Genomic DNA, 230686 nt, shown 5'->3' with positions numbered 1-230686 from the left:
CAACCTCCGGCGCAACCGTTCCGGGCTGCTTTTGACCTGGACGCGTCTCACGACGCAATGCTTGGCATTTTCAGGCGCGCGGGTTGGCGGTATCAGTGTAACGTGATCACGCATTCCGGTTATCCAGTCGCTCGCCATCAAAGCCGAAAGCGTCGCAAGATTCCCATGCAGGCGCAGCCGCGTGCCCAAATGCGGCGCTCGTGAATTAAAACCCGGAAAACTCACGCCGATGCAGTTGCTGTTTCTTGCTACCAAGGCCCGGTGCAGCTTGGCGTAAAGCGCACCCATGAGTTGATGGGCTGGAAACTCCGGATCCGGCCGTACATCGATATCTATGTGGTGATCCATGGCTCATTCCTTGTCCGCATCGCCGAATACCCCGCCGCGAATCAGCGTGGCCAACACAAAATGCTGTTGCTCCGCCGCAGGGGTCCGGTCTTTGAGCAGCCAGTTGTCAAAAAGCGAATAGAAGTCCGCTTTGTCGGTGGGCTTGCGGTAAGCCTTGCCCTGCGTGGTGACCGAACCGTAAGGTTCCACCGGAATAGGGCCATTCTCCTCCGCCCCGGCATACCAGTCGTCAATGGAGCGCAGGGCATTGCCTATCTTCTGCGAGTGAATGCCGGCGATACCGCTGACGGTGTATAGCGTTTTACTTTTGGTGGTCTTTGCCTTATCGAGAATGAGTTCTTGCGAAGGAAACACTTCCTGTCCTGCACCCATGCCTACAAAAGCGGTGACTTGCAGCAGAACATGGCGGTTGCCGGCCAAGCCCTCGGCAATAAGCGCGCTCAATTGTGCCAATGCCGCCGCAGCTTCAGATGGCGCATCGAAGTGTCGCAGCGACAACGCCAGGGCGTCAAAAGTCCAAGCCTGCGCGGGCTGGCCATTGACCAGTTGAGCTACCCGCACCGAAATTTGCTCAGCGCCCAGGCGGTTGCGCCAGAGGAAGCGGCCATTGGCCAGGTTGCAGGCGTAGCGCCGGGCCAGCTCGGCAAAGCCGTGCGTATCGACGTAGCCTTTTACCGTGCTTTGCAGTTTGCGCTGGTAGTCAGCGTTGTTGCAGGCCGAGGGCGTGCCCGCACCGCCCAGTACGCGCAGCGTGAAGCCAACCTTGAGGGTATCGGCATCGGCGGGGAGGGCGGCCACGTCCACGGTTTGCAGATTGGGGTTCTCAATCGCGGCATCGAGTTTGGCGGGATCCTGGTCTTTGGTCTTCAGCCGGTTGGAGATGGTGCCCCGCACTGATTTTTCCCGCACGCTCACGGCGGGCCATTCCTGGCTGGCGGTGCGTTGACCCCAAGATCCGGAGAAAAACAAGGCATCGGAAGGGTCCAGTTTGCGCTCGAATGCAAGCACAGACGCGGTTTTGAGAGCGGTAGTTGCCATGCTGAAAACTCCTTGATTTAAGTGGTTGGGGAAACAGGTAAGGGCGACGGGGCCTGGTACGCATTGAAGCAACGGTAGAGACCGCTGTCATGGAAGGGTTCCCAAAGCAGATCGCTGATATCGGTGAGGCGCAGGGGGTTGATCCACTGCCCCATCGAATAGACACTTTCAACAAACTGGAACGGCAAATTGGGGTCGCGCGCGCCAGCCACGGTGCCGGGATCGTGCAGCTCAGAGAGCGCCGCAAATCCTACCGGCATGGGCACGATCCAGCCGGGGCGGCTGTCGGTCACCCATTCAACGGTCTCAATGGTGTCCCCGGTTTTCTCATCCACCGTTTTCTGGCGAACGGCACGGTGGTTCAGGCGCGAGAGGTCAAGCCAGGCATCCAGCAAGGTCGCACCAAGGGTCGTCTTTTGCAGTTCGGCCAGCCGTGTTTGCAGCAGGTCGTCGCGCGATACCAACGCAAAGCCGGGAAGCAAGCGGCGGCTGAGCTTGCGGAATTCTTTGCGGCGTTCCTCAGGGTCGTCAGACACCAATTTTAATGACGGCCGAGGAGGATTGCGAAACTTTCCCGGCAGTGGCGGCACGACGCTGCCGCCCGCGATACGCATGCCTGCAAGCACGTCGCCGATGTGCGCGGCCAGTTGCGCGCGTTCGGCCTCGCTCAGCAGTGCCGCCGCCAGTTCAACCTCGAATACCAGGGTGATGTCGAGATGGGCTCGGCCTTCTTCAACGATGGCGGCGGTGCTGCCGTCTTGCAGCACCGGGTTGCGCGTCAGGTGAAAACTTCGGGTATAGCCGCCTTGGGTCACCTGGGGCTCAAAGCTGTGGCAGACTATACCGACACTGTAGAACGCGATCCCCGCATCAGGTCCCAAGAGCCTTGTCAGGGCGGTCATCAAGCCGGTGAATGCCGTGATGGCCGGAAATCCCCAGGTCATGGGGCTGGAAATGGCGTTGGCATTTTGCACGCGCAGGCGCGGCAGCACCAGCAGCGCTTTGTTCCGTGTTTGCTCAGTTGTCATGACGGCTCTCCCGTTCTTCGGCTTTGATCTCTTCGCACATCCGGTTGCGCCATTCCAGAAATTCTGGATCACCCATGGGCAGCGGGTCACGCAGTTGCGCGTTAAGCCAGTTGGCAAACAGCGCGCTGACGCGCTCGGCATTATCGGTGGGCAGCGGCATACCCTCCGACGTCAGAGCCCATTCGACGCCATCGCGGTCTAGCCAGTATTTTTCCGGGCTGGAGAGACGGCACGCCGGTGTTTGGCTCCAGCCCGACGGGAGGAAGCGCAGCTCGGCGGAAAATTGCAAGAACTCATCGATGATGCCGTTGACTAATTCCATGCGGCGTTTCCGGGTCTTGAGGTTTTGTATCGGATCGGCTTTCAGGAACGCAAGCAGAGCCTTGACCAATTGCCGCACCTCCGCGCGTCGGCTGAAGCGCGGGAACATCGAATTGGAGACCAGCAGTGGCTTCACGTCAATTGAGCGCCAGGCAGGCGGCAGGGAGGCCAACAAAAGGTTATCGCCGCGCCGCTCGCTGTTGAGCTGGCTGATATTCTGTGGTTTGGTTCCGCCAAGTTTTTGAATGACCAGATCAGGATATTGCCGCACCGGGCGCGCGCTGTATTCGCCTTCTTTTTTGGCTTTGCGTGCCGCCATGGCTTCTTCGCTGAAGCGATCGTCCTGCACCGCCTGATAGACGTGATGCGCCAATGAGGTGGCATACAGCGGCGCGAGCAGGTGAAAGTTGGCGTCGTCATGCGGATCTTCGCCTGTCAGCCAATAAAGTTGCTTGGCAAGTGTGTGCGAGACCACCCGGCCGCGTCGTTCGGTCAAGCCGGCAAATGCGGCCATCCATGCTTGCGCTTGTGCTGGGTCGCTACTCAACGCCGCCGCCAGATCGGCATCGCGCGCCAGGGAAAAGGCCAGCAGGCTGCGCCCTCTATGTTCCAGTTTGAGGAATTTGTACACATCGAGCGCGGCGGCGTTGCCGACCACATCGCTTGTAAACCCATCCCCCAGGCAGTGGCTACCTACAACCGTCAGTATTGGCTGAACATGCGGCGGGCTGTATAAGCTGGTGCCTTTCGCGTCGGGATGAATTGGCTTGAGCGAATGTGTCACTGCCTGAATCTGGCTGACACGGCAAGCCGCATTTTCGAGCCAGTTTGCAGGGGTGAACTGCGCATGGAGTTCGCCGCGCTTGGGGTCGTCGTCCTTGAGTTTGTCGAGCTTGTCATCGAGCCGCTTCTTAAGAAACCCGGCAATGAGTACCCGTAATTCGCCGACGCGTTGCGCATCGATATTGTCCATTTTATTCTCCTTTATGATGGGCAATAGTAGCACTGTCTGTTAACCACTGTATTTTCTATTTTCATTCTATTAAAAGGAAATTACAGGCTCTTATTTAATGTAAACTCTCCAAACTGCTGAAAAGCAGCTTAGAAAACTGTGTATTCTATTTTTCAATTCGTTTTTTACTGCCGCATAGGCAGGGCCGATTTACAAGTCGGCCGGTTTTTTATACCCTTGCTTTCGCAAATCCCAGCACCGGATGAAAGCGCCAACCGTTGTCGCTGTGCGGCAAAGCCAAAATGCCAAAGCGCTCAGCACAATTGACCAGCGGCATGTCCATCTCGTCCGCCAGCTCGATCAATGCCTGCAAATAATCGGTCTGGCCCCAGGGCTCGATGCCAGCACCCTGCACATCCATGTCTGAAATTCGATGGTTGTGCGATGTTTCCACCACTGCAAACTCTTTTTCACCACACCGGCCATTCGACTTGTCCATCAGTTGAACCAGCTCGTAGTCATCCCCATCGCCCGTTGGACGCAACAATAAATCCACGCGCTTGATGTCATCCCGGCGGAAACGCTGCTGCTGCGGCAATACGGCGGTGAGCAGCGCATCGGCTGGTGGCATTTGCCACCAGCACGTGGCGTTGAGCTCTGAGGGCAGACCCGTTCTGGCCGACCCGCGCTGACGCAGGCCGGAAGGAGCGGGAACCGTGCTGGCAATTTGGACCAGCATGGTCCGGTGCATCCTGGCGTGCTCCAGGTCGGCCAGCCGCATCTTTGGCTGCAATTCCTCTGGTGGACTTGACATGATCCGGGGCCGGGCGTCGATCACTTCCCGCTCAGCGGTGGACAGCAGTTCGGTCATGGAGTGGGTCGTCAACCGAAACACCGCGGTTTCAAAGCCCGGCTTGCAAAACGCCTCTTTGCCCGGCTCCCGGAAGTGCCGCAAATTGGTATCGAAGACACGCAGGTTCGGCGTTTTGCACTCGCCATCGCGGTGGCGGCGAATACGCCCCGCCAGTTGAATCAGCGACCGCATGGACGAAGGCTCGACCACGGCCCAATCGTAGTCGTGGTCACGCCCGACCTCGGTGACGGGTGATCCGAGCACGATAAAAAGATGATCGGGTTCGTCGTTTGCATCCAGCCGCTGGCGGATATCCAGCAGGCCGAATACCGCCTCAGGTTGGCGGCGATTCAGCGCCTGGTCGAGCTGGCGCTCGATGTGCGAGCGAATCAACAGCGGAAACTGCGAATGGTAGGTGCACAGGTGAATGCGCGCCCCTTCCGGCGCACCCAGCCGGTACAGCGCCAGGGCAACTTCCACCAGTGGCTCGATGTTGGCCATGCGCACCAGCCCGAAGCTGACGCGCTTGCCGCTGCGGGGATCGACACTGTGGTGCCGCGTATGCAAGTTCATTGCAGCAGCTTGCACCAGCTCGGCAAAATGCGCGGCATGATGATCCTGTTTCAGTGCGCCAAGGTCTAGCGGTAACAGATGGCAGCGCCGGCGCACCTCCGCCTTGGACAGCCGATCATGGCGCTTGGCGGCAAAGGATTGGTGGGCCATGGCGAACACCGATGCGTCCGCGCAATCCGCCTGCGATTGGTTGAACTCATCGAACCAGGCGCAGCAGATTTCCGGCGCGGAGCTGGTAGCGCCCGGCCGTCCGCCCCGATTGTGCTGGAAGTGCTGGCGCCCGTTGCGGTAAGCCTCGAACAGCCCCTGCACCAGTGCTGGCGGCAAGGTGGCCGATGACAACAGGACGCGGGCGCTCAGCAGGCCTGCCCAGTGGACCAGGCGGGTAAGCGCGGGGAGATCGTCGATATCGAAATCGTCCGGTTCGTCGAGCACTAGATCGCCGCTCAACAACCGCAGCATCGGGGCGATCTGGCGGCCGCCGCGCTCGCTCTCGGTGGCTGGCGTCAGGTGATCGATGGTGCACACCAGCAGCGGTGCCGCCAGAAGCGAATGCACCTGCGAATCATGCATGACACGGCGCAACAACGGATGCGCATCCTGGTTGCCTTCAAACGTGACATAAGAACCTTCATCGAGGAGATCCTGCCGCGACGCCGAGCCCGTGGCTTCCTCTCGTTGCTCGTAGTGCTCGAACAGTGCACGGCTGGCCGAGCCTCCGACATGAATGGCCAGTTCATCGTCGCCCAGGCCCAGCAAATCCCGGAACGCCCGGCCCGTCTGCAGCGTCAGTGTTCGCAATCCCATGGCGAAAGCGCAGCGCATGCCGTGCTCGGCATCGGCCAAGGCGTACATAATGCGCGCATTGGCCAGCGTCTTGCCGCAGCCAGTGGACGCCATGTTAACGATGAAGGCGCCATGGTGGCTGGAGCGCGCGCGCATCGCCGCCGCTGTTTCCACGGCTTTGTCCTGCCAGCGGAACCGCTCGTCCAGCGATCGTCTGCGCAGTCCTTTGTGGCGGGCGAGACGCGGCAGTTGCTCGTCGAATCGCGGCAGCGCATGGGTTACTTCCGCACTGTGCTGAGCGACGCCAAGCAGGTGCTCATCCAGCGTCTGATTGAAATCGCCGTCATTGGTGTTGGCATACAGCGGGTAGCCCTTTGGCACCTCCACGCGTCCTGGGTCCTTCCCCTTCAGGCTGGAATAATGATGGTCTGCCAGCATCAAGCTCAGCCTGGATATGTGCATCACATATGGATTGCTCAGCCAGTTGCCCTTGCCGGGCTTGGCGCAAAGGGCGAGAAGGCGTTGTGCGAGCCGGGCTGCAAGCTTGCGCCACAGGTCCGTGGCGACGGGCAAGCCATGGGGAAATTGCCAATAGTACGGCAGGGTGCGGCGATTGCCCTCATCTATCCGCTCATTCCAGCCGGCGTCGATACGTTCCAGTATCTTATTCAGCAACCCGAGCTGAAATGTGCCGCGGCTGCCATCGCTGTTGCATGGCAAGGTTGGAAGGCGATGGTGCGTGATCACGAGCCAACCAATGGCCTGAGCCAGGGGTGCGTGCGATAGACGGGCAAACGGGCTTGATACGCCCTCATCCAATCCATCGCGCTGCAACCGGTTTGGATCCAGCCAGGTATCGTCATCCCGCGGGGTGGGGGCCGCGAGCCGCGCCAGCCACCTGGCGTCGTCGTCGGCGCCGACGAATGCTTCGAACAAGCGTAGCGACACCCACTCATGCCGGTACTGGTTGCGCTCCTCGAGTTTTCCTTCCAGTCGCATCTGGAAGGCGCGGCAGGCTTTGCCGAGATCGTGCAGCAGCGCTGCCAGCGCGGTCAACAGGTGAATATCTTCGCCGGTGTGCCAATCGTTTTCGTCCTCACGGCGCAGGATGTTGCGCGTGGTAGTGTTGGTGGGTACTGCCCCCTGGCTGTTGAAACGGCTGGCGTCCCCCACTATCCACAACAGTTCGCTATGGTCGAGCCCACGTATCCAGTGACAGGCAACAGCGGTGTTCTTGCGCGCGGTTTTGCGCAGCAACTGGCGTAGCGTGTCGAGTCCATCCTGGGTAATCGGCGTCTGCCAGGTTCGCTCACCGCGCCTCTCGCCGAACTGGTCGAGGATGCGCCGGGTTTCCGTCAGCGCCCGCTTGTCGCACTGCGAGATGAGCAGGATGTTCATACGCGCACGTGGGGCTGGACTTGGACGAGCCTGCCAATCTTGAGCGCTATCGCCTTGAGGGTGTCGATCATGAAGTCCAGCGACTCGCTGCTCGTCAGGCTTTCTATGCATGCCTGCCGGAACTCCTGCTCGGCATCGCCCCGCATCGTCGAAATGAACGCCTGGGGCAGGATGACCGCATCCTTCACCAGGTCGGCCACGTCGAACACGAGTCCGCCGCGGCGGGTTTTTCCGTGCAGCACCGCCAAACCGTGTGGCAGACCGAGCACCCAGGTGGCCGTGGCCGCCAGGCCATATGCGAGGTAATTGCCGTGATCGAGAAACTGGTTCGCGGTATCGGCGCTGTCGCCTCGTTGGCTACGAACAAAATCTCCGTGCCGCGTTGCCTCCGCCATCAGGCGATAAAGCTGCTTGGTGAGCCGTCCCTCCTCGGTCAACAATTCCGTTTGATTCGAGGCTAACTTGATGCCTTGCGCCGATTGCTTCAACAACTGCTCCAGCATGCGTATATCAACCGGGCTTGGATTATTCTTTAACCGGCTCAATTTGATCCAGCTCTGGCTGATTCGCTCCAAGCGGATTTGCTGGAACTCCCGGGCCGCGGCTAGGCGTAAGCCATCGTCAAACCAGAACTGGACCCAATGCTGCAAATATTCCGTGGGACGGTATTCGCTCTGGGGGGAAAACCAGGCAATCTCGATGTCAATTTCGTTCGCACTGAACAACGGCGTTCCACCACCCCCACAAAATCCGACCAGTACGCCAGCTTTAGCCAGTTCACGCATGGCAGCCTGGGTGATCGACGTGCCCGTTCCCAAAAGAACAGTTGTGGTGTTGGCGATAGGTATGTTCCAGTAAAGGGACCGCTTGCCTTCGTCGGTTACGTACTCGACCCGTCCACCGTTGACGAGTACCCGGCAGTGCTCCAAGTAGTAGATGTTGGCACGCTTGGAGTGCAAGATTGATTTCAGATTTTTTGCAGTTATGTCTGTCACAAGAACATGTTATAGATGTGAGTGTGTCAAGCGCTGGCAATGATCACATTAGGCACACAAAGCCTGCGACTGAATTTTAGCGAACTCAGCAGTATTTGCCACTGTACTGAGGTACACCGGGGAATCAGTGTGGTTATTACAAAAAAAGATGACCTCCCCTTCTTTGCGTCCGGCGCCTCAGGCTGGGCAAGCGAGATTTTTGCAGCCCTTCTTAGGAACAATCAAGCCGATAGATTCGGGTATACTCTCTGGAAACAACGTCTTGGAATTACTGGGAAAAACAAGGAACAGAGATGCGTTACTGGCTGATGAAATCGGAACCTTCCGATGTAAGTATCGACGACCTTGCATCAATGCCTGATCAAACGGTCGCATGGTATGGCATCCGGAACTATCAGGCACGCAACTTCATGCGCGACCAGATGCGAGTCGGGGACCAGGTTTTCTTCTACCACTCAAGTTGTGAACAGCCGGGAATCGTGGGGATTGCCGAGGTTAGCAAGCTCGCCTACCCAGACGCTACCCAATTCGATCCTGGCAGCAAGTATTTCGATCCGAAGGCCACGCCTGAGAATCCGCGCTGGTTTAACGTGGATGTGCGGCTGGTCAAGAAAACCCGCCTGGTTGGCATCAAGGAATTGCGCGGCCACCCCGAGCTGGCGAGCATGCGCACCCTGCAAACAGGCAACCGCTTGTCCATCACGCCGGTGGATCCGGCGGAGTGGAACTTCGTCGTTGGGATTCTGAAGTGATCTGCTGGTCAACTTACCGCAAAGCTTGACGTGGAGTGGTGGCCGGCTTATCTGCTACTCGGCGTGGTCGTGGGGTTCTTTGCTGGTCTGTTGGGTATCGGCGGCGGCTTGATCCTGGTGCCGGTTCTCACTTTTATTTTTTCTGCGCAGGATTTCCCCCCCGATCGCATCCTGCACCTCGCCTTGGGCACCACCATGGCGGCTATCATATTTTCTTCCGCAGCCAGCCTGCGTGCTCATCACGCTCATGGTGCAGTCAACTGGCAGGTGGTGAAATATATTACGCCAGGAATTGTGGTGGGTACTCTAGGAGGCGCCACGCTGGCAAGCAGGCTGCCCAGCCGGTTTCTCAGCATTATTTTTGTTGTGTTCATTTATTATGCAGCGACTCAGATGCTGCTCAGGATCACTCCCAAGCCCAGCCGCAAGCTACCCGGCAAAATAGGCATGTTTGAGGCCGGGAGCGCCATCGGCTTGATTTCCAGCTTCGTGGCCATTGGTGGGGGTTTGCTGACAGTTCCGTTTCTCTCCTTTTGCAACGTCAGATTGCAGCATGCGATCGGCACCGCCGCCGCGGTCGGTTTTCCCATCGCCGTGGCAGGAGCCATTGGCTATATTGCCAATGGAATGGCGCAATCCCAACCACTGCCGAAATATAGTCTGGGTTATGTTTATTTACCGGCGTTAGCATGGGTAGTGCTGGGGAGTATGCTGACAGCACCATTGGGCGCGAGAACTACCCATATCATGCCGACCGCCACACTGAAGAAAATTTTCGTGGTGCTGCTTTATTTGCTGGGAACGAAGATGCTGATCGGGCTGTTTTCGGGCTGATGACTGATAATGTTTTACGGCGCCATGCCTGATTATCGCCGTGCCTGGCATTCAGGCGGCACCTATTTCTTCACTATTAACCTGCTGCAACGGCAGGGTAACGATCTACTAACTCGGCACATAGCTTTGCTGAGAAATGCCGTGCGCTCGGTGCGACAACGTCATCCTTTCCTGATCGATGGCTGGGTGGTGTTGCCAGATCACCTTCATTGCGTTATCGAATTGCCAAAAGATGAAGCTGATTTCGCGGTCCGATGGCGACTAATTAAAAGTGTATTTTCGAAGGGGCTAGCCATGACTGAGCGACGCTCAGAGGTTCGAATAGCGCGTGGTGAACGTGGGATATGGCAGCGCCGCTATTGGGAGCACTTGGTTCGAGATGAGGCAGATTTTCATGCTCATATGGATTATGTTCATATTAATCCGCTCAAGCATGGGTTGGTTAAACAGGTGAGCGAATGGCCGTATTCGACTTTTCACCGATTGGTAGAAAAAGGTGTCTATCCGGCGGATTGGGCAGGAAGCGAGGAAGGTAAGCTTGAATATGAAGATTGATACGGTGCAATGCGCCCCGAAGCGTTGCAAGAGGGGCCTCGCGAAGCGGGGATCGGGCAGCGAAGGGATGCCCCGACCGCATCATGATGTACCGCGGGGCGCCTGCATCCCGCTACGGGGTCGCATCTCCCTCCGGAAGTTACTGCTCCGCCCTCCGCGGTCGCGCTTCGCTTATTGGCGCCCTACCCCCACTTATCGACGCATCACTTCGTTATGGCACCATCCGTTCGGTGCAATGCGCCCCGAAGCGTTGCAAGAGGGGCCTCGCGAAGCGGGGAACGGGCGCGAAGGGGATGCCCCGACCGCATCATGATGTACCGCGGGGCGTCTGCATCCCGCTACGGGGTCGCATCTTCCTTCGAAAGACACTGCTCCGCCCTCCGCGGTCGCGCTTCGCTTGGTGGCGCCTACCGCCCTACCGCTGGTGCATAATCTGACGCTACCTGCCACGCTACCCTACCAGGCGCCGCAGGGCTTCCTGATACTTTGCCGTGGTCTCGGCGAGCACATAGGGTGGCAATTCGGGAGCGGGTGCTTTTTTATTCCAATCCTGGGTTTCCAACCAGTCGCGTACGAACTGCTTGTCGTAACTCGGAGGGTTTTTTCCCGGCGCATACCGGTCGGCTGGCCAAAAGCGGGATGAATCCGGTGTAAGGGCCTCGTCGATGAGATAAAGCCTCCCGGCATTATCCTGCCCGAATTCAAACTTGGTGTCCGCAATGATAATGCCCTTGGTGATGGCGTAATCGGCTGCTTCCGTATACAGGGCGATTGCCTTGTCCCGTACTTGCATGGCCAGATCCTTGCCGAGCAGACGGTCCACTTCCGAGAACGGGATATTCTCGTCGTGCGCGCCCTGCGCAGCTTTGGTTGAAGGTGTGAAAATCGCCCCGCCCGGCAGTTTCGCGGCTTCGCGCAAGCCCCTCGGAAGCGTAATGCCGCAGATCGTGCCAGTGCTCTCGTAGTCTTTCCATCCGGACCCCACGACATAACCACGCACGATGGCTTCTATTGGCAACGGCTTCAACCGCTTTACCACGAATGCGCGGCCAGCCACTTGTTCGCGCTCGCTCTCCGCCACGACCGATTCGGGAGGTATGCCGGTGAGGTGATTGGGAACAATGTGCGCGAGTTTTTCGAACCAGAAACTGGACAGGGACGTCAGCAATTTGCCCTTGCCCGGCACCGGCGTCGGCAGAATGACGTCGAATGCGGAAAGCCGGTCCGTCTGGACGATCAGCAACTTGCCGGCATCTACTTCGTAGATATCGCGCACCTTGCCCCGATGCAGAAGCGGCAAGCTTTGCAGGGTCGTTTCAAACAATGCAGCCTCGTCTCTCATTGTCGTGTTTGTATGTATGGTACTGCGCTAGCGCTCAAGCGACTGCTTGATTTCCAGCGCAAGCTGCAACGCAGCTTCAGCGGTTTCGTCGAGCACAGTATAGTGTCCCATTTTACGTCCCGGACGCGCGGCGACCTTGCCGTACAGATGCAGTTTGACGTTGGGATACCGCAGAACCCGTTTCCAATCCGGCTCTTCTTGACGCCACAGATCGCCTAACAGGTTTACCATCACGGCCGCGCCGCGCATTTCGATACTTCCGAGCGGCATGCCGCAGAGTATGCGTACCTGCTGTTCGAATTGAGAAGTGATACAGGCATCAATCGTGTAATGACCGCTGTTATGAGGACGAGGTGCAACCTCATTGACAACTAGCTTGCCGGCGGCGAGCACAAAAAACTCGACGCATAATACGCCATGGTAACCCAGCTTCCCGGCGATATCCGAGGCAATTTCCTGCGCTTTCCGAATAATGTCAGGTGATACTCTGGCCGGGACGATGCTGACGTCGAGAATACCGCGCCGATGCTGATTCTCTGGTACAGGAAACGTGACGGCCTCGCCATCGAAGCCACGCCCAACAATGACCGATATTTCACTCTCCAATGGCATCAGCTTTTCCAGAACGCAGGGCTCCCGGTTCATGCCGGCGAACGCACTCTCCAGCTCCGCCGCATTGTTCACAGGCACTTGACCCCTGCCGTCATAGCCAAGATGGCTCAGCTTGAGAATCCCCGGAAACAAGTGTGAATATGTTTCTGGATGCGCTTGTAGCGCTGAACCATTTACGCTATGAGAGTTACCCGGATTGTGAATCACTATGTAGGGCGCGACCTCGAACCCGTTGGCCGTCAAGAATTTTTTTTCCTGAATGCGGTTTTGGGCGACCGCGACGCTGCTTGAGGCAGGGCTCACTACGCAGTATTCCGCCAGTGTCCTGAGGGCTTCGGCCGGTACATTTTCGAATTCGGTGGTCACACCGGCGCAGCTGAGCCCAAGCTCACGCAATGCATCCCTATCGAGGTAATCGGCACGCAAATGCCGGTCGGCTATGCTGCTTGACGGGCTGTTGTCCGCCGGGTCCAACACCGTAACGCGGTAACCCATGCTTTGCGCTGCCATTGTGAACATGCGGCCAAGCTGGCCCCCACCAAGGAGCCCCAGCATTGCTCCCGGTGCGATGCTCATAATTCAGGCAGTGTCATTGCCGCAACCTTTGCCCGCTGGGTGTTGCGAAATTCGGCAATACGCCGGGCGAGCCCGGCATTCTCCAACGCCAGCAAGGCGATCGCAAACAGTCCGGCGTTGGATGCGCCCGCTTCGCCTATGGCAAACGTAGCGACGGGGACGCCCTTGGGCATTTGAACAATGGAAAGAAGCGAATCAAGACCTTGAAGCTGCCGGGAGGTAACTGGCACGCCCAGCACCGGCAGGATAGTTTTTGCGGCGATCATTCCGGGGAGATGCGCCGCCCCACCCGCGCCGGCGATAATACATTTGAGTCCGCGCTCGACGGCGGTTTCGGCATATTCAAACATGTGGTCAGGCGTGCGGTGGGCGGAAATCACCTCGGCTTCATAGGGCACATTAAAATCCTTTAATACAACCGCTGCATGCTTCATTATTTCCCAGTCGCTGCTGCTACCCATCACAACGCCAACCACGGGTTTTTCCATTCCCCACCTCTATTCCAATGTTTCGCCGTAATACATGGTTCTGAATACTACTCCGGAAGCCATCGCATATTATGCACTGTATACAATGGTACAGAAATTTCTCCATACCTTGTTTCGCCTGGAGCTGTCCTTCAATGAACCGATATCTCTAAAGACCTCCAGCCTCAGTAGCGAAAGCGCTGCAATCACGGAGAATGATTCTTATGAGGTGCGGCTTCCTCCAGTTCCTCCAGATCTTCCAGATAAGGATAACGCACGTGTCCATAGCGGATGACCAATACGGCCACTGCAATAAGCACGATCGAGGCGGATACGCCGAGCAACCGGAGATTATCCATTTCCTTGATATCCACAATCACGTAGCGCGCCATGGCCACCATTGCGATGTAAAGAGGGAACCGTACGGGGAGTTTGCCAGACTCGAAATAGAGTCCAACCATGGTCAGAATCTCCAGGTAGAGAAACATCAGCAGCAAGTCCGCCAATGTGACTCTGGCCGCGTTGATCATGGACATGGTTTCCTGGTATCCGGCAAATATCGTCGCAATGGCAATAACGATAAGCCCGGCGCCTTCAAAGACATACAGGATACGACGGGAGTAATTTGCGGCAAGGGGATGCAGCACTTTGTTTTTCTTGTCAGAAATGATTAACTAATCCTATTTTAGTTCTTCCGCATGACAGCTTCACTTCTTCCGTATTACAGCTTGATTTCGGTTGAGGTTCGGCAGCAAGTACACTGAAACCTGACAATCCTGTTAAAGAGTTCCTCGGAATTTCCTTGTAAATTTCCAATCCTCAACCTTTCAATTTTAACAGCAGTTCCGCGTCCACCCATCCGTTATCAAATGCATGACCCTCAAGCACAGCGAATGGTTGGGTGGGTTCACCCAGATCAGACAGCACGAGTGCCGCGCCATTAAAGTTTTGCACCCGCGTGTAATCGTTGACCGTCACCACGGTGTCAAGCCCCGCGGCGAGCGATGACCTCAGCCCATTTTCAGAATCTTCCACCGCGATGCATTGTTGTGCCGACAACCCCAGCTGTTCGAGCGCCCAGTGGTAGATATCCGGTTCGGGTTTCTTTCCGGGCACGATATCGCCAGCTCCGATAACATCAAACCAGCCGAGAGAGTCTTCCCCTAATGTGGACTTCAACAAAGCGGTTACATTTTCCTCCGTCGTCGTGGTTGCGATGGCAATTTTTATATTTGCATCGCGCAAGTCCTGAATGACGCGCGCCACACCGGGACGTAACGGAATCCCCCCTTGTTCGAGCAGGCTTACATAATGCTTCGTTTTAACTTTATGCAGGCTGGCAATCCAGCTATCCAGGCCATCCCGGTCCAAGCGGTCCGTTCCGGGTGGAGCATAGTTTTTCATGTAGTAATGGATACGCTCCTTTCCGCCAGTGATCTTCAGCAGCTCCCCATATAAGTCAATATCCCAATTCCAGTCAAGGCCGAGTTCCCCGAACGCGGCATTGAAGGCCACACGATGACCGTCGCGTTCCGTATCAGCCAACGTGCCATCAACGTCGAACAGCACGGCACGAAGCGATTTATTTCCATTACCCATGTACGGCCTCAATGTTAGGATTCTTCAGAGCATCGGCGCAGCTCGCACGCCGCAGCCGGTCTACAACGGCCATCCATTCCGGCGCATCAGGGGGCGCCTCCACCAATAGACAATCAAAGTCCTCATTATCGAACCGGCGCAAGGTCGCGTACAACATTCGACCGTAATTTTCAGCTTCGGATGGCATCGAAAAAAATGCTGTGTTTTTGTTTTTCCGATAATTCATGTGTTTTGGATAGTGGGGCGACCACGTTACGATTACCAAATGCAATCCCTTCGCCTCCAGTTCGAGAGCGCGGCGCGGCAGATCTGCCGAAGGCCAGAGCTCCAGCGGCGTCGCCGGGGCGTAATGGGAAGCAAGGGCGCCCGGCACGCGCGGCGTGCGATCCGACCTTTCAGCCAAGGAAATATTCCCATGCAGCACTTCAGCCAGCGCTGCCAGCGGTATACCACCCGGCCTCAATATCATAGCAGTCCCGTCCTTGCTGCTGCCCCGACCTTCAAAACCTACAATCGTGCTTTCCAGTCCGACCTCGCATGGCCCTCCATCCAGGATCATGTCCACGCTATCGCCCAGCTCATCGCGTACATGATCCGCCGTTGTGGGACTCACATGGCCGAACCGGTTGGCCGATGGAGCAGCAAGCGCTCCTTCCGGGCCGAGCGCGCCCAGCAAGGCGAGCGCGACTGGATGAGCCGGTACCCGCAGGCCAACCGTATCCTGCCCTCCTGTTACGTTTGTTGGGATGCGGCGGTTACGCGGCAATATCAATGTGAGCGGACCCGGCCAGAAATGCTCGGCTAACTGCCAGGCTTGTTCCGGTACGTCTTCGGCCCAGTATTGCAGCTTCGATGAATCCGCGATATGAATAATGAGCGGATGATCGAAGGGGCGTCGCTTGATTTCAAATATGCGCTGAATAGCATACGGGTTGGAGACCTCCGCCCCAAGCCCATAAACCGTTTCCGTCGGAAAGGCCACTACTCCGCCCTTCTTTAGCAGGCCTGCAGCCGCAGCGATCTCGCTATGCCTTGCCGGCGGGATCATGAACGGACCATCCTGGCCGACAACGCGGCGTGATCGGAAATTGTCGACCAGGGCTTGCCTTGGTGCACCTGCGTCTTTTCCACCTGAAAGCCGCGCATGTAAATACGATCGAGACGGAACAGCGGCAATGCCGCGGGGAAGCTGCGCGCGGCCCTACCCTCGGTCAACTCGAAAACTTCCATCAGCTTAAGCTGTTCAACCAGTATGCGGCTCGCCATTTCGCGCCAATCGTTAAAATCTCCGGCAATGACGAGCGGCGCATGTTGCGGCACCAGCCGCTCGATATGCTGTTCAAGCGCTTGCAATTGCTGCGATTGCCCGCGCTTGAACAACCCCAGGTGAACACATATGCAATGCAGCTTTTCCTTCCACCCCGGGATAGCCATTTCGCAATGGAGCATCCCCCGGCTCTCGAAGCGATGCGCTGAAACATCCACATTGTCCCAGCGTGTAATGGGATAACGGCTCAGGATTGCATTGCCGTGATGCCCTTCGTCATAGACCGCATTTTTTCCATAGGCAAAATCGGTCCAGACCGAATCGGCTAAAAACTCGTGCTGAGGACGGCCTGGCCAGTTTTCGAATCGGGCGGCATGTCCTTTATGATGCCCGACCACCTCCTGCAAAAAAATAATGTCAGCATTAAGTGTCCGCAAATTGTCGCGTAACTGATGCACCACCATGCGCCGCTTGAAATGAGAAAAACCCTTGTGGATGTTATAGGTCGCGATATGGAGCGTGTTAAGCATATAGCGAAAAACCACACGCAAGGACCAACGGCCGAGGCAAAAATTCACTTGAGAGAACCACTCTCGCGTCCGCCACCCCCATATCCGCCCGAAAGGTCCGGTTACGCCATTGCTTTGCGCTGAAGCACGTTTTCATCAAATTGAAACCTCCAGCATTCGCTCCAGCGCAAGCTTTGCCAGTTGGGCCTCCGCTTCCGGCACCGTGATCCGGTTCACCACTTTGCCTGCCACCAGGTTTTCCAGCGTCCAGGCCAAATGCTGAGGATCGATGCGGGCCATGGTGGAGCACATGCATATTGTCGACGCCATGAACTGTATTATTTTCCCTTCGGGTTTGAATTCTTCCGCGATCCGGCTGACCAGATTCAGCTCCGTGCCCACCAGCCAGCGAGTCCCCGGCTCGGCCTCGCGGATGGTTTTGATGATGTACTCGGTGGAGCCCACGTAATCCGAATTCTTGCAAACTTCGAAATTGCATTCGGGATGCGAAATCACCTTCCCTTCGGGATACTGGTTGCGAAAGCGCAATATGTGCTGCGGCTGGAACATCTGGTGGACGGAACAGTGTCCTTTCCATAACAGAATTTTTGCTTTCCTGATCTGTTCCGGGGTCAATCCGCCCATGGGCTCATCAAAATCCCATACTGGCATTTCATCCGGGGAAAGCCCAAGCTTGTAGCCGCTCCAGCGTCCCAGATGCTGATCCGGAAAAAATAACGCTTTTTCGCGGCGGGAAAAAGCGCATTGCAAGATTTTTACGGCATTGCTGGAGGTGCAGACGATGCCGCCGTGCTCGCCGCAGAAGGCTTTCAGGTCGGCGGCGGAGTTGATATAGGTTACAGGTGTGACCATTTCATCGGGGTCCAGCACCTCCGCCAACTCGCGCCAGGCCCGTTCCACCTTGGACAGGTTCGCCATATCCGCCATCGAGCAGCCCGCTGCGAGGTCCGGCAGGATAGCGATCTGCTCCGGCTTGGAGAGTATATCCGCGACCTCAGCCATGAAATGTACGCCGCAAAACACCAGATACTCCGCATCTGTCGCAGAGGCAAGACGCGAGAGCTTCAACGAATCGCCGGTAAGGTCGGCATGTTTGTATACGTCCGCCCGCTGGTAATGGTGTGCGAGTATGACTGCGCGCTTTCCCAGCGCGGCTTTGGCCGCGATGATGCGCCGTTCGCAATCCTCATCCTGCAAAGTATCGAAACGTTCAAATGCAATAGCTTCTGCTTGCATGGCTGCTCCATTATTCCGTCAGAAAATTAAACTTAAATCCGGAGTCGACCGCTCATTCTCAGTTTACTGCTGTGATCCACAAAGACTTCCGGTAAAACTTGAGCTTTTACCTTCATGGTGAGTTTGCTAAGTCGGATTGAGCTCAAACATATAGGACAAAAATATGAATTATCAGTTCTCCTGTGTTCCAGGTTCAGGTTGATTCGTTGGAGAGCATTCGCTACTCAAGGCCAGCCGTCGTATTGCTTCCGCGTTACTCGGGGAAAATACTTTTTCCATTGCTTCCCGCCATGGCAGCCAGACAAAGTCGAGATGCTCCCGCGCGGCAAGCTTGACCGGAACCGGCTCAGGCACGAGCAGGCCGAAGACATGCTCGGTGTTGTGCGTTACTTCCGGCGCGTAGCGCCAGCGCCATTCTTCGTAAATCTCGTATTCGTTCTGAATCCCGCAATCGATCAACGGATAACCGCTGGCATCCAGCCCCGTCTCTTCAGCCACTTCACGGACGGCGGTTTGCACCAGTGTTTCGCCCTCATTCTGGCTCCCCGTTACCGACTGCCAATAGCCGGGATGATCGGCCCGTTCCAGCAACAGAACTTGCATATCGGGTGTATGGATGACAACCAGAACCGAAACCGGAATTTTATACATCTTCCCGCCCGAGAAACGTGTCACGGAGAACCTGTTCTGCTCAGAGTTTCCTATTAAACCGGCGCGCATACAATACAAATACCAGACTGGCGGAAGTCATTACCAAGTGTACGCGCGAGGCCATACCCATATTGTTGGTTGGGCTAGATTCGGGGTCGGGCAGGAATGACTAAACTCATTCTTGCCCGACAAACAGGATCAGGCTTTTGCCGTTTGCGCGTGTCGGAGCCTGATGTGCAGCTCCCGCAACTGTTTTTCGCCCACGGCGCTGGGCGCATGGGTCAGCAGACATTGAGCGCGCTGGGTCTTGGGAAACGCAATGACATCCCGAATCGATTCCGTGCCGGCCATCATGGCCACGACGCGATCCAGGCCAAACGCGATGCCGCCGTGAGGCGGCGCGCCGTATTGCAGCGCTTCGAGCAAAAAGCCAAATTTTTCCTGTGCCTCATCGGGTCCAATATTCAAGGCGCGAAACACTTTTGATTGGACTTCCGTGCGATGAATACGCACCGAACCGCCGCCGATTTCGGAGCCATTCAGCACCATGTCATAGGCTTTGGATAACGCTTTTTCAGGATCGGTCTCCAGTAAATCTTCATGGCCATCGGCGGGTGAAGTAAATGGATGATGCAAGGCTTTCCAGCGATTTTCTTCCTCGTCACGCTCGAACATGGGAAAGTCGATAACCCACAGAGGCTTCCAACCCGGCTCCGCAAGCCCGCGATCATGCCCGACTTTAGCGCGCAGGGCACCCAAGGCCTCGTTCACCACCCGCGCCTTGTCCGCGCCGAAGAATATGAGATCGCCATCTTTTGCGCCGGTGCGCTCGAGAATAACTTTCACCGCCGTCTCAGGCAGGAATTTCAGTATCGGAGACTGCAAACCTTCAAGTCCCTTTTCCAGGACGTTGACCTTGATATACGCAAGCCCTTTTGCGCCGTATATCGCAACAAAACTGGTGTAATCGTCAATTTCCTTGCGTGACAGCGTCCCGCCTCCAGACACCCGGAGCGCTGCCACCCGTCCGCCCGGCCAATGTGCGGCCTCACGAAAAACCTTGAATTCCACGTCCTTCATTACATCGGTAAGCTCGGTCAAAACCAGGGGAACGCGCAAATCGGGCTTGTCCGAGCCGTATAGCGACATTGCATCAGCATGCGTCAAACGCGGGAAAGGACAAGGAAGATCAACGTTTACAGCGCTCTTGAATACCTGGCAAATCATCTCTTCCATCATCGCCATGATCTGGGTTTCATTCAGGAACGATGTTTCGATATCGATTTGGGTGAATTCGGGCTGGCGATCGGCACGCAAATCCTCATCGCGAAAGCATTTGGTAATCTGGTAATAACGGTCGAACCCGGCAACCATCAGCAGTTGCTTGAACAACTGCGGTGACTGCGGCAGTGCGAAAAAATGGCCGATATTGACCCGCGACGGCACGAGATAATCGCGCGCGCCCTCGGGCGTGGACTTGGTCAGCGTCGGCGTCTCCACATCGATGAAACCACGCTGATCGAGAAAGGTGCGAACCGCCATGGCCACCCTGTAGCGCAACCGCAAGTTTGCCTGCATTTCCGGACGCCGCAGATCGAGATAGCGGTGCTCCAGCCGCACCGCCTCACTCAAGTTTTCGTCATCCATCAGAAACGGCGGGGTCAACGAACTATTGAGAATTTCGATAGACTGTACCAGCACCTCGACTTCACCACTGACAAGATTGGGATTCACTGTGCCGGGCGGCCGGTGCCTTACCAGCCCGATAACTTCAAGCACAAACTCATTGCGAATACTCTCGGCGATTTCAAAAGCAACCCCATTGTCGGGGTCGCATACTACCTGAACTATACCTTCGCGATCGCGTAAATCGATGAAAATGACGCCACCATGATCGCGGCGACGGTGCACCCAGCCGTAAAGGGTTACCGTCTGGTTCAGATATTTGGCATCGATGAAGCCGCAGTAGTCAGTGCGCATGAAGAGTAGTGAATCCTGAGAAAGGAAGAACTAGAAAAAGACAAAGTCAGGTTTTTTCGCTCGAAGGGGAGCTGGCGGCGCGAGTGGTATTCAACAATACCGCTTCGTGCGGGGCTGGATGTTTTTTGCCGTTAGCGGGCGTGACCACCCCCATGGAAATAATGTATTTCAGCGCGGCATCGACGCTCATGTCGAGTTCGATCACATCACTTTTCGGCATCATCAGGAAAAATCCGGAGGTGGGATTGGGTGTGGTCGGTACATAGACACTCACATACTCTCCCTCGAGATGATTGACCACATCGCCACCCGGATAGCCGGTCATGAACGCAATGGTCCACGATCCCTCGCGCGGATATTGCACCAGCAGCGCCTTGCGAAAAGCCTCGCCCTGACTGGAAAACAAGGTATCGCTGACCTGCTTGACGCCGTAGTAAATCGATTTTACTACCGGGATGCGCCATAACACCCCTTCCCAAAATACGACTAGTCGCTGCCCGATGATATTGGTCGTCAGTATCCCTGTCAGGAACACCACCAGCACAATCAATACGGTACCGATGCCGGGAATATAAAAGCCCACCAGGGTCTCGGGTTGAAATCTCGCTGGTAACAGCAGCAGCGATTGGTCCATGGTACCGATCAGGAATTTCAATGCCCAGGCGGTAATACCCAGAGGCACCCAGATCAGGAGGCCGGTGATGAAATAACGTTTCATATTGAGCGGTACCGGCAGCTAATCGCTGTTAGTCGGGGGTGCAGGCGGGACAGGCTGACTCGGTGGGCGATCCGGCTGCGCAAGCAGACTCACCCGCTGCTTCCGTTTCAGGTTTGGATTTCGGTTTGGAACCATTCTTGAAGTCGGTAGCGTACCAACCGCTGCCCTTCAGCTGAAAACCGGCCGCTGAAATCAATTTGGCATACGCATCGCTGCCGCATGCAGGACAAACTGCAACCGGTGCATCGTTTACCTTTTGCAGATATTCCTTTTCGTAACCACAAGACCCGCAACGGTACTCGTAAATTGGCATAACAAGCCTCCAGCTAAGCAGAAATTGAAAAAGAAATTATACCTTAACGAACCTCTGAATAAGTCTCCGCAGAAAGCGTCGATGCAAAATTGGGATCATCACGCGGCGCGCAACGCAGATCGTAGCTGGGCTCCGATGACAAAGGAATGCGACACGGTGGCGCTCAAGGTGTCGTCGGAGGTTTCCGCGAAGCCGGGACCCGGCAGCGTCTGAAACGATAATCCATAAGCGCGACCATGCTTATGGATTATCAGGACGTCTGCATTCCACGGAATCGCACCTTCGCGTGGAAGGCTCCGCTTGGCCCTGCGCGGTCGACATCGCGTCCTCACCTTTTGTGCATCCTATCCCGCGGAGCGCCGGCGCGGCCGCGCAAACTTATTCAGAGGTTCTCGAAGATTCCATTCAGATTCCATTCGGTTAACCGGAAAATATGGGCGCAGCATAGGATTACAAGAGAATGTGGTTGCGAATTACATGGATTCTGCCGAACTCGTGATTTGAAATATGGGGAGCCTGAAATTTGCCAAAGAAGAAATCAGCTCATCTGGAAATATCGATCGGCCTGTTGAGCTGGTGCGCTACATATAAAAATTATTCAGTGAACACTTATGATGTAATCGTCACGGTTGAGAGAGCGATAAGGATTTTCCTCGCAAAAACGAGTAAATGCCAGATCTCCAGCTACAACTTCCGAACTGGCCTCGATATCGTAAGTTGCGAGAACACCACTGTAGTTGGGCATATCATTTATTGACGGCTCAACCGGTGCGATTAGAACCTTGTAAATCACTGCGACCTCCTTTTTATAATTACGTCATGCTATTTGTTGCCGGCCTTAGTAAGAATAGAACAGAAATAGAAGGCCGGAAAGCCTGGAGATCCCTCCATCATTTCAATCGATCAACAAAACATTGGGCAGGAAGAACGGAAGCAACCCTTCAGCATCAGCATCCTTGACGCGTATTAGTTCGGATTTGATCCGGCAAACAATGGACAACGCTCCATCGCGTACCTCTCCAGAGGTATTGGTCCCCGGAAGTTACTCGAACCGGAATATGAACAAACTGACTTCAAATTTGAATAAACTGACTAACACACTTCAGGTCGGATCAAAATAAATTGCTGTGCAATCTGCGTCAATGCTGAGTTTTGCGCCCATGAACCCGGAAGTTAACCGGACACAACTGATTTTTATCATGAAAAAAATTCTGTTGTTGCTATGCTTACTAACGCTCGCAGCGTGCGGCACCCCGAAGGCGTTGAAAGGATTCGATAGCGAATTTGATGGCGACAAAACGTGGGCTGAACTGCAGGCACAGTTGCCCGCCTACCCCAAAGCGGCGAATCTACTGCCATTTGATCCCGGCCCTGCCAGCAATAACCTTCATTATATTGATGCCCCCTCCATCGTAGTGGGTGGGGATGGCATAGTGCGCTACACTTTGGTAATCAAATCACCCGCCGGAGCGATGAACATACGCTATGAGGGTATGCGGTGTGCGACGGATGGCGAAAGAGAACGTGCAAGACTGAAAATATTAATACTTAAATTTTATGTCACCGAAAAAAGGCTCTACGCCATTGACCGTGACGACAAGACCTGGGTGCGGGCACGGGAATCAAAATGGGAAGAAGTCGAAGATATATCCCAGCATTACGCGCAACGGGCGCTTTCCAGATATTTCTTCTGCCCGGCTAATATTATTGTAAGAAATGAGAAAGAGGCCATTCAAGCGTTGAAGAACGGCAGCCATCCACGCGCGATTCAGTACTAATAATACATGCACCGACACCAGCCATTGCATCTTCCGAGCAGGCGAATACCACGGATGATGGCGAGCTTTCCTGCCTCGTATTTCTGTATCAAGGCCTTTTCCGAAACCGATCTCACCGAGGACCTCAAGAAATTTGACGTGCCGACATTGGTCCTTCATGGGGACGACGACCAGATCGTCCCGATTGCAGATTCTGCGCTGCTTTCCTCGAAGATCATCAAGAACGCGACGCTCAAAGTCTACCAAGGCGCCCCGCACGGCATGTGCACGAGGCTTAAGGACCAGGTCAACGAAGAGCTGCTTGCGTTCATCAAGGGGTGAGGCGATATTCTCGATCCACCACGGAGCCTGGTTTCTGCTCAGCGTTTATTTCACGTCCACCCGCTGCAACGACCGGCCAGTGACTTTCTGATTCGCTAGGTAGACCTGATTCGCAAGGTGGTGGTGGTGGCAGGCTGACGAAAACACGCTTCAAGATTAACATACGGCGCAATGCACTCTCCGCTTATTGCGCCCTACCACTGCTGACGAAAACACGGCTCAAGATTAACATACGGCGCAATGCGCTCTCCGCTTATTGCGCCCCACCACTGCTGATTACCTCCAGAACAGAGCCGTGGCGTACCAGTTGCCAAGCCCAGTAGCTGGTGGTAACACCGGTGCTGCTATTGGCTTATTGATACGATCGAGCAGCTTCTTCGTGCAGCGCAGGCTATAGATGTGTCAACTTAAACGATGAGCTTTTATCAATAAAACTGTAATCCAAAATATATCGAGCGTCGGAATGAAGTATCATTTCTTGACCGCCGTTCTGGATTAGACGTTAAACCGGAAGTGCATCACATCGCCATCCTTGACTACGTATTCCTTCCCCTCCAGCCGCATTTTCCCCGCCTCCTTCGCGCCCTGCTCCCCTTTGCAGGCGATGAAGTCGTCATAACCGATAACTTCGGCGCGGATGAAGCCTTTCTCGAAATCGGTATGAATCACGGCAGCGGCTTGAGGAGCGGTATCGCCTTTTGAAATGGTCCAGGCGCGCACCTCTTTCACGCCCGCGGTAAAGTAGGTTTGCAGTCCGAGCAGTTGGTAGGCGGCACGGATGAGCCGGTTCAGCCCCGGCTCATCCAGGTTCATATCGGCCAGAAAGATCTGCTTGTCCTCGTCCGGCATCTCGGCAATTTCAGATTCGAGCGCGGCGCAGATCGGCACCACCGGGGCGTCCTCGCGCGCGGCATATTCCTGCACACGGGTCAGCAGCGGATTATCGTTAAACCCTTTCTCGTCGACATTGGCAATATAGATCGCCGGTTTGGCGGTCAGCAGGCAAAGCGGCTTCAACAGTTGTCGCTGCTCCTGGTCCAGCCCCAGGCTCCTCACAGGTTTGCCCTGATCGAGGTGCGCGCGCACGGCCTCCAGCAATGCCACAAACTTGATCGCATCCTTATTGCCTGATTTGGCGAGCTTGGTTTCGCGTTGCGACGCTTTTTCCACCGTTGCCAGATCGGCCAGCGCCAGTTCGGTCTGTATGGTTTCGATGTCCGAAACCGGGTCCACATTGCCGGCAACGTGCACGACGTTGTCATTGACGAAGCAGCGCACCATATTGATGATGCCATCGGTTTCGCGAATGGTGGCGAGAAACTTGTTCCCCAACCCTTCGCCTTTGGATGCCCCGGCAACGAGTCCGGCAATGTCCACAAACTCGACGATGGCGGGCTGCACCTTTTGCGGCTTGACGATAGCGGTCAGTTCGGCCAGCCGCTTGTCGGGGACCTCGACGATGCCGATATTGGGCTCGATGGTGCAGAACGGGTAGTTCTCCGCCGCGATCCCCGCCTTTGTCAGGGCATTAAATAAAGTGGATTTGCCCACATTGGGCAACCCGACGATACCGCATTTCAGGCTCATAGTTTATTAATACTGTGTCAAGCGCGAGCCCGAGTTATAGAAAATCGAAAATAGGCCATAACCGCTCTGTTCAGGCTTTGCCTTGCATATTTTTCAGTGCCTAGGCCGTGGTGTGCAGCTTCATCATTGCTGCCTGATAATGGCCTTCCGCGATGAGCGGCCAGACCTCGAGGCTACGCTGAATCGAGTCGTCTATGAGCGCCGCTTCTTCCTTGCGGGGGGGCTGCAATACATAATTTATCACGGCATTTTTATCGCCGGGATGACCGATGCCGATGCGCAGGCGCCAAAAATTCTTGGTGGAGAGATGCGCGGCGATGTCCTTCAACCCATTGTGTCCGCCCAGCCCGCCATCCAGTTTCAGCCGGGAAGTGCCCGGCGGCAAATCCAGCTCGTCGTGCACCACCAGAATGCTTTCAGGCTGGATTTTATAGTAGTGGCACAAGGCCGCCACCGCTTTGCCGCTGGCGTTCATGTAGGTCTGCGGATTGAGGAACCACACCTCTGAATCGCCTTGGCCTATGCGCGCGCACAATCCATGAAACCTGGGCTCGGCCTTTAAGGTGATATGCAGCACATCGGCCAGCCGTGATATCCACCATGTGCCCGCATTGTGGCGCGTAGCCGCATATTGCTTACCCGGATTGCCAAGACCGACGACCAGCTTCATCGAATATCAGAAATAAAAATCTGTTCCAGCTTACAAAATGAAAAGCCCGCCGGAACCGACATGACTCCAGCGGGCGATATGGAAAAGCACGGTGTGTTATTTCTTCTTCCCAGCTTCTTTCTTCCCGGCATCCTTCTTTTCGCCCTCTTTTGCGACACCCTCTTTCTTCTGTACAGTTGTCGGAATCTCCGCCGCGGACACGACGGCAGCCGCTTCCTCGGCAGCCACCGAGCGCGGGATGACGATAGTCGCCACGGGTAAATTCTCGCCTTTCAGAAGCGCGGGAATTTCCACCCCTTCCGGCATTTTAAGGTCGCTCAAATGTAGGGTATGACCAGCGGCCAGATCAGCCAGATCCACCGTAATGAATTCCGGCAGATCCTTAGGCAGACAGGAAACATCCAGCTCGGTAAGCACATGGCTGACGATTCCACCGGAAAGTTTTACCCCCGGCGAAATTTCCGCATTGATGAAGTGCAGGGGCACTTTCATGTGTATTTTCTTGTTTGGATCGACCCGTTGAAAATCGATATGCAGCACCTGCAATTTGAAGGGGTGCATCTGTATGTCGCGCAGCAGTACAGGTTCTTTCTGCCCTTCCACATCCATAGTCAGGATGGACGCATGGAAGGCTTCCAGCTTGAGCTGATGGTATAGGTTGTTATGGTCCAGCTCGATGGCCTGGGCCGGGTTTTCTCCGCCGTAAACGACTCCCGGCACTTTGCCGGAGCCACGCAGGCGGCGGCTCGCACCTTTGCCCTGCAACGTGCGCTTTTGCGCGCTGATTTCAATCTGCATCGTTTTCTCCAAAAATATGGATCATCCGCGACCAGATGATCCGATTAATAAACCTTAAGTACTGCTATGTATGTTACTGATACCAGTGTGTTAGCGAATACTGTCGTAACTTCGGGGAGCGGTGTGCTATTCCATGAACAGCGAACTTACGGAATCCTCGTTACTGATCCTCAGCACAGTCTCTGCAAGCAAACTTGCCACGCTCAACTGATGAATGCGAGCACAGGCTTTGGCATCCTCGCGCAGGGGGATGGTATCGGTAACTACCAGCTTGTCGAGGGCGGAATTCTCGATTCGCTCCACCGCATTGCCGGACAATACCGGATGGGTGCAATAAGCCAGCACGTTCTCCGCCCCATGCTCTTTCAGGGCACGGGCTGCTTCACACAAGGTGTTGGCGGTATCCACCATGTCGTCCATGATGACGCAGGTGCGACCTTCCACTTCCCCGATTATGTTCATCACCTTGGCAACATTGGCTTTGGGCCGCCGCTTGTCGATGATGGCCAGGTCGCATTCCAGGCGTTTGGCCATCTGCCTGGCCCGCACCACCCCGCCCACATCCGGTGAAACCACCACCAGATTCTGGTGATTGTTTTTCCATAAATCGCCTAGCAGGATGGGCATGCTATAGATGTTATCCACGGGGATATCGAAAAACCCCTGAATCTGGTCCGAATGCAGATCCATGGTCAACAACCGGTCTATCCCGACCGTCGTCAGCATATTCGCCACAACTTTGGCGGTGATCGGCACCCGCACCGAGCGCGGCCTTCTGTCCTGGCGAGCGTAACCGAAATAAGGCATCGCCGCTGTAATCCGCCCGGCGGAAGCACGCTTCAGCGCGTCTACGAGCACCAGCAACTCCATCAAAGTGTCGTTGGTCGGCATGCAGGTAGATTGCAGCACGAAGACATCCTTGCCGCGGACATTCTCCAGTATTTCCACCATTATTTCGCCGTCGCTGAAGCGGCCTACGGTTGCGCGGCCCACGCGGATATTGAGGTGGCGGACCACGTCCTGCGCCAGCTTGGGATTGGCGTTGCCGGTAAAGACCATCAAGCTATCGTAGGCCATGAACGAAAGTTATGGGTTGAAGGGTTGAAGATTCGAAAACGGGGAATTGAGGAGATTGTCCTCAACATCTGCTTGTCTGGCTGATCCTAGATAAGACTGAAAACTGGCTGGGGAGGTAGGGATCGAACCTACGAATGCCGGAATCAAAATCCGGTGCCTTACCGCTTGGCGACTCCCCAGAATTACTGTTCCACAAAATCATGCATAGGATGACGATCCAATCCCTGGGTCACAAAACCTTTCATATCGGCCGGGACCTGCGCCAGCGCCGTTCTTGCCGCTGCCTCCGTGGCGAATTCGGAAAATACGCATGCACCGGAGCCGGTCATTGCCGTCATCCTGGCATTGTCGAGCTGTTTGAGCCATTCCAGATGGCGTGCCACCTCCGGATAAGAGCGGCATACCACAGGCTCAAGGTCATTATGTCCGCGCTCGACGGAAAAGGGCGGTATTTTGATGGGAATCGTGTTTCGTGTCAATTCCTTACTGCCAAAAACCTGCGCGGTCGGTACGTGTACGGGCGGCGTCAGCACGAGATACCAGGCCGGCGGCAGCGCGATAGCCGAGAGTTTTTCGCCTACGCCTTGCGCAAAAGCATTTTCACCGAAAATGAACACCGGCACATCCGCACCCAAACTCAGCCCCAGCTTCAACAAGGGGTCTCTTTTCCAGCCTAACCCCCACAAGCGGTTAAGCGCAAGCAATGTTGTGGCGGCATCGGAACTGCCTCCGCCCAGGCCTCCGCCCATAGGAATACGTTTATCGAGGAAGATATCCGCGCCCAGCGAAATCCCGCTTTCCTCTTGCAGCAACTTAGCGGCGCGTACGCATAAATCCTTTTCCTCCGGCACGCCGGGGATGGGCGTGTGCAATTTGATCACTCCGTCGTCCCGCAAAGCGAATTGCAGTTGATCCGAAAAATCCAGTAAACGAAAAACTGTTTGCAAGAGGTGATAGCCATCCTCCCTGCGCCCCACCACGTGAAGGAACAGGTTAAGTTTTGCCGGGGCAGCGCAAACGAGCTTATTCATCCGCGAAAGAGCCTCGAAAGAGGTCTTGTATATACCCCTGTATGTACGGATGCTTTAGTTGCCATCGGAATTCCAGGTGTCTATTATGAGTTTTATCTGCAGATCGCCGCGTTTGAGCAGCAGTAATCTGGGTCGCGCAGCCTGAGTCTGGGCAATATGTACCGCTGACACGGGAAAATAACTCGAATAGTCAATGCTCCATCCGTCCTGCCGGATACCTACGACCCGACCCTCAATATCCAGATCGATTTCAGACGCCGTGATGGGCGAATTTATACCCTGAACCCAATATTGCAAACCCATGAGCGGCAAATGCCATCCCAGCACTTGCTCAGTCAGACCTTCGACATCGGCTGCAGAATAATTCTGCTGGTCGGACGTGATCAGATATGCCCCGCCAGGATTGAGCTGGATCTGTGCCAGGGCCTGCCCCAACGGAGAAAGCAGAAGAATTTCATCCTCGCTTTCAGCATGACGCCATTGCACTCCGCCGGAAAAATTCTCCCTGCCTCCTTTCGCCGCTACCCTGCCGCTTAGCAAGAAGTTTGCGGACTTCGTGTCCACGGTACCGGCCACCGGCTCGGTGAAGATCGTTCTGACTACGTTATTTTTATGGGTGGGAGGAGTTAGCGCGCAACCGGCAAAAAAAGGCGGCGCGCATAAAAACAGGCTCCACCACGGAAGAACAAAGCGCATGAACTGAACCGGTGCTACACCGGCACGATTTATCATTTTGGCATCTCTACAGCTTTACGGCGCGCTCTGCTATCTGCTATTTCATGAATTTCTTCATGGTACTGAGTAATGCCTCATTGCCGGGGTGGTTTTTGAGCGCCGATTGCCAGATTTCCTTTGCCTCTTCCTTTGTTCCCTGCACCCAGAGGACCTCACCCAGATGGGCTGCAATTTCAGGATCAGGGTTCATTCCGAACGCCTGCCTGAGGAAACTGAGCCCTTGGTTGATGTTTCCCATACGGTAATGCACCCAACCCAGGCTATCCATGATATAGGGATCGTTAGGAGAGAGTTGAATCGCTTTCTCAATGAGTTCAAGCGCTTCCCCAAGGCGATTGCTATGTTCCGCAAGCCCGTACCCAAGAGCGTTATACGCGTGGGCATGATCGGGTCGTAATTGGATCAGCTTGCGTAAGTCCTTTTCCATGATATCGGTCTTACCGATTTTTTCTGCTGCGAGGGCGTGATCATAGAGAAGCTCCGGCGAGTCTGGAAGCTTATCCAAACCATTACTGAGTAAACGGAAAGCTTTTTGATAGGCGCCCGATTCCCTCAATAATTGCGCCTCAGCGATAACCAACTGCGCGCGCTGCTGATCGTTTGCAACCGGCACCTGTTGCAAGTGCTGAAGAGCCTCGTTTATTTTTCCCGTTTTGCTCAACAGCAGCGCATACCGGACTTGCGCGGGTATATATTGATTGCCGCTCGTCACGGAGCGATAGGCTTCCATCGCTCTATCAGGATGCTGGGTTTTTTCGTAAATACCTCCGAGATAGAAGCGCACCATACCGGGATCTCTGTAATCGAGTTCCAGCGCTTTTTTGAAATTCAACTCGGCCACGTCGTAATCGCGCAATTCCAGGGAGAGCAAACCGACCGCGACGGCGACATCTGCATTGCCCGGATTTTCCGCCAGCAGTTGCTGGAACTGTTCGCGTGCCTTGACATAACTTTTTTCCGCCAACAATAGCCGTGCATAGGTGATACGTGTATCGTTGGCTTTGGGATAACGCTTGAGATAATCTTCGAAAAATTCAATAGCGCTGGCATTGGAGGTACGCGCCAGTATCCGCCCCTGATATATTGCCGCAATCTCCCATTCAGGCCGGAGTGCAAGGGCCTTCTTCATCTCTGCCTCCGCGATATCGAACTGATTGGCGAACCATGCCGCCTGGGAGACGGCAAAATGGGCTTCCGGCAGATCGGGATAAGGTTGAGCAAGCTGCTTCACCAATTCAAATATGGCGTTCTTGTTCGAGTTGCGTATCAGCACGCCGTTGAGTTGCATGAAAGCCTCTCCGACATTTCCTCCTTCCGAGGCCAGCAATTTCTCCAGATGGGGCCGGGCTTCGTCCAGCCGATCAATATTCACCAGCAGTGCCGCCACTGTCTGGCGGGCGTTTACCGAATCCGGCTCAAGCTCAACCCATATCCGCGCTGCTTCGAGCGCGGGCATGGCTTGGCGTGAATGAAGGGCAATTTCAGTGGCGCGCTGCGCGACGCGCGGATCGCGGGTGGTTCTCGCGAGTTTGAGATAAGTACGGATGGCCAGATCCTGATCGCCGCGCTGCAGAGCCGTTTCTGCCAGCAAAAAGTCGAACAGTATCGGCTCGGTCAAATTCTGACTGGGTAATTTTTGCTGTCCTGCTTGGCTCTTCTCTGCAGGCTTGCCAGCGTTGGCCTTTACATCCGTCTTGGCTGGCATCTGCGTACAGGCGGCGAAAAAGGTCAGCAGCAACAATGCGCCGGGAATTTTTAGGCTCATGTGGGAAGTCCAGGCAAGATTTTGAAAATAAGGCAAAGGCGGGGGCTAAGTCTTTCGGCACAGGCCACATATTAGGTATATTTTGCGCTTATCACAAGTGGACAGCTGAACAAGTGAATGCAAGAGCAGCGAAGTGGATTTGCAAATGCGTTAACAGATGATCCGCGACAAATCGAAGGTTCCGAATGAGTACCGGGCTTTTGGCATCCGGCAAGAATTACGTAAAAGCTTTCATGCAGCCCAAATTGCTTTCCCGTTTTAATGACCGAACAAATTGTTTCCCCGACCTTATCAGTTAAGGGCCTGTGCCGCTATTTCGGCACTCGCGCTGCCGCGCACGACGTCAACCTCGAACTGAGGCGTGGCGAGGTGCTGGGCCTCCTTGGCCCCAATGGCGCCGGCAAAACCACAATCATGCGCATGCTGACCGGCAACCTTGCCCCAAGCGCTGGCGTAATCAAAATCTGTGGGGTCGATCTGCTGGATAAGCCGCGCGAAGCCAAGTCACATATCGGATATCTGCCTGAAATACCCCCTCTCTACCGCCAATTGACAGTGGGCGAATACTTGAGGCTCGCCGCCAGGCTGCATCATGTGGCAAAGGCAAAAATTGAGGCCGCATTGGACGAGGTTGTGCAACGCTGTGGGCTTGGCAACACAAGGGAGCGTTTGATCGGCTTGCTCTCGAAAGGCTATCAGCAGCGGGTCGGGATTGCCCAGGCGCTTATCCATGGTCCCGATGTTATCATCCTCGATGAGCCAACGGTGGGGCTCGACCCTAACCAGATGCGCGATATCCGATCTCTGATTCGCGAACTTGGCGCGAAACACAGCGTCATTTTATCGACCCATATCCTGTCTGAGGTTGAGGCGGTATGCGACCGGGTGCACATCTTGCACGGGGGTCGCACGGTATTCTCAGATTCAGTAAACGAGCTGAAACAGAAGGGAGCGAGCCTGGAAGAGATATTTATGCGGTATACCATGAACATTGAATGTCCCGGTACCTCTTTGACGCCATGATCGCGATTGCGCGAAAGGAACTAAAAATATTGTTTAGCTCGCCGCTTGCCTGGGTAATCCTTGCGCTGATGCAATGCGTGCTGACCTGGATTTTTCTGGCTCATCTCGATATATTTCTGAAAATTCAGCCACAACTGGTAAAAATCGCCAATCCGCCTGGAGCGACCGAATTCATTATCGCGCCGTTATTCGCCATGGCTGCGGTAGTACTGCTGATGATTTCTCCTCTCTTGACCGCGCGGCTTATCGCCGGTGAGCGCCGCAGCCATACCCTGACCTTCCTTGTTTCCGCCCCCATTTCGATGGCGGACATCGTGTTGGGAAAATTTCTCGGCCTGATGTTTTTTTTCTCCGTGATAATTGCTCTGGTCGTCGCGCTGTCGATTTCCCTGCTGGCGGGCGGTTCCATGGATGTAGGCTTGTTACTGGGCAATGTCGCGGGCCTGGTCCTGCTCTGCGCTTGCTTCGCCGCTCTGGGTCTTTATATTTCGACGCTAAGTGCTCAGCCCGCCACCGCGGGCGCCGGCACGCTCGGGATATTGCTGGGGTTATGGGTGATCGACAACGTAGCAGATGATAACAAGGACAGTATCATGCGCAACTTTTCCTTGCTCGCCCATTACGAAGGTTTCAATCGCGGCGTGATCGACACGTTTGACCTCGTATATTTTGCTTTATTTATCGTTATTTTTCTCACGCTATCCGTTCGCCGACTGGATAGGGAGCGGATAAGCGGTTGAAGCTGTGCAAATGGTGAATAATGGCTGCGGCAGATAATAGGCTGCGCACGCGCCGGCTGGCGCAAAATGGCCTGTTTACGGCGTTGTTGATCTCGCTGGCCGGGCTGCTGGGTTATCTGGCGTTGCAAACGCGGGTTGCGTGGGACATCAGCCAAGGCGGACGGAACAGTTTGAGCAAGGCAAGCGTGGAAGTGCTGAAAAAACTTGATGGCCCGCTTAGGGTCACCGTGTACGCCACAGCTCAGGATGCCCAACTGGGGAATGTGCGCAAAATAATCGAGGAGTTCCTATCTCGCTATCAGCGGGCGAAACCCGATTTCGAGGTCATGTTCGTCGACCCCTCGGAACAGCCCAAACTTGCGCAGGAAGCGGATGTCCAGGCTAATGGGGAAATGATCGTCGAGTTCAAGGGTAGGCGCGAGCATCTTAGAACATTCGACGAGCAGGCGCTAACCAATTTGTTGATGCGAATGGCGCGGCCCGGCGAAAGGCGCGTGATGGCTCTGGCGGGGCACGGCGAACGCAAGCTCGATGGCATCGCCAATCGCGATTTGGGTGAGTTTGGCAAAAACCTGGTGACCAAGGGTTTTAAAATCGGCTCTCTCAATCTCGCCACGGCCCCGGGTGTACCGCATGATACCAGTGTGCTCATCATTTCCTCCCCACAAGCTGATCTGACAGAGGGAGAAATGGAAAAGCTGCTCGCGTATATCGCACGCGGCGGCAGCCTGTTGTGGCTAGTGGATCAGGAGCCGTTGCATGGGCTCCAACCGCTGGCCGAAAAATTGGACCTGACGCTTACCCCGGGGGTGGTGGTTGACCCTCAAGCCCAGCAGTTAAAGGCGCCTATTACCTTTGCGCTGGGCGCCAGTTATGGTCATCATCCCGTCACGCAGGACTTCGACTATATTACGGTATTTCCTTTCGCCCGCCAGCTAACGTTCAACGAAAATCAGGAATGGCGCAGCGTGCCGCTCGTGGAAACGGCACAGGGTGGATGGGTTGAATCCGGCAAGCTCGATACGGGAATTGCCTTCGATGAAATGTATGATGTGTTGGGCCCTGTAAGTATCGCAGTGGCGCTGAGCCGAACCGTGCAGGATCGGGAACAGCGCGCGGCCGTCATCGGTAGCGGCTATTTTCTGGCTAACAGTTACCTGGGCTACGGAAAAAATCTGGATTTCGGCATTAATCTCGTCAATTGGCTGGCGGGCGATGAAAATCTTATTTCTATCCCACCTCGCGTCACGCCCGATAGCAGTCTGATCTTGAGTGAAAGATCGCAAATCGTGATCACTGCCGGTTTCCTCATCATTTTGCCGCTGATCTTCTTCGCAAGCGGCTGCGTCATATGGTGGAAGCGAAAAAGCAGATGAATTCTCCAATTAATGGGGGCCCTCATGCCTGAATCGCATGCCTGAACTGCCCGAGGTCGAGGTCATCCGCCGTGGTATCGGGCCGCATGTCGAGGGGCAACGCATTATCGACGCAACGGTAAGAAATCCTGCGCTGCGCTGGCCAGTGCCGCTCGATCTGGGGCAGAAGCTTGGCGGCCTGACTATTGGCAAGGTGACACGACGCGCTAAATACCTCTTGTTTGACTCGAGCGAGGGCACACTCATCTTGCATCTCGGCATGTCGGGCAGCCTGAGGCTATTGTCTCCGGCAGCGTTGGCACCGCCGGAAAAGCATGACCATGTTGATTTGGTCTTTGATAGCGGTATGGTCCTTCGCTTCAGGGATCCGCGCCGTTTTGGCGCCCTGCTTTGGGAAACAGGCGATGTCATGCGCCATCCGCTGTTGGCTCAACTGGGGCCCGAGCCGCTTACCGAAGCTTTCAATGGAGATCTGCTATATCAACAAACACGGGGGCGTAGCGCTGGCATTAAACAAGTTCTGATGAACAGCCGTATCGTTGTGGGCGTTGGCAATATTTATGCAAATGAAGCGCTCTTTCGCGCCGCCATTCATCCTGTGACCGCAGCGGGGCGGATTGGCGCAAGGAGATATGAAACCCTGGCGCAGGCGATAAAGGAAATACTCAATCTCGCGATTGAAGCCGGCGGCAGCAGCCTGCGCGATTTTGTAAACAGCGAGGGTAATCCCGGCTATTTCCAGCAGCAATACTGGGTGTACGGGCGAACCGGGCGGCCCTGCCGAAAATGTGGCATACCCGTCTCCCATATCAGGCAGGGGCAGCGTTCGAGTTTTTATTGCCCGTATTGCCAAAAATAAGCTGAAAATAAGCCAGAAGCAGCAAAGCGGAGATAAAGTTTATGACAGCGGCTTTATCGAAAAATTTGTACCGCCAAATTCCTATCTCGTACCCAGCTTCTAGTGATTCTCAGGAGCCCCGCTCATGGGATGTTTCATCGACGAATCGACCCAGAATCGGTCCAGAATCGATCCGTTTGGTCGCTGCATTCTCCCAGAATACCAGATTCCGATTCCGCGTCGGACGCGCCAGAAACCGATGATATCCTGCCAAGAGTTTTCGTAAGAGCCGCCGAGTGAATGCCAATAAAGGAACGGCGCCACACTCCCCGCTTCAGAAACGGCGAACAACGGGAACAGCGGAGCTTCTCTTCGAAGTACTTCTTCTCTGCTACATGGTGTTCTTCTTAGGTCCAGCGCAAGCCGGCGTTACCGAACCGGACCCGCGAGCACAGGACGCATTCGATTTCATGAATGTACTGGCGAAAAAGGGGCTACACGACCTGAAGAACGAACGCTGGAATGCCTACGGACAGTTCACTTATATTTCCAGTTGGAAAAGCGGATTTCCCGCTTTATATACCAACCTCAACGGTAGTACTAATTCATTATTGCCGGGAAGTGAAAGAAGCTTCACCGGAACCGCGACCCTGTACCTCGGGCTCAAGACATGGAATGGCGGCGAGGTCTATTTCGTGCCGGAAATGATATCCATGCGGCCTCTATCGGATTTGAAAGGGCTGGGTGGAGCCATACAAAACTTCGAGCTGCAAAAAGGTGGCTCCGAGACCCCCATCTATTATCGATCTCGATTATTTTTCAAACAGACTTGGGGGTTTGGAGGAGAACGCATACAACTCGATTCTGATCCGATGCAGCTCGGCACGACCGTGGATAGCAGGCGCCTCGTTGTCAGGGTGGGCAATTTCAGCGTAATCGATTTCTTCGATAGGAATTCATACTCCGGCGATCTCCGCAGGCAATTTTTGAACATGGCCTTCATGACGTATGCAGCCTTTGATTTCGCCGCCGATGCGAGAGGATATACCTGGGGTGCGGTAGGCGAATACTTTCACGATAACTGGACGATGCGCTTCGGCCATGTCGCCACTTCCATCGATCCAAATCAACTCCCTCTCGACACGAGGATATTCAAGTATTACGGACAACAGATTGAATTTGAGCGCAGGCATCTTTTGTACGGACATCCAGGTGCTATAAGAGTACTGGCTTATAGGAACCATGAAAACATGGGGAAATTCAGCGATGCCATTGCCGCCTTCCAATCGGACCACAATAAAAATGCCACAACCTGTACCGGCTTCAATTATGGATCAGGAAACGCATCAGCCCCGGATTTATGCTGGGCCCGCAAACCCAATGACAAGATGGGCATAGGTATCAACCTTGAACAGCAGGTGCTGGACGGTATCGGTATATTCTTGCGCGGGATGTATAGCGACGGCAAAACTGAGGTGTTTTCCTATACCTCGACTGATAGATCGATCTCATTGGGGGCTTTGGTCAATGGCTCCCGGTGGGGCCGAAAAAGAGATTTGCTTGGAGTTGGATTTGCTGCAGGCTGGATTTCGAGCCAACATGCCAAATACCTGAATATGGGGGGCGTCGACGGCTTTATCGGCGACGGCCGGATCAAGAGGGGAGCAGAACACGTGGTGGATATCTTCTATAGCGTCAATGTGTTGAGTTCGCTGTGGGTGACCGCCGACTATCAGCATATTGCCAACCCGGGCTTTAATGCTGATCGCGGCCCGGTAAATATTTACGGGATGAGGATCCATGCCGAGTTTTAGATGCGTTTCATGATCCGGTTCAAATAAAATCCTGAGGTTGGTATATCATCCGGTTTTCCATCGCGTAGCTGTAGCTACAAGATCACCATGAATATTTGCTTCATCGGCGGCGGCAACATGGCTGGGGCGTTGCTAGGCGGCCTATTGCAGCAGGGTTATTCGCCTGCGCAAATAGGTGTGGTGGAAATTAGCGCCGGACAACGCGACAAAATAAAGCATGAATTCAACTTGACCGCGACCGGAGAGCTCGCCGAAGGCGTGAGCCGTGCCAGCGTGGTAGTGCTCGCGGTAAAGCCTCAGCAGCTCTCAACGGTGGCGCGCGAGCTTGCGCCACTGCTCTCTGATCATCTTGTCATCTCCATTGCCGCCGGCATTCGCGCCAAGGATATATCTCGCTGGATGGGTGGCTACGGAAGGGTAGTTCGCGCCATGCCCAATACTCCCGCTTTCGTTCGCGCGGCTGTGACAGGCCTATATGCTTTACCTGGGGTGGATGGGGAAGGTAGGCTCCATGCGGAGTCCATACTCTGCGCGGTAGGCTCCGTGCTATGGTGCGAACGGGAGGAGCTGCTGGACGCGGTGACCGCGGTTGCAGGCAGCGGTCCGGCTTATGTGTTTTATTTCATCGAGGCGGTTCAAAAGGCCGGGCGTGAATTAGGGTTGAACGCGGCCCAGACACGACAGTTGAGCATTGAGACAGTTATAGGTGCAGCAAAACTTGCTATCCAGAGCAGCGAAGACGCCGCCGTGCTGCGCGCGCGGGTAACGTCCCCAGGGGGTACCACGGAACGCGCAATAGCATCCCTCGAAAGGGATGGAGTCGCGGATGCAATCATCAGGGCGGTTAATGAAGCCTACCAGCGATCACGCGAGTTGGGCGACCAGCTTGGCACAGGATAACGTCAGGATAACGTTTCAGCAGTCACCGATCCCCAGGAACCGTTATGCTCAACCAGATGCTGATATTTCTGCTCGACACCTTTCTCGGACTGTTTTCCTTGGCGCTGCTGCTGCGTTTTTATATGCAGCTGCTACGCGCGCCCTACCGCAACCCGCTGTCGCAATTTCTGATCAAGGTCACGGATTTTATGGTACGGCCCGCGCGGCGGATAATCCCCAGCTTCCGGGGCATGGATCTTCCCACTTTGCTGCTGGCATGGCTTGCACAACTGATGCTGCTGGCAGGTGTACACATGCTTCAGGGTTATGACTTCAGCTCGACCATCGGCATCGCGCTCGGCGGACTAGGTCTGCTCGCTCTGGTAGAAATCATCAAGATGACGCTTTACATTGTACTGGTAGCCGTAATCATGCAGGCCGTACTTTCGTGGTTCAATCCACACAGCCCGCTGGCCCCGACACTCGACAGCTTTACCGGTCCATTCCTGGGGATCATCCGCAAGCGGCTCCCACCCATCGGCAATGTTGATTTATCGCCCCTGTTTGTGCTGATAGGAATCCAGTTGCTATTGTTCTTGGTAACAGGCGTGGAGAAGGAAATTTCCCGCCTGTTTTAACATTCCCCGTAATGTCCCATACATGGTGCCGACGCGAAGAGGATGACAGTGGCCATCGTCTTATCCTCACCCTACACATTCAGTCCTGCGCAAAGCACACCGAGGCTGCGGGATTGCATGGGGATGCGCTGAAAATCAGGTTGGCTGCCTTGCCGGTGGAGGGCGCCGCCAACTCTGCGCTGCTGGAGTTTCTTGCAAACGTGTTTGGTGTGCCACAGCGCCAGGTGACGCTCAAGCACGGGCTTAACTCGCGGCGCAAAATCGTTGAGATCAGAGCGGCAACCCGGGGGCCCGATGCGCTGTTAAAATCCAGATCCGGCAATTAACGACTTGGGATAAGCGCACAGACACCGTGTTTATGAAAATCATGAAAACGGATTTTGTACACCTTCCCGGCGACAGCCGCTTCACGCCCCATTCGTCACGTCCCAATAGATAAGCTACCAATAGATGAATTATTCTGAGATGAACTATTTTGCGATGGTAATACTCGGTACGCCTACGCGCGGCAAATCAGTGATGGTCATTTGAAACAAGAGGTACAGCATCTGAAAGGAGTCCCGGTTCCATCGGGCGAGCGGACCTCCTGTATTGACAACGAAATACTTGCCATGTGAGTGAATAAAAAGTTCGCCTTGGGACGGAGCCGAGTCTGAAACGATCAACTCCATTGTGGAGATCGGATTTTCGTTTTTCGAAATCGCTGGGGTCCGAGGATCCGGCCCGACATGGTACTCCGGCTCATCACCGAACGAGTGGCCGAGGAAATAGAGGATGGAGTGGAAGCTTCTAAGCCGGAAAACTCCTTTCATCGGCCATTCCCCTCCCGGATGATTGGCGCGTATGTCGAACGCCAGATCATGAGTGATCCAGTCCCCTGCCCGCTCGTTCAGTTGCGCGCGTTCGTTCGCGGGCAACGTGCTTGGATCATAGTTGGTGATGAGGATCGGCCCCACCAATTGCTTGCGAAGTGTGTAAGTATTGTCCTGCTGGTTATAGAGTATGAAGAATTCTTTCTGTAGAGCCTGAAAGCCTTCTGCTGAAACCGAGCCGGCGGGAACGGTCCAGGTGCGTTCCAGAGTCAACGGTTCAGCATAAAGCTGGTTCTGATCCTGGATGGCAGAGAGATGTAAAACAATGCGGCGAAACGTCTCATAGCCGATCGAATCCGGGGGCGTATTGCGATAAATAATCTCCTGCGTTGGACCCTGGACGCGTACTTCCTGGGCCATCAGTCTCAGCAAGAGGTCGATATCGTAGCGCTGGCGGAGCAGAAGAGTGAGCTTGCTTTGCTGAAACGGCGTGAGCAGCCGTTTGGTGAATTCCTCCCCTTCAATTGGCACAATGCTGATAGTGGGATTCTCCGCGACGCTGCCGCCGAATACCGGCATAAGCAGGCCGCCAGCGTTTCCGGTCAAGGCGGGCGTGCCGCCCGCACTGAAGCGGAAATCGAAGGTGGCCGCAATGTTGGAAACGCCCGTGAAATGTATGGGCTGGCGATGGTGCGCGCGCGCGATATTCATCAGGAGCTGCTTCGATGCAGCATCGACAATGGCCTCGTCATAGCTGCCAACGGCCCGGTTAAGCGCGATGGGCGATACACAGCCGGAGAGCGTGAATGCCGATATTATCCATGGCAGGGCATAAAATAAACGAAGCACGCGAGTATTTGGACGGGTTTTCATGTGGACGGAAGAACAGAGCAAGCGGAGTTATTTTTCAATGTAGGTAATCTCTACAATTCCTTTGCTGAGCTTTCGAAGGTTCCTGAGCCATATATTATCTCGTCATCCATTGTTGGTTGGGCCGGATTCCCGGTCAAGCCAGAAATACAAATTCATCGTATTTTCTAACCGGGATGAATAGGAACCTAAGGCCGCTTTCCAAGTCTATCTCTGGCTAGACACTATATGTAATCATTTACAGCGGTCAAGGGCAAATAATCGCTGACGAAGGGGCAATAAAAACTGCAAGCTGCTGCGCTCTAGTACTCATATCACCGCGCTCCTTCCTGGAATGCCGACTATGAGAACCCGGCAACGGAAGGCCTGTGTAATATAACTGTCTACTATGTATTGGGCGGCTGGGCTTTTTTTGCTATATTGGCGGGCGCGATACATGGTGGTGAATAAGGTGCTAAGCGGGAGCTCGGCATCTGTCACAAGAGAGAGAATCAGGAGAAAAATCAAAGGGGGGAAATCGGAAGGCGGCGAATCAGAGGAGAACCGTATGAAAAGGATTTTTTTCGTATCTGCTTTAACCTTAAGCCTGATCTCGACTGCTGTCTTTGCCGATGAGGATGCCGAATCTATCGGCGCTCCGGGAGACCCAGGCCAAATATCACGCACTATCGAGATAACGATGGTGGATAATCGCTATAAGCCCTCTGAAATAAAGGTTAAACAGGGCGAGACGATAAAGTTTATGCTTAAGAATGCCGGCAAGAAAAAGCATGAAATGCTGATCGCTACTCCGGAAGAAATTGATAAACATGGCAAAATGATGAAAAAATTTCCCGATACGGAACATCCGGACGAACCCAACAAGGTCAGCGTCGAGCCGGGCAAGACCGGAGAATTGACGTGGCATTTCACCAAAGCCGGAATGGTTGACTTCGCCTGCCCGCTGCCAGGCCACTTCAAAGGCATGAATTTCCCCGGTATGAAAGGAACAATCGAAGTAGAGGCCAAATGAAAACACCTATTCGCACGTTATTAGCTGGATCCATTCTCTTCAGCGCGTTGTCCGGTGCGGCGACCGCCTATGCCACGACAACCGTCGAAGTCTACAAAAGCTCGACCTGTAAATGCTGCGCCAAATGGGTCGACCATATGCGCGCAAACGGCTTTACCGTAAACACCCACGATGTGGGTAACAAGGAAGCGCGTGAGCGCGCGGGTATATCCACCAACCTTGGCTCATGCCATACCGCTCTGGTGGATGGCTATGCCATTGAGGGTCACGTGCCAGCGGAAGACATCAAGCGGTTCCTCAAGGAGCGCCCCCGGGCTATAGGCCTGACCGCACCGGGCATGCCGCATGGCTCTCCCGGCATGGAGGGCGCACGCAGCGATCCTTATGACGTGCTTTTAATCAACAAGCAAGGCGATACGACAGTATATAGCCGCCATCTCCCCTCCGACCCGAAAGCATCCGTAATGAAGCTGAAGTGAAGAGCATGAAATTCCGTATCGAACCTATATGCATATGAAAAACAAACTGACTTCAACCGTGCCGACTTCAACCATATTTACTTATCTACATGTGCCGCTCTCCGAAAAAGGCGAGTGGCTGTGAGCATCCGTTATTTCTTTCTGATAAGCCTCGTGTTGGGATTTATCTCCGGTTGCGGCAAATCCAAACCGCCCGCCGCAACACTGACGCCACCTGCTGCCGCGCCCGCACCACCCGCTGTCAAGGAATCCACTCCTGCGGCTGAACCGGCCAAGCCGGCTGCGGAGCCGGCCCCGGCTGCGGCCGCTCCGGTGGAACCGCCAAAGAACCTGGCGGCGCGCAAGTTGAGCCCTGAAAAGATCAAGCGTGGCGAGGCCGTTTATAGGAAGAATTGTGCGAGCTGCCATGGGCCAAACGGTGAGGCTACCCCCGGTTGGCGCAATCCGGGAGCCGACGGCAAATACCCCCCCCCACCGCTGGATGGCAGTGCCCATGCATGGCATCATTCAACCGAAACGCTTGAAGAAATGATCCGGAAAGGCAGCCCGGGCGGGGTCGGAGGTATGCCGGCCTGGGATGGCAAACTAACGAATCAGGAAATCGATGATGTGATCGTCTGGATCAAATCGCTGTGGCCAGACGATGTTTATGAGGTCTGGTATAACGAAATTGAGCATAAACCGGAACCAAAACAGAAATGAATGGCTACGGCCTGGCAAAGGACTACTGAGGGGCTACTGAGGGGCTACTAACGTTTACTTGAATTTAGATCGCGTTGCCAGAAGTATGGGTTATAAGACGTAGGAGGTGATTATAGAGAGTCAGATAGAGCTGGATCATCTCCTACCGTCTCTCTTCATCAAACCTCTTTCTTTACTGCACGGGCGGGAAGTTTTTCGCGAATACGTGCGGATTTACCGGAACGATCGCGCAAGTAATAAAGCTTGGCGCGGCGTACATCGCCCCGACGTTTGATTTCTATACTGGCAATCAGCGGCGAATAAGTTTGAAAAGTTCGTTCCACGCCTTCCCCACTGGAAACTTTACGCACGGTGAAAGCCGAGTTGAGACCACGGTTGCGCTTGGCAATGACGATGCCTTCGTATGCCTGGATACGTTTGCGGTCGCCTTCCACCACTTTGACATTAACGACTACGGTATCTCCCGGAGCGAAGTCGGGAATTGTTTTGCCAAGGCGGCTGATTTCTTCGCTTTCGAGTTGTTCGATCAGGTTCATTGTGACTCCTTGCTGTATTTTCTCAGGTTTCGGTTGCTCTTGATTGAATTCGGATCAGCTTCATAGCCATGCTTGAATTCTTCCAGCAACATCTCTTCTTCGCTTGTCAGGCCGCTCTCAATTTTCAACGCCAGCAGATCAGGGCGCCTCAACCATGTCCTGCCCAAGGACTGCTGCAAACGCCAGCGTTTGATTCTGGCGTGATTACCCGACGTTAAAATCTCCGGCACCACGCTTCCTTCGTATATTTCCGGCCGGGTGTAATGCGGACAATCCAGCAATCCTTCTACAAAGGAATCCTGATTGGCTGATTCCGCGTCGCCCAGAGCGCCCGGCATTTGTCGCACCAGACAATCTATCAGCACCATCGCTGCCAGTTCGCCGCCTGAAAGCACATAATCGCCGATGGAAATTTCATCGTCCACCTGCCGCGCGATCAAGCGCTCATCCACGCCTTCATAACGCCCGGCAAGTAACACCAACGCCGGTTCCTTGCGCAGTTCCATTACCAGGCCATGATTCAGAAGCCGCCCTTGCGGTGAAAGATAAATCACCCTTGTCCTGGCCGCACCGCTGGCTGCCTGCCTGGTCCTGGCCGCCGTAATGGCTTTTTCCAGTGGTTGCGCCAGCATCACCATGCCCGGCCCTCCGCCGTACGGACGATCGTCTATTGTCCGGTAATTGTCCGTGGTAAAGTCGCGCGGATTCCAGGTATGCAGCTGGTAAATTGCGTTTTCATTCGCCCGGCCTGTTATCCCGTACTTCGTGATCGCGTCGAACATTTCCGGGAATAGCGTAACGACGTCGATCTCACAAGTCATGACTAATAGTCCAGACCCCAATCCGCCGTAATTCGGGATGTGCTCAAGTCAACCTTGACAATAACCTGACTGATGAAAGGGATTAGTCTTTCCCCTCCGCTTTCCTCCAGGCTTCGCACTTGAAGCACATCATTGGCGCCTGTCTCAAGCAGCCCGGTCACTTTTCCCAGCGATTCACCCTGCAGGTTAACGACTTCAAGGCCGATCAGATCCGACCAGTAGTAGCCATCTTCGCCGCTCTTTGACAAAACGGGCAACTGACTACGAGGAATCGCAACCTGAAGACCTTTCAACTGCGCCGCCGCGGTACGGTCGGAGTAATGCTCGAGTAAAGCGGTCAATATGCTTCCGTGAATGGCGCATTCGTTCACTTTGACTTCGCGCCATTTCCCATCGCCCCGGCCCAGCCACCATGCCGGATAATCCGCCAGTCCGTCTACATATTCGGTATAGGGAAAAACCTTGATCCAGCCCGATATACCGTAGGGGCCTGCAACATGCCCCATCACCACCATTGGTTCAGTTACTTTGCCTAGCTCAGCTTCTTCAGCTTCCCGCGGCTCTTTGTTTCGCACCAAACTGCCTGACCAGCCTCGTCACAGTTTCTGATAACTGCGCGCCTCGTGATTGCCAAAATGTAATACGATCCAATTGTATGCGCAGTCCTTCTTCGCCTTCAGCCGCCCGGGGATTATAAAAGCCGATGCGTTCTATGAATTTGCCATCGCGGGCGTTGCGCGAATCCGCTACTACCATATTGAAAAACGGGCGTTTCTTGGCACCGCCTCGCGCCAGTCGAATAATGACCATGTATGTGCCTATGGAGAGGTCCGAAACCGAAAAGGGTGTGATTTTACGGCAAATTTTACCTGATTAGCAAGTATAAAATAGCTGTGCGTATAAGGAAGCGTCTGACTGATAACCTGGTTGCAGCCCAGTTGGCGTCCTTGACGTCCCCCCCGGTTGGCTTCCAGGGCAACCTGGCCGGCGACTTCGCTGATCATATATCCCCTATATATTCCATGAGCGAATTGTATTCACAAACCGACAATTCCTTACTCCACTCTACTGTCCAGCCCGCTCTCGGCGATTTCGGCGGCCCGTAACAAGGCCCTGGCCTTGTTACGGGTTTCGATCCATTCATTGTGCGGTATGGAATCGGCAACGATGCCAGCGCCGGCCTGCACGTGCAGCCTATTTTCTTTGACGATACCGGTACGGATAGCGATTGCCAGATCCATGTCGCCGTTGAATCCAAGATATCCGACGGCGCCGGCATAGATACCGCGCTTGGATACTTCCAGTTCATCAATGATTTCCATTGCCCTTACCTTGGGAGCGCCACTGACGGTGCCTGCAGGAAAAGTGGCGCGCAGTACGTCCATTGCTTTCAGGCCGGGTTTGAGCTTGCCGTCCACGTTGGATACGATGTGCATCACGTGGGAATAATGTTCGATCTGCATATTCTCCGTAACCGCCACTGTACCGGTCTGCGCCACGCGGCCCACATCATTGCGCCCCAGATCCATCAACATGAGGTGCTCGGCGCGTTCTTTTGGATCGGCCAGCAGGTCGGCCGCCAGTGACGCGTCTTCCGATACGGTTTTTCCGCGGGGCCGAGTGCCCGCAATAGGGCGCACGGTCACCGTCTCGCCTTCCAGGCGCACCAGAATCTCCGGCGAGGCACCCACGACGTGGAAATCGCCAAAGTGGTAATAAAACATGTATGGCGAAGGGTTAAGGCTGCGCAGCGCGCGGTATAGAGCTAATGGAGAAGCGCCATAAGGCTTGCTGGTCCGTTGCGAAAGCACGACCTGCATGATATCCCCATCGAAGATATAGCGCTTGGCGCGCTCCACCGCCGCGATGAAATCGCTTTCGTGGAATTCGGTGATAGCCTCACCCGGCTTGCACGGCCCTTCAACGGGGATTTCCACGGGCTTGCGCAGGCTCGCCAGCAGTTCTTTCAGGCGCTTTTTTGCAGCAAGGTATGCATCGTCCATGCCTGGGTCGGCATAAACAACAAGATAGAGCTTGCCGGACAGGTTATCCACCACCGCCAGTTCTTCGGATAGCAGCAATAGTATGTCGGGCGTAGCCAGCGTATCAGGACCGGCTTGACCAGCAAGCCTGCTTTCGATGTACCGAACCACGTCGTAACCAAAATAACCCACGAGGCCGCCGCAGAAGCGCGGCAAGCCGGGATATGGCGAAGCCTTGAAACGCGATAAATAGGATTCTATGAAAGCGAGCGGATCGCCTGCCTCGATGTCTTGCCGGTCTATGCCTTTGACAAGGTTAATGTGCTTACCCCGTACCTCAATACGAGTCACGGCGGGCAAGCCGATAAACGAGTAGCGCCCGAAGCGCTCACCGCCCTGCACGGATTCAAGCAGATAAGAAAAAGCCCTGTTGGCAAGCTTGAGATAAACGGACAGCGGGGTGTCGAGATCTGCAAATGTCTCCAGCACCATGGGGATACGGTTGTATCCCTGCGCCGCAAGAGCCTTGAATTCGGCTTCGGTCATGATTCAACTCCAAAAAACGGAAATAGAAAAAATACGGCAGCGTCGTGTCACGCACACCATCGATCGGGCCCCCAGCGCCAAGTGCGCAGGGCTTCGATCATGTATCTCTTCATTTCCGGATTTCCTGAAGCTATGACTGTTGTCATGAGGATTTCTGGATCAGCTTTGTTGCCTGATAGAGGGAGGAAACGATAGCGTCGCAGTCGAGTTCACGCACATCCCGACCTTCATTGTAACCATAGGGTACGCAGAAAATACGGCAACCGGCCGCACGTGCCGCCTGGGCATCGTTGAGAGAATCGCCAATCAGCAGCATTTCATGCGGTGCGATGCCGAAGTGTCCACAGGCATGAAGCAAGGGCATCGGGTCGGGTTTCTTTTTGGGCAGGCTATCGCCTGAAAGAACGATGTCGAAGTAACCCAGCAGACCGGTGTGGCGAAGCAAAGGCAGAGTAAAGGCCTCCGCCTTATTGGTCACGCAGGCTAGGCGAAAACCGTTTTCCCGCAAAGCAACCAGCCCCTCCAATACGCCCGGATAAGGTTGGGTGTTGATGCACAGCGTTTTCGCATAGTCCCGTTCGTATATCGGCATTGCTCTTCGGAATAATTCCGCCTCGGGCTCCCCGTCAAGAGCACCACTGAGTGTGCGCTTGACCAGTTTCTGTATGCCCTTGCCGATATAAGACTGTATGGTTTCGAGCGGCAGCTCGGCTTTGCCCAGTTCCCGCAGCATCATGTTGGCCGCCTCGGCAAGATCTCTGGCCGTATCGAGGAGCGTGCCGTCCAGGTCGATCATAACGGCCTTAACCGATAGAGGAAAGTCTATTTCAACCACAGCCGCATCGGGGTGAGAAACGCTCTTGTTCACACTGGTTCCAATTCTTAAGAAGACTTGATTAAACCTTGGCCAGTTCCGCCCGCAAGGCCGCCACGATACTGTCATAACGATGGGGATCGCTATCTCTGCCCGCGCCGTAAATAGCTGAACCCGCAACAAAGGTGTCGGCTCCCGCCCGAGCAATTTCGGCGATGTTATCGACTTTCACCCCACCGTCAATTTCCAGCAAGATATCCTTGCCTATTTCGTCAATGCGTTTGCGCACCGCTTTGAGTTTTGGCAACGCTTCAGGGATGAATTTTTGCCCGCCGAACCCGGGGTTGACCGACATGATCAGCACCAGGTCCAGCTTATCCAGCACATGATCGAGATAATTAAGGGGCGTAGCCGGATTGAATACCAGACCAGCCTTGCACCCCTGCTCCTTGATGAGCCCGATAGTACGATCGATATGCCGGGTTGCTTCCGGGTGGAAGGAGATGATGTTGGCCCCGGCCTTGGCGAAGTCGGGAACAATGCGGTCCACAGGTTCCACCATCAGGTGTACATCGATAATCGCGTCGGTCAGGGGGCGAATGGCCTCGCAGACAAGCGGTCCGATGGTTAGATTCGGCACGTAGTGATTATCCATCACATCAAAATGGATAAAATCCGCCCCAGAATCGATCACAGCAGTGATTTCCTCGCCCAGCTTGGCAAAGTTTGCGGAAAGAATGCTCGGCGCGATGCGATATTTGACCATGAAAGACTTCCTTATTTTTCGAAATTATCAAAAACCTCTATTTTAACCGCAAATGGACGCGTCGCGTTAAGAACCTCCGGGTTTTGCTGCGGCGTCGTAAATGACGGTGCCGAACTCACGATGACAGAGAAGCATGGGCACATGCTCCAGAGTCCGGGTTCATGTCAGTATCTGTTGGGGTTGATGATGCGCCCGCCTTCCCCGTATGGTGCGGAGCCTCTTGCGTAGCGGCGAATACGCCCTGATGTTGACCGCAATGATGCGATCGAGGTCTTCGTGAGAAACATCAGCCACGGGCTTGATAATGGCCACTGGGGCGCTGTTCACAAGGATGTCAAGGCGGCCGAAGACCGCTCGGTCTCGGTTACGGCCGCGTTTACAGCAGGCGGGTCGCCCGAATCAGCACGCACCGCCAGCGCTTCCCCACCTGCAGCCTCGACGGCACGGACGACTTCATCGGCGTTGCCCGGCGATGCGCCATAGATGAACGCTAACGCAGCACATCGGCCGCGGGTCACTTCGGGATGGCTGGCACCTATACTGCGCGAACCGCCGGTAAACAGGGCCCATTTCGTCCACAAGCAGTTTGGATCGTGTTTGGTCAGGCGTTATTGCCTTCAGCATCGTTTCTTGCAGGGGTCAGCATGGCGGGGGCCAGCCCGAGTTGCTGCAGGAGGGAAAAGAGATTCGCGACTCCCCAGTGGTCGGTGATTTTACCGTTGCGAACGCGCATGACGTCTACCGTCTCAAAGTGAATTTTCCGCCCGGTCGGTGCCAATCCCCAGAACACGCCCTTGTGCGTGCCGTGGTATGTTTTCTACGTTGTGACACGGTCACCGTCGGAAATTTGCCAATGGATCTCCGCGCCAAAATCAGGAAATGCGGCGCGCAGCGTGCGATATAAATTTCGGGCGCCGTCGCGATCCGGGGTAAAGCCGCCCGGCTGGGGCGTATGATCGATGAAATCCGGGGCGAAAAGCTCGTCGAACAGCTCGAAGTTCCCGCCGCCCTGAACCTCCTCCGTGTTGCGACGAACCACGGCAATACCGTCTTGCGATGACATGGCGATTTCTCCTTGCTTAGCCCTTTAATTCGGTCCTATTGTTTGCTCATCGCATGTGCTGCCGCGCGGACCGCTGGCAATGTCGTGCGTCGTGCTGAATTTCCATTCAAACCTAGCAGAAGCTCCAAAAAAATACAAGCCTCCTCAGAAACAAGGTCTTTGACTGGCTGGATTTTTTAATCCGTTCATTGCAAAGGGTGGCTTCGCGTTCGTCGCTCTCAGAGAACAATGCCAATGATTGTTCTTATTTCACAGCATGCGTTAACCTCGACAGCGGCCCATAACAAAAGCACGTCTACAACCTTGCCAGGTTGTGCCGGCCTGCGTGGATTCCATTTTTGTAGACGCCGCGCTTGCCGTGATTCAAAAAATAGTGTGCAATGCGATTATGGCTGAAACAAAAAAATATGAAATCGCTGTAAAGGTCCAAACTATCTATCTGCCTGAGCAATCGGATGAGGCGCTGGATCGTTATGTGTTCGCCTACACGATCGTAATTGTTAACATTGGCACAGTTCCGGCACAGCTTATCAGCCGCCACTGGATAATTGCGGATGGAAGCGGCGGCATACAGGAAGTCCGAGGACTAGGGGTGGTCGGTGAGCAGCCGCTGCTAAAACCTGGCGACAGCTTCGAGTATACAAGTGGCACTGCCATTTCCACGCCTGTTGGATCGATGAAAGGAAGCTACCAGATGGTGGCTGAAGATGGTTTGCGCTTTGATGCGCCCATTCCCGAATTTATCCTGAGTGTGCCGAGGGTATTGCACTAGCCACCGCTTCTACTATTTGTAAGGCAGTCAGGCATTCTTTAAGAATCTGGTGCACAAGGCGCTCATTCACTTTTGGTAGAGATGGAGTCCGAACCAAGCCCTCGAAATGACCAATTCATACATTCTTCCCGATAAACAGGTGCCCCAATAGGACATACCCCCGACAGGACGTAACCCCTTGGTACCTGAACAGTTTCCACCTGCAGCTCAGTGGAGCTGGATTTCGGCAGGGCTTCGCCAGTCGCGTAAAGAAACCCACCCGTGGGGCCTGTTCGGAAGTTCCTCAACCGTATTTTTTCCGCCCATACCTGCGGCGACGGTGGGCGCGTTCCGCTTCAGCTTCACTGAGTGGCGCCGGGCGCTTTTCCGCATAGGGATTGCTCCCCGTCCTGAACTCAACCCTTAAGGGAGTTCCCTCGAGCTGGAAGCTTTCCCGGAACATATTTTCGAGATAGCGCTGATACGTTTGCGGTACTCGATCGAGGCCGTTCCCATGAATTATGATCAACGGCGGGTTGGAGCCACCCTGATGCGCATAGCGCAGCTTGGGGCGCGATACCCCGGCACGTGGCGGCTGCTGCTTCTCTACCGCTGCCAGCAACGCCCGGGTGAGCTTCGGGGTCGGCAGGCGCGCCATCGCAGCAGCATAAGCGGCATTGATAGATGGCAATATTCCCTTCATACCAGTGCCATACAGCGCCGAAATGTAATGGACCTTCGCGAAATTCAGCAGGAAGGATAGCTTTCGGGCGATAGCGCTTTTGATGGTGTCCCGCTGGTAATCCTCTAACCCGTCCCATTTGTTGACTGCCAGAACCAATGCCCGCCCGGCCTCCAGAATGAAACCGGCAATGTGCGCATCCTGGTCAGAAATTTCGTTTTTGGCGTCCAGCACCAGTACGACCACGTTAGCATCCTCTATTGCCTGGAGGGTTTTTATCACCGAGAACTTCTCGGCGGTTTCAATCACTTTCCCTTGGCGGCGCAGGCCTGCAGTGTCAATGAGCGTGTAATGGCGACCATTACGATCGAAGTCAATATAAATACTGTCACGGGTGGTGCCAGGCTGATCAAACGCAATGACGCGTTCCTCTCCCAGCAGCGTATTTACCAATGTTGATTTGCCAACGTTGGGGCGGCCCACGATAGCAATTTTCGGATGATTCTCTATTTCCTCGTTTTCATGCGGCAAGGTAAAATTCGCTAGCGCCAATTCCACCAGGTCATTGACATTGTCGCCATGCGCGGCGGAAATCGCACAGGGGTCACCCAGGCCCAGTTCGTGAAATTCGGCAGTCACGGCAGAGGATGTCATTCCCTCCGTCTTGTTTACCACCAGAATAATTTTTCGCCCTGTTTTACGCAACTGACCGGCGATGATTTTATCGTGGGGCGTTAATCCTGTTCTACCATCGACAATGAAGAGCACCATGTCTGCCTCATCGATGGCCTGTCGTGTCTGCTCGGCCATTTTATGCAGAATGCCCTCGGTAACCATTGGCTCGAAGCCCCCGGTATCGACCACCAGGTAAGGCTTGTCGCCCAATCTGCCTTGTCCGTAATGCCGGTCTCGCGTCAAACCCGGTATATCCGCGACAATGGCGTCCCGGCTGCGGGTCAGCCGGTTAAAAAGTGTGGATTTGCCAACATTGGGGCGGCCGACCAGTACAAGAGCGGGTTTCATGATTTAGGGAACCTCGGAACAGAGTCCTCCGCAGAGGGCGTTGCTGGTAAGATCAGGAACACCATAAGGCGCCCGATGCAGGTCGTAGCCAGGTCTACGATGCGAAAGAGTGCGACGCAGCGGCGCCCGAACCGTTGGCCGACGGGCCGCTAAGCGGAGATCGGGCAACGGCGGGGTTGCACCGACCGCATTGCCGAGGCCGTGCATCCCCAGCGGGATCATCCCATTCCACATTCTCGCTGTGAATGGATCTTTTCCAGGTCTCGGCTATATGCTGAATGGGTACAATCCGCTTTTCATGGCTTGCAGAATGGAACCAACGAGCAGAGATACTGGAGCTGTGGGGATTGCGCTGCGGCCGGTAGCACACCGGGCGGCGGCAATACTCCCGTTGTTTCTGTGCTGAGCGCGTAAAGTCCGCCTTTCCGGGTTTGTACCACAAAACCATCGGGCAGAGGGACCGGACGGGTGATGATTGCGCTGCCGTCGGTGGCTGATCGGCCAACGATAACGCCATCGCTGTTTCTGATGAGATTCACGTACCCTTGAGAATCGGCCACGACGATACGATTATCTCGAACAAGCGGCGGAGACAGTTTAACCCCGCTGAGCATTTCCTGTCTCCAGACGCTGGTACCGTCATTTTTGTCGTAAGCCACGATCGCGCCACGCTCTTCGCTGACATAAACATAGTGATTATCCATCGCCAGACCGGCATTGCTGGATACGTCCCGCGCCCAAATCTGGTTGCCGGTCGCAATATCAAAGCAGGCGACGCGTCCCTGATACGCTACAGCGCATATCTGGTGCTCATCCATGACCGGCAAACTGGTAACATCGGTGATTCGCTCCAATTCCGTGGCGCCGCGCGGTCGCGAAACGACAGCCTCCCAGGTTACGCTGCCATTGCTCAAATTGATGGCTATCAGCTTTCCCCCGGCAAATCCGGCAAATACCATTCCGCGCGAGATCAGGACTCCGCCGAAATTCCGCACCGTCAGTGACGGCGTAGCGCCCTGATATACCCATTTGCGCTTACCGGTCGCAGCATCCAGGCTAAAAATTCTTCCATCCCCGGCGCGAACCACTACCATGCCACCTTCGGCCCGCGGCGGACTGAGCACCTCGCTGGACACCTGTGCCGTCCATAGGGCCTTCCCAGTCTTCTCATCAAATGCTAGAACTTCACCCTTGAATGTCGCCACGAGCAGCATCCCGTCCCCAGCGCCTATGCCTCCCGAAAGCACCCGCTGGGTATCGACACTGGCAGTTTCGCGGCCAGACGCCGCATCGAACCGCACAACGCGACCGTTCACCCCGGTACCATATACCGCCCCATTGTCGAATACCGGCGAGAATGCCCCCGCCTGACTTTCATCGATGAGGTTCTGCCACAATGGGCGTGCGCCCGGGATTATGCTCAGTTGGGCGGCTTGTTCCGGACTCATCTCGACAGTTTGCCAACCGAAGACGTCAGCAACTCCCCCCAGATCGATATCCGCCAGCGTTCTTGCCACATCCCGCACCATTTCAACTGTACCCGCACACGCGGAAAGCATGAATGATGAAGCAAGCAGCAGAAGATGGCGACGGATAGGACGTATAATCTTCAGGAACACTCTGGCCGGCGTCTTCGGGAGCAATGTAGTTGTCAACTGAGCTGGGAAAGCAGCCGCCTATCCGGCAGTTTGGAGGGCATCGAGCTTCATTTGAACGATATTGTGATAGGTGCCTTTTACGCCCATTTTGTCGAGTGCAGTCTGGTAGGCAGCGCGGGCTTCGGCAATCTTGCCCGTCGCGCTGAGGATGTCGCCTTTGAGATCAGCATAGAGGCTGTCGAAAGATTCGCCATGCCGGGTTTCCAGCAGGCTCAGCGCTTCAGGGTATTTTTTCTCATCCAGCAAAACGCCTGCCAGCCGCAACCGTACAAGATCTTTCAACTCATCTTCCTTGCTGTTATCTAGAATCCATTGCAGGCGGCTTTTGGCATTTTGCAGGTCACCATTATCGAAATTCGCGCGGGCCGAGATGAGCGCTGCACGCGCCGCGTATCCGCTGGAGGGAAAACCCTCCATAAGCAGCCGAGCCGCATCGCCGATCTTCTTGGGATCTCCGCTTCCCTGGACCTGAAGCACTGAATCATACAGTTCCGCAGCCTGTTCGGTCTTCTGCTTCTGATAGTAATTCCAAGCCTGGACGCCCGCTATACCTGCGGCAAAAGCCGCCACCAACACGGTCACCAGGGTGCCATAGGTATTCCACCAGGATTTCAGCGTATCTATTTTTTCCTGCTCTTCCAGATCGTATACGGCCATTTCAGTTCCTAAAAATTCAGTTATGCTCTCTTGAGCAAATCCGCGGCTTCCGCCAACCCGACCCTTACCTGCGCGGCCGCTTCACGCAACGGCTTGATGCTGATCTCACCGGCTTGGGCTTCATCATCACCGATAATGACGGCAAAGCGTGCTCCACTGGCATCGGCTTTTTTCATTTGAGCCTTGAAGCCACCGTTACCGCAATGCAGAATCGTTTTCAACCCTCCGTCCCGTAAATGCCTGGCTGTCTTCCACGCGAACCCATCCGCAAGCTCACCCTGATGGATAACATAAGCATCGGGCACTGGATGCGCAATCTCGCCGCCGCATTCCACCATCAGTGCCAGCACACGCTCCACCCCCATGGCAAAGCCGCATGCGGGCGAGGGTTTACCGCCTATTTGTTCCACCAATCCGTCATAACGGCCGCCCGCACATACCGTGCCTTGGGCACCGAGCTTGCCCGTCACCCATTCGAATACCGTGCGATTATAATAATCCAATCCTCTCACGAGTCTCGGATTGATATCAAAGTCTATTTCCTGATCACGAAGAATCCGCTGCAATTCCTCGAAATGCGCCAGTGAATCCTCATCCAGGTCATCCAGCAACCGTGGAGCGCCCTCGATGATTTCCCTCATTTCGGGGTTTTTGCTGTCGAGTATTCGTAATGGATTACTGTGCAGCCTTCTACCGGCATCGTCATCCAGTTTTCCCAGGTGCTGCTCCAGGTATGCAATCAAGCGCGTCCGGTGCAAGGAGCGTGATGCAGCACTGCCAAGCGTGCCTATTTCCAGACGTACATCGAAAATACCCAACTTTTTCCATAATTCGGCGCACATGACAATGAGCTCGGCATCGATGTCCGGGCCGGCAAATCCCAGCGCTTCGACGCCGACCTGACTGAACTGCCGGTATCGGCCTTTTTGCGGACGCTCGTGGCGAAACATCGGACCGGAATAGTACAGCCTTTGTGGTCCCGCATAGAGCAGATTGTGTTCCAATACTGCGCGCACACACGACGCGGTTCCTTCCGGACGTAGTGTCAAACTGTCGCCATTGAGACTATCCAGAAAGGAATACATCTCTTTCTCGACAATATCGGTCACCGCACCGATCGAGCGCACGAATAAATCGGTCTGCTCGACAATCGGCATGCGTATGTTGCGGTAACCATAGGCGGCCATCCAGTCACGCACAGTCTGCTCGAAAAACTCCCAAAGGTGTATCTGATCAGGCAGGATGTCGTTCATCCCGCGAATGGCCTGTATGGTGCGGGTGGTCATTGCACTGATTTCTTCGGGTATTTCATCTGCACATATTCATCTACAATCTGGCGAAACTCCCCTGCGATGTTATCGCCTTTCAAGGTTACGGATTTTTGCCCATCCACGAATACAGGCGCCACCGGCCTCTCTCCCGATCCGGGCAGACTGATGCCGATGTTGGCATGCTTGCTTTCGCCTGGACCATTGACCACACATCCCATCACCGCCAAAGTCATGTTTTCCACGCCATCGTATTGTTCACGCCATACCAGCATCTGATCGCGAACGTAGCCCTGAATACTTTCCGCAAGCTCCTGGAAATATGTGCTGGTGGTGCGCCCGCAGCCCGGGCATGCCGCCACCAGCGGTACAAAGGCGCGCAACCCCGTGGTTTGCAGGATCTCCTGCGCCACGATCACCTCGCGTGCACGATCCCCGCCAGGTTCAGGAGTCAGTGATATACGGATGGTATCCCCTATGCCTTGAAGAAGCAGCACAGATAATGCGGCGGTAGAAGCAACGATTCCCTTGGATCCCATGCCTGCTTCGGTCAGTCCGAGATGCAGTGCATAATCACACTGCGCCGCGAGGTCACGATAAACAGAGATCAGGTCTCTTACGCCGCTCATCTTGCAGGACAATATGATCTTATCGCGCCCCAATCCGATCTCTTCCGCCCTGGCTGCGCTTTGCAGCGCAGAGGTAATCAGTGCCTCGCGCATCACAACCGATGCATCCTTGGGATCGCTGGAACGTGCATTCTCGTCCATCATGCGCACCAGAAGCTCGGGGTCAAGACTGCCCCAGTTGACCCCGATACGCACCGGTTTGTCATATTTGCAGGCGGTATCAATCAGAATGGAAAATTGCTCGTCGCGTTTTTTGCCATGCCCCACGTTGCCCGGATTGATGCGGTATTTAGCCAGGGCTTTCGCACAATCGGGGTACTCGGTGACCAATTTGTGACCGTTGAAATGAAAATCGCCGATCAGCGGCACATCACAGCCCATGTCGTCGAGGCGCGAGCGGATTGCTGGCACCGCCTGGGCGGCTGCGGCGGTATTGACGGTAATTCGCACCAGCTCCGATCCCGCGCGCGCCAGTTGCGCCACCTGCACCGCGGTGGCAACTTCATTTTCCGTATCCGTATTGGTCATGGATTGCACCACCACGGGCGCGCTGCCGCCAATAGTGATCTTGCCTACCCGCACGCCGACACTGTTCCTGCGTGACGGAAAACCATTCTGTGACATAGTCATAATAAGTATGAGAGTTGTATAAAGGTGGAAATACTATTCGGAGTATTACTCGAGCGATAAACGCGCCGTTCCGCCATACGCATTGGTGTACGGCGCAAGGTCAACCGGCTTGTTATTGTAGACCAGCTTCACTTCGGCCGCGTTGCCGACCGTTAGAGAGAATGGCGGCTTGCCGTGCACCACTTGCTGGGTACCACGAGGGTTTATCCGCGAGAGAAGCAGTTTGCCCCTGCTATCCTTGATTTCAACCCACGCATCGCCTTCAAATGACAAACGCATGACATTCTCCCCGTTATCCGCCAATTCCCGTACAATGGCTGCATTTTCCGGTTCAGAACTCGCTAATTTCGGCGGAAGGGCAATTGCTGGTTTAGGAGCGGTTGCAGATGGGGAGATTTGCTGCGCCGAAGGCGGGGTAGCAGGTTTTTTTTCAATTACCGGAGCTTCGGCCCACTTAGCAGGCGGCACGTCCGCTTTGGCCGCTGGCGGAACGTCAGCCTCGACTACGCGGTTCGTAGCGGTTGCGGGCGACGATTGAAACTGTGGCGCCGCTATGTCAGATGGCTCAGTCCGGGTTCCGGTTTCAGCTCTCACATCCGTTTGCCGCTTTTCCATATTGACTTCATTGCCCCGGTAAATTTCATAAATCAGCAGTAACAGCGCCATAAAGATCACCGCACCGATGATCAGGTTGCGCTTCCCCCGATTTCGACCGGAAGGAAATGGAATTCCTTCATTCTGATACGAGATGGTTTGCGTTTGAGGCGGCGGAAGCGACTCCTGTATTCGTTGTAACAAGGGCTTTGCGTCCATCTGCAACAGCTTGGCATAATTGCGGATGAATCCGCGCAAAAATGTGGCGCTTGAAAGCTTGCTGTAATCATCCTCCTCCAGCGCGGTAACCTGTCGCACGGATAGCCGTAATTGCCGTGCAACATCCTCGATACTCAAGCCGCGCTCCAAGCGCGCAGCACGCAATAATTGGCCCGGACCCTCTTCCGCCGGGGCCGCTCCTGCTCCCGCTGAATGAATGGCCCCGTTGTGATCAGAAGAATCCATGACTTGAACCCCTCATTGCATGGCACAGGTACTGCTTGACAAAGTTCCGGAAATCGATCTCAAAAGGTAAGATGCGTAAAACAGCAATAATGCTGAAGCGAGGTTCATATGATCCGCCTCATCGTGCAGCATTCATCAATGCGCGGCTTGTCCGCCGGGTCTTATCAAGCACTTTTCCGGCAAGCTGACCGCAAGCTGCGTCAATATCATCACCACGAGTTTTGCGCACCGTTGTCACCAGCCCGGCCCGCATGAGGACATCCCTGAAGCGGCACACTGCGTCGGGTGACGAACGTTTATAGCCGGAATCGGGAAAAGCATTGAACGGAATCAGATTGAACTTGCAGGGTACGTCTGCCGCCAGCTTCACCAATTCGTGCGCATGCGCCATACTGTCATTGACGCCATCCAGCATGACATATTCAAAGGTGATGAAATCCCGCGGCGCAGCTTGAAGATAACGGTTGCAGGCCGCCAGAAGCTCCTTGATCGGATATTTCCGGTTAATGGGAACCAGCTGATCGCGCAAAGCATCATTGGGAGCATGCAAAGATACCGCCAGCGCCACCGGGCAGCGCTCGCGCAGACGATCCATTGCCGGTACCAGGCCGGAAGTACTCACCGTTACACGCCGCCGCGAAAGCCCATAGGCATTGTCATCCAGCATCAGATCGAGCGCCGTCACGACATTTTCAAAATTGGCCAGTGGCTCGCCCATGCCCATCATGACTACGTTGGTGACCGCACGGTCTCGGGCAGGCTCTCCCTCGAACTCTTCCGCCAGCGTTTTATTAGCCCACCACAGCTGGCCAATAATTTCCGCGACCGTCAGGTTTCGGTTGAATCCCTGCCGGCCGGTGGAACAGAAAGTACATGCCAGCGCACAACCGACCTGACTGGAAACACATAGTGTGCCGCGGCTGGTTTCAGGTATGAAGACAGTCTCTATGCCGTTACCAGCCCCTACCGACAGTAGCCATTTCCGTGTGCCATCCGCGGCAGTATGAGCTCCGATAAGCCGGGGTGGCTCAATCACGGCGGTCACCGAAAGCTTGTCGCGCAGTCCTTTGGCCAAATCACTCATCCCGGCAAAATCCGCCTCGCCCAACCGGTGTATCCAGCGCAGCAACTGTCGGGCACGGAACGGCTTTTCGCCGATTTCCGCACAGAAACCGACGAGTGCTTTCGCATCGAAATCGAGGAGATTGACGCTCATGGTGTTGAGCCGATTATCCGCTTTACCGGGAATAAATGTTAAGCGACGGGAAAAAATAGGCAATCTCGACCGCCGCCGTTTCTATAGCGTCGGACCCATGTACCGCGTTGGCATCGATGCTGTCGGCAAAATCAGCCCGAATCGTTCCTTTCTCGGCCTTTTTGGGATCAGTCGCACCCATCAGATCGCGGTTCTTTTTAATTGCGTCTTCACCCTCGAGTACCTGCACCACCACCGGTCCGGAAATCATGAACTTCACCAGATCATTAAAAAATGGCCGGCTGCGATGCACAGCATAAAAACCTTCCGCATCCGCCTGCGAAAGATGCAGCATGCGTGCCGCAATTATTTTCAAGCCGTTATCCTCAAAACGGGAATAAATCTTACCAATTATGTTTTTTGCCACCGCGTCGGGTTTTATGATGGACAACGTTCTCTCGACAGGCATTCAATACTCCAAAAAGAAACAAAAAATTAAGAAATTAGGAGCATTTTAACAAAAAACCCATTCTCAAGTCGGGAAAAAAAGAAAGCCCGGCGACTGACCGGGCTTCTCTGTGATATGCGGCGGGCTGATTAGTTCCTTCAACGCTGCCCTGCCATGCTCGCGGTTTAGGTTGTGTTATAGAGCGAATTGCCAAGGTACCTCGCGACGGCTTCGCAAGCCGTTTCAGATTCGCTAATCGATCTTCACCGCTTGCGCCCGGGTGGGCCAGGCGCCGCGGCCAATCATTTTTGCGTCCTCGAAGACGACGTAGCTCTGGCGCCCGTAATGTGGCAGAGGCCGCGTCAGGGCCGCAAGCGAGGCGGCATCCCGCGCAGATACCACCGCAAGCGTCACACCATCGGAGCGGCTCAACGTCCAGGCCTCGGCCGAACCCTTGCCTGCAACGATCTCAGGCCGCTCTGGCAATTTATTTTTTGCCAGCCATGCGTCAACCTGATCCCGCAATCCGATCACTACTGACGGTGCAGCCGGCAGCTTGTCTGACGCAACCAATTTCGGCGCACGGTTCTGAAGCTTCGTGGCAAGTGTCTCCGCGGCATTGCGCGCCTCGCCGCTTTCCGGAAGCAGAACGGTTACTGTGGTCCGGTCTACCATGATCTGGCGCAGAATCGGTGGCGCCTCGTCAGATTTCAAACGGCGGAATAATCGCAGATCGGGGTCAAGGATCACTTCAAGGGGTTTATTATGGACGTCGAATGTAAATACCTGGCGTGCGCTTTCCAGGTCAAGCGTGCGAAATTCCTCGCCTCCCTCTGTGCGGATAGCCACCGGCACGCGCAAACGGTATGCGGGCGTTCCTTGCTCAAGCGCGACGGTAATAACATGGCCTGAGTCTGATCTTGCACGTTTCGCTTCCGCGAGCACCAGGGCAGGTGCGCCGGGGCGTGAGAGCCACTGATCGAAGAAGCTGCGAAGATCCCGGCCCGACACTGTTTCGAACGCGCGCTGCAAATCCGCCCAGGACGCAATGCGGAAACGCTGCTCCCGCCAGAATGCATGGAGCGCCCGGTCGAAGGTATCGCGCCCGAGCAGGTCGCGCAGCATCAGGAACACCATGGCCGCTTTATTGTAGCCGACAATTTGCGTCGCCCCATGCGTGCGCGAGGTAAAGGTGGTCAGGGGAGCATCCTGTCCGGGGGCCAGCGCGGCAAAGTCGCGCAGCCATCCGCGTCGCATTTCCCTGGCAGCTTCGGGGCTTTCGCGCTCCTTGTAGGCATAGTCGGCCATGAACGTGGTAAGCCCCTCAGACCAGTTGCCACGCGCATAATCGGGATACACCCCATTTCCCCACCAGTTGTGGAGCACCTCATGACCCAGAGACGTGGCGCGGATGAACGGCAGCCGCAATACCTCGATCCCGAGATAAGTGAGCGTCGGCATGCCGAAACCCGTTGGGGTCGGGCTCGACACCACGCTGAATTCCGTAAAGGGATACTCGCCGACCCATGACTCGTAGAGCTCGATATAGCCTTTCACCGCATCAAGGTAAGCCGGTGCCAGATCCGCTATCTGCCGGTGGAAATAAGTGCGCAACTGGATCGGTTTACCTCCAGTCCCGCGCATCCCGCGTGATTCGACAGTATAGGGCCCCGCCATCAGATCGATACCGCCGGTCGGGGACGGAAACTCAAAACGTGCCCGGTATCGCTCGCCCGATTCGGATTCCTCGATAAGCCGGCCTGCAACAATACCCCGCTGCCCGGCTGGAAGCTCGATGGCTACACGGTAGCTCGCAAGCTTGCCCGCGATATACGGATACCAGCCGCTGGAATCCGGCAGGAACGTACCGGCTTCACTGCTTGCCGGTTCATTTCTGCCCAGCGTCTGCTGGTGATCAAGGGAAGCGTCCAGCGGTGCCAACTCTCCGCGCCAATGCATTTCGATACGGCGCGGTATCTGCTGTTCACCGTGGATTCGCCACCCGCGCATATTTCCGCTGGTTGCAGCCGGACCCAACGACGAACCATCGATCCGTGCATGCATCACTTCGAACCGACGGCCCAGCATCAGCGTCAGCTCATCCGGCGTGTTGGCTGTAATGACGGTGCGCCCTTCAATTTTCCGCCCCACAGGATCAATCTGCACGGTGATGTCATATTGGACCTCGGCGTGTACATCACTGGCGTCTGGCGTCCCGCCAGACGCCGCGGATACACTTGTCGCGATGAGATTCGCAAGAATGAAAAACAACATGGCGCCCATTTCCCTGAAGACCCTCGGAAAAAAGGCGTGTAACCCCGTTGTCTGCTTCATCATGGAAATCATTTCGGCACCGCCGGGAACTTGGCGATAATCTCGATGGTCTCGCCGCCGCGTTTCAGCTTGAGCGGCAGCCAGGTACCGGGCGCCTGGCGTTTGACGATGTTCACGATATCATCCAGCCGCTTGATCGGCACACCTGCTGCTTCGGTGATCAGGTCACTGTCGCGGATGCCCGCAGCGTCGGCAATACTGCCTTTCTCCACTTGTAACACGCGAGCGCCGCCATCCTGAGCCATTTCGAAGCGGATACCCAGACGCTGCCGTGGCGGTTCAGGCGAGGTAGCCAGCGCCGGTGCAATACCAAATACCGAGTCGGCTATCCCCGGAATGAGCGTTCCACATGAATTGCCACTATTCCAGGGCAATAATGTGCCGACGTCGGTTATACGCAGGTCCTTCAATTGATGGGGAACTCCATAACCATGTTTGATATGCCCCGACCCCATGATTCCCACCACAAGAGGCTTACTTGGCCGATCCGGCCGATCCAGCGCCGATTGTATGGCCTGAGCCATTGCCCGGTCCCAAAGTTGCTGACTTTCTACGAACCGGCGGAAATCCGGATCATCCTTGGCCGCATCGCCTTTTTTTCTACCGTCGCGTTCGTGTTCGGCGTAAATCGGCAACAAGTAATCAAGATAAGCTGTGCTCGGTGCAGCGGGGGCTGTTACGCCTTCCCGTTCATTCTCCGGAATGCCGCCGAGGCCCTTCGCGGAAACCGCCCGCCGTAAACGCGTATCGATGTTGAGCGCTACCATGGGAATCCGGTTCATGCGTGCAAAATGGAATAAAGGCAGGTAGAGATTTGCATCCGTGCTCCAGACAGCGTTCCAGTCCGATGCGGCCAGAAACTGAGACTCGGAAAGTTCGCCTGCTACCCACTGATCGAGTGCTTTCTGCACACGGCGAGGAAACATCTCGAAACCGAGGACCATGTTCGGGTGCATTGCATGCAGCGCGGCCAGAATTTGCAATTGCCAGCGGTGGTGATCGGGGTTGTCATGCATTTCCCCCAGCAGCACCACGGAGCGCCTTGCGGCCCGAGCGATGACATCGGTGTCGGTTATGCGCCCCCCGCCGGGTATGACCCAGTTACCGACTGGAACACAGTCCATTGCTGTCTTTTCCTTGCCATCGGCTTTTACCTGCGCCGAGGCAATATTCAGGGAAGCATCCAAGACAAGGACAAGGATCAAAAGCAGGTTTGCAGGGACAAAGAAACTCCGAAAAACTCTCAAGCGTAATCTCCTCCATTTTGTATTCATACCTCAGGTGTTCATACCTCAGCCCACCCATTTGCGCGCATTCCTGAACATCCGCATCCAGGGCGCGTCGTCATGCCAGCCTGGGTGCCACGAATGCTGGACCGCACGAAACCCCCGCTCGGGGTGAGGCATAAGTATGCTGAAGCGGCCATCCGGGGAGGTCACGCCGGCAATGCCTTGCGGTGAACCGCTGGGATTGAGTGGGTATGTTTCGGTGGGCTTGCCCCTGTTATCTACAAAGCGCAGCGCAACCAGCGAAGAAATGGCCGCAACCTGTGACTCATCAGCAAACCGAGCATAACCCTCCCCATGCGCAACGGCAACAGGCATTCGGCTTCCGGCCATGCCGTCAAAAAATAGTGATGGGCTTTGCGGAACCTCTACCATGACAAAACGTGCCTCGAACTGCTCCGATTTATTTCGCGTGAAACGGGGCCAGTGTTCAGCCCCTGGAATGATTTCATGCAAATTACTCATCATCTGGCAACCATTGCAGACACCCAGCGCGAAGGTATCCGCCCGCTGGAAAAAAACCTCAAACTCGTCGCGCGCCCGACGGTTAAACAGAATTGATTTGGCCCAGCCTCTGCCCGCCCCGAGCACGTCACCGTAGGAAAAGCCGCCGCAAGCGGCGAAACCCTTGTAATCTCCCAGAGAAACCCGTCCGGCGATTATATCGCTCATGTGCACATCCGCTGCCGTGAATCCCGCCCGATCGAATGCCGCAGCCATTTCCACATGACCGTTCACGCCCTGTTCGCGCAAAATGGCGATACGCGGCCTGGCACCTTTACTGATGTAAGGCGCGCAGACATCGGCATCCATGTCGAAACTCAGCCGGGCGTGCAGGCCGGGATCTCCGGTATCGAGCAGACGTTCGTATTCCTGTTGTGCACATTCTGGGTTGTCGCGCAGCTTTTGCATCCAATAGGTGGTTTCGGACCAGGCGCGATGCAAGTCAACCCGCTTCTCGGCGAATATTGCCTTATTGTTGCGTAAAAACCGGATTTCATCCTTGTCATTAAGACCACCGACGACAAAGCTCAGGTCGCGCAAGCCTTCGTCGGACAAGATTTTCAGTACGTCATGATGATCATCTGTCCTTACCTGGATGACCGCCCCCAATTCCTCATTGAACAGGACGGCGAGAAGACGTTTCAAAAATCTCCCGCCGAGCGCTTCCGGCCGCAACTCGCTGCCATCGGTATCGCTGGCCAACGCATCAAAACACAACTGATCGAGGTTGGCCGTTATGCCAACGCGGCCTGCAAAAGCCATTTCGCATAATGTCGTAAACACGCCTCCATCGGAGCGGTCGTGATAAGCGAGAACCTTGTTTTCACGATTCAACCGCTGGATTGCAGCGAAAAAGCCTTTGAGTTTTTCCGGACCTTCCAGCCCTGTCAAATCCGGCGCTTCGTTACCCACCTGCTTGTAAACCTGGGCCAGCGCCGATCCGCCCAGCCGATTTCTGCCCATCCCCAAATCGATCAGTATAAGCTCGGTTTCGCCGCAATCCGTGTGCAACTGAGGTGTAAGGGTTTTGCGCGCATCCACTACCCTTGCAAAGGCAGAAACAATCAGCGACAACGGCGCGATCACCTCTTTTTTCTCTTTCTCGCCGTTTTGGCCGTGCTCCACCTCCCAGACGGTTTTCATCGACATCGAGTCTTTTCCCACTGGAATGCTGATTCCCAGCCGCGGGCATAATTCCATTCCAACCGCATGCACCGCATCAAACAGGGCAGCGTCTTCGCCCGGATGGCCCGCTGCGGCCATCCAATTGGCGGAAAGCTTTATTTCTCCAATATCCTCAATCAGTGCAGCGGCGATATTGGTAACGGCCTCGGCCACCGCCATGCGCGCCGAAGCGGCGGCGTCAATCAGCGCCACCGGGGTGCGTTCACCCACGGCAAACGCTTCGCCCAAATAAGTCCGATAACCCATCAGCGTGACGGCCACATCGGCAACGGGAACCTGCCATGGCCCCACCATCTGGTCGCGCGCTGTCATCCCGCCAATGCTGCGATCACCGATGCTGATGAGAAATGTCTTGTCTGCCACCGCCGGTAACCGCAGCACGCGGTAAGCCGCCTCGCGCAGACTCAGTTCCGTTATCTCGAACGGCCTCAGTGCCTTGGCCTTATCGATGTGCGTGGCCTCGCGGATCATTTTTGGCGGCTTGCCCAAAAGTATCGAAAGATCCATATCGACCGGCCGGTTCTCGAATACCGGGTCAACCACGGTTAGCTGTTCTTGAGCCGTAGCGTGCCCAACCACGGCGAAAGGGCAGCGTTCGCGCTCGCAAATTGCGCGGAACAATTCCAGCGAATCAGATCTGATCGCAAGAACGTAGCGCTCCTGCGCCTCGTTGCTCCAGATCTGCATGGGCGACATGCCCGGCTCTTCGGATGGAATATCGCGCAAATTAATGCAGCCCCCGCGTTCCGAGCCATGCAGCAATTCAGGTAGCGCATTGGATAACCCACCGGCGCCGACGTCGTGAATCGAAAGAATCGGGTTGGGCTCGCCGCGCCTCTCCATTTGCCAGCAGAAGTCGATAACTTCCTGCGCGCGCCGTTCCATTTCGGCATTGCCGCGCTGTACCGAATCAAAATCCAGATTCGCCGCGTTTATGCCAGTGTCCATGCTGGACGCGGCACCGCCGCCGAGACCGATCAGCATGCCCGGCCCACCCAGGTGAATCAGCAGCGCACCGGCCGAAAACATCTCCTTGAGCGCATGCTGCTCCGCAATGTGTCCGATGCCACCCGCCAACATGATGGGTTTGTGGTACCCGCGCATCTCACCCGCGACAAACTCCTCGAAAGTACGAAAATAACCCGCAAGGTTGGGCCGCCCGAACTCGTTGCTGAATGCGGCACCCCCTATGGGGCCTTCCAGCATGATTTGCAGCGGTGATGCGATGCGTTCCGGTTTGCCATAGGAACGGCCTGTGCCGGAATTCGGATGTGCTTCCCATGGCTGAGCAAATTCAGGAATGTTCAAATTGGAAACCGAGAATCCGCTGAGTCCGGCCCTCGGTTTCGCGCCCCGCCCGGTGGCGCCCTCGTCACGAATTTCCCCTCCTACCCCGGTGGCGGCGCCCGGATAAGGTGAAATCGCGGTGGGATGATTGTGGGTTTCCACTTTCATCAGGATGTGCGTTTGCTCCTCCGCATAACCATATGCGTTGCCCTCGCCGGGATAGAATCTGGAGATGCGCGCTCCCTCGATAACGGCGGAATTATCGGCATACGCAACCACGGTGCCATGCGGATGCTGCTGGTGGGTATTGCGTATCATCGAAAACAGCGATGTCGCGCGCGGCTCGCCATCAATAATCCAGCCGGCATTGAAAATCTTGTGGCGACAATGCTCAGAATTAGCCTGGGCAAACATCATCAATTCCACGTCCGTGGGGTTGCGCCCGATACGGACAAAATAAGCCGCGAAATAGTGGATTTCGTCAGGCGACAATGCAAGCCCCATTTCGCTGTTGGCTTTTTGCAGCGCATCGCTCCCGCCAGCCAGCACATCTATGGTATTGAACGGCACAGGCGCGAAATGCCTAAACAACCGTTCCGCATCGTCGAACGATCCAAAGACCGCTTCGGTCATACGGTCGTGTATCAGTGCAAGGAGCGCACCTCGGGCATCAGGAAGTAATTCTGCGGGAATCCCATCTGTCGTCCGAACATGAAATGCCACGCCTCGCTCCAGTCGCTCCACTGCTCCCAGCCCGCAATGATGCGCGATATCCGTAGCTTTGGTTGACCACGGAGATATGGTGCCGGGTCGAGGCAGAACCAACAGCAATTCGCCGTCGGTCGAGTACCCTGTTGTTGGGTTCGCCGCCCTGCCTGGGGTATCTTCTCTGCGGTTACACTCAAGCAGGTCTTCAAGAATAGCAATTTCGTCTTGCCGCAGATTTCCCGCTACTGCGCAAAAATACCAATATTCAGCGTAAATATGGGAAACTTGTGGGACGGCAGTTGCAAGGGCGTCCGCCAGTTTTTCCAGGCGGAACGGGGAAAGAGCGTTGCCGCCGCGGAACCGGAGAAGCATCGGCAAAATATTCGATAAGATTGAAACCTCAATTTTACACGAGAAGGCAAGCTCTCCCTAATCAATGAACGGCATGAGCAAATCCATCCCCAGTCACTCCAGCGCCATTTACACCACCGCCGAGATCCGTGAAATCGAGCAGCTCGCGGCCAGTTTGCCCAGCCCGCCCGCTCTCATGGAAAAAGCTGGCCTGGCTGCGGCTGAAATCGCGCGCGACAAGCTGCTCACACATGACAGAGTCAGCGTGCTGGTGCTGGCGGGGCCAGGCAACAATGGCGGCGATGCGTTCGTGGCGGCACGTCATTTGCGCGCGTGGTGGTTCAAGGTCACGCTGGTATTTACTGGCGAGCGCGCAGGGCTTTCCGCCGATGCGCAGCGAGCGCTGGATGCCTGGCTCCAAGCGGGCGGTGAGATCCATTCTGAACTACCGAAAAATAAAGCGTGGGATGCGGTGATAGACGGGCTGTTCGGTATCGGCCTGGACCGTCGTGATGGGCGCGACCTGACGGGCAACTATCTGGCGCTTGTTAACGCAATTAATCGCATGAATCTGCCCGTACTCGCGATCGACATTCCCAGCGGCCTGGGTAGCGACACCGGCAATGTGCACGGCGCGGCGATTCGAGCGGCGATGACCGTTACCTTCATCGGCCTCAAACCCGGGCTTCTTACCGGGCACGGCCCCGACTATTGCGGGATCATTTTTTTGCGGACCCTGGATCTGGATGTGGCCGCCCTGAAAACTGCCCGGGCCTGGATGATGGATCGGGCTGGCGCACAAAAATTGCTGCCCCCGTGCCGGCCTGCCAACAGCCACAAAGGCATGTTCGGCAGCGTTGGCATAGTCGGCGGAGCTGCCGGAATGATCGGCGCGGCGATTCTCGCCGGGAGCGCGGCACTGAAGCTCGGCGCAGGACGCATTTATCTCGGCTCGATTGTCGGCGATGCGCTCCAGGTGGATACGGCGCAGCCTGAATTGATGCTCCGCCCGATCGAGGAGCTTTTTAAGCTCGCAAACTTAAACTGCCTGGTCGTCGGCCCTGGACTGGGAACTGAGCCCAACGCGCGTCTTTGGCTTGGTTGCGCGCTGGAATCAAAGCTCCCGCTGGTACTGGATGCTGATGCCTTGAATATCATTGCCAGCCATTCCAGAGTCTCCAGCATACTGGCGGACCGCGCAGCCCCTTCCATTCTCACACCCCATCCGGCCGAAGCCGCACGGCTGCTAGGCGCCGATACCTCAACGGTTCAAAATGACCGCATGGGTGCCGCAGCGGAACTGGCGGCAAAATTCAACTGCTGCGTGGTGTTAAAGGGCGCGGGCAGCATTTGCGCTATGCCCGATGGCAGGCGCTACATCAACACCAGCGGCAATTCAGGCTTAAGCAGTGCGGGAACCGGAGATATATTGTCTGGCATCACCGGCGCCTTGCTGGCACAGGATATAGATCCGCAAGACGCGCTATTGCTGGCGGTTTACCTCCACGGCGCCGCGGCCGATGCACTGCTCGATCAGCTTGGCGGCCCGGTGGGAATGACCGCGTCGGAAATTATTGATGCGGCTCGAAGCCTGCTGAATAACTGGATATACCATATCTCCGAATCTGCCGACTCAGCCGCCGACCCCGCTATGTGATGAGGCTCCACAGGCTGTATAAGATGCTTTCCGCTGGCACCTTCGGGAAAATTTCACTAAACGCCTTCTTATGCGGCATACCGCACAGATGTACGCGTCGTGCACGCGTTATAAAAACTGGTTAGATAATATTACTCCGGATAAATACTCCAGATCAGATACAAAAGATATAAACCAGGCTCAGGCTCGGCAGATCATCAACAAATGAAATGCAGCAGTTACTGAAATATGCCGGGCGAGCCACCAGGCTGTCTGGGCCAGCGCAAGCGATCCTGTTAATAATCGCGACCTTATCAATCACCTAGGAGAAAACCGATGACCGTGCTCGTCACCCATTTCGCCCCCGACTTTACCAAGCCTGCCGTTCTACCCGATGGCAGCATTAGCGAGGCTTATAACTTCCGTACTGCGATTTCAGGCAAATATGCTGTACTGTTTTTTTATCCACTGGATTTCACCTTCGTCTGCCCGTCTGAAATTCTCGCCCATTCCCACCGAGTGGAAGACTTCCATAAACGTAACGTAGAGGTGGTGGGCGTGTCGGTAGATTCCCAGTTTACCCACTACGCCTGGCGGAACACGCCTATAGACAAAGGCGGCATCGGCCCCGTAGGCATCACGCTCGTGTCCGACGTGGGGGGGGAAATCATGAATGCATATGGCATCGCCCATCCTGATCATGTTGCCCTTAGGGCTTCCTTTCTTATAGACAAAAGTGGCATCGTGCGCCACGAAGTAGTCAATGACCTGCCGCTCGGGCGCGATGTGGACGAGATGTTGCGCATGGTGGATGCGCTGCAATTCCACGAAAGTCACGGAGAGGTCTGTCCGGCCGGCTGGAAACCGGGACAAGCGGGCATGAAGCCGAGCCCGGAAGGTGTAGCCGAATACCTGGGAGAACATGCCGCCGCGCTCTGAATACCGCGTAGCGCGCTGCGATCACCGGAGTAATAACCATACGGCTGGCGCCAGCACTGCCCCTCATGAAGCTGGCGTTCCTCCATAACCCTCAACCTTAAAGGAGAAATGATGGATTTAGATAAACACAAGGCCATCTCGTTGTTAAACAAGATCATGGAATTGGAACTTGCCGGCGTCGTGCGTTACACGCACTATTCTTTGATGGTTTACGGCTACAGCCGGATTCCGGTCGTGGAATGGCTCAAGACGCAGGCCGAAGAAGGCTTACTGCACGCCCATAAGGCCGGTGAGATGGTCACATTGCTGGGGGGGTATCCCTCGCTTTCAATTGGGCCCCTGCTGGAAACGCATCTGCACGACCTTGGCGATATTCTCAGGGAATCTCTGGCGAATGAAAGTGAGGCACTCGCCGCCTATTATCAGCTGCTCGAACTGACACAAGGCAAATCGGTACTATTGGAAGATTATGCGCGCAGCCTCATCGTTCAGGAAGAAATGCACGCCGACGACGTCAACAAGATGCTACGCCGAACGGGCAAAACAGGTGTGTACGAACCTCCGAAGCAACATTAAGACGGCGAGCCGGCCAGCGGTTCCTTAGCTCAACTGGACTACTCAGCGACGGTCGAGAGGACTATCCGGGAAGGGAGACGGCCAAGAGGGACGGCCACTCAATCGATATCCCCACGGCGGCCAAAGATTACCCTCAACCACAGGAATTATCAATATCATTCCTGCCTGAATATTCAAATGTGATCGGCTCCAGTAAGGGTCGTTCACACTCACCCCGCACTAGTGCGGCGGTTTCTCCCAGAGCAATTTCTTGCAAGCGGCAGCGCATATTCAATACGCCATTGCCGGATTCAAAAACTCCGCAGGTATGCAACGTACTACCGGAAAATTCTTGACCTTCCGCGGCTTCCGAAGTTGGCTGAGGCCCCACGTTGTTCATCACCGCTACGGGAACATGCGGGTAGCGCCGTCTGGCCTTTTGAATCCACTGCACGAGATTTATCTGTTGAGTGCAATCATGCACGGCCCCGTCGACAAGGACCATGTCGTAGGCTTCCAGGTCGGGTTCCGGGAAACTTTCGAGGGATTTGCGTTCCAGCCTGTGTTTTGATTTCTCAAGCAGCAGCTGCACGATTCTACGGGTATCCTGCCTTTCTCCGACCAGCAAAATATTCATGCCGCCTTCCTTTGCGCGTTTTCGGGAAGTGTGCCGAACAGGGAAAATTCCGTAATCGCGTCAATTTCAATATAGCAGGCCACGGTTAAAACGCGGCCGATCTTTATGGGCGCACCGATCCTGGAAACATTGACGCCGAGCCTGCGTATCAATCGCTCCACCGCAACCGTTGTTACGGTTACGTAACGCTTGATGCCGTTGTGCTGTGCGAAGAGAAACAGTGTCTGCATCATTTTCACGGGGATTTCGCTGAAACCGAATCCCGCGCTTTCATATTTGGGAACTGTCACGGCGAACCGGCTCAACTCCCACACATCGGTCTGCTGGGGCGCTGGCTGTCCGTGCAAGAGTTGCGGAAAAGTATCCTTCAGCATATTCGGCCCGGTAGTCGGAAGCAACCGCCAGCAGCCCAATACCTCATCCTCATCCCCGGTCGCCAGAACGTATACCGGATCAGCATGATCGAATTCGTCATGCTCCATCCCATTATCCGTAGTGACTTCCCAACCCAGCCGATCGTGGAAAACTTCGTGCCTTAGCCGGTACATTCCCATCGCTGCCCGCTGATCCAGAGAACCGTTCCCGTGTTGCGCTAGCATGATTTGTCCCATTGTTCTGCACCCGTCGTTTGTTGATGACGACGTTATGAAACAACGGAACCAAAACTCAGAATAGCTGTAAAATCTTACAGGACGAAGCGGTGGTTATCCGCCGAAAGCCTTATCTCTTGCGGGTTTCAGGGATTAGCACGAGTACGTGCCTGAGGCGGTTTTTTAAGGGAATTTAAGTAAAAAAAGATGTAAATGAGATGATTGAGTAAGATCATCCGAGCATGTTTCGACTTGCGCTGCAAGCGCTCAAGCGATTCGCTGTAGCGATCAAGCTATAAAAACAGGGAGGATGTGGCCGAGATATCCGCTGAATGGCCGGGAAATCTTTCAGGCTTGTGAAATTTGCTTATGAGGCAGGCATAACCGGCTATCTATCCAATTGGACAAACCCATCCAATTGCGAACCGCATAGGAGCCAAACGGCAGCCGATCCCGCCGATGGGCAACAAAAGAGCATATTCAATAGCCCACCTCAGGAGTGATCAAGGCGGGAGTCAAGGAGGAATTTAAGGCGATAAGGGGAATTTAAGAGCGATGAGGGGAATTGAAGGGCATTTAAGGGAATGGGACAATGACGCAACCCAGCTCTGCCCCCGAGCCGGCAACTGAATTCCGCCTCGGCGCATTGGTCAAAGCCCGGATTTAATTAAAATAAAAACGGATGGAACCAAAAGCGCTGCGGGAGTCGCCCGGCAGCGCGCCGGCAAAAGTGGGATTGGTATAGTAAGTTTTATCCGTCAGGTTTTTGACATTAACCGCAACTTCCAGCTTCTTGATTCGGTATGAAATGGCTGCGTCATACACCACGTATGACGGCACTCTCAGCAGATTCAGCGTATCGGCAAAACTGTCGCCTTTGTAAGTGACGCCAAAACCGAATGTCAAGCCCTGCGCCAGCCCGGTTTGTATCTGGTAAGTAGTCCACAAATTGCCCATATTTGTAGCTACGCCGACCGGGCGGTTGCCGAAAATACTCCTGTTTATGCCGAGGACATTATTGATGGCATTTGCCCGTGATATTGTCTCGGGATCCATCCATACGCCGTTTCCTAAGATGCTCAGGCCGGCAATGGGGCGATAAGCGAGATTCACTTCCACCCCACGGGAACGATCATTTCCATCCTGAGTTTGATTATTGTTCAAACCCGGATTCAAGGTAATGAAATAATTGTTGCGGCTGGTTTGAAACAGCGCCACGTTGAAATCAGCCTTGCCATCCAGTAATGTTGTTTTTGCCCCAACCTCTATCTGATTCGATGTCTCCGGTGCGGCCGCCACCGCCGTGGGTTCTGTAGACAAATTAACGAATGCGCCCGTGCTATAGCCGGCATAAAAAGCAAGAAATTTTGTAGGTTGGTAAACCCCACCTGTCGAGTAAGTGGTCAAGGACCTGCTACGCACAATCTCACGAAATCCGACGCCGGACTGGAAACCTTTATCGCTCCACTGGACGAGATCATTCCGAATTCCCAGGCGGAGTTTGAACTGTTCGCTCAAATCCAGCTGATCCTGGGCGTAAAACGAGGTCTGGTCGCTGCTGATTCTGCGATCGAATATGGGCCTGCGTGTGATTCCATCCAGTGACGTTTCCAGATTGTTCGGGTTAAAAAGACTGACCGCATTAGGCAGCGTGTAATCCGCCCGCACGGTCGTGATATCCGTATTTTTATACTCAAAACCTCCCAGGAATGTGTGTTTGACCGGACCGGTGTTCGTTTTCCAGATGAACTCGTTTTGAAAAGTCGCGAACGCCTGATGGTCAGTTTGATGACGCGCATCGCGCCCGGTAATGATGCCCGCCGCATTAGCCTGGTTGCCGCCTCCATTCCGTACCAGATCGAGCGATCGCCCATCATAGGTAAATGCGGTACGCATATTCAGGTCGGCCGAGATCGCCCAGTTATGAACGGCGGTGACACGGTTAATCGTATTGCTTGTGTTATTGAAGGGACTGTAATAACGGTTTTCACGGGGCACGACCAGTTGAGAATTAAAATTGAAAAGCGTTCCATAGTTATCTGGCTTGATTTTTATTTCACGATGGTCGAAATCGATCAGCAGGGTTTTATCGTCGGCAAGGCGCCACATCAGGCTTGGGGAGATCTCGAAAATGTCGCGCTTGAGTCCGCGGAAACCATCTGCATGCTCCAGATCCGTAATGAAGCGCCCTGCAAAGCTCTGTCCGATCGGACCTGTGGCGTCAAGATATCCTATGCGGGTACCGAAACTGCCGAGCATGGTTCCTGCGGATGCTGCAAAAGCGCTCCTGGGTTGTCTGGTAATCATGTTGATGCTGCCGCCGGGGCCGGCGACCCCGAATAATGCGGAGCCGGGACCTTTCAGCACTTCTATGCGTTCGACATCGTACATGGTGCGGTAATAGCCATTTTGCGGCGATGTCCCGTCGGGCATGTCATCGCGAAAAAAGCTCAACGGCAGGCCGCGCGAGGTAAAGTTATTCGCGAACCCGTAGCCGCCGCCCATAAGCGGTTGAACGCTGCTGACGTTACGCATCGCATCGTTCATGTTGATGACGCCCTGCTCGCGCAGGAGAGTCGCCGGAACAACTGCGACGCTGGCGGGAATGTCGCGTAAAGGCGTGTCAGTCTTGCTGCCGGTGCGCGCCACGTCCTCCAGCGTTCCTGGTCGCACACGCCCCGTGGTGACCTTCACTTCGGGTAAGGCGTTTTTTGTTTCAAGGCTGTCCTTATCATCGGCTGATGCATGAACAGGCATAAAACACCCCGCAGCGAGCAGGGCCATGGAGGCGAATTTCGGTTTGTGCTTGGCAAAATGTTTCACTGGCAGCGTCTCTATTGTTTTAATTATTGGCTGGCTACAAGCGATGTGAGCTAAGGAGCGGCGATGGCTTGTTGGCTGGCTAAATATGATTTTCCGTATTGGAGCGGGAGCGAGGCTGAAAGTAACCGTTACATGTTTTTCCGCCTCGGATTTGGATTCCGCGTTCCGGTCCTAGCCCAACCTGACTCAGATGAGATCATGATAGCGATAGCGTGGTGAGCATCAGAACGAGAGCCGTGGTGAGCGTTGTGCCGATCAAACCTGCGGCCATGAGCCGTGGTCCGTGCAACCTGCTCCACAGCAGCGTGCCGGTGATGGCCAGAACCAGCAGGCCGCCAGCGAGCGTGTCGGTGAGCAATATCCAAACGTTGGACATCCCGCTTCCCTTGTGGAAATTGGCGAGCGTTGCCCAGGCATTGGCTTCTTTTTGTTCAATATGGGTCTCTGCATCACCCTTCCAGTACTCAGCATTGATGCTGAGATTGGGCGTTGTGAGCGTGATACGCCAGTTTTCCGGCTGTTCCACTTTGCCCCCTCCCCAGGGCACCGGGCCGCCCGGCTTTTTCTGAACGCGGGATTTCGCATTGGGCAGCTTGAATTCCGTACGCAACCATGTCTCCAGCGTCTCCGGCGACTGGAGGCTGGATGCGGGCGGAGTGAGCGTCTGCCGGGACTCGTGCTGTTTGGCCAATGGGATTTTCATCTCGGTGCGATGATTGAGCAAAATTCCGGACGCACCAAACACTAGACCCAGTGCCGCGCCCCATAACCCGATCCAGGCGTGCGTTCGACGCAGCCAGACAAGAAAACGGCCGCGCTTCATGCTTTGCGACAAAAACAGGTAGCCGCGCGGTTCTGCAGCGGCTTGCCGGGCGACGTGGGGCGAAGGCGGCTGGGAAGCGGCGTGAGGTTCGGACGCGCTCGCCCCGGATTGCAAAGTGCTCATGATTAAATAAAGGCTTATTTGTAGAGGCTGAGCGTGGTCCTGTGGACCTCGACGGCGTATGCCTTACCCTCAAATTCGCCAGGCTTACTCAGTTCGTGCGTCGCCTCGATGATATAAAGGCCGGGTTCGGGCAGTGAAAAGGCAGTTTCACCCTTCTCGTCGGTGCGTAAATGTTTTTCCCAGCCGTTCGGCGCGATAACGATAATCTCAGCCTTGGCTACAGGCTTACCCATGAAGCTCAAGCGCAGCAGGTTGCCGTTATTATCGATATCGAGCGGCAAGCTGCCGCCTTTACCCAGGCGCGCATACAGAAAACGCCTTTGCGCAGGGGCGGGAGTTTCTCCCTGCGGTTCGCGCACGGGTTGCTTGAGCGCCTGCACGATTACCGTACCGCCGCCGGTTATCGCAAAATGATTATTCTCGCGGTAAGCGTCAACAGGTTTCCCCCGGCCCGCAGCATCGACCACGGCCACCGCAGGATCGATAATACTGTCGAGTCTGCCGGGCGACGGCTCGCGCAGGTTTTCGGCGTATTCACCAAAATAGAGCTTCGTAGCGGTAGCGTTGCCGAAGTTACCCTCCAACCAGAGCGCATGAGCCGCAACATTAAAACTGAGGCAACTGCTCATAATGGCGGCAGCGGTAAAGGCGACGTGTGTGAGCTTCATCAAGCGTTTCTCCGGGTTTGTTTCGATTGTCGATTTGGTTCTTCTGAATAGCCTGGTCGTTCTATGGGATGACGCGCCAGCGCGCAGACATGCCCGCCATCATGTGGTCATCCACATGGCAGTGAAACAGCCAGTCGCCGGCTGACCGAGGAACCATGTCAACGGAGGTCATGCTCGCCGGTAGCACTTCAACCACATCGGTCCGGCGTCCACGCTCAAGCACGGTTTGCCCGTGCCAATGCACGGTGTGATTGTCCGTCTCGTTACCCAGCGCGACGACATGCCATCGAACCTGCTTTCCCAAGCTGGTCTCGTAGCCTTCCAGGTTGCCGAAAATGCGGCCATTGATAGTGTGCTTCATCCCGCTTTCCTTCCCGTCTTCTTCATTAAAAATCATGAACAGAGAAGTGAATTCATGGTCCACGTCGCGCGGCGCCGGGTTGGAGGCGGAGCGAGCCATGCCCTTTCGCGTGATAATAATCGTACCGACCAAGCCGAGATTGGCTTCTTCGTCTTCCATTACATGCGAATGGTAGAGCCAGACGATGGAAGAAGGGTCTGCCGGACCGGGGCCTGCGGCTTCATCGGCACCCCAGGTGTATGTATATGATTTACCCGGTGTTACGGCTGCGCCCTCCCCGGGTCCGTCCGCACCCTCATTGTGTTTATCGTAAAATACTCCGTGCGGGTGCATCGAAAGCGGTCGGTCTGTTTTGTTCAGGAAATGAACCTTGATCGTGTCGCCCACTACAGCCCGAATCTGGGGTCCTAAAATTCCCATCCATGCCGGCTGGGACGTTGTTTTGACATAGCTCCCATCCGTATAACCGATATAACGGTACTTGGGGTAAGTCAGTGTTTCTCCCCATACTCCAAGCCCGGCATCCGGCTTGATCAGGTTTTTTCCCAGTGGCGCATAATTCCAGGAAGTTTTTTCCGCCGCTATCCAGTATTCCCGCACCGCCGCCTGTGCAGCCTGTATCGGCAATGCCATCCAGCAGGCGAAAATTATCAGGGCGGCGGTTCGGCCGGCGTAACGAAAATCCATGTCTTCTCCAGGCTGGCCGCGTGATCGCAGCCATAAATTATTAGCGAATTTAAAAACTTTCAGTCCCAAGGGACTCCATCGTTTCCCTCAATCGGGAGGATTCGGGCAGCGCAAGATTCATACTTATTTATGGATTGGTGGTTTGCGTCGCTGAATTTTGGCTGACGAGATGCGTGTAACACCGCTGGAAACGGATGCGCTGAGGGATGCACCGAGCTTGGCGCTCCGAAAGGGATGAGCCGAGGCAAAAGGCGATTGAACGTGCCGCCTCAAGCTGTTTCACAAACATAATCTGTAGCAGATCGGAAAAAAGGGCTGGCTTGCCTGCATGGGCTGGCTGGCTAAAGACCGCTGGGTAGGAGAAACCCAGCGGCCACGGATAATATTTACATCTGACTCTGTAACCAGTTCTGTATACCGACTTTCTGCATGACATCCAGCTGCGTTTCCAGCCAGTCAATATGTTTCTCGGTATCCTCCAGAATTTCCTTGAAAAGCTCTCTCGAAACATAATCCTTGGCTGCTTCGCTCGCGCCAATGGCGGCAAGTAAAGTCTCACGGGAAGTCATTTCAAGCCTGAGGTCGCACGCAACGCATTCTTCCGCCTTTTCACCAATCAGGAGCTTGCCGAGTTCCTGCAGATTGGGCAATCCTTCCAGAAAAAGGATGCGCCTGATCAAGGCATCGGCATGCTTCATTTCCTCTATGGATTCTTCATATTCGCGCTTGTTCAGGCTGTTGAATCCCCAGTTTTCATACATGCGCGCATGGAGAAAATACTGATTGATGGCTGTCAACTCATGTTGCAATTGGCGGTTCAGCCACTGGATGATGTCTGCGCTGCTTTTCATATTGTGCCTCCTCAGGCGAGATCTCGTGTAAGCGAGTGGGTTTATGCGGGACGATGTTGCGTCGGGGTTCTTTGCATCAGCGCTTGTTCCAGAACCTCCTTTGCATGGCAGGCACATATTCCACACTGCTCGCTCACGCCCAGGCAGGTCTTTAAATCCCGCATCCGGTCGGCGCCTCGGTGGACGGCTTCACGAATGGCGGTATCGGTTACACCTTTGCAGACACAAATATACATGATGAGCGCCTTAAGTCTATTATTTAGTCAAAATCAACTTACCGTTGCGGGTACGCCGCAATCTATATTGCTCGCCCTGATGCTGAATAAATACTTCGTCACCATGCGAAAACAAGGAATCGCTGTAGAGGCGCCTGTTCCGATCCAGCATGACGAACTTCTCCTTCTCGGCATTGGCTTCCGGAATTGTGAGTAACTTATCCATTTGGGCCGTCCCGCAATTATTAATGAGAATGATTCGTAATTATATTCAACTTTAGGGGAAATGCAAGAGCTGTGACAAAAAACTCTTTGAAGAGTTAACGACAAGAAGCCAGCAACCGGAACAGTGCCGGAACAATGCCTTCGTCCGTGCCTCAAAGCGGTTCAACCGGCCTGAGGGGAACACGGTGAATCACTTTGTCTGATATCATCACCCGCCGCTCACTCTCAAGCGCTGCGGATGCGCGATAACCGCATCAGGCTGGTTGGCATTTAGATTGGGCAACGCTTATATCCGAGGCCTTACATAAACAATTCTTTGACGCAGCAATGAATTAGGGATTTTCCGACGGGTTAGGCAAATCAAAACGCAAGCATTAGAATCCCGTGGTAGCGGGTCGAGCAAGGCCGAGGGCAATTAAGTCCCCGCCCTGCGGGACACGGAAAAAATTGCCTATTTACTGTGTTAAACTCGTGACGCAGGCATTCTCACATTCTCAATCGGCGCGTCATTATTATTTCCGTCCTATCCGCAACCCAATCTATGAGAGGACCTCTTAGATATTCTCAAAATGTTCTCAACCGCAATACAGGATCTGAGCGCCAGCCTTAATGCGTGGCGGCTCTGGTCCCTTCTGGGTTGGCTGGAGATTCGGCAGCGCTATGCGCGGTCCAGGCTGGGGCCGTTTTGGCTTACGATTAGCATGGGTGTAATAATCGGTTCGATTGGTGTGGTGTACGGCACCCTTTTCAATCAAAATATTGCCGACTATTTGCCAATGATGGGAATCGGGCTGGTCTTTTGGGTCCTGCTCACCAGTATCATTAATGAAAGTTGCGTGGCCTACATCAACTCGGCAGGCTACATTCGGCAAACCTCGACGCCGAAGCTGCTGTTCATGCTACAGGTTGGTTGGCGTAATTTCATGATTTTCGTTCATAATTTCGTTATAGTGATATTATTGCTGATCATCTTCGGCACACCAAACTGGTCTATATTTCCAATATTTTTTCCAGGACTGGTACTCTTTATCCTCAATGCCCTATGGATCGGGCAAGTACTTGGCATTATTTCCGCGAGATTCCGCGACCTGCCACAAATTACTGCGGCTGTGCTCCAGATGGCCTTCTACGTGACTCCCATCTTATTCCCCCCCAGCATGCTTAATGAACATCGCTGGATTGTTGAATATAATCCCTTCGCTTACCTGCTTGAACTGGTTCGCGGACCGCTCACCGGACATGCTCCCAGCGTTTTAACATGGGGCGTGACGGGCGCCATGGCGATACTCGGCTGGCTTCTGGCATTGGCACTAACCGAACGCTACCTTAAGCGCATCCCCTACTGGGTGTAGCGGGATGAGTGTAATTACCTTACAAAATGTGAGTGTAGATTTGCCTGTGTTTGAAATGGCCGAACGTTCCTTGAAAAAAAAAATTGCGGGGCTGGGACGAAGCAACCGCATTGCCAGGGATAATGAGGGTGTTGTGGTGGTACGAGCATTGGATGATCTGAGTTTTTCCCTGCAAGAAGGCGATCGCGTGGGCCTGATAGGGCAAAATGGCGCGGGCAAGAGCACTCTGCTGCGGGTGATAGCCGGCATTTACCCACCCACATCGGGACAGATATATACACGCGGCCGGATCGTTCCCTTGCTTGATATCAGCTTGGGCATGGATGAGCTTTCCACAGGCCGGCAGAATATTCGCCTGCGCGGCCTGCTGCTTGGCATGAGCAATGCCGAAATTCAACGCAAAATGGAGGACATCGCGGCGTTTACCGAGCTTGGGGACCATCTGGATCTGCCCCTTCGAACCTATTCCAGCGGCATGCGGCTGCGGCTGGCGTTTGCGGTTTCCACATCGGTAGATGCCGATATTCTGTTGCTTGACGAAGTAATCGGCGTTGGCGACGCATCCTTTCTAAAAAAAGCTGAGGAACGCATGTTGAATTTGCAGAGTCGCGCCAAGATTGTCGTGCTTGCCTCACACAGCGAAGAGGTGATTCGGCAGATGTGCAATAAAGCGCTCTGGATGAATCGCGGACGAATTCAGGCGTTCGGAGCAGTTGATTTTGTAACGGCTCAGTACAGCGCGGAGCGATACGTATCAACCACACCGCCGCCCTGATTCCTTACCATGAAGAAATATGCTGCCAACCCTGGCAGGATACAACTGCATACCATCTCCCGACCCGATTCGCCATTATGCTCGCCCCGCTCGCCCAGCTTTCTACGTGGATAAGTATATAAATTACCCCCTGCGATACTCGACCGAAACTCCAAACGTCGATCATTGCGGCAATCTTGGACTATTGGCAGTATTCAATGGATAAGAAAGCTCTGTTAGTCGGAAGCAGTTTCAGTGCTGCGCCACTTTTCTTCGTTCTCAAGAAGCGCGGAATTCATGTCTCAGTATGTGGAAACCAGGAATCAGACCCTTGCCATCAATACGCAGATGCTTCGTTCTATATAGATTACTCAAATCGGGATGAATTACTGCATCTGGTCGAAACGGAAAACTTCGATTACATAGTGCCGTCATGCAATGATTATGCGTATATGTCCTGTGCCTGGGTTGCGCAGCGACTCGGATTCCCAGGCTATGACCGATATGATGTGGCCACCATTCTTCATACCAAAAATGAATTTCGTATGCTGACTGAGCAGCACTCACTTCCTGCTCCGAAATCCCGCCGACAAGAGGCAGGGCAGGCAATTGAGGCCGGGCTGTTGCATTTTCCGCTCTTGGTGAAACCAGTTGACAGCTTTAGCGGTCGCGGCGTTGTGAAAGTGCTGTCCGGATCGGATCTGACCTCGGCAGTCCAGGCCGCGCTTCAATCTTCTCGATCGAACGAGGTTGTGTTGGAAGAATTTGTCGAGGGGAGCTTACATAGTCATTCCGCGTTTATTTGCAAGAATGAAGTAGTTTTAGACTTTTTTGTCGACGAATACTGCACAGTCTACCCGTACCAGGTGAACTGCTCGAACCACCCGTCTTTTCTGCCAGAAACCACCCGGATCAATGTTCGTGAATCGATCACCCGATTGGTACGAATACTCGGGATGGCGGACGGGTTGCTACATACTCAGTTTATCGCGAATGGCGATAAATTCTGGATCATTGAATGCATGAGGCGATGCCCCGGTGATCTATACAGCAGTCTTGTCGAATTATCCACAGGGGTTGGATATGTTGATCTCTATGTTCGCCCATTCCTAGGCGAAACAATTCCCGCAGATGTACAGCTCGGAGAATCCAGGTATTTCGGCCGTCATACGATCTCAACAAGTCAATCGCTTGTCAACTATACATTCTCATACAATATTCCCGACGCCAGCGTCCGGGTCGTCCCACTCAAAAGCAGCGGCGAGCGGCTTGGCATTGCACCATTCGATAAGCTTGCGATTCTCTTTGCTGAGTATTCGAGCCGATCAACGATGCTCGAAGCCACACCACAACTGACAGACTTCATAACCATCCGATCATTAGAGGAAACCTACCTTGAGCCAGTGCCACCCTTATCAACTTGACTCCTCTACCTCTCACTCCAGGAAATTGAGGGTAGCATTCCTCGGCGGGGCTTATGAATCGGCTGTGGGCAGGGTCCACCGGATTGCCGTCGAGATGGATCAAAAGTTTGAGTTAGTGGCCGGTTGCTTTAGCCGCAACCTTGAAACCAACCGGAAGTCTGCTTTGCGATACGGGGTTGTTCCTGCGCGTACCTACAGCGATTTGGACGAATTGTTGGGGTGTGAGTCCAGCCAAATTGACGGAATCCTGATCCCGACTCCCACGAATCAACACAAGCTGCAGGTTATGCGTTGTCTCGCAGCAGGAATCCCCGTCATATGTGAAAAAGCCTTGGTAACGTCCAGCGAAGAAGCCGCCGATATCAAGGCACTCCTATCGCAACGCGGTGGGTTTCTTGCCGTTACCTACAACTACACCGGTTATCCGATGATCCGGGAACTCAAGCACATGATCGAGCAAGGTCGATTTGGAAAAATACAGCAGATTCATATTGAAATGCCGCAGGAGGGTTTTTCTCGAATTAGTGATAACGGTGTTCCCATCGCCCCTCAGGATTGGAGGCTGCATGACGGACAAATACCCACCATATCTCTCGATCTCGGCGTCCATCTCCATATGATGGTCCGCTTTCTCACCAATGAACACCCCACGGAAATAGTCGCAATAAGCGATACATATGGTAATTTTCCCCAGATTATCGATAATGTGTCCTGTATTGCACGATACACCAACAATCTGAACTGTAGTATTTGGTACAGCAAAACAGCACTGGGGCACCGTAATGGGCTTAAGCTAAGACTGTTCGGCGAGAGCGGTTCTGCAGAATGGCTACAAGAAAACCCCGAATATCTGCAATTCGCCGATAACCACGGGAGAAGGATAATTATGGACAGGGCCAGCAGCGAAGTTCAGGTATCCAATCAAACGAGATATACGCGCTTTAAAGCCGGGCACCCGTCCGGCTTCATCGAAGCCTTTGCGAACTACTACTATGATGCCGCCGATACTCTAGGCATGTATCTCGATAAAAATGAGCCTTGTCCCAGTCCATATGTTTTTGGTATTGATGAAACCCTGGAAGGCATTCACATGCTGGAAGCAATTGTCGATTCGTCCATTAACAAATGCTGGGTAAATGTCAAATGAGCCCGTTAATACTGCCATCTCAGAACGAACACAGCAACACAGCACGAGCCAAGCAGTTCTGCGAAGAATTCTGCGGCGCAAGCAGTCGACAAAAATTCGTGTTGGGGCGTAATATTTACGCAAAAAGCGTCGTAGATCAGGTTGGAATATCCGGTTTTATCGATGACTATACAGATGATGATGCGTTTCTAGGCCTTCCTGTCGTCAAGACAGAGGATGTTCCTAAAAATGCCTTGGTATTGATCTCCTCGGGCGGTAAGCCCTTATCCGCCAAGCGTCGCCTTGATGGTCTTGGGCTTCAGTCCCTCGATTATTTTGCTTTCTTCAAATTCTCAGGGCTCCCGCTGACTTCGGTGGTTTTCAATGAGGGATTCGCGGAGGAGTTCCAGGACAACGAAGCAGAGTACGAGTGGATCTATAGCTTATTGCATGATGAAACATCTCGCTCAATTTTTAAGAAGCTTGTCAGTTTTCGACTCAAGTACGAGCTCGACTTATTAAGCGGATTCACCTCCAGAGAGAGCAGTCAATACTTTGAAGACTTCCTGCAACTTCGTCCACAAGGGGAAACTTTCATCGATGTGGGCGGGTTCAATGGCTTCAACAGTCTTGAATTCATCAGGTTATGTCCGGGGTATGACGAAATCCATATCTTCGAACCCGAGCCGGACAATTATCGGGCCAGTTTAGAAAGCGTGGGTTCGTATGCTAATGTCCATTGTCATCAAATGGGCCTGTCCAACAGCGAAGGCGTCCTGAAATTGGCTGCGCAAGGGTCCGGCTCGAAGATATCTGACTGCGGCTCCACTATTATTACAGTCGGTAGATTGGATGATGTTCTTTCGGATCGGAACACTCCGACCTTTATCAAAATGGACATCGAAGGTTCTGAAATCGCGGCGATCGAGGGCTCAAATAACATCATTAAAACTCATCATCCCCGGCTCGCCCTTTGTATCTATCATAATGTAGGCGATTTTTGGAAGATTCCCAAAGTGGTTCTCTCTATGCGTGATGATTACACCATTTATGTACGCCACTACACGGAATCAATCTATGAAACGGTTATGTTCTTTATTCCTAAATAAAAAATGATGTAATAAGGTAATTCCTGGGGTTGCTCCCGCGCAATACATAGCAGACCAACAATAGCAGACCAACAAGGATTGCCGGAGGCAGTATGCCGCTAAGAGATTCGAAAATTATCGAATTGCCAAGGATCAATGACCACAGGGGAAATTTGACTTTCATCGAATCCGGACGCCATATTCCGTTCGAGATCAAGCGTACATATTATCTTTACGATGTGCCAGGAGGGGCATCCCGTGCCGCACATGGACACAAAGCACTACATCAGCTCATGATTGCGATGTCCGGTAGTTTCGACGTCACCCTGGATGATGGTTTCGAAAAACGGCTCTTTCATCTCAACCGTTCATATTACGGGCTCTACATTCCTCCGATGACATGGCGCGACCTCGACAATTTCTCGTCAGGGGCAGTGTGCATGGTGCTTGCCTCCGATTTTTATGATGAAAACGACTATTTCCGTGATTATCACCGGTTTCTAAAAACTGCACGGGAGCTCCACAAGTGAAGGTTCCCTTCCTCGACCTAAAAACTCCTCATCAAGAGCTGGAAGCCGATCTTGAGGCTGCGTTCAAGCGTGTTCTGAATTCGGGCTGGTATATCCTTGGCAAGGAGGTGGAAACTTTCGAGGCAGAGTTCGCCGAATATTGCAGTGTTGCCCATTGTGTTGGAATTGGAAATGGCCTGGATGCCATTCACCTATTGCTCCTGGCGTATGGCATCGGGCAAGGCGATGAAGTAATCGTTCCGGCGAACACTTTTATCGCCACCTGGCTAGCGGTTACCTACTGTGGCGCAACGCCCGTCCCGGTCGAACCCGATTCCGCCACATATAACATTGATCCGTTGGCGATAGAATCCGCCATTACAGCGCGAACCGCAGCCATTATCCCGGTGCATCTTTACGGTCAACCGGCTGACATGGATGCCATCAACCTTATTGCGCAGAAGCATGGATTGGTAGTCATCGAGGACGCTGCGCAGGCGCAAGGTGCACGTTACCGTGGTCATTCTGCCTGTAGTCTGGGGAACGCGGCGACAACCAGCTTCTATCCGGCAAAAAACCTGGGAGCTCTTGGTGATGGCGGCGCCGTCCTTACAAATGATAATGCTGTTGCCGATAAGGTTCGCCAGCTAAGAAATTACGGCTCCAAGGTCAAGTACCAGCATGACTTGCTTGGATACAATTCGAGGCTGGATGAGCTGCAAGCGGCTTTTTTAACGATCAAGCTTCGCCGGCTGAACGCGTGGAACGAACGTCGAGCGGAGATCGCCGATTACTATGCTGACAAACTGGCGGGCTGCGGAATCAAATTACCTTACGTTCCCCTGTGGGCCAATCCAGTCTGGCATCTGTATGTTGTACAGGCCGAGAAACGTGATGAATTACAAAATTTTCTCCACCAGCGTGATATTGAAACAATGATTCACTACCCGGTCCCTCCTCATATGCAGGAATGCTACACTTCGAGTACCTACCAAGGCCTCCCCGTGACTGAGCGATTGTCACGGCAAATCTTAAGCCTTCCCATATACCATTCTATGACGTTATCCCAGGCGGACGTTGTAATCGACGCAGTAAGGAGCTATTTCCAGTCTTAGTAGAAAAACGGCCGGTGACAACAGATACACAATATCCCCTCTTCCGCAGAATTTATCGATTCTATTTGTCTCGATATGCCGTTTTTCGCTCACTTAAGCAGTTTGCGTTACCGTTATACTGGCGAAGCAGGTCGATCTTACGGCCTATATCGATCTTACGGCCTATATCCAAGCTGCGAGAGTTTTACAGAAATCATCTGTCGCGATACGCTCATTTTCGTTCGCTGAGGAGAATTATTGGTGGCGTTTATGAAGGGTATGGACGCTTTTGCCTTGTTATAACCAGGCCATTTAGGGAGCGTATCTTCAGCCTAGTCTCAATGAGTGATTTTCTGGCTAGACGATGCGATTACCCGGCGTTCACGCTCGACCCGGGAATGCATGTTCAAATTTTAGGGCCCAGGTTTATAGGATATTGCCCAGCTAATAATATGGAGGTCGTGTCTCTTGAAATGCCGAAAATTGAGGTGGTTGCAATAGCCAAAGCTACAGTTGTGGGCGGCACAAACTTCATTCTGAGTCAGAAAATTGCGATTTATCCCGACCTTTTTGTCCCGTCTCGGGACGCAAGCCCCGCAGAGTTATACGGAAGTGCTTCTATTGATCCGGATATCTGTCAAGTAAAGTTCTACATCTCGCGAAAATCCAAAAAGGTGGATCGCGCCATTTCGCTGCTAGGCCAGTGCACGGGTAACTATGCCCACTGGCTAACAGAAACTCTACCAAAGCTGGTAATAGTCGATGCTTGTCCGGAATATGATGACTTGCCTCTACTGGTCGACGAGTGGATTCATCCGAACTTCTATAATTCTATTAAATTATTGGGTAAACACCCACGGCAAATCATTGCTATCGGGCGATTCCAACCATGCGAACTTTCTTGCGTCATTGACGTGTCGCCTCCTGCTTACATCCCGGCTGAATACCGAGCCTACCTTGCAACTAAGGAAGTGGTAAAAATAAGTCATGATGTGTTTCCCTTCTCTCGCAGAGCACTTGATATGTTGAGGGATGCTGCCTGGAAGGCAGTGTCGTTAAATGCCAAGCCAAGCGTGAAAAGACGGCTATATTTACGCCGTGCACCGGAAAGCTGCGGGAATCCCCGCATGATTGCAAATATCGACGAAGTCGAGGGTCTGATTATGAAATCCGGTTTCGAAGTAATTGATCCGGGGAAAATGAGCTTTTCTGAACAGATATCGGTTTTCATGAACGCTGAGATCGTTATTTCAGCTGTGGGCGCAGCATTAGCCAACATGATCTTCATGCCACCAGGCTCTAGAATTATTGCCATGGCGCCTTATTACAAAAATGCTAATTACTATTATTTTTCCAACATGGCGGGTGTGCTTGATCATGAGCTGCTTTATGTCCTCGGACCTCAGAAAGACATGGGCGACCATCCCTTACACAGGGATTACTATGTTGACACGGATGCACTATTTGATGCGTTGAGTAATTTGCGCCCCCCCCTTCCATTATAGCGGCAGCCTCGTGCTATCGGTTCTTCTTAGAATCTACCGGGCTTATCTCGCCAAGTATTTGCTTTTCCGTTGGGTCAAAGCTTTAGCTCTCACCACATATCGTGGCATTTATCGGTTCTGGAGCGTTCTGTCGATGACAGACAATACCTCCAGCTACATGCTTATCCCGTGGAGCGCTTTTCGTGATACACAATTATTAAGCCGAATGTCATTTAGCCCCGCTCAGTTCATTGATATTCCGGGACCCAGATTTGTTAATAAGAGGCGCTCGGATAAGCTGGATGAAGTTGATACGCTCAAACTCGAAATGCCCAAGCTTGAGGTAACTGAAGTTCGTGATGGGATTGTTGTGGGAGGAACGGATTTCACTCTTTCAGGCGAAACAGCAATTTTTCCTGATGCATTCGTTCCCTCACGAGATACCTGTCCTGCTGAGGTTTTCGGCGTTGCCTCGATTGATCGCCATAAGGCTTTGATGAGGCTATACCTGACTCATCAGCCGAAAAAGGTTAATTTTGCAGCAGCCCTGCTGGGTCAAAGCGCTACAAATTACGCGCACTGGCTAACCGAAATTCTCCCCAAATTACTTGTTCTGGATGCCTTTGCCGAATTTGACAACGCGCCACTGCTGCTTGATCATGGATTGCATCCAAATATCCTTGAATCTGTCAGTATCCTAAATACCAAGCACCGAAACGTTATTATGGTAGGACGTTGGGAACCTGTTAGGGTAGACAGACTGCTCTATATTTCCCAGCCGGGCTATGAACCGTATATCCCACACGGATTATCCGCCAAGGGGTTGACGGGGATTGTAAATACCTTTTCGAGTCCCGCCTTGAATATTTTAAGAGATACAGCCTCACGAGTGACAGGTAAGAGTGGGCAAGCAGGAGCAAAAAAGCTCTATATACGCCGGAGCAAAAGCAGTGGCAACTTAAGAGGAATCATAAATTCCGATGTGATCGAGGGTCTAGTGCGGGTAAAAGGCTTTCAGGTTGTTGAGCCCTCCTCCTTAACGTTTTTCGAGCAGGTTGTCGCGTGCAAGCAAGCGGAAATTATTGTTGCTCCAATAGGGGCGGCGCTCGCGAACATGATTTTTTCACCGGCAGGATGCAAAGTTATAGCTCTCGCGCCTTACTATGAAGAGGCAAGCTACTATTACTACTCCAATCTGGCTGGAGTGCTCGGGCATGAGTTCTACTATATCCTTGGGCGTCAAATCAATAAGAATGGACACCCCATGCATAGAGAGTATTCCATAGACCCGTCCGAGTTGGAGATGGCGATTACTTCTCTATTAAGTAATCGATCTCCACTTTACAAACCGAATGTAGATCGCGAACTCCGAAAGTGATCAGTATTCAAACAAGATAATCTACCAGCTGGAGAACAGGGTATTCTCCAACCGAATACCTGCCGGCTCTCCGTTCCAGCTTTACTTCACAAACTATCCCCGACAGTCGCGAAAGCGTATTACAAAGGTCTTTTCCAAACTAACTATAGCGTAAGCGTGGGCGCACCGGTTCTACTCCGATTTTACGGACCTCTAAATGGACTGATAATGAGTCAGGAGGTGTGTCATGGCAACATAAAGAATAGTGTAGCGGCCCGAGAGCTTGATTCTTGTGTTCAGTTAACAAGATACTTATGCATGTGCCGAAAAAATTTATTGACGTTCATTATCCGGCTTCGCATCTTTTGCAAAACGGGTCATGTGAAGGCAGTTGATTGTGACTTCTAGCTCCAATGAAAAGCTAAAAATCGCCATTATCAGTCAGCCGGAATACTTCCGTTTCTGTTATGAAGATGAATTAAATATCTTCGGGGATGTGAGAGAGTATCCTCTTCACAGTGGGATGTCTGCCGCAGACTATTCCAACCTGATAAATTTTAATGCAGACATAAATATTTTTTTTCGTCCTGAGCTAATCTCTATAGATGTGTTAAATCGGCTACGGGGTATTAAAGTCGCATTATCTAGTGAGCCGTTTCCGCGTTATATTGATGGTAAGCTCAACTATACGAAGGATTCTATTTTTCGCTACCTGTCCTTCAGAGCCATAAGGTATCTGCCTTATGATTATGTTTTCCACTATGATGAATCGTCATTAAACTTCATTCAGAGTGACGGTCTATTTTTGTCCGGCGCTTTCGTTTTTCCGGTTGCCACAAAAACATATATACCGACACCGGCCGTACCAAACTGGGATTTTTTCTTTATCGGCCGAAGCACCTCGCATCGCGAGGACTACTTTGGATCGTTGAAACACCACTTCCATTTTTTGCACATCTGTCATGGAATTGCAGGGAAGGCTCTCGTCGATTACATCAATCGAAGCAAAATATGCCTGAATATCCATGCAGAAGCAGAAATTTCGTGGGAGCCACGCATGCAGATGTTGCTTTCGTGTGGCGCTTTCGTTATCAGCGAAAAAATAACTCCTAACAAGTTCTTGCGGCCGGGAGTCGATTACATCGAAGTCGGTTCCCCTCGAGAAGCGTATACAGCTTCAGAATATTTTTTAAAACATGAAGAAGAGCGACTGAGGATTGCTCAGTCAGCCAGAGACACTATTGTTGAGCTACTTAACGCTGAGCACAGTTTCAGGATGCTTATTACCGGAATATTGAACAAGTCTTCCCCTCGCTTCGACGCAAAAAAGCCGCGCATGAGTATTCATCTAATAGATAAGGCGGTGCAAATATTCAGGGTTGCCCGAAAGCGTATGACCCTCATTTAAAACGCAAAGATGAGATAAGCTCTCACCAGCCGATGACCACCTGTGTCCGTGAAAGCCCAACTAAAGTCTTAGCTTCAACTTGGATTAGCTCGTCAGGAACAGCATGAACAAGCGCTACTTTAACCATCCCTGAGTTCCAGTCTCGTAACTTTTCGCCTTCCTGCCCAAATTTTTATTCAACTCATACTCGGATTTAATGATGCTTAAACCGAAGAAATGAAGATTGCTTACTTAATCCCTTCCTGTGGCGTTTCTGGTGGAGTTGCGGTTATCTGCCAACATGCGAATCGCCTACTGCTAAAAGGTCATGAAGTCGTTATTCTCACGGAAACAATAGATGGCGGGCTTGGCTGGTTTCCGAACCAGAAAGTGCCCGTTCTCAGTTTGAAACAATATCCATCAGAACTGGACATTCTTGTCGCAACGGGTTGGTCAACGGCTTTTCTGGTGGCCAAACTGCCAGCGAAACACAAATTCTATTTTGTACAATCTGATGAAACCAGATTTCATCCGACAGATAGCGAGTGGCAACATATATGTCGTTTATCATACTTGATGAACTTCAACTATTTGACTGAGGCGCGCTGGATCAAGTCGTGGTTGCAAAAAAATTTCGGGCATGAAGCCCAACTAATCCCCAATGGGCTAGACCCAGATTTGTTCCACCCTGCAGAACCTTTGCAACCGAAGGGCCCTAAACCGAGAATATTGCTGGAAGGCGCGATTGAACTCGCCTACAAGGGGATGGCTGAATCATTTGAAGCCGTCGCAGACCTGGATGTTGAGGTATGGTGCGTGAGCTCGTTCGGCCGGCCAAAGCCTGGCTTGAAATGTGATCGTTTCTTCGAACAAGTACCCATGGCGCAAATGCCTCGCATTTATTCGAGCTGCGACATACTCTTAAAATTAAGCCGTGTTGAGGGTTTTTTTGGTCCACCAATGGAAATGATGGCTTGCGGAGGCGCGGTTATAGTAGGAAAAGTGACTGGATATGATGAATATATCGTTGATGGAGTAAATGCTCTGGTCGTCGAACCAAGTGATATTTCTGCTGCCCGGATGGCGGTCCAAAAACTTATCTTCGATCCTGAATTAAGAAATAGGTTAATAAAAAATGGAAGAGAAACAGCAGCCGCTTGGTCTTGGGATCAACCCATTGATGATCTGGAAACGTACTATCGACAAGTTCTTGAGGGCAGCCGGGGCGTGGTGACTACTGATGAGCGTATCGCAACCAATAAAAGCATAGCTTTCTTTTTCTTTCGACTGTTAGGTATCGAAATGCAAGATTCGCTTGCACCCTCAGGCGGCTTTCATTCGCAGACGGGTATGCATAATTATGCCCACAGGTTATCTCTCAGATTAGAAAGGCTCATTTGGTTTAGGCTAATCGCAAATATTCTTGGCAGAGTTTATTACCAGTACAAGAAAGCCGCTGCCCGTATTAATACTGTTAAATTCCGCTCCAACAGTGAATAGGCACGGATGTCTAGCGGCGATCTCGCCGTCATTGGCTGCGGAATATCGGACTTGCCGACTAATGAACTTTTCCCGCTTCAACGTCGTTGACGTGGGCAGGCCTCGACCTCAAAAATATCACGGCTAATACACGCTGATACGTATTCCCAATTTGCCGAGCTAACAGTGATTTTCGGCCTTCCATCACAATATATTCACCTAGCTCGGAAATGAGTCACTTCAAGATTAGATTACTCAGCGTCGTAAAAAACAGCGGAAAAAGTGCGGACCATATTCTCTCGTATACATAAAACCCTGAAATATTTTAAGCAACATCCTGAAGTCTTGCGTGGATACCTATTGCATGCGCGAAATCTGGGGTTGTTAAATTCTTTGCGGCGCGCCGTTGAAATTGTCAAGCGGGGTGGCCCGCGCCAGTCGCCCGCACCTGCATCAACCCGTAAACTACTGTTGCGGCCGACATTGGGGCAGTCCACAGTCATTCTTGCTACCCTGCATTGTTTGTATGTTGCCCGAGCTATCTCGACCGCTTTGTCCCGGATTGGAATCGAGTCGAAAATTATTCATGAGCGACCCACCCAGGGCTACGATGACGCGCTCCATTTTGTTATTTGTCCTCACATGTTTGTGCAATTGCCCGACTTTTACATTGCCTTCCAAATGGAGCAATCCGTCAGTTCACGGTGGTTCACTGACGAGTATCTGCGCGTCTTACAAAACTCAGCCGCTATACTGGACTATTCGACGGTCAATATTGATTTTCTCAAGATAAAAGGGCTGAGTCTGCGCCAGATCTATTATGTCCCGATCGATTACATCGCGAATTATGAATCGGAGCGGGACTGTGCCATAGAAGATTACGACGTGGTTTTTTATGGCGACGCGAAAAACGAACGCCGGCAGAGATTTCTCAGTGAACTGAAAAGACACTTCCATATAAAAATAATCAATAACCTCTTTGGCGCACCGCTCTATGCCGAGTTGGCGCGCGCCCGCGTGGTGGTCAACATTCACTATTACGCCGGAGCCTTGTTGGAAACCACCCGAATTTGGGAATGCCTGTCGTTACATAAGCTGATCATATCGGAACGTTCAAGCGACTTGGATCAACATAGCGACGTTTCGCAATTGTTGGACTTTGTGGAAATTGATGACGTAGCGGGCATGGTGGAACGTGTGCGCTACTGGCTGCAAAACGACGGCTTGCGTCGGCGACGTATTTCTGAAAATCATCTTTTACTTCAACAGCGTTCCAATCGATTCGATTATTTTTTCTATAGATTTCTATTGGCAACAGATAACATTACGTTCCAGAACTTTTGGCGCTACGCGGGGCATAAAGCACGATTATCCAGTGACTTGGTCTGTCTTACTCTGCCGGAATACGGTGAACGTACAGCCGAATTCAACAAATATAATCAATTTGGCTTTTCCTGCTTTCCGGGTTTGCGGCACAGTCAAAGTTGGCTGGGCTGCGCGATGAGCTATAAGTTGATGATCATGTTGGCACGCCAGCAAGGTCTGCCGCAATTAACCGTCTGTGAAGACGATGTCGAGTTCCCGTCGGATTTTGGCGTCCGGTGGGAACACATACGAAATCGCTTGGATGACCCCAATTTGAATTGGCACATCTTCTCCGGACTAATGTCCGACCTCAGAAGAGACGTTCGCATCCTCGAAACGCATACTTATCAAGGAAATCAGTTTGCCTTAATTGATAAGGTGATCAGTACGGTTTTCAACGTTTATCACCAACGTGTATTCGATATTATTGCGAATTGGGATCAGGACAACCATGACGTGACAACCAATACTATTGATCGTTATCTTGAAAAGATTGACTTCATCAGGGTGCTGGTTGTCGAGCCTTTTCTCGTCGGGCACAAGGAAGCCCAGCAGTCGACCATCTGGGGCGTTGAAAATAGCCACTATCGCGATCTGATCCTTGCTAGTAATCAGCGATTGAAACAAAAAATCCTTGCACATAAGGCAGATATAAAATAGGTAGATATAAAATGCCTGTGAGCGTGATTCACCCGCGACCAACCATTGTTATGTTTGTACTACTCCGCTTCTGTCTGTCGCACAGGTATGCCCACTGATATGCCGATATCTGGTTTAGATTGTCCAATTCAGGTAGCGGTTATTCAGACGTTAGAATTCCTGCACGGAAATCGCTGAGCCAAATGCCTGCTGACGCGAAATCATCCACAGATCACCAGCCCATCTCAGTCGTAATCGTGAATTACAACGCCGGCCCATTGCTGGCGGAGTGTATCCATTCGACACTTCCCCAGGTAAATGAAATACTGGTGGTGGACAACGCATCTTCTGATTTCAGTCTTGAACTTTGCGCCCAGCGTTTCTCCGGAGAACACAAACTCAAAATCATCCACAATACTGCGAATCTCGGTTTTGCCGCAGCCTGTAATATAGGTGCTGCGCAGGCTGTGCAACCTTTTGTTTTGTTTTTGAATCCTGATTGCATTCTCGGTGAAGATTCGTTGCAGCGCATGATTCAAGTGCTGGAAAAGAACGCTAAGGCGGGCATGGTGGGCGGATTGCTGATCAACCAGGACGGCACCGAACAAGCCGGAGGCCGCCGCGCGGTGCCTACTCCCTGGCGTTCATTCGTTCGAGCGTTTGGGCTGTACCGTTTCAGCAATTACTGGCCGCGCCTGTTTTTCGATTTTCATCTGCACAAGCAACCCCTGCCGGACGGCCCGCTTGAGGTGGAGGCCATCTCCGGCGCACTCATGCTGGTGCGGCGCGAGGCGATGAAAAATGTAGGTCTGTGGGATGAAGATTATTTTCTTCATTGCGAAGATCTGGATTGGTGCATGCGCTTCCGCCAAAAAGGCTGGAAGATTTTATTTGTACCCGACGCCCCGGTTGTGCATCACAAGGGAGCCTGCAGCCGGTCTCGACCCATCTTTGTGGAGTGGCACAAGCATAAGGGAATGATGCGGTTCTACCACAAGTTCTTCCGGCGCCAATACCCTGGCGTTGTGATGTGGCTGGTCGCTGTGGGAATATGGTTGCGGTTTATAGCAGTCGCGTTCTATTACACTGCACGCCGCGCCGGGCGCGCGATCGGGGTTGGACGAGGACAGGCACCAGAGCAGGCGACCGGATAAACGGGTCAACCGCCGAGACATCAATCCAGCACACTCCCTGACTAAACCCGGCATAAAAGTAAATGTCGAGCCTCGCCTCCTCCCATCAAATTATCGTCACGGGCGCGACCAGTATAGTTGGGCGCTTTTTGTTGCCGCGTCTGCTGGAAGCCGGTTACGAGGTTCATGCTGCCAGCCGCAAGCGTAATGAAACTCCGGGCACAACGGGTAAGCTGCTTTGGCATCAGGTCGATATCAGTTGTCCGGAGCAATTGCCCAAGCTTAACGCGACGGTGCTTGTTCATCTTGCACCGCTTTGGTTGTTGCCACCGTTGCTGCCTATCCTGGATTCGCTTGGAGTAAAACGTCTGATTGGCTTCGGCTCAACCAGTCTGTTCAGCAAGGCTGATTCTGCCGATGCGGGCGAACGGCAGTTGGCGGCACGCTTTGCCTTAGTGGAAGAGGCTATTGGCAGTGCCTGCGGCGCTTCGGAAATAGACTGGACGGTGCTTCGTCCAACGCTGGTTTATGACTGTGGCCGGGATAAAAATATTACGCAGATTGCCCGGTTCATCCATCGTTATGGTTTTTTTCCCCTGCTCGGCAATGCCAGGGGACTCCGTCAACCGGTTCATGCGGATGATCTGGCACAAGCATGCGTGATGGCACTAAGCCAGCCAATCACGTTCAACAAATCTTATAATTTGAGTGGCGGCGAGACTTTGACTTATCGGCAAATGGTCGAGAAGATTTTCGGCTCGCTGGGCAAACCGGCGCGCTTAGTCACCATTCCCGCATGGATGTTTCGTCGGGGCATAGAAGTTTTGACGCTGCTTCCCGGCAAGCGGAGCGTGAATCCTGAAATGGCAACGCGGATGAATGTCGATTTGTGTTTCTCCCACGCTGCTGCGGCCAGGGATTTTGGGTTCGCACCGAGACCGTTCCTGCCGGTTTTCACCCAGTGGGATGATCTGCAAAAATGAGCCATGATGATCCATCCGGTCCAGCCGCGGAGAGTTCCAACCAGGTACCTGTTGCCGAAAACGAGATCGAGATAAGGGCAATTCGGGCTCAGGGTGCCGGCGGTCAAAATGTCAATAAGGTTTCAAGCGCGATTCATCTGCGTTTTGATATCGGGGCTTCCTCGCTGCCCGATGTCTATAAGCAGCGCTTATTGAAGCTGCACGATCACCGGATCACCAGGGAAGGTATTATCGTTATCAAAGCGCAGCAGTATCGCACTCAGGAAAAAAACCGTGCGGAAGCGCTGAGACGATTATACGAACTCGTTAATAGCGTAGCGAAGCTACCCCCGGAACGGAAACCAACCAAGCCGACCCGTGACGCGCAGAGAAAGCGTCTCGATAGCAAGACGCAGAGGGGCCAGCTTAAAATCATGAGGAAAAAATTGCCGGCAGGGATGGAACCCAACCAATAAAGGCTTCAGGATAAGCCTTAAGCAGGAAGTTCGGCCTGATTCACCGTGTTTGCCACCAGACTTCCAGATTGTGGAATTTCATTTTCCGGAACAGGCACGTTTTTCGCGCGCTGGAAGATGACCGAAAAGGTTGTTCCCCTGTTTTGTTCGCTTGAAACCTTGATGTTCAGTTTGTTATTCTCTGCAACTGTTTTGACGATTGACAAGCCTATTCCACTCGACGTTCTGTTGTGCAGCGCGGCTCGAGGCGTATAAAAATATTCGTCAAAAATATGCGGCAGGTCCTTGTCTCCAATTCCAATCCCATGGTCAACAACGGTTACTACTGCGGATGAGCTCTGCTTGTCGAAAGCGGTCGAAATCTCCACCAATGCGCCATCGTATGAATAAGCGATCGCATTCGAAATGATGTTCTCTAAAAGTATCTCAAACTGGCTCGGAATTCCTTCAACGACAAAATCCCGGGTTGACGCCTTGATCGTGATGTGCCGCGAACTGGCGATGGGTTTTAATTTATCGATACACTTTCGAATGACCGATTCCACATTGACCTGCTCCAGATTACCGGGATCCCGGGCCGCGGCTTTCAGCCGTTCAAGCTTGAGCACATCCAGGATCAGCCCCGCCATACCCGAGGCGCGGCTATCGATTTTTAAAAGCACATCCCTGATTTCAGGCGGTACTTCTCCACAATAATTTCCTTTTATCAAATTGATCTTGCTGCGGATGGCATCGAGCGGTGCCTTGAGCTGATGTGTCATCAACACGGCGTACCGGTCTTTCTCCACTTGCGCCCGGCTGATCTGCTCGTAGGCATCCAGAAGGTGGCGCTCATTGGCGCGCACGACAATCGAAAGACGCGAGACGACATACCAGACGACGAAAAATAATAAATCAAGAGTGAACATCCATAAGAGAATATCGATTTTAAGCGGGTGAAGGGTGGGTCCGTCAGGCGATATGGATATCGATTGAGGAGCCATAAAAAGCAATGGGTTCTCGATAAGCAGCACAATCCCATACATTAAACAAACAAACCCTGTAACGATGAGGCTTTCTATCGTCGAGAAAAAGATACAGGACAAGGCGATGTGCAGCACGTAAAAAAACGGAGCAGGCGTCGCGATGCTGCCAACGAAATGCACGACAACCGACAGGCACAGAAGATCGACAATAATTTGAGCCCAGATATTTATTGAAGGCGAGTTATACCGGGTTTGCGGTCGAAAATCCAAGGCATAGATATAGATGATATTTGCGATGCACAACAGCGCCGTTACGGCAACCGGCCACCCTTGCTGATGAGTGATGCCAATGTTTGTAAGCGTATCGGAAGCAACAAGCGCGAAGATTTGAAACAGGAGGAGAGCGCCGATTACTGCCCAGCGAAAAATAATAAACCACCGGGCATTGCCGATTAACACCTGGTCGCTGAGCTTGGAGCCCGTCAACCCCGGGAACGCGAAGCGGTTCTTCGATGCGTCCCAGGAAAATTCGGCAATAGCCATGGTCAGATTACGCGAGAAGCCGTTGCCATCTGTACCTTAGGCTTCGGATCTATCCAGACGGCTTCGGATAATGGATAAGAGGCTGACGGGCTCGACGGGTTTTTCCACAATCAGAATCCACTCATCCGATAGGCCGGTGAAATAAGGGCGGATCTCTTCACCCAGAGAAGTCATGAAGATCATATGGAGCCCAGGAAATTGCCCCCGAAGGCCCATATACGCTTCCAACCCTGCATCCATGGTCTCCACCATTACATCGAGAATTGCCAGATCGGGCGGACTTGATGAGTTCCGCAGCGAAACAATAAAATCATTCATTGTCTGATAGCTGTCGACCGCATACCCATTGGCATCCAGTATTCGCTTGACGGTATCCCGAATATCGGGATCGTCATCGATATGTGCGATCCGCTGCGTCGTGCCACCCTCCTTTTCAAGCATCGAATTCGGCATCTGACCCGGCATTTGGGCGGATTCCACGCGCTGAACGGGTGTATGCATTTTTGTTCCTCCGATTTTGTCTAATTATAAAATTACTCTGCTGATAAATTTCCCTGCTGACATAAGGGAAATATAGCACATAAATACCCTGTTGTTAGCAGGGTAATATAGCGTGTGTGAAGGAATTGTCAGGGAGGTATTTAGAATTTGTGAAAAAGAGCACTACGGGTGGAGGAGAGGCTGGTTCCGGTTTGATACAAGCACTTGAGCCGGCGTGCTGGACTAAAACCGGACCAGGCTGGAAACATCGCAACTCAACCGCAAACCAGCTCAAAAGCGAACGCTACGTTCGGGGTTCGTCTACAGCTTGCCCAAGAGGATGCTTCCTGAGGCTATATCAAAATCTGTTTAAGCCATTTACCGATATCGGCCAGTTCCTCCCTGCAAACGGTATGCGCCATCCGATACTCATGCCATTCCACCGCATAGCCTGATTCGGCAAGCTGTTGCTTCGATGCCGCTGCAACGATCATCGGTATGACCATGTCACTATTGCCATGGGCCATGAAAATTGATGTGGTGAGGTTGGCGCGGTTCGCATCGGAGGCAAGCGTTCGCGGCGCTGGCAAGTAAGCGGACAACACCAGGATGCCCGCCAGTTTTTCGGGATAGCGAAGACCCGCCTGGAGCGCCAGGGCGCCACCCTGAGAAAAACCTGCGAGCACAATACGCTCGGGCTGTATGCCACGCTGTTTTTCACGTGCTATCAGCGCTTCAATCGCCTGCTGTGATTCGTTCAGGCTTGCCATATTCTCCTGAAGGCCCAAATTCAGATCTACCATGTCGTAGTCGTACCATGCACGCATTACCATGCCGCGATTGATGCTTACTGACCGCATGGGCGCATGGGGAAACAAAAAACGGATGTGCATGGCCGAAGGCAATTCAAGCTCGTTCACGATGGGAACGAAATCGCCGCCGTCGGCCCCTAGACCATGCAACCACAGGACGGTATGGGTTGGGTGTGGGCCCGTTTCGACTTCAATAGCAGGCAGCAGAGCGGGAGAGACAGTGGTCATCTGTAGTAATGAGAGGCGATAAGGCAAAGCAATCAATAATTCCCGGAGTTTTTTACAGCTTGACTGGCAACCTCGGCTTGCAACCGCCTGCCGGTCAAATTGCGGCAATCCCTGGGGAGAAACCGAGTTCAAGGTTTCCTTGACTTAGCCGGAACGTGGGATTAGATTTCGCACTTCCGATTTTTACAGTTTAGCCCATCCAGTAGGAGAAGATTATGAAACGCAGGGATTTCATAAAACTAGCCGGAGTCAGCACGGCGTTATTTCCCATTGCGCCTTCGGTATTTTGCGAGCAGATCATTCCGCGGCGGCCGCATAGTTATCGCCTGACTTATAAGGTCGATCTGCCCGCCGAAGGGAAAAAAGCACGTCTGTGGCTACCGTTACCTGACACCGCTGACACTCCCCATCAATTTTCTCAGGGCAGCGTATGGAAAGGCAACGCTGACATTGCGAGATTCGAGACGGTTCCCGGCACGGCTTCGCCCATGTTTTATGCGGAATGGCGCGGCACCGGTCCGCGTAATGTCACGGTGAGCAGTGTTGTCAAGACCATGGATCGCTCGGTCGATCTGAATCACTATACCGAGCGGGCTGCAGGCGCCGTGCCCGCGGAGGTGAAACGGTATCTGCAGCCGACGAAACATGTGCCGCTGGATGGTATCGTGCGCAAGACTGCATTGTCGATCGTGAACGATGCCAAAGCCCAGTCGCCCTTGCAAAAGGCGCACGCCATATATAATTGGGTGGTGGACAATTCCCATCGCGACCCGGCAACCCGGGGTTGCGGCCGTGGCGATATCAAGTCCATGCTCGAAAGCGGCAACCTGGGCGGCAAGTGTGCCGATCTCAACGCTCTGTTTGTTGGGCTGGCAAGGGCTGCGGGCGTTCCTGCCAGGGACAATTATGGTATTCGTATCGACGAGTCCGCCACGCATAAGACGCTCGGCCAATCCGGCGATGTCACGACTGCGCAGCACTGCCGCCCCGAATTTTACCTTGCCGGACTGGGCTGGGTGCCTGTGGATCCGGCGGATGTGCGTCAACTGGCGCTGGATGAAGATTTACCCATCGGGCATGCGCGAGTGGTTGCGCTTCGCGAAAAGCTGTTCGGCTCATGGGAAATGAACTGGGTGGCATTTAACCATGCCAGGGACGTTACGTTGGCAAAAGACAGTATTTTGGGCGAACTTCCCTTCTTTATGTATCCCGAGGCGGAAGTGGCCGGCCATAAGCGCGACAGCCTGGAGCCGCAAGAGTTTGCTTACAAGATTATCTCATCGGAATTGGTCGGCACGGGTGTCAAGTTTACCGTCCCTTCATAATCCCGTGTTGCCGCGGGATGGCACAACCTGGAGAAGGCGTGTCCCTGAGGAGAGAAACAGGCAATCGGCGAAGGGAGGAGTATTAATTTGACATGATCGGCTTGGCTGGACCGAATTTTAAGGTCCGCCCGGAATGATATGCCCGGATAAAACAGAAAAGCCCGGAAGAGGCGGGAAATTTACGGGTGATTTCCGCCCATCCCGGCCTTGTCTTCATTCCATGCCTTCATTCCAACTCTACCCGCGCCCCCTCAGTCTACTCATCCTTTCCCCTGTCGTTTTCCGCAAGTACGCCGGTTCCAACGGTTTCGGGAATGATTCTCTGCAATTCGTGAAATAATGCACGGAAACTCCTGGGCGGCTTGTTCGCAAGCTTCTCCCTTTGGGCGTTGCGCATAAGTGTCCTGAGCCTCTGCAGATCAATGGCAGGATACGTTTGTCCGAGCTCAGTGAGGGCTTGTTCATCCGCCAATAGCCGGTCGCGCCAGCGTTCGAGCAGATGCAGCCATGCGGCATGCTGCAGGGTGACCCGGTTCAACATGTCCAGTTTTTCACGGATCGGTGCCGCGTCGATGTCGCGCATCAACTTGCCGATAAGTTGCATTTGGCGGCGGCGTGCTCCGTGCGCCCGGATACGCCTGGCTTCGAGTATGGCGTCCGCCAGCGTTTCGGGAAGATTGAATTCCGACAAGCGTTTAAGATCGAGCTGAACCAGTTGCTCCCCCATATCCTGCAGCGCGTGCATTTCATGTTTTCGACGGGTCTTGCTGGGCGGAAACTGCTCCAAATCGTGTTCCGGTCTTTTTTGCATGATGATTTTTATAAGGCTTCTGTAACACGCAGAGCGTTACGATAAATATGAGACTCATCCATTGGCTGCTGAAGTTGGCTAAAGTGGGCTATATAACGTCTTAGTGTGGTCTTAGTGTGCCCTGGGTGCCTGTGTGCCTGGGTGCCTGAGCGACTTAACGGTGGCTTAATGCGGCGTCAAGAATCTGCTATCATAACGCCATTTGCAGGCATACCTTCAAAAGGTCCCGCGATTACACACATCGCCTCTCGCCCCCATTGGCCTCATGCGGCCTCTCTCCATTCGGGAGCAGGCCCAACGCAACTTCCTTAAAGCAACCACTCATGAGCGATATTGTTACTCCTTCACAACGTTTTTCCTATCCTTTCACCGTGCTCCAGCAAATCGCGCAGGACGTATTGGATCACGCCAGAAAGGGTGGCGCCAGTGCCTGCGAGGCCGGTGTAACGGATGGCTTCGGCCAGAATGTTACGGTACGTCGCGGAGAAGTGGAAACCATTGAATACAATCGCGATAAGGGGCTCTCCGTTACCGTTTATATTGGCCAGAAACGCGGCCATGCAAGTACTTCGGATTTTTCTCCCCAGGCTGTAAGTGAAACGGTGGCGGCGGCGCTTTCCATCGCTGGGCACACCGCGGAGGATAATTGCGCCGGTCTTGCTGATGCGGATTTGCTGGCGCGAGAGTTTCCCCAGCTTGATTTGTACTTTCCCTGGGACTTGCCAGTGGAGCGGGCGATAGATCTCGCCAAGACGTGCGAAGCGGCTGCGTTTTCGGTTGACAAACGGATTACCAACTCCGAAGGAGCAAGCGTCCTGCTGAACGAATCACAGTTCGTGTACGCGAACAGCCTGGGTTTCATGGGCGGGTATCCCGCGTCGCGCCACAGTATCAGTTGTGCTGTGATTGCAAGCCAGGACGATACAATGCAACGCGACTACTGGTACAGCACTGCCCGGGATGCCGCAGACCTGGAGCAGGCTGGCAGCGTCGGCATTATAACAGGCAAACGCAGCGTCAGCCGCCTCGGAGCGCGTAAAGTCGATACCTGCGAAGTACCCGTTCTGTTTGAAGCGCCGATTGCCGCCAGCCTGATAGGGCATTTCGTCAGCGCGGTGAGCGGGGGCAACCTCTACCGGAAGTCATCATTTTTGCTGGACAGCGTGGGGCGGCAGGTCTTTGCGCCGGACATACAGATCCGGGAACTGCCTCATCTGAAAAAAGGCCTGGCAAGCAGTCCGTTCGACGACGAGGGGGTCGCCACGCGTGAGCGCAAAATTGTCGAGAACGGAGTGGTACAAGGCTATTTTCTCAGCAGTTACTCCGGCCGCAAGCTTGGGTTACGAACCACAGGTAACGCTGGGGGTAACCACAATCTGGTTCTTGATAATGGAAATGGGCTGGAATTCTCCGCGTTGCTCAAGAAGATGGGTAGAGGATTGCTGGTAACCGAGCTACTCGGTCAGGGCGTAAATACTGTCACGGGCGATTATTCGAGGGGTGCGGCGGGATTCTGGGTGGAAGACGGCGAAATTCGCCATGCGGTCGAGGAAATCACCATAGCCGCCAACCTGAAGGATATGCTGCTCGGCATTTCCGCGGTGGGAAATGATGTGATTGTACGCGGCTCCAAGCAATGCGGTTCGATACTCGTAGACCGGATGATTGTCGCCGGCGGTTAAGAAGTTGCTCGTTTAAGTGGCCGATTTCCCTGCTGTGCTGTCACGCTCGGTTGCTCGCTCCGGAGCCAATCCGTTATTAGCTCGGTTCCAGTGAAAAGCAGGTTCAAGTCCCCAGCCTGGTCGCCAAGTGATCAACAAGTGGTCGAAAGTGATCGACAAAATCGATAAGTCAGTTTAATTGGGTTGCCAGCCTGGCACTTATATCGGGGCTGATTCGGGCCCTCAATTTTCAGCTAGCGGCCATCGATAATGAATTTACAGTTGCTGCTTCCCTCGCTCTTCTGGCCCGACCCCACGTTAACCGAAATTTATCGCGATTTATCGTTGCCTTCCCTGGAGAATCTGCTGGCAAAATCATCTGCTGAGGATGAGGCTCCGGAATTTGAGGGATTTGAGGCTTGGCTTTGCAAAGTTTTTAATGTAACAAAGCAGCAGGATTGGCCGGTGGCGCCTGTGACCCTGGCGATCGACGGTACCGAAGAGGTAAAAGCAGGTGACGATTACTGGATTCGCGCCGATCCGGTGCATTTGCGAATCGAAGGCGATCAACTTGTTCTGGGTGACAGTCGCATTTTTAAAATTTCAGCCCAGGAAGCGGACCAGTTTACCGTGTTACTAAACCGCCACTTCGCTACCAGCGGGCTGGAAATAAAATTTTTTCCGCAACAGCCCGATCGCTGGTATGTGTGCGCAACGAAAATACCCCCAGCAAAAACTCATCTATTAAGCCAGGTTGCCAATAAAAGCATTAACGAACTGCTGCCATTCAGCGCGAATAGCGAGGTCTGGCGCGGCCTCTTCAATGAGAGCCAGATGCTGCTACACGACCATCCGCTTAACCAGCTACGGGAAGCGCGAGGTGAACCGGCTATTAACAGTGTTTGGTTCTGGGGCGGCGGGTTCATGCCAAAACCGTTAGTCAGCCCCTATACACATGTGTGGAGTAATGATGTGTTAGCCTGTTCCCTGGCGCGGGCCTGTGGAACAGATCATGCACAACTTCCACCGGACGCAAAGGCATGGCATCAAGTCAGATCTGGCAATCATCTTGTCGTGCTTGATGTATTGCGGGGACAAGCCCAGTACGCGGATGCCTATGGCTGGCGCGAGAGTTTAAAAAAACTGGAACTGAGCTGGTTTGAGCCTTTATTAACGGTGTTCAAGCATGGCCGCATCGACAAATTGATCCTTACGGTTGTAAGCGAAACGAGAACCACAAATTTCACCGCCCGAACTGGCGATTTACGGAAATTCTGGCGCAGAACGAAACCGGTTTCAGCTTATGCCGGCTGAGTAGGCGTCTGTAAGGGAAAGAGCTGTGCTTTGTTTTTTCAGTAAAGGGATAATCCAGATATATACAGATAATGATATACATAACACTTTTTTGTACAGCCACTAGAATTGCTGTCGGTACTCAAATAACATTACAAACGCCGTCCACGCCCGGCGATGGCATGGCTGCCGTGAATCGCCGTATTATTCAGCTACGATCTTTAAACAATACCGAAAACCACCTGGTTGCCATAAGTAATGTCTGCACTATCGAGCTCTACCGGACCGGCATAACGAGTAGGGTAATAATTTTGCAATAATAGTTATTTATCATGAAAGGATAAATATGAGTGATTTAAGCCTATTCGAATCGCTGCTGAATTGCCGCACTGTGGAAGAACTCCACGGCAATGCCGCAGCCATTGCCCACCAGATGGGATTCGAGCATTTTCTCTACGGAGTACAGGTCAATACTTCGCTAACCCGACCCTATCGATTCATTCTCAGTTGTTACCCGGAGGAATGGCGCAAGCATTACGATGCGGAGGGTTACGCCAATATCGATCCAACAGTTTCTCATTGCGCCAGAACATCAATCCCCATCATTTGGAAGAATGAGATCTTCAAGGGGCGTAAGGAGGCACGAGTCAGAAGCGAAGCGAAAGATTGTGGCCTGGTGAGCGGAGCCAGCTTTTCGATTCATGGCAGCCGCGGGGAAGCCGCGATGTTGAGCCTCTCCACTTCTCGGGAATCGCGCGAAGCGCAGGATGATATTGTTGCGATGATGGGCAGAGCCCAGTTATTAACCTGTTACCTGCATGAGGCGGTGCAGCGTATTGTCCTGAGTAAAGGGCCTATCCCCTTGAAAAAAATCCATCTGACCGAACGCGAAAAAGAATGCTTGCTTTGGGCCGCCGAAGGAAAAACGGGTTGGGAAATAGCAAATATCATCAGGATTTCGGAACGCACGGTGACGTTTCATCTTCAGAACGCGGGCCAGAAATTAGGCGTGGTAAATCGGCAGCAGGCGATATCCCGCGCGCTGTCCCTGGGTCTTATCGAACCTCAAGCTATTGTGTAGCGCTCGCGCGAGCGACCACGGCCCCGGTTACCCCATTTACAGCTTCCCCAGCTCCACCATTATCGGGGCATGATCGGAAGGTCGCTCGAGTTTGCGCGGCGTTTTATCTATAACGCATGCCGTACATATTTTGGCAAGTTCTCTGCTTAACAGGATGTGATCGATTCTCAAACCCATATTGCGGCGGAATCCCATCATACGGTAATCCCACCAAGTGTAGGACTTCTCCGGTTGTTCAAACAGGCGAAAGCTGTCCAGCAGACCCAGACCGAGCACTTCCTGGAACGCCTCACGCTCGGGCAGACTGAACAGAACCTGACCCTCCCATAATTTCGGATCGTGCACATCGCGCTCGTCCGGCGCAATGTTGAAATCACCCAGCAACACCAGTTTCTCGTGCCTGGCAAGCATATCCCGTATCCAATCTTTAAGGGCGGCCAGCCATCTCAATTTGTATTGATATTTTTCCGATCCGACCTTTTCCCCATTGGGAACATAGATACAAATTATCCGTATGTCATCATAGATCGCCGAGAGAACGCGTTTTTGCGGGTCGTCCAACGCGGGTATGCCTGTGACGAGTTCGATCCCTGGCTGTTTGCTGAGTACCGCGACGCCATTGTAGGTTCGCTGGCCAGTATAAATCGTCTGATACCCGCTCGCTGCAATTTCGGCTATCGGAAAATTTTCGTCCTGCAGCTTGGTCTCCTGCAGACACAACACATCGGGCTGATTCGCCGCCAGCCAATCGAGTACATGCGGGAGGCGAACTTTGAGGGAATTGACATTCCAGGTTGCGAGCTTCATGCCGCATTTTACCAAATCCCGAGTCTCTTGAATAAGCTAACTCAAGTTTATAGGTACTCAGGTTTATGACCCAGGTTTATGGACCCAGCTCTTCAAAGAGGAGCTACCTGAGCCGATTTATGTTGTGCTATGATGGTTAACGCATACTGTCGCAGATCGATGCTACTTCCATTGCTCCCGCAAGATTCGGAGGATTTGCCTATGTCTGACCTGGTACTTCACACGCTCCTCAAAACAAGGGCATAGTGACCATGGACGCTTCAAATGACCCGGAATTTGGCATAGCCGACTGGCAACGGCTGCTGCGCTCAATTGGAGAGGATCCTTCACGTCAAGGACTGGCAGAAACGCCGGGCCGTGTCTCGCGCGCCTGGGCTCATTGGACGCGCGGCTATAAGCAGGACCCAGCCACCATCCTGAAAACGTTTGCCGATGGCGGTGAGAGTTACGATGAGCTGATCGTGGTCAGGCAAATACCGGTCTACTCACACTGCGAGCATCATTTGGCTCCTTTTTTTGGCCACGCGACGGTCGGTTATCTTCCCAGCGGGCACATTGTCGGACTGTCCAAATTGACGCGCCTGGTCAACTGCTTCGCGGCACGGTTACAGGTACAGGAACGTTTGACCGCACAAATTGCCCAGTCGCTGCTTGAGCATCTCCAACCCAAGGCTGTGGGGGTGATTATCCGCTGCCGACACATGTGCATGGAGTCGCGAGGGATCGCAGTCGCGGGTGAGGAAACGGTCACATCCGCGATGCTAGGCAACCTAAAGACGAATCCCGCCCAGCGTGCCGAGTTTCTGGCATTGGCGGAACGCCCGGACTAAGCGCGAGCAACCTGTAGCCCTACGGTATATAAAACCTTCTGGATCGCGATCTCGAGTATATGGCAGGCAAGCTGATTTAAGCGTGTGTGCCGTCCGGTATCCGTCCTGTTCCAGGATCCGTTATCTTTGGCCAGCCATTAGCATTTCGGCCGCATGCTTGCGCGTCGTTTCGGTAATTTTTGCGCCTCCGAGCATACGCGCAATTTCTTCAATACGATCCTTCTTGTCAAGCACGGTAATGCGACTCGATACTTTTCCACCATTGGCTGGATCAGCCGACTTAGTGATTTGCCATTGATGGTTTCCCGCCGAGGCGACCTGCGCAAGGTGCGTGATGCACAAAACCTGGCGTTCGGCGCCCAGCTTTTTAAGCAAATCACCCACGATTTCCGCAACCCGCCCGCCAATACCTGCGTCAACTTCATCAAAGATGAGCGTGGGCGCCGCTCCCAGCTTGCTGGTTATGACGTGTATTGCCAAACCGATGCGCGACAATTCGCCGCCCGATGCAACTTTGGCCAAAGGGCGCAGCGGCAGCCCCTGATGGGCGGAAACCTGGAATTCGATATGCTCCATGCCGTTCACGTTTCCGTGCTCAAGCGGAACTAGCGCGACAGAAAATTCCCCCCCTGCCATAGCCAGCGTTTGCATCGCGGCGGTGACCTGCTGCGCAAGTGCTTTGGCCGCCTTGGCTCTCTCGAGGCTTAATTGCTGTGCAAACGTGAGATATTCATCCAGGGATGCCGTCTCTTCCTTTACCAGCGCATCCCCGTCTTCCTTGTGACCGAGTTCAGCCAATCTTTGCGTAATTCCTCGGTAGAGATCCGGCAACTCAGCCGGAATGACCCGGTATTTTCTGGCGGCCGCGTGGATTGCTGCCAACCGTTCCTCCACGTCGTGCAAATGTTGCGGATCCAGATCGAGGCGCTGCTGATAATGTGTCAGCTCATACACCGCCTCCTGCAACTGGATCTGGGCAGATTCCATCAGATCGAGCAAGGGTTTAAGGCCAGTGTCGCAATCGAGCAAATGATTCAGGCGCGAGATTACCGAGTTGACCTGTACGAGGGCGGCTGTTTCTCCTTCAGATAGCGTCTCCAACCCCATCTGCGCGGCTTCAAGCAGACTTGCGGCATGGGAAAGCCGGCTATGATCAGCCTGCAGTGCTTCCCATTCTCCAAGTGAGAAATTCAATGCGGAGAGCTCGCTTGCTTGCCATTCCAGGTGTTCACGCTCTTGCATCATGGCCCCTGAACTTTGCTCCCAGGCGAGGCGCCGCTGCCGCGTATTCTGCCAGCGACGATAGGCTTCCGCGACGCGCTGCACCAACTCCCGGTTGCCGGAAAAACCATCAAGCAGGTCACGTTGCATATCGATGCGCAACAGTGACTGATGCGCATGCTGGCCCTGAATATCCACCAGTTTCTCTCCAACAGTGCGCAGTTGCTGCAATGTAGCCGAGCAGCCATTGATAAAGCTGCGTGATCGCCCGCGATTATCCACCAGGCGGCGCATCAGGCAAACGCCCGCGTCAGCGCCATCGCTTTCGAGTCCATTCTCGCACAGCCAGGTCGCCAGCTCCGGTAATCCTGTGATATCGAACTCTGCGCTGATTTCAGCCCGCTCGCAGCCATTGCGAACAACATCCGCATCGCCGCGCTCGCCCAGAACAAGTGACAGCGCATCGATCAAGATGGATTTGCCTGCGCCGGTTTCCCCGGTAAGCACCGTAAAACCGGAAGTGAACTCCAGCTCCATATGATCAACAATGACGAAATCCCGAATGCTCAAAAACTTTAACATAAGGAACCTCTGAATAAATCCCCAGTGTGCGCGTTGCGGGCACCATTGGGATAGTCATAAGGCGGACGACCAAGGCCGCAGTGAGGTCTACGATGCCAAGGAGTGCAGCACAGTGGCGCCCAAAGCGTTGCTCGAGGATCCCCGCGAAGCGGGAAGCGGAATCGCGTAGCGTCGGGTGCCGCGACCGCGTTTGTGGGCGCCTGCATCCCGCTGCGGGGTCGCACCTTCCTTTGGAAGGCACTGCTCCGCCCTGCGCGGTCGCGCCCAAAGCGTCTCCCGGGGAGCTGCGGGAAGCGGAATCGCGCAGCGTCGGGTGCCGCGACCGCGTTTGTGGGCGCCTGCATCCCGCTGCGGGGTCGCACCTTCCTTTGGAAGGCACTGCTCCGCCCTGCGCGGTCGCGCCCAAAGCGTCCCCCGGGGATCTGCGGGAAGCGGGGTCGCGCAGCGTCGGGTGCCGCGACCGCGTTTATGGGCGCCTGCATCCCGCTGCGGGGTCGCACCTTCCTTTGGAAGGCACTGCTCCGCCCTGCGCGGTCGCGCCCCATTTTGCTGCAACCCGAGCGAGACGGAGCTTTGCGGGCAGTCTGCTTTACCAGTCTCGTCGTGAAGGGGGGGGTCGGCCATTCGCGTCCTCCCCCCTCGCGCATCGCATCCCGCAGAGCCGCCATCATGTTCACATAGGATTTGCTCAGAGGTTCCGCACTCATGCCGCGTTTCTAGGTAAACCACTCCAGCCGAGCTTCTCGCGCAACATACGGTAATAGCTGTGGTTGGAAGGATGCAGCAATGTTACCGTATGCGGTGAGCGCCGCACGATAACCCTGTCGTGTTCCTGCAAATCGAAGTGTGAATGGCTGTCGGAATGGACAAGCGCGACAACGGTGCGATGCATCAGGATTTCCACCACTGCATCCGGGCCGACTACAATGGGGCGATTACTCAGCGTATGCGGGCTGACCGGCACGAGGGCAATCAAATCCAGGCTTGGGTGCAGGATCGGGCCTCCAGATGATAAAGCATAAGCCGTGGAGCCGGTAGGTGTGGCTACTATCAAGCCATCGGAGCGCAGCGAGTAGACATATTCCCCATTGATGCGTACCTCGAATTCGATCATGTTACCGCCAATTCCCCGGCTCACCGCCACATCGTTTAATGCCAATGCACTAAACACGGCGGAGCCATCGCGCGAAACTTCGACACACAGCAGCATGCGTCGCTCAGCAATGTACCGCCCATCGAGCATTGAGCCCAGTGTTTCCACCATCGTATCGATGGAAAGGTCCGTGAGAAACCCGAGCCGGCCCTGGTTGATGCCGACCAGCGGCACACCGAATGGCGCGAGTTTGCGTGCAATATTGAGCATGGTGCCGTCCCCGCCCAGCACTATGGCAAGATGAGCGTGCAGGCCAATTTCTTCCATGGTCATGGCAGGATATTCATTCTCTGCCAGATTGGAAGCGGTAAGGCTATCCAGCACCACCTCCACATTGCGGCTACGCAAAAACTGCGCCAAACTCAGCAATGGTGCGAGAATATCCGGATTCTTGTACTTTCCGATCAGGGCTATTGTTTTAAATCGGGTACTCATCCGCGTGATCGATATGAAATCTGTTGAGGCTTAGGCAAGCGAGGCGCCTGGTTTTAAAAAAATTCATTCAAGATTAAACCATATCGCTCAATAGGTGACAAAGTATTCCAGATTACTCCCTATGTGGGGCCGGGAATTGCTTCAAGATTTCCCGGTGTGGCTCACCCATTTTAACTGTTTGCCCAAATCCGGAAAACTGGACCGGGGGTTGAACCTAAAATCCAGCAGTCAACCGCTCGTTTTTTCAGTTTAGGGGGCTGTTCCACCAATACTTTTACAGTACTTGACCTTCACCTTTTTGATGAGTTCGCTACGGGGCGGATTTAGGTTAAATCCTGTTGTACAATACTCAAATGCTTAACCAACGCGCCAAAATCCTGCTTAAGACGCTGGTCGAACGGTATATCACCGAAGGTCAACCGGTGGGTTCACGCTCGCTCTCGAAATTCTCGGGCCTGGATCTCAGCCCTGCCACCATTCGAAATGTAATGGCTGACCTTGAGGAGATGGGTTTTGTCACCAGCCCACATACCTCTGCCGGAAGGATTCCGACTCATCGGGGCTATCGTTTTTTTATCGATACGCTTCTAGTGGTCCAGCCTCTGGATATCATAGAAATCCATCAGCTTCAGGACCAGTTGCATCCTAATAATCCTTCCCGATTAATTAACTCCGCCTCGCAGTTGTTGGCGGAATTGACCCGCTTTGCCGGCGTTGTCGTGGCACCCAAGCGCAGCAGCGCCGTATTCCGCTATATCGAATTCATGGCGTTGTCAGCAAAGCGGATTTTGCTAATTATCGTAACGCCGGAGGGCGACGTTCAGAACCGCGTGCTTTTCACCGATAAACCCTACAGCCAGGGGGAGTTGATTGAGGCGGCAAATTTCATCAATCAAAATTATGCAGGTTGCGCGATCGACGAAATTCGTACCCGTCTTCAGAGTGAATTGAAGCAATTGCGCCGTGATGTGACGGCCCTCATGGCCGCAGCCATCGAGGCAGGTGACGAGGCAATCCGGGAAAACAGCGGAACGGTGGTGGTGGCCGGTGAACGCAAGCTGCTGGATGTGCATGATTTGTCCAGCAATATGGCCTGCCTGAAAAAATTATTTGACCTGTTCGAGCGTAAGACGGCATTGTTGCAGTTGCTGGAATTCAGCCGCAAGGCGGAAGGTGTACAGATATTCATCGGTGATGAATCGGGTGTAGTAACGCTGGATGAATTCAGCGTCGTAACCGCGCCTTATGAGGTAGACGGCAAAATTGTCGGTACCGTGGCTGTGATCGGGCCCACACGCATGGCCTATGAACGCGTTATTCCAGTTGTGGATATTACCGCCAGGCTGCTCTCCAGTGCGCTATCGCAACACTAGGTCTTCAGCCACTATACGAAACCTGTCGGGGTATTCCTTGTCTTCCCAGTAATAGTTTTGGCAGACCCGCCCTTCAACACGCTACCTTGATCTCTCCCGAACCCGCTTATCAGCATGGCATACCGAGTCAGACCGGCGTATTACTGATCAATCTCGGCACACCCGATGCTCCGACCGCGCAGGCGCTGCGGCCTTATCTCAAGCAGTTCCTTAGCAATCCGCGCGTGGTGGAACTCCCACGCTGGGCATGGTGGCCGATTCTGAACGGTATCATACTTAACACCCGGCCGAAAAAATCCGCTGAAAAATATGCCCAGATCTGGATGCCGGAAGGATCACCACTGAAGGTACATACTGGTCGCCAGACCCAGCTATTGCGTGATGCCCTGACAGAGCGTATCGAGCCCGCGCCAATGGTGGAATACGCAATGAGTATAGGCAGCCCTTCCATTGGCGATGTGCTGAAGCGTATGCGCCAACATCGCTGCGAGCGCATGCTGGTGTTGCCGCTCTACCCCCAATATGCGTCCAGCAGCACTGCATCGGCCTTCGATGAAGTATTTGCACAATTGCGAACAATGCGCAACGCGCCCGCCTTGCGGACTGTGAAGCATTACCACGATCATTCCGGGTATATAGCCGCGCTGGCGCAAAATGTACGCGATTACTGGATGGAAGCCGGTACCCCCGACAAACTGGTGATGAGTTTCCACGGCGTACCCCGATACACTCTGGAGAAGGGCGACCCCTACCACTGTGAATGCCAGAAAACCGGGCGGCTGCTGGCTGAAGCGCTTGAGCTGGATGAAAACAAGTATCAGATCTGTTTTCAATCCCGCTTTGGCCGTGCGGAATGGTTAAACCCATATACCGCTGTTACGCTGGAACAGCTCGGCAGACAAGGTACCCGGCGGGTGGATGTCATCTGTCCCGGTTTCGTTTCGGATTGCCTGGAGACTCTGGAAGAAATTGCCATGGAAGGCAAAACCACTTTCATGCAGGCGGGCGGACAGGAGTTTCATTACATTCCCTGCCTCAACGAGCGCGCCGACTGGATACAGGCGCTGGCCGATATCACGCTCGCAAATTTACACGGATGGTTGGATGCACAACATCCGGAAGAACAAACGGAACAAGCGGCTCAATCGCGGCAGCGCGCACTGAAGATGGGAGCCGGCAATTGATATTCTAAAACCAGTTATCGGCGCTCGGGATTTCCACGGCTTCCAGCCCAGTTGCGTATGAATTGAATAAACCCCGGCAGCGCAGAAACGATGATGATGCCAAAAATGAAAAAGGTTAAATTGTTTTTAACGACTGGAACATTGCCGAAAAAAAATCCGCCGAGTACAAAGAAACTGATCCAGAAAATGCTGCCGAACGCGCTGTACGCCACGAATCGGGGATAGATCATGCGCCCGATGCCGGCGACGAAAGGCGCAAAGGTGCGGACTATGGGAAGAAAACGCGCAAAAATGACGGTCTTGCCGCCATGCTTGGCATAGAATTCATGCGTCTTTTGCAGATGCGCCCGATTTAATAAAGGGGAGTCCGCACGAGTGAATATTCTGGGACCGAAATAGCGTCCGATCCAATAATTGGTGTTATCCCCCAAAAATGCCGCAAGCATGAGCAGTGCGGCTAGCAATTGAACCTCCATTGCTCCGGTGGCGGCAATCGCCCCCGCCACAAACAGTAATGAATCGCCCGGCAGGAACGGCGCCACCACTAATCCGGTTTCACAGAAGATAATCAGGAACAGGACGACATAAACCAGGTCGCCATAGTTCTGAACCAGCCAGATAAGATGTTTGTCCAGATGCAGGATGATGTCGGCAAAAGTGGCGAGAAGTTCCAAAATGAACCTTGTGCGTATGGAGAGAGAAGCATAAAGGGTGAAACATAAGTCCCCTGCTGAAATGGGGCCCAGATTAAGGCAGTGCTTCTGCACCCTCTTTTTTTTCCGGTTTGACGAGATCGTCGCGCGAAACACCGAGCAGCATCACGAGGGGGCTCGCCACCAGCACGGAAGAGTAGATTCCGAAGAGAATACCGATTGTAAGCGCGAGCGCGAAGTAATGCAGGGCCTCCCCCCCAAAGAACAGCATGGAGGTTACGACCATTTGCGTGCAGCCATGGGTGATGATGGTGCGGGACATGGTGCGTGTAATGGCATTGTCTATCACTTGCGCCACGGTGGCCTTGCGCATTTTACGGAAGTTTTCCCGTATGCGATCGAACACCACAACCGATTCATTCACCGAATAACCGAGAATTGCGAGGATAGCCGCGAGAACGGTGAGGGAAAATTCCCATTGAAAAAAAGCAAAAAATCCAAGAATGATCACAACGTCATGCAAGTTCGCGATGACCCCGGCAACGCCGAATTTCCATTCGAAGCGCAATGCCAGATATCCGATAATACCAAGGGAAACGATCAATAGCGCCAGGGCGCCGCTCTCGACCAATTCCTGGCCGACCTGGGGACCCACAAACTCTACCCGGCGTATTTCCGCGCCCTTATCATCCTCCTGCAGTGCCTTTATTACAGTTTCGGACAACCGGGCGCTGGACATCGCCGGCCTTGCTGGCAGGCGTATCAGCACATCGCGGGAGGTGCCGAAGTTCTGTACGCTGACATCGGACATGCCAAGCTTGATAAGCGTGTTCCGTATCCTGTTGATATCAGCAGGCTGTGGATAGCCGACCTCCATTACCGTGCCGCCCGTAAAATCCACCCCCAGATTCAAGCCCTTGGTATAGAGAAAAAACAACGCCGCGATGAACGTGAGCAGTGAAATGGTCGTGGTGTACTTTCCCCAGCTCATGAAGGGAATGTCGCGTTTGATTCTGAAAAATTCCATGCTTACCCTTATCTTCTCCGAGAAGGTATTAAACGCGCTCGTTCTTCTTTAACGTTTCGTGCTCACCGGCTTCCAAACCTGACCAATGGCGACTCGCTCCAGCTTGCGGCGGCTGCCATATATTAAATTGACCAGGCCGCGCGACACCATAACCGCGCTGAACATGGAGGTGAGGATACCCAGGCACAACACCACGGCAAAACCTTTAATCGGACCCGAACCGAATGCGAATAACGCAATGCCGGCAATCAGAGTTGTAATGTTGGAATCAAGTATGGTGCCGAACGCCCGCTCGTATCCCGCGTTGATTGCCGCTTGCGGAGGCATGCCCTGCCTCAGCTCGTCCCGGATACGCTCATTGATCAGCACGTTCGCATCGATCGCCATGCCTATGGTAAGGGCAATAGCGGCCATGCCGGGAAGCGTCAGAGTCGCCTGTAGAATCGAAAGAAGGCCTACGAGCAATAGCAGGTTAACACCCAGGGCCACGACTGAGATAAACCCGAACATCGAATAATATGCAGTCATAAAAACGGCAATTGCGGCAAAGCCGAATAATGTGGAATTGAATCCGCGTGCGATATTATCGGCCCCAAGGCTCGGGCCCACCGTGCGCTCTTCTATGATATCCATAGGCGCCGCCAGTGCCCCGGCGCGTAGTAAAAGCGCGACATCCCGCGCTTCTTCGGTGGTCATGCGTCCGCTGATCTGCACGCGACCACCGCCGATTTCTTCGCGGATCACGGGTGCGGTAATCACTTCCGCCTGGTTCTTCTCGATGAGCAGAATGGCCATGCGCTTGCCGACATTATCGTGAGTGAGCTGACGAAATATGCGGGCGCCGTTATTATCGAGGTTGAGATGCACGGCCGGCTGATTGTTATTGTCGAATCCTGCTTGTGCGTCGTTGATGCGGTCGCCGGTCAGCACGACCTGTTTTTTTACCAGTATTGGCCCGCCGCCGCGCTCGGTGTACAGCTCGGAGCCAAAGGGGATTTTCCCGCGCATGGCCTCTTGCACGTCGCGCTCCTCGTCCACCATGCGAACCTCCAGCGTGGCGGTGCGCCCCAAAATATCCTTTGCTTTGGCGGTATCCTGCACGCCCGGCAGTTGCACAACCACGCGGTCGGCGCCGGCCTGCTGAATAATGGGCTCGGCGACGCCCAGTTCGTTGACGCGATTGCGCAGGGTTGTAATATTCTGCTGTACGGCAGAATCCTGTATGCGCTTCTGAGCTTCCGGCCTGAGGGTGGCAATCAGATGAAAATCGGCCCCCACATTGTCTTCCCGCAGGCTTAAATCGGTATAGGTCTTGTTGATTTCGGCTTCTGCCTTGGCGCGCGAGTCAGAATTTCGAAATTTGATCGTAATCTGCGACCCCTGCCTATCAAGCCCGGCATAAGGAATTCCCTTCTCCCGCAGGCTGCCGCGTATATCCGCCCCGAACCGGTCAAGCGCTTTGGAAAGCGCACCTTTCATATCCACCTGCAGCATGAAATGGACGCCGCCGCGCAGATCGAGTCCCAGATACATTGGTAACGCGCCTATGCTGGTCAGCCATTGAGGAGAATTAGGAAGAAGATTCAGCGCAACCATATAACCACTGCCCAGCATGGACTGAAGCATATCCCTGGCTTTGATCTGTGTATCGGTGTCCGGAAAACGGATCTTGATGCCAGCGGCGTCGAGAAACATTCCATTATAGGCAATGCCGGCTTTCTTCAACGCATCCTCGACGCGCTGCAGCAAAACGGTATCGGCCTTGGCTGTGGTTCTCAGCGGCGAAATCTGTACCGCCGGGGATTCTCCATAAAAATTCGGCAGCGTGTAGAGTAGTCCGAGCAGTATTGAAACCGCGATGATCAGGTATTTCCAGGAGGGGTAGCGGTTCATGTCTTGGGATGGGAACGAAAGGAAAGAAGGGTGGAGGACGCTGCGCCCTTCGAGCTTGCTTAGAGGATGGTTATTCCTTTTCGATACTGTTCAACGTTCCCTTGGGCAGCAGCGTCTGAACGGCCGACTTCAGCATTACTACCTGCACGTTTTCGGCTATCTGCAGGATGATGTAATTGCCGCTGACCTTGACCACGCGCCCCAGCTCGCCACCTGTTGTCGTCACCTCGTCACCCTTTTGCAGTGCCTCTATCATTAATTTCTGTTCCTTGGCGCGCTTTGCCTGCGGTCGGATCAGCAGGAGGTAGAACACGGCGAATATACCGATCAGCGGCAGCAGGCTCATGAAATCCGCGCCCGGCTGGGCAGAAGCGGCAGCCTGGGCAAACGCTTCACTAATCAACATGGCATTTTCTCCGGTGAGAGTTTCAAAAAGGAAAGCGATTTTAGCATGATGCGGCACATGCTTGAAATTCTTGCGCATATGCCTGAGCGTACGCGTCGAATCGCCCGGTTTCTATGGCGGAACGGATCTCGCCCATCAACTGCTGGTAATAATACAGGTTATGCAATGTATTGAGGCGCGCACCGAGGATTTCGCCAGTCCGTTGCAAATGATGCAGATAGGCACGGGTAAAGTGACGGCATGTATAACAGGGGCATTGCTCGTCCGGGGATGCTGTATCCAGGCGGTACTGACTGTTGCGCAACTTGATGATCCCATGCCGGGTGAACAGCCAGCCGTTGCGTGCATTGCGCGTCGGCAGTACGCAATCGAACATATCCACCCCTTGAGCGACCGCGTTGACGATGTCCGCCGGGGTACCGACGCCCATGAGATAGCGCGGCTTGTCGCCCGGTAGTTGTGGCGCAACATGCTTGAGAATGCGCTGCATGTCATCCTTGGGCTCGCCCACGGATAGGCCGCCGATGGCGTATCCGTCAAAACCGATATTCAACAGCCCGCCGAGCGACCGGTCTCTGAGATTTTCATACATTCCCCCCTGAACGATGCCAAACAGCGCATTAGGATTATTCTCATCATGGTGGGCACGCTTGGACCGTTCCGCCCAACGCATGCTCAATTCCATGGATTTTTCGGCCGCCGGCTCATCCGCCGGGTAAGGCGTGCACTCGTCGAATATCATCGCAATATCGGAATTGAGTACGCGTTGAATACGCATCGATTCCTCCGGCGTAAGAAAACACGCATCGCCATTCACCGGAGATCTGAACTTGACCCCTTCTTCGCTGATTTTTCTTAAAATTCCCAGGCTGAACACTTGGAAGCCGCCGGAATCCGTCAGGATGGGTCCCTCCCATGCCATGAAACGATGCAAGCCGCCGTGCGCCTCGATAACCTCGAGGCCGGGCCGCAGCCACAAATGAAACGTGTTGCCCAGAACAATATGAGCGTCGACTTCCCGCAAATCGGCGGGTGACATCGTTTTTACAGCGCCATAAGTACCGACCGGCATGAAGGCTGGAGTCTCAACTGTGCCATGCGCCAGTGTCAGGGTACCGCGCCGGGCAACGCCGTCAGTACGGTGCAGCTTAAATTCCATATTCGATGAAGTCCGTCGGATATAGCAGTTTTAGAAAATGAGCAACGCATTATCCCCGCCTGACTGGTTCACTCTCAAGGTCATTCAGACTCAAGCTGCCGTCCCGGCTTGAATTACATTCCATAAAATAAACCAGGCACGCTTTGTACGCACCAATATGGCTTCCGCCGGGTATGACTTGCCCATCATCCGCTAGCTGCCAAATAACGAAGCTCAGCCCGGTTGAGCACAGCCCGCGCCCCTCTCGATCAGCATGGCGTCGCCATAGCTGAAAAAGCGGTAGCGGCCTTTTATCGCGTGTTGATAAGCGCGGCGGATGTTTTCCGTTCCGCCAAATGCGGATACAAGCATTAATAATGTCGAGCGCGGCAAATGAAAATTGGTCAGCAAGCGTTCCACGACTCGGAACCGGTAGCCCGGCGTGATGAAGATATCGGTTTCGCCATGGCCGGGTTTCAGTTCCCCGTCAGCCGCAGCCGCCTCCAGCGCGCGCAGCGAAGTCGTACCGACCGCCAGAACCCTTCCCCCAATCGCTTTTGCGCATTTTATTGCCTCGACCGTTTCAGCCGGTACATCAAAAATTTCCCTGTGCATGCTGTGGTCAGCAATGTTCTCTACCCGGACCGGTTGAAATGTTCCCAAGCCCACATGCAGCGTTACATTTGCAATCACCACGCCCATTTCCCTCAATGTCATTAACATGTTTTCATCGAAATGGAGACCAGCGGTGGGGGCTGCCACCGCACCTGCCTGTTTCGCATAAATGGTCTGGTAGCGCGCTTCGTCTGTTTTTGTGGCTGAGCGTAAAATATAGCGGGGCAGAGGCAGCGTTCCGTAACGTTCCAGCAAATCAATTAACGTGCTTTCATGCTCGAACCGCAGCGTATAAAGGTCATGGTCCCGGTCCACTACCGTTACTTCGATAGCATCGCAGAGGAATAGCCTGGAGCCCGGCTTTGGTGCGTGGCTGGCGCGGATAACCGCCTGTGCGCACTGCGCATCCAGTATACGCTCTACCATTACCTCCACTCTGCCGCCAGTTTCCCTTACGCCGTACAGGCGTGCCTTCATCACGCGAGTGTCATTAAATACCACCACGTCGCCAGCGCGCAAATAGCTGGGCAGATCGGCAAACCACCCATCCCGCAGCACGCCGCTCGAACCCTCCAGATGCAGCATGCGGCTGCTGGCACGCTGTTCGGCAGGAAACTGCGCGATGAGCTCAGGGGGAATGTCGAAATCGAAATCCTGGATTTTCACCGCGGGTATTATACCTGTAGCCCGGGCGCACACGATGCGAGGTGATGTGGCTGCGCGGGTTGCCGCGGCGTAACTTTTCGGTAATAATCGCCCTGCTGAGAGAAACGGGCAAAAGCTTTGCCGGGATGGCGGAATTGGTAGACGCACGGGACTCAAAATCCCGCGATCGCGAGATCATGGGGGTTCGATTCCCCCTCCCGGCACCAAGTAGTCCACAGAAGTCCAAAAAAATTCAAATCTCCTTTGTAAATACAGGCACAATCAGGATTAACAGCGTCCAATGGCGTGCGCTTGCTTCCGCTGGCTTCCGGGTAAAACACGGGTAAAAATACGGGAATGTTATTTACTTGGAAAGTTCTTACCCGCCATGGCCGCCGAACTCTTACTGCAATTGAAGTCGGCAACGCCAAACCAGGGGACAAGCCGCGCAAGTTGCGTGATGGAAACGGCCTGATCCTGCTGGGCACCCCAACGGCTCCAGATGCTTCCAGCTACGTTACACCCTACACGGCAAGGAAAAGATGCTTCAGCTCGGCATTTACCCGGTCATGCGACTTGCCGAAGCCAGGACAGCAGCGAAGGGCTGCGCGTCAGTTGATGGCTGATGGCGTAGACCCAGTGCAGAACAGGCGCGTACAGAACGCTAGAAAAACCGCTTCTGCTGCCAATACTTTCAGATGCGTGGCCGAAGAGTGGCTTACCATTAAGCAGCGCATCCTGGCACCCTCCACCCAAAAAAAGATAAAAGAATATTTAATGCTAACGTATATCCGAGACTTGGCCTCGTGACAGAATCTTCATCATCAAGTTTGTAAGTGCCAATGTTAGCTGATTCTGTAGCTGAAATAGCTCATCAGCGCCGCAGAATCGCCAACCAGCGTGCCATGTTGAGAAGTGTCATCAAGGAAGCCGCAACATACGTCCACGCCGCAGCACTGAGCAAGCGGCGGGCATGCGGCATATCTCCGTCCATCAGGTAGCACCCCCGCTCCAAGCATGGCAAGGCGCGGGCAAAACTGGCATTCAACTCCATCGGCAAGGTCAGTGCGTGCACTAGCGCCGCGCTCCCCAGCGTCAGCATCCCTCCCATGGCAAACAGCAATCCGGCCGCAGGAGATCGTGATAGCCCCATGATCACCGGAGCCAGCATCAGGATGCCGGCACCCAGCTTCTCCGCAGGCGCGGCCCACTGCACCAGCCGGGTGCGCAAGGCAAGAGGCGCATAACCGGCCTGATCCTGCAATGCATGGCCCACTTCGTGGGCGGCTACCGTTATCGCTGTCAATGAGCGGCTATGGAACTTATCCCGCAGCAGGCGGACCGTTTTTGTCAATGGATCATAATGGTCGCCCAGCTCGGTTACCTCTACGCCTACGTGCTGCAGGCTGGCCTGATCCAACAGATTGCGCGCGAGCTGCCCGCCAGTGAATGAATAGCGGTTTGCGGGTTCGCTGTATTTATCCATGGTGTGTTTGACCCACCATGAAGGTCCCATAATCAGCAGAGCCACCAAGCAGATCAATATCAGGTAGAGCATGAGAGAAAGTTGGCAACAATGTTAAACGGGACGGCCACGCAATGCGATAACAACTTGCCGTTGTGCCATTTGACCGCGTATTCCAGCGTTCGATCGTGGGCGTGCGCGATATTGCCACCTATCGCATTGTGAAACAGACCATCCACAGACCTTCGCAAGGGCGACGTTATAAGGAGGAGCCCATTTGTCGCCCAGCCATTTGACCTGACCGCTTATTATTCTTCCATAGAACAGCGGCAAATATCGGAGCATTCGACCTTGACCACAAAGACCGAAAAGATGCGGGCTGGCTAAGGCGCGGCGGCTATGTTATGGGTTCGCAAGCGTGTTTACGCGGAAGTGCTGGTTCGCTCGCTTTACTCAGATCTGAGTGAAGACATGTCGATGGAGAACCGAAACTTCACATCCGACTGCACCAGTCTTTCGTAAGCTTCGTTGACCTTCTGGATAGGGATCACTTCGACATCGGCAGTAATGTTGTGCGTGCCGCAAAAGTCCAGCATTTCCTGGGTCTCCGGGATACCACCGATGTTCGAGCCTGAGAGACTGCGGCGGCCTGCGATGAGGCCGAAGGCGATGACACTGAGCGGCTTCGGTGGGACACCAACGATAGTGAGGTTGCCGTCGATGCCGAGCAGGTTGATATAGGCGTTGATGTCGTGCTCTGCTGAGACCGCGTCGAGAATAAAGTCGAAGCTGCCTGCGTGCTTCTTCATCTCGTCCGTATTGCGTGAAATAACGACTTCGTCGGCCCCGAGCCGGAGGGCGTCGTCCTTCTTGCTGGGCGATGTGGTGAAGGCGACGACGTGGGCGCCAAGGGCATGTGCAATCTTCACGGCCATGTGACCTAGTCCGCCAAGGCCGACGACGCCAACTTTTTTGCCCTTTGTGACGCCCCAGTGGCGCATCGGCGAGTATGTCGTGATCCCAGCGCATAGGAGCGGCGCTGCCCCGGCAAGACCGAGGTTGGACGGGACGCGCAGCACGAAATGCTCATCGACGACGATGCTGTCGGAGTAGCCCCCGTATGTCACTCCTCCGAGATACTTGTCCGGAGAGTTAAAGGTGAGCGTCTGGTTTGGGCAGAAATTCTCAAGGCCCGCTTTGCATCGGGGACAGGTGCGATCAGAGTCGACCAGACATCCGACCGCGACGAGGTCGCCGGTCTTGTATCTGGTGACGGCGGAGCCGGTTGTGGTGACACGGCCCACGATCTCATGGCCGGGAACAATCGGGTAGACAGTGGGCATGAACTCGCTCCACTCGTTACGGACGGAATGAAGATCGGAGTGGCAGATCCCGCAGAATAGGATTTGGATCTGCACGTCGTGTTCGGCCGGGTCGCGGCGCGCAATTGTGGTGCTGGCAAGTGGCGAGGTCGCACTGGCAGCGGCGTAGGCGTTAGAGTTAAACATAAACTGTGCTTTCCAGAGATGAGTTACGCGTAATATGGTTGCCATGCAGCCGAGTCCGAAAGCCAATACTTCCAGACTCTTGTTTCCCGTTGCGTTTCTCCATTTCCTTCTTCTAACCAAATGTCGGGCGGAGATTTATAGCCGCTTTTTCAATATAGACAGTTTTAAGAGGACTGCTTGTCAAATTCAGGTAATCGGCTAAAAGAAGATGATCACCCTGAGACCCGTATTTAGCTGTGCAATTGCTTTCTGACAAGCATGGAATGAAATTTTTAGCGATCCTTCCACTAAAAGGGGGAAACCCATGATTCAAAGCAAAGAAAACATCTTGAGTCGTATTGGTGGGGAGTATGTTGCTGCTGACCAGTCAAAGAATAGAATATATTCGGGCGAGCGCGCTGCACCAAAATCCGGAGCGCCAGCTCGACGGTGTTGCGCTAGATAAGTATTTACTGGCAAGGCATCAGCTAAGGATCCAAACAGGCCGCAACTCCAGGCCACACTCAATCATGTCCGTGCAGGGGATACTCTCATCGTCCATTCCATGGACAGGCTGGCGCGTAACCTCGAACACATGCTCAGGCTTGTCCTCATGGATATTCCTGATACCGGCCTTCTACTTGAATTTTGCGGTACGTGTTTTATTACTGCATATTTGGCTTAATTTGCTGCGCGTATCGCTATATTGGCCGAAAGCGGGGGATGAGACTGAGAAACCAGCACTTCAGAGCTCTGACTGGACTGCGGTTGCGTTAGCCATTGGGGCAGCACCTGCTTATTTCTTTTTTCGAAACAGTCGCTCATCAGTACGTCATGCATCTGCTTTCTCTTCAAGACGGCCTGCCCCCAACACGGCCCCTCTTCCGCGAGGCTCTCTAGCCCGCAGTAGTTCGCTCACGGACGACGCCGCGTTCGAATTCGCCAAGTGCAGCAAAGATGTGGACGACCAGTTTTCCGCTTGGTGAGCTCGTATCGATGGAGTCTTGCATTGGAAAGTAACTGCGTGCGAGACCGTACGGAACAACTTAAGGTTCGGCGTAACATTGCGTCACAGCCATTTGGGCGGATAGAAAAGGGGGCGTATGATAACGCAAATCTCCAAGTTGAGAAATTCCACGCGCTTGATTTTGCTTGCTGGTCTGATTTACGGAGTACCTAGCCTTGTTTTTGCGCAGCTTGGCGGCCCGGGCCAAGTGGGCGGCCTGGGCCAGCAAGGGGCGCCTGCGGGTGAATATCCTGGACAACGAGACCCAGTAGCCGGTCGGCCCCCGGTTCCTGATTCTGGCCTAGACATGGCCGGCCAAAGAGGCTCACAAAATGGAAGCTCCAGAACGCAAGGCTCTAGCTCAACGGGGAAGGACGCACCGACGGGTTCAAGCGCTAGTCAACCCATGCAGTCTCAGGTTCAGCCTTCGCCCGTGCTCCCGCAGGGACCGAAGTAGACCTTAAGGAACGCCCAATAAAGCCGCCGAAGCGGGAAAAGTAACCGCGGAAGCGGGATGGAGAAGTTATAACCCTAGCAAATATTAATTATTGCGTCTGAGATGAGACTGTATCTGATCTTCAATTCCTTCGAGCAAGAAACGGATCCGTTTACCGAATTTATTGTTTTCATCGGTCGGTAAAGAAGTTACATATCTCATAGATGTTCTTGAATACTGGCCCTTCTACTTGAGTTTTGCCTTACATGGTCCCGCGCGGCTCTCAAGCCGGCATTGGTTCGCTCACGGATGACGCCGCTTTCGAATTCGGCCAAGTGCGGCAAAGATGTAGAAGACCAGTTTTCCGCTCGGCGAACTGGATCGATGGGGTCCTGCAAGGATTTTAGCCCTATCCCCTGGTTCTGAAATGTTTCAATTGTTTCGATAAGCTGTTTCATGGAGCGGGCAAGCCGATCAAATTCCCTGAGGAACAACCGAGCGGACACTAGTAATCAGTTTCCCAAGAATCATTGTTTTGAGCGGAGCTACCTGGCTGCTGCCGGCAAGGTTGGCGACCAGGCTTGTCGTAACGTCGCGCATGGTCACGGCGACCTGTTGCGCGCGCGTACGATCGACGTCGATATCAAAGACCGGTTGCCTGCGCGATTGCTGGATACGCACGTCGGCGATGCCGGCGATCGCCCGTATTTTCGGCAGCAGCAAGTTGGCGTAATCAAAATTCGCCTTGAGATCGTTGCCGCGAATCCGCAGCTCGATCGGCACTGGCGAACCGAAATTCAAGAAAAATCTTAGTGCGCGAGCGCACAGAAAACACGACCAAGAAAACTGAAACTAGTGAAACCTGGCTGAGGTGGAAAAAACACTATAACAATAGTTCTGCCCTTCCGTTGATTAAAGGAGCATCAAAATCAAGAAGATGAAAACTTTATTGGTAGGACTCAGTTCAATTGTACTGTTCATCATGGCCCCCTCGGCCTTTTCTCAGCAGTCAGGTTTCGTTAAGGTAGATCTAGGAGGGAGTGTAGCGAAGGATATTGCGAAGAATATCAAAGCTGATGTCAGCCAGATTCCCGTGAGTGTGCAGGTCCCTGTCAAGGTCGCCGCTACCGTATGTCACATCGCCGCGGATCTTCTAACGGCCGAAGCTGAAAGCGGAACCGGAAGCTGCACTGCTGTCAGCACTTCTCACGCTCTGGATCGAATCGTGCTGGACCAAATAAAGAGTAGGGCCCGGAAGTAAGCGCTTTCATCGCATGCCTGAGGCAAGGCCAGGGTATCTCCCCGCGTTGCCTGATCCCTTCACCCTGGGCCGGTGAGGAACATTAATTCTTTCCGTAGGGTTAAACCACCTGCAAGGCGTCAGGGACTTCCGAGCCTTACGACATGCCGATATCGTGAGCCGTGTTTGAATGCCAGCAGTTCATTTCTTCAAATAGGTTCCGGTTCCGCTAGATGAGCTATAGGTCGTCGAATCTTTGCCGACGGCTCCGGCTCATCGGCTGCCAAGACAAATGGCCGAGGGTCAAAGCTGCGAAGAGAAGAGATGGGAAAATGGCTGCAATACGTTGAACACCCGTATAACTGTCTCCCCGTATAAACTGGAGCGTGACGGTAATCCATCTCAATAAGCGCAGGATGGGACAAATTACCGCACCATTTCCATTACAATTGCCGGGGCTGATCAGCTCTATTTTGTGGTGGATTTCCCGCGTGTTAAAATTTGAGGTACGCCAGCTTTAGTTACAGGAGACGCCCTTGTCGCTCAATCTGGATCCGGAAACGATCAAGATCAAGTGCCCCCACTGTTCGAATCAATTCGAGGAAACGGTTTCGCGGCTAAAGTATGAACCGAAGCTTTCCTGCCCACGCTGCAAACGGTATGTCGGCGTAAATCTTCTGGAACTGCATACCATGCTCGAATCCGTAAGGAGGCAGAGTGACAACCTCCTCAAAAGACTGATCAACCGCTCCAGCGGAAAACGGTCGGCCTAAGTATTAGCAAAGGTCTTCTTAGCAGCGATGTGAGAGAGACGGTAAAAATTGGCGCCGGGGGAACCCACCAAGCCCGGGGGTGGAAACGTACTGACTACCCGCCCAAGGTAAGTTCTGCATACGGTGGAAAGGAACCCAAACAGATGTGTGGCGGAATTGCCGGATTTCCTTGTCCTGACGGCAAGAAATGCGTGGATGACCCTTCGGATAATTGCGATCCCGCCAGGGGTGGCGCAGATTGGTATCTACCTGAAATAAAAAGTGAATCTGAAGGTTAGTTCCGTTGCCCTCGGAAAGGGATCAAATCCCGGAGGGGATCTTTAGGATAGAATGATCCCCTCCGGCAGCATCGACCATTCCAGTAAGTCATCCGGCGCAAACAGGACAGTTATCGGGTTCCCGGGTGCACGGATATCCGATTCAAGGCGAAGAAGTAAAGCATCCAGCTCGTTATCACTTGTGGGATCCCCACTTAAACCGAACATGTCTATTAAATTTGATTTCATCATCTACTCGTTTCATATGATGTGTGGTTAAAAGATCGGACAAACAGCAGAACCGATTTGCTACAGTTCCGGAGTGTGCCGAAGTCAGAAGCTGAAAAGTTAGACAACACAGGAGTTAATATATTTCGGGTCGTTACATTATTATTACACGAACGCGGAATGGCTTCCGTGCGCTTTCCCACAGAAATAGGACTAGTCGGTGAGCATCATGGGTGGGATCCCGCGGCCGGGCTTGAGAGACTGGGGCTAGCGAGACTGTTGATGATAAGCAGAAACCTAGCCTGACTCGGCCGATCCGAGTAGCGCAAGCTTGGCATGGATACAAGACGGATGAAGTAACACATACCGAGCCATTGCTGAAGCGCGGCTCCAGGGTCAAAAGAAAAAAGATTAGCTGCCTAGCTAATCTTTGAACGATGGTAGCGAATCCCAGATTCGAACTGGGGACCAACGGATTATGATTCCGCTGCTCTAACCACTGAGCTAATTCGCCACATATGTACGGAGAGATGGAATTGTGCCTTTATGGGTCGACGCTGTCAAGATTAACAAAGTTTTCCGCGTAACAAATGACTGATCTTACAAAGAGAAAAGCTTTACTCTAGTTATTCTTCATAAATTTCCATTGGAAATTTGCTGCGTTTTTATCCATTTCAAAAGCGGCAAGGTGCTGCTCCGATCTGAAGGATGATAAAAGCACCCGTGCCTGTATAATCCTGTATTCGGCATGTAATCGCTGGGGATTAGCGGGCAACCATCGCCGTTATGAAGAGATCATGATTATCGCCTTTGATGCTTTTGCTGACCACGCTACACCCCCGGTTGCACATCGCCCGGCCGGGCCCGTCATTGTCGGTCCTCCTGGCAGGGGACGGCCCTGCGTCCCCGCCGCGCCTAGCCGGACAGCCCGATCGGCGCATCCTCGTGCGCGTGCAACTGCTGGATTTAGGATAATGCTTTTATGAAATTCGATGTCATCATTGTCGGCGGAGGACTGGTTGGGGCAAGCCTGGCGCTTGCCCTCAAGGACAGCGGTTTAAAAATAGCGTTGGTGGAGTCGCGCCCGCCAGTCGCGCGTCCCGGGGATGATAGCTGGGACAGCAGGATTTACGCCATCAGCCCAGGCAGCGCAGGATTCCTTCAAAGCCTGGGCGTATGGCAGACGCTCGACCAGGCCCGGATTACGCCGGTCTATAATATGGCCGTGTTTGGCGATGACAGTGCTGCGCGCATCGATTTCAGCGCGTATGATATCGGCTGCTCGGAGCTGAATTTCATCGTGGAGAACGGCCAGCTTCAAGCCGCCGCCTGGAATAGGCTAAACCACGAAAAAAAGCATGTCAAAATATTCTGTCCCGCTCAATGCGCTTCGATAACGCGGACCGAGTCTGATGCCAACTTATATCTGGACGACGGTCGCATACTTCAAGCAGCGCTGATCGTTGGAGCGGATGGTCTGAATTCCTGGGTGCGGGAGCATGCGGGAATCGAGGTCGTGCGACATTCATATCAGCAAACAGGCGTTGTGGCTAATTTCAAGGCGGAGCGGCAGCACCGCAACGTCGCTCATCAGTGGTTCCGCCGCGATGGGGTACTGGCGTTACTGCCGTTGCCGGATGCCATGGTCTCCATGGTATGGTCGGCAAATGAAGAACGGGCTTCCGCGTTGCTTGGTTTACCTGAAACAGAGCTGTGCCGCGAGGTTGCGGAGGCTTCCTGCCGCGCCTTGGGGGAAATGCAGCTTGTCACACGCCCGGCCGCTTTTCCCCTAAATTTCGTGCATGTAAAAAAGCTGGTGCAGCCGCATCTGGCGCTTATCGGTGATGCGGCCCATGGCATTCACCCTCTTGCCGGGCAAGGCGTGAATTTGGGTTTACGCGATGCCCAAGAGCTGGCTGCAATAGTTCTGGGGCGTGGGTTGCAGCCGAATTGCGGCGATTACCTGCTACTGCGCCGCTACGAGCGGGCACGCAAGGAAGATATTCTGGCCATGGAGCTGGTTACCGATAGTCTGCAAAAGTTATTTAACAATACTCATCCGACACTTGTTCGCTTGCGCAATGTAGGGCTGGAACTCACCAATCGCCTGCCCCTTCTGAAAGACCGGTTGATGCGTCACGCGTTGGGTTAGATAAGAGCTTGTTTTGCAACAGTAGCGAGACTGAAAGATTACTTCAACCGGAGCGGCCAAGACCATGCGTTTAAAATTCGTTTTTTCCTCTTTATTATTGTGCTTTGTTTGCGGGGCGGCTTTGGCTGACGAGGCCTCCTTAAAAAAAGCGCTTGAGGCAACATTTTCCGGCGAAAAAATCGAGAGCCTGAAAAAGACTCCTTATCTTGGGCTATATGAAGTCGTGGTAGGCGGTGAATTATTTTATACGGACGATAAAGGAACTTATTTGTTTTTTGGCCACGTCGTTGACCCGCAAACCCGGCAAAGCCTGACCAGCGAGCGTTTGCAGCAGATCAAGGATGCCAGACGGATAAATCACGCATCTCTGCCATTGGAGTCCGCAATCAAAGCGGTCAGAGGTAACGGCAAGCGCAAGCTGGTGGTGTTTTCAGACCCGAATTGCCCTTATTGCAAACGCCTGGAGAAGGAACTGGTAAATATCAGCGATGTAACCATCTATACCCTGCTCTATCCGGTGCTCAATGGTTCCATGCCGACGGCGACCGCCATATGGTGCTCTCCCGACCGGCTCAAAGCCTGGGATGACTTTATGCTCAGGGGCATCGCGCCAGCAGGGAAGAGCTGTGAAACGCCGATCGAGACTCTCCTTCAGGCAGGCCGGAAAAATGGCATAAACGGTACGCCCACGCTGATTTTTGCGGACGGCTCGGTGGTGCCCGGAATGATCTCCGCCGAAATCATTGAAAAGAAGCTGAGCACTGCAACCCCAATGGCGAAATGACGAGTCAAAGGTGGGATGGAGGGGGCGACGCCGACCATTGACTTTATCAAAAACGGTTAACTATCGGGCGGCCCAGAGCGATCGCGGTGAATTTAACTTTTCAGCAGCATGCTTTCCGCGTAACTGGAGCCTGCGGTACATAACCGGCAGGCATTAATACCCACATCTTGCCTGTCTGCTTCATCTTTCCTGCCTGATCCGCAGCCTCCGGGCCAAAGCCCCAGAAAAAATCGGCACGTACGTTGCCCTTGATGGCGCCTCCCGTGTCCTGCGCAACCATCAGCCGATAAAGCTGTTTATCAGTATTGGGCCAAGTCGTGGACAAGAACACCGGTGCGCCCTGGGGAACGGCGCGTGGATCGATCGCGAGGCTTCTACCGGCGGTCAGAGGTACGCCGAGGGAACCTAATGGTCCCGGCACGTCGGTCGGCAGTTCACGAAAAAACACATAGCTCGAATTCTGCTGTAGCAGTTCGCTTAACTTGGCCGGATTTTTCCGCGCCCACTCTCTGATACCTTGCATCGAGGCTTTTTCCAGCGCCAGCTCACCGCGCTCCACCAGCACTCTTCCCACCGATTTGTAAGGATGGCCATTTTGCTCGGAATACCCGACCCTTACGATTTCGCCATTCTCGAGCTGTACCCGGCCTGAACCCTGGATTTGCAGGAAGAACAGGTCGATCTCATCATCTACCCATAACAGTTCCTTGCCCTGGAGCGGTGCCGGGTTGCCTGCCAGCTCGGCACGGCTGTAATAGGGTATCACCTTGCGCCCTTGCAAGCGCCCACGCAGCCGCATGTTTTTAAGCTCGGGGTAAACCTCGCTCAGGTCAATCACCAGAAGCTCGTCGGGGATTGTATAGATGGGATACCGATAACGCCGGGAAGGCGTGCGGCTACCCTTCAACAGTGGTTCATAATAGCCGGTAATCAGGCCCTCGCCGCTACCGTCCGGGTTCAACACCTGGTGAGGAATAAAACGGCTCTCGAAGAATTGGCGCAACGCGGCACCGCCCCGCCCGCGCATGGAGTCGGCGTGGGTACAAGTTTCCTGCCATAGCGGCTGCTTTTTCAGTACAGCGCAGCTTCGGAGAAATGCGTCCCACGCAGGCTGAATATCATCCTCAACCCAGCCCGTTAACGTATCCCACGCGGCTGGCTTAAGCACGACAATAGACGCCGGTTCCGCCGGAGCTGGGGACACCGCCACCTTTTCAGGCGCGACACGAGTGCCAGGAGGAATCGTAGTACAGGCGTTAAGCCACAGTAACGCGGCAGCCGCCGCAAAACTTAATTGGTTTTTCATCGCAATTTGGTTAAAGTTGCATCTGGCAACTATATAGCAAGCTCGAAAACATGTGGGTAATAGCGCTGGAAGCAGCTGTCGCTCTGACATTACTGATCCTCATTGTCTGGTGGACGAAGCCTCGAAAAAAAAATGACGAAGAGCACGAAGATGAGGAAAAAAAAGAATAAGGAAGTCTGCCCGTATTCATGCTTAACCGCAAGGACATCATTTTGAAGACATTTCTAAAATAACAATCGCGTTCAGCGGAGCGCTCATAGCAAGACCCAACGCTCGGACTGCACAACCTTGTAACGAACTTCGCATTATCGCCATTTAAATAACAGTGCCATTCAGCACATAATTTGGCAGAATACACATCTTGGAAAAATGGTTTTGTTACAAGAGGAACACAAGGGGACAATAATGAAGTATAAAAGTTTTCAGGAATTTTGCGCTTTCGTAGAGGAGCGCAATCCTGGCCAGTCCGAATATATGCAAGCTGTTGCTGAAGTGATCGAAAGCCTTTGGCCTTTTATCACGGAACATCGCCAATATGCCGAGCATGGCATTCTGGATCGCCTTATTGAACCCGAACGCGTCATCATTTTCCGGGTGGCCTGGGTGGACGATCGCGGGGAGGTGAATGTTAACCGGGGTTACCGGATCCAGCACAGCTCGTCCATTGGACCTTATAAAGGGGGCACACGTTTTCATCCTTCGGTAAATCTTTCCATTCTCAAGTTTCTTGCCTTCGAGCAAACGTTTAAAAATGCTCTGACTACGCTACCCATGGGAGGTGGCAAAGGAGGCTCCGACTTCGATCCCAAGGGTCGGACAGCGGGCGAGGTGATGCGTTTTTGTCAGGCATATATGACTGAATTATTTCGTCATATCGGTTCGGATACTGATGTGCCAGCGGGGGACATCGGGGTCGGCGGGCGGGAAGTTGGCTTTATGGCAGGTATGATGAAAAAGCTGTCCAACCGCGCGGATTGCGTATTTACCGGCAAGGGTCTGAGTTTTGGGGGATCTCTGATTCGTCCGGAAGCGACAGGCTACGGCACCGTGTACTTCGCAGAAGAAATGCTCAAGCAGTCGGGCCGTTCGCTCGACGGTCTTCGCGTCTCGGTCTCGGGCTCGGGAAACGTTGCGCAATATGCTGTGGAAAAAGCGATGGCCTTAGGCGCGAGAGTCATAACCGTATCGGACTCCAGCGGCACAGTGGTGGATGAAAATGGATTCACCAGCGAAAAATTGGCTGAGTTGATGGATGTCAAAAATCGCCAGCGTGCTCGGATCAGCGAGTATGCTGACCGGGTGAGGGCTGTTTTTATTCCCGGTGCGCGTCCATGGCACATACCGGTTGATGTCGCATTACCCTGTGCGACGCAGAATGAGCTCAATGAAGAGGACGCGGCAAACCTGATCAAGAACGGTGTGATATGCGTTGCAGAGGGCGCCAATATGCCTTCCACAGCGGAGGCCGTGAAACGTTTCGAGCACAGCGGAGTCCTTTTCGCTCCAGGTAAAGCCAGCAATGCCGGCGGAGTGGCTACCTCCGGCCTCGAAATGAGCCAGAACGCCATGCGCCTTTCCTGGCCTCGGGAAGAAGTGGATGCCAGGTTGCTTGAGATCATGCAGGCTATTCACAACTCCTGCCTGAAATATGGCAGGCGCAAGGATGGGTCGATCAGTTACGTCGATGGGGCAAATGTGGCCGGCTTCGTAAAAGTGGCGGACGCGATGATCGGTCAGGGAGTGATCTAATCGGTTGGTATGTATCAGGGACCACGATCTCTACCGACACACACCGCTCCTATACACTTCCTTAAAAACACTTGGCTACACGCACGGCAAGGTGAACCATAACATTGATGAGTGGGTGCGCGGAATTCACCATACGAACACTATCGAGGGTTTCTGGTCGCACCTAAAACGCGGCATCAAAAGCACCCACGCCTCAGTGTCGCAGAAGCATTTGCAGAAGTATGTCGACGAGTTCGCTTTCCGCTACAACAACCGCCAAGCCCCCGCTGATATGTTTGGGCGGATGCTGGCTCAGATCAGCCAGCCTACTTCTTCTTAACGCCCAGCACAGCGTCATCTAGCAGCTGGTCAAAATCTCTCTTGTGACCCTTATTTGGTGCCTCTTCATGTGGAGGCACTTTCTTCTTTGGCTGCGACTGCGTTTTACTCGATTTATTCTTGCTGTTTCCCACCTTGCGCCCCTGGCTTCAAAACTTTTTTGCGTAACTTAATATAATCCTCCAGGAAGTCATAAGACTCCCACGACGGCGATCCAATCCACTGGAGAATAATCTCACCATCCGGTCCGATTATACGTTCCATCGCCTGTGGCGTACGTTGTGGCTGGCTAACATTAGCCTCGAGGCTTGATATAGGAATTGTCATTGTACCTTGCCAAGGTATCTATACAATACCCAACATTTCTTACTTGCTGTCAAGGGATACATACCAATCGGTTAGATCGGCATTACGGACCGAATGGGTTAACCGGATTAACGAACCCAAACCGTTTTGATATTAACGAACTCCCGAATGCCGTGGTAGGATAGTTCTCTGCCAAAACCGGACGCCTTGGTGCCGCCAAAGGGCAAACGCGGATCGGATCTCACCATGCCGTTAATAAAGCAGCAACCGGCCTGAATTTGCCGCGCAAGTTTCTCCCCATTTTCGGTATCACCGGTCCAGATGCTCGAGCCCAGGCCGAAACGTGTATCGTTGGCAATATGAAGGGCTTCTTCTTCATTCGCAGCGCGTATGATGGCCGCGACAGGCCCGAACAGTTCTTCATGATAAGCCCGGGTTTTCGCCGTGACTCGATCGAGCACCGATGGCGGATAAAATGCACCCTCTCCTGGTCTCGGTTCGCACCCCAGGATCGGTTGCGCGCCTTGTGCAATCGAGTCGGTTACCTGCTGATGCAGATTTTCCCGTAAATTCAGCCGCGCCATCGGTCCAAGCTGGGTTGCTTCGCTCTTTGGATCACCCATTTTCAAGTCCATCGCCTTCTTTGTAAACAGGGATACAAATTCATCGGCTATTTCCGCCACGGGAATAAAACGTTTGGCAGCGATGCACGACTGCCCGCAGTTCTGGAACCGGGACCTCACCGCAAAGCTGGCTGCGAGTTCCATATCTGCATCCTTCAGTATGACGAATGCGTCCGAACCGCCCAATTCCAGTACACATTTCTTCAAATGCTGCCCAGCATGGGAGGCGATATCGCGCCCGGTCGCCTCTGAACCGGTGAGCGTAACGGCATGAACATGGTGGCTTGCGATCGCTTCAGCCACATCAGCGGCTTCGATCATAAGCGTGGCGAAGAGATGTGGAGGAAACTCCGCATCATGAAACAGTCGCTCCAGCGCAAGTGCGCACTGAGGCACGTTCGAAGCATGTTTCAGCACACACCCGTTTCCCGCCATGAGCGTCGGCGCGCTGAAACGGATTACCTGAAAGAACGGAAAATTCCATGGCATTACACCCAACACTATACCTATTGGGTCGTAGCATACGTAGCTCTTGCTGGCGTCCGTCTGTACCAGCTCGGTTTGCATGAAATGTTCGGCATGCACGGCATAATAATCACAGGTCAGAGCGCATTTTTCCACCTCGGCCCGCCCCTCGCGCAGCGGCTTTCCCATCTCGGCAGCCATCAGGCTCGCATATTCGTTAGCCCGCTCGTGTAACAGCAGTGCGGCACGGTGCATGCGCTCCGCGCGTTCGGCGAACGTTTTTCGCCTCCAGGTTTGTTGCGCATTGTCAGCCTCCTCCAAAGCCGCCGCAAGACGATGACTGTCCCAGCTGGTGTAGGTTTTCAGCATTTTATTGGTCGCGGGGTTTAGACTGATGTACGGCATGGTGTGCTATTCTTTACTGACGAGACTCAAGGTTACGGACAGGCGAAAGCGTTGCCTTGCTTTTTTAAGTACAAGTTTAATGTATAGCAGGTTATGAAGAGATTTTTTGCAGGGTTGTTTTTCGCGATGTTTGCCGGAGCTCTGATGGCAGGTGCCGAGGATGATTTTATGGCCATGCGGCAAGCATTCCAGGTGGGAGACTCTGCCAGGGTAACGGCATATGCCCAACGTCTGCAAGGTCATCTACTGGAACCTTATGCGGCCTATTATCAGTTGCGCCCCAAGCTTGAGAACCCAGTGGCGAGCGCGGATGCAGTAAAACAGTTTCTGTTGCGCTATCAGGACACGCCTCTCGCCGACCGGCTGCAGGGTGAATGGCTGAAAACATTAGGTAAGACCCAGCAATGGGACCTTTTTGCCGAAGCGTATCCCGGTATGGTTAACCGGGATACCGAACTCAATTGTTATTCGCTGGAACAACGCCTGTCTGCAAGCGATGCCAGTGCGTTTAATGATGCGCGTCCGCTGTGGTTCAGTGCGCGGGATCTGCCCGAAAGCTGTACGGCGGTATTCGATGCGCTCGTGGCCGCTGGAGTGCTGACGGTGGACGAGGTATGGACGCGGCTGCGCCTGGCATTGGAAGCGGGCAATGTAGGCGTCGCGAAACGCATCAATCAATACTTGCCGGAAAGTCAGGCGCTCAACGAACGCAAGCTGACCGCCGCCACAGAGAATCCTTTGCGTTATCTCGAAAAGCATCGAAATGAGATCAGGACGCGCGCCGAGCGGGAAATCGCCCTTTTTGCGATGCTGCGGTTGACCCGCAGCGGCCCTGATCAAGCGTATGCCTATTGGCCCAGAATACGCGAGCGATTTAGCGAAGCGGAGCATTCCTATTTCATGGTGCAGCTCGCGGATCAGGCGGCGCGCAGACTGAATCCGCGCGCGCTGGGGTGGTTTACGGAAGCGGCCGGCAGCGTCAAACCTGCTCGGCTATCCGATGCGCAGCTTGGCTGGAAAACCCGTGCCGCATTGCGCGCCGGCGACTGGGAGCTTGTGCTGGATACTATTGAAGCGATGTCTGTTCCGGAACAACAGACGGGAGTATGGCGCTACTGGAAAGCCAGAGCGCTCAAAGAGGGGGGTAAAACGGTGGAAGCCAATGCCATCCTCGCACCATTGAGTACCGAGCATAATTTTTATGGCCAACTTGCGGAAGAGGAACTGGGCGTAACGATTGGCGCTCCAACCGAATCCCATAAAGCGACCGCAGAAGAAATCGCCGTAACCGAACGATTGCCCGGAATTCAGCGCGCGCTTGCCTTATATCGCCTCAACCTTCGTACGGAGAGCACACGAGAATGGGCTTGGGTAATACGCGATTTCGATGACCGGCGCCTGTTAGCGGCCGCTGAAGTTGCGCGCCGTAACGGGCTTTACGACCGCGCCATCCATACCGCGGACAAGACCGTTCAATATCATGATTTCGGTTTACGTTTCCTCGCCCCGCATCGGGATGCGCTGCATGAGCTCTTGAAGCAACAGGAGCTGGATGAAGCATGGGTATATGGCCTCATCCGCCAGGAAAGCCGCTTCGTAAGCGACGCAAAATCCAGCGCCGGAGCGATGGGCCTGATGCAATTGATGCCAGGTACCGCAAAATGGGTAGCCAAGAGACTGGGAATGCGGAAATCCCCCCACACTCTCGCCGAGGTGAATACCAACCTGACGCTGGGGACTTATTATCTCAAGCACGTTCTGACCTTATTCGATAACCAGCCTCTGCTGGCTTCCGCGGCTTATAACGCCGGTCCCAGCCGGGCGCGGCAATGGCGCGACGAAAAGCCGCTGGAAGGCGCAATCTATGCGGAAACGATCCCTTTCAGCGAAACCCGGGACTATGTCAAAAAGGTCTTGAGCAACTCCATGTATTACGCCAGCACCTTTGGTCACCGTATCACAGCGCTGAAGCAGCGGCTGGGCGTCGTGGCATCCAAATCGAATGGCGATAGACTCCCGGAGGAGGAAAAATGAGTCATGGCAATTCGTAATGTATGCATTTTTGGCGGAAGCGGATTTGTTGGCGGGCACCTTGCGAACCTTCTGACGGCTCAGGACATCAACCTTTGTATTCCCACACGGCAGCGCGAGCGCGCTAAAGAGCTTCTGGTTCTCCCGACAGCGGATGTCATGCAAGCCAACGTATATGATGATGCGGAGCTTGACAGAGTCCTGTCGGGCGTGGATGCGGTCATTAATCTGGTGGGCACAATCAAAGGGGACTTTAACGCCGCACACGTGGAATTGCCGCGCAAAATTGTAGCAGCGTGCCAACGCAACGGGATCGCGCGTCTGTTGCATATGAGCGCCTTGAATGCCGGCCCTGGCCAGCCCAGTGCCTATTTGCGATCCAAGGGAGAGGGTGAACGCATCGTAATGTCATCCGGATTGGATGCAACCGTTTTCAAGCCATCCGTTATTTTCGGGCCAGGAGATTCGTCGCTAAGCCTGTTCGCCAGGCTGGGAAGGTTGCCGGTACTGCCGCTGGCTTCACCCGAAGCGAAATTTCAGCCGGTATTTGTCGAAGATGTGGTGCAAGCATTCGCCGGCAGCCTGGATGCTCCCCACACTATTGGCCACAGCTATAATTTATGCGGTCCCAAGTGTTATAGCCTGCGCCAGCTGTTTGAGTATGCTGCGCACGTCGCTGGGCACAAGCCGGTGATCATCGGTCTCAATGAACCGCTCTCCTATCTGCAGGCGTTGGTGCTTGAATTCCTGCCAGGCAAACTCATGACGCGTGATAATTACTATTCGATGAAAGTGGACAATATATGCGATTGTGACGGCCCCGGCAATTTGACGAAAGTCTGGGGCATCCAGTCCATCGCGATAGAAGAAGTGGCGCCTTATTACCTGGCTCATCGTATGCCGCGTGTACGATACGATGACTTCCGCCAACGGGCAGGGCGGTAAAGGTGCTCAGGGTTCAAGAGAGGTAAGAATATCCGCAGAGCACATCTATAATTCGAAGCTCTAAGTGAGCTCAATTGTCCACCGAGCCGTGAAGTGGGGTAAGCAGGCAATTCGCAACGCGATGCCCGCGAAGAAATTTGGGGTGCCGATTTTGATGCGTAAGCAATAAAAATTTCTTGAGTAACGCGGGATCACCCGTAGTATTGCTGTGAGATGCGGATTTAGCGAGGTTTACTATAGTGAAAACGTATCTTGTTGGTGGCTCCGTACGGGACGAGATTCTGGGGCTGCCTGTTACCGATCATGATTATGTGGTTGTGGGAGCTTCCCCGGACGAGATGGTGCGCCTTGGTTATCGTCCTGTGGGAAAGGATTTTCCTGTTTTCCTTCACCCTCAGAGTCAAGAACAATATGCGTTGGCCCGTACCGAGCGCAAGGTTTCGCGCGGATACAAGGGTTTCGAAATCTATACCTCCCCTGAAGTCACGCTGAGGGAAGATCTGGCACGGCGCGACCTTACGATCAATGCCCTCGCCAAAGATCAGGACGGCAATATTATCGACCCGTTTGGTGGCATAGCCGACCTTGAAGCAGGCGTGCTGCGTCATATAAGTCCGGCATTTACTGAAGACCCGGTGCGGGTGCTGCGAACGGCTCGCTTCGCCGCGCGCTTCGGCTTCCATGTTGCACCGGAAACCCTCGCATTGATGAATGAGATGGTGCACAACGGTGAGGTCGACGCGCTGGTGCCGGAACGGGTCTGGCAGGAGTTTGCCCGGGGGTTAATGGAAAAAAAGCCCTCACGCATGTTTTATGCGCTCCGTGAGTGCAATGCGCTCATCCGTATCTTCCCCGAGGTGGATTCGCTCTTCGGCGTACCCCAGCCGATCCAGCATCATCCTGAGATCGATACCGGCGTGCATGTGATGATGGTAATCGATCATGCTGCGTCGAAAAATTACTCCCTGCCAGTGCGGTTTGCTTCACTTACCCACGATCTCGGCAAAGGCACAACTCCTCCTGAAGAATGGCCGCGCCACATCGGTCACGAAGCCCGCGGTATGAGACTGGTGCAGGATTTGTGCGAGCGCATCAGATCTCCCAATGAGGTGCGTGATTTGGCGTTGCTCGTCGCGCGCTACCATGGTGAGGTGCATCGTGCACTGGAACTGCGTCCCGCCACCATTGCCAGCATGCTGCAAGCCGTGGATGCGTATCGCAAGCCCGAACGCTTCGAAGAATTCCTGCAAGCGTGCTCGTGCGATTTTCATGGGCGGCCGGGCTACGCCGAAAGACCTTATCCGCAGGCCGAACGGTTGCGCGGAGCGCTCGCCGCGGCCCGAACCGTGGATGCAGGCGCCATTGCCGCTGAGCTGGCTAAAATCATTTCCGATCCCAGCCGGCTTCCGGCTGAGATCAATGCCAAGGTGAGCGAACTGCGTATTGCTGAAATCAGGAACCGGCTGTCATCGCTGCCTCAGTAGGGCGGGTGGTTCTCGAAGTGGCCACCTGAATATCCGCATATCGATTCATGCACACCCTTGACTGCACGGAAACTGGTTTCTACGCCCCAGAAACAGCCTGCTCCCAAAATCGCTTTTTCATAGTCATATCAGGTCGGGTCCAGTATGAGGAAAATAAACATCTGACCGCGTAATTTGCGTAAGGACGTGGGCGCCACAAAGCGGAATCGGGCAGCGGAGGAATGCCTCGACCGCGTTTATGACTCATTTAGGACACCTGCTATTTCTTGGTGCCCTCCTTGCGCGCTTTTTCAATCAATTCATCCATTATCTTGATTGTATCCTGGGGTGTGCCGCCCATTCGTCCGCTAGTCATATATTTACCATCCACCACCACAGCAGGAACACCGGTCAGGCCATAACTTTTCGACATATTCGTTGATCGGGGCACATCCTGGTTCTGAACGGAGAAAGAGTTGTAGGCGTCGATGAATTTCTGCCGGTCTATCCCCTGCTTTGCCACCCAATCGAACAATACGTCCTCTTTGTTCAGGTCAATCTTGTCAAGATGGATGGCGTCATAAACTTTGTCATGCAGCCTATCCCTCGCACCCAGCACCTCCAGCGCGTAAAAAATCTTTGCCCCCGGAATCCAGTTCGGGCGAAAGATGGCGGGAACATAGCGAAAGCTTACATCTTTTGGCATACGCTTCAGCCAGGCTTTGATGTGAGGATGTAACTGAAAGCAGTGCGGACAACCGTACCAGAAGAATTCGATCACCTCGATGTTGTTATCGCTATGCGTAGGCTGAGGATGGGAGAGAACGGTATAGTCGCGTCCTTCAACAAGCTCGGCACGAGCGGCGGAAACGGTCATGAAACTTATGCCGGCAAATATCAGAACCACCGCAAGTAAACGCATTGGATTCATTTTTTCTCCTTTTTCTGAACGGATGGATTGTTTGTTCTCACTGCCGCAGAAAAAGATGCGGCTCCTACTGTACCCCTTCATGAACTTTTATAAGACTGCTCTGTACGCCATTTTGTTGCAGGGAGCCGCGCACTTGCTTAATGTCGTCAATGTTCGTAAAGGGTCCCACGCGCACTCTGTGCCACACTCCTTTCTCCGGCAAAGTAATAGCTTGGACTGTCGCCTCCACCCCGAGCATCGCCAGTTTCGCTTTCAGGTTATCCGCGTCGCTGGCATTCTGGAAAGATCCCGCCTGAAGAAAATATTTATCCTTGGAGGCCGGTTGCTGGATTGCCTGTTTAAGCTGCTGCTCTGTGACGGGCTCTTCAGCGTTCGGTAATATATTGTAGAACTCGAAGCGGGGCTTTCCATCCGTGGATTTAGCCTTGTCTTCGGCGCCTGTCGCCTGGGCTCCTTTTTGAGTCTGATTGCCGCCGTTCTTCGACGCCACGCTATCCGGCTTATCCGAAGAAATGAATGGACTGGGCCCCTTGTTAATATACATCCATGTGCCGATTGCGCTAAGAAGGCCCAGCGCATAGCCGATAAAAATTCCCACAAGGAGCGCATTTTTGCTTTTGGCAGATGCCGAAGAATTGGGATGGGTTTTATAATCTCGACTCATGGAAGATCTTGTGAAATAGGCATTTACATTTTTTCCGGAGCACTCACACCCAGCAGTTTCAACCCATTGCTCAACACCTGGCGTATTGCGGCAATCAGCCCCAGCCGCGCCAAGCGCAGGGGAACTTCAGGTACAAGAAACCGGGTAGCATTATAGTAACTGTGAAACTCACCCGCCAGTTCCCTGAGATAGAAGGCGATCAGATGAGGGGACAGTTCCTTCGCCGCCGATTCCACCAGTTCGGGATAATCGATCAGCTTCTGCAATAGGGACAACTCAGCGGGATTAGTGAGCGGAGACATATCCGTAGTGGCAAGCACCGCAGTATTTTCCCCCCATTGTTCCAGCACGCTGCAAACCCTTGCATGCGCATACTGCACATAATAGACCGGGTTGTCATTACTTTGCGATTTAGCCAGATCCAGATCAAAATCCAGATGTTGATCGCTTTTGCGCAGCACGTAAAAGAACCGTGCCGCATCGTTGCCCACCTCCTGCCGCAACTCACGTAGTGTGACAAATTCTCCTGAACGAGTGGACATGGGGGCCTTTTTGCCTTCACGGTAAAGGACGGCAAATTGCACCAGAGCGATTTCAAGCTTTGCAGGATCAAGCGACAACGCCTGCATCGCGCCCTTCACTCGCGGGATATAGCCGTGGTGGTCCGCTCCCCACACATCGATGACATGGCTGAAACCGCGCTCGAACTTGTTGAGGTGGTAGGCAATATCAGATGCAAAGTAAGTGAATTGTCCGTTTTCCCGTTGTATCACACGGTCTTTCTTGTCACCAAAATCGGTCGATTTAAACCATTTGGCGCCGTCCTGCTGATAAACGTAATTGCCTTGTTCGAGCAGTTGAACCACATGTGCCACACTGCCGCTGTCGAATAATGATTGCTCGGAAAACCAGACATCGAAAACAGCGCCAAATTCCGCCAAGTCATTGCGGCAGTCGCCCAATTGCTCAGCAAGGACAAAATTATGGATGTATGCATAATCCTGCCCCAGCAATTTTTTCGCGTTAGCAATGAGTCCGTCAAGCTGCGTCTCGGTATTGGAGTCTGCCTCCGCGGCAAGCCCTTCAAACAGCAACTCGGGCCGATGCACATAACGGCCCGCGTGGGCCTTGTGTATCAGGCGCGCCATATCCCGTACATATTCGCCTTGGTAGGCATTGCCGGGAAAAGGGCAAGTGACCCCATTCAACTCCAGATAGCGCAGCCACGTGGAAAGTGCCAGAATATCCATTTGGCGGCCTGCGTCGTTGACATAATATTCCCGTGTAACGGAATAGCCCGCCGCTTCCAGCACATTGGCGAGGCTCGCGCCAAATGCCGCGCCACGGCCATGGCCCACGTGCAATGGACCGGTGGGGTTGGCCGAAACAAATTCCACCTGAACCTTTTTGCCCTCCCCTATACTGCCATGGCCATAATCTTCGCCACTTTCCAGCACGTAGCCGGGAAATTGCTGCTTCGCAGAGATCTTGAGAAATAGATTGATAAATCCCGCGCCCGCGATCTCGGCTTTTTCCAGATAAGGTGAAGCGATGAGACCACCGATCAGCATTTTGGCAATATCGCGAGGATTCTGACGCAGCGGCTTGGCCAATTGCATTGCCAGGTTACATGAGTAGTCGCCGTGACTCGCTTGCTTGGGCCGCGCAAACTCGATAGCCACGTTAAAACCCGGTGAACCCGGTGACAATATTTCACTCAGGGTCTGACCGAGAAGTTCAGTAAAGTGCGATCTAAAGTTGAATTGAACTGCTGGAACCATGGCTGCATTAGGAGGGTGGACGCAGCCGTTATTATAACGCTGGGATGCGGAGATGAGCTGGGCTTGTCGGGTTTGACTCAGCCCTGAACCCATAAATGACCGGTAAACCGCTTGATATTAATCTTTACAGCCGGGTTGAGAGCCAAGTCGGCAATTGAGCTGTTATTGAATTGGTGCCGAATGGGCGCCGAGTTAGCAACTGTGACAACTGCGTGGGCGGCACAGTTGCCAACGTGTTATCAGCTCAGCTAAAAACGGAAAGCTTGCGCAGATACTCCCCCTCAGGACTCCTGAAAGCAGTTCGCGCACTTGGTGCGTTCTTCCTGTAGCAGTAAACAGCAAAAAACCAGGGGCACAGTTTACTTCCATTACCCATAGGCGCTTGGGATCAGCATAATCGGATAGTCCAAGGTTGTGCGTTTATAGGCTGGCCTCGCGCTTGAGCACCTCTTCAATCCTGAGGCCGACTCCCGGTTTGCCGCCAAATACTGTTCCAACTTTCTTTTTACTGAGATGTTCCAAATTGCTGGTGTAGGCCTGAGCCGGCAACGAAAAGAATTTAACTTCTTTCACCAGCGCGTCGGCATTTTTCATATAAAACTCGACAAATTCCCTGACCTCGGGCTTCTCCGCCGACTTGATGTTCACGTAGATAAAGATGGGGCGGGATAGGGGTTGATAGGTTCCGTCTTCCACCGTTTTCGTGGATGGAAGGACGGGACCCTTGCCAGCGTCAATGGCGACCGCTTTGAGCTTTTTCTGATTTTCAATATAGTAGGCAAAGCCGAAGAACCCGAGTCCGTTCTTATCGCTGGCAACGCCCTGTACCAACACGTTGTCATCCTCCGACGCGGTAAAGTCTCCACGGCTTGATTTGGCCTTGCCGACAATGGCCTCGGTGAAATAATCGAACGTACCGGAATCCGCGCCGGGGCCATAGAGCTTAATCGGTTCATCGGGCCATGCGGGATTCACTTGGTTCCAGCGGGTGATTTTTCCCTGTGCGGCGGGCTCCCACATTTTTTTCAGCTCCGCGACAGTAATGACGTTGCTCCAGTTGTTTTTCGGATTGACCACCACTGTCAGCGCATCAAATGCAACAGGCATTTCAACATACTGGATGCCGGCTGCCTTGCAGTCAGCCATTTCCTTTTCCAGAATAGGCCGTGAAGCATCCACGATATCAATCTCACCACGGCAGAATTTTTTGAATCCCCCCCCAGTACCTGAAATTCCGACTGTCACCTTGACCGCGCCCTTCATGGCTTTCTGAAAATCCTCGGCCACGGCTTCGGTGATAGGAAAAACGGTGCTGGAACCATCGATTTTTACGATTTTGTCAGGGGCAGCAATGCTGGCGGTAGTCATCAACAGCCCTATCGCGGCTGATATTCCAAGCATTATGCTATTCGGCAATTTCGACATTTCATTCCCCAATTTATTGATCAGATTGCAGTATTGTCATGCTAGGCTATTCGTATTACCGTTTTGTGACATGTAATATTTAGGGCGATAAAAGAAAGGCAGACTTTCTTGCCGAGGCCGGCGTTTAATTATGGGCGCTCTTCCGCTATGTTCAGGCTTGCCGCAGCATTTCGGACGACATCCGCTATTTTTTCCGCCCAGTGTTTCACCTTCTGCGTGGATTCCCCCTCCACCATTACGCGTACCAGGGGTTCAGTGCCCGATGCGCGCAACAGCACGCGGCCACTGCCGTTCAGGTCGCGTTCGGCTTCGGCCTGTATGGTTTTGATGGCACTGCTGATGCGGGAATCGAAGCCTTTCGGAACTTTGACGTTGATGAGTTGCTGCGGGTAAAGCGTAACATCCCGAGCAAGCTCGGCCAGCGTCCTGGCGGAATCGCGTAGGGCATACAGTACCTGCAGGGCAGAGATGATGCCATCTCCTGTAGTATGCTTATCGGTACAGATAATATGGCCAGAGCCCTCCCCGCCCAGTTGCCAGCTATTTTTTTGCAACAGTTCCAGTACGTAACGATCGCCGACGCTCGCGCGGGCAAACGGAACGTCCAGCCTCTTCAGGCCATTCTCAACCGCGAGATTGGTCATTAATGTACCCACCACCCCGCCTTTGAGCAGATCGTTCCGCTTGCGATGCGCAGCAATGATATAGATCAGCCGGTCGCCATCGTATAGCACGCCGTTATTATCAGCCATGACCACGCGATCACCATCGCCATCCAGCGCAATGCCGATATCAGCGTTATGTTGCCGTACGGCGGTCTCAAGCGCGGCGCTATGGGTCGCGCCACATTCGTGGTTGATATTCAGGCCATCGGGTTGCGCTCCAATAGTAACAACATCCGCGCCCAGCTCATGAAGCACGTGCCCCGCTATTTGATATGCCGCCCCATGCGCACAGTCAACCACGATGCGTAACCCGCGCAGATCGAGATGATTGGGAAAGGTGCTCTTGCAAAATTCAATATAGCGCCCTCGTGCATCGCTGACTCGCCGCGCTTTGCCGAGTTGCGCCGATGGCATCGATTTGATGGGCGCATTTAATCCGGCCTCTATCTCATGCTCAACTGCATCGGGAAGTTTTGTACCTGCCGCGGAAAAAAATTTGATACCGTTATCTTCAAATGGATTATGGGAAGCAGAAATGACAATGCCCGCCTGCAGCCTCAAGGCGCGGGTAAGGTACGCCACCGCAGGGGTAGGGGTCGGTCCGGATAGCAGTACGTCCACCCCAGCCGCAGATAATCCCGCCTGTAAGGCCGATTCCAGCATATATCCGGAAATTCGGGTATCTTTACCGATCAGTACCGCCGGACGCTCACCCTTGGATAGATGCCAGTCCGAGGAAGCCAAGACTTTACCGGCCGAATAGCCGAGGTGCATGACGAACTCCGGTGTGATCGGCATTTCCCCCACGCGGCCGCGAATCCCGTCAGTGCCAAAGTATTTTCTATTCATTTTAACGTCCGTAAATGGTTAGAAACAGTGGTTCCGCTTGATTTACAAGTATTTAGCTCCTGCGTAAATTTAGCTCCTGCGCAATGGTACATACCCAGTACAAATCAGGTACAAATGCCATGCCAGCGGATGCCAATCCGATGGCGTGCAAGCACGCCATCCTTTGCCTTGGGCTGGCTTCCCGGTCAAGCCCGGAGCGACGAAGTCCGCAATTTATCCTGGACGGATAAAATGAACCGGCAGCCACAATCGCAACAAGACCTGCAATTGACAGATAGTCAGATTGGCGCCGAGGTGGCAAATTTAAGGAGATCAGGAATTCTTAGCTCTGCACGGCATTATAAACTGCTAGCGCATCCCTGGTTGCTTTTACGTCGTGTACGCGAAGGATTCCAGCGCCTTTGGCTGCCGCCAGTATTGCGGCGGCAACGCTGGCATGAATCCGATCATCCACGTCGCTACCCGTAATTTTCCCTAGCATGGATTTGCGCGATAGCCCGACCATTAACCCGACATTCAGTTCTAAAAACTGGTCGAGATGACGCAGCAGTTGAATATTATGTTCCAGTGTCTTTCCGAAACCAAAACCAGGATCGACCATCAACTGTTCGCGCGAAATTCCGACAGCAAGCGCTGCATCCACACGCTGCCGCAAAAATTCCCTAACTTCCGACACTACATCATTGTAATGCGGCTGGGCCTGCATGCTGCGGGGCTCGCCCTGCATATGCATAAGGCACGCTGCCACACCACCCGCCGCAACCGCCTCAAGCGCGCCCTTCGCCCTTAGTGCATTGACATCGTTGATCATAGCGGCACCAGCGCCTATCGCAGCACGCATCACCTGCGGCTTGGAGGTATCAATGGAGACGAATACGTTTCTATCCGCCAGTGCCTCCACTACGGGCATGATGCGACGCAATTCCTCTTCCACCGTTACCGGATGACTGCCGGGGCGGGTCGATTCACCACCGACATCCACCAGATCAGCTCCCTGTTCGATGAGGCAAGTGGCGTGACGGAGCGCGTCCTCCGGTGAAACACATAGTCCACCGTCGGAAAAGGAATCTGGTGTTACATTGACGATCCCCATGATGAGAACGCGGCCAGGGGGAAAACTGTTAAGCCGCTGCATCAGAGACATGGAAGGGAACAGACGAGGCTGGATCAGGCAGGGGATGAATAATGAATAAAGTGGGGCGAGCCCCACCTTATTCAGGTTTACTTAATTTCGAAAGCTTGCGAGCGCTCCCCTTACACTTCCTGAGCCGGTGTGGCCGTGGCCGCCGGCGCTCCGGGAGGCGTGTTGTCCTTCGGAGGCGGGGGGCTTACCTTGTTAGGCTTGGGCGGCCGTGGGGCACGGCCTTCCATAATATCGCCGATTTGGTCAGAGTCTATGGTTTCCCACTCCAGCAAGGCTCTAGCCATGACTTCGATTTTGTCACGGTTTTCCTCGATCAGCTTACGCGCCAAGCCGTACTGTGCATCGATAATACGACGAATTTCTATATCCACCGTTTGCATGGTGGCTTCGCTTACGTTCTTGTGCGTCGTGACAGAGCGGCCGAGGAAAACCTCTCCCTCATTCTCTCCATAAACCATCGGACCGAGGGTGTCAGACATACCCCATTGCGTAACCATGCGTCTGGCCATCTCCGTCGCACGCTCGAAATCGTTCGAGGCGCCGGTCGTCATCTGGCCCATGAAAACTTCCTCGGCAATACGACCGCCAAACAGAACCGCTATACTCTGCAGAATTTCTTCGCGATCCATGCTGAACCGGTCTTCCGTGGGTAATTGCATCGTTACGCCCAGCGCGCGTCCACGCGGAATGATGGAGACTTTATGTACAGGGTCGGTTTTGGGCAACAGTTGCGCAACCACCGCATGTCCCGATTCATGATAAGCAGTGTTGCGCCGTTCGCGCTCGGGCATCACGACGGAACGACGCTCCGCACCCATGAAAATCTTATCCTTGGCGCGCTCGAAGTCATCCATATCCACAAGCCGTTTGTTGCTGCGTGCCGCAAACAGCGCTGCCTCGTTCACCAGATTAGCAAGATCGGCGCCTGACATCCCGGGCGTACCTCGCGCGATAATTTCAGCATGCACGTCGGGCGCGATCGGTACCTTGCGCATATGAACGTGGAGTATTTGCTCCCGGCCACGGATATCGGGTAGCGGGACCGTTACCTGCCGATCGAAACGGCCGGGCCGCAGCAGTGCCGGGTCAAGTACGTCAGGCCGGTTGGTGGCCGCGATGACGATCACCCCAGCAGTTCCTTCAAAACCATCCATCTCCACGAGCAACTGATTCAACGTCTGTTCGCGCTCATCGTTGCCGCCACCGAGACCTGCACCGCGCTGGCGGCCAACCGCATCGATTTCGTCAATGAAAATAATGCAGGGCGCATGTTTCTTGGCTTGCTCAAACATATCGCGCACGCGCGCCGCTCCCACACCCACGAACATTTCCACGAAATCCGAACCGGAAATACTGAAAAACGGAACCTTGGCTTCACCGGCAATGGCGCGAGCCAAAAGAGTTTTACCGGTGCCGGGATTGCCAACCATCAATACGCCACGTGGGATACGCCCCCCCAGCTTCTGAAATTTACTCGGATCGCGCAGGAATTCGACCAACTCGGAAACCTCTTCTTTGGCTTCCTCGCAACCCGCCACATCAGCAAAAGTCACCTGATTGGTAGATTCATCAAGCATCCGCGCCTTGCTCTTGCCGAACGAGAACGCGCCACCACCCCGGCCACCCCCCTGCATTTGGCGCATAAAGAAAATCCATACACCGATCAGCAGCAGCATCGGGAACCAGGAAACGAAAATATTCATTAGCAACGAAGGTTCTTCTTCAGGTTTGGCATCTATGATGACGCCTGCCTTAAGCAGATCGCTCACCATCCACGGGTCTGAAGGCGTGTAAGTGGTGAAACGCCGACCGTCCGACTTGGTGCCCTTGATCGTCCGTCCTTCGATGGTTACTTTGGCGATCCTGCCCTGCTTCACCTCTTCGATGAACTGCGAATATTCCATTGGGGCTTGAGCCGATTGCCGTGTGCTGAACTGGTTGAAAACCGTCATGAGCACTAAAGCAATCACCAGCCAGATGGCCATGTTTTTGATGAGATTGTTCAAGATAGCTCCTTGGCTTGCGCCATCAAAATTCTTGAGTGTTTCATTCTAAACCCATTTCTGGATTTATAATAGCAATAGCGCGCATACCCGTGCTTTTCTAAGTGCTTCAAGTATGACAAAACATGAGTCACTGCCGTTTCCCCATCCCCAGCAAATATATTTCGCTGCTGCGGCCTCGAGATGCCTCAGGTTTACGTGTTATCACCCGACTGAATGAAGCACGCATCGTTCGTAAAAATCCCTCGAAACCGGTACCTTGAAAGACTTTGACGAGAAAATTTCCGCCAGAGTTCAATTGGTCGGCAGAGAATTCAAGTGCAAGCTCGGCCAGATGCATGCCCCGCGCCTGATCAACGACACTTATGCCGCTTATATTAGGTGCCATGTCAGAAATTACAAGGTCAAGCGTACTTTTTCCCAGATTCTTTTTCAGTTCTGCCAAAACCAGCGTGTCCCGGAAATCGCCCTGAATGAACGTAACCCCTGGCAGGGCCGCCATTTCCAGCAGATCCAGCGCGATCACTCTGCCCCTTCCGCCCAGCTTTTCCGCCGCCACCTGTGACCACCCGCCGGGCGCGGCGCCAAGGTCCACGACAGTCATGCCAGGCGCAAACAGGTCGTCACGCTCGGCAATTTCCATGAGCTTGTAGGCCGCACGTGAACGGTAACCTTCCTTTTTCGCCTGCTTGACAAAAAAGTCATTCACATGCTCTTTCATCCAGGCTTTGCTGGTCTTGGCGCGCTTCATTGCGTAAAATAATATTTTGAGAAAAATCTTATGCTAGCACTTACATCGATTGTTAGACGAAATCTCAGAGTACTTGCCCATAGCATCAGGCCGGTTGTCTGGATAGGTACGGCAGGCTTGTCCGAAAGCGTTATGAATGAACTGGATCAGGCACTCAAAAGCCATGAGCTGATCAAAATCCGGGTAGCCGATTGTAATTGGGAAGCAAGAGACGCGATGCTGGCGGAGATATGTCAAAAGCTTGGAGCGAGTCCGGTGCGACATATTGGGAGGATATTGGTGGTTTACCGTCCGAAAGAAGATGAAATAAGCGGAGAAACGACGGATAAGGCAAAAAAAGACAAGGCAAAAAGGACGAGGTAAAAAGGACAGGTAAAAATGCTCGTGCCCGGCCTTGCTCCACCGCATCTGAAAAAAATCACGCCGGAGTAATTGAAAGCAATAATTCAGGCCATACGCCAGGCCGTACCCGCATCATGTTGGGAACCCCATTAGCGCTTAGCAGCCACTGAGGAGCACCCGCTGAGCCGGCGGCCACTTTGGAAATCAGGCTTACAACCTCTGCGATGCGGTGTTCAGCGATTTATTCGTTGATTAATCTGCTCAGGCTAAACGTATTTCACGTCCAGAATTTCATACTCCCTCACGCCTCCCGGCGCCAGGACTTCCGCGACGTCTCCGGGGTACTTGCCTATCAGGGCTCGCGAAATTGGCGAACTGATGGAAATTTTTCCCTCCTTGATATCCGCTTCATCATCACCCACGATTTGGTAGGTTACGATCGTCGCGCTACTCATATCTTCCAGATCGATGGTGGCGCCAAACACGCACGCGCCATCGGCGTCCAGCAATGCCGGATCGATGATCTGAGCATTGGAAAGCTTGCTCTCCAATTCGGCAATACGTCCCTCTATAAAACCCTGCCTGTCCTTGGCGGCTTCGTATTCGGCATTTTCCGAAAGATCGCCGTGAGCACGGGCTTCTGCGATCGCTGCGATTACCCCCGGCCGCTGCACGGTTTTCAGTTCATGCAATTCGGCGCGGAGTTTTTCCGCGCCGACTACTGTCAATGGAATTGTGCCCATGATTCTTTTACTGCCATCTATTTATAGTTGATCTTGTCAGTCGGTTATTCCTGAAGTAACGACTCGACATGTGCCTCGGCCGTTATCGATCCATGGAGTTCCTGCAGGCTGTACGCATGCAATTCCCGCATGCTCGCCATCCCGATACAGGCAGCGCGAGCGCCCGCAAGCGTAGTGTAATACGTTACGCGTGCCTGCAACACAGCATGCCGAATGGAATATGAATCGTGCACCGCACTCCTCTTATCTTCCACGGTGTTGATGATCAAATCCATCTCGCCATTCTTGATCATATCCACGATATGAGGACGCCCTTCGGCCACCTTGTTCACCGGAGTCACCGTCAAACCTGCCGCGCTCAACACGGCCGCGGTTCCTCGAGTAGCATAAAGCGTGAACCCCAGTTGCGCAAGATTGCATGCGATCTCCACCACCCGCGGCTTATCCGATTGGCGCACGCTTATAAAAACCTTTCCTCCCTGGGGAAGCTTCACGCCGGCGCCCAGCTGTGATTTGACGAATGCCTCCGCAAAAGTTTGCCCCACTCCCATCACTTCGCCCGTGGATTTCATTTCAGGCCCAAGTATAGTATCCACCCCGGGAAATTTAATAAACGGGAAGACAGCCTCTTTGACTGAATAATAGGAAGGGATCACTTCTTCGACTACCCCCTGGCGGGCGAGCGACATTCCCGTCATGCAGCGCGCCGAAATTTTCGCCAGCTGCAATCCCGTGGCCTTGGACACGAAAGGCACGGTGCGTGAAGCCCTGGGATTGACTTCCAGCACGTAGACGGTGTCGCCCTGAATGGCAAACTGCACATTCATCAATCCCACCACATTGAGTGCTCGCGCCATTGCCGAGGTCTGCCGGCGCAACTCATCCTGAAGCGGCGCGGAGAGACTGAAGGGCGGCAATGAACAGGCCGAATCACCCGAGTGCACACCGGCCTGCTCGATATGTTCCATAATACCGCCGATGAAGACGCGTTCGCCATCGCAAATCGCATCCACATCCACTTCGACCGCATCGTTGACAAAACGGTCCAACAGCACGGGAGCATCGTAGGAAACCTTGACCGCCTCGTGCATATATCGTTCGAGTTGCGCCTGCTCATGTATGATTTCCATGGCACGCCCTCCCAGAACGTAGCTGGGGCGCACGACGAGTGGATAACCAATTTCCCTCGCGGCGGCGAGCGCCGCTTCAGCGTTGCGAGCGGTGCGATTTGGCGGCTGCTTCAGTCCGAGCTGGTGTAGCTTTTTTTGAAAACGTTCGCGATCTTCTGCGCAATCAATCATATCGGGACTGGTGCCAATAATGGGCACCCCGTTTGCCTCGAGATCGCGCGCGAGTTTCAGTGGAGTCTGTCCGCCGTATTGGACAATTACACCGGCCGGCCTCTCTACGGCGACGATCTCAAGCACATCCTCGAGTGTCAACGGTTCAAAATAAAGCCGGTCGGAAGTATCATAATCAGTCGAGACCGTTTCGGGATTGCAATTGACCATGATGGTTTCGAAGCCATCCTCGCGTAATGCCAGCGCTGCATGAACACAGCAGTAATCAAATTCGATGCCTTGCCCGATGCGGTTAGGCCCGCCACCCAGCACCATGATCTTCTTTTTTCCGCTGGGTAGCGCCTCGCACTCTTCCTCGTACGTGGAATACATGTAAGCGGTATGGGTGGCAAATTCTGCTGCGCACGTGTCTACCCGCTTGTATACCGGACGCAATCCAAGTTCGTGACGCCGGGCGCGGACCGCCGCCTGGGTCGTATTCATCAGTTTCGCCAGGCGCTGATCGGAAAAACCGCTGCGTTTCAGTTTACGGAACTCTTGTGTATCAAGCGTATTCAAACTCTTTCCACTGATGGATTGCTCCAGTTTAACCAAATCTTCGATCTGCGCAAGGAACCAGGGATCGATATGGGTGTGTTCCTGAATTTCATTAAATGCCATGCCCCGGCGGAACGCGTCAGCAACATACCAGATGCGCTCCGGTCCAGGATCACCCAGTTCCGCGGCAATCGTTTCGAGATCCGCGGTTTTTTCATCCAGGCCATCTGCCCCTATTTCCAAACCCCGCAGGGCTTTTTGCAGGGATTCTTGAAATGTACGTCCGATCGCCATCACCTCGCCGACCGACTTCATCTGTGTGGTAAGACGATCGTTGGCCTGGGGAAATTTCTCAAATGCAAAACGGGGTACTTTGGTGACGACATAATCTATTGCCGGCTCGAATGAAGCGGGCATGGCCCCGCCAGTAATGTCATTCCTGAGCTCATCCAGGGTATAACCCACCGCGAGCTTGGCCGCCACCTTGGCAATGGGAAACCCGGTCGCTTTTGATGCCAGGGCGGAGGAACGGGATACGCGGGGATTCATTTCAATGACCAGCATGCGTCCATCCCGGGGATTAATGGCAAACTGAACGTTGGATCCGCCCGTTTCAACGCCAATTTCACGCAATACGGCGACCGATGCGCCGCGCATGATCTGATATTCCTTGTCGGTCAACGTTTGTGCCGGCGCGACGGTAATTGAATCGCCGGTATGTACACCCATAGGATCCAGGTTTTCAATCGCGCAGACGATAATGCAATTATCCTTCCTGTCGCGTATGACCTCCATCTCGAATTCTTTCCATCCGATGACCGATTCCTCAATCAGTAATTCCTTGGTGGGCGACGCCTCCAGTCCACGCTCGCAAATATTGAGAAATTCCTCGCGATTGTATGCAATTCCGCCGCCACTCCCGCCCAGAGTAAACGATGGCCGGATAATAGCGGGATAGCCCACCATGGCCTGTACCTGGAGCGCTTCTTCCACGCTATGAGCAATGGCGGAGCGCGCCGAACTCAATCCGATACGGCTCATTGCCTGCTTGAATTTTTCCCGATCTTCGGCCTTGTCGATGGCCTCTCGGGAAGCACCGATCAACTCCACATCGTATTTACTCAGTACGCCATTCTTTGCCAGATCAAGGGCGCAATTCAAAGCCGTCTGCCCGCCCATCGTGGGCAACAGCGCTTCGGGCCGCTCAACCGCAATGATTTTTGCCACCATGGGCCAGATAATCGGCTCGATATACGTTACATCGGCCATTTCCGGATCGGTCATAATGGTCGCGGGATTGGAATTCACCAGTACGACGCGATACCCTTCCTCACGCAGCGCCTTGCACGCCTGCGCGCCCGAATAATCGAACTCGCACGCCTGGCCTATGACGATAGGCCCTGCGCCAAGGATGAGGATAGTTTTTATATCGTGACGTTTAGGCATGAATGCAGTCGAATTCAGAATATAAAGCGGGAAACCTACTCCACCTATATCTCAGTTCTTTGTCCCTCGTTTCTCCATCGACATAACGAATTTGTCGAATAGATAATCCAGATCGTGGGGACCCGGACTTGCCTCGGGGTGTCCCTGAAAACAGAATGCGCGCTGGCCGGAAAGTTCGAATCCTTGCAAACTACCGTCAAATAATGACAGATGCGTAACCCTCGCATTTTTTGGCAAGGAATCGATATCCACGGCAAAGCCGTGGTTCTGACTGGTAATCAGCACCCTTCCGCTATCCACATCCTGCACCGGGTGATTTGCCCCGTGATGACCGAATTTCATCTTGATGGTTCTGCCGCCGATTGCCAGCCCCAGCAATTGATGCCCCATGCAAACACCGAAGATAGGTACCTCTTGTTCGAGCAATCGTCGAGTGGTGGTGATGGCATAGTCACAAGGCTCGGGGTCGCCGGGTCCATTGGAAAGAAACACCCCATCGGGGTTCAATGCCAGAATCTCGTCAGCGCTCGTCTGTGCAGGAAAGACTGTGACCCGGCAGTTGCGCTGCGCCAATTTGCGAAGTATGTTGCGTTTGATCCCAAAATCCAGTGCAACGACATGAAACAAAGGATCTCTCTGAGCTTGATCGTTCTGCACCAGGGACCATTCACCTTCGTTCCATTCATAAGGCTGGGTACAGCTCACCACTTTAGCCAGATCCATTCCGACCAGTCCCGGGAATTCTCTGGCCCGTCTCAGCGCCCCGGTTTCATCGATAAAACCTGCCATGATGCAGCCGGCCTGGGCCCCCTTTTCTCTCAAAATACGCGTGAGCTTGCGAGTGTCTATATCTGCGATCGCTACAACACCCTCTCTATCAAGGTATTCCGTTAATGTCCGGGTCTGCCTCCAACTGCTGGAAAGCACAGGTAGATCACGGATCACCAACCCGGCGGCATAAACCCGGTCAAGATTGCCGGATTCGACATCCTCCATGTTAGTGCCGGTATTGCCGATATGCGGATAAGTGAAAGTGATGATCTGCCGGCAATAGGATGGATCGGTGATGATTTCCTGGTAACCGGTCATTGAAGTATTGAACACTACCTCGCCCGTACTGATGCCTTCCATGCCGATGGATGAGCCACGAAAAATTGTGCCGTCAGCGAGCGCGAGCACGGCATGCGGGCGTTGTGACACGGGGAAGACTCCTAAGGATACCGACAAGATATGGAAAACGGGACAAGTTACCCTGTCCCGTTTTCATGAATAGGGAATTATACGTCTAAACCGGGGATGCTTCAATGAACCCCAAACTCCGGCAGTACGGTGGAAGCTCAATTCTGCCGCCGGAATTATTCTCGAAGTCCCAGCACATCCTGCATATCGAACATTCCGCTGTGTTTGTCCGCAAGAAACCGGGCGGCGCGCAATGCGCCCTCAGCGAAGGTGGCACGGCTACTCGCCTTATGGGAAATTTCGATGCGCTCGCCCGTCCCTGCGAATATCACAGTGTGTTCGCCAACAATATCACCCCCACGAACCGTGGAAAAGCCTATGGTAGCGTCTGCGCGCTCGCCCGTATGACCCTCACGTCCATACACCGCGACCTCGGATAGATCTCTGCCGAGCGCCCCGGCTACAACTTCGCCCATGCGTAGCGCCGTGCCGGAAGGCGCATCGACCTTATGGCGATGATGGGCTTCGATGATTTCGATATCATAACCCTTGCTCAGGACCGTGGCAGCCAATTCCAGCAGCTTGAAAGTGACGTTTACTCCAACGCTCATATTGGGCGCCGATATGATCGGAATGTCCCTGGACGCCGCCTTCAGCTCGTCCTTCTGTTCCGCCGAAAAGCCCGTGGTGCCGATTACCATTTTCACACCCTCGGCGCGACAGATGGCAAGATGCGCCAGCGTCCCTTCCGGACGGGTAAAATCAATCAGTACGTCGCTTTGCGAAAGCGCGGAAACGACATCTTCGGTAATATGAATCCCGCATGGGGCGCCAATCAGTTCACCAGCGTCCTTTTGGAGGTAAGGGCTTCCGGCACGCTCCAAAGCGGCGGTTAATCGCATGTCCGGCGCCCGGGCAACAGCTTCCAGCAGAGCGCGACCCATACGCCCCGAGCTTCCCGCGATTGCGATATTCAGTACAGTCATTGATATTGTTCCAGCTTTGCAAGATAACTGAGATAACTGCTCGCCTGCTATGAGTAACTGCTATTCTTTTGGTTGATCCGCCTCTTCGTCGCCCAGGTCCGTTGCTGGCGACGGGACTTCCCTGGGACTCGACCTTTTCGGCCGAGATGGGCCTGAAGTATTGCCTGAAGTATTGCTGGAAGCCGAAATAGTGCTCGGGGCCGCGGCCGAGGCAGTACCGGCAACCGGAGCAGGACTTCCCTCCGGAGGAGGACTTCCCTCTTTGGGAAGGGGAACCATGGAAGCGGATTCGGCAGGCTCGGGCGGCATTGCTCCTGCCGGTCTCGATGGGTCGATATGCTGCATCGTAGGAGGCCGATTAAAGGCAACCGGCGAAAAACTCCCGCCGATCCGCACCAGTTTGTCATTCTCAAAAAAAACCGTCAGCTTCCGCTGCTCGACCAGCCTCCCTTCCTGCTCAAGGCGATACACATAATCCCAGCGGTTATCGTGGAACGCATCGCTGATCATGGGCGAACCCAGCGCAAAGCGTACCTGAGAACGAGTCATGCCCGGCTTTAGCTTGTCCACCATCTCCTGGGTAATGATATTACCCTGCTGGACTTCGATTTTATATGGCAAAGATGGAACAGAAGAACATCCGGAGAGCAGCAGCAAAGCAACCAGCGTAAGTATTCGCGCGCGCATCCCGGAACGTATGTTTCCAAAGCAAACCCAACGTTATATGATACAGCAAATCACTTACCGGATGGATATCGCTATGGGCACGCCAAACAATCTCAAAACTACGGGCTTGAAGGCCACTCTGCCGCGGCTCAGAATACTCAGCCTTTTCGAAAGCAGCTCCGTGCGGCATCTATCGGCGGAAGATGTTTACCGAACCTTGATTGGGGAAGGTGAGGACATCGGACTTGCCACCGTCTACCGGGTATTGACGCAGTTCGAACAGGCGGGACTGCTGGAGCGTCATCATTTTGAAGGCGGCAAGGCGGTGTTTGAGCTTGCAAGCGACGCTCACCATGACCACCTGGTGTGCCTGCAATGCGGCCGCGTGGAAGAATTCTATGATGCGGAAATCGAGAAGCGTCAAAACAAAATCGCTAAGGATCGCGGTTTTGCCATCCATGAACATTCACTGTCGCTCTACGTGGATTGCATAAAACCGGCCTGCCCCTACCGAAAAACGGAGGACAGGAGCGCCAAGGAAAAGAGCTAATACCCGGAGATTTCTTTTTGGGGAATGAGCGATGGTTCAGGCTGCCGATCCACCAGGCGGGTTGATCTCATCTATTATATTGAGTGCAGAACTCTCCAATTCCGCCGCCGCTGAAAGGAGTTCCGCTGAGCTCGATATTCGGACTGCATAAAGGGCCCTGTAAGAGGCCTGTAGGGGACCCGAGCAGAACAATCGATGAAGCTACGGAAGCGTTCGATAGCTCGGTTCGATAGCTCACTATGAGGATACCTGCAAACCCCTCTCGAGCGTACCGGTGTTCCCGTCCGCCACCTACCGCCAAGGAAATGAACCGTTTTTGCAGCGATCGATTTATAATGGTCGATTACAGTAGCAATCGGTGAATTTGCGGAATTCCAGCTTGACCAATTATTGTCCAGCTATTACTGTTCAGTGTTCCCTTCAGCATTTTGCCGACGCTCAATATCAGGATTGAAGAAAGCATGACTATGGAATTAACAGGCGCGGAAATCACAGTACGCTGCTTGCAGAAAGAAGGGGTGGACTATATTTTTGGTTATCCCGGCGGTGCGGTGCTGTTCCTTTATGACGAACTGTTCAAACAGGATAAGGTCAGGCATGTTCTGGTACGGCACGAGCAAGCAGCGCTACATGCGGCTGATGGTTACGCCCGTTCAAGTAACAAAGTGGGTGTAGCGCTGGTGACCTCGGGGCCCGGTGTGACCAACGCGGTAACCGGAATCGCCACTGCTTATATGGATTCGATTCCGCTGGTGGTGATCAGTGGACAGGTGCCTACGCACGCCATTGGCCTGGATGCGTTTCAGGAGGTGGATACGGTGGGTATCACCCGCCCCTGTGTTAAGCATAACTTCCTGGTGAAAAACGTGGCTGAACTGGCCAATACTATCAAGAAAGCGTTTTATATTGCCTCGACGGGACGCCCCGGCCCGGTTCTGGTGGATATTCCCAAGGACGTAAGCCAGCAGAAAGCGCCTTTTGCATATCCCGAAAGTGTCACGATGCGCTCCTATAACCCCATCTCGAAGGGACACGCCGGGCAAATCAAAAAGGCGGTGCAACTGATACTGGAAGCCAAGCGTCCGATGATTTATACAGGCGGTGGTGTCATCCTGAGTGATGCCGCGGCGCAGCTGACAGAACTGGTACGGACGCTGGGTTTTCCCTGTACCAATACCTTGATGGGGCTGGGTGGCTATCCCGCAACCGACAGGCAATTTGTCGGAATGCTGGGAATGCACGGAACGTACGAAGCCAATATGGCAATGCAGCACTGCGACGTGCTTGTGGCTGTCGGCGCCCGTTTCGATGATCGTGTTATTGGCAATCCCAAGCATTTTTATAATGAAGACCGCAAGATTATTCACATAGACATCGACCCCTCGTCTATTTCGAAGCGCGTGAAAGTGGACGTACCCATAGTTGGCAGTGTTTCCGATGTATTAGGCGAACTTCTTAAACAGCTTAAAGCCCGGAAGGAAAAACCTGATCAGGCCGTTCTGGACGCATGGTGGACGCAAATTGATCTGTGGCGTGCGCGCGATTGCCTCAAATACGATCGGACCAGCTCAATCATTAAACCGCAAGGGGTGATCGAGAAGCTCTACGAGGTAACTGAAGGTAATGCTTTCGTTACGTCGGACGTCGGCCAGCACCAAATGTGGGCGGCGCAGTTCTACAAGTTTGATGCGCCGCGGCGATGGATCAATTCGGGCGGCTTGGGCACCATGGGGTTCGGGCTCCCTGCGGCGATGGGTGTTCAGTTCGCTAACCGCGAGAATACGGTAGCCTGTGTAACGGGTGAAGCCAGCATCCAGATGTGCATCCAGGAACTGTCCACCTGCAAGCAATATCACCTGCCAATCAAGATTATCAATTTGAACAATCGCTACATGGGAATGGTCCGGCAATGGCAGGAATTCTTCCATGGCAATCGGTATGCTGAGTCCTATATGGATGCGCTGCCTGATTTCGTTAAGCTCGCGGAAAGCTATGGTCATGTTGGCATGAGAATAGAACAGCCCGGAGATGTAGAAGGCGCCCTGAGAGAAGCCTTTAAACTCAAAGACCGGCTGGTATTCATGGACTTTATTACGGATCAGACCGAGAACGTTTTCCCCATGGTTCCCGGCGGGAAAGGTCTTTCAGAAATGATTCTGGTATAAAAAATGCGCCACATCATTTCGCTGCTGATGGAAAACGAAGCGGGAGCATTATCCCGCGTAGCCGGCCTGTTCTCGTCGCGCGGCTATAACATCGAGTCACTGACCGTAGCTGCCACCGAGGACCCCACCCTGTCCCGTATGACGCTGGTTACCGCGGGCTCTGACGATGTGATTGAGCAGATCACCAAGCAACTGAATAAATTGATAGAAGTGGTCAAAGTGGTTGATCTCAGCGAAGGCAATCATATTGAGCGCGAACTGATGCTGATGAAAGTCCGCGCCATCGGCAAGGACCGCGAAGAGATCAAGCGTTTAGCTGATATTTTTCGCGGGCGCATTATCGATGTCACCGATAAATCCTACACCATTGAACTTACCGGTACCGGATCCAAGCTCGATGCATTTATTGAGGCCATGGAACACAGCGCGATTCTGGAGACCGTGCGTACCGGCGCCTCCGGTATTGGTCGCGGCGAACGGATACTAAAGGTATAACGGCTGTCCGTCCGGTAAGCAGCGGCGTTATGGGCCAGCCAGCACAGCTATTTTCTACATTGAGCAAAAAGGAAACTATGAACGTTTTTTATGATAAGGATGCCGATTTGTCCCTCATCAAGGACAAAAAGGTCGCCATCGTGGGTTATGGCTCTCAGGGCCATGCCCACGCCAACAACCTGAGGGACTCGGGCGTATCGGTCACTGTCGGCCTGCGCAAAGAGGGCGCTTCCTGGAGTAAGGCGGAAAAGGCCGGCCTTTCTGTCAAGGAAGTGGCGGAAGCTGTAAAAGGAGCGGATGTCGTAATGGTACTGCTACCCGACGAGCAGATTGCGGCCGTTTATGCAGCCGAAATTGAGCCTAACCTCAAACAGGGCGCCACACTTGCGTTTGCCCATGGGTTTAATATTCACTATGGCCAAGTCGCGCCGAGAGAGGATCTTGACGTCATCATGATCGCGCCCAAGGGACCCGGCCATTTGGTTCGGTCAACCTACGTACAGGGCGGCGGCGTGCCTTCGCTCATAGCCGTGCATCAGAATAAGTCCGGCAGGGCGCGTGATCTTGCGCTGTCGTATGCCGCCGCCAATGGCGGTACTCGCGGTGGAGTCATTGAGACGAATTTTCGCGAGGAAACCGAAACTGATCTGTTTGGGGAGCAGGTAGTACTGTGCGGCGGCCTGACTGCTTTGATCCAGGCCGGTTTTGAAACTCTGGTAGAGGCTGGGTACGCGCCGGAAATGGCCTACTTTGAATGTTTGCACGAAGTGAAATTGATCGTGGACCTGATCTATGAGGGCGGCATCGCCAACATGCGCTATTCAATTTCCAATAACGCCGAGTATGGCGATATTTCACGGGGGCCCCGCATTGTTACCGATGCCACCCGTGCGGAAATGCGCAAGATTCTGCATGAGATTCAGATAGGCGAGTACGCCCGCGAGTTTATTCTTGAAAATCGCGCTGGGGCGCCCATGCTCAAAGCCAGCCGCCGGCTTGCCGCCGCTCATCAGATCGAAACTGTCGGGGCAAAACTGCGCGAAATGATGCCCTGGATCAGAAAGAATAAGCTCGTTGATCAAGCTAAAAATTAGGGCGCGGCATGGTCGGCGCATGAGTTGCGAAGCATTTTGATCCTCAATGGGGTCCTTTCCAAGGAAGCACCCTCTGCTGTTTACCGGTAACCGGAACCTAAGTCCCACAGTTGGACTGGGTAGAGTGCGGTTTTAGGGAGCGAGGCAAAGGCGCAAACGACCCGGAACGGCGCGGTCGGGCATCCCCTTTTCTGCACAATTCCTCTTCGCGGAAACCTCTCGCATCGCTTTGCCCGCGTCTAATTCGAGGGGAGGGGTTGCGCAATCAGCCAATGTCATAAAAACGTGCAATCCGCCCTTAGCGAACTCACCATAAAATGTGAAGATCAGGTATCGCAAAAAATCCATGCGGATTGTGGTGAGAAACTGAAAAATGAGCGGTCAACTGCTGGATTTAGGTTTAACATGCATCGGTCTCCTTATGGATCGCAAGAATGATGCATGATCCCCATCCCCGCCTCGTGCTCAAGTCCAAGCTGCGCCGGCGCGGCATTTATCTGCTTCCCAACCTGTTCACCACAGCCGCCCTGTTCGCCGGATTTTACGCCATTGTGCAGGCAATGAATGGACGCTTTGAACATTCCGCGGTTTCTATTTTTATTGCGATGGTATTGGATGGACTCGATGGAAGAGTGGCGAGGCTGACTCATACCCAGAGCGAATTTGGCGCAGAGTACGATAGTCTGTCCGACATGGTTTCATTTGGTGCCGCCCCCGCTCTGGTCATCTATGAGTGGGCTTTGAAGGGCATGGGTAAATTAGGCTGGATTGCCGCGTTTATTTATTGTGTTTGCGCCGCGCTACGACTGGCGCGGTTCAATACGAACATAGAGAAGGTGGATAAGCGTTTTTTTCAGGGACTGCCCAGTCCAGCAGCGGCTGCGTTGGTTGCGGGACTCATTTGGATCATGCATGACTTCGAGATAAACGGGCATGATATCCGATGGCTCGCCTGGTGCGTCACGCTATTCGCCGGGCTGACGATGGTCAGCAATTTGCCCTATTACAGCGGCAAGGAAATCAATCTGCGCAAGAGCGTGCCTTTCATTACGGTTTTGCTGCTGGCATTGTTCTTTTTTGTGTTAATTCCAAGCCATCCGCCTGTCGTTCTGTTCTGCCTTTTTTTCGTCTATGCCTTTTCCGGCTATTTCCTGTGGTTGTGGCGGTTCGTCAAAAGGAAAAGGGCAGGCCATGTGCACCTATCCTCTCAACCCCAGCAACCTCCCAACCTTCATAACAGTCCTTGACACCCTTGAATCAGGATCCAGGAATCTCAAGGCATTCTTATTCCAGGATTATTAGAATGGGATCTCCGCTTTTCAAGCGATATATCGAAAAATTGGCTGTTAACAAATAGAATTGTCCGCTTTTGCCGGGTGTGGGAAGCCTGGTGTTTCGCGATTTTTTCCGATGATCGTCGCGGCGGACTTACGGCACGGTCTTGATTTCCGGTATTAGTAATTGCCCGCCGCTGTCATACTCGGCCAGCTTGCGCGGCCCGTGCAGGACTGCAAGATGGCCACTGATGCGGCGCAGCACTGAAACCTTGGCCTTGACATAGTGGCAGCGGTAGCGGTCTACCGGAATTTGTAATTTCATTCCGGTAAAGTTCACACAATTGTCGTTTCCGACTGTTCGCTCGAAGCGCTCGCACAGGATGTCATCAAGATCACCACCGATCCGGGACACGAAGGCATTGCCATCGAACCTTGTCAGTTGCATGAACTCGGCGTTGAAAATTGCCTGCCTCCAACCCCACCCATCCCCGACCCTTTCCCGTGAGGGCAACGGCTTTCCCCACTCCCCGTCGCCCCCAGGGGCTAGACGAGGAGAGTACGAGCGAGAGGATGTATTTTTAGCAGCCGATCTTTCCTTAAATCCTGTGCCAGACGAACCCACGACCTGCCCCGTATCGTTGATATCTCGGGCTACGCTGTAATACCGCCTAAAGTACCAAGGTCTCTCATACCCATCTCTTGGGACCGGTGATAAAGCATGTTTCCAGTGGGGAAAGACCGCCCTGCTTCTTCTCCAGAGCAGAAACCTGCGCTTCGGTCAGCACTTCTCCCCTCTCATACGGAGCTCTACAGCCGCCAACGCTTCTTGAATGATTCAGGTCGAGTCTCACAATTTAACCACTTTTATATGATATTACCGTCACAAGTGCTGTGGTAATGTGATTTCACCCTGGCCACGCTCTCGGGTGTGAGAATTACTTGTTTATGTTGGAAGGGAAAACTTGGAAGCTCATGGCCCTGCAACTCACCATCCATACGATTGACGTCGCGCAGAGAGAAAGTGCGCTCGTCGTTGCAGCAGACGTGGCAGCCGGGCGACACCGGACGATATTGATCGATGGCGGACTATTCGGGTATGCGGAGACAGTCCGCAACTTTATTGATCCCATCCTCAGAGGTTACGGTTACCCCCTCGATCGCGTTCTCGTCAGCCACTACGACAAGGACCACTCAGGGGGAGTCACAGGAGTCCTGCATGCGGACAACATGCGAGTCGTAAGCGAGGCCATCTCGAACGCGGTCGCAGATGCGGCGCAATGGGCCACAGCAGGCACTCGCCCCCAGCAAATCGCCTGCGGAGCTGTCGCGGCATCGGCAACGATCCTTGGGGCTTATGGCCCGAAGGCTGACCAAATCCTGACAATGTGTCAAGTTGTTTTTCCCCGAGCTGCCGGGAAGACAGACGACGAGGCCGCCGAGATTGGATTTACCTATGCCCTGGAGCATACCAACACGCTTCAGAGCTTTCCCATCCTCTTTCCCACCCCTCATGTCGGCGAAACTGAGAGAGGCAAAAATATCGCAAAAATATCCTCGATCGCTGCGGCGATTGCCATCGCGTCGGGAAACAATCCGGCTACTGCAGCCTTCGGCGCCACCTTCCTCCTGATTGCCAAAACACTTCCTAATCAGCCCCGGATGGATACCGGGGGCCGATACTGTAACGTCCATCTTATCGATATCGGGCAACCAATTTGGCCATCACAATCTGCCGAGATATACGCCGACGGGGCGACCGGGCAATGCATAACGAAAGCGAATCGGATGACAGTGGCTGGCGTAAACCGGACCCGGACGAGGCCGGCCCCAGGGGACGAGATTCTTTCGAATAGCGGGGCCGGTCCGACTCCCGCTCCCCCCCATTCTGCGGGGATATTCTGCAGGGCGATCAACTCCTGGGTTTGGCAAGGGATCGGCAATAACCCTGTTCAGACCGTGTGGAGGCGCAAGGCTGGAGGCCGAACATCCAAGCTTAAGTTGTAATAATTACCAATGGCAATTCCTTTCTTTATGCGGCTTGGACAAGGAATTGTTTACAAAAGAATCGGCTCCTCCTTACGTGCAACAGTGTAGGTAAATGGATTTTTTACCGAAGGTAGAAGAGGAAACATAGTATGAACCAAATAGTGCTTATTGCGTTACGCAGGCCTTACACCTTCGTGGTTCTTTCAATCCTGATCGTTATATTTGGAATCAGGGCGATACGGCACTCGCCAACAGACGTCTTTCCCACTATCAAGATTCCCGTGATCTCCGTAGTCTGGGCTTACGCCGGCATGTTGCCGCTGGATGTGTCCGGTCGTATCACTTTTTACTTCGAACGCTTCTTGACCTCGACGGTGGAAGGTATCGCGGATATCGTCAGCCAGGCGTACTATGGCATCAGCATCACGAATATTTTTCTTCAGCCCCACACCAACCTCCCTGGCGCAGAAGCAGAAGTTACAGCCATAGCCCAGACGATCGTCAAGCAGTTGCCCCCGGATATTTCCCCACCCATGATCATGCGCCTGGAAGCCTCTCAGGTAGCGGTAGCCAGCCTGCAGGTTACCTCGGACCAGATGACGCCGGCAGACCTCTATAATCTTTCTTATAACCAACTCAGGCCCCTGATTGTCGTGATCCCGGGAGCGATTGTTCCGCATCCTTACGGTGGAAAGCCCAAACAGCTTCTGGTATCCCTCGATCAGAACAAGATGCTGGCTCGCAATATATCGCCAACCGATGTCCATGCGGCTTTCGATCGACAGAATATGGTGCTGCCCGCGGGCGACATGAAGATCAAGCAGACCGACTGGATGGTCCAAACAAACGCGATGCCGCCGGAAATTCCGGAATTCAACGATATCCCGATAAAGCGGGAAGGAAATTCGTTCGTTTTTTTGCGTGACGTCGCCGATGTTCAGCTCGCGGGGCCACCGCAAACAAACTCCGTTATGGTGGACGGTAAACAGGCCGTCATTATTGTCGTCATGAAAAGCGGCGAGGCGTCGACCCTGGACGTGGTCGACGGCATCAGGGCAACCCTTCCGCGCATCAAGGAGATCGTGCCGCCCCATGTGGACGTTAAAATCATCACCGATGCGTCGGTCTTCGTGCGGGAATCCATCGACGAGGTGATGCATGAAATGCTGATCGCCGGCCTGCTTGTCGGTTTCATCGTCATGCTCATGCTCGGCTCGTGGCGGCCCATGATAGTCGTTACGACTTCCATTCCGTTGTGTATTTTAACCTCCCTCATCTGCCTGCACGCATTGGGCGAATCAATGAACGTCATGACCCTGGGGGGATTGGCGCTCGCGGTAGGGATTCTTGTCGACGACGCGACAGTGATGATCGAGAACATCGATACTCACCTGGAAATGGGCAAGGAACTCGATGAGGCAATCATCGATGCGGCAAACCAGATCGTTATTCCAACGCTGCTCGCGACATTATGCATATGCATTGTCTGGCTGCCGCTGTTCACGCTTTCCGGCGTATCGGGCTATCTGTTCAAGCCAATGGCGCTGGCGGTGATATTTGCCATGCTGGCGTCCTTCATCCTGTCGCGTACGCTCGTGCCGACCATGGCGAAATATCTTATCAAGCATCCTCATGCGGAAGAACACGAAAAGGAAGGCGGCCACGGCGAGGAAAAACCCCATGGGGAGGAACAGCCAGCGGGGCAGGCTCCCGGTTTCAAGGAGAAGTTAAAACATCATATAGGGGTTTTCTCCCGTTTTCAGCAGGGATTCGAAGCTCGCTTTCTTCGATTCTGCGGCTGGTATGGCACCCTGCTCGAACGAACAATTGAAGATCGCCGCCGGTTCGCGACGATCATGCTGGCTTTCGCGCTCGTCTCTCTAATTCTGTTCTACTTCAACGGCCGCGATTTTTTCCCCGAGGTCAGGTCCGGGACCATACAAATGCATATGCGGGGACCTCTTGGCACACGGATGGAATCCATAAACCGCATCGCCACTCTCGTTTCGAATGATATCCACCGAATGCTTCCCGGGCAGGTTGAAGGCATCGTCAGCAATTGCGGCTTACCCGTCGGGCCGCATAATCTGGCATTTATTCCGACGCCCACGATCGGAACGCAGGACTGCGACCTGACGATCACCCTGTTCAACGATAAATCAGCGGTGTGGGATATCCGGAAAATTCTCCATGACGGTCTGAAGGAGCGCTATCCGGGGAGCGAATTCACATTCCAGCCAGCCGATCTGATAGCGAAAATTCTGAATTTCGGTGCCCCTTCTCCGATTACTGTTCAGGTTAACGGGATGGATATATACGGAAACTACGAATACGCGCGCAAATTGCAAGCCAAGCTTCGTAAAATCCCCGGTTCCTCCGATGTGGTGATCCAGCAAACCATGCGCACGCCCACCATGTTTATTGAAGGCCAAAGGACATATGGACTCGGCGTTAACAGGAGCGAAGCGGATATCGCCCTGAATATGCTGATAACGACTAACGGAACCCAGCAGATCGACCAGAAATACTGGCTGGATCTGAAGACCGGCATGTCATACCAGATCAACATCTATCAGCCTCAACCTCAAGTCTCAAGCATCAATGAGTTGAACAGGATTCCTGTCAAGCCGATAGGAGATGCCGGCCTGGATCAGGATTATCAGCTCCTGGGCAATCTGACGAAGAAATCGCCGGTAGGCACGCCCGGCCTAGTCACCCACAGGGGCATCATGCCGTTGATTGAAGTGTATGTGTCTGCCGAAGGGCGGGGGCTTGGCGGCGTGCTGGAGGACGTCAAGAAAATCGTCGACGAGATGGACGAAGAAGTTCCCCGCGGCTCCGCAGTCCAAATCGCCGGCCAGGCCGCGAATATGGTCACCACCTATGGCGAACTGCTTGTCGGCCTCGTAGCGGCTGTGGTGCTGATCTATCTCATGCTTGTCATCAATTTTCAATCATGGCTGATACCCTTCATCATCATTACAGCCCTGCCCGGCGCTTTGGCAGGCATTGCCTGGGCCCTGTTTCTGACCCAGACGAATATTTCCGTTCCGGCCCTGACAGGCGCCATCATGGCCATGGGAACGGCCACGGCAAATTCCATACTTGTCGTGTCCTATGCGCTGGAGCGAATCGAACAGCATGGGGACCCGCTGCGAGCCGCCCTTGAGGCCGGCAAAGCCCGGATCCGTCCTGTTCTCATGACCGCAGCGGCCATGATCATGGGCATGCTTCCGATGGCCATGGGAGGATCCACCAACGCGCCGCTAGGCCGTGCAGTTATTGGCGGCTTGACGTTTGCAACGATATATACCCTGTTTTTTGTCCCCTGTGTGTATGCCATCATGTATTACGCACGACGCACTCCTGAAGACAAGGAAAGCGTTCCTGACGACAAGGAAATCGCTCCTCAACTTGGAAATTCCTGATATGGAAAACTTACGCAAAAAAAATACGGTAATTATTGCGATCGTTCTTCTTGGTTTTCTCATCTATCTGGGTTACCGGGTCGTTGAATCCAGGAAGGATACGGCTTCTTTAACAAAACAGGCGATGGAAAATGACGTTCCCACGGTGGCTATAGTCCATGCCGAACCATTGCCTGCCCAGGAAACCATCCAGCTTCCAGGTACCATCGAGGCATGGTTTCAGGCGCCGATCTATGCCCAGGTATCCGGCTACGTCAAGATGTGGCATAAGGATTGGGGGGCGAGAGTCCAAAGAGGAGATGTCCTTGCCGAAATCAACGCGCCGGCGCTCGATGCCCAATACCGGCAAGCCAAGGCGGATCTGGCGTCGGAAGTGGCCCTTTATGATCTCGCCGAACTTACTGCCGACCGGTATATAGCCTTGCGCAAAAACCAGGCGGTATCCGAGCAAGCGATTTCGGTAAAGGTGGCCGAGGCAAAAGCCCAGGAGGCAAAGGTCAATGCCGCCATGCAGAATGTTCGTAACTTCGAGGCATTGATCGGGTTTAAAACGATTATTGCACCGTATGACGGTGTAGTCATTAACCGCGCCATCAATGTGGGAGACTTCATCAATAAGGAAGGCACGATCAGTACGCCGCAAGGTGAAGTCCGCAATCTTTATACTGTCGCGGACATCAGCCGGCTGCGTTTGTTTGTAAGCGTGCCTGAGCGGTTCGGCGCCCTTATGCATGACGGCCTGAAAGCTCACCTGACGGTGCCGCAATTTCCCAATCGGCAATTCACTGCCGAGTTTCTGACCACTGCTCGTGGCTTCGATGTGAGCACTCGTACGGTGGTCACCCAGTTCGTGATTGAAAATGAAGAGAAGGATCTGTGGCCGGGCTCCTATGCATCCGTCAACCTGAGCGTGGATGTTGAGAATAAGCACCTCTCCATTCCATCCAGCTCACTGGTATTTGACGAGATGGGGACGCGAGTGGCCGTTGTAGATGACAACAACATCGTTCACTTCAAGCCGATCAAAATAAGCAGAATCCTCGACGCTACTGTCGAATTAACCGAGGGTGTCTCAACAGAGGACCGGATTATAAACAATCCCAGCGCTGCCATACTTGAAGGTGACAAAGTAGTCATTGTAGAGCCTGCGCCGGGGTATGACCTGATCAATAAGCCAAAAGAGCAGGTTTCGGGTGCATCGAAGCCAGCCTCACATGCAGAAACGCAAGATCCGAAGTTAAAACAACAAGCGTTAAAGGCATCACATGCACCCTAACACTCACTTGACCATGATTGACCTGCGGTGTAAAAAAGGAATCGATATTTCAAACCTCTGTCGTCTCGGCGCAAGATTTGGGAGTTTCTTATTTGTTGCAGCCAGCCTCACGGCTTGCGCCAACCTTCCCTTTCCTGCATTCAATCTGTCACCCACCTATCAAAAACCTCAATTTGTTGTTCCGGATTCGTGGGAGGGATCGGGTCCTTTCGTTAAGGCCAATCCCTCAGATGATGCACTGCGCCCCGACTGGTGGACACTATATAACGATCCAATTCTAACCGGTCTTGTAGAACAGGGGATGGCCGCCAATCCGGACTTGCACGCGGCAGCTGAACGGTTCGTTCAGGCGCGCAATTCAATGATGAAGGCACGGTCTCGATATTTCCCCCAACTCGGCTTTGACTTCGGCGCCAGTAATAACAGACAATCCGATCACAGCCTCTTTCGTGGTCTTGGAGAACCTAACACCGATGTTCAAGTTGCTGGCCAGGGAATTGCGTCCTGGGAACCGGATTTCTGGTCGAAATACCGAAATGCGGCGCAAGCCGCAATCTATCGTGCTGAAGAACGTGCGGCCGATTATGGACTCGCACGCCTTATTCTTCAGGCAGAAATTGCATCAAATTATTTCATGCTGCGTGGACTGGATGCGCAAATTGCAATTTACACCCAATCGATTGATCTTTATAAGTACTCATTAGAGGTTGTAGTGACTCAGTTTGAAGGCAAGATCGCCTCTAATCTCGATGTAGCACGGGCCAAGTCGCTGCTGTTCACAACCGAGTCAACATTGGCCCTGATGCGAGGTGACCGCAAGGTGGCGGAGCAGGCCATTGCAATTCTCCTTAATCTCGCTCCAGCCAGCTTTAAGCTCGACCCAATTGATAACCTCCTTACCGTGAATTTCAGCCTTCCAAAGACAATTCCCTCTACGTTGCTTGAACGTCGGCCCGATATTGCGGGAATGGAGCGCCGGATGGCGCAGGCCAACCGGGAGATTGGAATTGCACGTGCCGCTTTTTTCCCAGATATTGCCTTCCGGGTCGGAGGAGGAATGGAGGATTCCGGACTCAATCTGCTCAGCCTGGCTAACAGTTTCTGGGCCTATGGTTCCTCTTTTTCCATTCCGCTTTTCCAGGGCGGATATCGTCGGGCTCAATTGCAACAATCATGGTCGGTCTATCGCGAGACAGAAAACTTATATCGTTCGACCGTGTTGAAGGCCTTTCGTGAAGTTGAAAATAACCTGACCCAGACTTATTGGATGACTGTTGCTGCCGAACGTCAGGACGCTGCCGTCGAAGCCGCACGTACAACACAAAACCTTACCATGGACCTCTATAAGGGCGGTTTGGCCTCCAGCCTTGAACTCATTTATTCCCAGATCGGCACGCTGACGACAAGCATCAATTCCGTACAGATCAAGACTAATCGGCTGATATCATCGGTGGGGCTTATTCGTGCGCTTGGAGGAGGCTGGGATCGTGGGCAATTACCCGCTGACGATCAAATTCAACCCTTTGGTACACTCCAATATACTGATCTTGATAAGCCACCACCAGCCGGAGGAATTGACGTCAATGCGGATCCCATCGATAGAAACGACAAAAACAATAATTTGACAAAGCCTCTTGTTCCAATTGACGCCAATGTGGATCAGAGCGATAGGAACAACAAAAACAGTAATTTGACAAAGCCTCTGGTTCCATATGGTGGATCATAGCGATGGAAACAACAAAAACAATAATTTGACAAAGGCCCTGGTTCTATAATTGCATCTTGCAAGAGCTCCGTTGCAAAAAATTGTGATGGTCAAAGACAGCTCTTTGATATGCCGGTTAACGGAATAGATGTTGAACTTGTTTTTAATGCTTCCGGGCGGCAACCGAATCGAGCTTGCTGGCTAACATCGTGATGGCCTGGAACACAGCGCAGATGCAGACAATCCTGGATCGCTGGGTCAGTCGCAGGTGGGTCGTTCCGCCCAAGTTGATCGGCAAGATCGCAGCCACGCGGCTTGAGGGAATCACTTTGCGCGGGGTGTTTCGTTTCCCAATTGAGCGCTATGCCGAGCAGATTCCGCCGTCACAAAACGTCGCGAAAACTACCCCGTTAGCTGAAATCGACCACGCATTCACGCCCTAAAACTCGAATTACAGAATGAATAGTAATACCGGTAAGATCAATATCTTACTGAGTCACGCCCGCGTCGTTGCCGGCTTTGCGTACCGTCACTTATTGTACTGAAAACGAGGGACCCCCTTGACAACGACTACAGTACTGAGAAGGAAAGATTGGATAAGGTTGTAGATGAGGGTGAATAAGCAAGGTGATTTTTTGCTCTAGCGGGGTCAGTTCACGCCGTGGCGGCCAAAGCCGCCGCCTTCCCGTTTCAGGATGACCCAAGATGATCTATCCGGACAGCCAATCCCGGTTTTTAAACACACTCTTCACTCTTTTAGAGAAGTAGAAATAAGGAATCCAAATGATTGGCCAGATCATGGTCATTATATTAGTAGAAAAACCTGGAGAACTCCCCTCAAAGTATTTATCGTTAATCGCAATAGCAATAAGCGAAGATACTATATTTGCGAAGAGTATGTATCTCAGAATGGGAACATAGGCATAGTTTCTAGACCTTCTGAGCTTTTCCGCCACCACAATTTCGGCACAGTACAACAACAGACCAGGAACAGTGGTCAAAAGAAAAAATGGATACAGGTCGGGTGTGTTTATCCATGCTTCAGATAGATAGCTATCACGGCGGCCGACTATCACCAGTATTACTATAATTGCCCCTATATAGAGTCGAATATAGTAATAGAGCAGCCAACCGCCAATTTCTTTTTTCCTGCGGCTCGCACAAACGAACCAGATGATCAAGATGATCAGCGTGAGCAGGAAGCGAATCCAGCCAGTTTGAAACGAGGTGGCCGGTGTATCGGTTGATGCGAAGACGGGCAGCGATAATGCAAGCAAGCCCAAAGCCGTAATACCAACCATGCTGTAAATTCTTTTTAACGATGTATAGTTTATGGGGCAGAGCCGTTTAGCAATGTTGGCGTTTCTATTAGGTTGATTCTCCGCAATCCATTTCCATTGCAGCTGCAGGCCAGGAATCGTCCGAATCCTCGTTCAGGTGGAAGCAATTGTATCTCGGGAACCTCATTGCACCAATGGAGGGAAGAATATAAAAGATCCCGATGAACTTTTTTTCGGGATTGTGAACCGGGATGATCATGCATTCCGGCTAACAAAAACTTTATGACAGGAGAAAAACATGTCTGAACTGGTTGTAGTGGGTTTTAAAGATGCCGAAGAAGCCGATCGTGTTTTATTCAAACTTGCCAAATTGAAAAAGGAACACCTGATAGATCTTGAGGACGCCGTTGTCGTCATCCGCGACGAGGCTGGCAGGGTCCACCTCAAGCAGAGCATTAATCCTGCGATTGAGGGAGCGACGACCAGTTTCGCTTTCCTTTCCGGCAGCTTATGGGGAGCCTTGGTCGGACTGCTGTTCCTGCATCCGTTTGCCGGCTTTGTATTAGGCGGCGCAATGGGCGTCGGGGCAGAGGCGCTGACCGGCTCTCTCGCCGACTACGGCATCAACGACGATTTCATCAAGTCGTTGGGCGAAACGATCCCAATCAACTCGTCCGCGCTTTTCATTCTCGTGCGCAAGGCGCAACCGGAAAGAGTCCTGGCGGAGCTCTCCGGCGTTAAAGGCAAGGTCCTGCGAACGTCCCTGTCTCCCGAGCAGGAGAAAAAGCTTCAGGAAGCTCTGGCAGATTCAACACCCCATCACGGCATAGCCGAGACGTAGAAACGTAGAAATGTAGGTGCAATAAGCGAAGCGCATTGCACCCTATGGCGGTTCCGGATGCATGCCTGATTTATCGCTACGCTTCAAATAGGTCGAATTAGCGCAGCGTAATCCGACGGGTCCGCCAACCGATGCAGCCGACACCAGCACGGATTGCGGAAGTTAACTTTACGGCACTCGCCGGGAAATGCTGTGTCATTGAGCGTGTCGGATTACGCTTCGCTAATTCACCTATGAGCTATTGTCAAATGTTGTGTATGATTCGGTTCAGGCGGCGATTTCCTTGCTTTTTTCCGGCACACCGTTTTTGAACTGAACCACGGCTAGCAATTCCGCGAAACGTTGTGCTCCTTTCAATCTGCGCCACTCGCGTTCAGCACTTTTGGCAAGCGTGAAGACCATCGCCAGCATGCTGCCGCGTGACACACACAGCCGCGTGTTTTTGCAGTGCGCAGCCGTACAATGGCGAAGGTCGAGTCGATCGGGCTGGTGGTCCGGATATGCAGCCAGTGTTCGGCTGGAAAATCTTAGAAGGCAGTCAGCGCCTCCCGATCCCTGACAAGGCAGTTCACCGCCTTGAGTACTTCGCCTCGTGGTTGACGATGAAACGGTCAAATGCACGCTGCCCCTCTTCCCGGTTGGCGGCCATCCAGATTCCTGCAGCGCCGCTTTTGCTTTGAGCTGTTGGCTTTCGGGCAGCTTGTTCAACACATTGGCCGTCTTATACAAACCCGGACAGTTTATTTGTCCTCTACATATATCGAAAATTGGCTGGTAAAATTCTACTGACGAGATTAACATTAACGTTAACGTTATTGAGATTGTCAAACCGTAGTGGAGGTAGCCATGGCTCGTACGATTCCACAAGCATCTCGTGATTATGACAATACCAGTATTGTCGAGCGTCCAGACGGTTTTTACTGGCACGAAAAGGGGAGCGATAAGGTTTTTGGCCCTTTTGCCACGTTGCTCGAAGCCATCCAGGATATGGAATATAACGCTGAATCAGATTATGAACCCGGGGAAACCTTGGAGCAGGCTGAAGAAGAAATTGGCATTTCGGACTGGATTGATCGGGAGACCGGTCAGCCGGGTGAAGAATCGTTTCGTCTTGAAAACTGATCAGTAGTCCTGATCGTGCACCGTTAACTGTTATTCGGCCCTTTTCCAAAGGACTTGGGGGATTCAGTACTTTTGCTGATGCATTGCTCGGTTACGAAGCCACAGCCTTTGACCGGGGACGGAACCGCACCCCGGCTTCGCGGAATTGACGAGGTTTGGCCAGCATTGCGATCCACCTCCCTGGAAACCCAAAAAATATCCCGGCTATTTGAGGCGACCAAACGAACAGCTCAACTTGTAATACAGCTGCACATATTCAGAAGCCACATTAACCTGGCTCGTAAGGCCTTTACAGCAACCCCCTACAGCTCCGGCTTGTTAGAATCCGGGCCGCCGCTTGATGTAATCCATCATACCTGCTATTTCCAAACTCGCCGAAGAACTCGATGAACTACCGCGACGAACGCGACACTATGGGCGTGGTGCAAGTGCCTGCCAATGCGCTATGGGGTGCACAGACGCAGCGTTCTTTACAAAATTTTAAAATCTCGGGCGAACGCATGCCAACCGCGCTGATTCACGCGCTTGCGCTGGTCAAGCGTGCAGCGGCAAGCGTTAATCGCGACTTGGGCCTGCTCGATGCCCGCACCGCCGCTGTCATCATCGAAGCAGCCGATGAGGTCATTGCGGGATGCCATGACAACGAATTTCCTCTGGTTATTTGGCAAACGGGTTCGGGAACGCAGACCAATATGAATATGAATGAAGTGCTGGCGAATCGCGCTTCGGAACTGCTCGGCGGCGGACGGGGGATCGCCTGCAAAATTCACCCGAACGACGACGTAAATAAGGGTCAATCTTCCAACGACGTATTCCCATCAGCGATGCACGTCGCCGCGGTGCGCGCAATCAGCCATCACTTGAGACCCGCGATGCTCGTGTTGCAACGTACGCTCGCCGACAAGGCTGAGGAATTTGCCGACATTGTCAAAATCGGCCGCACCCACCTGCAGGATGCGACACCTCTCACACTGGGGCAGGAGTTCTCAGGTTATGTTTCACAATTGAATCATGGCCTTGAGCATGTGGATGCCTCGCTTGCGCATCTGTGCGAACTGGCGCTGGGTGGCACGGCTGTTGGCACCGGTCTGAATACCCACCCGGAATTCGCCGTGCGCGTGGCGGCGGAATTGGCAAGATTGACGGACCTGCCGTTTATCACGGCGCTCAACAAATTTGAAGCGCTTGCCACGAATGATGCACTGGTTCATGCTCATGGGGCATTGAAGACCTTGGCCGCGTCCTTGATAAAAATTGCCAATGACATTCGCTGGCTCGCTTCCGGTCCTCGCTGCGGAATCGGTGAACTTAAAATCCCGGAAAATGAGCCGGGTAGCTCGATCATGCCAGGAAAAGTCAATCCGACCCAATCTGAAGCGCTCATCATGCTGTGCTGCCAGGTGATGGGAAATGACGTAGCGATCAATATGGGCGGTGCCATGGGTAACTTCGAACTCAATGTCATGAGGCCGCTTGTCATTCACAATTTCCTGCAAAGCGTGCGCCTGCTTGCGGATGGAATGATGAGTTTCAATGACCATTGTGCTGTAGGGATTACGGCGAACATTAAACGCATTGATGCGCTGATGAAGAATTCATTGATGCTGGTCACAGCGCTTACCCCCCATATCGGGTACGATAAGGCAGCGGCCATTGCCAAGGCAGCGCATCATGAATGTACGACTCTAAAGGAAGCAGCAATCGTATCGGGGCATGTCACCGCCGAACAATTCGATGCCTGGGTGAGGCCGGAGAATATGACAGGTGCCCAAACAAAAGGACAAAAGGACAAAAGGAGCGGACTTGACCGCTGATGGATGAGCTTAACAACTCCCTTATCGTCGCCTAGGGTTGGTCTGGTGTTAACTGGCGGTGGCGCGCGCGCCGCTTATCAGGTGGGGGTGTTGCAAGCCATCTCCGCCATGTTGCCAAAAAGGACTCGAAATCCTTTCCCCGTGATTTGCGGCACCTCCGCCGGGGCATTTAATGCGGCCAGCCTCGCACTTTCGGCTCGGAATTTTCATGAAGGCGTACGGCGGCTATCGTCAGTATGGGAAAATGCTCATGTCAACCAGGCTTACCGCTCCGACCCCATCGGGGTATATGGCAACGCGGCACGATGGCTGACTTCGCTGCTGTTCGGTAGTCCGAACAAGCGCAGCGCGGCTTCACTTCTTGACAGTTCTCCACTTGCTCAAACACTAGAACGAAGTTTGCCGCTCCACGGCATCCAGAAAAGTATCAAGGCAGGTGCGTTATATGCGCTCGGTATCACCGCCTGGGGCTACACTTCCGGCCAATCGGTTACATTCTACCAAGGTGTCGACAGCATCGTTCCGTGGAAACGGGAACGCCGTATTGGCATACCGTCGCGTATCGGTATCGAGCACCTGATGGCATCCTCCGCTATCCCGCTTCTCTTTCCAGCAATAAGACTCAACCGTGAATATTTCGGCGATGGTTCCATGCGTCAGCTTGCACCCCTCAGTCCTGCGCTACATCTGGGCGCTGAACGCGTGCTGGTAATAGGCGTACGTAAAACGATCGATACGCTGCCTGAACGTGTTAAAGTGGACAGCTATCCCACGCTGGCACAGATAGGTGGCCATGTCATGGGCAGCATTTTTCTCGATAGTCTCTACGTGGATCTGGAACGCCTCCATCGCATCAATAATACTATCCGGATGATCCCCGATGAGACTATGAAAAATAGCACCATGTCTTTACGCCAGGTGGAGTCGATGGTTATTTCTCCGAGCGTGGAAATCAATAAAATTGCTGAACAGCACGCCCACACCCTGCCCCGTGCGATAAGTCTGTTCTATCGCAGCATCGGAGCGATGAGACGGGATGGGTCGGCACTTCTCAGCTATGTTCTATTTGAGGAATCCTTCTGCCGCGCGTTAATCGAACTGGGCTACCAGGATACGTTGCCGCGCAGGTCCGAAATTCTCCAGTTCATCGGAGCCAAGCCAAAGAACTGAGCGGCACTGTTATAATTTCGCTAGCGCCCACGTTCCGGTTCAATTCCGGTCTTTCCCGGAATTGAACTCCACGGAATTACCCGCCATTTTCAGAAAATAGCATATGGATATTGCCAGCCCGGAATTCTGGATCGCGGTGCTCCAAATCATCGCCATCGATATCGTGCTGGGCGGCGATAATGCCGTTGTTATTGCGCTCGCGTGCCGGCGACTGCCGGAGAGACAGCGAAATCTCGGCATTTTTTGGGGTGTATTCGGGGCCATTGGCCTGAGAGTGGTACTGATCTTTTTTGCCCTCACCCTATTGACCATCCCATTCCTGAAAATTATCGCTGGCCTGCTGCTGTTGTGGATCGGTATCAAGTTGCTGCAACCTGAACCGGAAAATAACGAACACCCGATCAATGCCAGCACAACGCTGTTCGGAACGATAAAGACCATTGTCATTGCCGATGCCATGATGAGCCTGGATAATGTCGTTGCAATTGCCGGGGCGGCCAGGGACAGCATAGGCTTGGTTGTGTTCGGTTTATTGGTGAGCGTGCCGATTATTGTCTGGGGCAGTAAATTGGTAATGAAGCTCATGGATCGTTTTCCCATTATCGTTGTCATCGGCGCAGGTCTGCTCGGCTGGATAGCGGGCGGTATGTGCGCCACCGATGTTCAGAGCAGGGAATGGGTAAACGCCAATGCGCCTTTTTTGCATTGGCTTGCGCCATTCTGTGGTGCGTTGCTGGTCGTGATAATGGGCAGATGGCAGGCTGCGCGGGCACAGGCGAAAACAGCGCCAGTTATTGATCTGGCGGACGATACGAACAAGCCACTATAGCTCGCCAATAACGCGAGAAAGGACACGATGCTTAAATTCTTGTTGGCTGTGGATGGCTCTCACGCCTCCAATAAAGCGGTTGGCAGGTTTATCCAGCTATTGGACTGGTATAAGGAGACGCCGGAAATTCACTTGTTGAACGTGCAATTTCCGCAGCGTGGGAATGTGCCGCTTTTCATTGATAAGAAAAGTATCGATCACTATCACCGTGAGGAAGGCATGAGGGATCTGCACGCCGCACGGAAGCTACTTGGCCAAGCGAACATTACATGCCATATTCATATTACGGTGGGAGATCCGGCAGAAATGATTTTGCGTTATGCACAAGAAACCAGCTGCGACCAGATTATCATTGGTCCGCGCGGACTGGGCCTGGTCAAGGGTTTATTTCTGGGTTCAGTGGCCAGTAAGGTGATGCAGTTTTCGACACTGCCGGTCCTGCTTGTTAAGTAAAGGAGCCTCTGAACAAGTCCTCGCCGGGCGCGTTGCTGGTAAAATTGCGGATGATCGCAAGACGGCATGGCGCAGTTAGACGCAGGTCGAGCTTGGTCTACGATGCCAGGGAGAGTGCCACGCAGTGGCGGGGCAGCGCCGGATGTCGCGACGCGCGGGACATATTCGGAGGGGGGCTTATTCAGAGGTTCCTAGAGTTTGGTTGTTTGCCTTGTTTACCAAAGGAGTTTTGTGGGGATGGAGCAGTATCAAAAAGGTTTAACCCTGATCGAGTCGATGATGATATTCGCGTTTATCGGGATTTTGGTGACAATTGCCATCCCGCCCGCATATCAGTTGTACGAGGACTCCATCGCAAGGGAGCAAGTGACTGAAGCGGTCAACCTTTTGGACAATGTGAAGCGGCCCGTCTCCGGATTTTACGCCGAAAACAAGAGATGGCCCACGAAGGCAGAGTTTGACAATCTTGTGGGTACGCAGACGGGAAAGTACGTCGCCAGTCTGGCTCCAAAAACTCTAGCGAATGGATTTCAATTAACTGCGACGTTTAAAAACGGTGCAACCCCGGGACTTTTAAAAGATGGCGCTGGCAGGACGTTAGTGGTGGCTACGACTGATGGAGTGACGTGGGTCTGCAACGACAATATGGATGCTGCAACGGGCGTTCCCGGCTTGATCGCAGGTACCGTATTACCTCAACATCGTCCTACTGTATGCAAATAAAGCATGACTTTGTGCGCACAAAGGTGTTGTGGCGGGCAGATGTTCGCCTAGACAATTGACCACTACCCGCCAGAGCTTATAATTCCCGGGTTTATAATCCTTTTGGGATTACTTTTGCCCGCCTTCCTTGCAGAATACAGGGCGCGACACTCTGGCTTAGCATATTAAACCACGGAAAAAATATATGAACGAGTATACCGACCAGATAGCCGAGTATTTCAATAAGGTGCCGATGTGGCCTCTAGTTTTGCTCGCTGTGGGAATCGTTATCGTTGGAATATATGAGCTGATCCGTCGCAAGCGCCATGCTGAGGCTGTGAATGAATACCGCTCAGCTATTCTTTCCACGCTTTCCGGGCTGTATCCCAAACCGACCAATTGGCCAAGAAATATAGACACATACCTTTGCGCAAGATTACCCGTGATGCAGGAAATCATTGAAAACTTTAAACCCGATGTGGCGCAGGAAGATATAAAAGCGTACAACAAGGACTGGGATAATTATTGCCATTTCTGCCGTGCCGAGGTGACTGACGAGAAATGTATCGTTGCGGATGGTAACTCCGGTCAGGAACCGAATCCCAAAGACAAATTTCATACCCTGGTCTCCAACCTCTTGCGTTATGCAGAGTAAGCTGAATGAGCCTGTGTTCGGCCAGGAAACGGGGACGAAAACCGGATTAAAACTAATTTTCAGGCACAGCCGTCGTCAAATTTCCCTTGATTTCTGTCAAAAGGGTAGAAATCGTTAAAACCAGGAGACCTCGGGTAAACCATCGGAGGCGATCTGCGTTAGAGTGGTATGAGTAAGTCAGACTGGTCAAGAGTGAGTGATCAGTCAGCGCACCACTATCGCCCCGAATCGGAGGAGAAATGAACAAGCTGACCTCTGTCTTAGCTGCAATAGCCTTAGCCGCCACCTCCAGCACCAGCACCAGCGCTGCCGTAGAAGAGACCACTGATAAGCGTACTGCTCACCGGGCGGCTGCATCGAAACGAAATGCGGACAAAACAAGGATCCCTGCCAGGGAAGCAAAGTCCCACGCTGGACAGGATGAGCCCCATGCCCTAAAAGCCAGAGTGCTTTTGGAGGAAGATCAGAAGAAATAAACTGCTCTCCTTATCGCCAGCAAGGAGCGCGGCGCAGCTCTGTCCCTTTGGCTGCTTCTTCCTGAATTCCCCTTAAAATCCCCTTTTATTTAGGAAGCTCCAGTAAAATCATCCGCGTTAAAAGCCTTGGGGAGCTGGGCGGGATAACATTTTGTACGTTCCAGCCAATGAGAGTCCAAATACGATGTGCGTTATGACTGTGATCCAGTCACGTACGACAGAGAACCAGGGGAAAATGAACGTCATCCCGTACATATTCACACCATATATACCCAGCCCGTAGATTAAACCCGCCGTCAGTGAAAGCCTTATGCCCAGCCGGGAGATCAGGCAGGCGAGAATCAGGCTGTAAGCGATGGAGAGCATGACATGGATAAATGTCGCGATTGCCATCACCCTCCAATCAAAGGTGGGCGGCGGAGGTAAAACTTCCGGTCCCATAAGCATTGCCGCGGTCAGGCGGGCGTCTCTATATAGAATCCACGGCAAGGCATCATCCAGAAATGCCCACCACAGGGCGACCTGCGCTCCGGTGGCGACCACCCCTGCAACTATCCCGGCACCGATCGCCGCGCCCCAGTTCACGGACGCCGTATTTACTGGACGAGAGAACATAGAGCGCTCAACCATTCACACTGTTCCATGTCGAAAACACACTACCGGAAACCGATTCGTTCTACAATGATAGCAAAGCCCTGCAGGGCTGATTGCAGCCGCTCACTGAAGCACATGACTGCATTGATAAGAAGCATTGATAGAACCCGGCAACGGCCGGACGGGGGACAAGCAAGATCAGGTGCACCGCAAAATCCCTCGCATTGGTTGTGCGGATGAAGAAAAGCTTCTTGTTGCACACGGTGATCAAAAAATAAGCAGGAAGGCATCGGCTACCTAATAAAAGATTAATTCTTCAAGTTGGGTTCCAGGCAACTTATTCATCGCATCGTGCATCCAGCCCCTCCATGCAAAGCATAGATTTGACCGATCATTTCCTTATTGCCATGCCAGCCATGGCGGATCCTTTCTTTTCGAAGACCCTGACCTATATCTGCGAGCATAGTGAGCAAGGTGCATTAGGTCTGGTAGTAAACCGGCCTATAGATCTCACCCTCAAGGAATTATTTGATCAACTCGGTATTTCTTTTGATGATCAGACTCTGGGGAGTTGCCCTGTTATGTTTGGGGGACCGATACAACTGGATCGCGGCTTCGTGCTGCATCACCCTGTGGGAGAATGGCAGTCGACCATGGCAGTGAATCAGGGCATGGGCCTGACGACATCACTTGATATTTTGCAGGCCATAGCAAATGGAGAAAGTCCCAAACAGTTATTGGTTGCGCTGGGTTACTCGGGATGGGCGCCTGGTCAGATAGAGCATGAGCTATTCCAAAATGCCTGGCTCACAGTCCCGGCATCATCCAAAATCATCTTCGAGCTGCCGTCTGAGGAAAGGCTGACCGCGGCAATGCATTTGCTCGGGATTGATTTTTCCTGCCTGTCGGATGAAGTGGGACATGCGTAGGAACTGCCGGGTAATCCCATGATTTAGTCTTTATGGCTCATTTGGAACTAGGACGTTCATTTTCGACCATGCAAAACCGGGGCCCCCAATTATTAGCGGCTGGCTCACTCCCTGCTAATAATGCAGCGGGCAAGACCGATGGGGCGGTATTGGCGTTTGATTTTGGCCAGAAGCGCATCGGTGTGGCCGTGGGCAACCTGGGTCTGGGTTTGGCGCACCCCCTAGCAACGATTAGCAGTATGAATACGGTAGAGCAGTTCGAAACCATCTTCCAGTTGATCCGTGAATGGCAACCGGTCCTGCTGGTGGTAGGTCTGCCTCTGCATGCTGATGGCATTGAGCACGAGCTGACCCGGCAGAGCAGGCGTTTCGCAAGGCGCCTGGAAGGACGATTTGGCATCCACACCGTGCTGGTGGATGAACGCCATACCTCCATCGATGCCAGCCTGGCATTGCGGGAAGCAGGTGTAAAAGGGAGAAAGCAGAAACCCATGCTGGATCAGGTTGCGGCACAACTGATTTTACAGTCTTACTTTGACGGAAATGATGCTACTGCCTGATGCAGAACAATTGCTCGCGAATTTAACCGAAAGAATGCGGTCGGGCGTTGCCACGGATACAGCAATAGTGGGTATTCACACCGGAGGGGCCTGGCTGGCCGAGCGCCTGCACCACGATTTAAAGCTTCCGCTCCCCCTGGGCACGCTGGATATCTCATTCTATCGGGACGATTTCGACAAGATCGGCCTGCACGCCCAGGTAAGGCCCTCGGATATTTCATTTGAGGTGGAAGGCAGCCACATCATTTTAGTGGATGACGTGCTCTATACCGGGCGCACTATTCGTGCCGCCCTCAATGAATTGTTCGACTATGGGCGGCCGTCAAGTATCCGGCTTGCCGCATTGATCGATCGCGGCGGCAGGGAGCTTCCGATCGCGCCTCAATATGTTGGGGCAACACTGGCTCTGCCATCCGATAAAATGCTGGCACTGGAAAAAAGCTCTACCGGCAAGTTGAGCTTGCGCCTTTACGACAAAAATCCTATGGGACATGAACAATAACCCGCAGCTGAACAAGAGCGGAAAACTGCAACACCTTCTCACTACTGAGGGGCTCCCTGCTCCTATCTTGCTGAACATACTCGATACAGCCGAGTCTTTTGTCGGCGTTACCGAGCGCGATGTCAAAAAAGTGCCCATTTTGCGGGGTAAATCCGTATTCAATTTATTTTTTGAGCCTAGCACCCGCACCCGCACGACCTTCGAGATCGCCGCGAAGCGGCTATCAGCGGATGTGGTCAATCTCAACATTGCAGCTTCTTCACAATCCAAAGGTGAGACTCTGCTGGACACGGTGAATAACCTCTCCGCCATGCATGCCGACATGTTCGTCGTGCGTCACTCGCAAAGCGGGGCCGCGCACCTGATCGCGCGTCATGTGCAGCCCGAGATTCACGTCATTAATGCCGGGGATGGCCGGCATGCTCATCCCACCCAGGGACTGCTCGACGTGTTCACTATCCGCCATTACAAAAAGGATTTCCGCAACCTGCGCGTGGCCATAGTTGGCGATATCCTGCATTCCCGCGTAGCGCGCTCGCAGATTCATGCGTTAACCACGCTCGGTGTGCCGGAAGTGCGAGTGATTGCGCCTAAAACTTTATTGCCGTCAAAGGTTGAACGCCTGGGTGTCCGGGTTTTTCACGACATGGCGGCAGGGCTAAAGGATGTGGATGTACTCCTCATGCTGCGACTGCAAAATGAGCGCATGATAAGCGCCCGACTCCCCAGTAAAGAAGAATATTTCAAGTATTACGGTCTCACTCCAGAAAAACTGGCGCTGGCAAAGCCGGACGCCATTGTCTTACATCCGGGCCCCATGAATCGGGGCGTCGAAATCGATTCAGCCGTGGCAGATGGCAAGCAGTCGGTAATCCTGCCACAAGTGACATTCGGTATCGCGGTGCGGATGGCGGTCATGTCTATCTTGGCGGGACATTGAATTGGACATCGCGATCGAACGTGGCCGTGTCATAGATCCGAACAGTGGAGTTGACGCTGTGACGGACATATTCATCAGTGCCGGAAGAATTGCCGCTTTGGGGACTATGCCACCGGGATTTCACGCCCACCGTAGAATAAATGCCGAAGATCTGGTGGTGTGCCCCGGTCTGGTCGATCTCTCGGCACGCTTGCGCGAGCCGGGCCTGGAATATAAAGCCACGCTCGAATCTGAAATGGCAGCGGCTGTATCGGGAGGCGTTACCAGTCTGGCCTGCTCACCCGATACGGATCCGGTATTGGACGAGCCGGGCCTGGTGGAGATGCTAAAGTATCGCGCAAAAAGCCTGAATCAGGCTCATGTCTATCCTATCGGTGCGCTCACTCGAGGTTTGAAAGGTGAATGGCTGACAGAAATGGCTGAGCTGCGCGATGCGGGCTGCGTGGCGTTTGGCCAGGCCGACGTGCCGCTTCCCAACACCCGCGTGCTGATGCAGGCGATGCAATATGCTGCCACCTTCGGCTTCGTGATATGGCTGCGCCCGCAGGACGCCAACCTCGCCGACGGCGGTGTGGCGCATGACGGAGAAGTGGCGACACGATTGGGCCTGCCTGCAATTCCCGTATGTGCGGAAACACTCGCCCTGTCGAATATTATTTTAATGGCGAGGGAAACCGGAGCGAAAGTGCATGTGTGCCGTATCTCCAGCGCGGAGGGTATAGCAATGGTTCAGGCGGCAAAGCGGCAAGGCCTGCCCGTTACCTGTGATGTCGCGGCAAATCATATGCATCTCTCGGAAATGGATATCGGTTTTTTTGATACCAATTGTCATCTCATTCCGCCACTGCGGGGATTGAGTGATCGGGATGCCTTACGCCGCGGCCTGCTGGACGGCACGATAGATGCAATATGTTCCGACCATGCGCCAGTGGACGAAGATGCCAAGCTGCTGCCCTTCGGTGAAGCTGCAGCTGGCGCCACCGGCCTTGAACTACTGCTGCCTCTTACTTTGAAGTGGCAAGAGGAAATGAAGGTTCCGCTGGCCGCCGCGCTAGCCAAAATCACCGTGGAGCCTGCGCGGATACTTGGTGTAAATGCCGGCCATCTATCCTCCGGTGCTACCGCCGATCTTTGCGTTTTTGACCCCGATCAATACTGGAGGGTGGAGACGACGGTGCTCAAAAGCCAGGGCAAGAATACGCCTTTTTTAGGTATGGAACTGCAGGGCAGAGTAAAATACACCTTGGTCAACGGCAATGTGGTGCACGAAGCGTAGCGCCGGGATAGGAGTCTGCGGTTCATTCTCCAACCCGGTTGAATTAAGTATCAACTGAGCGCTGACGTATCCGAAATAGCCGCGCAGGGCCCAGCATCTGTTTAACCGATAATTCCAGGATAACGAAATGAATCCTTTGCTTGATTTTTCAGAACTGCCGCGTTTTGCCGACATTCGAACCGAACACATTACTCCGGCGGTAAACCAGCTGCTGGCCGATAGCCGCGCTGTCCTCGGTGGGATACGGGAAGAAACTGCGGCGCCCACCTGGCAGAATTTCGTGCAGCCCATGGAGGATGCCAACGAGCGACTCGCGCGTGCCTGGGGACAGGTGTCGCACTTGAACGCTGTGGTAAACACTGCGGAATTGCGTGAAGCGTACAACGCCAATTTGCCGCTGGTCACGCAGTACTATGCTGAGTTGAGCCAAGACCAGATTCTGTTCGAGAAATTCAAGCAACTTCGTAATAGCGATGAATTTCAGGATCTGAGCAACGCACGGAAAAAAATCGTCGAGAATGCGTTGCGGGATTTCCACCTGGGGGGAGCTGACCTTCCGGCGTCGAAGAAAGAGCGACTTCTCCGTATCCAGGAGGAACTGTCCGCGCTTTCTTCCGGATTTAACGATAACCTGCTGGATGCGACAAACAATTTTGCGTTACATATCGAAAATGCGGATGAGTTGACCGGCATTCCCGATGATGCGCTGCAGACGGCAAGAGGTATTGCGGAAAAAAACGGTTTACCAGGCTGGACATTCACCCTGCATGCGCCCTCCTATATACCGGTCATGCAACATGCAGACAACCGCACACTGCGGGAAAAACTTTATCGCGCCTATTCGACTCGTGCCAGCGAAATCGAAGTACCCGGTGTGCTCGCGAAAAGTATCGGGGATTTGGATAATACTCCATTGATACGCAAGATACTCGAGCTGCGCAAGGAAGAGGCGCAGATGCTGGGATTTGGGTGCTATGCCGAGGTATCGCTGGCGACAAAGATGGCCTCAACCCCGCAACAGGTACTGGATTTTCTTGAGGAACTCGCTCTCAAGGCTAGGCCTTATGCGGAGCGCGATCTGACGGAGCTACGCGAGTTCGCCATTGCCAAGTTAGGACTGGAAAAGCTGGAAGCATGGGATGTGGCGTATGCGAGTGAAAAGTTGCGTGTTGACCGGTACGCGTTTTCTGATCAGGAAGTGAAGCAGTATTTTCCTGAAACCAGCGTACTGCCGGGCATGTTCAAGCTTGTAGAACACCTCTATGGCATTATCATCAAGCGCGTAGAGCAGGGTATTCAGCTTTGGCATCCCGATGTGAAATTTTTCACCATAAGCGATGGCGAAGCAAAATTGATCGGTCACTTTTACCTGGATCTCTACGCACGGCCCGGCAAGCGAGGCGGCGGATGGATGGACGACGCTGTCAGCCGCCGCATGAGATCTACGGAAACCGCGGAGCGCATACAGGCACCGGTAGCATATCTTAACTGTAATTTCTCCGCGCCTGTTCATATCGACGGTAAGGTGCGCCCTGCTCTGTTTACGCACGATGAGGTCATTACTCTTTTTCATGAATTTGGTCACGGGCTGCACCACCTGCTCACCCAAGTCGAAGACCTGGGTGTATCGGGTATCCATGGCGTTGAATGGGACGCGGTGGAGCTGCCCAGTCAGTTCATGGAGAACTTCTGCTGGGAATGGGAAGTGCTGAGCAATATGGCAAAGCGTGTTGACTCGTTACCGCAAAGTGGCAGTTTGCGGGAAACGCGCTCTGCTCCGCCTCCCGCCCCGGATGGCTCTGCCAATGCCGTGTCGACCGAGCATGTTGATAATAGTGCGCCTATCCCACGCTCGCTATTTGACAAGATGCTGGCGGCGAAGAATTTCCAGAGCGGCATGCAGACGCTCCGCCAGATCGAATTTGCGCTATTCGATATGCATCTGCATACCGATTTCGATCCGAATGGGGAAAAAACGGTGCAGCAATTATTGGACGAGATCCGCGAGCAGGTTGCGGTGATTATTCCACCTAAATTCAATCGCTTTCCCAATAGTTTTTCGCATATTTTCGGGGGGGGCTATGCGGCGGGTTATTACAGTTACAAATGGGCGGAAGTGCTGTCCGCCGATGCCTACAGCCTATTTGAGGAAACTTCTCCCGGCAAGGTTGTGAATGCTGAAACTGGCGCCCTTTTCTGGAACGAAATTCTGGCGGTCGGGGGAAGCCGTCCCGCACTGGAATCATTTATTGCATTCCGCGGGCGAGAGCCGGAAATAGACGCGCTGTTGCGCCATCACGGTATGGCTGCGTGAAGCGCTGCCGGAGAATGAGCCATTGATTTTGTGCGATAGGCTCTGCTAGGTAAATTCAGCTACAAAAAAATTAATCGCAAGCTGAAGCAATCGGCATAAACCGAGCGGGATTTGCCGATACTCAATTGTTGTTGCATCAGCTTCCTTCGAACGCTAGTATAGTGCCCCAAGCACGGCGTTTCAGTGTTGGTCTGGCGTCCGGCTCATCCTAATTTCCCAAACTTCTGAATGAGACCCGAATTGAATACAATAGCGCATCTGCAAAGGCTTTATACTGATGTGCGGCTGGGGCATGTTTAGCTTGACAATAGGAGAAAAATCAGATGAAACGTATCATATGGGTCATTACCGCGCTATCGGCTACCGTGCTGGTAGGTTGCACCAACGTACCGAAACCCGAAGTCCAAAAATATAGCGACGGCGAATTATCAGTACCCTCAAACTATAAGAGCTGGCCGAAGTTTTTGTCCGATATACAGCGAGCCGATACCAAGCAGGTCCGTGATATTTATATCAATCCCATCGGAAATACTACCAAAATGGGCGATGCCTTTCCCAACGGAACCATTTCGGTCATGGAAATTTACAAGGCGCGTGAGGCCGCTGACGGTACTCCCCTGAAGGGGCCCGACGGTAAATTCGTCAAAGGTGAATTGTTAAAAATAGGCGTAATGGGCAAGGGCGCTGGCTGGGGTGAAAGCGCGCCACCGGAGCTAAGAAACGGAGACTGGGTGTATTCCATGTACCTGGCTGATGCGAAAACCAAAGCGCCGGACGATACCGCAACGTGCCGAGCATGCCATTTGCCGCTGAAGGACAAGGATTACATTTTCCGTTATGATGAGTATTTCCAGAAGCGCGCCAGCTATTGATGTGCCGACCGCACTCCCGCATCGCAGCACCGGGGGTGCAGTTCAGCACCCAATCTAGGGAGCAGAAGCTCCTGAGAGGTTCAAGGATCTGATCGGATTGGGAGCGGATTGGGATCTGATCAGATCGCGCCCTGCCCGAGAAAGAATCGTTAGCTCAGCTTGCCGTGGCACTGTTTGTATTTTTTTCCTGATCCACATGGACATGGATCGTTCCGGCCTATCTTCTGGCCCTGCCGTACAAACGGTTGGTGCTTCTCCGAACGATCCTGGGCCTCGCCGACCTCCTGTTCCTCTTCCCCCAGGACTTCCTCATAAGCCGCATGACGGTACTGCACATTCACGGGTTGATGCTGTGTTTCCGCCACAGCTTCGACCTGCTGCTCGCTTTTTATCTGCACCGTCATAAGTGTTCGGGTGACCTCGGCCTTGATTTCCTCCAGCATTGCAGTAAATAGCTCAAACGCTTCCCGCTTGTATTCCTGCTTGGGGTTTTTTTGCGCATAGCCCCGCAAATGGATGCCTTGGCGCAGATGATCCAGTGCTGACAGATGTTCGCGCCAATGGGTATCGAGACTCTGCAACATTACCGCGCGCTCGTACTGATGCATGATACCGGTGCCGACCTGGTCCACTTTCAGCCGATAATGTTCTTGCGCCGCCTCCGCAATGCGCGCGTGGAGGTTTTCTTCATGCAAGTCAGATTCCTTCTCCAGCCATTCCTTTAATGGCAATGCCAGCTGATATTCGGCAGTCAACGCCTTTTCCAGTCCAGGCACGTCCCACTCTTCCTCTACACTCTGCGAGGGCACATGCAGGACGATGAGATTGCGGAGCATGTCCTCGCGCATCGCGGTAACCGTTTCTGAAATATCCTGTGACTCGAGAAGTTCGTTGCGTTGCTGATAAATGACTCTTCTCTGGTCATTCGCGACATCATCGTATTCGAGTAATTGCTTGCGCATATCGAAATTGCGGGCTTCCACCTTGCGCTGGGCATTTTCAATGGCGCGGGTGACCCACGGATGCTCGATAGCCTCGCCCTCGGGCATCTTAAGCCGCTGCATGATGTTCGCTACCCGGTCGGATGCAAATATTCGCAGCAACGGATCTTCCAAGGAAAGATAAAAACGGCTGGAGCCTGCATCGCCCTGGCGGCCCGCGCGTCCACGCAACTGGTTATCCACCCGGCGGGATTCATGCCGTTCTGTTCCGATAATATGCAATCCGCCTTGCTTGAGGACCTCATCGTGAAGAATCTGCCATTGCTCCTGCACTTCCGTAATTCGTGCAGTTCGCTCCGGCTCGCCTGTATTCTCGTCCGATCGAATCCGCTCAAGCTCAGGTTCCGGGTTGCCTCCCAACACGATGTCGGTACCACGACCGGCCATATTCGTTGCAATTGTGATCATTTTAGGACGGCCAGCCTGGGCGACAATCTCTGCTTCTCGCGCATGCTGCTTGGCATTCAGTAACTGATGCGGTAATTTCTCTTTTGTCAATAACCCAGATAGCAATTCGTTGTTTTCAATGGAGGTCGTTCCGACCAGGACAGGCTGCCCCCTCTGGTGACAATCTTTGATATCTTCAATGATGGCGCCGTACTTCTCGTCCATGGTACGGAAAACCTGATCCATCCTGTCGATACGAACCATCGGACGATGGGTAGGAATGATGACGGTTTCCAGCCCGTAAATTTGCTGAAACTCGTAAGCCTCGGTATCAGCCGTACCGGTCATACCGGCCAGTTTCTGATACATGCGGAAATAATTCTGAAAAGTGATCGAAGCGAGTGTCTGATTTTCCTTCTGGATCGGGACGCCTTCCTTTGCTTCTACCGCTTGATGAAGGCCTTCCGACCAGCGTCGGCCCGCCATGAGCCGCCCGGTAAATTCGTCGACAATGACTACCTCGCCATTCTGTATCACGTAATGCTGGTCGCGATGAAATAATGCATGGGCACGCATACCCGCGTAAAGATGATGGACGAGGCTGATATTGGCGGGATCGTAGAGGCTGGTCCCCGTTGCAAGCAACCCGCTCTGGGCAAGCAATTTTTCCGCATGCTCGAAACCAGCTTCGCTCAATAAGACCTGCTGGGCTTTCTCATCAACACTATAATCACCCGGGCCGTTTTCTGTTTCTTGACGGCTAAGCTTCGGAATCAACGCGTTGATACGCAGATAAACTTCAGTATTGCCTTCCGCCTGGCCTGAAATAATGAGCGGGGTACGGGCCTCGTCAATTAAAATGGAATCCACTTCGTCAACGATGGCAAAGTTGAGCACGCGCTGCACACGCTCGGCAGGATGGCTCACCATGTTGTCACGCAGGTAATCGAAGCCGTATTCGTTATTGGTTCCGTAGGTTATATCCGCAGCGTAGGCGGTTTGTTTATCGCCATGCTCCATCTGCGAAAGGATGACACCCACACTGATACCGAGGAATTGATAAATCCGCCCCATCCATTCGGCATCCCGTTTAGCCAGGTAATCGTTCACCGTAACCAGATGAACGCCCTTACCGGACAAGGCATTGAGATAAGCGGGCAGGGTTGCCATCAGAGTCTTACCTTCGCCCGTGCGCATCTCGGCAATTTTCCCCTCATGCAGCGCCATGCCACCGATCAGTTGCACATCAAAGTGACGCATTCCAAGCACCCTCTTGCTTGCTTCGCGCACGACAGCGAATGCCTCCGGCAACAATGCGTCGACAACTGTTCCGTCGGCAATACGTCGCTTGAATTCTTCAGTTTTAGCGCGGAGTTCAGCGTCAGTCAGCGCTGCGATGGTGGTTTCCAGCTTATTGATTGTCCCTACAGCCTGGAAATATTGCTTGATTAGCCGATCGTTACGGCTTCCGAAGACTTTTTTGAGCAGATTGTTCAGCATGAAATCTCAAAAATCTATTATTTGAACCGAGTGTCCAAAAAATAAGGGGTGAGGTTTATGGCCTCACCCCCGCGCAGAGTATTAATCCGACTTAACCGGGCATCTTCAAGAATCGTGATGGATTTTGCGGTAAGCCCCTGTGCCTGACTTCAAAATGCAGATGAGGACCGGTAGAACGGCCAGTGCTACCTACTTCGGCAATCTTCTGTCCCCGCACTACTACCTGGCCCGGCTTGACCAGGCGCTTGGAAGCATGTGCATAGCGGCTGACGAGATCATTGCCGTGGTCGACATCGATCATATTACCATATTCGGGATGGTAATCGGAATACACTACCACTCCCCCTGCCGCTGCGACAATGGGGGTACCTGTCGCCGCCGTGAAATCGACCCCTTCATGAAACGCACTTCTGCCGGAAAATGGGTCTATGCGCACGCCAAAACCGGATGAATACCATTTTGCATCCACCGGCATCACGGACGGGAGCATTTTCTTCTTGAGCCTGTCCTGCATCAACAAAGAATCAAGCGCTCCGAGCTTATCGCTGCGATCCTCTAAAACACGCGAAAGTTCTTCAATTTTATTGTTGAACTCCAGGAAGGACATGTCCTGGGACGGCAGAGCCGCCATCATCCCGCCCTGACCCGGAGTCTGATTGAACAGAAATTCCTGGGGTTTGATCCCGGATAACTCTGCAAGACGCGCTCCGACCGAATCGAGCCGCAGCAGTTGCGCCTGCATCTGACCCATCTTTACTGCCATAGCATTAAGGCTGTCGCGCAGGTACGACTGGGTTTTTTGATGTTCTTCCTGCTGCACGCTTAAAACCAGTGACCGCAGCGATGGGCTGTCAATCTTGTCCGCATAGCGCAGAGAAAGATAGTTCAATCCCATCGCCAACAATATTACGACCAGAAAGAATAACCCCGCCACAAGCACCAGATGGGTACTCGTTAAGGTCAAGGTTTTGGCTTTTGCCAAATTATTGGAAATTAGAATAACATTCATCTTATTCCCTGATCCTCATTCAGCCATGACCGTCCACAAGATCAATTTTTACCTAGGCGTTCTTAGCCAGACGGCCGACCATCAACGGTTATTCAGCTACATGAGCGCGTTAACCTTAATGCAGCAGGTATTTATGGAAATTGCCCCGCCCCAATTGGCTCAACATTGCGCTTTAGGTGGATTTTCCCAACGAAAGCTGACCATATGCGCGCCTAACGGGGCCATTGCGGCAAAACTCAGACAAACGATGCCTTCGTTATTATTAAAATTTCAGGCGAAGGGCTATGAGGTTACTGCAATTCGCGTTGCTGTGCAAGCAAATTCCGCCTATGTAAAGGGCTCCCCGGCCGCCCGGCCACAAATAGACCAGGGGGGCGTGGAAAGCCTGCATCGGCTGGCGGCGGACTTGCCTCAATCTCCCTTGAAAGAGGCCGTGGAATCACTGCTTAAAAAAGCCTGCTCGGATCGGCGAGCCGGTTAACGGAGCCTCCGCATAAAGCGCGTTGGAACCGGGCTCTCTGCTGGCTAACGGTTCAGATTCCTAATCCGCTTGTTTTCTGAGAAATGCCGGAATATCCAGCATATCCACCCCGGATTGTTTCATGGCCTCCACGGTTGCGTCGCGCCTCCTGTTCGTGCGGATAGCGGCAGGCGCATCCAGTTCCTTCCAGTTGACAGCGTCCGCGAACGAGGCGTTATCCGTTCCCGTGCGCGTGTGAATGATGCTTAATGGTTTGGGCTGGGCGCGGTTGACAACTCCGCCAAGTCCCGTCGCCACCATGGTAACCCGCAGATCATCCTGCATATCCTCATCGATTACAGTGCCGACGATTACTGTGGCGTCTTCGGCAGTAAAGTCCTTGATAACACCCATAACTTCATGAATTTCCTTCATTTTCATTCCCGAACTGGCGGTAATGTTGACCAGTACCCCTCGAGCGCCGGAAAGATTCACATCTTCCAGCAGGGGACTCGCTACAGCCTGCTCCGCGGCCAGGCGTGCGCGATCTATACCTGAAGCAAGCGCGGAGCCCATCATGGCCATGCCCATCTCAGACATCACTGTCTTAACATCAGCAAAATCAACATTGACGAGACCGGGGCAGTTGATGACTTCTGCAATTCCCGCTACGGCGCCATACAGTACGTTATTTGCAGCCCTGAACGCATCCAGCATGCTGACGTCTTCGCCTAGAACTGACATCAGCTTGTCATTGGGAATCACGATCAATGAATCGACATACTGCGACAATGCTTCCATTCCCGCCTGCGCCGCTTTGATACGACGCCCTTCGAAGGAAAAGGGTTTGGTCACCACCGCTACGGTGAGAATGCCCATTTCCCGGGCCACCTGCGCGATCACCGGTGCCGCGCCGGTGCCGGTACCCCCACCCATCCCCGCGGTGATGAACAGCATGTCCGCCCCTTCGATCAGTTCGGCGATCCGGTCACGATCTTCCAGCGCTGCATTGCGCCCGATTTCAGGATCGGCTCCAGCACCCAGCCCCTTGGTCATGGCCGACCCCAACTGAAGCAGGGTTCGCGCCTGATTACGCTTCAATGCCTGCGCATCGGTGTTAGCGCAGATGAATTCGACGCCTTGCACCCCATTCTGGATCATGTGATCCACTGCGTTGCCACCGCATCCGCCGATGCCGATGACTTTGATTACCGCTTCCTGTGTTTGTGTATCCATGATTTCGAACATAGCGCTTCTCCTTTAAGTAAAACAAATATGTCATTGGCAGTTTTCTGCTTTGATCCGATGAACCATGGTTGACCATGGTTGACCATGATTGACCATGGTTGACTATGGTTGGCCGTTTTGCCTGGCCAGACATTCACTTCCTTCCGGAACACTAAAAATTGACCTGAAACCAGCTCCTCATCCTTTCCAGAATGCGCTTGAATGAATTACCCTGGAGCCTGGTATGCTGGTGCCTTTGAAGCTGCTCCATTCCCGCAAGGATCAGTCCGATACCTGTGGAGCATCGTGGCGTAAGCACCACCTCTTCCAGACCTCCCCGATAATGGGGTAAGCCAAGCCGTACGGGCATGTGAAATATCTCTTCGCCAAGTTCCACCATGCCTTGAAGCGAGCTGCTGCCGCCCGTGATGACAATCCCGGATGACAGCAGCTCTTCGAGACCACTACGGCGCAATTCAGCCTGCACCAGAGAATAGAGCTCCTCCGCACGCGGCTCGATGACTTCCGCCAGCGTTTGCCTGGAGAGCTGCCGCGTTCCCCGGTCACCCACGCCTGCTACCTCAACCATGTCATGCGGATCCGCCATCGTGCGCAGGGCGCAGCCATAGCGGCATTTGATATCCTCGGCGTCTTTGGTCGGAGTGCGAAGCGCCATCGCGATGTCATTTGTAATCTGGTCTCCTGCAATCGGAATCACCGCGGTATGGCGAATGGCGCCGTGAGTAAATACCGCGATATCGGTGGTCCCACCCCCGATGTCCACCAGGCAGACACCCAGATCCTTCTCATCTTCAGACAGCACGGCCATTGCCGAAGCGAGCGGTTGCAACACCAGATCACGCACTTCCAGACCGCAGCGACGCACACACTTCATAATGTTCTGCGCCGCGGATACAGCACCCGTGACGATGTGCACTTTCACCTCCAGGCGGATGCCGCTCATGCCGATGGGCTCACGCACATCCTCCTGTCCATCTATGATGAATTCCTGATTGAGCACATGTAGAACCTGTTGATCATTGAGAATATTCACGGCCTTTGCGGTTTCCATGACGCGATCCACGTCCAGCCGCGATACCTCCTTATCCTTGATCGCCACCATTCCGTGCGAATTGAAGCTTTTGATATGGCTACCGGCAATCCCGGTATAAACCTCGCGGATCTTACAGTCGGCCATCAGCTCCGCCTCTTCAAGCGCGCGCTGGATCGCGCTTACGGTAGTCTCGATATTGACGACCACGCCTTTCTTCAAGCCGCGCGAGGGATGGCTTCCCATACCAATCACTTCGAATCCGCCCTCGGGCTTCACCTCCGCAACAATGGCAATAATTTTCGATGTCCCGATGTCGAGGCCGACGATCAGATTTTTCGTTTCGTTACTTCTGTTCATCTGCCCGGCAATCTAAAAATCTCATATCTTTTCTTCCAATTCCTATTGCTCTTGCCCATATCTCTTCTGCTCACGCTTATCGGGCGGCGAAACCATTGGAATAGCGCAGGTCCACATAACTCAATCGCGGATTGAGCTGCACCATGCCGTGAGCATGTGCCAGCACGTAGCGCCCCAGCCGGGCTCCCATTTGTTCGCGTCCCAGCTCGAGCACGGTTCCATTTCCCAGACGAATTTGCCATGCCCGGCGAGGAGAAAGTTTCATATAATCAACGTACTGCTCCAGTGGCCGCAGCAATTTCGAAAACACGTGGTACTGTCCTACCATATCGCTTGAGCTTTCCTCCGGCCCGTCAAATAGAGGCAATTGCTCATCGGAGGCAGCATTAAAAATTTCCCCATGGGTGTCGACCAGTGCGGCGGTGCCCCAGCGTGCCAGCGCCACATGCTCCTCAAGCGTCACGTCAAGACCCTGCGGCCAGACCCGGCGTACATTGGCAGTACGTACCCATGGCAATTTTCTGAATGCATTGCGCACCGCTGCCAAATCAACCGTAAAGAAATTTCCCCTGACCTGACTGCGGACCGCATCCTCAATCTGTTCTCGCGTGACATGCTTTGCCCCAGCTAGGTCGCTGTTGCGGGTACCGGTACTGCTAACGCTCACTACCTTCAAGGGAAAAACCGGCAGATTGATGGCCCATTTGCTGATGAAATATCCAGCGATCAGCGCAGCCAGAGCAAATAATGAGTTTGCCAGGAAGCCCAGCATTTGGTGGTTATCCCACATGAGCAAGGTCCAGTATTCTGAGCACCAATTCTTCGAATGAAATTCCCGCGGCCCTGGCTGCCATCGGCACGAGGCTGTGGCTGGTCATGCCGGGGGAAGTATTAGTCTCGAGGAGATACGGCTCTCCTGATTCATCCAGCATTACGTCCACTCGTCCCCATCCCTCACAACCCAAGATGCGATGTGCTTGCAGCGCCTGTATCTGGATCGCATGCTCCTCCGCAGCCGATAGACCGCTCGGGCAAAAATATTGCGTCCTGTCTGAAAGATATTTGGCCTCGTAATCGTACAAGCCGCCCTTTACCTGAATTCTCACCAGGGGTAAGGCCGTGTCGCCGAGAATAGCCGCGGTAAGTTCCATCCCTTCGATAAACTGCTCCGCCAATACGAGCGTGTCGTGTCTCGCTGCCAACAGCCATGCTGCCGGCAAGTCCTTCACAGAGGTTATCTTGCTCAAGCCTATGGTTGACCCCTCTCGCGAAGGCTTGATAATCAGTGGCAGGCCGAGCTCTTCTGCAACCGCCTCAAAGTCGCTTTGCTCAGTAAGCAGCACATGCCGCGGTGTATTGATCCCTGCCGCCTGCCATAGCAACTTGGTGCGCCATTTATCCATAGCCAGAGCACTCGCCAATACGCCACTACCGGTATAAGGCAAACCCATGAGTTCGAGCGCACCCTGAACTGTTCCGTCTTCGCCAAAGCGTCCATGCAGAGCGATGTGGGCGCGGTTGAACCCTTCCCGCAGAAGTACCTCCATGGGTTGTTCAGAAGGATCGAAGGAGTGGGCATTGACGCCCCGACGACGAAGCGCATCAAGCACGGCTGTACCGCTTTGAAGCGAAATCTCCCGCTCGGCCGAGCGCCCGCCCATTAGAACAGCCACTTTTCCAAAATGACGGTCCTGATTCACGATTGAGTTTCCCTGACAGAGGTATTCATGGCGTAGTGAAATTCAGCGTGGTCAAAGAGCCACCCCTATAATTCTGACCTCCTGCTCCAGCTCGATTCCGGTGTTCTGTTTCACCTCGTGTTTTATCACCCGCATCACCGCTTCGATATCCGCCGCGGTCGCGGCGCCGGTATTTACGATAAAGTTCGCGTGTTTTGGTGAAACCATCGCCGCGCCAATGCGAAATCCCTTCAACCCGCAAGACTCGATCAGGCGGGCTGCCCGATTCCCCGGGGGATTACGAAACACTGAACCGGCGTTGGGCAGGTTCAAGGGCTGGCTGGCAATACGTCGAACCAGAAACTCCTTGATCTTTTGGCGCGATGCATCGTGCGTGCCGCCCAACAATCTGAACCACCCACCCACAAACCATTCTTCATCCGGAAAATCGCCAGATTTCGATTCCCCAACGCGCATCTCCGGCTTTAATGCCACGTGCCGGTAGCCAATTGCATAATCTGCCGGCGGGCGTTCCCGCAATTGACCTGTACGGCTGATTGTTTGCACCTTTTCAACAATTTCCCAGGTTTCGGTACCGTAGCACCCTGCATTCATGGCCAATGCGCCGCCGATCGTGCCGGGAATACCTGCCAGAAATTCCGCATCGGCGAGACCGTGCGATGCGGCGAAGCGAGCCACCTTTGCACAAGCCAGACCGGCCTGTGCGTAAACCATTCCATTTTCATTTTCCCCCTCCAGCCGCAGCTCGTTTAGCCGCGCATGCAGTACAACTACTGTGCCCCGCACTCCGCCATCACGTACCAGCAGGTTACTGCCGAGTCCTATCACATACACCGGTTCGTCCGGTGCCAGGCTCGACAAAAATCGGCCAAAGTCAGTCAGATCGGCTGGTATATAAATACGCTCTGCCGCCCCCCCTGCGCGCCATGAGGTATATTTTTTCATTGACTCATTCACGCGCATTTCGCCGCGAAGCAATGTAATACCGTGCGCTGATTTAATTTCTGACATATCCATCATTCATCCCGCGACCGTTCCAGTCCGTTGAAGAAGCGGCCTGCTCTATACTTCCTACTTCCTTTACTTCCTATGCTTCCTTTACTTCTTTGGCTTCTTCCGCCTTTTTTATTTTTCCTGCTCCTTTTTCGATTGCGGGTTGCTCAAGATTCCCGTTTACAAGATGAGGTGCCACGTTTCCCACCGACCCTGCCCCCATTACGAGTACGATATCTTTGTCATGGGCGACGCTTTGAATAGCGGCCGGTAATTCCTCCACAGTCTCGACAAAAATCGGCTCCACCTTGCCTTGCACCCTTAGCGCACGCGCAAGTGACTTACTGTCGGCGGCTACAATCGGCGCTTCGCCAGCGGAATATACTTCTGTCAATAACAACACATCGGGGCTGGATAACACCTTCACGAAATCCTCGAATAAATCGCGGGTACGACTATAGCGGTGCGGCTGGAACACTAGTACCAGCCGACGTCCCGGAAACGCTCCACGAGCGGCGGCAATCGTCGCCGCCATTTCGGCGGGATGGTGACCGTAATCATCGATCAGCGTAAAACTTCCTTCCCTGCCATTTCCATTACCAAGCAACGTAACTTCCCCGTAACGCTGGAAACGCCGGTCCACCCCCCTGAAGCCGGCTAATGCCTTGATAATGGCGGTGTCCGGCAATCCGACTTCGTTGCACACCGCAATTGCCGCGAGCGCGTTTTGCACGTTATGCAATCCCGGCAGATTGAGGGTTATTTTGAGCTTCCGCGTTTTGCCGTTGACGCCGATCAGCGCGGTAAAATGCATCTGGCCCTCATCATGTCGGATATCCGCGGCGCGGACCTGCGCGGTATCGGACAAACCGTATGTTGTGATAGGCTTCGTAACGGCAGGCATGATTTCGCGCACGCTGGCATCATCCACGCACAATACCGCCATGCCGTAGAAAGGCAGATGCTGTACAAAATCCACGAACGCCTGTTTGAGCTTGGCGAAATCGTGGCTGTAGGTTTCCATGTGATCGGCATCTATATTGGTCACGACCGCCAGCACGGGCTGCAAATGGAGAAACGAGGCGTCGGACTCGTCGGCCTCTACCACGATAAACTCCCCGCGGCCGAGCTTGGCGTGAGATCCCGCCGCTTCCAATCTGCCACCGATAACAAATGTCGGATCCATTCCAGCTTCCGCAAGAACGCTGGCGATCAGGCTTGTGGTGGTCGTTTTGCCATGGGTTCCCGCAATAGCAATTCCCTGGCGCAACCTCAACAGTTCCGCGAGCATGATGGCGCGGGGGACGACCGGAACATTGCGCTCCCGCGCCGCCACAACCTCGGGATTATCCGGCTTGATTGCGGTAGAGGTTACGACCGCGTCAGCCGAGGCAACATGACTGCTCTCATGACCGAGATGTACCGTGGCGCCCAGTTTTCTCAAGCGCCGAGTAATCACGCTGTCGGATAAATCCGACCCGCTCACCTTGTATCCCAGATTAAGCAGCACCTCGGCGATTCCGCTCATGCCCGAGCCGCCGATGCCGATAAAATGTACGCGTTTGACCTTATGTTTCATACCAACCTATGCCTTGACCATTTCCATGCATGCTTCCGCCACGATTCTGGTTGCATCCGGCTTCGCCAGTTGCCGGGCCTTCCGCGCCATATCTGAAAGTTGCGGCCGGGTAAATCGCATCAATAATTCCGCCAGCCTTTCCGGTGTCAGTTCGCTTTGTGGCAACAGCACCGCGGCATCCTTGTCACTCAGGAATTTCGCGTTTTCCGTCTGGTGATCGTCCACGGCGTACGGAAAAGGCACCAGAATGCTCGCCACGCCCGCGGCGGCCAGCTCAGCGACAGTAAGAGCGCCTGCACGGCAAACCACCAGATCGCACTCCGCATAGCGCGCTCCCATGTTCTCGATGAAAGTCAGCAGTTCGCCTTCCACCCTCGCCTCGGCATAATTCTTTTTAAGATCTTCCAAATGCCTGGTTCCCGCCTGATGCGTAATCAACGGCCGTTGCGGTTCAGGAATCATTTTCAATGCCAGCGGCACAATAGTATTCAACGCCTGGGCGCCCAGACTTCCGCCAATTACTAACAGCCTCAATTTTCCGCTGCGTTCGGCGTATCTGTTTTCCGGCGCGTCCAACAGGCTGATTTCGCTCCGCACCGGATTGCCGGAGAATACCGCTGGCTTATTGGTCATGACGGCACCGGGAAAACCCAGCAAAACTTTATCCGCCAATTTCGCCAATATCCTGTTCACGAGGCCGGGAATCGAATTCTGTTCGTGTATAAGCAATGGTTTTTTCAGCAATGAGGCCATCAGGCCTCCCGGAAATGCAGGATAGCCACCCATGCCGAGCACGACATCGGGGTGCACCCTGCGCATCACTCTGGCGCTCTGCCATAACGCCAGCGAGAGCCGAAGCGGCAATGTCAGCCATGTTCCCGCGCCTTTCCGCCGAAAACCCGAGAAGCGTATGATCTCGATGTCGTGCCCCTGCCGCGGTGCCAGTATTGTTTCCATTCCACCTTCAGTTCCCAGCCAAACGACATGCCAGCCCGCCTTTTTCATGTACTCCGCCACGGCAAGTCCAGGAAAAACATGGCCACCCGTTCCGCCGGCCATGATGAGAATGGTATGAATCAACTTATCCATTCCCTTATGCCTATACCGCGGCGCAGTATTGCTTCTCGGCTATATGCTTTTCGGCTATACCACATAACCTTTCATTAACTGCCGATTTTCCCAGTCCACGCGCAGCAGCAGGGCCAGTGCAAGACAGCTGACGACAATACTGCTGCCACCGAAACTCATCAGCGGAAGCGTCAGTCCTTTTGTGGGCAGCACCCCCATGTTCACACCCATGTTAATAAATGCCTGCACACCCAGCCATACACCGATTCCTTGCGCAAGCAGCGCGGGAAAGAAACGCTCGCGTAGAGCCGCCTGTCGGCCTATGACAAAAGCACGGATGATCAGACAGGCAAACAGTGCCACAACCGTTGCCACCCCTGCGAAACCGAGTTCTTCGGCGATCACCGCAAGCAGAAAGTCGGTGTGCGCCTCCGGTAAATAGAAAAGCTTCTCTACGCTGCCGCCCAGACCGACGCCCAGCCATTCACCGCGCCCAAACGCAATCAGGGCGTGGCTCAATTGATATCCTTTTCCGTAAGGGTCATCCCATGGATCCAGGAATCCAAAAAAACGCTGCATGCGATAAGGTTCAACCCAGATGAGCGTTAACAGGCCCATTACCACAAAGCCGATCAGCCCCGTGAATAGCTTCAGATTTATGCCCCCCAAAAAGAGTATTGCCATCATGATCGCGGTAATCACAACAAATGAGCCGAAGTCCGGTTCGAGCAACAGCAGCAACCCAACCATCAGCATGACGATCAGCATGGGCAGGAATCCTTTACGAAAGTTTCCGAGGTAAGCCGCCTTGCGCACGGTATAGTTCGCAACGTAAATCACCATGAACAGCTTCATGAACTCGGACGGCTGGAAGTTCACAACCAGCAGCGAGATCCAGCGCCGGCTACCGTTGACTTCGCGGCCAATGCCGGGGACCAATACCAAGACCAGCAACAGCACGCCCAGTAGAAAAAGGTGGAATGCATATTTCTGCCACAACCGCATCGGTATCTGGAATGCGATCAACCCAGCCACCAGACCCGCCGCCAGATATGCGCCATGCCGAACAAGAAAATAGGCCGGGTAACCGTTTGTGCTTCTTCCCGCCTCTGCAATGGAAATGGAAGCCGAATAAACCATCACCAGCCCCAGGCTCAGCAAAAATATCGCGGACCAGATCAACGACTGATCAAAATGGGGCAGATTTCGGGGATTCCCGGTATCGTGCTGATAGATCATCAGTTGGATGGGGTGTGAACGTTAGCGGGAATTTCTGTTTCAACATGCTTTACCGCCGCTATGAATGCCTGGGCGCGGTGGGCATAGTTCTTGAACATATCGAAACTTGCGCATGCCGGCGACATCAATACGGCATCTCCTTTCCAGGCGAGCGTAAAGCTCTTTCGTACAGCCTCTTCCATTGTTGCGGCGCGATACAGCGGCACTTTGTGGTGCTGTATCGCAGCCGCGATCTTTTCGGCATCACGCCCGATCAGCACCACGGCCCGCGCATGCTCAGCAACCGGCTCCGCCAAAGGTGAGAAATCCTGACCCTTTCCATCGCCGCCTGCTATCAACACCACACGTTGCGCCATGCCATTCAATGCAGCGACCGTCGCGCCCACGTTGGTACCTTTGGAATCGTCATAGAAAACCACATCGCCAAATGCCGCGACCTTCTCCATTCGATGTGGCAAGCCTCTGAATTCACGTAAGGCGTCCAGCAATGGTTCAAAAGGCAATCCTATTGCCCGGCATAGTGCCAATGCGGCGAGCGCATTGGCTGTGTTGTGCAGACCGGCAACACGAAGCTCGCTTGTTTTCATCAAGCGCATTTTCCCTTGCACCAGCCAGGTGTTTTCACCTTTGCGCAGCAAGCCGAAATCGCTACTGCCAACGGGCGCATCCAAGCCAAAAGTTATCTGCTTTCTTCCGGGCTGTGCCATTTCACGCACCAGGAAATCCTCACGATTGAGAACCTGTACGCCATTGAAAGCATTATTGCCATCGCCAGTATCGGTTAAAAATATCCTTGCCTTGGCTGCGGCATAGTCCGGCATCCCGGCATAGCGGTCAAAATGATCTTCGCTCAGATTCAGTACCACCGCCGCATCCGCGCAGAGGCTGCGCGTGGTCTCCAACTGAAAACTGGAAACCTCCAATATCCATGCCTGGGGCAGTTTCTCTGAATCCTGTCGCTGCATCAGCGCATCCAGAATTGCAGGACTGATGTTCCCGGCGACCTCGGTGTCCCACCCGGCTTTTTTTACCATTGCCCCTACCATGGCCGTTACCGTAGTTTTGCCATTGGAACCGGTAACAGCCACGATCTTTGGCCTTTGCGCGCCGAATTCCAATCCCTCGCCTTGTTCGTATTTTTCCTTGAGGGCCAAAGCGAAAAGTTCCACATCACCCACGACAGGTATACCCTGGTTCGCCGCCTGCAGCACCAGACGCTCCGCCAGAGCTATGCCCGGGCTGATTGCGATCAGGTCTATGCCTGCGAAAGCCTCCAGGGCAAACCCGCCGGCGAATATTCCCCGTCCGGGAAGAATACCTTGCAGCGCATCCAGGCAGGGGGGGACGTTACGGCTGTCAGCCGCACGCACGTTTGCACCCTTGCGCAACAGCCATTTGGCCATGGAGAGACCTGTCTCGCCCATTCCCAGTATCAATACATTTTTACCGCGCAGATTCATGACTCGAGTGTCTTATCTCAACTTCAATGTGGACAAACCGAACAGCACCAGCATCATTGTGATGATCCAGAACCGTACTACCACCTGGTTCTCCTTCCAGCCCTTCAATTCGAAGTGATGATGCAACGGCGCCATGCGAAAAACACGCTTTCCGACCAGCTTGAATGACGCCACCTGTAGCATTACGGACAATGTTTCCACCACGAATACGCCACCCATGATGAGCAGCACGATCTCCTGGCGGACAATCACTGTCACGATGCCGAGCGCAGCGCCAAGTGCAAGCGCGCCGACGTCGCCCATGAATACTTCTGCCGGATAAGCGTTAAACCAGAGAAAAGCAAGCCCTGCACCCGCCAGCGCGCCACAGAAGACGGCGAGCTCGGCCGCGTGGGGGATATGAGGGATACCCAAATATTTCGAAAATACGGCGTGGCCTGCAACATAGGCAAAAATGGCTAAAGCACTGCTGATCATTACCGTCGGCAGGATGGCTAGACCATCCAGGCCATCGGTCAGATTCACCGCATTGCTGGTGCCGACTATGACGAAATAGCTCAGCGCGACAAATCCCCCCAAGCCAAGCGGTATAGCCACTTGCTTGAAGAATGGAACGATCATGGTCGTCTGCGCGGGCAGCTCGGCCGTCAAGCCCAGGTATAGCGCAACTGAAATCGCGATGACGGATTGCCAGAAGAGCTTGGCTCTTGCGGACAACCCCTTCGGATTGCGATAAACCACCTTGCGGTAATCATCGACCCATCCGATGATGCCGAAACCCAGCGTGGTCGCGAGCGCCACCCATACGTAGCGATTGCTCAGGTCCGCCCACAATAGCGTGGTAATAGCGATGGATACCAGTATGAGCGCGCCGCCCATCGTAGGGGTTCCCGCTTTGACCAGATGGGTCTGTGGTCCATCATCGCGCACCGATTGTCCTATTTTGTATGCGGTGAGCTTGCGTATCATGGTGGGACCGACAATGAATGAAATCACGAGCGCGGTGAGCGCCGCCAGCACGGCGCGCAAGGTGATGTAATTGAATACGTTGAATACCCGTATATCCTTTGCAAGCCATTGCGCAAGCTCTAGCAGCACGACAACCGCCGGGATGAGGCTCGTTTTTTCATAAGGTCATGATTCGATACTCTTGACCACCCGCTCCATCTTCATGAAACGCGATCCTTTTATCAGCAACGTGACGTCGGGAGCCAGCAACTCTTGCACTTCGGGCAGCAATTCCTCCATTCTCTCGAAATGCCGGGCGCCCGCACCAAAACTTGATGCGGCATAAGCACTCAATTCGCCCAGCGTAAATAATTTATCAATGGCGGCGAGACGGCTTTCCACACCGATGCGCTCATGAAAAACTCTGGCGCCATCGCCCAGCTCACCCATGTCGCCAAGTATCAGGATTTTTTTGCCGCGGGCTCTTGCCAGCACGGACAATGCTGCTCTTACCGACTCAGGATTGGCGTTATAACTGTCGTCTATCACCGTTGCACCGTGCAAACCCTGTTTTTTCTGCATACGTCCCTTGACGCCGCTAAACGCGCTCAATCCCGACACGATCGCTTTTACCCCGACTCCCAAGGCGACTGACGCCGCTGCTGCAGCCAGGGCATTGCGTACGTTATGCTCGCCTGGGACCTGGAGCACCACGTCCTGGGCCTCGTCCGGTAATATCAATGTCATCCTGGTGCTGAAAAAATCGAGCTGATAGCGAGCGCTCACGTCTGGAAACCCTTCAATACCAAACTCCACTATTTTTCTGTTGCCGGCCAGCTTGCGCCATAGCGGAGCATGGAAATCGTCGGCATTGAGGACGGCTGTCCCGCATGCGTCAAGCCCTTCAAAAATCTCGCCCTTGGCACGAGCCACCGCTTCTACCGAAACCAGGCCCTCGACGTGCGCCGCCCCTGCATTGGTAATCAGCGCGACATCCGGCTTCGCCAGCCTTGTTAAATAAGAGATTTCGCCGGCATGATTCATGCCCATCTCTATGACCGCATAGCAATGCCGTTCGCGCAATCGCAATAGCATGAGTGGCATGCCGATATCGTTGTTGAGATTGCCTTCCGTCGCGAGTACCTTATCCGGGCCGCCGGCCTGCGCCGTCGTGCCGGCCGCGTGCCGCAAAATACAGGCGATCATCTCTTTCACCGTGGTCTTGCCATTACTGCCCGTCACCGCAACCATCGGAATATTGAACTGGCCGCGCCAATATGCAGCCAGTTGCCCCAATCCCAGGCGGGTATTCTCGACTTCTATCAGAGGAAGCCGTGGCTCGGATACCCGGGCCTGGAATTCATGACATACCATCGCCGCGACAGCGCCCTTTTCTTTCACCTCGGCAATAAAATCATGCCCGTCGAATGTATCTCCAATCAACGCAATGAATAGATCGTCGTGCCCCACCGTGCGGCTATCCGTGCTGACGCCGGTAAAGTACACGTCGTCGCCGGACCATTTACCATGCACGGCACGAGCCGCGTCCTGCACGCTCATCATAGTTATGCCGGTATCCTCGCCATGAGTGCCCGCCGGGCCACGTCCCGATCACTGAATGGGCGCTTCTGCCCATCTATTTCCTGGTAGGCTTCATGCCCCTTCCCTGCAATTACAATCGCATCACCTTTACGCGCATCCTGAATTGCCCGGCAAATTGCCGCCGCACGATCTTCCTCGATAACATGGTTGACACCGGCGCCTGCCGCGATCTCACTGATAATGACGTTCGGGTCTTCCTTCCTGGGATTGTCGCTGGTGATGATGACTTCGTCAGCCAGTCTGGTCGCTACGGCGCCCATGATCGGCCGCTTGCCCTGATCGCGTTCTCCCCCGCAACCAAACACGCAGATGAGCCTTGAATTCCGGTCTCCCGCTTCTCCCGCCTGAGAACCACCATGAAGAATTTCGCGCGCCGTAGCCAGTACTTTTTCCAGAGCGTCCGGCGTGTGCGCGTAATCGATCACGATGAGAGGCAGGTCGCCTGCTCCTAGTTGCTCCATTCTCCCCGGCACAGGCGTTAGCTCATGCAGAACTTGTACAGCATCCGCCAACCTGACGCCGCTGGCCACCAAAGTAGCCAGCACCCCCAGCAAATTCGATGCGTTGAATCTGCCTATTACCTTGGATTCAACTTTGAAATGTTCAGATTCAAATTCGGCATCAAATGAAACACCTTGGGAACTTGACTTGAGATTCCGCCCGCGCATCACCTTGAATTTTTCATAACCGAGCATTCGGTCACGCAATTCTGCAAATCCGTATCCAATTATGCTTGCATCCGCGCCTTCGATTTGCTTCAACAAGCCAGCCCCAAACGCGTCATCAAGATTCAGAACCGCATGCTTGAGCCCCGGCCAACGGAACAGCCGTGCCTTGGCAGCGGCATATGTCTCCATGCTGCCATGATAATCGAGATGATCGCGCGACAGGTTCGTGAGCAGCGCGACCGAGAACGTTGTGCCATTAATGCGCTCTTGCACGATCCCGTGTGAAGAGACTTCCATCGCCGCGCCGCACGCCCCGAGCCGAAACAACTCCGCCAGTTTCCGCTGTAATAGCACTGCATCAGGCGTCGTGCTGGCGGTTGATGCGAGCTCACCAGGAAAGCCAATACCGAGGGTGCCGATAATCGCGGTTTTTCTGCCCAGTGCAGTCATGGCTTGCGCTATCCAGTGACTACAGGAAGTTTTTCCGTTCGTTCCGGTAATACCGATGAGCCATAGCTTCTGCGATGGATGACCATACACATGATCGGCAATGACGCCCGCTTTGGCGCGCAGTCTGGCTATCGGCAAGTTTGGCACACGCCATGCGGAGTCCCATGGGAAACCACGAGGGTCCCATAATATCCCGTTGGCTCCGGCTGCGATGGCCTGAGGGATGAAGTTGCGGCCGTCGGACTTTTCCCCGCCGTAAGCCAGAAAAGTATCCCCGGTCGTCACCATGCGGCTGTCGGCAACAATGTTTGTAATCCTGACCCCCAGATTGTCGAGCACACGAAAGTCAAACGCCGGATAAGCCGGCAATTTTGAATTCCCAATGTCAGATCTTGCACTCATACATCGCCCTTCAAAGGGAGAGCTGCTGTAATCGACATCACGCTGGTGGACGGGGCATCGTGCGGCACGTTACGTATGCGTAGGGCGCCAGCCATCACTCGGTTGAATACCGGTGCCGCAACCGCACCGCCAAAGTATTTTCCCGCGGATGGCTCATCCAGCATCACCGCGATGACGAAGCGTGGGCTGGAAGCCGGCGCGTAACCAACAAATGTGGAAAGGTAACGGTTTTTCGCATAACCGTTACCTTCCGGCTTGTGAGCGGTGCCCGTCTTGCCTGCTACCCGGTAACCGTCGATGCGCGCTTGTGGCGCGGTTCCCCCCGGTTGCGCCACCATTTCCAGCATCTCACTCACGGCGTGGGCGGTATCCCGCGACAATACGCGCTTGCCCTCCATCGGCGTGTCAAGCCTCAACAGTGACACCGGCTTCAACTCGCCCGCGGAGGAGAATAAGGTATAGGCGCGCGCCAACTGCAGCAGACTCACCGAAATGCCGTGTCCATATGACATTGTTGCCTGTTCGATAGGGCGCCAGGTACGGTAGGGGCGGAGCTTGCCGCTGACTTCTCCCGGAAAACCAGTACCGGTTGGCGCGCCAAACCCCGCGTCACTCAGCATTTCCCATAATGCTTGGGGTGGCAGTGATAGCGCAATCTTCGCGGAGCCGATATTGCTCGATTTCTGGATCACTTGCGCCACCGTAAGCGCATCTTCCTTATGCGCATCGCGTATCGTTGCTTTCCCTATGGAAAATGTGCCGGGCGCCGTCTGGAATACGGTGTCGGGTTTTATTCCGCCCGCTTCCAGCGCGGCTGCTATCGTAAATGGTTTCAGTGTTGATCCCGGCTCGAATACATCGGTCAGCGCTCTGTTACGGAATCGGCTGCCCTTCATTCCCACGCGATTGTTGGGGTTGTACGCGGGCAAATTGACGAGCGCCATGACCTCGCCTGTCTGTGCGTCGAGCACCACGATTCCACCGGCCTTGGCTTTGTTGGCCTCCACTGCCTGCTTCAACTCACGATAGGCGAGATACTGAATCTTGCTGTCTATTGACAAGGCGACGTTTCGCCCGGACCTCGGTGGCCGGATGTTTTCCACATCCTCGACAATACGCCCCTTGCGGTCCTTTATTACACGCCGACTCCCTGGTTGACCGGCAAGATCATCCTGCCAGGCGAGTTCGATCCCTTCCTGGCCATTGTCATCCACATCCGTAAAGCCAAGCATATGAGCCGTCAGCTCGCCTGCGGGATAGTACCGCCGATACTCCCGTTTAAGAAATATGCCCGGAATGTTGAGTTCGACCACCTTGGCCGCCACATCGGGCGGCAAATGCCTCTTGAGATATACAAAATCACGCCCGGGTCCACGCTGTGATCCATCAAGGCGCTTACGAACTTCTTCGATATCAGTTCCGATCAGGCTCGCCAATTTTTTTAATTGCTCGGGTGTTGCATTCACGTCTTGCGGACTTGACCACACCGACTCGACCGGTGTACTGATAGCGAGCGGCTCACCGTGGCGATCCGTAATCATTCCACGGTGAGCGCTCATTTCAATTACCCGGCTGTGACGCGACTCGCCCTTCTGTTGCAGGAATCCGTTATGCATTCCCTGCAAATAGGCGGCACGCCCCGCTAACCCGGCTAGCCCCAGCAGCAATAACGCTACCAATAGCCTGGAACGTCCAGCAGGCAGCGCGATATAAGGTAACCGGCTGGACGTCATGGTTTTTGCACTTCCACCGAAACGGCCGCGCTGGAATTTGCCAATGGGATGGTCTGAATGCGCGATGCATCCGGTACCCGCATATGGAACTGGTTTACAGCGATTTTTTCTATCCGTGTAGGCATTGCCCAAGTACTCTGTTCAAGTTGCAGTTGGCCCCATTCAACTGCCAGCTGTCTCGCCAGCCCCTGCTCTTTTTCCAGCTCCACAAAAAGCCGACGTGCCTTGTGCTGCGAAGATACAATACTCAGCGCGCAGGCGATGAGAAGTAAGGTCAACAGAATATTTATCCTGATCACATCAGTGTTCCCATTAGCCGGATACGCTGCATGGCCATTCGCTATGCGCTATATCGTCTATGTTCTGTTAATCCGTTCCGCCACCCGCATGACCGCACTCCTGGCCCGCGGGTTGCTTTCAACCTCGTTCGCACCAGGACGGATTGCCTTACCCACCAGGCGCAATGTTTGGCGGCTCAAAAGCCGCACCTCGTTTGCCCGCAAAGGCAGCTTCCTGGGCATGCCGTCAGAACTCGCCAATTGACGCATAAAGCGTTTCACTATTCGATCCTCCAATGAGTGAAAGCTGATAACGACAAGCCGTCCGCCCGGGTTCAGCATCTGCACGCATTGCGGCAGGGCTAGCGATAAATTTTCAAGCTCCTGATTGAGATAAATCCGTATGGCCTGAAAAGTTCGCGTCGCTGGGTTCTGCTTGTTTTCCCGCCCGCGCGCATGCACAATCGTTGCCACGAGCGTAGCGAGCTGATGCGTGGTGACCATGGGTTGCCGCGCTCTAGCCGCAACAATCGCCCTTGCAATCTGTTTAGCAAACCGCTCCTCGCCATAGTTTCGCAACACCTCTTCCAAATGAGCTTCTGAAGCGGAAGCCAGCCATTCAGCCGCCGTTTGGCCCTGGCTCATGTCCATGCGCATGTCGAGCAAACCATCAAGGCGGAAGCTGAAGCCACGCGATGCGTCTTCCAGTTGTGGCGACGATACCCCCAAATCCAGCAATATCCCGTCTACCCGATCTACATGGAATTGCCCCAGAACCTCCTGTATTTTCGAAAAACTGTTGTGCGATACGCTAAACCTCCGGTCGTCGATCGCTTGCGCCACAGCCAAAGCAGCCGGATCCCTATCCAATGCGATCAGTCTGCCTGTTTTTTCGAGTCGCTCCAATATCAGCCTGCTGTGTCCCCCACGGCCAAATGTGCCATCTACATATGTACCGCCCGGCTTGACGGCCAGCGCATCCACCGCTTCCTGGAGTAAAACCGTGGTGTGCGCGTCCGAGCCCACCACATCACAATGAAAAACCGTCGAGTTCGAGTGGAATTCCATCTTTGAACGCCAGCGCATTTTCCATTTGAAGATTCCACTTTTCGTCATCCCACAACTCGAATTTTGCACCCTGCCCCACCAGCACCACCTCCTTGCTCAAACCGGCAAACTGGCGCAAAGGCGGGGGTACCAGAATGCGGCCAGCGCCATCCATTTCCACATCACAGGCATTGCCAATGAGAAGGCGTTGCAGACTCCGGGTTTGTGGATTGAAGCTGGAGAGGCTGTTGAGCTTTTGCTCGATCGGCTCCCATATAGGCTGGGGATATACCAATAAACACTTGGAAGGATCGGCGGTAATGACCAAATGACCGGCGCAAAGGGATATCAAGCCGTCTCGGTATTTTGCGGGCACCGCGAGTCTACCTTTATTGTCCAGACTTATAGGCGTACCACCGCGAAACATCGTATCCCCTTTGTTGCCGTAGACGAAGATGCCTAACTCTTCCACTTTTACCCACTTTTTACCACTGTAGTTAAAAAAAATGGCAAAGTCAAGGAAACAAGAAGGGTTTTTCGGTTATAAGACAAAGGCTTAAATTAATGCGCTGTAAAAAACTAAGCCTTTAAATAACAAAGGAAAAAACGAAATAGGCAGGACAAATATATAAAAGATGAAGTGCTTTATCTCTCTGATTTAACTAAACATATTAAAATGGGCTTACTGAATGCACAAAAACCGTTGCCCCGTTAATCGGGTTCAGCTTAACTTACTGTAATTCATGGAAGGCCTTGGATGCGACCGTACAAGGTGAACCTCTAGCATGATACGGGACGGATTAAGGCGCGACCGCGCACGGCGGAACAGTTGCCTTCGGCAGGAAGGTGCGACCCCGTAGCGGGATGCAGGCGCCCCCAACAGGGCGGTCGGGCATTCCCTCCACTGCCCGATCCCCGCTTTGCGGGGCCCCTCGTCCCACGTTCCGGGGCGCGACCGCAGGGCGGAGCAGTTGCCTTCCGCAGGAAGGTGCGACCCCGTAGCGGGATGCAGGCGCCCCCAACAGGGCGGTCGGGCATTCCCTCCACTGCCCGATCCCCGCTTTGCGGGGCCCCTCGTGCCACGTTCCGGGGCGCGACCGCGCAGGGCGGAGCAGTTGCCTTCGGCAGGAAGATGCGACCCCGTAGCGGGATGCAGGCGCCCCCAACAGGGCGGTCGGGCATTCCCTCCACTGCCCGATCCCCGCTTTGCGGGGCCCCTCGTCCCACGTTCCGGGGCGCGACCGAAAGGGCAAAAAGATGCGATTGGAAGTGAGTGTAATACGGTCGAGGCGCCCCTCCACTGCCCGATCCCCGCTTTGCGGGGCCCCTCGTCCCACGTTCCGGGGCGCGACCGAAAGGGCAAAAAGATGCGATTGGAAGTGAGTGTAATACGGTCGAGGCGCCCCTCCACTGCCCGATCCCCGCTTTGCGGAGCCCCTCGTGCCACGTTCCGGGGCGCGACCGAAAGGACAAAAAGATGCGATTGGAAGTGAGTGTAATACGGTCGAGGCGCCCCTCCACTGCCCGATCCCCGCTTTGCGGGGCCCCTCGTGCCACGTTCCGGGGCGCCTACTTCCGCGACGCGGATCTGATGCCGGGAATGTTTTGTATCAGCCCGAGGACGCGCTGCAACTGGGCCAGGTCAGCAATTTTGAGGGTAAATTGCAGGGATGCGGTAACGTCCCGGCTTCTGGTCCGGGTAGCGGTAACGTCAATTTTTTCGCGGGCTAACGTGTTGGAAATGTCACGTAGCAATCCTTGCCTGTCCAGCGCCTCGATCTCGATATCGACTGAATACCGTCCTTCCTTCGACAAGCCCCAGTCTGCCGCAATGAGCCGTTCGGCGCCTTCTTCATCGAGCCGCGCCAGACTGGCGCACCCTTGGCGGTGAACCGTGACGCCGCGTCCCCGTGTGATAAAACCAATGATGGGATCGGGCGGCGCCGGTTTGCAGCATTTTGCCAGTCCTGTGAGCAGCTTGTCGACGCCGACAATCAGTATGCCGCCTTCGTCCCCGGGTGGCGCAACGGACTTCCGTTCCGCCGGCAAAGCCGCAGCTTGAGCCGATGGTTCGGTCTCGCCGCGTAAAAACGCTTCCAACTGCCGGTTATTAATATCGCCTCGTCCGACAGCGGAGAGAAAGGCATCCAGCGTGGTAAAACCGAATTTGCCGGCCAGCTTCTCTAATCCAAGGGCCGTCATGCCGTGACGCTGCAGTTCCTTGGACACCAACGCTCGGCCTTGCGCCAACAACTGCTCACGCTCCTGGCGAGCGAACCACTGCCTAACCTTGGAGCGAGCATGCCGACTCTTCAGATATCCCAAAGCAGGATTGAGCCAATCCCGGCTTGGCCCGCCCTGCCGGGTCGAAATGATTTCAACCCGTTGCGCGTTGCTTAGCGTGTAGTCAAGCGGAACCATGACATCGTCGACCTTTGCGCCTCGGCAATGATGGCCCAGATCGGTGTGCACGTGATAGGCGAAATCCACCGGTGTGGATCCCTTGGGCAAAGCAATCACAGTGCCCTGTGGAGTCAGCACATACACAGACTCCTCAAACAATGCAGTTTTGAAATGTTCCGCCAGTTCTCCCGCGTCATCAATATCGCTTTTCCATTCCAGGATCTGCCTCAACCATGCGATCTTTTCTTCATACCGCGCATCACGCTTCGCGCCCTCCTTATAGCGCCAGTGTGCCGCAAAGCCCATCTCTGAGTGCTGGTGCATCTCGTGTGTGCGAATTTGCACTTCAACCACTTTCCCTTCCGGACCGGTGACAGTGGTGTGTAATGAACGGTAGTCATTGCCTTTCGGCTTGGCGATGTAGTCATCGAATTCTTTTGGAATGGGCATCCATAAATTGTGTACCACGCCCAAAGCGGCGTAGCAGTCCTTCACCTCGTCCACAAGAATCCTCACCGCCCGGGTATCGTGGATCTCTTTAAATTCTTTGTCCTTGCGCGTCATTTTTTTATGGATACTGTAAATGTGCTTTGGGCGTCCGGTTACTTCAGCCTTGATCCCCGTCCGCTGCAATTCACACTGCAATATATCCACCAGCGAGGCAACATAGTGTTCCCTGCTGAGGCGTGTCTCTTCGAGCAATTCAGCGATTTTTTTGTAGCGCTGAGGTTCAATGATTCGAAAGGAAAAATCCTCCAGCTCCCACTTTATTCGCCATAGCCCCAGGCGATTGGCCAGCGGTGCGAATATGTCCAGCGTTTCATGCGCAATCTCCGCTCGCTCCGCAATGCCATTCCCGGCAATGTACCGCATCGTTTGCACACGTTCCGCCAGCGCGATAACAACGACACGAATATCCTCCGCCATCCCCAGCAGCATTTTTCGTAACGCCTCGACCTGTGCGCGATCTCCGACGGCGCCGCCACCTCTTGCGCTCATTGTCTGGATACGACCCATGCGGGCAACGCCTTCGACCAGATGAGCTACAGTGGGATTGAACGACCCCCGAAGCGCTTCCTTGTATTCATCCATATAATCCGGCACCACACAAAGGACGCCCGCCAATAAGGTATCGATATCTACCCGCAAAGACGCAAGTATCGACACCACGCCGTGCACATGCTGAGCAATCGGCTCGCCAGTGGGCAAGTGTTCGCCTGCATACAGGGGAAGACAGAAGTCGAGCGCTTGCGCGAATACCTCAACTTCGCCCGGGGAAAATATGGGGGTCAGTATTTCAAGCCAGGAAGGCCCACCCTGTTTACTCTGGGCGGCGGGCGAGATCGGCGAAGAAACGACTGCGGGCGCTTCTGAATATGGGTATGAACGCTCGTTCATTCTCCTTGTTGCACCTCATCCTGTAGAGTCAACCATACCAGTAAAAACAGGAAACTGCGTGTTCACCGCAAAAAGCAAGGATCCGGAAGTCTTCTTTAAGTCGCTCGCTGTCCGACGGTCGGCACTAAGCTAGTGATATGAATTATTAGTCAATTCCAGTACGTCATGCCAGTAGCGGCGGCGCAGCGCGCGTGAGGTTTCGACGGCAACATTATCGTCCGCAAAACGCAGCAGTATCGCGCCATCGGCATCGCTGCGCAGCAGCCTGCTTCCGAGTGCCTGATAGCGTTCCACTACAGCATCCTTTGGATGCCCGAAGCGGTTGCGGTAGCCTACAGTGAATATTACCAGCCTGGGATTTACCCGATGGATGAACTCGTCGGTCGAAGATGTTTTACTGCCGTGATGAGGCGCTACCAGAACCGTTGAGGAAAGCGTATGGCCGGCCTGTGCAAGCAGCTGATACTCGGATTGTTTTTCTATATCGGACGGCAGCAGCACACTGCCATGGACCGTACTGATTTTCAGCACGCAGCTCAGCGCATTGGTTTTAAGCCTGGAGTTGCTATAGCTCTGCTCCGACGGATGGAGCATGTCAAACTGTACCCCATCCCACTGCCAGGTTTCGCCGGCCTGGCATCTCTGCTTTTTGGAGGCAGCCAGCTGGATCGGATGATCATTACTCAAGGATGAAACCAGCCATTTCACCGGCACCGCCTGTAGCACTGACAAAGCACCGCCGCTGTGGTCGGTATCGGCATGCGTTACCACCATTGCATCCAGGTGTTTTACCCCCTCCCCGCGCAGAAAAGGAACAATAATTCGATTGCCGCTATCGGATTCGGATCCGGAACCCGGTCCGGCATCGTAGAGAAGCGTATGATTTTCCGTACGCGCAACAACAGCCAGTCCCTGTCCCACATCCAGCACTGAAAGCCACAAATCCCCCGGTCCCGGCTTCGGTGGAAGCGACAGAAACATCGGAAGTAACGCCACCATCCCCAGCCAGCGAGCGGGGAAGCCTCTCACAAACCCCAGGCTTCCCGGTAGCAACATCCATATAATACCGCCGAGGCCGGCCGCAACTGCCCACATCGGCGGTGCATGTTGATTCCAGACTGCGTGCGGTAAATCGCTCATCCATTGCATGAGGTCCATGCAACCGCTCAATATGGCGTGAGCGGGCAACAACATGAAATCGAGTAAGGGCAAGGTTGCGAGCAGCGTCAAGGGAACGACTACCAGACTCACCAGCGGTACCGCTATCGCGTTTGCGATGGGCGAAACCAGCGATACTTGCTGGAACATTGCGAGAAGGGCCGGTATCAGACCAAGCGTGATCGCCCACTGGATCCGCGCCCATTCGGTTATCCAGTGCATCCTGCCGATGCGCCCGACAGAAACCAGCATGATGGTCGCGATCGCGCCGAATGATAACCAGAAGCCGGGCGAAAGTACGGCCCATGGATCAAAAAGCGTGACTGCCAGCAACGCCCAGGTCAAAATCATCGTGGCGGAAGTGAAACGCCTCCACCATAAAGCGGTGGCGACAACCGCAAGCATATAAACGGTGCGTTGTGCCGGAACCGCGAAGCCCGCCAGCAGCGCATAACCGAGCGCCGCCAGGAGCCCTGCAACGGCCGCCGCCTTGCGGGCGGGTAACCACAGCGTCAAGCGGCCATTTCTGCGCCAGGCCCAATACACCAGTGCGAACATCAGGCCTGAAACCATGGTCACGTGGAGGCCGGATATACTCATGAGATGATTTATGCCCGTTCGGGTGAATATCTGCCACTGCTCGGCCGGAATAGCACGCTGATCGCCCACCGCCAGAGCGGCCAGAACACCGGCATACGCATGGTCGGGCAGTGCCTGAGTGAAACGCTCGCGAATTTTCTGACGCAACCGCTCAATCTGGTAAGAGGGCCGATTAACCCTGTCATTCAGACGCACATTCTCATCGGATTCACGCACATAGCCGGTAGCCCGGATATTGTGCTCAAGCGCCCATTCCTCGAAATCAAAACCGTGGGGATTGATACTCCCATGTGGACGCTTGAGCCGTACGGTCAAGCGCCAGCGCTCGCCTGCGTTAACATGGGGGAGATTAACCTGAAGTGGTTCGGTCTTCGTATCCGTCCCGCGATCGCCATACCAGGCGAGTGAAATCCGCTTTGGAACGATAGCGCCGTCGGTAAATGCTTGCTCAACATCGAAAACAAAACGCAGACTGCGCTCGTTAACCTGGGGTAGTTCAGCTACCACCCCGACCAACTGGATATCGCGGCCTTCCCATTCCTGCGGGAGCGCATCTGACAAGCGCCACTGGGCAAAAGCAGCCGCCCAGAAGAACCCCGCGCTCAAGAAAATAGCGGCAAACAGAACTTTGCCAGCGGTTGTAAAAACGGGCTCGTGGGAACGGCAGAGCAGAAATGCCGACGCCGCACCGGGCAATAGCGCCCATGCCCATGAAATTGCGGGCAGCGATGCCTGCTGCTGCAGCAGTACCACCCCGAGCACAAACGCAAGAATGTGGATTTGCATCAGCTATTTTTGCGATTGAGACGCATGCAATTCATGCTTTAAGAGAAGCGACTAAAACGAAACCCGACTGGCCGCGTTGAGCCCCGCCTCGTGATAAATCCTGACCTGACCTGGAGTATTGCGGCGAAAATATGGAATTAATGAGAAGGCTGGAATTCGGCAATATTGGCGATAAATGGTGATTAGATTTGCACGTCCCTTCCATATTTCCGTACACTCATTCAGATGCGAAAATTCTTCAGGAAGTACCTCCCTTCTCATGAGAAGATCCGGCAGAGCCGGTTTGTCGGGCTATTCGGAGAACGGTTGAAACATCATAACCTGTGGCATTTGCACCGCCGGTCGGTAGCAGGAGGCGTGGCGGCCGGCTTGTTCGCCGGCCTGATTCCCGGCAGTAATCCCATACAATTCTTTTTTGCTGCACTGTTCGCCGTCATGTTCAAGGTCAATCTTCCGGTGGCGGTTGTGACAACGCTTTATTCTAATCCTTTCACTGTCGTGCCTATCTATATTGCCGCATATGCCATTGGCGAGTTCGCCATCGGTAACGGCGCCGGCAAGGATCTACCCCAAAACGAGCTTGATCTGACGGATAAAAACATCGGCGAGTGGATCCCCGCATTGATGGACTGGATGGTCTCCCTGGGCAAACCTCTACTGGTGGGCCTGCTCCTGCTGGCACTGTTGCTTTCTCTCACCGGTTATATTGCTGTACGCGCGGGGTGGCGATTCTACGCGATTTATGCGTGGCGCAAACGAGCGCAACGGCGGCACTGAGTCCTGTTTGCATAAGATAAAACCACGGCTGCAACATCAGCGAACCTCTGAATAAATTAAATCCCGCGCGGGCGCGACGGAGGATTTGTTCAGGGTTCCTCAGGCTATCCAGGAGAATACTTTTCCATGTACCCTAGACGCAGGCTTGTCTACCTGTAAGATTTTGCAGTTGGCGAGCAATCTCTTTCCATTATTTAATAGGCTGGGGAAGGTCAATGGGCTGAGGTCATATTTTAAATGCATGGTTCATTATGAATAACAAATTAATTCAACAAATCAGGTCAAAGGTTCGTATATGATTCCCCCATATTGGGAACAGGCTACCCATGAATTGGCTGCGTCCGATGAAGTAATGCAGAAGCTGATCCTTCGTTTCGAGGGTGTGCTGTTGCATTCGCGGGGTGACGCGTTCGGCACCTTAGCCCGATCAATTTTGGGTCAGCAGATCTCCGTAAAGGCGGCTGAAAGCATATGGCAAAAGCTGTCCAACGCGATTGGCGATATTACCCCTCACGCCATTCTTGACGCCGAGCATGGGACATTGCGTGACTGCGGCCTGTCACTCCGGAAAATGGGTTATATCCAGGAGCTATCAAGGCACTTTGTTGACGGGACATTAAATGCCGCCGCATGGAATGAGATGGATGATGAAGCACTCATCGATAAACTGACCCGAATCAAGGGGATCGGACGCTGGACCGCGGAGATGTTCCTGATCTTTCATATGTTGCGTCCCGACGTGCTGCCCATGGACGATCTCGGGTTGCAGCGCGCCTTGAGCATGCACTATAACGCGAACCAGCCTGTAAGCCGGTTAAAGATGCGGGCCATCGCAAAGCCATGGCAACCGTGGCGTTCGGTAGCTACATGGTATTTATGGCGGAGCCTCGAACCCGTACCGGTCGAATATTAAGACGGAAATTCTGGCCGGACTTTATTCGACAAGAATGCCATCTTCGAGCCGCATTACCCGGCCGGCCTTGCCGGCAAGCTCCGGGTCGTGGGTAACAATAACGAGACTTGCGCCCGCACTGCGATTCAGGTCGAGCATCAATTGGAATACTCCTCCCGCCGTGTGCCGATCCAGATTGCCGGTAGGCTCGTCCGCAAGGACGCACGCCGGCTGAGTAACCAGCGCACGCGCGACCGCCGCGCGCTGACGCTCCCCGCCCGACAGCTCCCCTGGTGTATGAGATAGTCGATGGCCGAGGCCTACCTGTTTCAATATGGTTGCCGCATGCTCATATGCTTCGCCGTTTTTCATGCGCCGGATAAGCAACGGCATGGCAACATTTTCCAGGGCGCTGAATTCCGGCAGCAGGTGATGAAATTGATAGATGAAGCCGAGCGACGTGTTACGCAGTCTGCATCGTTCTTCTTCATCAATCGCGGCAATATCGTATTCCATTATGCGAATATCGCCGCCGGTGGGCGCATCCAGTCCACCCAACAGGTGCAGCAAGGTGCTTTTACCTGAACCTGATGCGCCTACCACAGCAAGCGTTTCGCCTGCTGCAATAGTCAAGTCGATTCCCATGAGTACAGGCACCTCGAGCTTACCCTGATAATAGCTCTTACGTAGGCCGCGGCAGGAAATAATAGGTTCACTCATACCGGAGCGCCTCTGCCGGGTTGACTTTGGACGCTCGATAGCTCGGATAAAGCGTGGCTAGCAATGTCAGTACAAAAGACACCGCCGCCACGGTTACCACGTCGGCAAGGTGAAGATCCGAGGGAATCTCGCTGATGTAATAGACTTCCCGTGACAGGAATTGCACGCTGAACACGCGTTCGATCGCCGCTATAACTGCTTCAATATTATATGCAAGCAATACCCCGCCCATCACCCCTAGCGCAGTGCCGACAATGCCGATAAGCGTTCCCTGAACGATAAAAACCTTCATGATGCTGCGCGGGCTGGCACCAAGTGTACGAAGGATCGCGATATCGGATTGCTTGTCGGTCACTGCCATTACAAGAGTAGAAACGATATTGAATGCGGCTACCGCAATGATTAGGGCGAGAATGAGCGACAGCATGCGTTTTTCGATCTGTATCGCCCGAAAATAATTTGCGTGCTGGCGGGTCCAATCGCTGATATGAACATCGGCGGAAATCATGGACACGAGTTCCTGCGCGACTTTAGGTGCTAGGAACAGGTCGCGCAATTTCAACCGTACGCCCGATACCTCATCATTTTCCATACGATAGAGCTTTTTGGCATCTGCCAAATGGATGAGAACCAAGCCTGAGTCGTATTCGAAATGTCCTGCTTCAAAGATTCCGGTAATGGTGAACTGTTTGAGCCGGGGCAATATACCTGCTGGGGTTACCTGACCTTGGGGAGAGATCAACACAATCTTGTCACCCGTAAATACCCCCAGGGCTCGTGCCAATTCTCGACCGATGACAATGCCGAACTGACCCGGCACAAGATCATCAAGCTTTCCATCTATCATCATCCGCCCCAGATCCGCCACGCGATCTTCCATATCAGGCAAGATGCCTCTTACAATAACCCCACTGACGACGTTATTGAACGAAACCATGCCTTGGGCACTGACATAAGGCGCTGCAGCCTCGACTTCGGGATGCTTGCGTGCCTCGTCGGCAATCCGATGCCAGTCAGGTAACCGGCCGTCAAATCCGCTTATCTGAATATGCGATGCCACGCCCAGGATTCTGGAACGAACTTCTTTCTGAAAGCCGTTCATAACCGACATAACCGTGATAAGCGCTGTCATGCCAAGCGTAATACCCAGTAAGGATATGAGTGAAATAAAAGAGATGAAGTGATTGCGGCGCTTGGCGCGCGTGTAGCGCAGCCCAATGAAGAGTTCGTAAGAGGACACTTATCAGCATACCGGTTATGTAAGAGACAACCTCGAAGTTTGCCACATTCCGCCCACGCATAATAGATAACTGCATAGTGCGGGGATGTGTATTGGCTGCATTTGGTGCCCAAGCTTGGCTTGGCGATTACCTCCACCTTCTGTTCAACTGGGTCAACCGGGATTCAGCGGCTTTTTAGCCCGCATCAAAAATTTCCTCGTAACCCCACTACAAAGGCTCTTCCCGGCAATGGGGCGAAATCTTTCAGGAATGAGGTATGCACACGCATTTCTTTGTTGAGCAGGTTTTTGCCTTGCAGGAAAATTCTGATGCCGTTCGATCCGTTTTCTTAATAAGGTAAGTTGCCTCCACGTTCACCAACGTGTAGGTACGGTATGCGGCGAATTCAATTTCTACAAGGGATGCTTTTTGAAAAGCAGACCGCGCCGGACTCGGGGAAACTTATCTGTATATGAACGGATCCTTCGTCGTTACCTGAAGGATACCGGAAAGAGGTAAAGTTTGAATATCGGGGTAAACATACCCGTTGCTGAACCGTGAATAAAGTAGTGGCGAAGCGTGAATGGAATAAAACCGCGTTTCTTCAATCATGACCGGTGCGCACGCCGACGCCAATCCAGCCATGCATCCATTCTCGTACGGTAGTAGTGAAGGCTGTCATGCTGATGCTGTTCCACTGTGTATTTTTTACCGCGCTCGATGATCAGGATGCAGTCATCGTATCCGCTCAGGTTTAGCCGATCGTAATGTTCCTGCATGGCACGGGTCATGGGGTAGTTGTTAGTGAAAAGGGGAATTAATATAACTCGATACGGTAGTTGCCCGAGCTCATCCGTCACTTGAGCTATCAGCTCACGTTTGCCGTGAACAATCGGATCACTCGTGTAAATTATTGAAATTCCGTTGTCCGTCAGTCTGTCTGGCAACTCACGCAGGAGGCGAATGGTAAATTCGATACCGGTATCGCCGCCGCCAATTGGCAACTGTGCCCCGACAGGATGAGGAACATAAGGAGTGTTTGCCGTGATGCAATCGAAGCGTCCTGAAACGTTGGAGAAGAGATCGCTATGTACCGTCTGGATGGTTTTTAACTTGTTTAGGCGGGCGTTTGCCTGCACCATCGCGAGCGCCCTGGGATTGATATCGGCACAAAAAGCCTCTTCGGAATGTCGGGAAAGGGATAGGCCTTGCACGCCGCTACCCGTGCAAAGATCGAGTAATCGCGAAAAGCGGCGACCCCTGCAGTATTTCGCTGCGATGTCGACCATCAAATCGGAATCCCATCCAATATAAATAAAATCGGACTGATCCCTCGATGGGTCACAAATAAAATACATGTTTCCGGCAGGATAACAGCGAACCATCGATCTGACTTCACCATTCGAGAAAGACAAAATCCCGGCATTCTCAAGAACCGTTAAATTATCGTTACTTATAATGGCACTGATCTGATCTGTCGAAACCCTCCGATGGAAGAAAAACAGATCGAACAATATTGCCGGTGAGCGTCCCTTTTCCCACGTCAGCAGAGTCTTATAAAGACCCTGCCAGGGCGATTCTTTCCAGCAGTTAACACCTCCTGTAACAAATTTTGCGAGCCGAATAGGTTCAGAATACCAACGATTACCGCCTGCCTGGGGCAACCTGGTTGCGCATTCATACTGGGAATCATGCAAAATAGACGAGAGAACGGCAGCGGCCTCCCGTGTGAGGCCCGCAGGTTGGAAACGAGCCGCCGTGTGGCTTATTACTTCGCTTTCATGTGTGAACGATGTATCGATCGGTTCCGTCCGTGCTGAGTGTCAGCCTATTGGCTTATTGTAAATAATGAGGGTTAGCAGCCAAAGACGCGTTTGCGGACTGAATCTATCATACTACGAATCTGCCGCACAAGTTGAGGGGCATCTTTTTATGGAGAAAAACAAACTGCTCCGACTTATAGACTGATACCCAATGAGCTTTCGATTTTGACCTGTTTACATTATATCCTTACCCTCGAAAGGTACGGTATAAAGCGTATGTAACCAGGCGCATATCGAAATGCATTTTCACGAAACAGCCTGGGGCCGAGGCACCCGAACCGCTTACGCAGGCATAGGCGCAAGCTTGCAACCGTAAACTCTATTTGCAGTCTGCTTGCATTCAGCAACGAATGCGGAGTTGGTTAGTTAGGTAACATCTATATGGGAAAGCTAAGGCTGGCTTTTATTCGATTTATCATGACGCTGGCTGGCACCCTGTCTGGCGCTTTACCGGCGCTCGCCAATACCATCCATACGGGTAATCCCCATAATTATCTTGCCAAGATAAAGATGCTGGGGCCAGGCAGCCACCTTCGGCTTAAACCCGGGGAGTACAAAGGTGGCCTGCCTATTCAATATCTCCAGGGTACCGCGCAAGCGCCGATTACGATTTCTGGGCCTGATAGCGGACCACGCCCGGTTTTCGTGGCACGGCCGAGACATAATACGATCAGTATCGTCAATTCGAGCTATATAACACTTCGCAATCTTGATCTCGACGGTCGCGATCTTCCAGTGGATGGCGTGAAATGCGAGGGGCATGCTGATTGGGCGCATCACATCAACCTTGACGGACTCCGCGTTTTCCGTCACGGCAATAACCAACAGACGGTAGGGATTTCGACCAAATGCCCTGCATGGGGCTGGGTAATTCGCCGCAACGTGATCGCAGGAGCAGGAACCGGCCTGTACCTTGGGGATTCGGACGGGCGCGCACCGTTTGTTGGAGGGCTGATCGAACACAATTTGATCGTCGACACGCAAGGATACAATCTGCAGATCAAGCATCAACAGACACGTCCGATGGTGCCGGATATGCCCCGCACGCCTGATGCGACGACCATTCGTCATAATGTTTTCAGTAAAGCGGGGGGCGGTTCTACCAAAGAGATGGCGAGGCCCAACGTATTGGTGGGACATTGGCCGTTATCAGGACCAGGGTCGGATGACCTGTACCTGGTTTACGGCAATTTTTTTTACCAGAATCCGGATGAATCGTTGTTCCAGGGCGAGGGCAATATCGCTTTGTATAATAACTTATTGATTAATAACTTCGGCGACGCCGTACGAATTCAACCGCATAATGATACGACACGCGAGGTCAGCGTATTCTACAACACGGTGATTGCGGCTGGTGCCGGTATCCGGCTTAAGCGCAGAGAGGGGGATCCACCTTATCCACAGTTGATCGCCGGTAATGCGATTTTTTCTCCGGTTCCTTTAGCTGGACATACCGGCGAGAATAACCTTATTGGGGGATATGAAGCTGCACGTGAATATCTCGCGAAGCCATTCTCTCCACTAGGGGAGATGGATCTGACTCCGCTGCCGGGCAAGGTGAAGTCGCTATTAATAGACATTATCCGGCTGAGGATCTACCCGGAATCGGAAAATGATTTTGATGGCAGTTTGCACGGAGCGTGCCGAATTGGCGCCTATGCACTCAATAAGTCCAGCCCGCGCTGGATGCCAGCGCTGCAAATCAAGCCAGCGCCTGCAATGCAATAACGTCCTGTCGCCCTGTCTGAAGGGGTGTCGCAAAGTAGAAAATTATGTGATTAAGTCAGTGTCTGCCATGATGATGGAATTTCCGCCCGCTACGCTCGTAAATTATAAGAAAATGCAATGCGTATTCTGTTAGTCATCGCACTACTGATCGCTTACGGATCGTTATATCCAGGCGACTTTTCTTCATCCGGCAAAGGTGCTGTAACAAACTTCCTGACCGATTGGCGCTGGTTTACTTCTTTAGGAGATGTACTAGGTAATATCGCCCTGTTTATTCCACTTGGATTGGCAAGTATATTTTTTGCTTCAGCCAGACCGAATGCCTCCGCTCGCATCGTTTGGCCGCTTTTTCTGGCGTTCGTTTACTCTTTCGCTCTTCAGTTAGCTCAAGTGTGGCTACCTTCCCGCTCCGCAGCGCTGGCGGATGTGGCATGGAACATGGCGGGGATGACGTTCGGTATGGCCGTGGCGCATCTGATAGAAAAGCGTCGCGTGGACACCAGGCGTCCATTTGATTCTATGTTAATTATTCCTCAATTGATATTGATATTGTGGCTGATTAACGAATTATTTCCACTTGTACCTTCTCTGGATTTACAAAAATTCAGGGATGCGCTGAAGCCATTTTTCCTCGGGTTTAACTTTTCTTTTCCGGAAGCCTTCATGCACGCGGCTGCCGCAGTTGCCGCCGGCAGCGCTTTCATCGCGCTGGGAAGGCGACCGGCTTGGTGGTTGGGCGGACTGCTCATACTGATCCTGGCAGGCAAGCTTGCCATCCTGAATTTGGTCCTGGATGCGTCGGTTGTCATAGGGCTGGCAGCAGGATACGCAGGCTGTTTGGCTGCGCTTCGCCTCGGCGGTACCAAAATCTTTCATGCAGCGTTCTGGTCGCTACTGGCAGCCTGGACCATTATTTCGATAACGCCTTTTGTTCCTGCTCGGGATGGAATTTTGAACGCCATCCCTTTCGCAACCATGCTTCGCGGATCACTGGAGGGCGCTACTCAACAGCTCACCCAATCGTTATTTATTTATACTGCTCTGCTATGGCTTGCGCAAATGACGGGAATAGGTATTAGAAAAGCGACCGCGGGGTTAATCATATGGTCGTGCTTGATTGAGCTAGTCCAGATGGGCTTCTTGGGCCGTACGGCAGATGTAACAGAACCAATTTTGGTACTGCTGATTAGCTGGGTCTTGAGTGTGTCGAAGCAGAGCCATCCGAAACAAACGGCGCTGGAACCCGAAGGGCCAATACCACAACCATATATCGTTGCGATCCCTGCGGAGATTAGTGGAAGACGCACGCTTGGTTTGCTGGCAATGGGAATAGCTATATGCGCGCTGATCGGCTGGCTAATTGTTCAGTCTGCATTGATACCCTATAACGTCCGCGAGCTCGTATATGAAGGTCATCCCTTTCGCTCACTGATATTGCTCGCAGCCCTGTTGTATTGGTCGATCGGTTTTCCTGTTTTGATTGCGCAATGGCTGACACGGGGAAACATATATCTTCTCAGTCTGCCCGCCCTCGTATTACTGCATGGGTTAGTTGCATGGGTGTTGCTACGATCTGCCGTACCTGACGAAAGCATCCATGACATTGTTGGATCCCCTGTATTGGCTTGGCCGCGGGACTTCGAACTGCTTGGCCGCTTTCTGGCATTGTTCAGTTTCTGGAGCGTAGCAACGACAGCGGGCAGTCTCACAGCCGCATGGCATATCCTTCCTGGGGCGAAGTCAGCGTTATTGGGCTGGGCTATTGGAGCCTGCCTGCTTATTCCGATTTCATATTACGTTGTAGTAACTGCCGCCTCCACGGACAATCTGGTCGAGCTGATAGCGAATAATGGCAGCCTAAGTTCGTTTTTGATAATTGGCCTGGCAGTAGCGGAAATATCGTTTGGAGGTTCGAAAGGGGCACTGGCATTAATTCCGGGGGCACCGTGGCGGAAGAGCGCTGCCGCATGGGTGTTAGCCATGGGAGTCTTGGCCTATGTCGCTCTTTATTTCGGAACCGAACAAGTAATTATTAAATATAACCAGATATTTTCCGCGTTACAGTTCTTGCTGAGCAGTGATCGCTCGCACTTGGCTCAACCAAACGAGCTGATAATTCGCTATATGGCACTATATGGCTTCGTTGTCGCAGCGATCGTGGTAGTACAAAATCCGCTTTGGCGTTGGGTCATGTCGCCGCGCCGCGGTTGACTCAAGATCCTCACGGCGCTGAGCGAAAGCTCAGCCCGATTCTTGCGGTGCCTGGCGCTATCAATAAACGGCCACCCAAGGTACATACTACCATTGCCCGGTTGTTCCAGCCCGCATGCTCAAAAGCTGCCACTGAGGGAACATTGGTCGCCCGTACATGCGCGATAATTCGCTGAACGTTATGCGTTGACAAATCGCCCACAGCGGCAGCGATCAATCGCTTTGCGGCGCCCTGGCGACGAAATGCTGGCCACGTGTATAAATACTTTAGAAAAGTATCCGTTTCACCCATGCCGAGATGCAGAGGTGGTGAATCAATCCGGCAGACAGGGCCTCGCTCAATCGTAAGCTGCGCTGCCAGCGAATCGCCAATCAGTAATAGATGTAAACTTCCACCGCGCTTAAGAAGTTGTTCCGGTTTCGAACCGCATTGGCCGGCCACCTGTTCGATGATATCGCTTCTGAAATTAGACAGTTTCTCTTCAGTGTAAAAACTTAAATAACGCCAGCCAGACGGTAGTTTGAGAAATGCGCTTGGCTGAGCCAGTATCCAGACAATACGAAACGCTTCCACCCGGACGAGCAGTTTCAGGGCAAAATAAATGGCAGCGCGAAATCCTCCTGGGCCTCTCAGAAATTCCAGCTTTTCTTTCAGCATGGCTTAGTTTTCACCTGCGGAGCGCTTGACGGCTGCGACGCGAACCATCCGCTTGATGCGCTCTTTCAGGCCAGTTTTATCAAGCAAGCGTCCTATTGTTTCGGATAAAAGATTTACTGCCACAAGCGTGTGCGCGTAAACCGTGCCGGGCCAACCGCGTGGAATCAGATAATAATGCCTCTCCTCTCGGGAGTTATTTGACATTCTCTGCTTGTATAAACTGTCCCCAGGCAGAAAATCAAAGCGACGAATACCGTCCGCCAATAGATCGGCCATGACTTCAGTATGAAGATAAATGCCGGGTTGCAGTTTGGAGATATCCGGATCGTACCCGACGCTGTGCCCGTGATAGGTATGACCATCATAATAGCCAACCCCGAACGCGATCGGGCTTTTACCAATCCAGAGAACGTACGCCCGCAGCCAGCCGCCGGCCGCTGTAGCACGAAGGTGCGCAACGTGAGCGGGAGTATTTTCCAGTCCGAGGCCGAGCAAATGGTACTGATAAGTCTTACGGGACACTTGCGCCAGAGCTGCAGCTAACTCGTCAGCTTGTTGCGGCTCAGTATAACGGACCAATGTTACCGTTTCTCCTGCCTTGACACTAAAATTCTTGCGTGTTCGGCGCACATCCTCACGAGTTTTGCTTCCGAGCGTCCGGAGGTAATCTTCAAATTGCGCCCCCGCTGGCAGTTCAACGAGCCGCCGTGTATAGGCAGGGCCGTAGGGCACCACATGGAATAAATCGAAAACCGCGCTATCCGGCGATGTCAGCAGCTCAGCAAGAGGCGAGCCCAGTCGTACCCCTTCAAAGAATACTACGCCGCGTCTTCCTATTGTTTCGCTAAGCGGTTTGAACAATCCGGCCAATAGTGCTTGGTTCTCACATAAAGGCCCCCCCTGGATGGTATATCTCAGTACGGGAATATGGAAAATAGTGGTTTCGCCCAAGCAGTAGGCAAGCGCACTCTGGTGAACAAAAAAAGGAGCGTACCCGCACGGCCGGTATTCATCACCCAGCAGGAAATACTGAACATATTTGTCCACCCCATTTACACGACTGCTTAACCAGCTCGGATCCAATTCAAGGGGTACCGGACCAAGCAGGGATAAGTCAGGGGCACTACCTAAGGCTCTAGCTATCCGCCATTGGGTCATGTCTTTCCTTGAATGCTGCAATATTTCAAGACATCAGATTCAGAATCGTATCGTCTTACTGAGGGCTAGCGGGCTGCCCAGCTTATCACTAGTAAGTTTTCCTGAATGGTCGGCCGCGTGGGTACCATAGCGAGAATTCATTGCGAGGGTTGCTGTTATGAAGTAAGCAAACAGCTGCTCTGATGGGTCCTGCAGCGAAATCATAAAGGATAGAGCGTTCTTTTCCCTTATATGCTGCTCTTTAAAGGTTTGCGGCGGAACGCCTCAACCGAAAAACCAAGTATCTCCCCTATAGAAGGGAAAGCCTTTATCGCATTTCATTTCAAACCGACCAATATTATACACAGGCTGATTCCCATGAAAGAATGCATTTGAGGCGCTCCAGGAATGAGTTTGTATCTCACAACGAAATTCCAGAGTCCCATTGCCAGATTACATAGGACGACCGACCCAATGAGCCCTCGCAGATACGCGACCATCCATGCATAGCGTCGATGGGCCCGGGGTAATAGGCGTGAATATAAATTATAAGGAAGAAGCGCGGGGCCGAACGAGCCGATTGTTCGATATTTTCGATGGTCCTGACAATCATGGACTCATCGTACGGGTTGTTTATGAAGCATACAGTCGGGTACTCAGGCAGGCAGAAGGTTGTTGCATCAGCACGTACTGGTTTGATATTGAAGCATTTTTGCGCAGGATTGCGGTAGGTATGGACATTTCGTACTGCCATTTCATGGAGTTCATGGCTGTATTCGACTCCTATGATTTCTTTAAACGGATAACTTGCCGCCACAAATAACGCCCGACCTTTCCCCGAACCGAGATCGAGAAAAAGAAAGTTGCTAAGATCGAGACCAGGGAGCATCCCAAATAGCGTCCGCATCTGTCCTTCGGTCACGGGTTCATAACCCTTAGCATGTGCCTTAAGGTCTTCCTCTGCGGTTAAGAACTCCGGCTCTTCAGTACCAGCGGTTTCTACATTGAATCGGCGGTCGAATGACTGGTCAAAAGGATGACTACTCTTCCAGTACTTGCCTGTCGCGATCAGGCCAAGATTGTAGGTCACCAGTCGGACGAAATCCGAGACTGAACGACGTCGCCACGCGCGAATGACTCGACTGAACAACAAAATGTCGCGTTTCATCGCCTTCCGGCCTCAAGCTTAAAGCATTCTTTGAACAAGCCCTCGAGGTTGCCAATGTGGGCGCCAGGGTTTTGTAGGAATGGTGGCCCGGCAGCACAAAGGCTCTCCGACACACCGCATTCCCTTCGCGAGAGTCGGTCATGCTGCACACCCGTATACGACATGACGCTACGGTGAACCGAACGCCCACTGCTGATATGCCTCTTCATCGGCAGGAAGAAGCGCAAGCGATGATCTACCGTATACTGCGACGTCAAACTCATGAGTCAGTCCCATAACGGTCAGTTGCGCCTCCTGAGACTCGTACAGGGCTCCGCTATGACCCCTTTCAACTCCATCTGCAGCATCAACCTGCAGCCCTATTTGTACGAAATACGTTCCCGATACAAATTCGTCAACACAATACTTTTCCTGTGCGCTCGTTTTACGGTGGTAGCAATAACTATTCCATCTCGTAAACTCATGAAAGTAAACAGCGTATTTGCTTCCGGGCTATAATGTGTAAGATTTCCCGACACTTATGATGCTCACCGTACGATGCCGACCGGCGAATCGAACTGATTAGCAAAATTCAGCTCCAGTCTGGCTGGCGGGCGGACAGCTTGTCTTTGGATTTACTTGGAACGATGGCAGCCGTGATGGATGATGCCGCCGAAGCAGCCGGGTATATTAGCGTGGCGAAGACCCATACTGGCTGCTTAGCCTCGGGCGGCGAAGCCCGTTAAAAATCCGAGCTGGCATCCCGCGCGCGGTACGGCCTTTCTGTTAGCTTCAAATCATCAAATTGATGGCTTGTTTACCGCAGCACAAGCGTTGGCTCCTTCACGACGTCCACATGCGTTTCGGCGTATGCTGTAGCTGACTCGCTATAAATAAATAGATTGAGCAAGGCAAATGGAAAAGTTGTGTTGATCAGGCTTGGCGGCCATGTCGTCGTCATCCGCTACCTGCTACGTCATCCAGTGCTCGCTTCAAGTCATCGGTGAATCGATTAACTCGGGTAATACCGAAGACGGAGAGGTCAAGGCGAAGAGGTTAATAGGAGGGAAGGAAGATCGATTCAGCATTCGACTGAGCACATTCACACAATCATGGTTGAGGAAACCGAGGGAATTTTTTAACGCTGAAATTTCCAATGTTATTCTTAAGGCAATATTCTCGTTAGCTTTAACCGGAAGGATTCCTTCCGGTAAATCAGATGCATCTCAATCACTGTTGCCACTCGTTTCCATTCAGCGCGTTCAAACGCACGCAAGGAAGGCTTATTAGACCACCAAATACGGGCGTATAAACACTTAAACCCTCGCTGATACATATCTAGAGTAGCAAATTTTATAAGGCTGCTAGCAATACCGCGCCCCCGCATTTCGGGCAAAACGACTATCTGCACGAGCTTGGCCTCTCCCTCTGAGAGCGGCCAAAAATTTCTTGCGCTATAACGCTCGCCATACCAGAAAAAACATAAGGCTATGACCCGGGAGCCCTCCATGCAAGCGTACGCGCGAGAACAATCGCCGTGATACCATGCCTGCTGAGCAATTATTTCATCTTCGGAATTAACAATTACTTTCTGTCCTATCGGCTCAAGCCGAAGCCCCATATCAAGTGCTTGTATCTCACCTGTATATTCTTGCCCATAGATGTGGTAGAAAGAATAGTCTTGAAATATAGCTTGAGCCAATCTCTTGATGAAATTCGCCATGGGTTTACTATGGTCTACTTACTCATATCGAATAAACCGGCATCGTAGCAGCTTCTGTAAACACCATACATTGGACTTTAGTACAGTAAGAAAACCTTTTGAATAACTTTCCGACATAAGCGGAGTTGCAGCTCGGGCACTCTATAGCTTCGCCGATGAGATGTTCTTTGTGGATGAGCCGGATCTTGGAAAGAAGCAGACAATTGGAGCTGGCATTGCTGGATCCAGAAGATCTGTAAGAGAAATGCTTCAGCTGACGCCCAGTTTTATTGAAATGCCACCGTGCCATTGTTATTCACCCTAAAAACCGGGCATATCACCTGATGCCGAGTTTCCTGGCGCTCGGAATGAACGGAATCTTGTCGATATCTCCTCCGGCACCTTCGAGCACGACAGCGTGACTGAAGGCGCACCCAGGAATAATCATTTCCCAAACCGCATTAGCCTTCTTACCGCCGGCTTTATACCGTACTGATCCAGCATATCGCCTGTTACTTTACTCAACTTGTTAATCGTTCTCTGGGTATGCACCAAGAACATATTGCGCAGGTTGCTGCATAGAAAAAAAACATTGGCGCACTGAATATTATCCGTAGCGAAAAGCTTTTTATGGTCGGACTGTCCTTCGGTAAAATCGAAAAAACGAAATAACTTTTCACCAAATAGATGTTCCAGAGCAATCCATTGCAAAATTGTACCTACGGAAAAATTCATGTAGCTGGGGTCATATCCAAGAAACGCGTAAATGACAACGCCATTGGTGACGGGACAATAGAGGTAAGATACAGGCCGGCTCGCATGGAAGAGAATGAACCCGCGTACACGGCCCTGCCGGGCGAGCTGTTCCATTTCCAAACAAAAATTCTCGGAATCGGGCAGACCCGCATCAAGCAACTTTTCCTGATAGGTTATTTCGGAAACAGCGCGAGCTAATCGAAAGAATTCGGACATCTCGCCAACATCCTTGTACACCTTCCATGAAATCTCACCGCCACAATAATCTTTATATTTTCTGATCTTGCGATTGAGCGTCGAGCGCGTCTTGGATGAAAATTTGGCCGTGTATTCGGAAAATGACGTTCGCATATCGATGTAGTAGCGCATGTATCGGGATGATACGTAGCAAAGATAATCGCCCCGCTTTTCAAACACCGGCTGCTTGCCGGTAATGCGAAGCGACCGTATCAGAAATCCCTGACTGCCAAGCTGAA

General features: G+C 53.5%; 208 protein-coding genes, 3 tRNA genes and 4 pseudogenes (2 of these 215 cut by a window edge). 87 read left to right on the top strand and 128 right to left on the bottom strand.

Annotation, left to right across the window (positions count from 1 at the left end; genetic code table 11):
* The 6 genes from cas6f to cas1f form a co-directional block, all read right to left on the bottom strand.
* On the bottom strand, positions 1 to 348 hold the 5' portion of the coding sequence (gene cas6f, locus BMX00_RS01595) for a type I-F CRISPR-associated endoribonuclease Cas6/Csy4 (RefSeq protein WP_090826356.1). The gene continues 216 nt to the left of window position 1, outside the view; only the first 348 of its 564 coding nucleotides appear in the window; its start codon is at positions 346 to 348; its stop codon lies off the left edge, out of view.
* A gap of 3 nt (positions 349 to 351) precedes the next feature.
* Positions 352 to 1386 (bottom strand): type I-F CRISPR-associated protein Csy3, encoded by a 1035-nt coding sequence (gene csy3, locus BMX00_RS01590; RefSeq protein WP_090826353.1) that lies wholly within the window; start codon positions 1384 to 1386, stop codon positions 352 to 354.
* A 17-nt stretch (positions 1387 to 1403) separates the two neighbouring features.
* A complete protein-coding gene (gene csy2 / locus BMX00_RS01585) occupies positions 1404 to 2414 on the bottom strand; it encodes a type I-F CRISPR-associated protein Csy2 (RefSeq protein WP_090826351.1) in 1011 nt (336 codons plus the stop codon).
* Positions 2404 to 3708, bottom strand: a complete 1305-nt coding sequence (gene csy1 / locus BMX00_RS01580; protein ID WP_090826348.1) for a type I-F CRISPR-associated protein Csy1 — start codon at positions 3706 to 3708, stop codon at positions 2404 to 2406. Before csy1 ends, csy2 begins: the two co-directional genes overlap by 11 nt.
* Positions 3709 to 3916: 208 nt before the next feature.
* Positions 3917 to 7297 (bottom strand): type I-F CRISPR-associated helicase Cas3f, encoded by a 3381-nt coding sequence (gene cas3f / locus BMX00_RS01575; RefSeq protein WP_090826345.1) that lies wholly within the window; start codon positions 7295 to 7297, stop codon positions 3917 to 3919.
* Positions 7294 to 8256: a type I-F CRISPR-associated endonuclease Cas1f gene (cas1f, locus tag BMX00_RS01570; RefSeq protein ID WP_218141465.1), complete on the bottom strand. Its 963-nt coding sequence runs from the start codon at positions 8254 to 8256 to the stop codon at positions 7294 to 7296. Before cas1f ends, cas3f begins: the two co-directional genes overlap by 4 nt.
* A 329-nt stretch (positions 8257 to 8585) precedes the next feature.
* On the opposite strand from cas1f, the gene BMX00_RS01565 reads away from it, so the two are divergent.
* From BMX00_RS01565 to BMX00_RS01555, 3 genes are read left to right on the top strand one after another with little or no spacing between them, the layout of a single operon-like run.
* Complete coding sequence (locus BMX00_RS01565; RefSeq protein ID WP_090826339.1) at positions 8586 to 9044, top strand: EVE domain-containing protein; 459 nt, start codon at positions 8586 to 8588, stop codon at positions 9042 to 9044.
* A 30-nt stretch (positions 9045 to 9074) separates the two neighbouring features.
* Entirely contained in the window at positions 9075 to 9878 is an 804-nt protein-coding gene (locus BMX00_RS01560; RefSeq protein ID WP_090826337.1) for a sulfite exporter TauE/SafE family protein, read from the top strand.
* 9 nt (positions 9879 to 9887) lie between these two features.
* Positions 9888 to 10433: an REP-associated tyrosine transposase gene (locus tag BMX00_RS01555; protein ID WP_281245887.1), complete on the top strand. Its 546-nt coding sequence runs from the start codon at positions 9888 to 9890 to the stop codon at positions 10431 to 10433.
* A gap of 451 nt (positions 10434 to 10884) precedes the next feature.
* On the opposite strand, the gene BMX00_RS01550 is transcribed toward BMX00_RS01555, so the two are convergent.
* The 12 genes from BMX00_RS01550 to BMX00_RS01495 all read right to left on the bottom strand — a co-directional run bounded on the left by BMX00_RS01550 (position 10885) and on the right by BMX00_RS01495 (position 21724).
* The gene (locus BMX00_RS01550) at positions 10885 to 11775 is read right to left on the bottom strand and encodes a phosphoribosylaminoimidazolesuccinocarboxamide synthase (protein WP_090826334.1); all 891 of its coding nucleotides are present in this window, start codon (positions 11773 to 11775) and stop codon (positions 10885 to 10887) included.
* Between the two features lie 27 nt (positions 11776 to 11802).
* Positions 11803 to 12963, bottom strand: a complete 1161-nt coding sequence (locus tag BMX00_RS01545) for a 5-(carboxyamino)imidazole ribonucleotide synthase (RefSeq protein ID WP_090826331.1) — start codon at positions 12961 to 12963, stop codon at positions 11803 to 11805.
* Positions 12960 to 13451 carry a 5-(carboxyamino)imidazole ribonucleotide mutase gene (gene purE / locus BMX00_RS01540; protein WP_090826330.1) on the bottom strand — a complete coding sequence of 164 codons (492 nt, stop codon included), beginning with the start codon at positions 13449 to 13451 and terminating at the stop codon, positions 12960 to 12962. The genes BMX00_RS01545 and purE overlap by 4 nt, the downstream gene beginning before the upstream one ends.
* Before the next feature lie 185 nt (positions 13452 to 13636).
* On the bottom strand, positions 13637 to 14077 hold the full coding sequence (locus BMX00_RS01535; RefSeq protein WP_245727512.1) for a phosphate-starvation-inducible protein PsiE: 441 nt from the start codon (positions 14075 to 14077) through the stop codon (positions 13637 to 13639).
* Positions 14078 to 14249: 172 nt separating this feature from the next.
* A complete protein-coding gene (locus BMX00_RS01530; RefSeq protein ID WP_090826324.1) occupies positions 14250 to 15029 on the bottom strand; it encodes an HAD family hydrolase in 780 nt (259 codons plus the stop codon).
* Positions 15022 to 16077 carry an L-threonylcarbamoyladenylate synthase gene (locus tag BMX00_RS01525; protein WP_090826321.1) on the bottom strand — a complete coding sequence of 352 codons (1056 nt, stop codon included), beginning with the start codon at positions 16075 to 16077 and terminating at the stop codon, positions 15022 to 15024. Before BMX00_RS01525 ends, BMX00_RS01530 begins: the two co-directional genes overlap by 8 nt.
* Positions 16074 to 16826, bottom strand: a complete 753-nt coding sequence (locus BMX00_RS01520; RefSeq protein WP_090826851.1) for an endonuclease/exonuclease/phosphatase family protein — start codon at positions 16824 to 16826, stop codon at positions 16074 to 16076. The genes BMX00_RS01525 and BMX00_RS01520 overlap by 4 nt, the downstream gene beginning before the upstream one ends.
* A gap of 135 nt (positions 16827 to 16961) precedes the next feature.
* On the bottom strand, positions 16962 to 18062 hold the full coding sequence (nadA, locus tag BMX00_RS01515; RefSeq protein ID WP_090826318.1) for a quinolinate synthase NadA: 1101 nt from the start codon (positions 18060 to 18062) through the stop codon (positions 16962 to 16964).
* Positions 18063 to 18233: 171 nt separating this feature from the next.
* Positions 18234 to 18713 (bottom strand): dihydroneopterin triphosphate diphosphatase, encoded by a 480-nt coding sequence (gene nudB / locus BMX00_RS01510; protein WP_090826315.1) that lies wholly within the window; start codon positions 18711 to 18713, stop codon positions 18234 to 18236.
* Positions 18714 to 18911: 198 nt separating this feature from the next.
* A complete protein-coding gene (gene aspS, locus BMX00_RS01505; RefSeq protein ID WP_090826312.1) occupies positions 18912 to 20693 on the bottom strand; it encodes an aspartate--tRNA ligase in 1782 nt (593 codons plus the stop codon).
* Positions 20694 to 20739: 46 nt separating this feature from the next.
* Entirely contained in the window at positions 20740 to 21411 is a 672-nt protein-coding gene (locus tag BMX00_RS01500; RefSeq protein WP_090826309.1) for a DUF502 domain-containing protein, read from the bottom strand.
* 28 nt (positions 21412 to 21439) lie between these two features.
* Complete coding sequence (locus tag BMX00_RS01495; protein ID WP_090826306.1) at positions 21440 to 21724, bottom strand: FmdB family zinc ribbon protein; 285 nt, start codon at positions 21722 to 21724, stop codon at positions 21440 to 21442.
* 24 nt (positions 21725 to 21748) lie between these two features.
* On the opposite strand from BMX00_RS01495, the gene BMX00_RS14665 reads away from it, so the two are divergent.
* Positions 21749 to 21937 (top strand): hypothetical protein, encoded by a 189-nt coding sequence (locus BMX00_RS14665; protein WP_218141464.1) that lies wholly within the window; start codon positions 21749 to 21751, stop codon positions 21935 to 21937.
* 385 nt (positions 21938 to 22322) lie between these two features.
* Here the strand turns inward: BMX00_RS14665 and BMX00_RS14485 are convergent, their stop codons facing one another.
* Positions 22323 to 22517, bottom strand: a complete 195-nt coding sequence (locus tag BMX00_RS14485; protein ID WP_090826303.1) for a hypothetical protein — start codon at positions 22515 to 22517, stop codon at positions 22323 to 22325.
* A gap of 349 nt (positions 22518 to 22866) precedes the next feature.
* Between BMX00_RS14485 and BMX00_RS01485 the strand changes: the two genes are divergently transcribed.
* Both BMX00_RS01485 and BMX00_RS01480 read left to right on the top strand, forming a co-directional pair.
* Positions 22867 to 23502: a CNP1-like family protein gene (locus BMX00_RS01485; RefSeq protein WP_245727510.1), complete on the top strand. Its 636-nt coding sequence runs from the start codon at positions 22867 to 22869 to the stop codon at positions 23500 to 23502.
* A 54-nt stretch (positions 23503 to 23556) separates the two neighbouring features.
* Positions 23557 to 23823, top strand: a complete 267-nt coding sequence (locus BMX00_RS01480) for an alpha/beta fold hydrolase (protein ID WP_245727508.1) — start codon at positions 23557 to 23559, stop codon at positions 23821 to 23823.
* Between the two features lie 276 nt (positions 23824 to 24099).
* Here BMX00_RS01480 and BMX00_RS15075 read toward each other — a convergent pair whose 3' ends face one another.
* The 9 genes from BMX00_RS15075 to BMX00_RS01440 form a co-directional block, all read right to left on the bottom strand.
* A complete protein-coding gene (locus BMX00_RS15075; RefSeq protein WP_425433858.1) occupies positions 24100 to 24213 on the bottom strand; it encodes a DUF6933 domain-containing protein in 114 nt (37 codons plus the stop codon).
* Positions 24214 to 24318: 105 nt separating this feature from the next.
* The gene (gene ychF / locus BMX00_RS01475) at positions 24319 to 25410 is read right to left on the bottom strand and encodes a redox-regulated ATPase YchF (protein ID WP_090826300.1); all 1092 of its coding nucleotides are present in this window, start codon (positions 25408 to 25410) and stop codon (positions 24319 to 24321) included.
* Between the two features lie 100 nt (positions 25411 to 25510).
* Positions 25511 to 26080 carry an aminoacyl-tRNA hydrolase gene (pth, locus tag BMX00_RS01470; protein WP_090826297.1) on the bottom strand — a complete coding sequence of 190 codons (570 nt, stop codon included), beginning with the start codon at positions 26078 to 26080 and terminating at the stop codon, positions 25511 to 25513.
* A 96-nt stretch (positions 26081 to 26176) separates the two neighbouring features.
* Entirely contained in the window at positions 26177 to 26878 is a 702-nt protein-coding gene (locus BMX00_RS01465) for a 50S ribosomal protein L25/general stress protein Ctc (protein ID WP_090826294.1), read from the bottom strand.
* Positions 26879 to 27004: 126 nt separating this feature from the next.
* A complete protein-coding gene (locus BMX00_RS01460; RefSeq protein WP_090826291.1) occupies positions 27005 to 27955 on the bottom strand; it encodes a ribose-phosphate pyrophosphokinase in 951 nt (316 codons plus the stop codon).
* Between the two features lie 104 nt (positions 27956 to 28059).
* Positions 28060 to 28134: transfer RNA gene (locus BMX00_RS01455), tRNA-Gln, on the bottom strand.
* 3 nt (positions 28135 to 28137) lie between these two features.
* The gene (gene ispE, locus BMX00_RS01450; protein WP_090826288.1) at positions 28138 to 28986 is read right to left on the bottom strand and encodes a 4-(cytidine 5'-diphospho)-2-C-methyl-D-erythritol kinase; all 849 of its coding nucleotides are present in this window, start codon (positions 28984 to 28986) and stop codon (positions 28138 to 28140) included.
* A 54-nt stretch (positions 28987 to 29040) separates the two neighbouring features.
* A complete protein-coding gene (gene lolB, locus BMX00_RS01445; RefSeq protein ID WP_090826284.1) occupies positions 29041 to 29718 on the bottom strand; it encodes a lipoprotein insertase outer membrane protein LolB in 678 nt (225 codons plus the stop codon).
* 40 nt (positions 29719 to 29758) lie between these two features.
* Complete coding sequence (locus tag BMX00_RS01440) at positions 29759 to 31486, bottom strand: tetratricopeptide repeat protein (protein WP_090826281.1); 1728 nt, start codon at positions 31484 to 31486, stop codon at positions 29759 to 29761.
* Between the two features lie 261 nt (positions 31487 to 31747).
* Between BMX00_RS01440 and BMX00_RS01435 the strand changes: the two genes are divergently transcribed.
* The 8 genes from BMX00_RS01435 (at position 31748) to BMX00_RS01400 (ending at position 39120) form a co-directional block, all read left to right on the top strand.
* Positions 31748 to 32509, top strand: a complete 762-nt coding sequence (locus BMX00_RS01435) for an ABC transporter ATP-binding protein (RefSeq protein ID WP_090826279.1) — start codon at positions 31748 to 31750, stop codon at positions 32507 to 32509.
* Positions 32482 to 33249, top strand: coding sequence for an ABC transporter permease (locus tag BMX00_RS01430; protein ID WP_245727506.1), 768 nt, complete (start codon positions 32482 to 32484; stop codon positions 33247 to 33249). Before BMX00_RS01435 ends, BMX00_RS01430 begins: the two co-directional genes overlap by 28 nt.
* A 20-nt stretch (positions 33250 to 33269) precedes the next feature.
* Positions 33270 to 34625, top strand: a complete 1356-nt coding sequence (locus tag BMX00_RS01425) for a GldG family protein (protein WP_090826272.1) — start codon at positions 33270 to 33272, stop codon at positions 34623 to 34625.
* Positions 34626 to 34662: 37 nt separating this feature from the next.
* On the top strand, positions 34663 to 35484 hold the full coding sequence (gene mutM, locus BMX00_RS01420; RefSeq protein WP_090826269.1) for a bifunctional DNA-formamidopyrimidine glycosylase/DNA-(apurinic or apyrimidinic site) lyase: 822 nt from the start codon (positions 34663 to 34665) through the stop codon (positions 35482 to 35484).
* A gap of 275 nt (positions 35485 to 35759) precedes the next feature.
* Positions 35760 to 37277: a carbohydrate porin gene (locus BMX00_RS01415; RefSeq protein WP_245727504.1), complete on the top strand. Its 1518-nt coding sequence runs from the start codon at positions 35760 to 35762 to the stop codon at positions 37275 to 37277.
* Between the two features lie 87 nt (positions 37278 to 37364).
* The gene (gene proC, locus BMX00_RS01410) at positions 37365 to 38177 is read left to right on the top strand and encodes a pyrroline-5-carboxylate reductase (protein WP_090826263.1); all 813 of its coding nucleotides are present in this window, start codon (positions 37365 to 37367) and stop codon (positions 38175 to 38177) included.
* A 44-nt stretch (positions 38178 to 38221) separates the two neighbouring features.
* Complete coding sequence (locus tag BMX00_RS01405; RefSeq protein WP_090826260.1) at positions 38222 to 38794, top strand: YggT family protein; 573 nt, start codon at positions 38222 to 38224, stop codon at positions 38792 to 38794.
* Between the two features lie 11 nt (positions 38795 to 38805).
* Positions 38806 to 39120, top strand: coding sequence for a DUF167 domain-containing protein (locus BMX00_RS01400; protein ID WP_090826258.1), 315 nt, complete (start codon positions 38806 to 38808; stop codon positions 39118 to 39120).
* Positions 39121 to 39264: 144 nt separating this feature from the next.
* Here BMX00_RS01400 and BMX00_RS01395 read toward each other — a convergent pair whose 3' ends face one another.
* Complete coding sequence (locus tag BMX00_RS01395) at positions 39265 to 40479, bottom strand: aldose epimerase family protein (protein ID WP_090826255.1); 1215 nt, start codon at positions 40477 to 40479, stop codon at positions 39265 to 39267.
* Positions 40480 to 41023: 544 nt separating this feature from the next.
* On the opposite strand from BMX00_RS01395, the gene BMX00_RS01390 reads away from it, so the two are divergent.
* From BMX00_RS01390 to BMX00_RS01380, 3 genes are all read left to right on the top strand, one after another.
* On the top strand, positions 41024 to 41488 hold the full coding sequence (locus tag BMX00_RS01390) for a cupredoxin domain-containing protein (protein ID WP_090826252.1): 465 nt from the start codon (positions 41024 to 41026) through the stop codon (positions 41486 to 41488).
* Complete coding sequence (locus BMX00_RS01385; protein ID WP_090826250.1) at positions 41485 to 41967, top strand: DUF411 domain-containing protein; 483 nt, start codon at positions 41485 to 41487, stop codon at positions 41965 to 41967. The genes BMX00_RS01390 and BMX00_RS01385 overlap by 4 nt, the downstream gene beginning before the upstream one ends.
* 120 nt (positions 41968 to 42087) lie before the next feature.
* A complete protein-coding gene (locus BMX00_RS01380) occupies positions 42088 to 42669 on the top strand; it encodes a c-type cytochrome (protein WP_090826247.1) in 582 nt (193 codons plus the stop codon).
* Between the two features lie 158 nt (positions 42670 to 42827).
* Here the strand turns inward: BMX00_RS01380 and rplS are convergent, their stop codons facing one another.
* The 10 genes and pseudogenes from rplS to BMX00_RS14790 form a co-directional block, all read right to left on the bottom strand.
* The gene (gene rplS / locus BMX00_RS01375) at positions 42828 to 43205 is read right to left on the bottom strand and encodes a 50S ribosomal protein L19 (RefSeq protein WP_090826244.1); all 378 of its coding nucleotides are present in this window, start codon (positions 43203 to 43205) and stop codon (positions 42828 to 42830) included.
* Positions 43202 to 44026, bottom strand: coding sequence for a tRNA (guanosine(37)-N1)-methyltransferase TrmD (gene trmD / locus BMX00_RS01370; RefSeq protein WP_090826241.1), 825 nt, complete (start codon positions 44024 to 44026; stop codon positions 43202 to 43204). Before trmD ends, rplS begins: the two co-directional genes overlap by 4 nt.
* A gap of 2 nt (positions 44027 to 44028) precedes the next feature.
* Entirely contained in the window at positions 44029 to 44541 is a 513-nt protein-coding gene (gene rimM, locus BMX00_RS01365) for a ribosome maturation factor RimM (RefSeq protein WP_090826238.1), read from the bottom strand.
* Between the two features lie 31 nt (positions 44542 to 44572).
* Positions 44573 to 44836: a 30S ribosomal protein S16 gene (rpsP, locus tag BMX00_RS01360; RefSeq protein WP_090826235.1), complete on the bottom strand. Its 264-nt coding sequence runs from the start codon at positions 44834 to 44836 to the stop codon at positions 44573 to 44575.
* 245 nt (positions 44837 to 45081) lie between these two features.
* Entirely contained in the window at positions 45082 to 46554 is a 1473-nt protein-coding gene (gene trpE / locus BMX00_RS01350) for an anthranilate synthase component I (protein ID WP_090826229.1), read from the bottom strand.
* 142 nt (positions 46555 to 46696) lie between these two features.
* Positions 46697 to 47422 carry a phosphoglycolate phosphatase gene (locus BMX00_RS01345; RefSeq protein ID WP_281245886.1) on the bottom strand — a complete coding sequence of 242 codons (726 nt, stop codon included), beginning with the start codon at positions 47420 to 47422 and terminating at the stop codon, positions 46697 to 46699.
* Between the two features lie 28 nt (positions 47423 to 47450).
* Positions 47451 to 48134: a ribulose-phosphate 3-epimerase gene (gene rpe / locus BMX00_RS01340; RefSeq protein WP_090826223.1), complete on the bottom strand. Its 684-nt coding sequence runs from the start codon at positions 48132 to 48134 to the stop codon at positions 47451 to 47453.
* A gap of 159 nt (positions 48135 to 48293) precedes the next feature.
* The gene (locus BMX00_RS14480; protein ID WP_177171732.1) at positions 48294 to 48461 is read right to left on the bottom strand and encodes a hypothetical protein; all 168 of its coding nucleotides are present in this window, start codon (positions 48459 to 48461) and stop codon (positions 48294 to 48296) included.
* Positions 48458 to 48715, bottom strand: coding sequence for an SDR family oxidoreductase (locus tag BMX00_RS01335; RefSeq protein WP_090826220.1), 258 nt, complete (start codon positions 48713 to 48715; stop codon positions 48458 to 48460). The genes BMX00_RS14480 and BMX00_RS01335 overlap by 4 nt, the downstream gene beginning before the upstream one ends.
* 20 nt (positions 48716 to 48735) lie before the next feature.
* A pseudogene (locus tag BMX00_RS14790) lies at positions 48736 to 49197 on the bottom strand (ester cyclase).
* 388 nt (positions 49198 to 49585) lie between these two features.
* Between BMX00_RS14790 and apaG the strand changes: the two are divergent.
* Positions 49586 to 49969 carry a Co2+/Mg2+ efflux protein ApaG gene (gene apaG, locus BMX00_RS01325; protein WP_090826846.1) on the top strand — a complete coding sequence of 128 codons (384 nt, stop codon included), beginning with the start codon at positions 49586 to 49588 and terminating at the stop codon, positions 49967 to 49969.
* 283 nt (positions 49970 to 50252) lie between these two features.
* Here apaG and der read toward each other — a convergent pair whose 3' ends face one another.
* The 11 genes from der to purL form a co-directional block, all read right to left on the bottom strand.
* The gene (gene der, locus BMX00_RS01320) at positions 50253 to 51653 is read right to left on the bottom strand and encodes a ribosome biogenesis GTPase Der (protein ID WP_090826217.1); all 1401 of its coding nucleotides are present in this window, start codon (positions 51651 to 51653) and stop codon (positions 50253 to 50255) included.
* Positions 51654 to 51949: 296 nt separating this feature from the next.
* Positions 51950 to 53272, bottom strand: a complete 1323-nt coding sequence (gene bamB / locus BMX00_RS01310) for an outer membrane protein assembly factor BamB (RefSeq protein ID WP_245727502.1) — start codon at positions 53270 to 53272, stop codon at positions 51950 to 51952.
* Positions 53273 to 53329: 57 nt separating this feature from the next.
* Entirely contained in the window at positions 53330 to 53968 is a 639-nt protein-coding gene (locus BMX00_RS01305) for a tetratricopeptide repeat protein (protein WP_090826211.1), read from the bottom strand.
* Between the two features lie 20 nt (positions 53969 to 53988).
* Complete coding sequence (hisS, locus tag BMX00_RS01300) at positions 53989 to 55254, bottom strand: histidine--tRNA ligase (RefSeq protein ID WP_090826208.1); 1266 nt, start codon at positions 55252 to 55254, stop codon at positions 53989 to 53991.
* A complete protein-coding gene (ispG, locus tag BMX00_RS01295; RefSeq protein ID WP_090826842.1) occupies positions 55251 to 56489 on the bottom strand; it encodes a flavodoxin-dependent (E)-4-hydroxy-3-methylbut-2-enyl-diphosphate synthase in 1239 nt (412 codons plus the stop codon). Before ispG ends, hisS begins: the two co-directional genes overlap by 4 nt.
* Before the next feature lie 51 nt (positions 56490 to 56540).
* Complete coding sequence (locus BMX00_RS01290) at positions 56541 to 57554, bottom strand: RodZ domain-containing protein (protein ID WP_090826205.1); 1014 nt, start codon at positions 57552 to 57554, stop codon at positions 56541 to 56543.
* Between the two features lie 118 nt (positions 57555 to 57672).
* Entirely contained in the window at positions 57673 to 58770 is a 1098-nt protein-coding gene (gene rlmN, locus BMX00_RS01285; protein ID WP_090826203.1) for a dual-specificity RNA methyltransferase RlmN, read from the bottom strand.
* A gap of 22 nt (positions 58771 to 58792) precedes the next feature.
* Entirely contained in the window at positions 58793 to 59218 is a 426-nt protein-coding gene (gene ndk / locus BMX00_RS01280; protein ID WP_090826200.1) for a nucleoside-diphosphate kinase, read from the bottom strand.
* A gap of 231 nt (positions 59219 to 59449) precedes the next feature.
* The gene (locus BMX00_RS01275; protein WP_245727495.1) at positions 59450 to 61471 is read right to left on the bottom strand and encodes a M1 family metallopeptidase; all 2022 of its coding nucleotides are present in this window, start codon (positions 61469 to 61471) and stop codon (positions 59450 to 59452) included.
* Positions 61472 to 61539: 68 nt separating this feature from the next.
* Positions 61540 to 62778: a ChaN family lipoprotein gene (locus BMX00_RS01270; RefSeq protein WP_245727493.1), complete on the bottom strand. Its 1239-nt coding sequence runs from the start codon at positions 62776 to 62778 to the stop codon at positions 61540 to 61542.
* Between the two features lie 45 nt (positions 62779 to 62823).
* Positions 62824 to 66873, bottom strand: coding sequence for a phosphoribosylformylglycinamidine synthase (purL, locus tag BMX00_RS01265; protein WP_090826195.1), 4050 nt, complete (start codon positions 66871 to 66873; stop codon positions 62824 to 62826).
* Positions 66874 to 66946: 73 nt separating this feature from the next.
* Here purL and BMX00_RS01260 point away from each other — a divergent pair, with 73 nt between their 5' ends.
* The 3 genes from BMX00_RS01260 to BMX00_RS01250 all read left to right on the top strand — a co-directional run bounded on the left by BMX00_RS01260 (position 66947) and on the right by BMX00_RS01250 (position 70003).
* Positions 66947 to 68509, top strand: a complete 1563-nt coding sequence (locus tag BMX00_RS01260) for an NAD(P)H-hydrate dehydratase (RefSeq protein WP_425433852.1) — start codon at positions 66947 to 66949, stop codon at positions 68507 to 68509.
* 315 nt (positions 68510 to 68824) lie between these two features.
* Entirely contained in the window at positions 68825 to 69427 is a 603-nt protein-coding gene (locus tag BMX00_RS01255; protein ID WP_090826189.1) for a peroxiredoxin, read from the top strand.
* 111 nt (positions 69428 to 69538) lie between these two features.
* Positions 69539 to 70003: a ferritin-like domain-containing protein gene (locus tag BMX00_RS01250; RefSeq protein WP_090826186.1), complete on the top strand. Its 465-nt coding sequence runs from the start codon at positions 69539 to 69541 to the stop codon at positions 70001 to 70003.
* A 133-nt stretch (positions 70004 to 70136) separates the two neighbouring features.
* Here the strand turns inward: BMX00_RS01250 and BMX00_RS01245 are convergent, their stop codons facing one another.
* From BMX00_RS01245 to hemP, 9 genes are all read right to left on the bottom strand, one after another.
* Positions 70137 to 70619, bottom strand: a complete 483-nt coding sequence (locus tag BMX00_RS01245; RefSeq protein WP_090826183.1) for a response regulator — start codon at positions 70617 to 70619, stop codon at positions 70137 to 70139.
* Complete coding sequence (locus BMX00_RS01240) at positions 70616 to 71218, bottom strand: acyl-homoserine-lactone synthase (RefSeq protein WP_090826837.1); 603 nt, start codon at positions 71216 to 71218, stop codon at positions 70616 to 70618. Before BMX00_RS01240 ends, BMX00_RS01245 begins: the two co-directional genes overlap by 4 nt.
* Positions 71219 to 71872: 654 nt before the next feature.
* A complete protein-coding gene (locus BMX00_RS01235) occupies positions 71873 to 74032 on the bottom strand; it encodes a TonB-dependent receptor (protein ID WP_245727486.1) in 2160 nt (719 codons plus the stop codon).
* A 196-nt stretch (positions 74033 to 74228) separates the two neighbouring features.
* Positions 74229 to 74978 carry a PepSY-associated TM helix domain-containing protein gene (locus BMX00_RS01230; protein ID WP_090826180.1) on the bottom strand — a complete coding sequence of 250 codons (750 nt, stop codon included), beginning with the start codon at positions 74976 to 74978 and terminating at the stop codon, positions 74229 to 74231.
* Between the two features lie 14 nt (positions 74979 to 74992).
* On the bottom strand, positions 74993 to 75646 hold the full coding sequence (locus BMX00_RS01225; protein WP_090826177.1) for a hypothetical protein: 654 nt from the start codon (positions 75644 to 75646) through the stop codon (positions 74993 to 74995).
* 61 nt (positions 75647 to 75707) lie between these two features.
* Positions 75708 to 76694, bottom strand: a complete 987-nt coding sequence (locus BMX00_RS01220) for a multicopper oxidase domain-containing protein (protein ID WP_090826174.1) — start codon at positions 76692 to 76694, stop codon at positions 75708 to 75710.
* Positions 76695 to 77080: 386 nt separating this feature from the next.
* Entirely contained in the window at positions 77081 to 77545 is a 465-nt protein-coding gene (gene bfr, locus BMX00_RS01215; protein WP_090826171.1) for a bacterioferritin, read from the bottom strand.
* A gap of 41 nt (positions 77546 to 77586) precedes the next feature.
* Positions 77587 to 77781, bottom strand: coding sequence for a (2Fe-2S)-binding protein (locus tag BMX00_RS01210; protein ID WP_090826168.1), 195 nt, complete (start codon positions 77779 to 77781; stop codon positions 77587 to 77589).
* 19 nt (positions 77782 to 77800) lie between these two features.
* Positions 77801 to 77986, bottom strand: a complete 186-nt coding sequence (gene hemP, locus BMX00_RS01205) for a hemin uptake protein HemP (protein ID WP_090826165.1) — start codon at positions 77984 to 77986, stop codon at positions 77801 to 77803.
* A gap of 568 nt (positions 77987 to 78554) precedes the next feature.
* On the opposite strand from hemP, the gene BMX00_RS01200 reads away from it, so the two are divergent.
* The 15 genes from BMX00_RS01200 (at position 78555) to arfB (ending at position 95614) form a co-directional block, all read left to right on the top strand.
* Entirely contained in the window at positions 78555 to 79337 is a 783-nt protein-coding gene (locus tag BMX00_RS01200; protein WP_090826161.1) for an ABC transporter permease, read from the top strand.
* Positions 79338 to 79341: 4 nt separating this feature from the next.
* Positions 79342 to 80112, top strand: coding sequence for an ABC transporter ATP-binding protein (locus BMX00_RS01195; protein ID WP_090826158.1), 771 nt, complete (start codon positions 79342 to 79344; stop codon positions 80110 to 80112).
* Between the two features lie 176 nt (positions 80113 to 80288).
* Positions 80289 to 81515 carry an ATP-grasp domain-containing protein gene (locus BMX00_RS01190; protein ID WP_218141459.1) on the top strand — a complete coding sequence of 409 codons (1227 nt, stop codon included), beginning with the start codon at positions 80289 to 80291 and terminating at the stop codon, positions 81513 to 81515.
* Positions 81487 to 82662: a Gfo/Idh/MocA family protein gene (locus BMX00_RS01185; RefSeq protein WP_090826152.1), complete on the top strand. Its 1176-nt coding sequence runs from the start codon at positions 81487 to 81489 to the stop codon at positions 82660 to 82662. The genes BMX00_RS01190 and BMX00_RS01185 overlap by 29 nt, the downstream gene beginning before the upstream one ends.
* Entirely contained in the window at positions 82659 to 83750 is a 1092-nt protein-coding gene (locus BMX00_RS01180) for an FkbM family methyltransferase (protein ID WP_177171731.1), read from the top strand. The genes BMX00_RS01185 and BMX00_RS01180 overlap by 4 nt, the downstream gene beginning before the upstream one ends.
* Positions 83751 to 83842: 92 nt before the next feature.
* Entirely contained in the window at positions 83843 to 84259 is a 417-nt protein-coding gene (locus tag BMX00_RS01175; RefSeq protein ID WP_090826146.1) for a sugar 3,4-ketoisomerase, read from the top strand.
* Positions 84256 to 85353: a DegT/DnrJ/EryC1/StrS family aminotransferase gene (locus BMX00_RS01170; RefSeq protein WP_090826144.1), complete on the top strand. Its 1098-nt coding sequence runs from the start codon at positions 84256 to 84258 to the stop codon at positions 85351 to 85353. Before BMX00_RS01175 ends, BMX00_RS01170 begins: the two co-directional genes overlap by 4 nt.
* Positions 85354 to 85673: 320 nt before the next feature.
* Entirely contained in the window at positions 85674 to 86837 is a 1164-nt protein-coding gene (locus BMX00_RS01165) for a glycosyltransferase family 61 protein (RefSeq protein WP_090826141.1), read from the top strand.
* A 133-nt stretch (positions 86838 to 86970) separates the two neighbouring features.
* The gene (locus tag BMX00_RS01160; RefSeq protein WP_090826138.1) at positions 86971 to 88194 is read left to right on the top strand and encodes a glycosyltransferase family 61 protein; all 1224 of its coding nucleotides are present in this window, start codon (positions 86971 to 86973) and stop codon (positions 88192 to 88194) included.
* A gap of 376 nt (positions 88195 to 88570) precedes the next feature.
* Entirely contained in the window at positions 88571 to 89581 is a 1011-nt protein-coding gene (locus BMX00_RS01155) for a glycosyltransferase family protein (RefSeq protein WP_143053020.1), read from the top strand.
* A 216-nt stretch (positions 89582 to 89797) separates the two neighbouring features.
* Positions 89798 to 91060, top strand: coding sequence for a glycosyltransferase family 4 protein (locus BMX00_RS01150; protein WP_090826132.1), 1263 nt, complete (start codon positions 89798 to 89800; stop codon positions 91058 to 91060).
* Between the two features lie 360 nt (positions 91061 to 91420).
* Positions 91421 to 93064 (top strand): glycosyltransferase, encoded by a 1644-nt coding sequence (locus BMX00_RS01145; protein ID WP_143053019.1) that lies wholly within the window; start codon positions 91421 to 91423, stop codon positions 93062 to 93064.
* A 182-nt stretch (positions 93065 to 93246) separates the two neighbouring features.
* On the top strand, positions 93247 to 94197 hold the full coding sequence (locus BMX00_RS01140) for a glycosyltransferase family 2 protein (protein ID WP_090826126.1): 951 nt from the start codon (positions 93247 to 93249) through the stop codon (positions 94195 to 94197).
* Between the two features lie 62 nt (positions 94198 to 94259).
* Positions 94260 to 95159, top strand: a complete 900-nt coding sequence (locus BMX00_RS01135) for an SDR family oxidoreductase (protein WP_090826123.1) — start codon at positions 94260 to 94262, stop codon at positions 95157 to 95159.
* On the top strand, positions 95156 to 95614 hold the full coding sequence (gene arfB, locus BMX00_RS01130; RefSeq protein WP_090826120.1) for an alternative ribosome rescue aminoacyl-tRNA hydrolase ArfB: 459 nt from the start codon (positions 95156 to 95158) through the stop codon (positions 95612 to 95614). Before BMX00_RS01135 ends, arfB begins: the two co-directional genes overlap by 4 nt.
* Positions 95615 to 95631: 17 nt before the next feature.
* Here the strand turns inward: arfB and BMX00_RS01125 are convergent, their stop codons facing one another.
* From BMX00_RS01125 to BMX00_RS01115, 3 genes are all read right to left on the bottom strand, one after another.
* Positions 95632 to 97122, bottom strand: coding sequence for a sensor histidine kinase (locus BMX00_RS01125; RefSeq protein WP_090826117.1), 1491 nt, complete (start codon positions 97120 to 97122; stop codon positions 95632 to 95634).
* A gap of 36 nt (positions 97123 to 97158) precedes the next feature.
* Positions 97159 to 97623: a response regulator transcription factor gene (locus BMX00_RS01120; RefSeq protein ID WP_090826114.1), complete on the bottom strand. Its 465-nt coding sequence runs from the start codon at positions 97621 to 97623 to the stop codon at positions 97159 to 97161.
* 332 nt (positions 97624 to 97955) lie between these two features.
* The gene (locus tag BMX00_RS01115) at positions 97956 to 98774 is read right to left on the bottom strand and encodes an alpha/beta hydrolase (protein WP_342707143.1); all 819 of its coding nucleotides are present in this window, start codon (positions 98772 to 98774) and stop codon (positions 97956 to 97958) included.
* 83 nt (positions 98775 to 98857) lie between these two features.
* Between BMX00_RS01115 and BMX00_RS01110 the strand changes: the two genes are divergently transcribed.
* On the top strand, positions 98858 to 99967 hold the full coding sequence (locus BMX00_RS01110; protein WP_090826107.1) for a transglutaminase-like domain-containing protein: 1110 nt from the start codon (positions 98858 to 98860) through the stop codon (positions 99965 to 99967).
* A gap of 256 nt (positions 99968 to 100223) precedes the next feature.
* Here BMX00_RS01110 and yjgA read toward each other — a convergent pair whose 3' ends face one another.
* On the bottom strand, positions 100224 to 100778 hold the full coding sequence (gene yjgA, locus BMX00_RS01105) for a ribosome biogenesis factor YjgA (RefSeq protein WP_090826102.1): 555 nt from the start codon (positions 100776 to 100778) through the stop codon (positions 100224 to 100226).
* Between the two features lie 323 nt (positions 100779 to 101101).
* Between yjgA and pmbA the strand changes: the two genes are divergently transcribed.
* The 3 genes from pmbA (at position 101102) to BMX00_RS01090 (ending at position 104813) form a co-directional block, all read left to right on the top strand.
* Positions 101102 to 102460 carry a metalloprotease PmbA gene (pmbA, locus tag BMX00_RS01100; protein ID WP_090826098.1) on the top strand — a complete coding sequence of 453 codons (1359 nt, stop codon included), beginning with the start codon at positions 101102 to 101104 and terminating at the stop codon, positions 102458 to 102460.
* Positions 102461 to 102709: 249 nt separating this feature from the next.
* Positions 102710 to 103753 (top strand): phosphoglycerate mutase, encoded by a 1044-nt coding sequence (locus BMX00_RS01095; protein ID WP_090826095.1) that lies wholly within the window; start codon positions 102710 to 102712, stop codon positions 103751 to 103753.
* Positions 103754 to 104078: 325 nt separating this feature from the next.
* Positions 104079 to 104813, top strand: coding sequence for a helix-turn-helix transcriptional regulator (locus BMX00_RS01090; RefSeq protein WP_090826092.1), 735 nt, complete (start codon positions 104079 to 104081; stop codon positions 104811 to 104813).
* A gap of 36 nt (positions 104814 to 104849) precedes the next feature.
* Here the strand turns inward: BMX00_RS01090 and xth are convergent, their stop codons facing one another.
* Positions 104850 to 105620, bottom strand: coding sequence for an exodeoxyribonuclease III (xth, locus tag BMX00_RS01085; RefSeq protein WP_090826089.1), 771 nt, complete (start codon positions 105618 to 105620; stop codon positions 104850 to 104852).
* Positions 105621 to 105871: 251 nt separating this feature from the next.
* Between xth and folE the strand changes: the two genes are divergently transcribed.
* Entirely contained in the window at positions 105872 to 106450 is a 579-nt protein-coding gene (gene folE / locus BMX00_RS01080) for a GTP cyclohydrolase I FolE (protein WP_090826086.1), read from the top strand.
* 120 nt (positions 106451 to 106570) lie between these two features.
* On the opposite strand, the gene recN is transcribed toward folE, so the two are convergent.
* From recN to BMX00_RS01065, 3 genes are all read right to left on the bottom strand, one after another.
* On the bottom strand, positions 106571 to 108253 hold the full coding sequence (recN, locus tag BMX00_RS01075; RefSeq protein WP_090826083.1) for a DNA repair protein RecN: 1683 nt from the start codon (positions 108251 to 108253) through the stop codon (positions 106571 to 106573).
* Positions 108254 to 108340: 87 nt separating this feature from the next.
* Complete coding sequence (locus BMX00_RS01070) at positions 108341 to 108877, bottom strand: hypothetical protein (RefSeq protein WP_090826081.1); 537 nt, start codon at positions 108875 to 108877, stop codon at positions 108341 to 108343.
* Positions 108878 to 108956: 79 nt separating this feature from the next.
* Positions 108957 to 109841, bottom strand: coding sequence for an NAD kinase (locus BMX00_RS01065; RefSeq protein ID WP_090826078.1), 885 nt, complete (start codon positions 109839 to 109841; stop codon positions 108957 to 108959).
* A 353-nt stretch (positions 109842 to 110194) separates the two neighbouring features.
* On the opposite strand from BMX00_RS01065, the gene hrcA reads away from it, so the two are divergent.
* A complete protein-coding gene (hrcA, locus tag BMX00_RS01060; RefSeq protein WP_090826075.1) occupies positions 110195 to 111214 on the top strand; it encodes a heat-inducible transcriptional repressor HrcA in 1020 nt (339 codons plus the stop codon).
* Positions 111215 to 111300: 86 nt separating this feature from the next.
* Positions 111301 to 112398, top strand: coding sequence for a ferrochelatase (gene hemH, locus BMX00_RS01055; protein WP_425433851.1), 1098 nt, complete (start codon positions 111301 to 111303; stop codon positions 112396 to 112398).
* 14 nt (positions 112399 to 112412) lie between these two features.
* Here the strand turns inward: hemH and BMX00_RS01050 are convergent, their stop codons facing one another.
* The 6 genes from BMX00_RS01050 to queA form a co-directional block, all read right to left on the bottom strand.
* On the bottom strand, positions 112413 to 113072 hold the full coding sequence (locus tag BMX00_RS01050; protein ID WP_090826831.1) for a DedA family protein: 660 nt from the start codon (positions 113070 to 113072) through the stop codon (positions 112413 to 112415).
* A 73-nt stretch (positions 113073 to 113145) separates the two neighbouring features.
* Entirely contained in the window at positions 113146 to 114078 is a 933-nt protein-coding gene (gene secF / locus BMX00_RS01045) for a protein translocase subunit SecF (protein ID WP_090826069.1), read from the bottom strand.
* 48 nt (positions 114079 to 114126) lie between these two features.
* A complete protein-coding gene (gene secD, locus BMX00_RS01040; protein WP_090826066.1) occupies positions 114127 to 115971 on the bottom strand; it encodes a protein translocase subunit SecD in 1845 nt (614 codons plus the stop codon).
* 70 nt (positions 115972 to 116041) lie between these two features.
* A complete protein-coding gene (gene yajC / locus BMX00_RS01035) occupies positions 116042 to 116377 on the bottom strand; it encodes a preprotein translocase subunit YajC (RefSeq protein WP_090826829.1) in 336 nt (111 codons plus the stop codon).
* Positions 116378 to 116417: 40 nt separating this feature from the next.
* Positions 116418 to 117536, bottom strand: coding sequence for a tRNA guanosine(34) transglycosylase Tgt (gene tgt / locus BMX00_RS01030; RefSeq protein ID WP_090826064.1), 1119 nt, complete (start codon positions 117534 to 117536; stop codon positions 116418 to 116420).
* A gap of 213 nt (positions 117537 to 117749) precedes the next feature.
* Entirely contained in the window at positions 117750 to 118796 is a 1047-nt protein-coding gene (gene queA / locus BMX00_RS01025; RefSeq protein ID WP_090826061.1) for a tRNA preQ1(34) S-adenosylmethionine ribosyltransferase-isomerase QueA, read from the bottom strand.
* A gap of 119 nt (positions 118797 to 118915) precedes the next feature.
* Between queA and BMX00_RS01020 the strand changes: the two genes are divergently transcribed.
* Positions 118916 to 119002: transfer RNA gene (locus tag BMX00_RS01020), tRNA-Leu, on the top strand.
* A 130-nt stretch (positions 119003 to 119132) separates the two neighbouring features.
* Entirely contained in the window at positions 119133 to 119585 is a 453-nt protein-coding gene (locus BMX00_RS01015; RefSeq protein ID WP_143053018.1) for an integrase arm-type DNA-binding domain-containing protein, read from the top strand.
* Between the two features lie 64 nt (positions 119586 to 119649).
* Here BMX00_RS01015 and BMX00_RS01010 read toward each other — a convergent pair whose 3' ends face one another.
* Both BMX00_RS01010 and BMX00_RS01005 read right to left on the bottom strand, forming a co-directional pair.
* The gene (locus tag BMX00_RS01010) at positions 119650 to 120333 is read right to left on the bottom strand and encodes a zinc metallopeptidase (protein WP_090826058.1); all 684 of its coding nucleotides are present in this window, start codon (positions 120331 to 120333) and stop codon (positions 119650 to 119652) included.
* Between the two features lie 356 nt (positions 120334 to 120689).
* Positions 120690 to 121748: an NAD(P)-dependent alcohol dehydrogenase gene (locus tag BMX00_RS01005; RefSeq protein ID WP_090826827.1), complete on the bottom strand. Its 1059-nt coding sequence runs from the start codon at positions 121746 to 121748 to the stop codon at positions 120690 to 120692.
* Between the two features lie 460 nt (positions 121749 to 122208).
* Between BMX00_RS01005 and BMX00_RS15070 the strand changes: the two are divergent.
* A pseudogene (locus BMX00_RS15070) lies at positions 122209 to 122412 on the top strand (recombinase family protein); the annotation flags it as partial.
* A gap of 211 nt (positions 122413 to 122623) precedes the next feature.
* Here the strand turns inward: BMX00_RS15070 and BMX00_RS00995 are convergent.
* The 3 genes from BMX00_RS00995 to BMX00_RS00985 form a co-directional block, all read right to left on the bottom strand.
* Positions 122624 to 122737 (bottom strand): recombinase family protein, encoded by a 114-nt coding sequence (locus BMX00_RS00995; RefSeq protein WP_143053017.1) that lies wholly within the window; start codon positions 122735 to 122737, stop codon positions 122624 to 122626.
* Positions 122738 to 123387: 650 nt separating this feature from the next.
* On the bottom strand, positions 123388 to 123627 hold the full coding sequence (locus tag BMX00_RS15065; protein WP_090826055.1) for a recombinase family protein: 240 nt from the start codon (positions 123625 to 123627) through the stop codon (positions 123388 to 123390).
* 16 nt (positions 123628 to 123643) lie between these two features.
* Positions 123644 to 123970 (bottom strand): hypothetical protein, encoded by a 327-nt coding sequence (locus BMX00_RS00985; RefSeq protein ID WP_245727482.1) that lies wholly within the window; start codon positions 123968 to 123970, stop codon positions 123644 to 123646.
* A gap of 136 nt (positions 123971 to 124106) precedes the next feature.
* Here BMX00_RS00985 and BMX00_RS00980 point away from each other — a divergent pair, with 136 nt between their 5' ends.
* Complete coding sequence (locus BMX00_RS00980) at positions 124107 to 124430, top strand: hypothetical protein (protein WP_090826052.1); 324 nt, start codon at positions 124107 to 124109, stop codon at positions 124428 to 124430.
* A 515-nt stretch (positions 124431 to 124945) separates the two neighbouring features.
* On the top strand, positions 124946 to 125182 hold the full coding sequence (locus BMX00_RS14475; RefSeq protein ID WP_090826050.1) for a hypothetical protein: 237 nt from the start codon (positions 124946 to 124948) through the stop codon (positions 125180 to 125182).
* Between the two features lie 320 nt (positions 125183 to 125502).
* On the opposite strand, the gene BMX00_RS00965 is transcribed toward BMX00_RS14475, so the two are convergent.
* Positions 125503 to 125688, bottom strand: a complete 186-nt coding sequence (locus BMX00_RS00965; protein ID WP_143053016.1) for a hypothetical protein — start codon at positions 125686 to 125688, stop codon at positions 125503 to 125505.
* Positions 125689 to 126105: 417 nt separating this feature from the next.
* Positions 126106 to 126181, bottom strand: a tRNA-Met gene (locus BMX00_RS00960).
* A gap of 468 nt (positions 126182 to 126649) precedes the next feature.
* Between BMX00_RS00960 and BMX00_RS00955 the strand changes: the two genes are divergently transcribed.
* Both BMX00_RS00955 and BMX00_RS00950 read left to right on the top strand, forming a co-directional pair.
* A complete protein-coding gene (locus tag BMX00_RS00955; RefSeq protein ID WP_090826044.1) occupies positions 126650 to 127819 on the top strand; it encodes a UbiH/UbiF family hydroxylase in 1170 nt (389 codons plus the stop codon).
* 64 nt (positions 127820 to 127883) lie between these two features.
* Positions 127884 to 128603: a DsbC family protein gene (locus BMX00_RS00950; RefSeq protein ID WP_090826042.1), complete on the top strand. Its 720-nt coding sequence runs from the start codon at positions 127884 to 127886 to the stop codon at positions 128601 to 128603.
* 100 nt (positions 128604 to 128703) lie between these two features.
* Here the strand turns inward: BMX00_RS00950 and mltA are convergent, their stop codons facing one another.
* Complete coding sequence (mltA, locus tag BMX00_RS00945) at positions 128704 to 129909, bottom strand: murein transglycosylase A (RefSeq protein WP_090826040.1); 1206 nt, start codon at positions 129907 to 129909, stop codon at positions 128704 to 128706.
* A 405-nt stretch (positions 129910 to 130314) separates the two neighbouring features.
* On the opposite strand from mltA, the gene gdhA reads away from it, so the two are divergent.
* On the top strand, positions 130315 to 131658 hold the full coding sequence (gdhA, locus tag BMX00_RS00940; protein ID WP_090826825.1) for an NADP-specific glutamate dehydrogenase: 1344 nt from the start codon (positions 130315 to 130317) through the stop codon (positions 131656 to 131658).
* 4 nt (positions 131659 to 131662) lie between these two features.
* Positions 131663 to 131977 (top strand): transposase, encoded by a 315-nt coding sequence (locus BMX00_RS15060; protein WP_090826038.1) that lies wholly within the window; start codon positions 131663 to 131665, stop codon positions 131975 to 131977.
* A 433-nt stretch (positions 131978 to 132410) separates the two neighbouring features.
* Here the strand turns inward: BMX00_RS15060 and BMX00_RS00925 are convergent, their stop codons facing one another.
* A complete protein-coding gene (locus tag BMX00_RS00925) occupies positions 132411 to 133775 on the bottom strand; it encodes an NAD-dependent succinate-semialdehyde dehydrogenase (RefSeq protein WP_090826034.1) in 1365 nt (454 codons plus the stop codon).
* A gap of 93 nt (positions 133776 to 133868) precedes the next feature.
* On the opposite strand from BMX00_RS00925, the gene BMX00_RS00920 reads away from it, so the two are divergent.
* The 3 genes from BMX00_RS00920 (at position 133869) to BMX00_RS00910 (ending at position 138235) form a co-directional block, all read left to right on the top strand.
* Positions 133869 to 135809 carry a lytic transglycosylase domain-containing protein gene (locus BMX00_RS00920; protein ID WP_090826031.1) on the top strand — a complete coding sequence of 647 codons (1941 nt, stop codon included), beginning with the start codon at positions 133869 to 133871 and terminating at the stop codon, positions 135807 to 135809.
* Positions 135810 to 135812: 3 nt separating this feature from the next.
* On the top strand, positions 135813 to 136751 hold the full coding sequence (locus tag BMX00_RS00915) for a complex I NDUFA9 subunit family protein (RefSeq protein ID WP_090826028.1): 939 nt from the start codon (positions 135813 to 135815) through the stop codon (positions 136749 to 136751).
* A gap of 239 nt (positions 136752 to 136990) precedes the next feature.
* On the top strand, positions 136991 to 138235 hold the full coding sequence (locus BMX00_RS00910) for a multifunctional CCA addition/repair protein (protein WP_090826016.1): 1245 nt from the start codon (positions 136991 to 136993) through the stop codon (positions 138233 to 138235).
* Here the strand turns inward: BMX00_RS00910 and BMX00_RS00905 are convergent.
* The 9 genes from BMX00_RS00905 to rlmE all read right to left on the bottom strand — a co-directional run bounded on the left by BMX00_RS00905 (position 138229) and on the right by rlmE (position 148427).
* On the bottom strand, positions 138229 to 138342 hold the full coding sequence (locus BMX00_RS00905) for a peptide-methionine (S)-S-oxide reductase (protein WP_245727476.1): 114 nt from the start codon (positions 138340 to 138342) through the stop codon (positions 138229 to 138231). The two genes, BMX00_RS00910 and BMX00_RS00905, sit on opposite strands and share 7 nt — an antisense overlap.
* A gap of 152 nt (positions 138343 to 138494) precedes the next feature.
* The gene (locus BMX00_RS00900; protein WP_090826010.1) at positions 138495 to 139145 is read right to left on the bottom strand and encodes a thiol:disulfide interchange protein DsbA/DsbL; all 651 of its coding nucleotides are present in this window, start codon (positions 139143 to 139145) and stop codon (positions 138495 to 138497) included.
* Positions 139146 to 139209: 64 nt separating this feature from the next.
* On the bottom strand, positions 139210 to 139809 hold the full coding sequence (locus tag BMX00_RS00895; protein WP_090826008.1) for an SPOR domain-containing protein: 600 nt from the start codon (positions 139807 to 139809) through the stop codon (positions 139210 to 139212).
* Positions 139810 to 139832: 23 nt separating this feature from the next.
* Positions 139833 to 141590 (bottom strand): arginine--tRNA ligase, encoded by a 1758-nt coding sequence (argS, locus tag BMX00_RS00890; RefSeq protein WP_090826002.1) that lies wholly within the window; start codon positions 141588 to 141590, stop codon positions 139833 to 139835.
* Between the two features lie 420 nt (positions 141591 to 142010).
* Positions 142011 to 143015, bottom strand: a complete 1005-nt coding sequence (locus BMX00_RS00885) for a PstS family phosphate ABC transporter substrate-binding protein (protein WP_090825993.1) — start codon at positions 143013 to 143015, stop codon at positions 142011 to 142013.
* A 128-nt stretch (positions 143016 to 143143) separates the two neighbouring features.
* Positions 143144 to 144529: a phosphoglucosamine mutase gene (gene glmM / locus BMX00_RS00880; protein ID WP_090825990.1), complete on the bottom strand. Its 1386-nt coding sequence runs from the start codon at positions 144527 to 144529 to the stop codon at positions 143144 to 143146.
* Positions 144530 to 144851: 322 nt separating this feature from the next.
* Positions 144852 to 145673: a dihydropteroate synthase gene (gene folP, locus BMX00_RS00875; RefSeq protein ID WP_090826823.1), complete on the bottom strand. Its 822-nt coding sequence runs from the start codon at positions 145671 to 145673 to the stop codon at positions 144852 to 144854.
* Positions 145674 to 145783: 110 nt separating this feature from the next.
* On the bottom strand, positions 145784 to 147679 hold the full coding sequence (ftsH, locus tag BMX00_RS00870; protein ID WP_090825983.1) for an ATP-dependent zinc metalloprotease FtsH: 1896 nt from the start codon (positions 147677 to 147679) through the stop codon (positions 145784 to 145786).
* A gap of 127 nt (positions 147680 to 147806) precedes the next feature.
* Complete coding sequence (gene rlmE / locus BMX00_RS00865; protein WP_090825980.1) at positions 147807 to 148427, bottom strand: 23S rRNA (uridine(2552)-2'-O)-methyltransferase RlmE; 621 nt, start codon at positions 148425 to 148427, stop codon at positions 147807 to 147809.
* A 30-nt stretch (positions 148428 to 148457) separates the two neighbouring features.
* Between rlmE and BMX00_RS00860 the strand changes: the two genes are divergently transcribed.
* Positions 148458 to 148790 carry a YhbY family RNA-binding protein gene (locus BMX00_RS00860; RefSeq protein WP_090825977.1) on the top strand — a complete coding sequence of 111 codons (333 nt, stop codon included), beginning with the start codon at positions 148458 to 148460 and terminating at the stop codon, positions 148788 to 148790.
* A 245-nt stretch (positions 148791 to 149035) separates the two neighbouring features.
* Here the strand turns inward: BMX00_RS00860 and greA are convergent, their stop codons facing one another.
* The 5 genes from greA to BMX00_RS00835 all read right to left on the bottom strand — a co-directional run bounded on the left by greA (position 149036) and on the right by BMX00_RS00835 (position 155648).
* Positions 149036 to 149512 (bottom strand): transcription elongation factor GreA, encoded by a 477-nt coding sequence (gene greA / locus BMX00_RS00855; RefSeq protein WP_090825974.1) that lies wholly within the window; start codon positions 149510 to 149512, stop codon positions 149036 to 149038.
* A 44-nt stretch (positions 149513 to 149556) separates the two neighbouring features.
* On the bottom strand, positions 149557 to 152796 hold the full coding sequence (gene carB, locus BMX00_RS00850; RefSeq protein ID WP_090825971.1) for a carbamoyl-phosphate synthase large subunit: 3240 nt from the start codon (positions 152794 to 152796) through the stop codon (positions 149557 to 149559).
* 51 nt (positions 152797 to 152847) lie between these two features.
* A complete protein-coding gene (gene carA, locus BMX00_RS00845) occupies positions 152848 to 153996 on the bottom strand; it encodes a glutamine-hydrolyzing carbamoyl-phosphate synthase small subunit (RefSeq protein WP_090825968.1) in 1149 nt (382 codons plus the stop codon).
* A 155-nt stretch (positions 153997 to 154151) separates the two neighbouring features.
* A complete protein-coding gene (gene dapB / locus BMX00_RS00840; RefSeq protein WP_090825965.1) occupies positions 154152 to 154961 on the bottom strand; it encodes a 4-hydroxy-tetrahydrodipicolinate reductase in 810 nt (269 codons plus the stop codon).
* Between the two features lie 60 nt (positions 154962 to 155021).
* Positions 155022 to 155648 carry an outer membrane protein assembly factor BamE gene (locus BMX00_RS00835; RefSeq protein ID WP_090825962.1) on the bottom strand — a complete coding sequence of 209 codons (627 nt, stop codon included), beginning with the start codon at positions 155646 to 155648 and terminating at the stop codon, positions 155022 to 155024.
* A 73-nt stretch (positions 155649 to 155721) separates the two neighbouring features.
* On the opposite strand from BMX00_RS00835, the gene fur reads away from it, so the two are divergent.
* From fur to pssA, 5 genes are all read left to right on the top strand, one after another.
* The gene (fur, locus tag BMX00_RS00830) at positions 155722 to 156177 is read left to right on the top strand and encodes a ferric iron uptake transcriptional regulator (RefSeq protein ID WP_090826821.1); all 456 of its coding nucleotides are present in this window, start codon (positions 155722 to 155724) and stop codon (positions 156175 to 156177) included.
* Between the two features lie 461 nt (positions 156178 to 156638).
* Positions 156639 to 158342: an acetolactate synthase 3 catalytic subunit gene (locus tag BMX00_RS00825; protein ID WP_090825958.1), complete on the top strand. Its 1704-nt coding sequence runs from the start codon at positions 156639 to 156641 to the stop codon at positions 158340 to 158342.
* Between the two features lie 3 nt (positions 158343 to 158345).
* Complete coding sequence (gene ilvN / locus BMX00_RS00820) at positions 158346 to 158837, top strand: acetolactate synthase small subunit (protein WP_090825955.1); 492 nt, start codon at positions 158346 to 158348, stop codon at positions 158835 to 158837.
* 77 nt (positions 158838 to 158914) lie between these two features.
* Complete coding sequence (ilvC, locus tag BMX00_RS00815) at positions 158915 to 159931, top strand: ketol-acid reductoisomerase (RefSeq protein ID WP_090826819.1); 1017 nt, start codon at positions 158915 to 158917, stop codon at positions 159929 to 159931.
* A 434-nt stretch (positions 159932 to 160365) separates the two neighbouring features.
* On the top strand, positions 160366 to 161178 hold the full coding sequence (gene pssA / locus BMX00_RS00810; protein ID WP_245727474.1) for a CDP-diacylglycerol--serine O-phosphatidyltransferase: 813 nt from the start codon (positions 160366 to 160368) through the stop codon (positions 161176 to 161178).
* Positions 161179 to 161359: 181 nt separating this feature from the next.
* Here pssA and BMX00_RS00805 read toward each other — a convergent pair whose 3' ends face one another.
* Positions 161360 to 161653 carry a hypothetical protein gene (locus tag BMX00_RS00805; RefSeq protein WP_218141458.1) on the bottom strand — a complete coding sequence of 98 codons (294 nt, stop codon included), beginning with the start codon at positions 161651 to 161653 and terminating at the stop codon, positions 161360 to 161362.
* Between the two features lie 527 nt (positions 161654 to 162180).
* On the opposite strand from BMX00_RS00805, the gene BMX00_RS00800 reads away from it, so the two are divergent.
* The 5 genes and pseudogenes from BMX00_RS00800 to BMX00_RS00780 all read left to right on the top strand — a co-directional run.
* Positions 162181 to 163212 carry a ComEC/Rec2 family competence protein gene (locus tag BMX00_RS00800; RefSeq protein ID WP_090826816.1) on the top strand — a complete coding sequence of 344 codons (1032 nt, stop codon included), beginning with the start codon at positions 162181 to 162183 and terminating at the stop codon, positions 163210 to 163212.
* Between the two features lie 131 nt (positions 163213 to 163343).
* Positions 163344 to 166622: an efflux RND transporter permease subunit gene (locus tag BMX00_RS00795; protein ID WP_090825949.1), complete on the top strand. Its 3279-nt coding sequence runs from the start codon at positions 163344 to 163346 to the stop codon at positions 166620 to 166622.
* Position 166623: 1 nt separating this feature from the next.
* Positions 166624 to 167898 carry an efflux RND transporter periplasmic adaptor subunit gene (locus BMX00_RS00790; protein ID WP_090825946.1) on the top strand — a complete coding sequence of 425 codons (1275 nt, stop codon included), beginning with the start codon at positions 166624 to 166626 and terminating at the stop codon, positions 167896 to 167898.
* Positions 167888 to 169624, top strand: a complete 1737-nt coding sequence (locus BMX00_RS00785) for an efflux transporter outer membrane subunit (protein WP_218141457.1) — start codon at positions 167888 to 167890, stop codon at positions 169622 to 169624. Before BMX00_RS00790 ends, BMX00_RS00785 begins: the two co-directional genes overlap by 11 nt.
* A gap of 170 nt (positions 169625 to 169794) precedes the next feature.
* Positions 169795 to 170046 (top strand): annotated as a pseudogene (locus BMX00_RS00780) (hypothetical protein); the annotation flags it as partial.
* Between the two features lie 267 nt (positions 170047 to 170313).
* On the opposite strand, the gene BMX00_RS00775 reads toward BMX00_RS00780, so the two are convergent.
* On the bottom strand, positions 170314 to 170904 hold the full coding sequence (locus BMX00_RS00775) for a DUF2569 family protein (protein ID WP_090825940.1): 591 nt from the start codon (positions 170902 to 170904) through the stop codon (positions 170314 to 170316).
* A gap of 277 nt (positions 170905 to 171181) precedes the next feature.
* Between BMX00_RS00775 and BMX00_RS00770 the strand changes: the two genes are divergently transcribed.
* A complete protein-coding gene (locus BMX00_RS00770; RefSeq protein WP_090825937.1) occupies positions 171182 to 171724 on the top strand; it encodes a DUF1269 domain-containing protein in 543 nt (180 codons plus the stop codon).
* Positions 171725 to 171991: 267 nt separating this feature from the next.
* Here the strand turns inward: BMX00_RS00770 and BMX00_RS14785 are convergent.
* A pseudogene (locus BMX00_RS14785) lies at positions 171992 to 172453 on the bottom strand (transposase); the annotation flags it as partial.
* 117 nt (positions 172454 to 172570) lie between these two features.
* Here BMX00_RS14785 and BMX00_RS00760 point away from each other — a divergent pair.
* The 8 genes from BMX00_RS00760 (at position 172571) to BMX00_RS00725 (ending at position 178945) form a co-directional block, all read left to right on the top strand.
* Entirely contained in the window at positions 172571 to 172846 is a 276-nt protein-coding gene (locus tag BMX00_RS00760) for a hypothetical protein (protein ID WP_090825931.1), read from the top strand.
* 386 nt (positions 172847 to 173232) lie between these two features.
* A complete protein-coding gene (gene fumC, locus BMX00_RS00755) occupies positions 173233 to 174660 on the top strand; it encodes a class II fumarate hydratase (RefSeq protein ID WP_090825928.1) in 1428 nt (475 codons plus the stop codon).
* Between the two features lie 45 nt (positions 174661 to 174705).
* Positions 174706 to 175830: a patatin-like phospholipase family protein gene (locus BMX00_RS00750; protein WP_342707142.1), complete on the top strand. Its 1125-nt coding sequence runs from the start codon at positions 174706 to 174708 to the stop codon at positions 175828 to 175830.
* Positions 175831 to 175933: 103 nt separating this feature from the next.
* Positions 175934 to 176659, top strand: a complete 726-nt coding sequence (locus BMX00_RS00745) for a TerC family protein (protein ID WP_090825922.1) — start codon at positions 175934 to 175936, stop codon at positions 176657 to 176659.
* A gap of 27 nt (positions 176660 to 176686) precedes the next feature.
* A complete protein-coding gene (locus BMX00_RS00740; protein WP_090825916.1) occupies positions 176687 to 177112 on the top strand; it encodes a universal stress protein in 426 nt (141 codons plus the stop codon).
* A gap of 237 nt (positions 177113 to 177349) precedes the next feature.
* Positions 177350 to 177835, top strand: a complete 486-nt coding sequence (locus BMX00_RS00735; protein ID WP_090825914.1) for a pilin — start codon at positions 177350 to 177352, stop codon at positions 177833 to 177835.
* A gap of 184 nt (positions 177836 to 178019) precedes the next feature.
* Positions 178020 to 178469, top strand: a complete 450-nt coding sequence (locus BMX00_RS00730) for a hypothetical protein (RefSeq protein WP_090825911.1) — start codon at positions 178020 to 178022, stop codon at positions 178467 to 178469.
* 239 nt (positions 178470 to 178708) lie between these two features.
* Positions 178709 to 178945 carry a hypothetical protein gene (locus BMX00_RS00725; protein WP_090825908.1) on the top strand — a complete coding sequence of 79 codons (237 nt, stop codon included), beginning with the start codon at positions 178709 to 178711 and terminating at the stop codon, positions 178943 to 178945.
* 117 nt (positions 178946 to 179062) lie between these two features.
* Here the strand turns inward: BMX00_RS00725 and BMX00_RS00720 are convergent, their stop codons facing one another.
* Positions 179063 to 179575 carry a sodium:proline symporter gene (locus tag BMX00_RS00720; protein ID WP_245727471.1) on the bottom strand — a complete coding sequence of 171 codons (513 nt, stop codon included), beginning with the start codon at positions 179573 to 179575 and terminating at the stop codon, positions 179063 to 179065.
* 332 nt (positions 179576 to 179907) lie between these two features.
* Between BMX00_RS00720 and BMX00_RS00715 the strand changes: the two genes are divergently transcribed.
* From BMX00_RS00715 to BMX00_RS00685, 7 genes are all read left to right on the top strand, one after another.
* Positions 179908 to 180468, top strand: a complete 561-nt coding sequence (locus tag BMX00_RS00715; RefSeq protein ID WP_090825904.1) for a YqgE/AlgH family protein — start codon at positions 179908 to 179910, stop codon at positions 180466 to 180468.
* Positions 180469 to 180536: 68 nt separating this feature from the next.
* Positions 180537 to 181028 carry a Holliday junction resolvase RuvX gene (gene ruvX / locus BMX00_RS00710; RefSeq protein WP_090826812.1) on the top strand — a complete coding sequence of 164 codons (492 nt, stop codon included), beginning with the start codon at positions 180537 to 180539 and terminating at the stop codon, positions 181026 to 181028.
* Positions 181015 to 181530, top strand: a complete 516-nt coding sequence (gene pyrR / locus BMX00_RS00705; protein WP_090825901.1) for a bifunctional pyr operon transcriptional regulator/uracil phosphoribosyltransferase PyrR — start codon at positions 181015 to 181017, stop codon at positions 181528 to 181530. The genes ruvX and pyrR overlap by 14 nt, the downstream gene beginning before the upstream one ends.
* The gene (locus tag BMX00_RS00700) at positions 181520 to 182470 is read left to right on the top strand and encodes an aspartate carbamoyltransferase catalytic subunit (RefSeq protein WP_090825898.1); all 951 of its coding nucleotides are present in this window, start codon (positions 181520 to 181522) and stop codon (positions 182468 to 182470) included. The genes pyrR and BMX00_RS00700 overlap by 11 nt, the downstream gene beginning before the upstream one ends.
* 1 nt (position 182471) lies before the next feature.
* Positions 182472 to 183746: a dihydroorotase gene (locus BMX00_RS00695; RefSeq protein WP_090825895.1), complete on the top strand. Its 1275-nt coding sequence runs from the start codon at positions 182472 to 182474 to the stop codon at positions 183744 to 183746.
* A gap of 127 nt (positions 183747 to 183873) precedes the next feature.
* Complete coding sequence (locus BMX00_RS00690; protein ID WP_090825893.1) at positions 183874 to 186060, top strand: M3 family metallopeptidase; 2187 nt, start codon at positions 183874 to 183876, stop codon at positions 186058 to 186060.
* Between the two features lie 323 nt (positions 186061 to 186383).
* Positions 186384 to 186932, top strand: a complete 549-nt coding sequence (locus tag BMX00_RS00685) for a cytochrome P460 family protein (protein WP_090825890.1) — start codon at positions 186384 to 186386, stop codon at positions 186930 to 186932.
* Positions 186933 to 187081: 149 nt separating this feature from the next.
* Here BMX00_RS00685 and secA read toward each other — a convergent pair whose 3' ends face one another.
* On the bottom strand, positions 187082 to 189820 hold the full coding sequence (secA, locus tag BMX00_RS00680; RefSeq protein WP_090825887.1) for a preprotein translocase subunit SecA: 2739 nt from the start codon (positions 189818 to 189820) through the stop codon (positions 187082 to 187084).
* 91 nt (positions 189821 to 189911) lie between these two features.
* Positions 189912 to 190829 carry a M23 family metallopeptidase gene (locus tag BMX00_RS00675; RefSeq protein WP_090825884.1) on the bottom strand — a complete coding sequence of 306 codons (918 nt, stop codon included), beginning with the start codon at positions 190827 to 190829 and terminating at the stop codon, positions 189912 to 189914.
* 25 nt (positions 190830 to 190854) lie between these two features.
* Here BMX00_RS00675 and BMX00_RS00670 point away from each other — a divergent pair, with 25 nt between their 5' ends.
* On the top strand, positions 190855 to 191310 hold the full coding sequence (locus BMX00_RS00670; RefSeq protein ID WP_090825881.1) for a DciA family protein: 456 nt from the start codon (positions 190855 to 190857) through the stop codon (positions 191308 to 191310).
* 60 nt (positions 191311 to 191370) lie between these two features.
* On the opposite strand, the gene ftsZ is transcribed toward BMX00_RS00670, so the two are convergent.
* From ftsZ to BMX00_RS00580, 18 genes are all read right to left on the bottom strand, one after another.
* Positions 191371 to 192537 carry a cell division protein FtsZ gene (ftsZ, locus tag BMX00_RS00665; RefSeq protein WP_090825878.1) on the bottom strand — a complete coding sequence of 389 codons (1167 nt, stop codon included), beginning with the start codon at positions 192535 to 192537 and terminating at the stop codon, positions 191371 to 191373.
* Between the two features lie 151 nt (positions 192538 to 192688).
* Entirely contained in the window at positions 192689 to 193927 is a 1239-nt protein-coding gene (ftsA, locus tag BMX00_RS00660) for a cell division protein FtsA (RefSeq protein ID WP_090825875.1), read from the bottom strand.
* Positions 193928 to 194003: 76 nt separating this feature from the next.
* On the bottom strand, positions 194004 to 194717 hold the full coding sequence (locus BMX00_RS00655) for a cell division protein FtsQ/DivIB (RefSeq protein ID WP_090825872.1): 714 nt from the start codon (positions 194715 to 194717) through the stop codon (positions 194004 to 194006).
* Positions 194707 to 195627, bottom strand: coding sequence for a D-alanine--D-alanine ligase (locus tag BMX00_RS00650; RefSeq protein WP_281245885.1), 921 nt, complete (start codon positions 195625 to 195627; stop codon positions 194707 to 194709). The genes BMX00_RS00655 and BMX00_RS00650 overlap by 11 nt, the downstream gene beginning before the upstream one ends.
* Before the next feature lie 51 nt (positions 195628 to 195678).
* Positions 195679 to 196644, bottom strand: coding sequence for a UDP-N-acetylmuramate dehydrogenase (gene murB / locus BMX00_RS00645; RefSeq protein WP_090825866.1), 966 nt, complete (start codon positions 196642 to 196644; stop codon positions 195679 to 195681).
* Between the two features lie 70 nt (positions 196645 to 196714).
* Positions 196715 to 198199 carry a UDP-N-acetylmuramate--L-alanine ligase gene (gene murC / locus BMX00_RS00640; RefSeq protein ID WP_090825863.1) on the bottom strand — a complete coding sequence of 495 codons (1485 nt, stop codon included), beginning with the start codon at positions 198197 to 198199 and terminating at the stop codon, positions 196715 to 196717.
* A 6-nt stretch (positions 198200 to 198205) separates the two neighbouring features.
* On the bottom strand, positions 198206 to 199288 hold the full coding sequence (murG, locus tag BMX00_RS00635; protein ID WP_090825860.1) for an undecaprenyldiphospho-muramoylpentapeptide beta-N-acetylglucosaminyltransferase: 1083 nt from the start codon (positions 199286 to 199288) through the stop codon (positions 198206 to 198208).
* Positions 199289 to 199342: 54 nt separating this feature from the next.
* Positions 199343 to 200506: a putative lipid II flippase FtsW gene (gene ftsW, locus BMX00_RS00630; protein WP_090825858.1), complete on the bottom strand. Its 1164-nt coding sequence runs from the start codon at positions 200504 to 200506 to the stop codon at positions 199343 to 199345.
* Positions 200506 to 201966 carry a UDP-N-acetylmuramoyl-L-alanine--D-glutamate ligase gene (gene murD, locus BMX00_RS00625; protein ID WP_090825854.1) on the bottom strand — a complete coding sequence of 487 codons (1461 nt, stop codon included), beginning with the start codon at positions 201964 to 201966 and terminating at the stop codon, positions 200506 to 200508. Before murD ends, ftsW begins: the two co-directional genes overlap by 1 nt.
* Before the next feature lie 12 nt (positions 201967 to 201978).
* Positions 201979 to 203064, bottom strand: coding sequence for a phospho-N-acetylmuramoyl-pentapeptide-transferase (gene mraY, locus BMX00_RS00620; RefSeq protein WP_090825851.1), 1086 nt, complete (start codon positions 203062 to 203064; stop codon positions 201979 to 201981).
* A gap of 36 nt (positions 203065 to 203100) precedes the next feature.
* A complete protein-coding gene (locus BMX00_RS00615; protein ID WP_177171728.1) occupies positions 203101 to 204477 on the bottom strand; it encodes a UDP-N-acetylmuramoyl-tripeptide--D-alanyl-D-alanine ligase in 1377 nt (458 codons plus the stop codon).
* Between the two features lie 2 nt (positions 204478 to 204479).
* Complete coding sequence (locus BMX00_RS00610; RefSeq protein WP_090825848.1) at positions 204480 to 206036, bottom strand: UDP-N-acetylmuramoyl-L-alanyl-D-glutamate--2,6-diaminopimelate ligase; 1557 nt, start codon at positions 206034 to 206036, stop codon at positions 204480 to 204482.
* Complete coding sequence (locus BMX00_RS00605; protein WP_090825846.1) at positions 206033 to 207769, bottom strand: peptidoglycan D,D-transpeptidase FtsI family protein; 1737 nt, start codon at positions 207767 to 207769, stop codon at positions 206033 to 206035. Before BMX00_RS00605 ends, BMX00_RS00610 begins: the two co-directional genes overlap by 4 nt.
* Positions 207766 to 208068 (bottom strand): cell division protein FtsL, encoded by a 303-nt coding sequence (ftsL, locus tag BMX00_RS00600; RefSeq protein ID WP_090825843.1) that lies wholly within the window; start codon positions 208066 to 208068, stop codon positions 207766 to 207768. Before ftsL ends, BMX00_RS00605 begins: the two co-directional genes overlap by 4 nt.
* A 57-nt stretch (positions 208069 to 208125) precedes the next feature.
* Complete coding sequence (gene rsmH, locus BMX00_RS00595) at positions 208126 to 209115, bottom strand: 16S rRNA (cytosine(1402)-N(4))-methyltransferase RsmH (RefSeq protein WP_090825839.1); 990 nt, start codon at positions 209113 to 209115, stop codon at positions 208126 to 208128.
* A complete protein-coding gene (gene mraZ / locus BMX00_RS00590; protein ID WP_090825833.1) occupies positions 209078 to 209521 on the bottom strand; it encodes a division/cell wall cluster transcriptional repressor MraZ in 444 nt (147 codons plus the stop codon). The genes rsmH and mraZ overlap by 38 nt, the downstream gene beginning before the upstream one ends.
* Positions 209522 to 210663: 1142 nt before the next feature.
* A complete protein-coding gene (locus BMX00_RS00585) occupies positions 210664 to 212895 on the bottom strand; it encodes a RelA/SpoT family protein (protein ID WP_090825830.1) in 2232 nt (743 codons plus the stop codon).
* 129 nt (positions 212896 to 213024) lie between these two features.
* The gene (locus tag BMX00_RS00580) at positions 213025 to 215439 is read right to left on the bottom strand and encodes a DNA internalization-related competence protein ComEC/Rec2 (RefSeq protein WP_090825827.1); all 2415 of its coding nucleotides are present in this window, start codon (positions 215437 to 215439) and stop codon (positions 213025 to 213027) included.
* Between the two features lie 306 nt (positions 215440 to 215745).
* Between BMX00_RS00580 and BMX00_RS00575 the strand changes: the two genes are divergently transcribed.
* Positions 215746 to 216216 carry a DUF2062 domain-containing protein gene (locus BMX00_RS00575; RefSeq protein ID WP_245727470.1) on the top strand — a complete coding sequence of 157 codons (471 nt, stop codon included), beginning with the start codon at positions 215746 to 215748 and terminating at the stop codon, positions 216214 to 216216.
* A 295-nt stretch (positions 216217 to 216511) separates the two neighbouring features.
* On the top strand, positions 216512 to 217129 hold the full coding sequence (locus tag BMX00_RS00570) for a DNA-3-methyladenine glycosylase family protein (protein ID WP_090825820.1): 618 nt from the start codon (positions 216512 to 216514) through the stop codon (positions 217127 to 217129).
* Between the two features lie 21 nt (positions 217130 to 217150).
* On the opposite strand, the gene lolD is transcribed toward BMX00_RS00570, so the two are convergent.
* From lolD to BMX00_RS00550, 3 genes are all read right to left on the bottom strand, one after another.
* A complete protein-coding gene (lolD, locus tag BMX00_RS00565; RefSeq protein ID WP_090825815.1) occupies positions 217151 to 217828 on the bottom strand; it encodes a lipoprotein-releasing ABC transporter ATP-binding protein LolD in 678 nt (225 codons plus the stop codon).
* Complete coding sequence (locus BMX00_RS00560; RefSeq protein ID WP_090825812.1) at positions 217821 to 219068, bottom strand: lipoprotein-releasing ABC transporter permease subunit; 1248 nt, start codon at positions 219066 to 219068, stop codon at positions 217821 to 217823. The genes lolD and BMX00_RS00560 overlap by 8 nt, the downstream gene beginning before the upstream one ends.
* 588 nt (positions 219069 to 219656) lie before the next feature.
* Positions 219657 to 220337: a methyltransferase gene (locus BMX00_RS00550; RefSeq protein WP_177171727.1), complete on the bottom strand. Its 681-nt coding sequence runs from the start codon at positions 220335 to 220337 to the stop codon at positions 219657 to 219659.
* 915 nt (positions 220338 to 221252) lie between these two features.
* Here BMX00_RS00550 and BMX00_RS00545 point away from each other — a divergent pair.
* Entirely contained in the window at positions 221253 to 222599 is a 1347-nt protein-coding gene (locus BMX00_RS00545) for a right-handed parallel beta-helix repeat-containing protein (protein ID WP_090825807.1), read from the top strand.
* Positions 222600 to 222716: 117 nt separating this feature from the next.
* On the top strand, positions 222717 to 224810 hold the full coding sequence (locus BMX00_RS00540) for a VanZ family protein (protein WP_090825804.1): 2094 nt from the start codon (positions 222717 to 222719) through the stop codon (positions 224808 to 224810).
* A 10-nt stretch (positions 224811 to 224820) separates the two neighbouring features.
* On the opposite strand, the gene BMX00_RS00535 is transcribed toward BMX00_RS00540, so the two are convergent.
* The 5 genes from BMX00_RS00535 to BMX00_RS00515 all read right to left on the bottom strand — a co-directional run.
* Positions 224821 to 225468 (bottom strand): GNAT family N-acetyltransferase, encoded by a 648-nt coding sequence (locus tag BMX00_RS00535; protein ID WP_090825798.1) that lies wholly within the window; start codon positions 225466 to 225468, stop codon positions 224821 to 224823.
* Positions 225469 to 225471: 3 nt separating this feature from the next.
* Positions 225472 to 226626, bottom strand: coding sequence for a GNAT family N-acetyltransferase (locus tag BMX00_RS00530; RefSeq protein WP_090825795.1), 1155 nt, complete (start codon positions 226624 to 226626; stop codon positions 225472 to 225474).
* A gap of 400 nt (positions 226627 to 227026) precedes the next feature.
* Positions 227027 to 227773, bottom strand: a complete 747-nt coding sequence (locus BMX00_RS00525) for a class I SAM-dependent methyltransferase (protein ID WP_090825793.1) — start codon at positions 227771 to 227773, stop codon at positions 227027 to 227029.
* Positions 227774 to 228917: 1144 nt separating this feature from the next.
* A complete protein-coding gene (locus BMX00_RS00520; RefSeq protein ID WP_090825790.1) occupies positions 228918 to 229475 on the bottom strand; it encodes a GNAT family N-acetyltransferase in 558 nt (185 codons plus the stop codon).
* A 423-nt stretch (positions 229476 to 229898) separates the two neighbouring features.
* Positions 229899 to 230686, bottom strand: the 3' portion of a protein-coding gene (locus BMX00_RS00515; protein ID WP_090825787.1) for a GNAT family N-acetyltransferase. Its footprint extends 154 nt past the window's final position; only the last 788 of its 942 coding nucleotides appear in the window; the start codon falls outside the window, past its right edge — the gene reads right to left on this strand; it ends in the stop codon at positions 229899 to 229901.

It is taken from the genome of Nitrosovibrio tenuis, assembly GCF_900109785.1.
In the GTDB taxonomy this organism is placed as follows: Bacteria; Pseudomonadota; Gammaproteobacteria; order Burkholderiales; family Nitrosomonadaceae; genus Nitrosospira; species Nitrosospira tenuis_A.
The sequence above is the reverse complement of the archived record's forward strand: the minus strand, read 5'-3'. Positions and strand labels throughout refer to the sequence as shown.

Coding starts and splice junctions, on each gene's coding strand:
- BMX00_RS00730 (WP_090825911.1), top strand. CDS start 178,020: ATGAACGAGTATACCGACCAGATAGCCGAGTATTTCAATAAGGTGCCG.
- BMX00_RS01275 (WP_245727495.1), bottom strand. CDS start 61,471: ATGTTGTTTTTCATTCTTGCGAATCTCATCGCGACAAGTGTATCCGCG.
- pssA (WP_245727474.1), top strand. CDS start 160,366: ATGATGCATGATCCCCATCCCCGCCTCGTGCTCAAGTCCAAGCTGCGC.
- BMX00_RS00715 (WP_090825904.1), top strand. CDS start 179,908: ATGCAAAGCATAGATTTGACCGATCATTTCCTTATTGCCATGCCAGCC.
- BMX00_RS01250 (WP_090826186.1), top strand. CDS start 69,539: ATGGATTTAGATAAACACAAGGCCATCTCGTTGTTAAACAAGATCATG.
- BMX00_RS00800 (WP_090826816.1), top strand. CDS start 162,181: ATGGCCCTGCAACTCACCATCCATACGATTGACGTCGCGCAGAGAGAA.
- lolD (WP_090825815.1), bottom strand. CDS start 217,828: ATGAGTGAACCTATTATTTCCTGCCGCGGCCTACGTAAGAGCTATTAT.
- lolB (WP_090826284.1), bottom strand. CDS start 29,718: ATGATAAATCGTGCCGGTGTAGCACCGGTTCAGTTCATGCGCTTTGTT.
- BMX00_RS00615 (WP_177171728.1), bottom strand. CDS start 204,477: ATGATGAGCGTGCAGGACGCGGCTCGTGCCGTGCATGGTAAATGGTCC.
- rlmE (WP_090825980.1), bottom strand. CDS start 148,427: ATGAAGCGCGCCAAGACCAGCAAAGCCTGGATGAAAGAGCATGTGAAT.
- greA (WP_090825974.1), bottom strand. CDS start 149,512: ATGGGCACAATTCCATTGACAGTAGTCGGCGCGGAAAAACTCCGCGCC.
- BMX00_RS01005 (WP_090826827.1), bottom strand. CDS start 121,748: ATGTTTAACTCTAACGCCTACGCCGCTGCCAGTGCGACCTCGCCACTT.
- murD (WP_090825854.1), bottom strand. CDS start 201,966: ATGAATCTGCGCGGTAAAAATGTATTGATACTGGGAATGGGCGAGACA.
- BMX00_RS00540 (WP_090825804.1), top strand. CDS start 222,717: ATGCGTATTCTGTTAGTCATCGCACTACTGATCGCTTACGGATCGTTA.
- BMX00_RS00795 (WP_090825949.1), top strand. CDS start 163,344: ATGAACCAAATAGTGCTTATTGCGTTACGCAGGCCTTACACCTTCGTG.
- BMX00_RS01110 (WP_090826107.1), top strand. CDS start 98,858: ATGAAACGCAGGGATTTCATAAAACTAGCCGGAGTCAGCACGGCGTTA.
- murB (WP_090825866.1), bottom strand. CDS start 196,644: ATGGATATGTCAGAAATTAAATCAGCGCACGGTATTACATTGCTTCGC.
- BMX00_RS00980 (WP_090826052.1), top strand. CDS start 124,107: ATGAAAACTTTATTGGTAGGACTCAGTTCAATTGTACTGTTCATCATG.
- BMX00_RS01095 (WP_090826095.1), top strand. CDS start 102,710: ATGAATTTACAGTTGCTGCTTCCCTCGCTCTTCTGGCCCGACCCCACG.
- ftsW (WP_090825858.1), bottom strand. CDS start 200,506: ATGATCTATCAGCACGATACCGGGAATCCCCGAAATCTGCCCCATTTT.
- fumC (WP_090825928.1), top strand. CDS start 173,233: ATGAACTACCGCGACGAACGCGACACTATGGGCGTGGTGCAAGTGCCT.
- nadA (WP_090826318.1), bottom strand. CDS start 18,062: ATGCAAGCAGAAGCTATTGCATTTGAACGTTTCGATACTTTGCAGGAT.
- BMX00_RS01220 (WP_090826174.1), bottom strand. CDS start 76,694: ATGGATTTTCGTTACGCCGGCCGAACCGCCGCCCTGATAATTTTCGCC.
- folE (WP_090826086.1), top strand. CDS start 105,872: ATGGACGCTTCAAATGACCCGGAATTTGGCATAGCCGACTGGCAACGG.
- secD (WP_090826066.1), bottom strand. CDS start 115,971: ATGAACCGCTACCCCTCCTGGAAATACCTGATCATCGCGGTTTCAATA.
- aspS (WP_090826312.1), bottom strand. CDS start 20,693: ATGCGCACTGACTACTGCGGCTTCATCGATGCCAAATATCTGAACCAG.
- BMX00_RS01550 (WP_090826334.1), bottom strand. CDS start 11,775: ATGAGAGACGAGGCTGCATTGTTTGAAACGACCCTGCAAAGCTTGCCG.
- rpe (WP_090826223.1), bottom strand. CDS start 48,134: ATGGTCAAATATCGCATCGCGCCGAGCATTCTTTCCGCAAACTTTGCC.
- BMX00_RS01195 (WP_090826158.1), top strand. CDS start 79,342: ATGAGTGTAATTACCTTACAAAATGTGAGTGTAGATTTGCCTGTGTTT.
- ndk (WP_090826200.1), bottom strand. CDS start 59,218: ATGCCTGTCGAGAGAACGTTGTCCATCATAAAACCCGACGCGGTGGCA.
- BMX00_RS00785 (WP_218141457.1), top strand. CDS start 167,888: ATGCACCCTAACACTCACTTGACCATGATTGACCTGCGGTGTAAAAAA.
- BMX00_RS00915 (WP_090826028.1), top strand. CDS start 135,813: ATGGCAATTCGTAATGTATGCATTTTTGGCGGAAGCGGATTTGTTGGC.
- recN (WP_090826083.1), bottom strand. CDS start 108,253: ATGTTAAAGTTTTTGAGCATTCGGGATTTCGTCATTGTTGATCATATG.
- murG (WP_090825860.1), bottom strand. CDS start 199,288: ATGGATAAGTTGATTCATACCATTCTCATCATGGCCGGCGGAACGGGT.
- BMX00_RS01180 (WP_177171731.1), top strand. CDS start 82,659: ATGAGCCCGTTAATACTGCCATCTCAGAACGAACACAGCAACACAGCA.
- BMX00_RS00735 (WP_090825914.1), top strand. CDS start 177,350: ATGGAGCAGTATCAAAAAGGTTTAACCCTGATCGAGTCGATGATGATA.
- cas3f (WP_090826345.1), bottom strand. CDS start 7,297: ATGAACATCCTGCTCATCTCGCAGTGCGACAAGCGGGCGCTGACGGAA.
- BMX00_RS01435 (WP_090826279.1), top strand. CDS start 31,748: ATGACCGAACAAATTGTTTCCCCGACCTTATCAGTTAAGGGCCTGTGC.
- csy2 (WP_090826351.1), bottom strand. CDS start 2,414: ATGACAACTGAGCAAACACGGAACAAAGCGCTGCTGGTGCTGCCGCGC.
- BMX00_RS01385 (WP_090826250.1), top strand. CDS start 41,485: ATGAAAACACCTATTCGCACGTTATTAGCTGGATCCATTCTCTTCAGC.
- BMX00_RS00530 (WP_090825795.1), bottom strand. CDS start 226,626: ATGACCCAATGGCGGATAGCTAGAGCCTTAGGTAGTGCCCCTGACTTA.
- BMX00_RS00950 (WP_090826042.1), top strand. CDS start 127,884: ATGCGTTTAAAATTCGTTTTTTCCTCTTTATTATTGTGCTTTGTTTGC.
- BMX00_RS01120 (WP_090826114.1), bottom strand. CDS start 97,623: ATGCATACACCCGTTCAGCGCGTGGAATCCGCCCAAATGCCGGGTCAG.
- BMX00_RS01255 (WP_090826189.1), top strand. CDS start 68,825: ATGACCGTGCTCGTCACCCATTTCGCCCCCGACTTTACCAAGCCTGCC.
- proC (WP_090826263.1), top strand. CDS start 37,365: ATGAATATTTGCTTCATCGGCGGCGGCAACATGGCTGGGGCGTTGCTA.
- BMX00_RS01395 (WP_090826255.1), bottom strand. CDS start 40,479: ATGAAAACCCGTCCAAATACTCGCGTGCTTCGTTTATTTTATGCCCTG.
- xth (WP_090826089.1), bottom strand. CDS start 105,620: ATGAAGCTCGCAACCTGGAATGTCAATTCCCTCAAAGTTCGCCTCCCG.
- BMX00_RS01290 (WP_090826205.1), bottom strand. CDS start 57,554: ATGGATTCTTCTGATCACAACGGGGCCATTCATTCAGCGGGAGCAGGA.
- BMX00_RS00770 (WP_090825937.1), top strand. CDS start 171,182: ATGTCTGAACTGGTTGTAGTGGGTTTTAAAGATGCCGAAGAAGCCGAT.
- BMX00_RS00545 (WP_090825807.1), top strand. CDS start 221,253: ATGGGAAAGCTAAGGCTGGCTTTTATTCGATTTATCATGACGCTGGCT.
- BMX00_RS01525 (WP_090826321.1), bottom strand. CDS start 16,077: ATGATCCCGCCGGCAAGGCATAGCGAGATCGCTGCGGCTGCAGGCCTG.
- BMX00_RS00670 (WP_090825881.1), top strand. CDS start 190,855: ATGACCGTCCACAAGATCAATTTTTACCTAGGCGTTCTTAGCCAGACG.
- BMX00_RS01230 (WP_090826180.1), bottom strand. CDS start 74,978: ATGAGCACTTTGCAATCCGGGGCGAGCGCGTCCGAACCTCACGCCGCT.
- tgt (WP_090826064.1), bottom strand. CDS start 117,536: ATGGAATTTAAGCTGCACCGTACTGACGGCGTTGCCCGGCGCGGTACC.
- BMX00_RS00535 (WP_090825798.1), bottom strand. CDS start 225,468: ATGCTGAAAGAAAAGCTGGAATTTCTGAGAGGCCCAGGAGGATTTCGC.
- BMX00_RS01210 (WP_090826168.1), bottom strand. CDS start 77,781: ATGTATATTTGTGTCTGCAAAGGTGTAACCGATACCGCCATTCGTGAA.
- BMX00_RS01165 (WP_090826141.1), top strand. CDS start 85,674: ATGAGTGATTTTCTGGCTAGACGATGCGATTACCCGGCGTTCACGCTC.
- rplS (WP_090826244.1), bottom strand. CDS start 43,205: ATGAACCTGATCGAACAACTCGAAAGCGAAGAAATCAGCCGCCTTGGC.
- rpsP (WP_090826235.1), bottom strand. CDS start 44,836: ATGGTCATTATTCGACTGGCGCGAGGCGGTGCCAAGAAACGCCCGTTT.
- pth (WP_090826297.1), bottom strand. CDS start 26,080: ATGAAGCTGGTCGTCGGTCTTGGCAATCCGGGTAAGCAATATGCGGCT.
- ilvC (WP_090826819.1), top strand. CDS start 158,915: ATGAACGTTTTTTATGATAAGGATGCCGATTTGTCCCTCATCAAGGAC.
- folP (WP_090826823.1), bottom strand. CDS start 145,673: ATGTCTCTGATGCAGCGGCTTAACAGTTTTCCCCCTGGCCGCGTTCTC.
- BMX00_RS00965 (WP_143053016.1), bottom strand. CDS start 125,688: ATGAAATCAAATTTAATAGACATGTTCGGTTTAAGTGGGGATCCCACA.
- BMX00_RS00860 (WP_090825977.1), top strand. CDS start 148,458: ATGCTAGCACTTACATCGATTGTTAGACGAAATCTCAGAGTACTTGCC.
- BMX00_RS01440 (WP_090826281.1), bottom strand. CDS start 31,486: ATGAGCCTAAAAATTCCCGGCGCATTGTTGCTGCTGACCTTTTTCGCC.
- BMX00_RS01125 (WP_090826117.1), bottom strand. CDS start 97,122: ATGGCTATTGCCGAATTTTCCTGGGACGCATCGAAGAACCGCTTCGCG.
- BMX00_RS00745 (WP_090825922.1), top strand. CDS start 175,934: ATGGATATTGCCAGCCCGGAATTCTGGATCGCGGTGCTCCAAATCATC.
- BMX00_RS00900 (WP_090826010.1), bottom strand. CDS start 139,145: ATGAATCCAATGCGTTTACTTGCGGTGGTTCTGATATTTGCCGGCATA.
- BMX00_RS01460 (WP_090826291.1), bottom strand. CDS start 27,955: ATGGCCTACGATAGCTTGATGGTCTTTACCGGCAACGCCAATCCCAAG.
- BMX00_RS00725 (WP_090825908.1), top strand. CDS start 178,709: ATGAACAAGCTGACCTCTGTCTTAGCTGCAATAGCCTTAGCCGCCACC.
- BMX00_RS00955 (WP_090826044.1), top strand. CDS start 126,650: ATGAAATTCGATGTCATCATTGTCGGCGGAGGACTGGTTGGGGCAAGC.
- BMX00_RS01305 (WP_090826211.1), bottom strand. CDS start 53,968: ATGGCCGTATACGATCTGGAAGAGCAGGAAAAAATAGATACGCTGAAA.
- yajC (WP_090826829.1), bottom strand. CDS start 116,377: ATGTTGATTAGTGAAGCGTTTGCCCAGGCTGCCGCTTCTGCCCAGCCG.
- argS (WP_090826002.1), bottom strand. CDS start 141,590: ATGGTTCCAGCAGTTCAATTCAACTTTAGATCGCACTTTACTGAACTT.
- BMX00_RS00775 (WP_090825940.1), bottom strand. CDS start 170,904: ATGGTTGGTATTACGGCTTTGGGCTTGCTTGCATTATCGCTGCCCGTC.
- pyrR (WP_090825901.1), top strand. CDS start 181,015: ATGCTACTGCCTGATGCAGAACAATTGCTCGCGAATTTAACCGAAAGA.
- csy3 (WP_090826353.1), bottom strand. CDS start 1,386: ATGGCAACTACCGCTCTCAAAACCGCGTCTGTGCTTGCATTCGAGCGC.
- BMX00_RS01430 (WP_245727506.1), top strand. CDS start 32,482: ATGTCCCGGTACCTCTTTGACGCCATGATCGCGATTGCGCGAAAGGAA.
- BMX00_RS01065 (WP_090826078.1), bottom strand. CDS start 109,841: ATGAGTACCCGATTTAAAACAATAGCCCTGATCGGAAAGTACAAGAAT.
- hrcA (WP_090826075.1), top strand. CDS start 110,195: ATGCTTAACCAACGCGCCAAAATCCTGCTTAAGACGCTGGTCGAACGG.
- BMX00_RS01555 (WP_281245887.1), top strand. CDS start 9,888: ATGTTTTACGGCGCCATGCCTGATTATCGCCGTGCCTGGCATTCAGGC.
- ispE (WP_090826288.1), bottom strand. CDS start 28,986: ATGAATAAGCTCGTTTGCGCTGCCCCGGCAAAACTTAACCTGTTCCTT.
- yjgA (WP_090826102.1), bottom strand. CDS start 100,778: ATGCAAAAAAGACCGGAACACGATTTGGAGCAGTTTCCGCCCAGCAAG.
- mutM (WP_090826269.1), top strand. CDS start 34,663: ATGCCTGAACTGCCCGAGGTCGAGGTCATCCGCCGTGGTATCGGGCCG.
- BMX00_RS01140 (WP_090826126.1), top strand. CDS start 93,247: ATGCCTGCTGACGCGAAATCATCCACAGATCACCAGCCCATCTCAGTC.
- secF (WP_090826069.1), bottom strand. CDS start 114,078: ATGGAATTTTTCAGAATCAAACGCGACATTCCCTTCATGAGCTGGGGA.
- BMX00_RS01135 (WP_090826123.1), top strand. CDS start 94,260: ATGTCGAGCCTCGCCTCCTCCCATCAAATTATCGTCACGGGCGCGACC.
- BMX00_RS00925 (WP_090826034.1), bottom strand. CDS start 133,775: ATGCCGTACATCAGTCTAAACCCCGCGACCAATAAAATGCTGAAAACC.
- ftsZ (WP_090825878.1), bottom strand. CDS start 192,537: ATGTTCGAAATCATGGATACACAAACACAGGAAGCGGTAATCAAAGTC.
- BMX00_RS01520 (WP_090826851.1), bottom strand. CDS start 16,826: ATGCTTAACACGCTCCATATCGCGACCTATAACATCCACAAGGGTTTT.
- BMX00_RS01200 (WP_090826161.1), top strand. CDS start 78,555: ATGTTCTCAACCGCAATACAGGATCTGAGCGCCAGCCTTAATGCGTGG.
- dapB (WP_090825965.1), bottom strand. CDS start 154,961: ATGACTGTACTGAATATCGCAATCGCGGGAAGCTCGGGGCGTATGGGT.
- BMX00_RS00700 (WP_090825898.1), top strand. CDS start 181,520: ATGAACAATAACCCGCAGCTGAACAAGAGCGGAAAACTGCAACACCTT.
- murC (WP_090825863.1), bottom strand. CDS start 198,199: ATGAAACATAAGGTCAAACGCGTACATTTTATCGGCATCGGCGGCTCG.
- BMX00_RS01500 (WP_090826309.1), bottom strand. CDS start 21,411: ATGAAACGTTATTTCATCACCGGCCTCCTGATCTGGGTGCCTCTGGGT.
- BMX00_RS01565 (WP_090826339.1), top strand. CDS start 8,586: ATGCGTTACTGGCTGATGAAATCGGAACCTTCCGATGTAAGTATCGAC.
- BMX00_RS15065 (WP_090826055.1), bottom strand. CDS start 123,627: ATGAAACAGCTTATCGAAACAATTGAAACATTTCAGAACCAGGGGATA.
- arfB (WP_090826120.1), top strand. CDS start 95,156: ATGAGCCATGATGATCCATCCGGTCCAGCCGCGGAGAGTTCCAACCAG.
- BMX00_RS01090 (WP_090826092.1), top strand. CDS start 104,079: ATGAGTGATTTAAGCCTATTCGAATCGCTGCTGAATTGCCGCACTGTG.
- trmD (WP_090826241.1), bottom strand. CDS start 44,026: ATGACTTGTGAGATCGACGTCGTTACGCTATTCCCGGAAATGTTCGAC.
- BMX00_RS01010 (WP_090826058.1), bottom strand. CDS start 120,333: ATGCTCTACCTGATATTGATCTGCTTGGTGGCTCTGCTGATTATGGGA.
- BMX00_RS01390 (WP_090826252.1), top strand. CDS start 41,024: ATGAAAAGGATTTTTTTCGTATCTGCTTTAACCTTAAGCCTGATCTCG.
- BMX00_RS00570 (WP_090825820.1), top strand. CDS start 216,512: ATGATTCCCCCATATTGGGAACAGGCTACCCATGAATTGGCTGCGTCC.
- ruvX (WP_090826812.1), top strand. CDS start 180,537: ATGCAAAACCGGGGCCCCCAATTATTAGCGGCTGGCTCACTCCCTGCT.
- BMX00_RS00685 (WP_090825890.1), top strand. CDS start 186,384: ATGAAACGTATCATATGGGTCATTACCGCGCTATCGGCTACCGTGCTG.
- secA (WP_090825887.1), bottom strand. CDS start 189,820: ATGCTGAACAATCTGCTCAAAAAAGTCTTCGGAAGCCGTAACGATCGG.
- BMX00_RS01480 (WP_245727508.1), top strand. CDS start 23,557: ATGATGGCGAGCTTTCCTGCCTCGTATTTCTGTATCAAGGCCTTTTCC.
- BMX00_RS01405 (WP_090826260.1), top strand. CDS start 38,222: ATGCTCAACCAGATGCTGATATTTCTGCTCGACACCTTTCTCGGACTG.
- BMX00_RS00885 (WP_090825993.1), bottom strand. CDS start 143,015: ATGTCGAAATTGCCGAATAGCATAATGCTTGGAATATCAGCCGCGATA.
- BMX00_RS01465 (WP_090826294.1), bottom strand. CDS start 26,878: ATGCAGATTGAAATCAGCGCGCAAAAGCGCACGTTGCAGGGCAAAGGT.
- BMX00_RS01495 (WP_090826306.1), bottom strand. CDS start 21,724: ATGCCAATTTACGAGTACCGTTGCGGGTCTTGTGGTTACGAAAAGGAA.
- pmbA (WP_090826098.1), top strand. CDS start 101,102: ATGAGCGATATTGTTACTCCTTCACAACGTTTTTCCTATCCTTTCACC.
- hemP (WP_090826165.1), bottom strand. CDS start 77,986: ATGGATAAGTTACTCACAATTCCGGAAGCCAATGCCGAGAAGGAGAAG.
- rimM (WP_090826238.1), bottom strand. CDS start 44,541: ATGGTGGTGATGGGGCATGTTGCAGGCCCCTACGGTATATCGGGCTGG.
- ftsA (WP_090825875.1), bottom strand. CDS start 193,927: ATGAACAGAAGTAACGAAACGAAAAATCTGATCGTCGGCCTCGACATC.
- rsmH (WP_090825839.1), bottom strand. CDS start 209,115: ATGGAATTCCACTCGAACTCGACGGTTTTTCATTGTGATGTGGTGGGC.
- BMX00_RS00610 (WP_090825848.1), bottom strand. CDS start 206,036: ATGAGTGCAAGATCTGACATTGGGAATTCAAAATTGCCGGCTTATCCG.
- BMX00_RS01260 (WP_425433852.1), top strand. CDS start 66,947: ATGAGCAAATCCATCCCCAGTCACTCCAGCGCCATTTACACCACCGCC.
- BMX00_RS01400 (WP_090826258.1), top strand. CDS start 38,806: ATGTCCCATACATGGTGCCGACGCGAAGAGGATGACAGTGGCCATCGT.
- purE (WP_090826330.1), bottom strand. CDS start 13,451: ATGGAAAAACCCGTGGTTGGCGTTGTGATGGGTAGCAGCAGCGACTGG.
- BMX00_RS01530 (WP_090826324.1), bottom strand. CDS start 15,029: ATGGGTAATGGAAATAAATCGCTTCGTGCCGTGCTGTTCGACGTTGAT.
- bfr (WP_090826171.1), bottom strand. CDS start 77,545: ATGAAAAGCAGCGCAGACATCATCCAGTGGCTGAACCGCCAATTGCAA.
- BMX00_RS00655 (WP_090825872.1), bottom strand. CDS start 194,717: ATGTGGGATAACCACCAAATGCTGGGCTTCCTGGCAAACTCATTATTT.
- BMX00_RS00790 (WP_090825946.1), top strand. CDS start 166,624: ATGGAAAACTTACGCAAAAAAAATACGGTAATTATTGCGATCGTTCTT.
- der (WP_090826217.1), bottom strand. CDS start 51,653: ATGAAACCCGCTCTTGTACTGGTCGGCCGCCCCAATGTTGGCAAATCC.
- BMX00_RS01545 (WP_090826331.1), bottom strand. CDS start 12,963: ATGAGCATCGCACCGGGAGCAATGCTGGGGCTCCTTGGTGGGGGCCAG.
- ispG (WP_090826842.1), bottom strand. CDS start 56,489: ATGTCACAGAATGGTTTTCCGTCACGCAGGAACAGTGTCGGCGTGCGG.
- gdhA (WP_090826825.1), top strand. CDS start 130,315: ATGAAGTATAAAAGTTTTCAGGAATTTTGCGCTTTCGTAGAGGAGCGC.
- hisS (WP_090826208.1), bottom strand. CDS start 55,254: ATGACCACCCGCACCATACAGGCCATTCGCGGGATGAACGACATCCTG.
- BMX00_RS00920 (WP_090826031.1), top strand. CDS start 133,869: ATGAAGAGATTTTTTGCAGGGTTGTTTTTCGCGATGTTTGCCGGAGCT.
- BMX00_RS00580 (WP_090825827.1), bottom strand. CDS start 215,439: ATGCAAATCCACATTCTTGCGTTTGTGCTCGGGGTGGTACTGCTGCAG.
- BMX00_RS00525 (WP_090825793.1), bottom strand. CDS start 227,773: ATGAAACGCGACATTTTGTTGTTCAGTCGAGTCATTCGCGCGTGGCGA.
- fur (WP_090826821.1), top strand. CDS start 155,722: ATGGGCACGCCAAACAATCTCAAAACTACGGGCTTGAAGGCCACTCTG.
- BMX00_RS01150 (WP_090826132.1), top strand. CDS start 89,798: ATGAAGATTGCTTACTTAATCCCTTCCTGTGGCGTTTCTGGTGGAGTT.
- carB (WP_090825971.1), bottom strand. CDS start 152,796: ATGCCTAAACGTCACGATATAAAAACTATCCTCATCCTTGGCGCAGGG.
- purL (WP_090826195.1), bottom strand. CDS start 66,873: ATGCTTCTCCGGTTCCGCGGCGGCAACGCTCTTTCCCCGTTCCGCCTG.
- BMX00_RS01225 (WP_090826177.1), bottom strand. CDS start 75,646: ATGAAGCTCACACACGTCGCCTTTACCGCTGCCGCCATTATGAGCAGT.
- apaG (WP_090826846.1), top strand. CDS start 49,586: ATGGCTGAAACAAAAAAATATGAAATCGCTGTAAAGGTCCAAACTATC.
- BMX00_RS01015 (WP_143053018.1), top strand. CDS start 119,133: ATGTTATTTACTTGGAAAGTTCTTACCCGCCATGGCCGCCGAACTCTT.
- BMX00_RS01175 (WP_090826146.1), top strand. CDS start 83,843: ATGCCGCTAAGAGATTCGAAAATTATCGAATTGCCAAGGATCAATGAC.
- BMX00_RS00585 (WP_090825830.1), bottom strand. CDS start 212,895: ATGAACGAGCGTTCATACCCATATTCAGAAGCGCCCGCAGTCGTTTCT.
- BMX00_RS00825 (WP_090825958.1), top strand. CDS start 156,639: ATGACTATGGAATTAACAGGCGCGGAAATCACAGTACGCTGCTTGCAG.
- BMX00_RS00720 (WP_245727471.1), bottom strand. CDS start 179,575: ATGGTTGAGCGCTCTATGTTCTCTCGTCCAGTAAATACGGCGTCCGTG.
- mltA (WP_090826040.1), bottom strand. CDS start 129,909: ATGAAAAACCAATTAAGTTTTGCGGCGGCTGCCGCGTTACTGTGGCTT.
- BMX00_RS00805 (WP_218141458.1), bottom strand. CDS start 161,653: ATGCAACTGACAAGGTTCGATGGCAATGCCTTCGTGTCCCGGATCGGT.
- BMX00_RS00740 (WP_090825916.1), top strand. CDS start 176,687: ATGCTTAAATTCTTGTTGGCTGTGGATGGCTCTCACGCCTCCAATAAA.
- BMX00_RS00690 (WP_090825893.1), top strand. CDS start 183,874: ATGAATCCTTTGCTTGATTTTTCAGAACTGCCGCGTTTTGCCGACATT.
- trpE (WP_090826229.1), bottom strand. CDS start 46,554: ATGACCGAAGCCGAATTCAAGGCTCTTGCGGCGCAGGGATACAACCGT.
- BMX00_RS01425 (WP_090826272.1), top strand. CDS start 33,270: ATGGCTGCGGCAGATAATAGGCTGCGCACGCGCCGGCTGGCGCAAAAT.
- rlmN (WP_090826203.1), bottom strand. CDS start 58,770: ATGAGCGTCAATCTCCTCGATTTCGATGCGAAAGCACTCGTCGGTTTC.
- BMX00_RS01070 (WP_090826081.1), bottom strand. CDS start 108,877: ATGGCCGACCCCCCCCTTCACGACGAGACTGGTAAAGCAGACTGCCCG.
- nudB (WP_090826315.1), bottom strand. CDS start 18,713: ATGTATAAAATTCCGGTTTCGGTTCTGGTTGTCATCCATACACCCGAT.
- BMX00_RS01240 (WP_090826837.1), bottom strand. CDS start 71,218: ATGCTAGCGCAACACGGGAACGGTTCTCTGGATCAGCGGGCAGCGATG.
- BMX00_RS00550 (WP_177171727.1), bottom strand. CDS start 220,337: ATGGTCGACATCGCAGCGAAATACTGCAGGGGTCGCCGCTTTTCGCGA.
- BMX00_RS00605 (WP_090825846.1), bottom strand. CDS start 207,769: ATGACGTCCAGCCGGTTACCTTATATCGCGCTGCCTGCTGGACGTTCC.
- csy1 (WP_090826348.1), bottom strand. CDS start 3,708: ATGGACAATATCGATGCGCAACGCGTCGGCGAATTACGGGTACTCATT.
- mraZ (WP_090825833.1), bottom strand. CDS start 209,521: ATGTTTCGCGGTGGTACGCCTATAAGTCTGGACAATAAAGGTAGACTC.
- BMX00_RS00995 (WP_143053017.1), bottom strand. CDS start 122,737: ATGCAAGACTCCATCGATACGAGCTCACCAAGCGGAAAACTGGTCGTC.
- BMX00_RS00520 (WP_090825790.1), bottom strand. CDS start 229,475: ATGGCGAATTTCATCAAGAGATTGGCTCAAGCTATATTTCAAGACTAT.
- BMX00_RS00760 (WP_090825931.1), top strand. CDS start 172,571: ATGGCTCGTACGATTCCACAAGCATCTCGTGATTATGACAATACCAGT.
- BMX00_RS00675 (WP_090825884.1), bottom strand. CDS start 190,829: ATGAATGTTATTCTAATTTCCAATAATTTGGCAAAAGCCAAAACCTTG.
- BMX00_RS01245 (WP_090826183.1), bottom strand. CDS start 70,619: ATGAATATTTTGCTGGTCGGAGAAAGGCAGGATACCCGTAGAATCGTG.
- ychF (WP_090826300.1), bottom strand. CDS start 25,410: ATGAGCCTGAAATGCGGTATCGTCGGGTTGCCCAATGTGGGCAAATCC.
- glmM (WP_090825990.1), bottom strand. CDS start 144,529: ATGAATAGAAAATACTTTGGCACTGACGGGATTCGCGGCCGCGTGGGG.
- BMX00_RS00895 (WP_090826008.1), bottom strand. CDS start 139,809: ATGAGTCGAGATTATAAAACCCATCCCAATTCTTCGGCATCTGCCAAA.
- BMX00_RS00835 (WP_090825962.1), bottom strand. CDS start 155,648: ATGCGCGCGCGAATACTTACGCTGGTTGCTTTGCTGCTGCTCTCCGGA.
- ilvN (WP_090825955.1), top strand. CDS start 158,346: ATGCGCCACATCATTTCGCTGCTGATGGAAAACGAAGCGGGAGCATTA.
- BMX00_RS01160 (WP_090826138.1), top strand. CDS start 86,971: ATGACAGACAATACCTCCAGCTACATGCTTATCCCGTGGAGCGCTTTT.
- BMX00_RS01485 (WP_245727510.1), top strand. CDS start 22,867: ATGCTGAGTTTTGCGCCCATGAACCCGGAAGTTAACCGGACACAACTG.